This window comes from Arthrobacter sp. CAN_A6 (genome assembly GCF_015751715.1).
In the GTDB taxonomy this organism is placed as follows: domain Bacteria; phylum Actinomycetota; class Actinomycetes; order Actinomycetales; family Micrococcaceae; genus Arthrobacter_D.
The window spans coordinates 112,248-338,382 of the sequence record NZ_JADOUV010000001.1 but is presented as its reverse complement, the minus strand read 5'-3'; the positions used below and the strand labels follow the sequence as shown (position 1 = coordinate 338,382).

The window sequence follows — 226,135 nt, the reverse complement described above, 5'->3', positions numbered from 1 at the left end:
GAAGGCCAGGACGACGAACAGCAGTGTGGTGCTCGCGCCGAACAGCGCAAGGATCGAGTACAGGACGGCACCCACGCCGAGATAAACCATGTAGATGCGCTTGCGGCCGATGATGTCCGATGTGGAGGACCAGACGAAGCGGCCACCCATGTTGGCGATCGACAGCAACCCCACGAATCCGCCGGCAACGGCGACAGTGACGGCAGTGGAGCCGTCGGCCCCGCGGAAGAAGTCCTGGATCATCGGGGAGGCCTGTTCGAGGATGCCGATGCCCGCGGTGACGTTGCAGAAGAGCACGATCCACACGAGCCAGAACTGCTTGGTCTTGATCGCGTTCTTGGCCGACACGTTGTCGGAAGTAACGAGGGGCTTGGACTTGAGCGTCGAAGGGTCGAACCCCTCGGGCTTCCAGTCGGCGGCCGGAACCTTGATGGTGAACGCGCCGAACAGCATGTACACCAGGTACACCGCAGCGAGGGTCAGGAAGAGCTTGGCCACGGAGTCACCGCTGGCCACCCAGCCCTCGGCGCTCGAGTTCGGGTCGTAGAAGCGCAGCAGTTGCGTGGACAGCGGGCTCGCGATCAGCGCTCCACCGCCGAATCCCATGATGGCCATGCCCGTGGCGAGCCCCGGGCGGTCCGGGAACCACTTGATGAGCGTGGAGACAGGAGAAATATAGCCGATGCCGAGACCTATGCCGCCGATGACCCCGTAACCGAGGTAGACCAGCCAGAGCTGGTTCGTGAAGATGCCGATGGCACCCACGACGAATCCGGAGGTCCAGAACAGGGCGGAGGTAGCCATCGCCTTCCGGGGGCCGTTCTTGTCCACCCAGGTGCCCATGACGGCGGCGGAGAGCCCCAGCATCACGATGGCGATGGAGAAGATGATGCCGATCTGCGTCAGGCTCGCGTCGAAGTGCTGCACCAGTGCGGTCTTGTAGACGCTCGTCGCGTACGCCTGCCCGATGCACAGGTGCACCGCGAGGGCAGCCGGCGGAATGAGCCATCGGTTGAATCCGGGGGGTGCGATCGTGTGATCGCGGTCGAGCCAACTCATAAGAACTCCTTGTTACGTCGCAGCACGGATGGCTGCCCCCGAGCCATGGTTCATGAAGGCAATTATGGGGTGCGTCACACCAAAGAGGGAATTTGCAACGCCGGACGGTAGCTCACGTGCGGTGAGCGGTAATGTGCTAGCCGCTTTTAGTCAGCTTGCTTATCGAGTTTCGCTAGACTTCTCCAATGGCGACAACCGAGCACGCACCGGACACAAAACTCAAGCGAGGCATCACCGGCCCGCTGCTCTACCTGTTCATTCTGGGGGACGTGCTGGGTGCCGGCGTCTATGCGCTGGTGGGGGTCATCTCGGCCGAAGTGGGCGGGGCACTCTGGGTGCCGCTCATGGTGGCACTGGTCCTGGCTCTGCTGACCGCCGGGTCCTACGCCGAACTGGTCACGAAATACCCGAAGGCGGGCGGTGCAGCGGTCTTCGCCGAGCGCGCCTATCATAAACCCTTCCTTTCCTTCCTCGTCGGGTTCTGCATGCTCGCAGCGGGTGTTACCAGCGCCGCGGGCCTCGCGCTGGCGTTCACCGGTGACTACCTGGGCGCGTTCATCGACGTTCCGGCCGCGCCCGCAGCCCTGGTGTTCCTCCTCCTGGTCGCACTCCTCAACGCACGCGGCATCAAGGAATCCGTGCGCAGCAATGTGGTGATGACCGTCATCGAGGTGTCCGGGCTCGTCCTCGTGATCGTCGTTGTCGGCTTCTTCCTTGCCGGAGGCGGCGGCGACGTCTCCCGCGTGACGGAATTCCCGGCGGGAGTGAGTCCGGCCGCCGCCGTGCTCGGCGCGTCGCTCATCGCGTACTACTCTTTCGTGGGCTTCGAGGTATCGGCGAACGTGGCGGAGGAGGTCCGCGACGTGAGCCGCGTCTACCCCCGCGCCCTCTTCGGCGCCCTCCTGACGGCCGGCGTCGTCTACCTGCTGATCGGCCTTGCGTCTTCCGCCGCGATGCCGGCCGAGGACCTTGCGGGATCGACATCGCCACTGCTCGACGTCGTCGCGGCCACAGGAGCGGGCGTTCCGCCGTGGCTTTTCGGCCTGATCGCGCTGGTCGCGGTGGCCAACGGTGCACTCCTGACAATGATCATGTCGAGCCGGATCACGTTCGGCATGGCCGAGCAGGGCCTTTTTCCCTCCGTCTTCGGCAAGGTCCTCCCCATTCGTCGGACCCCCTGGGTTGCGATCGTTGCAACAACAGCCGTGGCCATGATCCTGACGCTCTCGGGGGACCTCGCCTCACTGGCCCAGACAGTGGTGCTCCTTCTCCTGTTCGTCTTCCTGAGCACCAACATCGCCGTCCTCGTGCTGCGCCGCGACAAGGTGGAGCACAAGCACTTCCGCATTCCTGCGGTGGTTCCCGTCCTCGCCGTCGCTTCCTGTGTCCTCCTCCTCACCCAGCAGGGAGGCGAGATCTGGCTTCGCACCGCTATCCTGCTGGCCGTGGGACTCGCCCTGTACTTTCTTCAGAAGCTGGTGCGAGTGCGGAGGACCGGCGGAAGCGCTGCTCGAACCTAGAGCCGTCGGGATCCAGTCACTGCCAGGTGTGAGGGGCGGGCCTCCGGGTACCGGGCAGCGAGTTGTTTCCGCGCCATTCGTGGATCCAGTCGGGTAGCAGCAGGTCCGCCGGCGGTGCACCGAGAGCAGCGATGATGTCCTCGTTGCTCACCGGGCCGCTCCTTGAGACGAGACGGGTTGCAATGAAAGCTCGCGCGTAGATTTCACCGTCGCTCACCATCCGCTGCTCGAAATAGACGGCCCGTTCGTCCAGGCCGATGATGCGGGTCTCGATCGTGTACCGCTGACCGAGCTGGAGGGATTTTCTGAAGCTGATCGTCTCCCCCGCCGCCACCGGGCTCCAACCCTTGCTGCGCATGATCTTCCAGACGCCGCTCCGGACCATCAGGTCGAAGCGACCCAGATCCATCAACGAGAAATACATGCCGTTGTTCAGGTGCATCGCAATATCGATGTCCGTCAGAAGGACGCGCAGCGGTAGCGAGGAATTACCCCAGACACTGAGGCCGGGGCGCCTACGTGAACGGAGAAGCTGGAGCAGGGTGCGGAGAAGAAGGTGCATCAGCACATATTACTCGGCAGTAACATATGGCAGTCCGGGAAGCAGTGCCTAGACTCGGTGGATGAGACAGCCCTACCCCTACGCCCTTTCGTTCGGCCGGTATCGGGAACTGTTGTCCTCGGAATTCGCGGCGCTGGCAGCATCGATCGACGGCACTCTTGCGACGCAGGTGCCATCCTGTCCCGGCTGGATCGGCGAGGACCTCGTGCGGCACACCGCTATCGTCTACCTGCAGAAGGCTGAAACCATCCGCACCGGATCGCGGCCGGGCAGGGGCTGGCCGCCCGTCAGTATCGGCAGCATGCCGCCCGGCGCACTCCTCGAGCACTGCTACCGCCGACTGATTGCGCAGTTCGACACCCACGCTCCCGAAGACGCCGCCGAGAGCTGGGTCGCGGATGACCAGACGGTCGGGTTCTGGATAAGGCGTCTCACGCATGAGACCGCAATGCACCGGTTCGACCTCGAGCAGGCGGGAGGCGGGCAGGCAACTCCCTTCGATGAAGACCTCGCAGTGGACGGCATCGACGAGGTGCTCTCGGTGATGCTGGGCCGGGGCCGCGCCGACCCAGAAGCAAGCGGCGCCGTCGTCCGCGTGGAGAGCGCAGGGCACACCTGGTCCGTGGCTTTGAAACGTGCTGCTGCGCGGCTTGATCGGGCACCGGAAGCCGGCGGCGCAACTGACGACGCCGCGACGATCCGTGGGGATCCGGAGGAGATTCTCCTCTGGCTTTGGGGGCGTGGCCCGCTTCCCCCCACCGCTGGACAGGGCGGGGCGATAGCCGAACTCCGTCACCGCCTGGCCAGGGCACTCTGACCGTTTCCATCCCGACCACTCCTGGAGCCCCATGACTTCGAAACCCGCACCGACAGTCCGGTTGCGCAACGGCGCCGACCTTCCCCTGCTGGGGCTGGGCACGTGGCCACTGAATGACGCCGAGGCAGCGGACACCGTTGCCACCGCCATCGACGCCGGCTACCGACTCATCGACACCGCCGAGAATTACCGGAACGAGGCAGGTGTGGGCGAAGGCATCCACCGCTCCGGCATCGAGCGGAATGAGCTGTTCCTCACCACGAAGTTCAACAAGGAATGGCACGGGCACGACGGCGCGCGGCGGGCCTTCTCCAACAGCAGCCGCCTGCTGGGCGTCGACTACATCGACCTGCTCCTGGTGCACTGGCCCAACCCCGACCAGGACCGCTACGTGGAGGCCGTGGAGGGCATCGCCGCGCTGGTCGATGAGGGGCTGGTGCGGGCCGTGGGAACCTCCAACTTCAAACCCTCCCATCTCCAGCGCGTACTCGACGCCGGGGTGGTGCCCGAGGTCAACCAGATCCAGCTCGACCCCCGCCGTACGCGACAGGATGTCCGTGCTTTCCATGCCCGGCACTCGATAGTGACGGAAGCATGGAGCCCACTGGGGCCCCGGAGCAACCTCCTCGAGATGCCCGTCATCACCTCGCTGGCCGAGCAATACGGGAAGGTCCCGGCGCAAATAGTGCTCCGATGGCACGTCCAGCAGGGCGTCGTCGCCATTCCGAAGTCATCCCATCCCGGGCGGCTCTCCCAGAACATCGATATCTTCGACTTCGAGCTGACACCGCGGGAGCTGGACAGCATCTCGGCGCTCGATACGGGCGAGTCCGACATTACCGATTCGGATACTTTCGGCCACTGACACCGCTGCTTCGGCCGCGCTCGCACCAAAGGGAATCGAATTGATTGAACTCGCCGTAATCTTCCTTGCGGGCTTCTGGGCCGGCATGATCAACGTCGTCGTCGGTTCAGGCACCCTGGTGACCTTCCCCGTGCTCCTGTTGTTCGGCTACCCACCCATCGTGGCGAACATCTCGAACAATATCGGCCTGGTAGCCGGGGGCATCACGGGATCGTGGGGCTACCGTCGTGAGATCGCCGCGAACAAGCGCCTGCTGCTGAAGCTGCTGCCGCTGTCCGCTGCCGGCGGCATTGCCGGAGCGCTCCTGCTCCTTGTGCTCCCACCCGAGGCTTTTCGGGCGATCGTGCCCATCCTGATCGTGATCGGGCTCGTCATGGTGGCGGTTGCGCCAGCTGTACAGCGCCGGGCTGCGGCCAAGGCGGGCGGGCCGTTGCCGCCCGCCGGCGAGTCCGCACCCGTGCGCCTCGTCCTGCTCGCCGGCATCCTCGTGCTCGGGGTGTACGGCGGCTACTTCGGTGCAGCGCAGGGAATTCTCATCGTCGGGCTCATGAGCGTCGTCACGCTGGAAAGCCTCCAGAGGATCACCGCGGTGAAGAATGTGCTCACCACGGTGGTGAACGGTGTCGCCGCCGTGACCTTCATGCTGGTGGCCTGGGAATCGATCGACTGGCGGGTCACTGCTGCCATTGCAGCCGGAGCTACCCTCGGCGGCCTGAGCGGGGCCAAAGTGGGCCGGCGGCTGTCACCGAACGTCCTCCGGGTGACCATCCTTGTCATCGGCACTATCGCACTTGTCCGGATTCTCTTCTTCGACTGATCAACCGCCCCCGTCACGGCCAGAGCAGGCCGGTCTGCCACCCGTTCCCGAACCGCGTGTACAGCAGCCGCGTATGACGCCGTTCGGCGTCTGCCTGCCAGAACTCGACGGCGTCGGGGGCAACGGTGTACACCGTCCAGCCCGGCGAGCCGGGACTTCCCTGCTTTCCGATCAGCTCGAGTTGGGCGGCGACTCCGGTGTCGAGCTCCTCCCTGCCCTGCATCCGGTCGCTCTGGTGTCCGGCCAGCACCAGCGCCCGGGCCACCGGATGGCGCCGCTGGAAATCGGCGTCGTTCTCCTCGGCGCCGGCCGGAGACACGGTGCCACGCACCCTGATCTGCCGGCCGGAATCGGGCCAGAAAAAAGTCAGCGCCGCCACCGGGTTCGCGGCCAGCTGGCGGCCTTTGGGACTGTCGCTGCTCGAAGCGACCGACCACCCGGACGCGCTGACGTCCTTCAGGATCACCACGCGCGCGTCCGGTGCACCATCAGCGTCCACGGTCGCGAGGTTGACGGCGTGCGGGGCGCGGATTCCGGCCTCCACGGCAGCCGTGAGCCATTCGACGAAGAGGTCGATCGGCGATTCCGGCGCACCGGCCGGGTCGAAGGTGGGCATCGCCTCGGGAAAGGCGGGAACTCCGCTCAGGAGATCGCGGGCCAGTCCGGGATTACTCATGCGGACACCCTATCGCCGATCCCGGGCTCGTTGGCGATCTCTTCAGCAGATGCCAAGCAGGGAGCCGGCACTCTAGAGTCGGAAGATGCCTGCTCACGAAGACCACCGGATAGGCCCTCGGGATCTCACGCGCTGGGGCACTCCCCTGGGTCGGTGGCTGGTGAGGAGCGTCCGACCGCTTGCCGCCTGGATCGGGCCGCACTGGGTTCTTCTGCTTATCATCGCGATCGGCGGCGGCCTTGCCGCGGCACTGACGGCGGCGTCGGCCGAAGTCTACGAAGCGGTCGCGGAAGCGAACGGCGTTGCCGCCCTCGACCAGCCGGCCCTGAACCTCGCTCTCACCCTGCGCGAGCCGTGGCTGAACAGTCTGGTGACCGCCTACACCAATGTCGGCGGACCAGTGGGCATGCCCATCCTCGCGGTGTCGGTAATGGTCCTGCTTGCCGTTCGACGCAGGTCCTGGACTCCCGTGATCCTGCTTCCGGCAGCGGCGTTCGGGTCCCTCCTGATGACCGTTGCCGGGAAGGAAGCCATCGGCCGCCTCCGTCCCGCCCTTGAGTTCGCTGTCCCACCCTACGAAAGCTCACCATCCTTCCCGAGCGGGCACGCGCTGAATGCCCTGGTGATCGCGGGCATCGTGGCCTACCTGCTGGTGCTCCGCCAGCACCGCAAACGCTCGCGTGCGCTTACTGTCGGCCTCGCCGTCGCCTTCGCCGCCACCATGGGCCTCAGCCGCGTGTATCTGGGACACCACTGGCTCACGGATGTGCTGGTCGCGTGGACGCTGGGGATCGCCTGGCTTTCACTCGTGGTCACGGCACACCGCTTGCTGCTCACGCTTCGCCGCCCCGCAGCTGGAAGGGTTTCCTAGCGGCTGGCCTCCGAAAGCTCCTTCACCTTTTCGAGCGCCCGCGGCCAGCCTTCGGTGAACATCGCCGCATACTCGTCGGCGCTGTCCATCTCGACATCGACGGTGGTGGCGCCGCCGGACTCGCTGAAGGTGTAGTTCTCCTCGGTTCCGCTGATCTGTCGAGCCACGTCGCTGGTGACGTCATCAACCCCGTTCACCACCTGCCCGTGGTACTGGATCGAGACGTACTCATGCCTTCTGTTCTCCGCCACGGTGCCGACCAACCCTTCGAAGGAACCGTCCCCGCCGGGACCCAGGAAGCGGATGGTCGCCCCCTTGTCCCACGTACCCAGAAAGTGCGATCCCTCCTGGAATACCCCGGCCCACTGACGATAGGTCTCGTCGCCGAGCATGGTCTCCCAGACCACGTCGACGGGAGCCTGGATCGAGACGGAGAAACGCAACTTTTCCATAGCAGATTGTATCCCCGTACCGTCCGGGCGGGGAGTGGGCCACAATTGGGGAATGACGGACCACGCGGCCTCCCTTCTTCCCCGGGAACGGAGCGAACCCGCCCCGGACGCTGTCCATGTCCCCGACTGGCTTCCGCTCCAACGGCAGATCGACCTGGTTAGGGCATGCCGCAGGTGGGCGACTGGCCCGGTACCCATGCGCTCAATCACCATGCCGAACGGCGGCACCATGTCGGTGAAGACCGTCTGCCTCGGCTGGCACTGGCAACCCTATCGATACAGCAGGACAGCCGACGACGCCGGTGGGGCCACAGTTGCTCCCTTTCCGGACTCGCTGAGCCGGTTGGGACAGGATGCCGTCGCCGAGGCGTTCGGCCCCGACCACGCGGCCGACTATCGCCCCGATGCGGCGCTGATCAACTTCTACGACGACGCCGCCAAAATGGGTATGCACCAGGATAACGAGGAACGTTCCACTGCGCCGGTGGTTTCCCTCAGTCTCGGCGATTCCTGCCTGTTTCGCTTCGGAAATACCGAAAACCGCAATCGGCCCTGGCACGACGTGCAGTTGCAATCAGGGGACCTCTTCGTTTTCGGCGGCGCTTCTCGACTTGCCTACCACGGCGTCCGGCAGACGATCCCGGGCACCGCAGATCCAGTTCTGGGACTTGCGGGACGCCTCAACATCACCCTTCGGGTCACTGGCCTTCCCGGCTGATCGCCGCCGGGAAGGCATCCACTCACCCTGATCCGCGCGTCAGGCTTCCTGCTGCGCCGCTTGCCTGGCGGCAGTCAGGAGCTTGAAGCGCCGGCGCTGCTTGGTAGGAATGAGGGACAGAAACTGCGGGTGTGCCAGGAGGAAGTCCTGGGCCTCCCGGCAATACGGCATGACGGCGAGCCGACGTCGATGAGCGTTGAACAGCACCGCCTGCATGAGCACGGGCTCAAGTCCCATCCGCCGGAACCGCGAGTCGATCACTGCCTGGAGGAGCAATACATCGCCGCCGCGCATTTCATACTGCACGTATCCGGCCATCACCCCGTTGCGGTACAGCTCGAAGCGTGAAAAAAGGGCGTTGTCGCGAAATTTTTCCCGTGTGCCTTCGGGTTCGGCAGGAGCCTCGGCAGCCGACTCGCGGCGTTCGAGCTCCTCCACCAGTGCCTCATAACGGTCCCGGGTTTCCATCGAAGGGTAATCCGAATCCAACAACTGGTAAGTGCGGTTGCACAGCGTGCGCAATTGCCGCGTGGAGACCTCGGAAAGGTCAGTAGGAAATGGTGATTCCTCGGCGCTGGGGGAAGAAACAAGCGCGGGGCTCGGGGTTCTGGACCAATCGAAGGAATGCGTCGGTTCAGCTGGCCGGGTCCGGGGACGGTCGAGTACTTGGGGAAATTGTTCCATGGCTTACTCCACGTAGTGGTTCCATGGCCTGCTTCTGGACCAGTCCCTGAAGTCTAGGGGAGAAGCTCGAAAATCGAAAGCTCAGCCGACTGACTATTCTCGAAAGCCCGCCTCCCGGTAAAAACCTTCGATGTGCCGGGCCACGTGATCGGCAGCCAACTGCCCCTTTCCGTCCCGAACCGCGCCCAGGATCTCCCGGTGCTCACTCCGCAGTCGCACCGCCGTGGAATGCCAGTCCGGCAGGTCCACTGTGAGCTGCTGCGTGTAGGCCTGGATCGATTCGCGCAGGGAGGCCATCATGGCCCCCACCAGAACATTTCCCGCCGCTTCCGCGAGGGCAACGTGGAAGAGCGCATCGAGGGCGAGGAATTCCGGGGCCTCCACGCCAGGGCGGTCCATATCGGCGAGCAGGTGTTCCGCCGTCACCAGGGATACTGCATCGCTTTCCGCATGTGCGGCGGCCCAGGTCTCCAGCAGCAATCTGGTCTCCACGATGTCGGAGACTGGCAGATGTGAACTGGCGATGTGCAGCCGAAGGGTTGAGCCGAGTGCCACCGCCGGGTTCGCGGTGACGATCGTGCCTGCCCCTGGGCCCGAGCCGACCCCGGCTTTCAGCACACCCAGGGCCTCGAGCACCCGGATGCCTTCCCGCACCGAAGTCCGCGACACCTTCAGCCGCTCTGCCATGGCCCGCTCACCGGGCAGCCGCGACCCGACCCCGAGGCGCCCCGCCGCCAATTCGGCTTCGAGCCACGCCGAAACGGCCTGATGATTGCGCATGGCGCCAGCATAGCTTGCGTGGTCTGACCACAGACCGTAAAGTCTGTGGTCAGACCACAGGTATCGCCCGACGCCGAGCAAAGGTACGCAATGCAGCCCACCCCCGCCACTCCTCCGGCCCTTCGCCGGCGACTTCCGAAGGTTGCCGACCTCGCACCCCTGATGCAGTTCAAGAAGCCGGAATTCAGCAGCGCCTCTCGGCTTCGCCGAGCCAATACCATCGGCGACCTTCGCGCCATGGCCAAGCGCCGCACTCCCACGGCACCCTTCGACTACACGGACGGCGCTGCCGAGGCGGAAATCTCGCTGCGCCGCGCCCGCGATGCCTTCCTCGACCTCGAGTTCCGGCCCGGCATCCTCCGCAACGTGGAGAAGGTCGATACCTCCACCACGATTCTCGGCCAGCTCTCGGCGCAGCCGTTCGGCATTGCTCCTACCGGCTTCACCCGAATGATGCAGTCGGAGGGTGAATATGCCGGATCGCAGGCCGCGGAGGCAGCAGGTATCCCCTACACGCTCTCGACGATGGGCACCGCCTCCATCGAGGATGTCGCGGCCGCGGCCCCGAACGGGCGCAACTGGTTCCAGCTCTATCTCTGGACCGACCGTGACCGGTCCATGGAGCTGATCACACGCGCCGCCGCCGCGGGAAATGACACCCTCATGGTCACGGTGGATACGGCCGTCGCCGGTGCCCGGCTCCGCGATGTCCGCAACGGCATGACGATTCCGCCGGCGCTCACGCTGAAGACCGTGGTGGATGCTTCCTACCGCCCGGCGTGGTGGTTCAACTTCCTCACCCACGAGCCGTTGTCCTTCGCCTCGCTGTCCCGCTATTCCGGGACGGTGGCGGACCTCATCAATTCCATGTTCGACCCCACCCTCACCTACGAGGACCTCGACTGGCTCCGCAGTGTCTGGAAGGGCAACCTCGTGGTCAAGGGCATCCAGACGCTCGACGACGCCAAACGGGCGGTGGACCATGGAGCCGACGGCATCATCCTGTCCAACCACGGCGGACGCCAGCTCGACCGCGCTCCGGTTCCCCTGCACCTCCTGCCCCAGGTCTCTGCCGAACTCAAGGGCAAGACGGCGATCATCCTCGATACGGGGATCATGAGTGGCGGAGACATTGTCGCCGCCCTCGCGCTGGGTGCCGATTTCACGCTCATCGGCAGGGCCTACCTCTACGGGCTGATGGCGGGCGGGCGGCCGGGGGTGGACCGTGCCATTGAGATCCTCGGAACGCAGACGGCGCGCACCATGCAGCTGCTCGGCGTCAACCGGATCGAGGACCTCGACGCGGACCACGTGAAGCTCTTGAACTGACCGGGACGTCAGTTCAGTCTCATTCTGGTCTCGGGCGGCCCGAATAGCGCTCGGTGGAGCTACTATTCAGGAAAGCGGGCATGCCGGGGGGCGGAGCCCTTTAGTGCTGGGGTCTCAACCTATGAAGCGTAAACGCATGCATTACCCGTTAATATATCGGCGCGCGCGAACTGTGCTGTTCGCCGTCGGGCTTTTCTGGCTGTGGGCACTCTTCAGCAGTGCCTCCTTCATTTCCGGCCTCGGCGGCTCTCCGGTCTACGCGATCATTGCCCTGTACGGAGTGGCCGTCGCCATCCTCGTGTCGATTCCGGTAGCTTTCCTCGCCGTGGCAGGGATGGTACTCAATCCACCGCAAGCGGCGAGGGACGACGTCGTTCGTCACCTGCCGCTGGAGCCCGCCGCCCAACCACCCCAGAGTTGGCACAGCAGGCAGGTTTCCTAAATCAGCCCTCGCACTCGTTGCAGTAGATCAGGCCGTTCTTCTCGCGGGCGATCTGGCTGCGGTGGCGCACCAGGAAGCATGAGGAGCACGTGAACTCATCCTCCTGCGGCGGAATGACCTGGATGAGGAGCTCCTCACCGGACAGATCGGCGCCGGGAAGGTCGATTCCCTCGGCCGTATCCCCGTCCTCGATATCCACGGATGACGACTGAGCACTGCTGCCGCGGTTCGCCTGAAGCGCTTCGAGGGATTCGGCTTCCTTGTCCTCGTCATTGTTGCGTGGTGCGTCGTAATCCGTTGCCATGGCGGTGCCGTTCTTCTGGGGTGTCCGTGGTAGTAAAGCGTGTCGCAGCAACCGAGTCTAACGTCAAATAATCGGGGCATTGACACACTCGGCCTCATATGCGGTGATGCTTGTCATACGCTGGAACAGGCATCAGCACACTCTGCAGGCAGGGCACTCAATGCGCGCGAAGACAGCAGCGGAACCCGGGCCCGGCAGCGGCCTCCGGCGAAGTATCGTCAGTGGTCTCCTGTTCGGGTGTGGCCTCGTCGCCTTCGTCGACGAAGCGGTGTTCCACCAGATCCTCCACTGGCACCATTTCTACGACCGCTCCACTACCGCTGCCGGGCTCGTGTCCGACGGCATCTTCCACGCTTTCAGCTGGGGTGCCACGGTGGGTGCACTGTTCCTGTTCGCCGACCTCCGCCGCCGCGGCGCGCTTTCACTTCCGGCCTGGACCGGTGGCGTCCTGCTGGGATCCGGGATCTTCCAGCTGTACGACGGCGTGGTGCAGCACAAGGTGTTCAGCCTCCACCAGATCCGCTACGGTGTGGACCTCGCGGTGTACGACCTTCTCTGGAACCTCACCGCACTGGTCCTGATCGTCAGCGGCGCGGCGGTGCTCCTGGTGCGGCAACGGCGGGCAGGGCGAACAATCCGGACCCACGGGTAATCCTGCAGTGTCGCTGCCGGACCTTCCTGCTGTGCTCTCCGCCGCAGTTCCCGCCGCTGCAGCCGATGCCGCCGTCGTCCTGCTGTGGTTGATTCCCGGGGCTGCCTACTACGCGGCAACGCGCCGGCCCGGCCTGGTCTGGCCGCGGAGGCGGACTGCGTTCTGGTGCGCCGGTGCGCTCCTGGGAGCCGCAGTCACAGCCGGCCCCGCTGCCTCGGCCGCCCACGCGACCTTCGTTGCCTCCATGGCCGTCCACCTGCTGGTGGGGATGGTGATCCCGCTCCTCTGGGTTCTGGCTGCCCCGGTCACGCTTGCGCTGAAGTGGCTGCCGGTGCATGCCTCCCGCCGGGTGACCCGGATCCTGCGCTCCGGTCCCCTCCGTGTGCTGTCCCATCCGGTGACGGCGGGCCTGCTGATCACGGTGCCACTCTGGGCACTCTACGCCGGAGGCCTGTACCCGCATGTGGTTCATCGGCCGGCCGCACTGGCTCTTCTTCACCTTCATTTCCTGCTGAGCGGCTGTCTTTTCGCCTTCGCCGTCATCGGCATCGACCCCAATCCGCACCGATCCGGCGCAGTGGTGCGGGGAACCGTTCTCCTGTCTTCCATTGCGGCCCATGGAATCCTTGCCAAGGTGCTCTACGCCACGCCGCCGCCGGGCCTCACCACGTCCCAGGCCGAACCGGGAGCACTGCTGATGTACTACGGGGGCGATGCCGTGCACGCCGGGATGCTGATCATCTTCGGCTGGCAGCTCTACTCGGCCGCCCGCCGACGGGATGTGCGGCACGGCGTACGTCCCGCGCCGGGCCGCAGCCGCCCAAGCTAGGATCGAGGAAGAATTGAGGGGGACATCCGTGACATCTGAACCATCCTGGGTGCGGCACGCCATCTGGTGGCAGGTCTATCCGCTGGGATTCGCGGGAGCCGAGAAAGCCGCCGGCCCTGCTGAAACTCCCATTGCCCATCGGTTGACCCGGCTGGTCGATTGGCTGGACTACGCGGTGGAACTCGGCGCTTCGGGGCTCGCCCTTGGTCCCATCTTCGCGTCCGAAACGCACGGGTATGACACGACGGACTACTTCCGCGTGGACCCGCGGCTGGGCGACGACGACGATTTCCGCCGGCTGATCGACGAAGCCCACCGCCGCGGACTCCGCGTCCTGCTCGACGGCGTCTTCAATCACACCGGCCGCTCGTTCCAGCAGTTCCAGCACGCCGTGCGCCTCGGCCCGTCCGCGCCGACTGCCGGCTGGTTCCGCTTCCATTGGCCATCCGGCGGCGGCAGTTCCGGGGAGGCGAAGTCCGGCAGCGACAGTTCGGGCAGCGAGGTCGCCTATGACGATTTCGAGGGCCACCACCACCTCGTCGCACTCAACCATGAGGAGCCGGAGGTGGCACGCTTCGTCGCCGACGTGATGAAGCATTGGCTCCGCCGCGGCGCCGACGGCTGGAGGCTCGACGCCGCATACGCCGTGCCGTCGTCGTTCTGGTCCACCGTGCTGAGCGATGTCCGGGCGGAATTCCCCGACTCCTACTTCGTGGGTGAATACATCCACGGCGACTACGCCGACGAGGTACGCGCGGGCCGGCTCGATTCCACGACGCAATACCAGCTCTGGAAAGCCGTCTGGAGCAGCCTCAACGACGCCAACTTCTTCGAGCTCGCTGCAGCGCTCGACCGGCACAACGCCCTCCTTGAAACCTTCGCCCCCCTGACCTTCGTGGGGAACCACGACGTCACCCGGCTCGCCACCCAGCTCACCGATCCGGCCCTCCTTGCCCATGCCCTGGTGGTTCTTTTCACTGTTGGAGGCACCCCATCCGTCTACTACGGGGACGAGCAGGCGTTCCGCGGCCTCAAGGAGGAACGGCCAGGTGGGGATGACGCCGTGCGCCCGGAGTTCCCGTCGTCACCGTCGGCCCTTGCCGCGCCCGGCTGGCCCGTGTACAACCTCCACCAGCAACTGATCGGGCTGCGGCGCAGGCATCCCTGGCTCCACACAGCGCGCACGACGGTTCACACGCTGAGCAACGAGCACCTCGTGTACGAGATCCGCAGCGGGGACGAATCGATCATCGTTGCCCTGAACCTTTCGGGACTCCCTGTCACACTTGGCGTTCCGGTGACCGCCGATGTCGTTCTCGAGGGGAATGCCGGGCTCGACGCGAGTGGGCACCGGCTAGCACTGCCGCCACGGGGCTGGGTGGTCCTGGGCGGAGGAAATTCCCCGTGGACATCCAATAAATAGCCCGCAAGGGACACAATTAACGTCAGGAGGAACGCATGAATCCCAATACCGAGCACGTTGACCAATCCGAGCCGGGCTTCACCCCCTGGCCCCGGCCCCTTTCGACCCAGGCGCTGGGCACTGTCAAGAAAGGCCTGCTCCTCGTCGTCGTGCTCATCGGCGCCTATCAGATCGTGCCTGCGGGGAATTTCGGGGCCGCAGTGAGCCAGGCGTTCACGCTCCTGGTGATTCTGTCCTGGCTCGGGCCGGCCGGCAGGATGCTGATGCAATTGTCGAGAGGCCGACGAGGGCCCCGGCAGGAAGAGCCGCCGACCGCCTAGCGGAGCGGGTCCGCCCTTGTCCGCGGGGTCGACAATCCTCTGCCAGGGCTGATGGCACACTTGGAATCATGACGGCAATCCTGCTTGGCTGGAATCCCGATTCCCGGAACGACTGGGAGCCGGGCTACCCCTCGGTCCGGGAAGAGCTACGCCGATCCGGATTGGTCAGGCAACGCTGGAGCGTCGGAGGACCGACGCCGATCCCCCCGGGCTCCGATGCATGGCTCGTCCTGCAGGGCAAGGGCGCCCGCGGCCTGATCGGCCATGGGGTAGTGGCCTCGGACACCTTCGAGGATTCCGACGGCGGCGGCTGGATCGCCGTCGAATTCGACACCCTCCTGGAGCAGGGCGACCATATCCAGGCCGCAGTACTCTCCGACCTGGTGCCGGGGGTCCCGTGGGAAGCGAACATCCGATCGGCACGTTCCGTCGAGCCGTCGGATGAAGCAGCGATTCGGGACGTGTGGACAGGGCACCGACCGCTGGATGACATGGATCCGATCCTGCCTGTCCCCGGGACCTACCCGCAGTCCGCCCTCACCAGGGTGTCGGTGAACCGCTATGAACGGGACCCCGAGGCCCGGAGGATCTGCCTCGCCCAGCACGGGTTTTCCTGCGCAGTGTGCCGCTTCGACTTCGAGGCCGTGTACGGCCCGGAGGGTCGAGGCCTCATCTCCGTCCACCACCTCGTCCCGGCGACGCAACTCGTGCCCGGCTACGAATTGGACCCCGTCCGGGACCTTCTGCCGCTGTGCCCGAACTGCCACTCCATGGCGCACCGCCGAAGCGTTCCCTTCACTCCTGCCGAACTCCGCCGCATGATGTCCGGCGCGGGTTTCATCGAGGGATCGATAGTCACCCAGGTTCAGTTAGACTCCCAAGCTGAAGCCCGTAAGCTTTTGGGCTAGTCAAGCGCACTTTAATCCTTGACCCTGCCGCGTGTCGGCCGGGCATCATGGGAAGAACCGCAACCACGAAGGAAATTCCATCATGATTGGCTTCATCATCGCCGGCCTCGTCATCGGCGCACTCGCACGTCTCATCAAACCCGGCAAGCAGAACCTCGGCCTGCTCGCCACTCTCCTGCTGGGCATCGTGGGCTCGATCATCGGCGGGGTCATCGCCAGCTTGCTGCGCACGGGAAACATCTGGGAACTGAATATTTTGGGATTTATCGTCGCTGTCATCGCCGCCGTGCTGCTGATCGGGGTTGCTGAGGGCGCCGCCGGACGACGCCGGATCACCCGCTAGCCCTACTGGGCCAGTATTCAGGTTCGGATGGGACCATGGTCCTCGCCCGCCCCTCGTAACAGACCGCGGAATAACTAGCGCCTTGTGGCGGTTATCGCGTGCACATGTACGCTATAGCGCGTCCATCAGAAGGAGAAGTTCGCCCCATGGCAACAGATTACGACGCACCGCGCGTCGCCCAGGAAGATCAACCAGCCAACGAGTCGCTCGAAGCGATCCAGGCCCAGCGAAGTGCAACAACCCAGACGTCGCTCATCGACGTCGAAGACAGCGACACCGCGGAAGGCTTCGACCTTCCCGGAGCCGACCTGTCCCACGAGGAACTGCTCATTCAGGTAGTTCCGGAGCAGGAAGACGAGTTCACCTGCATGTCCTGCTTCCTCGTGCATCACCGCAGCCAGCTGGCCCGCGAGAAGAATGGCAGCAAGTACTGCATGGAGTGCGAGGGGTAGGTAGGGCGACGAGCCGACGGGCGTGGCAGTGGCGGCGATCCGGCCGCCGGCGGGGAGCCCCAGGGGACACGGGTGCGCGGGTGCCGGGCACAGCAGATCTGCCGCGGGCAGTGGAGCTTCGGCTCGCATGGAACATGCACGATCACGTACAGCACCACCCTCGCCGAGGATCTTTCGGCCTCCCTCCGTTTCTCTCTCGAGACGAAGCCGCCCGTCTTTTGCGGTGTCGGTGACCTGTGTCGACTGAAGCAGTTCATCCGCAGGACTATCGAGTTGGAAGCCCCCGTTCGAGCGCCCTGGTTCCGATGATGAAACTTCTCTTCGTTGAGCCAACCCGGATCGCGTGAAGCTGCTTGACTATGAGCGGACTGGTACTCTCGGGCAGCACGGACGGCTGGGGATCACCCTCGCGAACCCTGCCGCGTCCCGCTTGGCGGGCCTGGAGGTGGGGTGAACAGTATCAGTTGCGCGCCGGGGGCTACGCGCCTGGGGTAGAGGCCGGCGTCGAGCGCTCAGCAATCATACTGCCTACACGTGTACCCTGTTGCAGCAACCCATCTGAAGGAGATAGATCCACCCCATGGCAACCGACTACGACGAACCACGCGTCAAGCCCGAGGACCAGCCCGTCAACGAGTCGCTCGAGGCCATTCAGGCCCAGCGCAGCGCCACCACCCAGACGTCCACAATTGACGTCGAGGACGGCGACATGGCCGAAGGCTTCGACCTGCCCGGTGCCGTTCTGGAGGAAGAGCTATCCATCTCGGTGGTTCCACAGCAGCAGGACGAATTCACCTGCATGTCGTGCTTCCTGGTCAAGCACCGCACCCAGCTCGCCCGCGAGAAGAACGGCGACCTGTACTGCGCAGAGTGCGAAGGCTAGGCCTACCCCTGGATCAGGCGCAGCTGTGAGCCGTGGCTCCCTGATGGAGCCGCCTCGGTGCCGTTGCCGGTGAGACGGAGCGTGTCGGCCTCAGTACCGGCGGACAGCAGGGCTTGCTCGACGTCCCCGGCGAAAGCTGCCACGGAGGCAGCAGCGACAGACCAGTCTGGCCACCTGGCTGCGCGGGTCTCTTCATCGATGACGATTCCGCTGTGGATCTCGTAAATGGTCTGCTCGAAGGTCAGCATCCGGCCGGATGCCTCGGTGAGCGTAACCTGGGCTTCCGGGCCGAAGCCGTTGAACCGAATCGACCCAAGGTGGCACAGCCCGGTCTTGAGCATTGCCCTGAACCAGCCGTCTTCGTAGTCCTCTTCCAACTGCCACCCCTTTCAAAGAATGTCGCCTGATTCTATGGGGCATCGGACTGGGTTTGACCGGCACGCTATGTGAACATTCGGTGACGAAATTCCCGGGTGGGAGAGCGTCAGCGTCTCTACTCCTCCGGGCCCCTTCATCATTACCCTTGGAGGAATTCCTGGCTGAGCCAGGTTGGAGTGGGTCCGGTGTGACGGGATGGATGTTACCGATCGAAACAAGTATTCATGACAGGTGAGGTCGTCAAGGAGTTCGGCACCCGGAATCTTCATCGACGGGTTCCTATAAGTCCGGGGCTTTCTGCGCTGATGAGCGTTCCTTAGGCATCTGCAGCGCATTCGGTGAACCCGCTACTTCTACGACGCCTTGCCGGCTCCCCAGGGTAAGCAGTTTCCAGTTCCTGAGGACTTCCCGCGGACGTTTGCCCGGCAGGGTCTGGACCCCTTCGGCGGTTATCTCCGTCACCACAATCTGCCCTCCCATTCGCCGGTTGTACTCGCCGGCATCCAGGCCCTGAAAGGAGAATCTTCCCTCAATGATCTGACCGATACCGTTAGCCCACCGGTCTCGAAGGGACCCAGGAGTGGATTGAGGGAAGCGGATGGCGCACTCAAGAATCCCCTGTGCGAGGTTCCGGTCCGCGCGTAGCTTCTTCTCTTCGGCTGCGGGACGCCAAACCAGAATCTGTAGAGCGACAACGACGAAGACCGCGGCTCCCAACCCAAACCAAAACCCCATCACTTCTCGCAAAACGCCCGAGACAACGACACCGATGAAAGCTGTAAGGACCTGGAGGCGGACGAGCCTTTTCCCCCACTTGCCTAACGGCTCCGGAATTATTGGTTCTCCCACAGTCGAACACTAATACGCTGCGCAGCACCACTGATGTTCCTCCGCAGACCTCCGCTAGACGTCCCGATTCCATGCAGCGAAAGGCCTAGCGGGAGCGTGCGAGAAGTATCGAAAACTAAGGACAAGGAACCCGATGAGCAGAACACTCCTTAGGGAAAGTCTGTTATTCCTCCAGCGCTTACCGTGCAGATCGCGCCGGGATCCGCGCCAACAGTGGAGCTTAGGGGAATCGAACCCCTGACCTTTTCATTGCGAACGAAACGCTCTACCAACTGAGCTAAAGCCCCAAACACTCCACACTGTATCCAATACCGGCGGTGTTACTCAAAGTCGTGGACGGGAGCGGTTAGTGCCCCGCCCTCGGTGCTCCGGAGTAGGCTTCTCCCCATGCCCCCGAAAGAACACGCAGTACGTTCGTCGACCCCTCAGCCCGGAGAACTCCGGCCCTGGCCGGCCCTGTGGTCACTCGTGATCGGCTTCTTCATGATCCTGGTCGACTCCACGATCGTCTCGGTGGCCACGCCGGCCATCATGGAGGGTCTGGGGGCCGGCATCGACAGCGTGATCTGGGTAACCAGCGCCTACCTCCTGGCATTCGCTGTACCACTCCTCGTCACCGGGAGACTCGGAGACAGGTTCGGCCCGCGGCGCATCTACCTGATAGGGCTGGTTGTCTTCACCGCCTCGAGCGCATGGTGCGGCCTCGCGGGCTCCATCGAGGTACTGATCCTCGCCCGGGTGATCCAGGGGCTCGGCGCAGCACTCATGACTCCCCAGACCATGTCAGTGATCACCCGGATCTTTCCGCCCGAACGCCGCGGAGCAGCCATGGGCCTGTGGGGATCCGTCGCGGGTATCGCCACGCTGATAGGTCCCATCCTCGGCGGCCTACTGGTTGACTCGGCAGGCTGGGAATGGATCTTCTTCGTCAACGTGCCCGTGGGGATCGTCGGCTTCCTCCTCGCGGCGCGACTTGTCCCACGCCTTGAGACCACCGCCCGGCGCTTCGACCTGCTGGGAGTCTTCCTCAGTGCAGCCGGCATGTTCTGTCTGGTCTTCGGCATCCAGGAGGGTGAGACGTACGACTGGGGTACGATCGCGGGCCCCCTCTCCGTCTGGTCCCTCATCATCACCGGACTGGTCCTGCTGACGGCTTTCGTCGTGTGGCAGCGGGTCAACCGCGGGGAGCCCCTCGTGCCGCTGATGCTGTTCCGGGACCGGAACTTCTCGCTCGCCAACACCTCCATCACGGCCATGGGTTTTTCGATCACCACCATGTCCCTGCCGTTGATGCTCTACGCGCAGACGGTCCGCGGCCTCTCCCCTACCCAGGCGGCGCTGCTCCTCACGCCCATGGCCATCATTTCCGGCATCCTGGCCCCCTTCGTCGGAAGGTTCGTGCAGCGCGGCAACCCGAAGTACATGGCGGTTGCCGGGTTCGCGGGAATGTCCGCCGCGCTCTTCTGGCTGGGCTCCATCCTCACCCCGGATGTACCGATCTGGCAGCTCCTGCTCCCCATCTCCCTTCTCGGACTGGCGAGCGCCGGGATCTGGGCACCGGTCTCCCTCACAGCTACCCGCAATCTGGTTCCTTCGCTCGCCGGTGCCGGCTCGGGGGTGTACAACACCACGCGGCAGGTGGGAGCAGTGCTGGGCAGTTCGGCCATCGCCGCCATGATGCAGTCACGGCTCCTTGCCAACGTGAACGGTGGAGCCGTCGGCGCCACCCCCGGCAACCCGCTTCCGCCCGAGGCGAAGGCAGGTTATGCCCTGGCCATGGGTCAGTCGCTGTACCTGCCGGCCGCCGTCGTCCTCATCGGATTCGCTGCAGCACTGTTCTTTGCGAAGCCCGAGCGGAACAACGCCTGGGCGGCGGATACCGAAGCCCAAGGGGCAGTGGCGAAGGCCGCAGCACCGGCGTCCGGCGCCTGAAAGACCTCCGAGTCGTAGTCGTTGCCTGCATCAACCAGCGGTAGTCTCTTGTCATGGCTGATGAGACGATCGACACCTCGAAGGACACCACCCCTGCCGCCGCGAAGGACGTGAGTGATGATTTCGTCACGCGCAGCCATACGTCGCCGTCGGGCCTGAAGTACACCTCCACCACGGGCCGCCTCGTGCTGCGCCTCGAGGAGACCAAGGACGGCAAGGCAGACGGCTTCAAGCCGAAGGCGGAGATCTTCCTCGTCGCCTACACGAAGGACGACGCCGAGGAAGGCCGCCCGGTGACGTTCGCCTTCAACGGCGGCCCGGGATCGGCGTCCGTCTGGCTGCACCTCGGACTGCTCGGCCCGCGCCTCGTGAAGTCCGGGGACGTCGGTTCCATGGCGCCTGCGCCGTTCGGGCTCGAGGACAACGCCGAGTCACTCCTCGAGTCGAGTGACCTGGTGATGATCGACCCCGTCAATACCGGCTTCTCCCGTGTGGTCGAGGGCGGCAAGACGGAGGAGTTCCATGCCTTCGTGGAGGACCGGGACCTGGTGGCCGAGGTGATCCGGCTCTGGACCACCCGCAACAACCGGTGGTTGTCACCCAAATACCTCGTGGGTGAGTCCTATGGGACCCTGAGGGCCGTCGCGGTGGCGGGGCGCCTCTTCGACGCCTACGGAATGGCCGTCAATGGCCTGGGCCTCATCTCTACTGTCCTCAACATGTCGACGCTGCGATTCTTCCCCGGAAGCGACCTCCCCTACGCACTCCACCTCCCGACCTACGCCGCCATTGCCCACTACCACGGCCGCCACGAGGGCCGGGAGCTCGCGGAGGTGGTGCGGGAGGCCGAAGAGTTCGCCGCGAGGGACTTCGGGTTCGCGCTCACCCAGGGAAACCGGTTGTCGGCAGAGGAGTACGACGACGTCGTTGCACGGCTGCAGGCCATCACCACCCTTGACGAGGGCTTCATCCGACGCACCAATCTCCGCTGGGCGTACCACGAGTTCGCAGCAGAGCTGCTGCGCGGTGAGGACCTCGCGGTGGGGCGGATCGACGGGCGCTTCACCGCCCGGCCCGAGAGTCTCCAGGCTTCCGACTCGCACGACGACCCCAGCATCCGGGCCATCACGGGCCCCTATTCGGCCGCGATGAACCACTACGTCCGTGCCGAGCTGGGGTACGAGAACGATCTTCCCTACGAGATCCTGACCGCACGCGTCCACCCGTGGAGCTACCGCACCTTCGAGGGTGCCCCGGTGGACGTATCAGGCGTCCTTGAACGGCTCCTCGTCCACAATCCGCATCTTCGGGTACATGTGGATTACGGCTACCACGACGGCGCCACGCCGCACTTCGCGGCTGAGTACGTCTGGGCGCACATGAATCTGGACGAGGGCGCCCGCGCGCGCTTCACGCATCACTATCACGAGGCCGGACACATGATGTACCTCAATCCCGTAGCACGCAGGACTCAGCTGCAGGCACTGCAACTATTCGTTTCGAACGCGCCGCACAACTCCCAATCGTAAGTATGATGATGAATATCCCCAGCAACCTCTTCGGATAGGACCTCCCCATGCTGAAACGTATCCTCTGGGCCCTCGCCCCCGTCATCGCATCGAAAATAATGGCCAAGCGCCGAGGCACCCAGGGCACGCGCGCCGAGAAGACGCGCTACAACAAGAACCGCGGCAGGTAGCCTGTCCGCCGGGAGCCCGCCGGGCACGCTTCCGGACCGGGATAAGGACGGCTTCGTCGATCTGCGCTCCTATGCGGCGATCGGCGACGGCCGAACCGTGGCACTCGTTGCCCACGATGGTTCGATCGACTGGTATCCCACCCCCGACCTCGACTCCCGCCCCGCGATTGCACGGCTTCTCGACGCTCGCCACGGCGGCTCGATCGAGTTGCGACCGGAGGCCGACTTCACTGTGGAGCGCGCCTATGTCCGGGGAACCAATGTCCTGACCACGGTGTACACCACCGCGGACGGGTCGGTCCGTGTCACGGACTCGCTCAACACGGGAGTTGCGGGGCGCCTGCCGTGGGGCGAACTGGCCCGACGGATCGACGGCTTGTCCGGCGTCGTACCGATGAAGTGGTCCGTGAACCCCGGGAACTGCTTCCAGTCCGCATCTCCGTGGGTCGAGGTGGAGGGGGAGAACCCGATCCTGAGGGTAGATGGAACAGCACTGGCCATCTGCGGCATCGCGCACGGCACGCCCCAATCGAGGGGCCGCAGCGTCTCGGGAGCGTTTCCTACGTCGGAAGGATCGCGGCATCTGGTCGCAGTGGTTTCCACGCACCGTGAACCGGTCCCCCTGCCCGATCCGACAACCATCGACGAGGGAATCGACCGCACCATCGCCAATTGGCAGCTGTGGTCCAGGAATTTCTCCTACGACGGGAAATACGCGGACGAGGTGCTCCGCAGCGCGCTGGCCCTCAAGCTGCTCCTCCACAGCCCCTCCGGATCCATTGCCGCGGCCGCCACGACATCACTCCCCGAGAGCAAGGCCGGCGGGAAGAACTGGGACTACCGCTACGCCTGGGTGCGGGACACCGCCTACACCCTCCATGCCCTCACCCGCGCAGGGCTGCGCGAGGAAGTCCATGCCGCTGTTTCCTGGATGCTGAAGAACATCCGTGCGCAGGGCGACGACCTCCAGGTGTTCACCCGGCTGAACGGCGCGGTACCCGAGGGAACGCACCACCCGGACTATTCCGGCTGGCGGGGCATAGGGCCGGTGGTGGACGGCAATCCCGCCGCGGGCCAGCTGCAGCTCGGTGTCTTCGGGGACGTCTTCGACATCGTCTGGCAGTATGTGCGGGCCGGGCATTCCCTGGATCCGGAGACCGTGCGGCAACTGGCCGGCATTGCCGACCTCACCTGCGACATCTGGCAGCGCCGGGACGCCGGAATGTGGGAACTGCCCGAGGAGCGGCACTACATCACCTCGAAGCTGGGCTGTTGGACCGCACTGGATTGCGCGGTTCAACTGGCCGAGGCCGGCCAGCTCGAGGGACCGACGGACCGCTGGCGTGGCGAGCGCGACCGCATCCGGGCCTGGGTCGAGGAGCACGGCTGGTCGGAGGAGCGCCAAAGCTATGTGTGGTACCCGGGTTCGAACGATCTGGATGCCTCGATTCTGCTTCACGCCCTGAGCGGCTTCGACACCGGCCCCCGAATGTCCTCCACGATCGACGCCCTGCGGGATGAGCTCGGCGCGGGTCCCCTGCTGTACCGCTACAGCGGCATGCAGGAGGAAGAATCCACCTTCGTCGCCTGCGCCTTCTGGATGGTCTCCGCGCTCACTGCGGTGGGCCGCCAGAAAGAAGCGGCCGAACAGATGGAGCAGCTGCTGAAGCTGAGCAACGACGTCGGAATCCTCTCGGAGATGATCGATCCCGGAGACTTGGCCTTCATGGGGAACCTGCCTCAGGGGCTTAGTCACCTAGCCCTTATCACTGCCGCTCTCTCGCTGTCGGGTGAGGCCTGACGCGACACGGACTCACCGCGTCAGGAAATGGATCCAGACGCCGACGATCCAGGTGCTTCCGGCGGCGAACGCGAGTCCCAGCTCGACGAGGATGCCCAGCCCGGCGGCCTTCAGCGCATGGACGCTCGACTCCAGCGCCGGTTGAAAGCTCCGCTGGCGAAGGTACTCGCTGCCGAACAGGCCCAGGGCGAACCCCACGAACAGTCCGACCACGGGAATGGCGAACATGCCCACCACGCCTGCCGCCAGTCCGACCGTGATCGACCTGGCCGGGATGCGCCGCCGCTGCAGCGTTCGTCCCGTGAGAACCACTCCGGCGACCAGACCGGCGAGCGCGAAGGCTGATCCGACGCCGAACACCACCCAGCCTGCGGGACTGCCGACCGAGAACGCCCAGAGCAACAGGGCGCCGATGATCAGGATGCTGCCGGGAAGGATCGGCACTACCACGCCGGCAATTCCCACCGCTATCAGTACTGCGGCCAGAAATGTTGCCAGGATCTCGAATTCCATTCAGCCAGTCTCCCATCCCGCCCCGTCGGCGTAGTGGTTCACCTCCATGGCTGCAATACTAAGTACACTTATGGCTTCACGGCCCTGACATCAGGAGGACTAGTGAGTACACCAGGAACAGGGAATACCGAGGGGGAGAACCGGGCACGTCGCAGCGACGGCGACCCAGATGACAGGACCCGGACTCCCACTGCCGGCGCAAGCAGCATCGGCGAGGCACCCAACCCGGACACCACTCCCATCCCGGCCGGGAACGGCAACCCTCGCAGGAGCGACGACGACGCCACGCGCGAGCACACGCAGGTGTTCCCCGTGAGCCACACCAAGGACCCCGGCTACGACCAGGATGCCGGTCATCGGCTGCACCCCGACCAGGATGCCTCCCGCAACCGCAAGGGCGACGACGGCGATCATCGCGGCCGGGACGCAGTACCCGCCGCCGCTGACCGGGCTGCGCTGCACCAGCGTGAGAAGGAGAGATTCGGCGGCATGAAGTTCGGGTCCGCCTTCTTCGGCTGGCTCACGGCGACAGGGATGGCAGTACTGCTCACGGCACTTCTGGCCGCTGCGGGCGCGGCATTCGGCCTTTCCACGAACACGAATCTCGGTGAAGCCACCAGCCAGGCGTCGCAGGACGCGCAGACCGCCGGAATCATCTCCGCCGTCGTCCTGCTGGTCCTCCTCTTCCTCTCCTACTTCGCCGGCGGGTACGTGGCCGGTCGCATGGCCCGATTCGACGGCGCGAAGCAGGGTATTGCCGTCTGGCTGTGGGCCGTCATCATCGCCGTGGTAGTAGCGGTGATCGGGCTGATCGCGGGAAGCCGCGCAGACATCTTCGCCAACATCAACAGCTTTCCGAGCCTTCCGGTCAACGAGGGCGATTTCACCACTGCCGGAATCATCGCCGTACTTGCGGCAGCCCTCACAGCCCTGGCCGGGGCAGTGCTCGGTGGGCTCACCGGTATGCGTTATCACCGTCGCATCGACCGTGCGGACTTCGACGAGGTGCGCAACTAGAAGCCCGCGTCGACCGGCACAGGAATGCCCGGCTCCCCGATGGGGAGCCGGGCGTTCTTCTGCTTTGGGCCCGAACGGATCAGGGTGCCGGCATGCCACCGTTGACGTTCAACGTCTCGCCCAGCACATAGCTCGATTCGGGTGAAGCGAGGAAGACGTAGGCAGGCGCGAGTTCGGTGGGCTGGCCGGCGCGGCCCAGCGGCGTGCTCTTGCCGAACTCCGGCAGGGCTTCCTTCGGCTGCCCGTCGGACACCTGGAGGGGAGTCCAGATGGGACCGGGAGCAACAGCGTTGACGCGAATGCCCTTGGGGGCGAGCTGCTGGGCCAGGCCCTTCGTGAAGTTGTTGATGGCCGCCTTGGTGCTCGCGTAGTCGAGAAGGGTGGGCGACGGCTCGTAGGCCTGGATGGACGTGGTGTTGATGATCGAGGACCCGGGCTGAAGGTGCTTGAGGGCTTCCCGTGTCACCCGGAAGAACGAGTAGATGTTGGTCTTGAAGGTATGGTCGAGCTGCTCGTCGCTCAGCTCCTCGAGCGATTCGACGGCCACCTGCTTGCCGGCGTTGTTGACGAGGATGTCGAGTCCGCCGAGTTCCTCGGCAGCCTGCCGGACAAGCGCGATGCAGTACTCGGGGTCCTTCAGGTCCCCGGGAATCCGAACGGCCTTGCGGCCTGCTTCCTCGATGAGGGAGGCGATGGTTTCGGCGTCGGCCTCCTCCTCCGGAAGGTAGGAAAGGGCGACGTCGGCGCCTTCCCTCGCGAAGGCGATGGCCACTGCTGCGCCGATACCGGAATCGGCCCCTGTAATCAGCGCCTTTCGGCCTGAAAGGCGCCCGGTTCCGCGGTAGGAGTTTTCACCGCGATCAGCCTTCGGCTCGATGTCCCGGTCCAGGCCCGGTTCCGGCTGGTCCTGCTTGGGCGGAGTGATGCTCTCGAAACGCGTGACGGGATTCTGGAAAGTGTACTGGTCCGGAGTTCCTGCGGGGTTTTCGGATGTCATGATGCTCTCCCGTTACCGATAGGTGTTGGTTGGCGCCCAGCATCAAATGCTAAGCCTGCTTACTACACTAAACGGTGGGTTCGGGAGGGACAAGGCGCTTTTCGAGCCCGGTGAAAACATTCGCGCCCGTCCGGAACACGGTCGAGAAGAATCTAAAGCACGGTCGAGAAGAAGCCTGCTCCGACGGAGAGAACCATGGCGGCTACGAGGAGCCAGACGATGGGAATACGGTATTTGTTGATGAAGCGCATATCAAGCAAGTCTAGCGGGGACCGATGCTCGTCCATGCATCCGGTTAGGCTGTTCCCATGCGCCGAGATTTCCTCCCATCCGCCGAACAGAGCCGCGATTTCTACCGCTTCCTGACTGCTGTGGTGGTCCCCCGGCCGATTGCCTGGGTTGCCTCACGGTCCCCTGAGGGGATCGACAACCTGGCCCCACACTCCTTCTTCACCGTCGCATCGGTCAACCCGCCCATCGTGCAGTTCACTTCGGTGGGGCGGAAGGATTCCGTGCGCAATATCGAGGCCACTGGAGAGTTCACGGTCAACTTCACGCCCGAGAGCCTTTTCGAAGCAGTGAATGCCACCGGCACTGCCTTCCCACCCGAGGTCAGCGAATTCGACGCCGTAGGGCTCACTCGCGAGGCAAGCCTCACCGTTGCCCCGCCGCGAGTCCTCGAATCGCCCGCCGCGCTGGAGTGCAGGCTCCATTCGATCCAGCGGATGGGCGACTGCACGCTGGTATTCGGCGAGGTGCTGCACGGCGTGGTTTCCGAGGAGTTCCTCGATGGCACCCATCCCCGGATCGACGCGTTGAAACCCCTGTCCCGCCTCGGGCGTGACGAGTGGGGAACCGCTGGGAAGATCCGCCACATTCAACGTATTCCTATCAAGGAATGGTCGGACGGATACCGCCCCGACGTCGGCTAGAGTCGGAGATGGGGGTTGACCCACCCGTGGCTGGAAGGCCGCCCCGACTGTAGGGATGTCCATGAGCGTGACCGCCGCCGCCAGCCGTAAAGTGCGTATCAGTAAGCCGAATGATGTTGTTGCATCCTATTCGGTCCTGTTGAAGCAGGTGCGCCAGGAAGGGCTCCTGACCCGGCGTCGCCGTTTCTATGGTGGAGTGTTCCTCCTCCTGTGCCTGGTCATGGCCGCAGCATGGACCGGATTCGCCCTGCTGGGCGATTCCTGGTTCCAGCTCCTGATCGCCGCGGTCCTTGGCGTCGTGCTGACGCAGGTCGCCTTCCTCGCCCACGAGGCCTCCCACCGCCAGATCTTCACCACCCGCGCAGCGAACGACTGGTCCGGGCGCATCCTCGCCGCCGGCGTCGTGGGCATCAGCTACGCCTGGTGGATGGACAAACACACCCGCCACCACAACAACCCCAACACGCGGGGCAAAGACCCCGACATCGAGGTCGACACCATCTCCTTCCTCGAAGAGGACGCCGCGAAAGCCACCGGAATCCACGCCTGGATCACCCGCCGCCAGGGCTACCTGTTCTTCCCCCTGCTGACCCTGGAGGGCATCAACCTCCACGCCCGCTCCATCGCCACGCTCTTCCGGCGCGGCACCATCCAGGGCCGCTGGGTCGAACTCGCCCTGCTCGCGGTCCGCTTCGGCGCCTACCTCGGCATCCTGTTCTCCTTCCTGCCCGTGGGCATGGCCCTGGCCTTCCTCGGAGTCCAGCTCGCCGTCTTCGGGATCTACATGGGAGCCTCCTTCGCCCCCAACCACAAAGGCATGCCCCTCATCCCCAAGGACAGCACCCTGGACTTCTTCCAGAAACAGGTCCTCACCTCACGCAACATCCGCGGCGGACCCTTCGTGAACAACGCCTTCGGCGGCCTGAACTTCCAGATCGAACACCACCTCTTCCCCGACATGCCCCGCCCACACCTACCCCGGGCAGCAGTCATCGTCCGAGAACACTGCCAACGACTCAAAGTCCCCTACACCGAACTCGGCATCACCGCCTCCTACAGCGCAGTCGTGAAATACCTCAACCGCGTTGGACTATCCGCCCGCGACCCCTTCGACTGCCCCATCACCAACAAATACCGACGACGATAGGTTGTTCAGTACCGACTGTGCTGCTCGGTCCCCTTTCCGCAACCACCAAGGAGTTCCAGATGTTCTTCCTCTTCGGCCTCACATCCCGCGAGCGCATGCTTTTTGCACGCAACGCCACCTGCCACTTCTGTGGGCAGTATGTTCCGCAGCGCGTTCTTCAGCGGCGGACGAAGCTGACCGTCTTCTTCATTCCGCTGGTGACCCTGAACCGCAAGCGGCTGATGGTGTGCAGTAACTGCGGAGCGACCTCGAAGATCAGCGCCGGTCAGCAGAGAGCCATGGCCGGCTGAGCTACCCGAGCGGGGCCGAAATGCCCGAGCCCTCCGGTGTCAGGCGTTCCACAGGCCGTACGAATCGGCAAGCGAGGAGATTTTCTGGGCGCGGGCAAGGCGCGGCAGGTAGGAGCCATCGCCCACAACCGCCCCTGCTGCGTGGGCGCTCAGTAGTTCGAGTGCCCACTGGATTTCGGAATCGCTGGGCGACAGCCCTTTGTTGATGGTGTCAGCGGCGTCCGGCAGCAGGCAGAGCTTCCCCGTCATTCCCATGGACGCAGTGATCTTGCAGGCCTCGAAAAGCTTCTCCCCGAGCGCGCCCACAGTGGGTCCGTCAATCGGACCGGGCAGTTGACCCACCCGCGAGGCAACCACCAGTTTCGAACGGGCATAGGCAAGCGCCATCGGATCGTCGGAGGCGCCCGTGTCCCGGCGGAAATCGCCGACGCCGAAGGCGAGACGGAAGGTACCCGGTGCGCTGGCTATCGCCGTCGCGTTCTCGATGCCGAGGGCCGATTCGACCAGGGCGAGCACCGGGGTGCCGGCCTGGAGCCGCATCGCGGTGTGCGTGACCTGCTCGGGCTTCTCGGTCATGGCGAGCATGACTCCCCTCAGGCCCGGCGCTTTCGACAGGGCAGCGAGGTCGTCAGCCCAATAGTCGGTCTCGATGCCATTGACCCGCACCCATGCCGTCATCCCTGTGGACAGCGCTTCGACCACGCGCTCCCGTGCAGCCACCTTGCCATCGACGGGCACTGCATCCTCCATGTCGAAGATCACGGAGTCCGCCTCCGAGGTGAGCGCGGGAACGAAATTCTCCTCGGATGCCGCTGAGGCGAGGAGCCAGGAGCGGGAGAGCTTGGCGGGGAGCGCCGCAGCGCGGCTGTTTCTAAGGGAGGCCATAGGAAAACAGTACTGACGCGGAGCAGGCATTATCCACCGCGCCACGAGCGGGCTGATAAACACTACGACCAAAACGGCACCGGTGCGGAGCATCGGCAACATAAGGTTTGAGCGTGGACTTCCTGTCAGACACCTTCCTCACCGAACTCGTCCTCGCCTCGGCAGCATTCTTATTGTCGTCACTCATCGGGCTGGAGCGGCAGATCCGGCAGAAAAGCGCCGGATTGCGAACCCATGCGCTGGTGGGAACCGGGTCGGCCGTCTTCACGCTCGTATCGGCATACGGCTTTGCAACGGTCACGGGGCCCGACACCCCTCTTGACCCGTCCCGCATCGCGGCCCAGATCGTCTCGGGAGTCGGTTTCCTGGGAGCGGGAGTGATTTTCATGAACCGGGACGTGGTGCGTGGGCTCACCACGGCCGCCACCATCTGGATGTCCGCAGCGGTGGGCATGGCGTGTGGAGCGGGAATGGTTCCTCTTGCTGTCACGGCAACCGTGCTGCATTTCGTCGCGGTGGGCCTGCTTGCACCCCTGGCCAGACTCCTGCCGCTGGCGGACCGCAAGCGTACCGTCGAAATCCAGTACCTCGACGGCCGAGGCGTGCTGCGGGAGGCGCTGGCCGCAGCAACCGAGATGGGCTTCGACGCTTCCATCCTTTCCACACGCAAAGTACCTGATGGAACCGCGCCGCAGGTCCTCGTCCGCATGAAGTTCCACGGGAAGGCACCACTGCGGGACCTGCTGGCTCAGCTCAGCGAGGTGCCGGGTGTCCTCGGTGTCGCCACCACCGACGACGCCCAGGACGGTGGGGACTGACCCTCCCGGCTTGGGTGTTGTCAGGTGTACCAGAACCAGCGCGGCGGGCTCCACGTATCGGGTACCGCATGGGCGCTGAACGACCCGCAGGCCGAACAGGAGTAGGTTGCACTGCCGAGGATGCGGGAGCCGTGGCCGCCGTCCACTCGCGCCGGAACGTATTCTTCGAAAATGAGGTAATCCGCAGAATCGCATGACTGGCACCAGGGCACTTCGCCCTTGACGTTCAGGGGTACGGTCCCCCGCATGCGATGCACCGCTCGATTGTGGTCGATCGTTGTCATTTTTCCCACCATCTCGACCGTGGCACCGACGCTGGTGCCAGGCAGTAAGGGTACTGATGACTCAAGCCTAGCCCTGCCGAGACCTGTTGCAAAGAGCAACTGTGTCGGTGCACTGGCACAATTGCTGCATGCCTATCAGGACGCCGCACATCACCCCCGCACTACCGCCGCGGGAATCCGACGCACTTCGCCGCGCACTGGCCGGCAGCGCCGACGTCACGGTGTTCGTCGACGGCACTGCCTACCGCTTACCCGCGGCGGCCCGCAACGCCGTCGTCGACCTGCTCGAACGGCTCGGCGACGCCGATACGGTCCAGTGCACCTCGGTGGCAGAGCTGCTCACGACCTCCCAGGCGTCCGAGCTCGCAGGCATCTCCCCCACCTACCTTCGCAACCTCACCGACGCGGGGACGATTCCTACGGAATACCGCGGCTCGCACCGGCGGATACGGCGGAGCGACGTCGAGCAGTGGCTGCAATCGCAGGCGCGAAACAGCGTCAGAGGCGAGGACGCGAATCCCACCGTCTCGCCTTGAGCGCGAGATGCAGCTCCAGGCGGACCGCGCCGTTCAGTGGATCGGCGCCGATGATCCTCCGGATGCGCGTCAGCCGGTTGTAGACGCTGCTCCGGTGGAGGTGCAGCTGTGCCGCGACGTCCTGGACAGCTCCATTCTTGTCATAGAGCAACTCCAGGACCGGCAACAGTTCTCCCACCCGGTCCTGTTCCTCGAGCTCGGTGAAGTAGACGCTCTGTGCGTCGGACAGCTGCCACCCCATGGCGCTGAGAAATTGGTAGGCCCCGATCGTCCGGTACTCGGCAATCACTCCGAGCTGCCCGTCGACCGCAGAGGCCTGAGCCGCGGAGCGCGCCTCCGCGTAACCCGCCTGCAGGTTCCGCAGGTCGGAGAACGGCTCGCTCACACCCATAGCCAGCGGCCCCACCGAACGTCCGGCCCGTTTCGCCAGCTCCGCGCCATAACTTTCAAGAACCGCGTTATGCGCTGCATGCCCTACGCCAGGGGTGAGCAGGAGGACGGCGTGGGAAGCCGAGCCCGCGCTGAACAGAATCGGACGCACCCCGACGGTTGCGTGGAGCGCCACCGTCCGGTGCATCGTGGCGGCGGCGAGTGGATCCGAGCCCGGATCGGGGCGGGTACCGGCTTCGACGACGACGGCGAGCTGCCACGGACCTCCGGCAGCCACCTCGCGCCAGCCCCGCAGCTCATCCACCGCTGAGGAAATACCGTTGCATGCAGCAAGGAACTGGGCCTCATGCCGGTTGCGATGCTCCGACTCGCCGGTGTTGCCCTCGAGAAGGAGCCCGGCAAGGTGATCGATATCGGCGCGCACGCGCGGCAGGAGAGAGAAGATGGCAGAGGCGGGATCGTCGTCGGAATCCTGCTGCACCCAGAGATAGCCCACGCGGAAGCCCTTGACCAGGAGCGGAACACAGATGCGCCCCAGCATCCCGAGATCCGGATTCGCCGGGACCGCCACCGGCTTGACCGCCATGGCGATTCCGTGGCGGAACTGCCACTCACTGACATCGGCCGGCACCTTCTTGCTCAGCAGGAAGTTGACCCTCACCCGGTCGGCTGAAACCTGATCGCTGCTGTAGGCAAGCAGCACTCCGTCCAAGTCCTCGAGGGAAAGCCCGCGCCCGAGCGTGCCCGCAATACGTTCGACGGCGTCTTCGATGGCTGGTCCCTGCACTGGATCAGCCTACGGGCATAAAGCCGCCTGAGACGACACTTGCCGCCCCGAAACTCGACACCTGTCGATTGCGCCTCCGGAGATCCTCTGCTAGTGACACGCGTCACTTCCGGACCGACGGCCCGAGGATCCGTCCGGACCGGTCCAGGCCCGAGCTCCTGCCTGTGGACGAGTTCATACTTGAAGTGGCTTCACCTGGCCTGCCCGTTTCCGCCCGTAACCGCATACTGGAGAATCCCATGATCGTCGGCGTCCCTAAAGAAGTGAAGAACAACGAGTTCCGCGTAGCCATCACCGCATCGGGTGTCCACGAGTTCCGATCACACGGGCACACCGTCCTGGTGGAGCGCGACGCGGGCCTCGGCTCCAATATCTCGGATGCTGAATACCTTTCCGCGGGAGCCGAGATCGTGGAATCAGCGGACGAGCTGTGGCAGCGGGCCGACATGGTGCTGAAGGTCAAGGAGCCGGTGGAACAGGAATACCACCGTTTCCGGCCGGGCCTCATTCTCTTCACCTACCTTCATCTCGCAGCCGAGCCGGAACTCACACGTGCGCTGCTGGATTCGGGCGTGACGGCCATCGCGTACGAGACAGTGCAGGACGGCCGCTCCCTGCCCCTGCTCGCCCCGATGTCCGAGGTGGCGGGGCGGCTCGCGGTGCAGGTCGGCGCCCAGGTGATGACCGCTCCTGCTGGTGGGCCCGGCCTGCTCCTCGGCGGGGTTCCCGGTGTGCGGCCGGCGAAGGTCGTCGTACTGGGAGCTGGTGTCGCCGGGACGAATGCCACCGCCATGGCGGTGGGAGCGGGCGCCGACGTGTCGATCCTGGACATCAATATCGCCCGGCTACGCGAGATCGACGCGCTCTACGCGGGCCGGGTCCGGACCATCGCCTCGAACAGCCTGGAAATCGAGAAGGCGGTACTCGAAGCCGACCTGGTGATCGGATCGGTCCTGATTCCCGGCGCGAAGGCACCAAAACTCGTGACCAACGACCTCGTTGCACGAATGAAACACGGGAGTGTCCTCGTGGACATCGCCGTGGATCAGGGAGGGTGCTTCGAGGACTCCCGTGTCACGACCCATGAGAATCCAACCTTCAAGGTCCACAACTCGTTGTTCTACTGCGTAGGGAACATGCCCGGAGCCGTGCCCAATACGTCCACGTACGCGTTGACCAATGTCACGCTCCGCTATGCGGTCGCGCTTGCCGATCAGGGAGTGCGCGGCGCCTTCGAATCCGACCCCGCCCTCAGCCGCGGGCTGAACACCGCAGGTGGGAGAGTGGCCCACCACTCCGTCTCAAGCGCTCACGATCTCGAGTTGTCGGAGGACTGGCGCTCACTCGTCTAGCAACTGCCCACCCTGTGCGCCTGTCATTCCATCGACAAGCACGTTCCAGGCCTCGATGAGCCTGGACCGCGCCATTCCCCGGTCCTCGGAAAGGTGAAGCAGCAGGCCTGCATCGAGGAACGCAGCGAGCTGATAGGCGGCGAGCTCAAGATCGCCCTGCACACCCGTTTCCCGCAGCAGCACGATCAGGTGTAGCCGAACAAGCCGCTGAGTGGGGTGGGCATGGTCCTGCCCGCCCGGTGAACCCGCAGCACGCACCACGCGGCCGTCGACATCCAGTCGGTTGATGCTTGCCGCCCCGAAGGCCCGAAGACGCTGTCCTGCCGGCGCTCCAGGACCGAGGGGAGGAGGTCCGGACATGAAGGCCTCCTGGAAGTCCCGTCCGGTCCGGTCGGCAAGGGCCTGCATCAGGCCTGCCCGGCTGCCGAATCGGCGGAAGACCGTGCCTTTGCCTACTCCGGCCTGGTGGGCGACGTCGTCCATGGTGAGGTTCTCCACGCCCCTGCAGGCCACGATGCCGGCTGCGGCGTCGAGCAGGAGCTTACGGTTCCGCGCGGCGTCCCGCCGCTCGCCGTCGTTCCTGCCCAGCGGCAACGGCCGGCCCCTTTGCTCCATGCCGAACATCCTAGTGCGGAATAAAGCGGACTACGGTCCGCTTATGGGAGTGTGCCCATTACCAGCCGATGGGTTCTCGAACTACCCGGGAGATTCTCATGTCGAACACCACCATCCTCGCCCTCGTTGGCAGCCTTCGGGAAGGGTCCATCAACCGCCAGCTCGCAGAAGTGGCAGTGCTCAATGCGCCGGAAGACGTGGACGTCGTGACTTTCGACAGCCTCGCCGATGTTCCCTTCTACAACGAGGACATCGACAACGATGAGCACCGGCCCGCTGCAGCGGTTGCCCTGCGCGAGGTGGCAGGCCAGGCTGACGCGTTCCTGCTCGTCTCACCCGAGTACAACGGCACGATGCCCGCGGTCCTGAAGAACGCCATCGACTGGCTCTCCCGCCCCTACGGTGCCGGCGCGGTCTCCGCCAAGCCGGCCGCCGTCATCGGGTCCGCCTTCGGTCAGTACGGCGGCGTGTGGGCCCATGACGACGCACGTCGTTCACTCACCGTTGCCGGCGCTACGGTGCTTGATGATACGAAGCTTTCGATCGGCAGCTCGATCACACGGTTTGCCGAAGTCCACCCCAAGGACGACGCCGAGGTGGCGGGAATGGTGACCGGCGTTCTCTCGGCACTCGCTGGTGCTACTGCAGTTGCTGCTCCTGCAGCCTAGGGCGATCGGCCGATGTCGCTGGACTCAGCGCCACTGGCTCCCCGCCCAGGCGGCGTCCCGAAGGTAGCTGCGCGCCGTGCCGGTATCCCAGAATTCATCCCGCAGGCCAGAAGGAACTCCATCCTGCATCTCCTCGAACACGTCAGCTGAACAATCAAGGGCCGCGGAAAGACCGCTGTCGGATTGTGTGTTCACAATGCTCCTGCTTTGATCGGCCGGACGAGGAGTACGGACCTACACGCCACTGCGGGCTCCTGCTGTGGCGGGTTCCTGCTGCCAGGTTCTTGCAAAAAGCCCCAAGGCTGCTTCCTCACGGGGTACGAAACCCAGGCGATTGATCGTCATATGGGCGTGATGCACGGTGAGATGCTGTGCGCTCCTACCCACGTGGACCTTGTTCGCCCGGTACAGGTAGCTATCGAGTGCGCGGAACCACCGGCGTCGCCAGTTCCGGACTTCCGACTCGGCCGCCGTCGCAGCCATTCTTGCGTGGAAGCCGGTCGTTTTCGCTGCCACCTGCAGCGTCATCGCTTCGCCCACGGCGGCGGCCCGCGGGCCCACTTCGGCAGTACAGGTTCGGAGGTGGGCATCCCAGTAGAGGTCCCAGGTGAGCCGGCGGCGATCGGGTCGGCTGGCTGAATGCGGACCGCGCATCATGCTGTGCGCCGAGTCGAAAAGGATCAGCGCGCCGAGTGCCGAGCGGCTCTGCATTTTTGGAAAGCGCTGGCCGGCCCACAGGGAAAGCTCTGAGCTCAGCTCGAACACTTCCTCGGCGAGGTCAAGGCCCTCGACGCCGCCGTACTTGACGAGGTTGGCTTCGAGGTGCGCGTCGGGATGATCGAGCCGCGGGAGGAATCCATCGCGCACCGAGCTCGAATAGTGCTGCTGTACCAGGAGTTGCGGGAAGACCATGGTGGTGCGTTCCTGCAGTGAACGCTGCAGGGTCTTGAGCCGCTCAAGGACCCGTGGGTGCGCCTCGATGTGCAGGTGCACCAGTGCGTTACGCCCGGTGGCTGGATCTTCTGTTCGCGTGAAGTACCAGCGTTTCGCTCCCAGCGCACGGGCCTGCGCCACCAGAGGGGTAACCAGCGCTCCAACGATGCCGTCCGCTACATCGAAGCCACCCGGGAGAAGCGTGAGGTGCCACCATTGAGTGCCTGCAACGGTTCGTGAGGCGGTTCGAACCGCTGTCAGCTGACTCATGGCCCTCTTCTTCAGGGTTAGTGGTTACCCCGCTGGGGCGGGATTGGAGGGAAGAACCGTCGGCTTTCCAGCCGCGGGCTCTTCGTTCTATCTATTTGGGCCAGTCCCAGCTGCTCGCCGAAACCGATCCGGAATACCGCTCCGAGCCGTCGGCAAGGAGGGCAGGCGCCCCGGAACCTACCGTGCCAACCAGAATGAGGAGTCCGGCTGCTGCACCGATAAGCTTGTTCATGGCGTTTCCTTTCGCGATCCGGTGTCCCAAGGATGTCCGGAGGCGTGGAGCGGTGTCCAGCCGGAAAGGCGCCATGTTCAGGACATGGCCTCAACCGGACGCCGGCTGAAAGCGGCAAGGGAAGAGAATCAGGGCAAACGTGCCGAAAGCCGCGGATTCCCGGGGGCGGACCATTGCGCGTGGGTTGACGATTGCCATTGCCATGTTTATGTCATTAACTGGACATGTCATGTTTTTCAGCCGGAAACCGTGATCAACCCCAGCTACCCTGCACCGGTACGGTCAGTTCCCGCGGACCGAAGCACGGTGGTCAGCGGCCCGACGGCAACAGGAGAACCCCCGGATGGACGCCATGTCTTTGGAGCTCTACCGCTATGCTGTCGGCAACCCCGGCTGGAGCCGGGTGACGGCGTCGGAAGCCCTCGGACTGACCATGCGCGACGTCGAAGGTGCACTTCGGGAACTGACGGAGCGGAAGCTCGTGAGCGCCCAGGCTTCCGGAGGTGAGGCTTTTGTAGCAGTGTCCCCCGACGTCGCACTTGCCGATCTGGTGGACGCGGACGAGCGCGCGGTACAGAACCTGAAAACCCGGATCAGCGCCCAGCGGCGCGAACTGTCGAGTCTTGTGCCGACCTTTCTGGAGGCCCGCAAGCATCTGGTATCGAGCACGTCGGTCGAGATCCTCGAGGATCCGCACCTCATCCACCGCGTCCTGATCGACTATGGGCGGGATGTCACCGACAAGGTGTACATCGCCCAGCCCGGCCAGGGGTCGACCGCTGACGTGCACGAGGAGAGTGTGCGCAAGGACCTCGACCTTCTTGAGCGCGGCGTCCGGCGCAGGACCCTCTACGATGTCAGCACGCGGGACCACGTTCCCACCCGGAAAGCAGTCGCCGCGATCCAGCAGGGCGGAGGGGAATTCGGTGCACTGCCCTTCATTCCCCTGCGCATCCTGATCTTCGACGATAAACTCGCACTGGTAGGCCGGCAGTCGACGCGTGAGGACAAGGCCGCGCTCGTCATCCGCGACCATAGCCTGATCAGCATCTTCACCCAGCTCTTCGAGGTCGCCTGGGAGCTGAGCGAACCTTTCCTGAGCCCGACGACGAACCGCTCCCCGCTCAGCAGCATGCAGCGCAGCATCCTGCAGGGGCTCGCTACTGGACTGTCCGATGAATCCATCGCCCGCCGGCTCGACATCAGCGTGCGCACCTGCCGCCGCCACATAGCCTGGATGCTTGAAACCCTCTCCGCTGAGAGCCGCTTCCAGGCGGGGATCAAGGCACGTGATGCGGGCTGGGTATAGCCCGGCACAGTCCCCTGACCAACTTTTGGCAACAGTTGTTGCCTATCGGTCAACCTCCGCTAGACTCGCCATGTGACTTTCGACAACAGAACCGAGGACCTCTTGCCCGCCGAGACCGAGGCCGCCCTCGAGCGGGCGCTCGACTACGGAGCCCGCCATGACGCGCTCTTCTCGAAGCGCGCCGCGAACATCAAGCAGTCGGCGGTTCGGGATGTTTTCGATATCTCCATCCAGCCGGGCCTGGTGTCCCTTGCGGGCGGCAGCCCCTACCTCAAGTCGCTTCCGATGGAGGAACTTGGCCGTACCGCGCAGCAAATCATCGCCGAGCGCGGTCTGGAAGCCCTCCAGTACGGCGGCGGCCAGGGCATGGACGAACTGCGCAGCCTCATCTGCGACGTGATGGCGGCCGAAGGCATTCTCGGGGCGGATCCGGCGGACATCGTGGTCACCACCGGCTCCCAGTCGGCACAGGACGTGGCAGCGAAAGTCTTCTGCAATCCGGGTGATGTCATCCTGTGTGAGGATCCTACCTATGTGGGTGCGTTGAACACCTTCGAGGCCTACGAGGTGGACGTTGTCACCATCCCGATGGACTCCGAGGGCCTCATGCCGGATGAGCTCGAGCGCACCATCCTCGCCCTCAAGGAGCAGGGCCGGTCGGTCAAGCTGCTCTACACGATTCCCAGTTTCAACAACCCGAGCGGAATCACGCTTGCCGCAGACCGCCGCCAGCGCGTCGTCGACCTGTGCCGGGAGCACAACATCCTCGTGCTCGAGGATAATCCGTACGGCATGCTCCGGTTCGACGGCCGGCCCCTCGCCCCGATGAGGGCGGACAATCCCGACGATGTCATCTACCTCGGGTCGTTCTCGAAGATCTTCGCGCCCGGTGTTCGGCTCGGGTGGGCGCTGGTTCCGCGGCACCTGTACCGGCGTTTCTACCTGGCCTGCGAAGCAGTGGTGCTATGCCCCTCGCCCCTGACCCAGATGCTCGTGGCGGCATACCTGCGGGACTACGACTGGCTGGGCCATCTCGCGAATATGCGCGGCCTTTACCAGGAGCGCTGCGATGCGATGCTCGGCGCACTCGCCGAGCAGCTGCCCGACAACGTGCACTGGACAACCCCCGACGGCGGGTTCTTCGTCTGGGTGACCCTGCCCGAAGGCATCGACACCTACCCCCTGCTCTACCAGGCGATCGACGCCGGCGTGGTCTTCATCCCCGGAGCCGCTTTCAGCCCCTCCGACGAACCCTCCAACAAGCTGCGGCTCGCCTTCAGCGCAGTGTCGCCGGAGGACATCGTCAAGGGCGTGACGCGCCTCGCTCCGATCCTGCGCCAGGCAATCGCCGACGTCGAAGCTTGAGCGGCGCCCAGGACGCTCTACCGAGGCAGGGCTGCTTCGCGCAGCCGGCTTGCTCCCCCTAGTCGAGGAGCAGGGCCGGTTCCTCGAGGATGGACGCGACGTCTGCCATGAAGCGGGCGCTGAGGTCCCCGTCCACCACCCGGTGATCGAATGAGCCGCCGAGGGTGGTGATCCAGCGTGGGATCACCTCGCCGTCGAGCACCCAGGGCTTCTGCTTGATGGTGCCGAACGCCACGATCGCCACCTCGCCCGGATTGATGATCGGCGTCCCGGTATCGATGCCGAGGGCACCGATGTTGGTGATGGTCAGGGTGCCGCCCTGCATCTGTGCGGGTTGGGTGCGGCCGGCGCGGGCCGTGGTCGCAAGTTCATTGAGCGCCAGGGCGAGTTCCTTGAGCGAGAGGTCCTGGGCGTCCTTGATGTTGGGCACCATGAGTCCACGCGGGGTGGCGGCGGCGATGCCCAGGTTCAGGAAGTGTTTTACGAGGATTTCGTCGTCGGTCCACGTGGCATTGACCGACGGATTTCGGGCCGCAGCCCAGATGACCGCCTTCGCCAGAATGAGGAGCGGGGACACCTTGATCCCCTCGAAGTCACGCGATACCTTGAGCCGCTTCACGAACTCCATGGTCCTCGATGCGTCGACATCGACGAAGATGCTGACGTGCGGGGCGGAAAAAGCGCTGTGGACCATGGCCTTCGCGGTGGCCTTCCGGACACCCTTGACCGGAACGCGTTCGATCCTGTCCGCGCCGAACTTCTTCCTGCCGTCCCAGAAGGTGTCGGCGCCGTCCTGCTCGGCGTCGCGCTGGGACTGGTAGCTCATGAGGTCCTGCTTCGTGACCTCGCCCGACATACCGGTTGCCGGAACATCAGCGAGGTTGATGCCGAGGTCGCGGGCAGCCTTGCGGACCGGGGGCTTGGCCAGGGCCCGGTCGACGAGCTGGTGCGAGGGGTCGGGTCGCGGAACGGCTGGCGGTTCCCGGGGCGAGGCGGGTGGAGCCGCGGGTTTGCGCGGGCGGCGCCGTGCGGCGTCGGCCTTCGGTCCAGTGCCCACCAGCGGCCCGGGAACGGCTTGTTCGGATCCAGTGGGGCTGTCCCCACCGCCGGCGCTCCCGCCGCTCGCCGACGGCGGCGGCGTGGAAAACTCACCCGGCATCTCCGGCGCGGGTATCAAGGTTCCAACCTCCGATTCCGGCCCGGACGCCTGTTCCGGTCCCGGCTCCCGCTTCGGCTCCGGCTTTTCGTCCGACGCGTTCTTCACCGCGAAGATCGGTGTGCCGACCTCGACCGTTTCACCCTCGTCGACCAGCAACGCCGACACCACCCCCGCGAACGGCGATGGCAGTTCAACGAGGGATTTCGCCGTCTCGATCTCGACGATGATGTCGTTCACCGCGACGGTGTCGCCCGGCTGCACCTTCCACTGCACGATCTCGGCCTCCGTGAGGCCTTCTCCGACGTCGGGTAGGCGAAAGGTGTGGGGTGTCATCGGGTTCCTTAGTAGGCGAAGGACCGGTCGAGGGCCTCGAGGATGCGGTCGATGTCCGGGAGATACTGGTCCTCCACTTTTGCAATCGGGTAGGGCATGTGGAAACCGCCGACCCGGATCACCGGCGCTTCGAGCGACAGGAATGCGCGTTCTGAGATCCGTGCCGCGATCTCCCCGCCGATTCCGGCGAAAGTCGGTGCTTCATGAGCGATCACCAGGCGTCCCGTACGCTTGACCGACTCCGTCACCGTGTCGAAATCGATCGGCGAGATCGAACGCAGGTCGATGACCTCGACGCTGCGGCCGTCCTGCTCGGCAACCTTCGCCGCCGCAAGCGCCACCGGAACCAGGGGCCCGTAGGCGACGATCGTTGCGTCGCTACCGTGCGTCAGGAGGTGCGCGGTGAACGGGTCGCCCGACGGCGCCGTTATATCGACTTCACCCTTCAGCCAATACCGCCGTTTCGGTTCGAAGACGATCACCGGGTCGGCGCAGTCGATGGCCTGCTGGATCATCCAGTAGGCGTCCTGCGGGTTGGACGGCGTGATGATCCTCAGGCCCGCGGTGTGGGCGAACAGGGCCTCCGGCGATTCCGAATGATGCTCGACGCTTCCGATTCCCCCACCGTAGGGGATGCGGATGACCACCGGCGCACTGAGCATGCCGTCACTGCGGGTGTGAAGCTTCGCCAGCTGCGTGGTGATCTGGTTGAAGCCGGGGAACACGAAGCCGTCGAACTGGATCTCGCACACCGGTCGGTACCCACGAAGCGCCATTCCGATCGCCGTGCCGATGATGCCCGACTCCGCGAGCGGCGAATCGACCACGCGGCTCGCGCCGAACTCGCGCTTGAGCCCGTCGGTGACGCGGTAGACGCCGCCGAGCTCCCCGATGTCCTCACCGATGAGCAGGGTTTTGGGATTGCCGGCCAGGGCAGCCCTCAGCCCCTCATTGATGGCCTTCGCTATGGTCAGAACGGCCATTACCTGGTCTCCCCGTCGACGGCGAAACCGGCCTCGTAGTCGCGCCAGACCTGCAACTCCTCCTGCACCAGCGGATGAGGCTCGGCATACACGGTATTGAACCGCTCCTCCATACCCGGCGCCTCCATGGCTTGCACATCCCGGCGTAGCTCGACGGCCATGGACTTCGACTCGGTGGACAATTGCCCGAAGAATGCGTCGTCGGCCTTGCCGCTGCTGCGCAGGTGCTTCTCGAGGCGTGCCAGGGGATCCTTCGGGTGCCAGTCGGCGTCGTCGCCCGCCAGGCGGTACTTCGTCGGGTCATCGGCCGTGGTGTGGGCACTCATCCGGTAGGTGAAGGCTTCGATCAGGACGGGTCCCTGGCCCGATCGTGCATGCTCCAGCGCCCACTGCGTCACGGCTTCCACCGCGACGACGTCGTTGCCGTCGACCCGGATCCCGGGGAAGCCGTAGCCCTCGGCCCTCCTGGCAAGGGGCACGCGGGTCTGCACCGTGGAGGGCACCGAGATGGCCCACTGATTGTTCTGGCAGAAGAACACTACGGGCGCGTTGAAGGACGCCGCGAAAACCATTGCCTCGTGGATGTCCCCCTCGGAACTGGCGCCGTCACCGAAATAGGCCACCGACACCGCCGGGGGCAGGGCAGGATCGGCCACCTGGTCCCGTTGGATGCCCATGGCATATCCGACGGCGTGAAGGGCCTGCGCGGCGAGGACGAGCGTGTACAAATGGAAGTTCCGCTCCCTGGGATCCCACCCTCCGTTGGTGACGCCGCGGAAGAGACGAAGGACGTCCGAGAGCGCGACGCCGCGGGTCAGCGCCACTCCATGCTCCCGGTAGGTAGGGAAGGCGTAGTCCTGGGGCCTGAGCGCCCGCCCTGAGCCGATCTGGGCTGCTTCCTGGCCGGTGAGTGGCACCCACAGGGCAAGCTCGCCCTGCCGCTGGAGGGCTGTCGCTTCCTGGTCGAACCGTCGAATCAGGTACATGTCCCTGTACAGGGCCTTCAGGTGGTCGGCGCCCGTTGCTACCGGGAAGCCACGGTAGTCGGCATCGTCGGCGAGTAGGCCCTCGGCATCGAGGAACTGCACCATGTCGGGTTCAGGTGCGGTATCAGGCCTGTGCAGTGCGCGCACCATCTCTTCCGACTCGAACTCGGCTGCAGGCAGGCGGCTGCCGCTCATGGCACTCCTTCCAGGACTTCGACTAAAGTGATTATGCAGCCAGTGGAATACTCCGCCCGGGTCATGCACCGGAACACATATCTTCGCAGGCCTACAGCTTCAGCCTAGCCAGTGGCGGGAAAGAGACCTATTTAAGACGTGTCAGCAGAGCCCCGGAAAATGCGGGTACCCTCCGCACAATTCCAGGAACCGGGTGTTGGCCTCCGGTTCCCCGATGCTCACCCGGATGCCTTCCGTGCCGAAAGCACGCACCGACAATCCCTGGTGACCGACCAGTTCCGCGAAGTCCTGGGAGAAGTCCTTAAGCGCCAGCCACACGAAGTTCCCCTCAGCCTCTGGAACCTGCCACCCCAGGGCACGCAACCCTTCGACCACGCGGGTTCGCTCATCGACGATGCCCTGCACCCGTTCGGCCACTTCGTCGTAGTGCCGGAGGGAAGCGACTGCCGCATGTTCGCCGACCTGGGACACGGCGAATGGAACCGCACTGATGCGGAGGGAATCGGTGAGCAACGGCTGTGCCACCGAGTAGCCCACCCGGAGGCCGGCCAATCCGTGGGCCTTCGAAAAGGTGCGAAGCACAATGACGTTCTCGTGCTCCCGGTACATCTCGATGCCGTCCACGGCATCGGAACGCCGCACGAACTCCTGGTACGCCTCATCGATAACCACCACGACTGAGGAGGGGACCGCTTCCAGGAACCCCTCCACCTCGTTCCGCGACAGCCCTGGACCCGTCGGGTTGTTCGGCGTACACAGCAGGATCACCCGGGTGCGCTCGGTCACGGCGGCGGCCATCGCCTCGAGGTCGTGGGTTCCATCCGGCCGGACCGGAACCTGGATGCCGGTTGCACCGGCCAACCCCACGCAGATGGGATACGCCTCGAAGGAACGCCAGGCGTAAATCACCTCATCCGGGGCCTCGAAGTCGTTCTGGCCGGCGAACGCAGCAAGGATCTGGTTCAGCGCGCCCAGACTGCCTGCCCCGGTGACTATGTCTGCGGCAGGGACATCGAGGAAGCCGGAAAGCTCCGCCCGCAGCATGGTGGTCATCGGATCCGGGTACCGGTTCACCGCTGTCTGTGCCCGGATCGCCTCGAGCACGGAGGGAAGGGGCGGCAGCGCATTCTCATTGGATGACAGCTTGAAGCTCTGCATGCCCTCGACAACCACGGGAGGCTTGCCGGCCGCGTAGCGTGGCAGTTTGCCCAGGGCCCTGCGGGGCTGGATTCCGGAGGCCGCCGTTCCGGCGAAGCCGGCCTGATTCTCGATTGACGTCATGAACCCAGCCTAATGCCGTGGTGCTTCCAGCCTGGCGTGACAGCATGGTCCCATGTTGAAGTGGATCCTGCGTATCGTGTCCAACGCGGTGGCCCTGTGGGCCGCCGTCTCCCTCCTCCCCGGCATGGAAATCCTCCCCGAGCCCTCCGTGGGTCGGGTAGTCGCCGAGGTTGCAGGCAGCGCCGTTGAACCCGCCACTGCGGGCGCCATCAGTGTGGTCCTTGCCTTCGGTTTCGTGGGGCTGCTCTTCAGCCTGGTCAATGCGTTGGTCCGGCCGATCGTGAAACTCCTGTCGCTGCCGCTCACGATCCTCACCCTCGGGCTTTTCACGATCGTCATCAATGCGGGGATGCTGCTGCTGACGTCCTGGTTCACCTCGTTCACTCCAGTTCGGCTGTCCGTTGATTCGTTCTTCTGGACTGCGATTCTCGGTTCGCTGATCGTCAGCGTGGTATCCCTGGCCCTCTCCGCTGTGACGCGGTCAGGAGACTAACCCGCCCGACGCCGGCCCCTCCGCTTACCCTGCTGCGCCTGGGACGCCTGGCCGGCGGAATTCTCCGGAATCCGCATCGCGGTGTACATGTGGCTCGACGCCTTTCCTGAGACGCCGGCTGCGGCAAGCAATGAGGCCGCGGGAACGAGGGAGGGCAGCGCGCTGGCGTCCACGAGCCGCGCTCCCTCGGCGTAGTTGGCGAGCTTGTGCGCCGGCCCGAGGCCCTTGCCTTCCACCATGCCGTCGGGCCCCTCGGCCAGCACGGGCACGGGGTTGTCGAGGCTCACCGTCACCCGGTGCAGCTCGTCAGGATTGGGGGCGGCGTCGACGCGCGGCACTGCGTCGTCGGCATGTTCAAGATGCAGGTACTCGGTCTCCGCGGAGCGCTCCCAACCCGTTGGTGAGCCGACGGTGACAACGAGTTCGACGTCGTACTTCGCCGCCAGCCCGGAATCCGCCGCCAGGTTCATCGCATGGAGCCCACCCTGGCTGTAGCCCGCGATCATCAGCCGATCGCCGGGCTGCGCACCCGATTCCCGCAGGGCCTGCGCAACGGCGGGCACCACATGAGAGCTGTCCTGCACCACGGCCTCGGCGTTTCCGGCCGTGTCGAACGGGTTGCCAGTGTCCAGTGCCGTGCCCTGGGTTCCCGGCAGGACCACCAGGTACACCGGACCGTTGAGCCCTGCTGTCCGGAGTACCTCGAACGTTCCGGGCCTCTGTTCCTCCAACGCCCTGATCCTGCCGACAAGGGATTCCAGGGTGCCGGGAAACGGCACCGGCATGCCGGCGACCTGCAGAGGCGTGATCCGCACGGGACCTGGGGTCAGGACCCCCGAAGCGATGGCGCCTGCTGCCACCGCCCGCGCTGTCTCCTCGGTACGCGCCGCCGTCCTGGCGATGACGCTCCGCGTCACGGAGTCAGCTGCAAGGTAGGCCAGGCGGCTGGCAGTGATGCAGCGCGCCGTGTCCGAGAGGTTGTCTTCATTCACCAGCACGGAACGCGCGGCTTCCCGGACGGCGCTGCAGGCAATCCTTCTGGATTCGATCAGTTCCGCGCCCGCTCCACCTTGCCAGGTCAGGGCGCCGGGGATGTCCTGACCCAGGTCCAGTTCCACATAGACCAGGGCTGCTGCCACCTGGCGTGATTGCTCGGCGAGATTCTCGAGCCGGGCCGATGCCTGCTCAAGCTCCTCCCACTGGAAGCTGATGCCTCCCACTCCGCCGCGTGCTGCGAGGTACGGCTCAACGGCGGAGCCCGGCCGCAACGAGAAATCGTGTTCATCGCCCCGGAGACTCACTGTCCCATCCCGGTTCCCACGGCTTCGGCTTCCACCCGGCGCAGTGCGTCAGCATGTGCTTCGGCAAGCCGCGCAGCCGTGGAAAGGAGAGTGACGGTCACGGCGATGGCCGCAGTGCGGCCCTCGAGGTAAGCGACGAACCGGCGGCCCGCGGGGGACTCCCAGCTCAGCCTGCAGACGGAAAGCGCCTGTTGCCGGATCTCCTCGAGCTGCGCCGCCTGCCCGCGCAGCCTGCTTCCGGCGGCGGAGGCGGCGGAACTCGCTGCCAGCCATGGCCCGGAGGCGTCGTCGTACATCTCCTGCGTCACGGCCGCACCATCTTCCCTGTCGTAGCTGCGGAATGCATGAACTGCGCGGGCTTCACGCTATTCGGAGGGAAACGGGACATCGGGAGGGGACCGGACTATGTGGACAATGGCGTGCAGGGCGGCATGAAAGAATTGGGCGCATGGCTGACTCCGCGCTCCCCCGGGTAGAACTCGCGTCCACGTTCCAGGGGGAAGCACCCTCGCTCTCGCTGGGGCCTCTCGACGGCCGGTATCGGGAGGCCGTCGCGCCCCTCGTCGACTACCTTTCCGAGGCGGCCCTGAACCGGGACCGGGTCCATGTGGAGGTTGAATGGCTGATCCACCTCACACGCCATGCAGTTCTGCCGGGAGCGGGACCACTCGAGCCGTCGCAGGAGGAGTTCCTGCGGGACATCGTGCTCTCCTTCGACACGGCGTCCGTCACCGAACTCGCCGAGATCGAGAAGGTGACAGTGCACGACGTCAAGGCCGTTGAGTACTTCATCGGTCGACGGCTTTCCGGGATCGGGATCGAGCACCTCAAGCCCCTCGTGCACTTCGGCTGCACCTCGGAGGACATCAATAATCTCTCCTATGCCCTTGGCATCAAGGGAGCGGTGGAACGGATCTGGTTGCCCGCGGCGAAGGACCTCGTGGAGCGCATCGGCGAGCTTGCGCGGAGTTCAAGCTCCACGGCGATGCTTTCAAGGACGCACGGCCAGCCCGCAACCCCAACAACGCTGGGTAAGGAGATGGCGGTGGTTGCGCACCGCCTGTCCCGCCAGCTGAAGCGGATCGAGCAGACGGACTACCTGGGCAAGATCAACGGAGCCACCGGGACCTACGCCGCACACTATGCGTCGGTACCTGCGGCGGACTGGCAACAGGTTGCACGATCCTTCGTCGAAGGGCTGGGGCTCACCTGGAACCCGCTCACCACGCAGATCGAATCCCACGACTGGCAGGCGGAGCTGTACGCGGATGTGGCGCGGTTCAACCGAATCCTCCACAACTTCTGCACCGATGTGTGGAGCTACATCTCCATCGGATACTTCGCCCAGGTCCCGGTCGCCGGGGCCACGGGTTCCTCCACCATGCCACACAAGGTGAACCCCATCCGGTTCGAGAACGCCGAGGCGAACCTTGAGATGTCGTCGTCACTGCTGGATGTGCTGGGTTCGACCCTCGTCACCTCACGGTGGCAGCGGGACCTGACGGACTCGTCGAGCCAGCGCAACATCGGCGTGGCATTCGGTCACTCCCTGCTCGCGATTTCCAACGTGGTGAAGGGCCTCGGACGCCTTGATGTCGCGCCGGACGCACTCGCCGCCGATCTCGACGCGAACTGGGAGGTGCTGGGCGAGGCCGTCCAGATGGTCATGCGTGCCGAGGCCATCGCCGGCGTTCCGGGGTTGGCTGATCCGTACGAGCGGCTCAAGGAGCTCACCCGGGGACAGCGCGTCGACGCAGCCCGCATGCGCGACTTCGTCAGCGGCTTGGGCCTCGGCAGGGATGCCGAGCAGCGCCTCCTGGACCTGACGCCGTCGAGCTACACCGGTATCGCCGAACAGCTCGTGGATCACCTGGGCTAGGTTCCGGCGACAGCCCGGCGCTCGGTCACGGAGCCAAGGGCACGACGACTTTCCCTCCGCTGTCCCAGCGTCGCGCGGCTACAGCATTCAGGGGAGGTAACTCCCGACGGGCGACGACGGCGACGGCCTGGCCCACTTGTTCGGCGCTCAGACCCCTCGCGAGCGTGATGTGGGGCGTCCATCGCCCCGGGGCCGTATTGGGTGCGGGGCGGTCGACGGCGACGAGGACTGACCAGACCCGCTGGTGAAGCTGGATGATATCCGGGGAGGGCACCACTTGCCGTGCGAGGACATACCTGTGTTTCGTCGGAAAGAGGAGCAGCCCGGCAGTGGCCAGCGCATACGGCAAATTAAGCATGACGGAGGCAAGGCCGGCGTCGTACCCGGCGTCGATCCTCGCCGCTGCCAGCAGGGTGAGGTGGGGGCTGTTGCTCGAGGAGGCGTGCCGGGACTGGTTGGGAAGATCCAGTTCCTCGAGCGCCCGCCAGTCCTCGAGCACAGCCTCGTGAGCTGCAGGATCGAGCAGCAGTTCAACGCTGTCAGTCACGTTCGGCCGGTTCCCCCGTGTCAGCGGGGCGGACGCCGGAAGTCACCGATACCGGCGGAACCGTCCTGCTCGGTGACCCCGGTGCGTGGATTCCGCTGTGGACGCTGGTAGGCGAGCTCCCCGCCGCTCCTGCCGCCGAACGGCCTGCCGTGGTCTGCGTATTCTTCACGGAAGAAGGCGAGGCACCACGGGCCGAGTTGCACCCTCGCTCCGGTTCGAAGGATGGAGTTGCCGGTCGCGTTCACGCTTCCGCTGACGGGGCCGTGCGGGACCAGCACGTATTCGTCGTCGTCGGTGTGGACTACCTCCGCGTGGAGGTCCTGCAGCCCGTCCAGCCGGAGCGAACTCGTCGCCGCGCTACCGATGGTGGCGCGACCCTCCGGCAACTCGAATTCCCGCGGAATCTGGCCCTCCCACGCTTCCGAATCCTGGACGAAGATCAACCGCGGCCGGCCGCTCCCCCGTGCATAGTGGGTGGTGGTGATGGTGCGTCGGATCCGGCGGTTGACCGTGGGAACCAGGGGAAACGGCGTCGACGGCGGCATTCCCACCTTCGAGTCGCCCTTGTCCAGCGCGCGGCGGCCGAGGCGGAGCAAAGGTGCAAGCGTCGACGGCGACCCGAGCCGGATGTGCGGCGAGCGGGTCAGGAGACGCTGTGCCAGGGTGCTCTTCACGGCGCCCACACTCACCAGGTGCCCCCGGGGCCCGGACACGGAGACCGCGAGCCCCTGACCCGCCAGCGCTTTGGCCAGGGCACGGACGGTCGCCAGGCCCGGGAGGCCGTTGCCGCTGAACGCACCCGGGTTGTCGACGAAGATGTCGACCGTTGTTCCGGCCGCCGTGACGGTTCCGTTCACCTGCTCTGCTGTGTCATCGCCCTCGGGAGGCTCGACCAGTGAGAACGCGAGGTCGATCTCAAGATGGAGGGGAGATTCCATGTCGAACCCGATGTCAGCTGTGAAGGGTGTCGGAACCGCGGGCGTCGTTGTCGCTAGTGGTGATGCGCAACGTCCCGTTGAACTTCCAGGTGGCCCGCGGGGCGTCGGGGCCGATATCGCGCGGCACTTCGACCGTCATGTCCACGAAGTTGTAGTTGATGGCGGCACCCTTACCCGTCAGGTAGGTCCACATCTCCTCGGCGAGATCCGCCCAATCCCGGATGGTGTGGTCCTGGCCCGGGGCACCAGTGTTGGAGGTGTTCTCAGTCATGTTGATTCCTTCGTCGGATGATCGAACGATGACAGACGTCCTCTAACGCCGCCTGACGTGGGTAGGCCCAACGATAGCGGAGGGTACAGGCAAAAAACACCCCGGTTTCGTGTACCGCCCCGCTTACCACTTCGAGTGGACGGCACCTCGGAAGTGGCGGTCGTAGATCCCCGCGACGGCCGGATGCAGCTCTGCGCCGAGCTCGAGGTGATTCGCGGCTGCCGCGTTCGCGCGGGCCTGTCCAGTGTTGCGGGCGCCCGGGATGACGGTGCTGACGCCGTCCTGGGCCGCGATCCAGGCGAGGGCCGCCTGGGCGGTGGTCACCCCGTCGGGCACGAGGCCGGAAAACTCCTGCGCCGCGGCCAGACCGGTTTCGAAATCGACGCCGGCGAAGGTCTCCCCGACGTCGAAGGCCGCGCCGTCGCGGTTGAAGTTCCGGTGGTCATCGGCGGCGAAGACGGTGTCCTTCGTGTACTTGCCGGAGAGGAGCCCGGAGGCGAGCGGCACGCGGGCGATGATGCCGACGTCGGCTGCCTTCGCCGCGGGCAGGACCTCGTCGAGCGGCTTGAGGCGGAACGCATTGAGGATGATCTGGACGCTGGCCGTGTTGCCGCGTGCGATCGCCGTGAGGGCTTCGTCGGTCCGCTCGACGCTCACGCCGTAGTTCCTCAGAACGCCCTCGCTGACGAGCGTATCGAGCGCGTCATACACCTCGTCGGTGCTGTAGACGGCGGTGGGCGGGCAGTGCAGCTGGACGAGGTCGAGCGTGTCGACGCCGAGGTTGGTACGGGAGCGGTCGGCCCACTGCCGGAAGTTGGACAGGCTGTAGTTCTCCGGCACCTGGTCCACGCGTCGGCCCATTTTCGTGGCCACCATAATGCCGTGCCCGGGATTGGCCTTGAGGAAAGACCCGATCGTCGCCTCGCTGCGGCCGTCGCCGTAGACGTCGGCCGTGTCGAAGAACGTGACTCCGGCGTCGGCGGCTGCCTCCAGGACCGCGAGCGCGTCCTTCTCCTCCACCTCGCCCCAGTCGGCGCCGAGTTGCCAGGTGCCGAGTCCGATGACCGAAACGGGTCGCCCGGTCTTGCCCAAGTGTCGTTGTTCCATCCTCCGACTATAGGCTGGCGCCCCACCCCTCGCTGATTAAGCACTTGTGGCGGCTTCACTGCGCGAATAGCCGCCACAAGTGCTTAATCAGCGGGGGGTGCGACTTCGGTGCCGCTTGACTGCAAGCATGCTCAGTGGTGGGCTAGGTCACCTACGGAAGGGACCCTTCGTGAAGTCGCTCTGGCTCGACACCGCCCCGGAAATACCCGTTGATCCGTTCCTTCGGGGCGCCTCCTATGATTCCGTGGTGGTGGGCGCAGGGCTTACCGGCCTCACCACCGCCCTCCTGCTCGCACGCGCCGGGCATAAGGTTGCGGTCCTCGAGGCACGCACGACGGGCGCGGTCACCACGGGCAACACCACAGCGAAACTCTCCCTCCTGCAGGGGACGAGTATCTCGAAAATCATCCAGCACCACGACGCCGACCTCGCGCGCGCCTACGTCACGGCCAACCTGGAGGGCCAGGCCTGGCTGACCCGGTTCTGTGATGACAACAATGTGAGCTACGACCGCCGTGACGCCGTCAATTATGCGACCACGGACAGCGGCGCGAAGAAGCTCGATTCGGAGCACGATGCCTGTTTGGAGGCGGGCCTCGATACTGAGCTGGGCAGGGCCGCTTCCCTGCCTTTTCCGGTCCGGCGGACGCTCCGCCTCAGGAACCAGGCCCAGTTCCACCCCCTGGAGGTCCTCGCGGCGCTGGCTTCGGAGTACCGCCGCCACGGCGGCAAACTGATCGAGGGCGTCCGGGTGACAGGGGTGGCCAGGACGACCGCTGACGGCGTCGAGCTGAAAACCGGCGCAGGGCCGGTGAAGGCCCGCAACGTGATCCTCGCCAGCGGCTTCCCGATGCTGGACCGTGGAGGCTACTTCGCCGTCCTGAAACCCCTGCGGTCCTACTGCATCGCGCTCACGGTTTCGGACGACATCCCTTCGGACATGTACCTCTCGGTGGATTCACCTGACCGCTCCCTCCGCACCGCACTGGTCGACGGGAAGAAGTACCTGATCGTCGGCGGCAATGGCCACCCGGTGGGTCACCGGTCGAAGACGCAGGCGCTCGTCGATGACCTCACCCGCTGGGCGCAGGAGCACTTCCCGACTGCACGCCCGGCCTACGCGTGGTCGGCCCAGGACTACCGGCCCGCGGCGGCCGTTCCCTACGTCGGCAAGGTCCCGGCGAGCGGCGGGTCCATCTACGCCGCCACGGGATACAACAAATGGGGCATGACGAACGCGGTTGCGGCGTCGCTCGCCCTGTCCAGCGAAATCCTGGGCGGCAACATGCCGTGGGCCGACACGCTCTACAAGACGAGGGTGAGTCCGGCGGACGTGCTGGCGACCGCGTCGACCGGCGTGGAGGTGGGCTTCGAGGCACTCACCGGCTGGCTCGGGGGTCTGGCGAGAACCTCCTCAAGCGCTCCGCCCGAGGGCGAGGGGATCGTGGTGCGCGAGGGTGGACGGCCGGTGGCCGTCTGCACGATCGACGGCGTGGAGCACCGGATGTCGGCGGTCTGCCCGCACCTGAGGGGAATCGTGAACTGGAACGACGCCGAGCGCTCCTGGGACTGCCCGCTCCACGGGTCCCGCTTCACCGCGGACGGCAAGGTCCTCGAGGGGCCGTCGACATCGGACCTCGCTCCCGCGGACGGTTCGGGGAAGGCCTGAGCCGCTGCCTTTTCCCTGGAACCACTTCCTCAGTTCGAAAAGGTATCTGATCGGGTAGCACTGGAAGAATTTTGCACTACCGACCGTTGATTCCATGCCGGTCGATCGCCCTGCCGATCACGGATTCGACAGTCCTGGTGACAGGAATGTCCAGATCCATGCTGCGGCAGACATCCAGGGCGATTTTCAGGTCCTTGTTCCAGGGTCGGCTCTCAGGCGGCACGCCTGCCTGGTCATACTCCGCACTGAGTGAATCAAAGAAACCCCAGTTGCGCACCACCCAGCTATCGGCGAGCCCCCGCTGGAATACGTCGAGTGTTCTCTGGTTCTCGACTCCCAACGCCGAGGTGAGGGACAGTGCTTCGAGGAGGGCTGCCTGGGCGGTGAACGCGAACATCTGGTTCGCTATCTTCACGGCTTGGCCCGCCCCGACCGGGCCCAGGCGTTCCGTGGGTCCTCCGAGTGCGTTGAACACCTGGATTGCCGGGCCGGGAATCGCGCCGTCACAACCGATCATGATGGCCAATCTCCCCGCCTCCGCGGCATCCGCTCCTCCGCTGACGGGTGCGTCAACGAGGGTGAGTCCATGTTCGCTGCATCTGTGCGCCAGATCCTGTGCCGCGGCGGGACCGATGGTGCTGTGGAGTAGGACGAGGCCACGTCGGCCGGCTAGCCCACGGACTACTCCGTCGGTACCGAACAGGACCTCTTCGGTCTGGTGGGCATCGCTCACCACGAGACACAGGAGATCCACCTCTGCGGCCAGGTCTGCCACGGAGGCCGCGGCCCGGACGCCGTGACTGCCGAGTGCAGCCACGGCGTCCGGGACGACGTCGTATCCGGAGACATCGTGCCCCGTGGAGGTGAGCCTGCGCGCCATGCCGGCTCCGAGGTTCCCCAGCCCGACCATTCCCACGTGCAGTTGCATGGTCAGGCGGCCACCCGGTACTTGCGAAGTTGAAGCGCGGAGTATGTGGTCAACCCCGACATCACCAGTGCGAGCGGTGGGAACCAGAACAGTGACGCCACGCTCAGTGCAAGCCCGGCACCGGTGATGATCCGCCAGTTGCGCCGGGTCGCGGAGTCCGCAACGGCAAGAGGTCCCCCCTGCCGTCGCGGACTGCCCTGATTGCTGCGGGAATTGGCGCTGCGGTAGGAGAACGCCAGGTTTGCCAGCGCGAGGGCCGCGAAAACCGCCGCCCAGATGTACTCACCGTCCGTGAATCTCCAGAGGGAGATGAGTGCGAAGCAGGCCGCGGCGATGGCACTACCCGGTGACATGCGTACGCCCTTCGATGGGGTCCCATTGGTTGTTCATCGTGCTCACGAGAAGATCAGCTCCCAGGTCGAGACGATTCCCAGGACGGTCAGGAGTACTCCGGAGCAGATAACCCACAACTGCCCAGGGGTCGAGAGTCTCAACTGCTTGGGAAGGACTTTGTGCTCCGTCCAGACTAGTGCGAGGCAGAAGATTCCTGAGGTGAGCAGGCCGCCGAGGATGGACGCCGGCGTCACGATGATGACCAGTTGTCCCACTGTCCAGACGAGGACAAGGCTGGCGACCAGGATGTAGGCGTACATCCATGGTCGGACAATGCGCTGCCCACCGCGCCGGATCTTCGCTGAAAGCGGGGCAAGGGTCTCGAATGCGGTATAGGAGTAGAGCTCCCAGAAGGCATAGAGCGATCCGAAGAAGGCGAAGAAGACCGCAACGTAGTAGAGGTATTCGAAGGTGGGGTGCACAGCCGTGAGGAACTGTGCCTGATAGGTCAGCGTGTCATTGCCGCTCGGAACGAGTTGCTCGACGAACAACAATGAGGCGCCGTTGAGCATGAACATGATGGCGAAGATTGCTATCGCCGCGAATGACAGGAGCGTGTCCCCCAAGGGTGCCCTGCTCCATGCCTTTGCTCGTTCGACCTGCTCGGTGTCCGTGGCGAGGGGGAGCATTTCGCCACGGCGGACGCCCGTCAGGCGGTCGGACAAGGCTGCCTGGTCCGGGTGACCGAGCATGCCCCACTTCTTTTCGCGCATCATGCCGGCATAGCCGATGTAGTCATAGGTTCCGCCTCCGACGGCACCCAGGTAGGTAGCGACCTCGAGGAAGACCGACCGTTCGGCGATGTCGGGGTAGGCATCCACCACCCAGCCGCCGTACTCAGGCACGCTCGGTATCACCCCGCCGAGCGCGGCGATCCAATCGGGCTGGAGCACGAACACACTCACACCGATCGCTACCAGCATGAAGCCCACGATCATGGTCTGGGCTTTCTCGAGTTTGCTGTACCCGCCGAGCCAGGACAGTATCCCGGAGATGACGATCAGCACTGTCGCCCACCAGGCCCCCGCACCGAAGGTCAGATCGGCCATGAGATCCCCAAGACCGATCGCCAGCCCGCCGACCCACGAGGGGATCGCAGCGATGGAGACGACTCCCATGAGCAGGGTGAACCATCCCCGAGGCCCCCGGAACAGTGTGGTCCAGCGGGACATCGGGTGTTCGCCGGTGACGACGACGTAGCGGTTCATCGAATAGGCCAGGGCCGCCTTCGCGACCGCCGACACGATGAAGGCCCAGATCAGGGCGTAGGCGAACAGGGCGCCGCCCCGCGAAGCGAAGACCATCTCGCCGCTGCCGATGTTGGCCGAAGCCACGATCGCACCGGGCCCGAGCACTGACAGTGCCGCTGTGAGGGTGAGCCGCTTTCGTAACTGCGCCGGGGGGTCGGGGTAGGTCAGCAGATTGCTGCCGACAACTTCCGGTTGGGTGGGATGGGACATGTCACTCCTTTGTGATCGGTGGTGCGGCTGGGTCAGTTCGAGTGGAACTTCTGTTCGAGCTGGTGGATCTTGTCGACGCGACGCCGGCAGTCGGCATCCGTGCTGAATTCCGCCGCCAGGTATTCCTCGATCACCTGTTCAGCGATGACCGGGCCGATGAGCCAGGCACCCATGCAGAGGATGTTGACGTCGTCGTGTTCGACGCCCTGTCGTGCGGAATAGGTGTCATGGGCTGTCATCGCACGGATTCCCGGAACCTTGTTGGCTGCGATGCTCGCACCCACACCGGTACCGCAGACGAGCACTCCGCGATCGGCGTCGCCGCTGAGAACCAGGTCGGCCACATTCTGTGAGATGTCGGGGAAATCCACCGGAGTGGTGTCGGGTGCTCCGACGTCGGTCACTTCATGGCCGAGGCGTTCGAGCGTCTTCCTGACGTGATCCTTCAGCGGGAACCCCGCATGGTCGTTTCCGAGTGCAATGCGCATGGTGTGTTGTCCTAAACGTTGTGGAGTGACTGGGTATCTACTTGCCGGCGGGTGGGAATTCCGTCCCGCGCGCCCCTGCGTGTGACGGCAAGAGCACCTCCGGTGACGGCACGCCGCACTGCGCTCCGGAGGTCGGCTCCTTCATGGAGGGCCGCCACGAGGTACCCGGTGAAGGTGTCCCCCGCACCGGTGGTATCCACGGGCGTCACCACGGGGGCCGGGATGCTCTCGGCTTTCTCTCCAGCAGAGAAAGCCGCACCGTCGGCTCCGAGGGTGACGACCACTGCGATGTTCCGCTGCAGCGCGATTGCCTCGGCCGTGGCGACGGGGTCGCCGGTCTCGAGCACGCCCTGGTGGCGGCCGACGGCGAGGCACTCGTCCTCGTTGACGACGAGGATGTCGGTGAACTCGAGCAATCCCTCGAGCGGACGGGCCGGTGCGGCGTTGAGGATGACGCGTACACCTAGCTCGCGGGCTTTACGTGCCGCGCCGAGAACCGTCGGCAGAGGAATCTCGAGCTGGAGCAGCAGCGTATCCTCCGCTGTGAGGGCGGCGACAGCTTCCTCGACCAGCTCATCATCGAGGTCGTAGTTCGCGCCGGGGATGACTGTGATGACGTTTTCGCCGTCGTCGCTCACCGTGATGATCGCCCGCCCGGTCTGGGCGTTCGGGCTTCTGCGGATGCCGGTGCAGCTGACCCCTTCGGCGAGGAGTACGTCGATCAGGTGGGTGCCGTCGGTGTCCATGCCTACGGCACCGATCATCCGGGTGGGCACCCCCGCACGGGCGAGCGCGACGGCTTGGTTGGCGCCCTTGCCTCCGGGATGGGACGAGCTGCGCCGGGCGAGGACCGTTTCTCCGGGCCTGGGGAGCTGCTCCACCTCCGCGACTTCATCGATGTTGATGCTCCCGAGCACCGTGACATGCGGGCCGCGGACCTCATCGGGCACCGCGGCACTGCGGAGGCGTGCAGTGCTTCCGCGAGCGATCAGCTCGACGTCGAGTTCCTCCCGCGAGCCGGCGATGTTGTCCGGGTCTGCTTCGATCAGGAGCTCGGCCGCACGTTGCCCGAGGGCATGGATTTGCTGGTGGACGGTGGTGAGGCCGGGCCGCACGTACTGGGCCAGATGGATGTCGTCGAAACCTACGACACTGACATTTCCCGGTACGGTCAGGCCTGCGGCGTCGAGAGCCTGCATCGCTCCGATGGCCATCAGGTCATTTGCTGCGAAAACGGCGGTGAACGGCATGCGACGCGCGAGCAATGACGTCATTGCTCGCCGCCCCCCTGCTTCGGTGAAGTCGACGTTGACGATCAGGCGTTCGTCCACCCTCAGTCCCGCATCCTCGATAGCCTCGAGGAAGCCGAGCGCGCGTTGGGCTGCGACATCGATGTCCAGGGGCCCTCCGATGAAGGCGATTGTTTCGTGCCCCAGGGCGATGAGGTGCTCCGTCGCCAGCCGCCCGCCGAGTTTCTGGTTGCTGCCGATGATCGCTGCCCCGGGCACGTCGTTGAGGCGGTCGATTACCACGATCTTCAATCCCGAAAGCTGCCCGATGAGTTGTTCATCCAGGAGATGACCGCCGACGATGCCGATCCCGTCGACATTGCGTCGTGACATCTGACCGATGAGAAGGGAAGTGGCCTGCTTGTCATCGTTCGTCTGGCCCAGGAGCAGCACGTGGTTGTTCCTGTCCGCCACGGCCTGGGCGCCCTTGATGAGTTCCGGGAAGAAGGGATTGGTGATGTCCGGAACCAGCAGGGCAATGGTCGATGACGGCCCTCCACGCAATTGACGTGCAAGCTCGTTCGGCTCATAGCCGAGCTCGGCCGCAACCTGCCGTGTGCGCAACCGGGTGCTTTCACTCACCCGACCTTGCCCGGACAATGCTCGCGAGGCGGTCGTCACCGACACCCCGGCAGCCCTGGCCACTTCTTTGATCGTCACCGTGACTCCATCGTCTTCGTTGTGTTGTTCCGTACAGAACTTACTGGTGCGCAATCGATAGCGCAAGGCCCTGCATAGGGTTGAAATGAAAAGATTCGGATTCCCCGTGACGCACCGCGCAATCGTTAGCGCACACCGAGCCCGTTCGGTCCCACGGCGGACGCCCGGACGTCAGCGGCAGTGCCGACGGCGCCGGTTGCCGCAGTGGGGTAGCTCCGAGCGGGCGGCGGGGTTGCGCCCGGCCAGGCGGCGCGGAGAGGGCTGGCTCTAGATCCACCCGACGCGGCGTAGTGGCGGCTCGGTACCGCCGGGACGTTGCACCAGCACCTGGTTCACCCCGGTCAACCCGGTCTCGAAACCCACGGCGCTGACCACCATGTAGAGCCGCCACACGCGCACCCTGCCCGCGCCGGCAGCCTGCACCGCTTCATCCCAGTGGTCTTCGAGGTTCCGCACCCAGGCACGCAGGGTCAGCGCGTAGTGAAGGCGCAGCGCTTCGACGTCGAGCACCTCCAGCCCGGCAGCATCGAGCGCTCCCACCATCTTCGACAGACTCAGCATTTCCCCGTCCGGAAAGACGTAACGGGGAATGAAGGAATCGGGGTCCGGGAGCGTGTGTCCGGCGTTCCAGGAGATGGCGTGGTTGAGCAGTCGGCCGCCGGGTCGCAGCAGGTCTTTCAGCCGGATGGCATAGCGGCCGATCTCCGCGCTGCCCACATGCTCCGACATGCCGATGGAACTGATGGCATCGAACGGGCCGTCATCCACATCGCGGTAGTCCTGCACCCGAATCTCCACGCGGTCGGCCAGTCCTGCCTCAATCACGCGTTTCCGCGCAAAGGCGGCCTGCTCGGTGGAGAGCGTGACCCCGACGACGGCCGCCCCGTAGTGCTTGGCGGCATGCAGCGCGAGACTGCCCCACCCGCACCCGACGTCCAGCACCCGCATTCCAGGCTGGAGCCCGAGCTTGCGGCACACCAGGTCCAGCTTGTGGTCCTGGGCGGCGTCCAGGCCGGCCTGCTCGTACTCCCAGACCGCGCAGGAGTAGACCATCGACGGGCCGAGGACCATCGAGTAGAAGGCATTGCCGACGTCGTAGTGGTGTGAGATCGCCGCAGCATCACGACTCCGCGAATGCCGCTTGCCGGACCGGACGACGTCGGCCTCTTCCGGCGGCGGCGCAGGCCGGGGACCCAGCGCACCGAGCACCACAACGGTCTTGAGCAGCGTCCAGCGCTCGCGCACAGTCAGTCGGCGGAAGGGCCCGATCTCGGCGAACCTGCCCACGGAGCGCAGGGCGGCAAAGCTCTCGAATGGATCACCGGGCGCATCGATCTCCCCGGCGACGTACGCGCGGGCCAATCCGAGCTGACCCGGGGACCAGAGGATCCTGCGGAAGGCCCGCCTCGAGTTGAATACCAGCTCCGGGGCCCCGGCCGGGCCGGCAACCGAGCCATCCCAGGCTCGCACCCGGAGCGGGAGCTGATCAGTACCCAGCACCACGGTCAACGCCCCCGCAATCCGCGGTGCCACGCCTTTGATCCTGCCCATGCCCACTGTTTACTCTCGTTCCTGCGCCCAGTAAACGGTCCCTGCCTAGAGGTGGCCGCGCGGGCCGCCGTCGTCCTGCCGCGCCAGCTGCTGCAGGAGGTCCCGAATCTCGGTCAGAAGCGCGGTGTCAACGGGCACAGGGGCGTCCTCGGAGTCGTCGGTGGTCAGTCGCGCCTTGGCATGGGCGCTGGCTCGGTTCATCGGGAGCACGAAGACGAAGTACACCACGGCGGCGGTGATCAGGAAGGTCACAGCGGCGGTGATGACAGCACCGACGTCGACGAAGGTGGCTGGATTGCTGGCCCAGATGCGGAATCCGAGGCCCCCGGCATCCACTCCGCCCGCTGCGGCGATGAGCGGTCGGATGACGTTCTGGGTGAACGCGCCGACGAGGGCGGTGAATGCTGCCCCGATGACGACCGCGATCGACAGTTCGATCACGTTTCCGCGCAGGATGAAGTTCCTGAAACCCTTAAGCACGAGATCCTCCTTCGGCTGGTGAGCCGTAACTGGCAACGATGAGGTCCACCACCGAGAGGAGCTCTGCCAGGTCGGTGGCGGAGTGGCGCGGTGATCCGTCTCCCGAGAAGAAGGCGGCGTCGTAGTAGATGCCGTCGCCCAGGAGCTTGACGGCCTGCGCGGCGGTACGGTTTCCCAGGCCCTTTTCGAGCGCGTCGAGCCAGAGATCCTGAATCTGTGCCAGGCTCGCCCGTGCCGTGGGGTGGCCCTGCTGCGCCAGGCGCGCCATCGACACCAGCGCCCGGTCCAGCGGGCTGTCCTCGTAAACGGAGGTCCGCACGTAATAGCGGCCCGGGCCCTCGGGGTCCTCGACCATGCGTGACCGGTCGGATTCGGCAAGACCGAGGAGCCTTGCGGCAAGCGCATCCACCAGCGCTTCCTTGGACGGGAAGTGATAGAGCAGCCCACCCTTGGAGACCTCGGCTGCTGCAGCCACGGCTTCCACGGTGGCGGCCCGCTCGCCGTCCCGGATCAGGGTGTCCTCGAAGCTGTCGAGGATGCGCTCTCGGGAACTGGCCATTCCTCCATGGTAGTGGTCATCCGAGTTGTACTGTACCGGCTGGACGGTATAGTTTGGCTGAATGACATTTCCCCAGCACACCGTCGCGCCGTCCGGAGTTGAGACGGCCAGTTCCGACACTCCCTACCGCGCAGGCGTACGGGACTGGATAGCGCTCGCCGTCCTGATGCTGCCCGTCCTGCTGGTCGCAGTCGACAACACCGTGCTGAGCTTCGCGCTGCCGGCGATCTCGCGGGATCTTGCACCCAGCGGGACGGCCTTGCTGTGGATCATCGACAGCTACCCCCTCGTACTCGCGGGGCTCCTCGTGGCGATGGGCAGTTTCGGGGACCGCTTCGGGCGGCGGCGGCTGCTCATGATCGGCGCCGGCGGTTTTGCACTCTTCTCCGTCGCCGCGGCCTTCGCTCCGACAGCCGGTTTCCTGGTCGCCGCCCGCGTGGGGCTCGGCGTTTTCGGCGCGATGCTCATGCCCTCGACGCTGTCGCTGATCCGGAACATCTTCCTGGACAGGGACCAGCGCCGACTCGCCATCGCAGTGTGGGCTGCAGGATTCTCCGCGGGTGCGGCGCTTGGCCCCCTGCTGGGAGGTGCACTGCTCGAGCACTTCTGGTGGGGTTCGGTGTTCCTTCTCGCCGTGCCGGTTCTCGTCCTGATGCTTGGCTTGACCCCCGCCTTCGTGCCGGAGTCCCGCGACCCCCGACCGGGCCGGGTGGACTACCTGAGCATTGCCCTGTCCATCATCACCATGCTTCCTGTGGTGTTCGCGATCAAGAACCTCGCGAAGGGCGGGCCCGGACTGGTGACCGTCACCGCCGTCGTGCTGGGCCTTGCCGCCGGCAGCGGCTTCGTGGTGCGCCAGCTCCGGCGTTCCTCCCCGATGCTCGATGTGCGGCTCTTCACCGTGCGCGCCTTCACCGGAGCCGTGCTCGTGAACCTGCTGGCCATCTTCTCCCTCGTGGGATTCCTCTTCTTCGTCTCGCAGCACCTTCAGCTGGTGCTCGGCCTCAGCCCCCTCGATGCCGGGATGGTCCTGCTGCCGGGGCTCGTCCTGACGATCGTCGCGGGATTGGGCGTGGTGCCCGTGATCAAGCGCATTCCAGCCCATGTGGTGGTCCCGGTGGCACTGCTCTTTTCGGCGGCTGCCTACAGCTTCCTCACCCTGCAGGGTCTGATCGCCGGGCAGGGAGGCTCTGCCCTCCAGTTGATGGCCGCCTTCGTGCTGCTCGGCATCGGCGTCGGCGCGTCGGAGACCGTCTCGAACGACCTGATCCTCTCGAGCGTTCCCGCCACCAAGGCCGGCGCCGCCTCGGCCGTGTCCGAAACCGCCTATGAAGTGGGTTCGGTGTTCGGAACGGCGATCCTCGGCAGCATTCTGCTCTCCTCCTATCAGGGCAACCTGTCGCTACCGGAGGCCCTCACCCTGGAGCAGGCAGCGGCAGCCACCGAAACGCTCGGTGGGGCGGTGGCGACTGCGGAGGATCTGCCGGCAGCAAACGCTTCGGCGCTGCTGGACTCAGCGTTTCACGCCTTCGACAGCGGGGTGACCCTGACCTCCGGTATCGCCGCGCTGCTCATGGTCGCTGCGGCGGTACTCGCCGCGTGGAGCCTGCGGCCGACGACGCGGGCCTAGGCCGGGCGAAGCCGCACCCCGGCAGCATTAGCTGTTTTCGGGCTTGACCAGGCTGTCCTCATCCTCTTCGAGCGCCGGGGCGTCCCTGATCTCCTCGAGCGGATCCTCTTCCGCTCCGACACTCTTCCCGGCGGCGTTCCCGTCCTGGGACACCGGGGCCGCCTGGTGTGGATTGGCGTCCTGCGGGTCTGTTGCGGATTCGTTCGGCATGATGCCCTACCTCGTATGAATTCATGGAGCCGAGAAACTTCGTCGACCCACCTACCTTAAGGCCCACCCGCGTCGGCAGACGCGGGTGGGCCGGAGAAGGGGTTCAGAGGATTTCGGTGGACGAAACCAGTCTTGTCGCGCTACGACCCGCGTCGCGCTACTACCCGCGTCGCCCTACTACCCGCGTCGCCCTACTACCCGCGTCACCCTACTACCCGCCGAGGATCGGCCGCAATGCACCCGCGAGCTGGTTGATTCCCAGCACGATGAACAGCAGCGCGATGATCGCCAGCGCACCGTTGGGAAGCAGCTTGTTCGCATCCTTCATGCCGGACAAGTGCATTCGGCGCATGCTGCGTTTAGAAGGGCCCGCACGGATCGGGGACAATGGAGTGTGCCCGTTCTTACCGAAGCCCCTGTTCTCGACTCCGATGCCATCCGCCGCGAAGCGGGCCGGAGGCGCACCTTTGCCGTCATCTCCCACCCCGACGCCGGTAAATCCACCCTCACCGAGGCCCTTGCGCTCCTTGCCCGTGCCATCCAGGATGCCGGTGTCACGCACGGCAAGTCGAGCCGCCACGCGACCGTGTCGGACTGGATGGGCATCGAACAGGAGCGCGGCATCTCCATCAGCTCGGCCGCGCTGCAGTTGACGTACCGCGATACCATCCTCAACGTGGTGGACACCCCCGGCCACGCCGACTTCTCCGAGGACACCTACCGCGTGCTCGCCGCGGTAGATTCCGCCGTCATGCTCATCGATGCCGCCAAGGGTTTCGAGCCGCAGACCGTCAAGCTGCTGGCCGTCTGCAAGGCACGGAACATCCCCATCATCACCGTCATCAACAAGTGGGACCGCCCTGGTCTCGACGCCCTTGGCCTGATCGACGACGTCGGCGAGCGCACCGGCATGGTGCCGGTTCCCCTGACGTGGCCGGCCGGCATCGCCGGGGACTTCCAGGGGCTGCTGGATGTCCGGGAAGGCAAGGCCGTGCGCCTCGAGGCCATCGGCGGCGGCGCCCAGGCCGCAGAGGAAACGGCGGTGGACATCGAGGCTCTTCCGCCCCTCGAGGCCGGTCTCTGGCTCGAAGCGCAGGAGGAAGCGGGGCTGGTGGCGTCGTCGAACGGGAACTTCGACCCCGCCGAATTCGAAGCGGCCCGCCAGACCCCAGTGCTGTTCGCCGCGGCGGCGAAGAACTTCGGCGTCTCGCAGCTCCTCGACATCCTTGTGGAGCTCGGCCCCGCGCCGTCGCCCAGGCCGTCGATCGACGACGAGCGGCGGCCCGTCGACGCACCGTTCTCGGGTTTCGTGTTCAAGGTCCAGGCAGGCCAGGACAGCGCGCACCGCGACCACATCGCGTACCTGAGGATCTGCTCCGGAACCTTCGAACGCGGCATGGTGATCACCAACCAGCGCACCGGCAAGCCGTTTGCCACCAAGTACGCCCACCGGGTGCTGGGCAGGAGCCGCGAGGTGGTGGATACCGCCTGGCCGGGTGATGTCGTGGGACTGGTCAACGCGACGAGCCTGCGGGTCGGTGACAGCCTGTTCTCCGAGGAACCGGTGCGATTCCCTGACATCCCCCGCTTCTCACCCGAGCTCTTCGCGGTGGCCCGGGCGAAGGATCCGGGACGCTACAAGCAGTTCCGGCGCGGGATCGACCAGCTTGAGCACGAGGGCGTGGTGCAGGTGCTGCGCTCGGACCTTCGAGGAGACCAGGCGCCCGTCCTCGCGGCGGTCGGTGCTCTGCAGTTCGAGGTTGCTGCGCAGCGGCTCGGCACCGAGTTCAACGCGCCGACGTCGCTGGACAACCTGTCCTACACCCTCGCGATGCGCGTGGCCCCCGGCAGCGAGGACGTGCCGGAGACCTTCCGCGGCGGAGAGATCCTGCACCGGGCCGATGGCGAGATCATCGCCGTGTTCGGCGACAAGTGGAAAGTGGGCCACTTCAGGAAAGACTTCCCCGGCGTGACGCTGGAGCCGATCGGCGCGGCGGTCGAGTAGCCCAGCGCTCAGCTTTACCTCCATCAGTGGAGTTTTCCCGACTGGACTTCATCGACGCTGACCGGGATCAGCGCGGCATCAGGCGTCTGTCACCTGCAAGGGATCGGTGATCTCGGATATCAGGACGGTTCTGCCGGTATCTGCAGCTCGGTGGGTGGCTTCGATGACCGCGAGTGAACGCGCGCCGTCGCTGACACTGACATGAGGCATTGCCACACCCCGCACCACATCGATGAAATGCTCCAGCTGATTGCTGTAGGAGTCGCCCGGACCTTTTGGTGCGAAGCTCAAGCTCAAGGGGTTCGCCCAGTCCGACACCCCTTCATGATGAAATTTCGCCAGTTGAGGCAACTCGAGTGCACCGTGCGTTCCCGCGATCCGATAGCAGGAGATAGTTGGGTTGAAGGGAAAGTTCGGATCGTCCTCAGTTGCCTGGTCCCATCCCCATGGTGCAACCACTGAATCGGAGATGATGAAGGAGCCGAGGGCCCCGTTCTCGAATTCGACGATCACGCTTGCAGTATCTTCGACGGCGAGATTCCGGACGGCGTTGCTCGTCCTTGCCTGCACGGAAACAATCTCTCCGCACAGGTGGCGTAGCAAATCCAGGTCGTGGACCAGATTGATGAGCATGACGCCACCGCCGGGCTGAACGCGCCAGGGTTGATCGAAATAGTCGTCCGGTTTCTTGGTGAACCAGGTGCCGCTGATTGCTACCAGCCGCCCCAGGTCCCCTCGGGAGATGAGCTCTTTGGCACTTTTGACCGACGGATGGTGCCTCCTATGATGGCCCATGAGTATCGGAATGCCAGTTGCTTCGGCTGCCCTGAGAAGCTGGGCGCCCTCCGCATAGGAAGTGGCAATAGGTTTCTCGAGGAGCACCGGTAGGCCGGCGTCCAGACAGTCCCGGGCGGTGGTGACATGACAGCTGTTGGGATTGGCGACGATCAAGGCGTCCACTCCACCGGCGTCGAGCAGTGCTTGGTGGCTGTGGAAGTGAGGTATCCGGTACTTTTCCGCGAATGCGGTTGTGGCCGGGTCCGCGACAGAGACAAGCTCTGCCGATCCGTTGCGGGCGATGATATCGGCATGTTTGTGACCCATGGTGCCGGCCCCGATGATGCCGATCCGGACAGGAGCGTCTCGACTTGGGTGTTCAGCCAAGGGAATTTCGGTTTCTTTCCGGCTCAGGAAGGCAAAGCGGCAACGACATCGATCTCCACGAGAATGTCGTACAGATCAGAGCCGACAGTCGTCCGCACGGGGAAGGGAGCGGGGAAAAACTCCACGTAGGCCTCGTTGTAAGCAGCGAAATCGCGTTTCAGGTGCTGCAGATGCGTAGTGACCTTCACGACGTCGGCGAACGTGGCTCCGGCCTCGGTGAGGACTGCCTCGATATTGCGAAGAACCTGACGAGTTTGTGCTGCGACCCCTTCCGGCACCTCCCCGGTGGCAGGGTTCTGCGGACCGAACCCGGCGGTGTAGAGGAAGCCGTTGGCAATGATGCCCTGATTGTAGGGACCTGCCGGTGCTGGTGCGTTGGGAATGACAACAGCTTTTTTGGACATGATGCTCCTTGTGTTCGGTCAGTGCTGGGGACGGTGCTGCGACTGATGCGCTTCTAGGTGCCGCTGCTCAGCACGGCAGCGCGCAGGGTCTCTTCTACGGTTCGGGCTTCACCGTCCTTCAGCAGATCCGGTCCGATCCACAAGCCGTGTGCGGAGCCGTTGCGCAAATCAGGGTGGACTGCGACCCGCGGGGATGCACCCTCCAGACTATTGAGTACCTGCGCGGCGCGGGCGTTGTCGGGAATCCCGACGTAGAGGCGGGGCACTGGTTGGCCTGCTTCGTTGAGTTGTTCGGTCTGAAGAGTAATGCCATCGAGACCGGTGAGTCCGGTCCTCCAGGAATCGACGGTGTCCAGCCATTGCTGGTGCAGTGCGGCATGATCAAGGCTGATGAATCGGTCGACGGCGGCCACCAGTCCTGCTATTTCTTCCTTCCCTGCTTTCATGGCGCGGGCCCACCGCTGGAACGGGGCACCGTTCTGGCGTGCTGCCTCGATGATCGCTGCATTTCCGACCATGAACCCGCTCGCCTGCGGGCCTCGTAGCGCCTTACCGCCGGAAAAGACAGCAATGTCCGCTCCGAGGTCACGGGTGAAGTGCCACAGGTTCTCCACGGGTGGTAGTTGTGCTGCGCCATCAACGATGACGGGAATGCCTCGGGATCTGGCAATGCGGACCACCTCGGGCAGTGGCAGGGCGACCTGCGGCAAGTGGGATCCGGCCACGTACAGAACTGCTGCCGTTCTCTCCGAAATGGCAGCTTCCAACTCCCAGTCGAAAGTTTGTTGGATATTGCCTATCTGGCGGATGGTGACTCCGGCCAGGGCGATGGTTGCGTCGTAGGGGATGCGGTGAGCTGCATGCATGATCACTTCGCTGGGTGCCTGGTCCCTACCCGGGAAATCACGCAGGATACCGGGGTCGCCCTTGGTTCGGATACCGAGGAGCGCAAGGATCAGCGCTGCGGCGCAGCCCGAGGTGACGTAGGCGGCCTCGTTCCGCGTCAGCTCAGCGACCCGCTTTCCAGCGGCGAGATGTAGTTGATGCATATCGATGAAGGAACCCGCAGCGTCCCGCATTGCCTCCAGCACCTCGTCGGGCATCAAGGAACCGCCGAGAGCGGTAAAAGTGGTGGCGGCGTTGATAACGGGTTTCACCCCGAGATCAGAATAAAAACTCATGGTGCCTTTCGGGTAGGTCTAGCCGAGTTGGCGTGAGATGTTCTGGGCGGTGGCGCGGATATCGTCTAAGTGCAACTTCAGGTCATCCAGTGTGGCGACCACCTTGATCGCCGTGAGTGACAGCGCCCCGATGATGCTGCCGTTGGAGTTGGTGATGGGGACCGCGATGCAGTTGACGAAATCCTCGAACTCCCCGTCATCGACGCCCCAGCCGCGGGTGTTTATCAACTCCAGCTGCTCATCAAGCGCTGCGCGGGAAACGATTGTCTGCGCGGTGAAAGCTGTCCATTCTGCGTCGACGAGAAGTGCATCCCGGCGTCCGACCGGAAGCTGGCTCAGGATGGCCTTGCCGACACCGGTGCAGTGCGGGAGCACGGTTTTGCCGACGCGCGAGTACATCCGTACGCTGTCCCGCCCTTCCACCTTGTCCACGTACATGACAGTGGACTCCACCAGCTGGGCCAGGTGGATCGTGTTGCCGGTTTTTGCCTGCAACCTGCGGAGTTCATCATGGGCGACCGCCGGCAGGTCCAACGCATCAAGTGCCTGCTGGGCGATGGAGATCATCTTCGGACCGATGCTGTAGTGCCCGTTCCCCCGGCGTAGAACGAACCCGGCCTCTTCGAAAGTTTGCAGCTGGCGCAGAACCGTGGAGCGGTGCACATCGAAGCGCCTCGCCGTTTCACTGAGACTGCGCGGTCCTTCGGCAAGGAAATCCAGAATCTCGATCGCCCGCTGTACTGCTTGAGACACGTAAACCCCTTTATACTGAACCCACATCGACAATCTTGCACATGCATGTGCAGTGTATGCAACATTACTAGGAATGCGACGTGAAATACCATGGTCAGTTCGATTTTGCGGGGCGGCTCAATCATCGACGGCCTGGGAGGTCCCCGCTATCGCGCCGATGTGTTGCTCCGCGATGGGCGCATCGCAGCAATCATGTCTCCCGGCAGTGTGGCCGAGGGACGGGACATCGACATCTCAGGTCTGGCGGTTGCGCCTGGCTTCATCGACATGCACGCGCATTCCGACCTGGCAGTTCTGGCTGACCCGGCGCATGTGGCCAAAGCGGCCCAGGGGGTCACCCTCGAGGTTGTCGGCCAGGACGGCCTGGGCTATTCGCCAGTGACCGAGGAGGTGATGGCCGTCACCCGGGAGCAGATCGCCGGCTGGAATGGAACACCGGATCTGGACTATGCCTGGCGCAGCGTCGGGCAATACCTGCACGAAGTGGACAAGGGGGCTGCGGTCAACGTTGCTGTTCTGGTTCCCCACGGCACCGTTCGGATGATCGTCATGGGGACCCAGTCGCGTGGAGCTACCGAGGATGAGCTCGAGCAGATCCGGGACATTGTGGCGCAGGGTCTGAGGGACGGCGCCATGGGGATGTCGGCAGGGCTTACCTATACACCCGGAATGTATGCCTCCGACGAGGAACTGATCCATGCACTGACTGCTGTCAGGGAGATCGGCGGATACTACTGCCCCCATCACCGCAATTACGGATCCGAGGTTGTCGAAGGGTACCAGGCCTGTTTCGAGATAGCGCGAAAAGCGCAGGTGCCCCTGCATCTCGCCCACTGCCATGTGAATTTCCCCCAGAACAAGGGCCGGGCGGCTGAAGTGCTTGCTGCACTTGATCGGGCCATCGCCGAGGGCACCGATGTCACCTTGGATGCCTATCCCTATCTGGCAGGAGCTACATACTTGGCTGCCTTGCTGCCGAGTTGGGCCCATGAAGGGGGCCGGGAAGCCATGGCGGCGCTACTGAATGACCCGCAATCCCGGGTGAGGCTCCTTCACGAGATCGAAGTTCTGGGCTCGGACGGACATCACGGCGTTCCCATGGATTGGGAAACGATTGTGATCTCGTCCACCCAGGACCCGCTCAATGGAAGTGCGGTCGGGAAGACGGTGACCGAACTCGCGACTGAGCTGGGTTCACCCGCAGGAGAGGTGTTCCTGAATCTGTTGCTCGCCGATGATTTTGGCGCCGGCTGCCTGGTGCAGGTTGGAAATGAGGAAAACGTCCAGGCCGTGATGCGTCATGAGGCCCACACGGTAGGCAGCGACGGAATCCTTGCGGGAGAAAGGCCCCATCCACGGGGGTGGGGCACCTTCCCCCGGTTTCTGGGCCACTATGTCCGCGAACTCGGCGTCTTGAGCTTGGAGGAAGCCGTGCTCCATGCAACCTCCCGCCCTGCCCGACGCCTGGGACTTCATGATCGGGGGGTTGTGGCCGAAGGCAATTGGGCGGACCTGGTGGTCTTCGATCCGGATCGGATAGCGTCGCGTGCCAGCTACGACGCCCCCAAAATCAACCCCGACGGTATTCATTACGTCTTCGTCAACGGCGAGGCCACTATCGAGAACGGTATCCGTACCACCGCGGTGCCTGGCAGAGCAATTCGGCGGGCCTAGCGCTTCGAGAACAGCGTCCGAAAACTATTTACAAAACACCGGCCCCCTGACACCATGGCATATACCGCAACGTCTGTTGCAACAGGTGCACACTCGGGAGCTGTAGTGAAAAATCGATCAAGAATGAAGAACGTGGCTACGATCGCCGCCCTGGCCCTGACCCTGACTGCCTGCAGCGGCGGCGGGGGCGGGGCCTCCCAGGATGATGGACCGCCGGCAGAGGAGGGCGGTACGCTCACCTTCGCGAACTGGCAGTGGTTGGAACCCGGTCGGGGTGAGGACATCCTCGCTGCCGTCAAGGAGTATGAGGGCGTCAACGCCAACGCGACGATCGAGCCGCAGGAGATCACCAGGGCCGACTACGAGAAGACCATCAGTACCCAGATCGGTTCCGGTGCGGGTCCGGATATCTTGATCATCCCTGACCCGTTCTTTCCCGAGTTGGCAGCATCCGGCGCGCTGGAGCCACTCGAGGGGGTGCTGGATGCGGACAGCGAAAGTGCTTTGCGCGAGTCGAATGAGAACTACATGTTCGAAGACGAACAGCTCGGCTTGATCTGGGAAGCCGTACCTTACGCGTTGTTCTACAACAACACGATCATGAGCGAGGCAGGGGTGGAGCCGCCGACCACTCCCGAGGACCTGACAACAGCAGCGCAAACCATTCAGGAAGCAACAGGGAAGACCGGCTTCGTCGTCCGGCATCAGCTCAACGAAGAAGCGCCCTGGTGGACGGATTACAGCAACTGGGCTTTCGGGTTCGGTGGCGCATGGTCAGACGGAGAGCAGTTGACCATCAACAGCGAGGAGAACGTCGCCGCGGCGGATGCGTACCTCAATGCCTACAATTCCGGTGGCTTCGGTGTCGGCGATGACGCTTCGACGTACCGCAGCAAATTCGCCGCCGGCGAAGTCGGCATGGTGATCGACAATTCCTCAGCCCTGCTGACCATGGTTTCAGGTGACGGTGCGGTCCAGTCTTCCGACGTATCCGCTTCGACGCTGCCGTTTCCCGGTGGCGGTTCGGCTTACGCGGGCTTCTCGATCGGAATCAACGCCAACTCGGACAACAAGGAACTGTCGAAGGATTTCATCCGGTGGATGATGACATCTGAGGCCCAGTCCACCTTCGTGGAGGCGTTGTTCCCGTCCGGAATTGCTACCGATGTGGCAGCTCCCGAGTCACTCATCGAGGCGAATCCCTGGATCGAGGCATTCTACGAGCAGCTGGACAACTCGTCGTCCGTGGTGATTCCCGGCTTCGAGACCCAGACACCGCAGATCCGCACCATCGTCCTGACCGAGGTCGAGCGGATGCTGACCAGTGGGGTATCGGCCCAGGAAGCCATGGATGCGGCTCAGCAACAGGCCGAGGCACTAGCGCCCTAGCCTTCACGCAGGTGCCCCCATGAGGGGGCACCTGCACCTGGCACCCTCTACCTCTATCGAGAGAACGAATCGATGACTGTCCGTTCATCCACCAGGCCCCGCCCGTCTTCCGCGGCGGTACCGCCGGTGCCCAAGAAACGTCGCTTCAGCTGGACGCCCTATCTGTTCATCGGACTGGCCGTGCTCTACCTGTTGTTGTTCGCCGTCATTCCTCTGCTCAAGGGTTTGGACCTCAGCTTCACCGACACCCGGCTGCTGAACCCCACAGCGGGCGAGTACATCGGCTTCGAAAACTATGAACGGCTTCTTACCAGCGGTGCGTTCTTCAAGTCCGTCCTCACCACCCTGATCTATACCGCTTTCACCGTCGTTTTCTCCCTTACCCTGGGCACCATTTCCGCCTTCGTCATCAACCGCATGTTTCCAGGCCGTACCCTGGCCCGGGCCATCATGGTGATGCCGTGGGCGGTCCCGACCGTCGCCGTCGTACTGGTTTTCCGGTGGATCTACAACGATTCCTCCGGGGTAGCCAACGCCGCCACGACCGCCCTTGGCCTTGGCGAGCGGGGATGGCTGACCGATCCGGACTACGGGATGCTCTCGGTGGTGGTCGCTACGGTATGGAAAGTCACTCCATTCGTGATGCTGGTGGTCCTGGCCGCGCTGCAATCGGTCCCCGAAGACCTTTATGAGGCCACCAGGATTGACGGCGCCGACAGCTACAGCACCTTCAAGCTCGTGGTCCTGCCGTTCCTGTTACCGACCCTGCGCGTGGTCGGTCTCCTGATGACCATCTGGTCGTTCAGGCGCTTCGAAATTATCTGGCTGCTCACCGGCGGCGGACCGGTGGACGCCACGACGACCATCGTCATCGACGTCTACCGGCAAGCGTTCAACAACAGTCAGCTCGGTCTGGCCGCTGCCATCGGCATGCTCGGCCTCGTGTTGTCCCTGATCGTAACTGCTGTCTACTTCGTCCTTGAATTACGCTCCAACAAGCAGAACGGAGTCAGCGCATGATGGGCCGCCGCCGCCTGGGGACGGGAGTCAGGGCTCTGCTGGCGCTCCTGCTGACCTGTCTGGCAGGATTTCCCCTCTTCTGGATCATCAACACCGCGATGACGCCGACTGATGTGCTGTACCAGGGCGGACAATCACTGGTGCCGGATTTCTCACGCAGCCTGCAGATATTCTCCGTCCTCACAACTGACACCCCATTCCTCCGCTGGATGGCGAACTCGGCCTTTGTCGCCTTCGGGACAACCCTTCTGAGTCTGCTCATGGCAACCCTGGGCGCCTATGCCCTCTCCAGGTACAAGTTCATCGGCAAGGGGCCCATGGGTTTCCTGTTCTTTGCGACCCAGATGCTGCCCGAAGCGTTGCTCGTCGTTCCGCTCTACTCGCTGTTCGCGGCACTCGGACTGCTGAACGAACTGCACGGGCTCGTCCTCGTGAACACGGCCTTCGCCATGCCGGTCGCACTGTTCATCCTGAAGTCCGCGATCGACAACATTCCGTACGAGCTCGAAGAGTCAGCCCGGGTAGATGGATGCAGCCCGTTGAGTATCCTGCAGGTGATGGTAGTTCCCTTGGTCGCGCCGTCAATGGCGGCCGCTGCGGTCATCACCTTCTTCGACGGCTGGAACGAATACCTGTTCGCGACCACCTTCATCGAGGATCGCGCGTCCTGGGTGGCCTCCACCGGCCTGGCGTCATTCATCGGCGAGTTCTCCACACCGCTGGACACGGTTTTCAGTGCCGCCTTCATCTTCACCATTCCGGCGATCGTCTTCTTCCTCCTCATGCAACGCAAGATCGTCTCCGGACTCACCGCCGGATCAGTAAAGGGATAGTTCCATGCCAACGATTGAATTTGACCAGGTCAGCAAGAATTTCTCAGGCAACACTGTCATCAAGGGCTTCGACGCGACAGTGCCCGACAAAGAGTTCCTGGTACTCCTCGGCCCTTCCGGATGCGGCAAGTCGACCATGCTCCGGATGATTGCCGGGCTCACCGATATCTCCGCAGGACAACTCAAGTTCGACGGCGTAGTGGTCAACGACCTGGAACCCAAGAAGAGGAACATCGCGTTCGTCTTCCAGTCCTACGCGCTCTATCCACACATGAGCGTCCGGGCCAACATCGGATTTCCCCTCGTGATGGACAACTTCAAGTGGTGGCACCACATCCCACTGGTGGGCGGTTTGGCGCGCCGCGCGTTGATGAAACGGGAGGACGTAGCCACGAAGATCAACGAAGTCGCCGAAATGCTCGAATTGACTGATTACCTGGACCGCAGGCCGAAAGCCCTTTCGGGTGGCCAGCGCCAGCGAGTAGCAGTTGCACGGTCCCTGATCAGGGAACCGGCTCTCTACCTGCTCGATGAGCCGTTGAGCAACCTGGACGCCAAGCTTCGGACGCAAATGAGGGCGGAGATTTCAGCACTCCACGACCGGGTGAAGAAGACCTTCGTGTATGTCACCCATGATCAGGTGGAAGCGATGACGATGGGAACACGCATCATCGTCCTCAACGACGGACTTGTTCAGCAATATGGCACTCCCAAAGACATCTACGACCGGCCGGCCAACACATTCGTTGCCCGTTTCATCGGCTCCCCGCCGATGAACCTCATCCCCATTGTCGTTGACGGAGGCCGGGCAACCATGTTCGGCATCAACCTACCCTTCCAACCACCGGAAACCATGGGCGTCCAGGAAGCCCAGCTCGGGATCCGCGCCGAGAAGGTCCAGGTACGCATCGAAAGGGGCGCTCCAGGCTACCCGGCACGAATTGTCACCGTGGAGCATCTGGGATCCGAAACCGTTGTCGGATTCAAGTTCGGCACAGACAACCTGACTGTCGAGGTCGGTGCCCGAGCCTCCCGGGACCTTTTCTACGCCAAGCTGGTCGGCGACGTGCGCCTGGAACATGGTCAGACCTGCACCATTTCGTTCGATCCCGCGGATGTGCTTTGGTACTCGAGCGATAGCGGGGAGCTGTTCGACAGTCCGCAAATGGCGCCCAGCTGATCGATCGGGACAGGAATCGTGAAAGCTGGCATGACGAACACCCAGGAATCCGGCGCTGAGTCGCCTCCGTTGCTGTGCCTGGGCGAAACGATGGTGTTGTTAACGGCCGACGACGGGCCGCTGGAGGAGAACAGCCACGTCGGTATCCATATCGGCGGCGCTGAGAGCAACGTGGCCAGTGGCCTGGCGCATCTCGGCCACGAAGTGGAATGGTTCAGCAGGGTCGGTGATGACCCCTTCGGCCGCATCGTTCGAGATTTCCTGCGAACCCGCGGTGTTCGGTTGGACCGAGTTGCAGTTGATCCTGGGCGGCCTACGGGGATCTATCTGAAGAACAGGGAAGCCGAATCCAGTCGTGTCTTCTACTACCGGTCCGGTTCGGCTGCGTCGGCCATGGGTCCTGATGATCTGAGGTCCCTCTCGTTGGAAAGCCGCGCTCTGTGCCACGTATCAGGCATCACGCCGGCTCTTTCGGCGACCGCTGACGCGCTGATGCAGCAGCTGCTGATCGACCGCCCCGTCCCGGAACTCAAGGTGAGCTTCGATGTCAACTACCGGCCCGCGCTGTGGCCCCGTTCAATCGCTGCGCCTCGTCTGCTGCAATTGGCGCGTGGAGCACACATCGTTGTGGTCGGCCGCGATGAGGCTGAGGTCCTGTGGGATACGGAACGCGCGGAGGATGTGCGAAGGCTTCTTCCCGACACACCACACCTCGTGGTCAAAGATGCAGCTATCGGGGCAACGCACTTCACCGGGGATTCGGTGACCTTCGAACCCGCTCTCATGGCGGATGTCGTAGACCCGGTGGGTGCGGGTGATGCCTTCGCCGCCGGCTTCCTCAGCGGGCTGGTGCGTGGTCTGGGAGTATCGCAGGCACTCCGGGTAGGTCACCTGATGGCTGGCCTGACGCTGCAGCACGTCAGCGATCTGCCGGCGCTTCCGCCTGCAGAGGCAATACTGTCCGTCAGCCGGCTAGGCACCGAAGAGTGGGCCGACATCCAGCTCACCAGCGACCATCTGAAGAACCTAAACGTTTTATTACCGGAAGGGCATGCGCATGTTCGCTGACATCGACACTCTCATCCAGGGACAGCCGGTCATGGCAATCCTCCGAAACATGGAAGCCAAGCGGGCAGTCGAACTGGCCTCGAAGGCGTGGGATCTCGGAATCGACCTGGTAGAGGTGCCCATTCAAACGGCAGACGCCGTCCCCTCGTTGGAGGCGGTGATCAAAGCAGGAGCGGAGCGGGGGAAGCCCGTTGGTGCAGGAACTGTGGTCTCCGCGGAGCAGGTTCAGCAAAGTCTGGATCTCGGAGCTGCTTTCACCGTTGCACCCGGCCTGGATGAGGAAATAGTGGGACTGTGCCGAAGTGCAGGAATACCGCACTTGCCCGGCATCTCCACCCCAAGCGAAATTCAGGCCGCGGTTCGCCTCGGTTGCACGGTGGTCAAGGCTTTCCCTGCTTCGGTTCTAGGCACTGAATGGTTTAAGGCAATGCAGGGACCATTTCCAGGCGTGTCATTAGTTGCCACCGGTGGCATAGATGCGTCGAACGCAGCATCTTTCCTCCAAGCCGGGGCACGCACTGTAGCCGTAGGCTCAGCCCTCGCCGACGATCGTCAGCTGGACCTCATCGCGCATATCCTTGCCGCCCGACGGAAACCCGGCAACGATGGGCCCGGACATGACCAGTAGAACCCTTATAGTTTCAGCTGCTCAGCTTGGGCCTATCCCTGCTTCGGCGAGACGAGCCGAAACATTGGAACGCCTCATCAAACTGCTGGAAGGAGCAGCTAAGGAAGGAACGCAGCTTGTAGTCTTCCCGGAAGCCGCGTTGACTCCCTTCTTTCCCCATTGGCTCGTGCGCGACGAAGATGAACTTCACAGCTATTACGAGAAGGACCTCCCCGGGCCGGATACCCAGGCCCTGTTCGATGCAGCCCTCGAGCTACAGGTCTCCTTCGTCTTGGGCTATGCAGAACGCACTGAGGATGAGCGGCTGTTCAATACTGCTGCTTTGGTCGACGAGCACGGCAAAGTCATTCATCGCTATCGGAAGATTCATCTCCCAGGGTTCCAAACCGTGCAGGAGAAAGCGCCGTTTCAGAACCTGGAGAAACGATATTTCGAGGTCGGCGATCTCGGCTTCGGCGTACAGCCCTGGCGCAACACCAAGATTGGGCTCGCCATCTGCAACGATCGGCGATGGGCGGAAACATACCGGGTATTGGCCATTGGTGGAGCGGAGATCGTGTGCCTTGGATACAACACCCCTGCTTCGACACCACACCTGCCCGAAAGCGATGCACTGGTGAATTTCCAGAATCATTTGTCCATGCAGGCCGGTGCCTACCAGAACTCGATGTGGGTCATTGGCACTGCCAAAGCGGGTACTGAAGAAGGGGTGAACCAAATTGGTGGTAGTGCCGTCATTGCGCCGTCCGGTGAAATACTTGCTGTAGCCAAGACACTAGGCGATGAACTTGTAACGACGGAGATCGATTTGGACATGGTCACTCGATACCGCCGCGAAATTTTCAACTTTGCCCAGCACCGTCGACCCGAACATTATCGGAGCATCGCTCGGCCCCTCTCCTAGCAGCGGGATTGACTGAGACCTGGTTGCCTTCGCAGACGAGCATGGGTGGGTCGGTCAGGTGCTTTGGGCCGGTACGTCCGTGGGCGGGCTGGCTACCAGGTCGGGCTTCAGCTCGACCCGCGCTTCGAGCTGGCGCCATCGACTAAACCTTCACTCAGCCGCCTGCCGCATAATGGAGGCTACGATTCCATCGCTCCCGCCGGAGGACCGTCCTGCCCACTGCACCGCTGCCCTCGCGCAGGTATCGGATTGTAACCAGCGTCCTCTGCGCTGCATGGTCGGCCTGCGTTGCAGTCATCGTCTTCCGGCAAGCGCAGGTCGACAGCGAAGCCGCCGGCGTCCTGCAACGAGGGCTCCGCTTCCTCCACGCACGTGGCCTTCCGACCTCCATCGACTATGCCTTCGTGGAGTTCACAGCGAACATCGTTCTGTTCGTTCCGCTCGGCCTGTTCTGGTTCATCCTCGCGCCGCGCGGCTGGCGCTGGCACGGACCGCTGGTAGCCTTCGCGTTGTCCGTGCTGATCGAACTGGCCCAGCACGTACTGCTTCCCCAGCGTGTCGCCTCGCCGTACGACGTCGTGGCCAACGGTTCGGGCGCCCTGGTGGGGATGCTGGTTGCGTGGGGCGCGCTGTGGTGGCGAGAGAAGGGACGACGACGGCAGGGACACTTCCGCGACGCCGCCGTCGCCCATCCGCCTTCTTCTAGGAGGCGCCCGGAGGGGTGATGCCGCCGGAGCACGGTGCGCCCGGCTCGCGCGTCTGCTCGCCCTCGATGTACTTGGTCAGGAAGGCGCCGAGGCGCTCATCCTCAGCGGAGTCGACCTCGAGCTGAAGGCCCCAAGCGGTAGCTGCCACCGGGCTTTCCTGGTCGGGATTCGGGCTGAGCACCACGTACGAGCGGCTGCCGACAAGGTCGGTCAGCGCGTCGATCTCCGCCTGCGGAAGATCAGGCTGGTAGGTGACCCACACTGCTCCATGCTCCATTGAGTGAATGGTGCTGGACGCCGGTATCGGCTCCGTATAGACCCCGCAGTTGGTCCAGACCGGGTTGTGGTCTCCGCCTACCGGCGGATTCTGCTCGTAGTCCACTTCCGCTTCGGTGTGGTTGAAGGTGAGGTCCTCGTAGGTCTGCACGCCCTCGATCGGCTGGGCCGCAAGCTCCTCGGCGCGGTTCCGCTCCTGGATCTGGCCCACGATCACGATGGTCACCGCCACGATGATGGCTAGGATCACGGCACCGATCCCTCCGAAGATCAGGGCATTGCGTTTCCGCTCGCCGGCCCGCTGCTGTGCCTGGATGGCCGCCAATCGTGCCTGGCGGTCCGTGTTTTCCTGGGCTCTCTTCTTATTCAACGATCAATTCCTTAGTGCGGAGGGGTTTGGTTCCTATGCCCAATCTACCGGCGGAGCCGGTCACAACTCGTCGAGCAACGCCTGCATGAGATCAATTTCGGCCTGTTGGGAATCCTCGATCCTGCTGGCAAGGGTGCGCACCTGCTCGGTCGAGGCGAGTTCCACGCCGGCTGCAGCCATCTCGACACCCGCCACGTGGTGATCGATCATCAGGGTCAGGTAGATGCGCTCGGCGTCGTCGTCCGATGCTGCGGCGAGTTCTTCCAGCTGCTCGGGCGTGGCCATGCCGGGCATCAGTCCGTCGGCACCGACAGCCATACTGCCTGCACCTCCCGTGCTTTCCATGCCGGCCGTACTGCCCGACTCCATCGAATGATCCATGGCTCCCTCAGCCATCGACGTCATCCATGCCATCCGAGGTTCTCCGCTACTCTGCGGCAGGCCCCATTCCTGCAGCCACGCGTACATCTGACCCTTTTGCTGCTGCTGCGTCATGGCGACGTCGTAGGCGATGGTCCGCAGCGTCTCGTCATCGGTGCGGTCCCTCAGCAGCATGGACATCTGCACTGCCTGCGCGTGGTGCACCTGCATGTCCCGCGCAAAACCGGCGTCAGCGCTGGTGATATCAGGGTGTGATGGGCTCGCCGCAACGCGGCCGGCGGTGAACGCCAGGAAGAAGAGTGCCGCGACGGCGATTCCCGCAAGTACGAGCAGGGTCAGCCTTTGCCAGGCGGACATGGTTGTGAACATTGAGGTCCTTGGGAATTGGAGTTTCGCCTTCAAACGTACGTCACAATGCTGGTGGTTTCCTCGACGGCGGAGGGGAATAGGATCTCCTTCACTGAAGTTATACCCCCATAGGGTATAGTAGGAGCGACGACGAAGGAGAACTCCATGAGCGAAGCAACCGTTTCACCCCTACCCACCCGCGGGTACAGCGCCGAAAAGGATGCCTACCTCACGCGGTTGCGCCGCGTGGAGGGCCAGGTCCGCGGGATTGCGCGCATGGTGGACGAGGACAAGTACTGCATCGATATCCTCACCCAGGTGTCCGCCATCAACAAGGCGCTCCACGCCGTCAGCATGGGCCTCCTCGAGGACCACATCGCGCACTGCGTGGTCGGTGCCGCCCAGGAATCACAGATAAGCGGCAACGACGAGAACGTCCAGGAAAAAGTGCGGGAAGCAACGGCGGCCATCGGCCGTCTCCTGCGCTAGCAATACCACCCACAACACTATTCAAGGAGATTCATCATGAGCACCACCACTGTCAACGTCACCGGAATGACCTGCGGCCACTGCGTGGAAGCGGTGAAGGGCGAGCTCAGTGCCCTTCCCGGGGTCCAGTCGGTGGAGATCGACCTCGTCAAGGGCGGCCTCTCTGCCACCACCATCACTTCCGAGGGTGCACTGGATTCGGCCAAGGTTCGCGACGCCGTTGCCGAGGCCGGCTACAGCGTGGCCTCCAGCGACTCCTGACCATGAGCGCCTCCGAAGCCCCGACACAGACCTCCCCCGCGCCGTCGCGCGTGGTGGAACTCGACATCCAGGGCATGACGTGCGCGTCCTGCGTGGGCAGGGTCGAGCGCAAGCTCGGGAAGCTCGACGGCGTGGAGGCCAGCGTCAACCTGCCGCTCGAATCGGCGGTGGTCCGGGTTCCGGCCCACATCTCCGACCAGGACCTGCTGGACACCGTCAAGGCCACCGGGTACTCCGCTCAGCTGAAACCGGAGGGTGCCCACGGGCACAACGACGCTGAGCACGACAACGACGCGCACGCCGCGCCCCTGCTGCGCTCCCGCCTGATCGTGGCCGCTGCGCTGACGCTGCCCGTGGTGCTCATCTCGATGATTCCCGCCCTCCAGTTTCCGCACTGGGGGTGGGTGGTCCTCGCGCTGGCCCTTCCCGTGGTGGCGTGGTCCGCGTGGCCGTTCCACCGGGCGGCGCTGGTGAACGCCCGGCACTTCTCCTCCACCATGGACACGCTGGTATCGATCGGGGTCACCGCGGCCTTCGCCTTCTCCGCCTGGCAGCTGATCGCCGATCCGCTCGCCACCCAGCACCCCGGCATGATGATGGGCGGCCACGCCCTGTACTTCGAGGTGGCCGCCGTCGTCACCACCTTCCTCCTGCTGGGCCGCTTCCTGGAGGCCAACGCCAAACAGCGCGCGGGAAATGCGCTCCACTCCCTGCTGAGCCTCGGTGCCAAGGAAGCCACCGTGCTGCGCGTGGTGGACGGCGTCCGCACCGAGGTGACGCTCCCGGCCGGCACCCTCATCCCCAACGACGAGTTCGTGGTGCGGCCCGGCGAGAAGATCGCCACTGACGGGGTGGTGGTCGAGGGCCATAGTGCCGTCGACGCCTCACTGCTCACGGGCGAATCGGTTCCGGTGGAGGTGTCCCCGGGCTCGGGCGTCACCGGCGCCACCATCAACACCTCCGGGCGCCTGATCGTCCGGGCGACGCGCGTGGGAAGCGACACCACGCTCGCCTCCATGGGCCGGCTGGTGAGCCAGGCCCAGAGCGGCAAGGCCCGCATCGCCCGCCTCGCCGACCGCATCAGCGCCGTTTTCGTCCCGATCGTCCTCGGGATCGCCGTCGTCACGTTCCTTGCCTGGCTGGTGTTCACAGGCGATTCCAATCTCGCGTTCACCGCAGCGGTTGCCGTCCTGGTCATCGCATGTCCGTGTGCCCTTGGTCTTGCGACTCCTACGGCGCTCCTGACGGGAACCGGGCGCGGCGCCCAGCTGGGCATCCTGATCCGCGGGCCGCAGGTGCTCGAGGATACGCGCACCGTGGACACCATCGTGCTGGACAAGACCGGCACCGTGACCACCGGCAAGCTGGCCGTGAGCGGCGTCGTCGTGCTGGGCGCCCTGGCGCAGCATGAGGTGCTGCGCACTGCCGGGGCCCTCGAGGCAGCGAGTGAACATCCTATTGCACAGGCGATCGCGGCGGCGGCGAGCGCCGCAGCCGACGGCCCCCTGCCCGACGTCGAAGTGTTCGCCAGCGCTCCCGGCGGCGGTGTGCGCGGCGAGGTTGAAGGCCACGCCGTGGTTGCCGGCCGCGCCGGGTGGCTGGAGGAGAACGGCGTGACGGTTTCCGCCGCGCATCTTCAGGAGCTGCGGAAGGCCGAGGGCCGAGGCGCCACGGTGGTGTGGCTCGCTGTGGACGGCCGGGTCGAGGGACTGCTGAGCCTGACCGACACCGTCAAGGAGGGATCGGCACGCGCCATCCGCCGCCTGAGGGAGCTGGGCCTGAAGCCCATCCTGCTCACGGGCGACAACGAGTCGGTGGCTCGGCAAGTGGCGGAGGCCGTCGGGATCGACCCGGCCGATGTCCGCGCCGGCGTGCTCCCCGAGGGCAAGGTGGCGGCCATTCGGGAACTGCAGGCCGCGGGGGCCACCGTGGCCATGGCCGGCGACGGCGTGAATGACGCCGCAGCGCTCGCCCAGGCGGATCTGGGGATCGCGATGGGTTCCGGCACCGACGTCGCGATCGAGGCGGCGGACCTCACCGTCATGGGCAACAGCCTGGAGCAGGTGGCCCAGGCGATCGAGCTCTCTCGCAGGACGCTGGGCACCATCAAGACCAACCTCTTCTGGGCGTTCTTCTACAACACCGTAGGCATCCCGGTTGCCGCGCTGGGGCTGTTGAATCCGATGCTGGCCGGTGCCGCGATGGCCGCGAGCTCAGTGCTCGTGGTGCTCAACTCGCTGCGGCTGAGAAGTTTCGGGAAGTAGCGGAACGTACGGAATCGGCTCGGCCCCGGCAAGGTCGATTCCGTGCTGCCCGCCCTGCAGCCCGTCCGCGTCGCCGTCGAGTGGCCCGTCGCCGTCCCTGGAGCGGAGCTCGTCCGTCCGCACACACACCACCCCTGCCACGATGAGCAGGCCGCCCAGCAGCTGGATGGGTCCCGGAAGTTCACCCAGAACCAGCCAGGCGGCGACGACGGCGAAGAGTACCTCGGTGAGTGCCACGAAGGATGCCACCTTGGAGCCGAGTTTCTGGGCCGCCAGGATTCCGGTGACGTAGGCGGCGACCGTGGAAATCAGCACCAGCACTGCCACGGGGACCAGCCAGCTGAACTGCGCCCCTGCGATGGTGACGTCGGTGAAGGCGAATTCGAAGGGCATCACGTTCGTGAGCCCCAACAGGAGGATGGTGAGGGCGCCGATCACCATTCCACCGCCCGCCATCACGAGCGGCGGCAGCGAGTCGTCGATTTTCGCGGACATCAGGAAGAAGACCATGAGGCAGACCGCGGCGGCCAGTCCGTACAGCACGCCGATGGGGTCCAGCCGTGCGTCGCCCGCAGGGTCGAGCACCAGCAGCAGGCCGAGAATCGCCACCACCGATCCGGCGGCCGTCAGCCGATGGGGTGCCCGGCGGGACCGGATCCACAGCCAGCCGACGATCAGCACCGGGGCCAGGTATTCGAGGAGCAGCGCCACGCCCACCGAGAGGCGCTCCACCGCGTTGAAGTAGAAGAGCTGGCAGAGGGCGATCGCCGTCATTCCGTAGATGATGAGCGTCAGCGCATTGCCCTGCAATGTTGACCACCGGCCACGCAGGGCAATGAGGACGGGCACGAGCAGCACCAGGGCCGCGCCGCCGATCCGGACGCCGACGGCGGCTCCCGGGCTCCACCCGATTTCGAGGAGTGCTTTGGCGAAGGGACCCGACATCCCGAAGGTCGCAGCGGAAAGCACCGCGATCCAGAGGCCGGAAGCGGCACGCGTGTTCACAGGGCTGGTCCTTACTTTGCGGGTCCGCATGCCATTAGGTGTCAGAACCGTCGGATGGTTATGGTAGTGACACTAACGCCGAAGATCGTCAGGAGTCAACATGTCATACACCCATGACACCGAAGTGGCCCTCGTCTCTGCGGCGGCACTCATCAACACCGCGAAAGAGGACCCTGACCAGCTGCTCACGCTGGCTGACCTCGACGCCTTCCTGACCGAGCAGAAGTTCTCGGGTTCCCGCACCCATACGCGGGAGGAGCTCGACGCCGTCCGGGCCCTCCGTGCCGAGCTGGAAGTTCTCTGGTTCGCGGAGGAGGACGACGCCGTCGGGCGCGTGAACCGCATCCTGCGCCGGGCCGACGCGCTCCCGCAACTGGTGCGCCACGACGACTGGGACTGGCACCTCCACGCCACCGGGCCGGAGGCTCCCCTGGAGGCACGGATGGCCACCGAGGCGGCCATGGCCCTCATCGACGTGATCCGCAGCCACGAACTGGACCGGCTTCGTAGCTGTGCGGCGGATGATTGCGACGGCGTGGTGCTGGACCTCAGCCGCAACCGCTCCAAGCGCTTCTGTGACACCGGCAATTGCGCCAACCGCATGCACGTGAAGGCGTATCGGGCGCGCAAGGCGGAGTCGGCTCAGGTGGGCGCCCCGCCAGGTTGAAGGTCACCGGCATTGCTGCCGAGCAGGCTTCTGGTCAGCGACTCGCTGTCGGCCATGAGTTCCTCCACTGCGTTCAACAGATGCTCGTCCTTCACCTCGACTTCCGCGAAGGCGGCTGCCAGCACCGCACGCCGGATCAACTCCCGCGCGAACGACGCCGTGGTTCCCATCGTTCCGGCTGCGGCCTCGGCGATGGCCTGCGGACTGAAGCCGAGGGATCGCGAGTACAGGCGCAGGAGCTCAGCCCTTTCTCCCTCGGCGGGCAGTGGCACCTGGACGGCCAGGTCAACGCGGCCCGGCCTTTGGGCCAGTGCCCGCTCAAGCATGTCAACGCGGTTGGTCGTGAGTACGAAGGTGACATCGGCGTCGTCGTCGAGCCCGTCCATCGCATCCAGTACCTCGAAGAGCAACGGCTGGGGGCCATGACCGAAGCTGCGGTCCTCGGCGATGAGGTCGCAGTCCTCCAGCACCACCATCGACGGCTGGAGCGCCCGGGCCATGCGCGCCGCTTCACTGATGAAAGCCAGGGAGCCCCCGGAAAGGATGATCGCCGTGGTGCCTGTGCTCTCGCTCAGCAGATACTTCACGGTATGGGTTTTTCCGGTGCCGGGAGGGCCGTACAACAGGATGCCGCGTTTGAGGTGTTGCCCCATGGCCTGGAGCGCCCGGCGGTGAGTCGCAATGCCGATGGCGTGCTCCGCCACTTTCGCCAGCAATCCTTCGGGCAGGATCACCTCCGACGCGGCAAGGACCGGCCTGGCATGGAAAGTGATCCCGGCACTGCTCGGCCCGTAGTCCTGCATCGTGAAGGACACGACCTGACCCTTGAGGACGCTGTTGGTTTGCATTTCCAGCCGCAGATCTGCCAGGAAATCCGCCGCCACCTGCGGATCGGGGGATAACACCTCAAGCGTTCCGGACTCCCTCCCGAACCGCGGTTCAGCCTTTCGCTGCAGCACGGCAAGCGGGACGCCACGCCGCGTGAAGAACCAGATCCCCAAAGCCACCACCTGGCGCTGTTCCCCAGCGCCGACGGGCAGATTGCTGTAATCAGGCTGCGCCAGTGGAAACTGGGAATAGCCCTGCGCCTGCTGGAGCATGTCACTCAGCGAGGAGTGGTGCCGTTGATCGCCGCCCCCGATCCCTACGAGCCGGCTACCGGCGTCTTTTCGGGCCGTGGCGGCCAGGAGGATATCGGCATCAACATAACGGTGGGAGTTCACCTCCTCGACCACCACGGGAAGTCCTTGCGCAGGGACTCCCAGATGATTGGTCAGGGCGGCGAGCAACTGCTCCCCGCCACTGGCCGGCAGGCGCGTGGCTTGGGCCAACTGCACCAGAGCGGCAAAATCCTCGACGAAACTCCCCAGCTTCTCATCCATAGGCTGAGGGTAGCAGCAGCCCTGCCGACGCCCGAGGCATCGCCAGCGGCCGGAAGAGTGTCAGGCGTCGGAGTCGGGCAGCCTCTGCCCGTAGCGCGGCTCCCCGTCCGGGTCGGATCGGGCAGCACCGGGTTGCGCACTTTTCGCTGGACCGGCTTCCGCTGCAGGCCTGTCGGGTTTGGCCGACGACCGATTGACGCCGGAGCCCTTGCCCAGGTGCTCGGCGTTGGGAGTTTCAGCCATCATGAGCATTGCGCAGATCACCAGCGAGGTGATGAAGGCAATGCCCCCGGCCGTCAGCCCAAGATCCAGGCGGAACTCCTTGTTACCGCCGCCTGTCGCGAAGATCGCCGTCGCTCCACCGGCCACGAGGCCAAGCACCGCTGAAAACAGGAGCGGTCCCTTGATGCCGTAGCGCATCCTGCCCTGCGTGGGTTTCCCCGGTTGGCTCTTGGCCACGTGCATTCCTTCCGGTGGTGCTTTCCTCGATCGCTTCTCCAGTTTCTACAACTGGTAGAACAGACCTTCCTAGTTTACGGCGTCGCCCGGTGCCGGCGCACCGTCTTCGCTGGCGGCAGATGCTCCGGTACGACGCTCGGCACCGGTGACCATCCAGCCGTCGTTCCGCACGCGCCATCCCAGAGTGAGCGCTCGGGCTGCCATGTAGCCGAGGCCGAACGCGGTCCACAGCCAGGCGATCCCCGCATTGCCGGTGAGGTTCGCGCTGTAGACCGCAGCAAGCAGCGGAAGGTAGACCACGAGGTTGACGACGCCGGCGAGCGCCAGATACCGTGCGTCCCCTGCCCCGATGAGGACGCCGTCGAGTACGAAGACAAGCCCGCACACGGGCTGCGAAACGGCCAGGATCAACAGACCCGCGGCGAATGCGGCCTGGACACTCGGGTCGGTGGTGAAGATCCAGCCGGCGAAGGGCGCGGCAAGGGCGAGCAGGGCTCCGGTTCCGGCTCCGAAGCCGACACCCCACACGACCATGCGCCGGGTCAGCGCGCGGGCCAGCGGCTTGTTGCCTGAGCCCAGTTCCTTCCCGATGAGGGCCTGCGCGGCGATGGCGAGCGCATCGAGGGCGAAGGCGAGAAAGGTGAAGACGGTCATGACGAGCTGATGCGCAGCGAGGGACAGCGGACCCTGGGCCGTCGCGACGAACACTGTGGCGAGGATCGCGAAGCGCAGGCTCGCCGTGCGGAGCATCAACCATGACCCCACCGACGCCGTCGTGCGGATGCCCCGCAGCGAGGGGCGCAGCGGAACCGAGGATGCACGGAGCCCCTTGACCAGGATCACCAGGTACACCACCGCCATGCCCCACTGCGTGATACTGGTGCCGAGGGCGGACCCTGCCACTGACATCCCTGCCCCGTAGACGAGGAGATAGTTCAGCGCGATGTTGACTCCGAACCCCACGCCCGCCACCACCAGCGGGGTGGTGGTGTCCTGCAGTCCGCGGAGGACACCGGTTGCTGCGAGCACCACGAGCATGGCGGTGAGGCCCGGCATCGAGAAGCGCAGGTAGTCGACGGCGAAAGCGTGCACTTCTCCGTCGGCTCCCATGGCTGACGCAAGCGCGGGAGCGCTGATCCACCCGGCCACCGACAGCCCGACGCCCAGGACCAGTGCCAGACCGACGCCGTCACGACCGGCGGCAAGTGCCTGCGGGAGCCGGTTGGCACCGAGCAGCCGGGCGACAGCCGGAGTGGTGGAGTAGGCAAGGAACACCATGAGTCCGACGGCGGTCTGCAGCACCGTCGCAGCGAGACCCACACCGGCGAGTTCCTCTACCCCGAGGTGGCCCACGATCGCGGAGTCCGCCAACAGGAACAGTGGCTCTGCAATCAAGGCGCCGAAGGCGGGCACGGCAAGCCGGAGGATGGTACGGCTGAGGTGCCGGCTTCCCAGCGCAGTGTCGCTCACAGCTTCACCCTATAAGCCGGTGACGGGCTGGGCGGGCGGGGGGAATCGTTTAAGCTTGAGGAACCTGCCCTTTCGGGCGTCGACTTCAGGGGGTCCCATGAAAACCGGTGTGAAGCACTATCTCGCTGCCGGCCTTCTCCTGTTCATCAGCACGCTCTTCGTGCCCCAGTCCGTGTCGAATTTCGCACGGTCCGCGTCCTCCGGCCAGCCGACCCCGTCGGGGACCGCCCTGATGTTCGCGATCGGCATGGTACTTATCCTCACTGCCGCCGGCCTGTTGGCGAGGGGCTACTGGCTGACGCACCAGGGCAGCGCGCGCGTCTCGAGCACCGAGGACGATCCGGACGAGCCGCTCCTAGGCCCCGGCTACGGACCAGCGCCTGAGGAGAAGAAGACGTGGCGGGAGAATCCCCTGCAATACCCGCACGACGACGGCGGCAACCGCCGGGCCTAGCTTCGCTCGCTGGGCACCTCCACCACCCGGTACCGGATGGAGAAGTCAGCCCAGGGTTGCGGCGAGCTCTCGGCACGCGGCCTCGCAGCGGCGGCAGGCTTCGGCGCAGATCCGGCAATGCTCGTGCATGCCGGCGTGCTGCTCGCACTCTTCAGCGCACGCCTTGCAGGCCACTTCAAAGGCCAGCAGGATTGCCCGGGTGATGTTCGCGTCGTATCCGGTATGGCGGGAGAGAACCCGGCCGGTGGTGGTGCAGATGTCAGCGCAGTCCGCATCGGTGCGGATGCACTTGGCCATCTCAGCGACCATGTCCTCGCTCAGGCAGGCATCCCCGCATGCCGTACAGGTTTGCGCACATTCGAAGCACGCAGCGATGCACTCGGCAAGTTTTTCGCGGTCGATGTTTCCCAGGTCTTTCGGGTACGTGTCGAGCATGGAAGTGATGTGGGTCATTGGTCTGCTCCTTCTCCGTCGGTCCAGAATTCGGGCTGCCCCCGACCTCCACGCTAACGGCTGATACCAGGCGCAAGCGAGGAAATGGGCGTTCACTTCAGAACGGCCGGATGCCTTGACACATACCCCCAGGGGGTATATCTTCGAAGTCTACGGAGGAAGGTCTTGACATGACACGCAATGCATCCGGCCACCACGCAACGCCGGCAAGCCTGCACGAACATAAAGCGGCGGAACGGACCCACGGCCAGGCCATGCCGGAGGATGACCCCCACTCGGCGATGGAAGATCAGCTTCACCCGGTGGACGATGAGCACCAGGTCCACGGCCATGGCCAGCACGCCGGCCACTCGACGGCGATGTTCAAGGACCGGTTCTGGGTCAGCCTGGCCCTGGCCGTCCCGGTGGTGGCGTTCAGCCCCATGTTCACCATGCTCCTTGGCTACATGCCGCCCAAGTTCCCGGGTTCGGCATGGATCGCCCCGGTCCTGGGAACGATCATCTTTATCTACGGCGGTACGCCGTTCCTCAAAGGCGGCCTCACCGAACTGAAATCCCGGCAGCCCGGGATGATGCTGCTCATCGCGATGGCGATCACGGTGGCATTCGTCGCGTCCTGGGTGACGACCCTGGGCATCGGTGGCTTCGACCTCGACTTCTGGTGGGAGCTCGCACTGCTGTTGGTCATCATGCTGCTGGGCCACTGGATGGAAATGAGGGCCCTCGGCTCCGCAGCCGGCGCCCTCGACGCCCTGGCCGCCCTCCTGCCCGACGAGGCCGAACAAATCACCGACAGCGGCGTCGAAACCGTGCCGGTCAGCTCCCTCGTTGCCGGGGATGTGGTGCTGGTCCGTTCCGGCGCTCGCGTCCCGGCCGACGGCACCATCACCGAAGGCACAGCCGAGTTCGACGAAGCAATGATCACCGGGGAGTCCCGGCCCGTATCCCGGACGGCCGGGGAGACAGTGGTTGCCGGTACCGTGGCCACCGACAACGCGGTCCGCGTGAAAGTGACCGCCGTCGGATCGGACACCACCCTGGCCGGCATCCAGCGCCTCGTCGCCGAGGCGCAGGCCTCCTCCTCCCGAGCGCAGGCCCTGGCGGACCGGGCAGCCGCCCTACTGTTCTACTTCGCCCTGGGCGCCGGCATCATCACCTTCATCGCCTGGCTCGCACTGGGCAGCCCGGACGATGCGGTGATCCGCACGGTGACCGTCCTGGTCATCGCCTGCCCCCACGCCCTGGGCCTGGCCATTCCCCTGGTCATCGCAATCTCCACCGAACGTGCCGCCAAGGCCGGGGTCCTGATCAAGAACCGGATCGCCCTGGAGCGGATGCGCACCATCGACGTCGTCCTGTTCGACAAGACCGGAACCCTCACCGAAGGCAAGCACGCCGTCACCGCTGTGACCGCTGTCGACGGCGTCAGCGAAGCCGAGCTGTTGGCCCTCGCCGCGGCTGCCGAATCCGACAGTGAACACCCCGTCGCGCGGGCCATCGTCACCGCGGCCCGCGAAAAGCCCGAGGCGGCAGTCCTTTCCTACACCGGTACCGGCTTCTCCTCGATGACCGGACGCGGGGTGCGGGCAACTGTGCGGGGCCTGGACGTCGCCGTCGGCGGGCCGAACATGCTGAAGGAACTCGGCCTGGCCACTCCGTCCACCATCGACCCTGCCGTCCAGCAGTGGGTAGGACGCGGAGCGTCCGTCCTGCACGTCATCCGTGACGGGAGCGTCATCGGCGCGGTCCGGCTTGAGGACCGGGTGCGAGAAGAATCCCGGGCCGCGGTGAAGGCGCTGCAGGCACGCGGCGTGAAAGTCGCGATGATCACCGGAGACGCATGGCAGGTCGCGGACGTCGTCGGCCGTGAACTCGGCATCGACGAAGTGTTCGCAGACGTCCTGCCCCAGGACAAGGACACGAAGGTGTCCGAGCTGCAGTCCCGCGGCCTGAAAGTCGCCATGATTGGCGACGGCGTCAACGACGCACCCGCCCTGGCGCGGGCCGAGGTGGGCATCGCAATCGGTGCAGGCACCGACGTCGCCATGGAATCCGCCGGTGTGGTCCTTGCCGGGAATGATCCACGGTCCGTCCTGGCGATGATCGATCTGTCCAGGGCGAGCTACCGGAAAATGATCCAGAACCTGATCTGGGCCACCGGGTACAACGTTCTGGCCGTCCCCCTCGCCGCCGGTGTCCTCGCATTCGCCGGGATCCTGCTCTCCCCGGCCGTGGGCGCAGTCCTGATGAGTATCTCCACGATCGTCGTCGCCCTGAACGCGCAATTGCTCCGTCGGATCGACCTCGACCCTGCACTCATCAGCGCTCCTTGACGGAGGCCGGGACCAGCCCGGCAATTGGGACAGTCCACAACCCCTCGTTAGGGTGGAAAGGCAGAATGCGATGGAAAGGATTCCGACGGTGAAAAGGCGCAGCTCAGTGCGTGAGGCCGTCGTCGTGCCGCGCGTTGTCCTGACCCTTCTCGGTCTGACCCTCGTTATTACCGGAATCCTCGCCATGCATGTGTGGATGGGAGGGCACGGGTCCACCAGCCACCATCTGGCCGACCTACCCACCACCGGCAGCGTGGCCGCGCTGGCTACCGCAGCGACAACGGCAGCGCATACTGATGCCATTCCACATGCGCATTCTGGTGGCCCTGCGGTTCAGTCTTCTGCGAATGCCACCCCGAAGGTGATGGCTACAACCACCCTCGCGGGTGCCCCCGTAGGGCACACCATGGCTGCCGTGTGTGCCGGGGGCTGTGGCGCGGATGACATGTCCCTGGGGATGTGCGTGCTGGCCCTGATCCTGATGGGCGCCCTGCTCCTGTTGACCCCCGTCGGCCGGGCCCTCACAACGACACTCCTTCGACGCGGTCCACCCGCTGTGAGCTGGAAGTTCCGCCCCGCCCCTACTCCTTCACTGACTCACCTATGCATCAGCCGCACCTAGAACACGGACCCCCATTATTGCGGGGTACTCATCGCATGCCGGGCATCTACCCCGGCAGCGCGCATTACGGCCCCTTCGACGGGCCGGCAGCTGATACCAGCAATCAATCATTGAAGGATGGCACCACCATGACGCGTTACCTCTCTCTCCCCGCACTGAGCCTTGCCGCGGTATTCACTCTTGCCGGGTGTGGCACCGATAGTGGAACAACGCCGGCTCCGGCCTCCAGCGCGACGTCCGGCACAAGCGGGAGTGCCGCCACCACCGAAGCCCCAACCGATACCGCTGTTTCGATGGAGCACAATGACGCGGACGTGATGTTCGCGCAGACGATGATTCCCCACCACCAGCAAGCGGTGGAGATGAGCGAGTTCCTGCTCGAGAAGGACATGATCAGCCCAGAGGTCACCGACCTCGCGACCAGGATCAAGGACGCCCAGGCGCCCGAGGTCGAGACGATGACCAGCTGGCTTGAAGCTTGGGACGAGCCCGTTGAACCCGACGAAGGCAGCGGGGGCCACAACATGGGAGACATGGGCTCGAACTCCGGCGGCATGGGCAGTATGGAGGGCATGATGAGCGATGACCAGATGGCCGAGCTCGAAGCCACCGAAGGTGACGAGGCGTCACGCATGTTCCTTGAATCCATGACTGCCCACCATGAGGGTGCGGTGGGCATGGCCCAGGACGAGATCGACAACGGCCAGAATCCGGAAGCACTGGAACTGGCCGAAACCATTGTGGAGACACAGCAGGCTGAAATCCAGGAGATGGAAGCGCTGCTCGCCGGGCTCTGACCGGTCAGCAAACTTCCCTAACCGCCGCCTGGGTGGGGCCGCACTGGTCCCACCCAGGTACTTCGCACCCCTCATCCTGTTCAGAAAGATCAGCCCCGCCATGCCTCTTCCCTGGAACGTCCCCAACCCCGACCGAGCGTTTCCAAGAAGCTCCTCCACCCGAAGAAGCCGCACCGCGCGAAAGCTCGTGGTTCTCGCAGTGGGCTCCGCGTTGCTGACCGCCTGCTCCGCGACCACACCAAGCACGGTCGAACCACCAGCCGCCCCTACTTCGAGTGATTACCCGACCGGACATATCCACGGCATGAGCGTGGACCCCGGAACCAACCGGGTCCTGCTGGCCACGCACGACGGCCTGTTCGATGTCTCCCGGAAACCGGCGGTCAAGATCGGTCCCACGATCGATCTGATGGGTTTCACCACCGCCGGCGACGGGACCCTGTTCGCTTCAGGGCATCCCGGTCCAGGAACGAACCTGCCAAATCCCGTGGGCCTCATCCAGTCCAGCGACGCCGGGCAGACCTGGGAACCAGTGTCCCGGCAAGGTGAATCCGACTTCCACGCACTGGCGGCGACCGGTGACGGACTCGTAGGTCACGACGGAAGGCTCCTTACTTCAACCGACAGGGAGCGTTGGCAACCCGCAACCAGCGACATCCCTGCCTATAGCCTCGCGGGGGCATCCTCCGGAGGCGTTGTCCTTGCGACAACGGAAGACGGTCTCCGCCGGTCCACGGACAGTGGACGGACGTGGGCCGACGTCACCGGAAGCCCTTTACTGATGTTCACGACATTCAGCGGCGATGACGCTGTTGGGATCAGCCCCGACGGCCGGATCCACACCAGCAACGACGCCGGTATTTCCTGGCAGGCACGCGGCACCATCGACGGTGAGCCGGCAGCAATCGCCGCCACCAGCACCAATGACGGAACCCTGCGCGTGTGGGTTGCCACCGCAACAGGTGTGCAGGTCTCCAACGATAGCGGGCAGTCATTCACCGGGCTGGCTGCCGCCACCTGAAGGACTTTCCTGAGCATCCTCGGACGGGTGTCTAGCGCCGCGATGCCACGCCGGTGGTGGGATTCCCGGTGAGTGTTCCAGTCTGGAAAGTTTGGGTGCACTGGGTGGTGGTGGCGCAGGCTTGGGCTGTCGTGGGATAGCCCAGGGCGCCGTTCTCGGCTCCCTGGTTCCGGTAGGTAGTGCGGATAGGCCCGGTGACAGTGGCGTGTGCGTTGGTTTTCGCGGACCAGAGGATCTCACCATTCTGGAAGGACTGGTAGCAGCCGTTATCGCGCAGCCCACAGATCTCGATGTTGGTGGGGTACCCCAGAACCCCGTTCTCGGCCCCTGCGGCCCGGTAGGCGTTGCGGATTCCGCCGCTGCGGCTGATCACCGCACCAGTAGTAGCGGACCAGAGGATCTCACCGCGCTGGAAGGACTGGTAGCAGCCGGCGTCTTTGAGGCCGCAGATTTCAGGGCTACGCGGGTAACCGAGAATACCGTTCTCAGCTCCGGCGGCCCGGTAAGTGGTGCGGATCCCGCCGCTGCGGCTGATGTGAGCACCGGTAGCGGCCGACCAAAGAATCTCACCATTCTGGAAGGACTGGGAACAACCGCCCTCGCGCAGCCCGCAGATCTCAGCGCTGGTGGGATATCCGAGAGTACCGTTTTCAGCACCGGCGGCCCGGTAAGTGGTGCGGATCCCGCCGCTGCGGCTGATGTGAGCCCCGGTAGCGGCCGACCACAGGATCTGACCATTCAGGAAGGACTGGGAACAACCACCCCCGCGTAGCCCGCAGATCTCAGCGCTGGTGGGATACCCGAGAATACCGTTTTCAGCACCCGCGGCCCGGTAAGTGGTGCGGATCCCGCCGCTGCGGCTGATCTGTGCCCCGGTAGCGGCCGACCAAAGGATCTCACCATTCTGGAAAGACTGGTAGCAGCCGTTATCCCGGATACCGCAGATTTCACGGTAGGTGGGGTAACCCAGGGACCCGTTCTGCGCACCGGAGTTCAGCCACGCGGTGCGGATGGCACCATTGACACTTGCCACGGCACCAGTGCCGGTCGACCACACCACTGCACCATTGGCATAGTTCCGGTAGCAGCCATCATCCTTCAACCCGCAAATGACCTCCGATACTGGATCCCCCACAGCCGGCACCAACTTGGCAGCAGCATCGATAAATGGCTTCGCCACCGCTGACGGTGACAACGGCACTGGAGCGGGAACCGGAACTGTGGCCGCCGGTCCGTTGATGGTGACGCTTGCGCTCGTGCTGCCGATGGAGTCGATGCGCACCGTCGTTCCGCGAGCGGTGCGGAACGTCGAACCCTGCTGCCAGGCGTGGTTCTGGTTGTAGTACCCGGTGAACGGGTAGCTCGAAGGGGTCAATGCCAGGGACGCGGCATCGGGCCAGTCTCCACGGGCATCCTCCTTGTGGATCATCACACCGCGGTTCTTGTTGGTTGCGCCGCCGTCGCTCGCACCGACGGGTGTGCGGAACTCGAGGTAGTAGGTTTCCCTGGTTGCGGGGTCCACGAACTTCACGGCACGCCGGGCCGCGGTTCCCGCCCAGGGCTGGAGGGTGAAGGATTGTGAGCCTTCGACCACTCCTGCATCAAGGATTTCATCCCCGCGTCCGAATCCGCCGTATTCCCAGAGGTAGGCGTTGATAGGCGGCATGGTGTACTGGGCCAGGCCCATCAGGTCCATGGTGTCCCCGTAGCCCCTCGAGTCGCAGGCCGAGTCGCCCCAACTGCCATTTGGAGACTCAACATCAGCGCTTCCATTGGAGCACTGCAGGCTGTTGGCGTGGTTCAAACCGAGCACGTGCCCGAATTCATGGGCGACCACGTTGTCGGTGAACCCGGACGGCACCGGCATGATGACCCTGCCGCTGTTGGAGCCGTCCATGAAACCGCCACCGAGCACTCCACCGGCGAACTGCGATACCGGAACATAAACAACCATCGCGTCATTCGGTGTAGCCGTCCACTGCATTCGGGCGGTGATTTTGGCCATGAGGTCGTAGTACTGGTCAGTGCTGTTCGCCGTAATCGTCACGTCCCGGTACTCGTCAGTGATCTGCATGCCGAGGCGGTCATTCGAGGCGGCCTGCCAGTACTTGTTGGAAGCGGTGATCGATGCCCGCGCCTGGCCGAGCTGGAAATCAGAGATCCGGTTGTTCGGGGACCCCGAAAGGACCACGGTGACCAGCGTGACGTTGAAAGTTCCACTTCGCTGGCCGAACGCGGCGGCAGATCCGTCGGGGCCACCGGATGGACTTTTCATCAAGTCCGACGGCGCCGCCAGGTGCTCTCCCAGGATCGGGTTGAAACCGGGCTGACTCATGGGGTCCGCCAACGGCTCCACGGTGACCGCACTGCCCTTCATGCTTGCCTCCGGGGAAGGCGCAACCGGCGTCGGGGTGCTCGTCGCTTCGCTTGGAACTGCCGCTGGACTGCCCGGCGGGACGGCGGCCGGCTCGCTCGATGGAGCTGCGGGAGGAAGGAGCGGCTCGGTCGCAGCGCCGGGTGCTGACGGAGCTACGGTCGGCGCCGGCGACTCAAGCGACGCTGCCACTGCAGGCATGGCACTACTCAGGAGTGCGAAGGACAGGACAGCCGAAAGAAAAAACCGGGACGGGGAAGCAAGGAACAAGAGATTCTCCAACGGGACATGGCGTGAACCCAGGCGAGTGAAATCCCGAGAAGACTACAGTCCTGTTACAGATGTGCAAGAAGTTCCTAACGTGAATCAGCAATCCTAGGGCTTTCTTGTGCGTATCCTTCGCATTCCCCGGCGCGGTCTCATTGACAAGAAGGTTCGTGGTGAACCGTTCCTTGGCCAGGGTGCGGGGCGCAACCCACTGGCCACGCCTAGGGTTCATCAGTGCGTATGCATGCACGTATCATGAGTGAACTCGTTCCTGTCAGATGGGCTCATTATGCTTTCTGTTCTGCGTCGCTCCACGTATCGCAATCTCTTCACGGCTCAGGTCGTTGCCCTGCTGGGGACTGGTCTACTAACTGTCGCGTTGGGCCTGCTGGCCTTCGACCTTGCCGGAGGGCGTGCCGGCGCGGTGCTCGGCACGGCTCTGACGATCAAGATGATCGCGTATGTGTTCGTCGCGCCCGTCATGGCAGCGCTTGTTGAGCGCCTGCCACGAAAAGGTGTTCTCGTGGGTGCGGATCTGGTGCGTGCAGGGATTGCCTTGAGCCTGCCGTTCATCGATCAGGTGTGGCAGATCTATGTGCTGGTGTTCGTTCTGCAGTCAGCGTCCGCGACTTTCACCCCGGCCTTCCAGGCGCTGATTCCGGTAGTACTGCCGGATGAAAAGGACTACACGAAGGCGCTCTCACTCTCACGGCTCGCGTACGACCTCGAATCACTTGTCAGCCCGCTTCTGGCGGCAGCCTTGCTGGCCGTGGTGTCGTATACCAACCTGTTCGTCGGCACGATGGCGGGCTTCCTCGTGTCCGCGGCGATGGTCCTGGCTACCAGATTGCCCGGAATTCCGGCCTCTGAAAATCCGGGATCTTTGATGCACCGCACAACCCTCGGTACCCGGATCTTCCTGCGCGAACCAATCCTGCGCGGGCTCATGGCCCTCAACCTCGTGGTCGCCACGGCTACAGCCCTCGTCCTGGTCAATACCGTCGTCTATGCACGCGACCTCTTCGATGGATCAAACACCGACGTCGCTATCGCCCTGGCGTTCTACGGTGCCGGGTCCATGATCATCGCGTTCATCACGCCTCGGATCCTCGAGCACACCCCCGACCGGACCTTCATGCTCGTTGGCGGCACACTCCTGCCCGTGGGACTCCTCGGTGCGGCCGTCATCGCCGCAACGAATAGTTCCTGGGCACTGTTCCTGGGCCTCTGGGTCGTCCTTGGAATCGGAACCTCGATGATCAGCACCCCATCCTCGCGTCTTCTGCGCCGGGTCGCCACCGACAGCACGCGAAGCTACCTCTTCACTGCGCAATTCTCGCTGTCCCACGCCTGTTTCATGCTCACCTACCCCGTTGCCGGGTGGGTAGGAGCCGCAGCAGGCCAAACTGCAGCGGCCCTCGTCCTCAGCGGGCTCGCCCTTGCCGGAACCATCGCGGCCCTCATCATGTGGCCCTCGACGAAGGCACTTCGGCCGACTGAAGCACCAGTGGCACCCCGGAGTGCGAGCAGCGAACGGTAACGTAGTGATTCCATAAAGGACCGGTAGGGGAAGTGGTCAGTATCAGCGAACGACGCAACGCCCGAACTGCCGCGTCCCCTCCAGCCACGCCTTCGGGCGGGTCGGCCGGCGGGCCCAGCCTCGTTCATCCGATCGAGCCGGACAGCCAGCGCCTTGAGGCCGGCGCAGCGACCTTCCGGATGCTCGCTGATCCCACCCGGCTACACATCCTCTGGCTCCTCACCCAGGGACCGGCCGACGTCGGAACCCTCGTCACTGCGACCGGAGCCAATCGCACCGCTGTCAGCCAGCACCTGGCTAAACTCCGGCTCTCAAATCTGGTGTCCACGCGCAAAGTTGCACGCAATATCGTCTACAGCATTATCGACGGACACCTCACCCGCCTGATCCTCGAGGGTGTCAATCACGCGGATCACCGCGTCACGGGCGAACCAACCCACGAATAGACCCGGATGACAGCGCGGGCCGTCGCGTCCGCGCCGGATGCAGCGGCGACGGATGTTCACCGGGTTTGCAAAAAGGGGACGTACTTCTTGTAGAATGTTCCTCGTGAGGCCCTGACCGGCTCGGGCGTTTTCCCCCATTTCTCCCGCCCGGTCAGGGCCTTCTTTCTGTTCCCGGCCCATTCAGACCGGCCAGCTCGTTCGTGAGATTGGAGCGGGCAGTATCCAGCCACAGCCGTTGCGCGCGCTGGGTGCGATACAGCGGGTCTATTCCCAGCAACCCCCGAACGACGCCGGCACGTCCTGGAATGAAGTCGGCATCCGGCACGGAAGCGTATTCCTCCCGGATGGCGGCGACATATCGCGCGTAGTCCGGGGGTGAACCTCCGAGCACCGCGAGATCGGCGTCGCACAGCAGTTCACCTGAGCGGTCGTCCGTGGCAGGTGAATGGGAGATGGTCAGGAGGACAAGCCGCTGGACTTCGGCGGTATCGTCGGCGGAAAGGCCGCCAAGGAGCTTCCCCGCGAGCGCTGCGGAATTGCGTTCATCACTCGCCACCCCCTGGTACACCGCGTCGTGGAACCACGCAGCCAGTTGCACCGAGCGGCGGATGGTGGCGTCGTCGTCGTCGTCGAATAAGGCATCGAGTGCCTCGAGGACCGCGAGCAGGTGAGCATAGGTGTGGTATTTGCGGTGCGGCTCGCCCCACCGGGCAAGGAGCTCCTCACCGACCTGCCCAGCGCCGGCCAGGTCGGTGGACGCTTCATTCCACCGCAGGAGGAGGGTGCGCCGGAGGCGCCCGGGCCGCCGCCGGGCAGGAACCCGCAACCCGCTGGCAACAAGCAGGCGTACCAGGTCCCCTCCCTCCACTTCCTTTGCGCCGCGCCGGACAAGATCGCGGTAGCGGCGGGCCGGGACGTCATAGTGATCCAGGTCGAAGGCTCTCGGTCCTATGCCCGCCGCCGAGGCGAACGAGTGGAGTTCCTCGAGGGAGGAATCCGAGACGAGGTGGGAGAACACTGTTCCGTGGGCAGGCCAGCGCGGGGGGTCAATGAAAACGGCCATGCCCGCAGTTTAGGCGGCGGCCACCTATATACAGGCAGGGGTGCGTGTGCCATTCTTCCTAGTGGCACCATCCAAACTCACAAATCCGGACTTCATCGGGGCAGTCATGAGCACTCCTGGTACGAGCACCACCCTCCTTGCCATCGGCACCAAGAAAGGATTGTGGCTCGCCACCAGCAACGACCGGCAGTCCTGGACTCTTTCCGAGCCGAAATTTCCGATGCAGGAGGTGCCCAGCATCGGCATCGATACCCGCGGCGGTCGGACGCGCATTCTGGTCGGCAGCATGTCCTGGCACTGGGGCCCCTGCATCGTCCACTCCGACGACCTCGGTGAAACCTGGACGGAGCCACAGGAGGGCGGCATCAGGTTCGATGCCGGAGACGACGCCGCGCTTGCACGCGTCTGGCAGATACAGCCCGACGCCGAGAACCACCCGGGGGTCGTCTGGGCCGGCTGTGAGCCTATCTCCGTGTGGAAGTCGACCGACGGAGGCGAACACTTCGAGCTGAACCGGGGCCTGTGGGATCACCCCCACCGCTCCGAGTGGGGCGCCGGTTTCGGGGGTGCCGCCGCCCATACCGTACTGCCCAGTCCGGCCGACGATACCGTCCACGCAGCCATGAGCACCGGCGGGGTCTACCGCTCGGTCGACGGCGGTGCTTCCTGGGAGCCGCGCAACAGCGGTATCTCGGCCTACTTCCTGCCCGATCCCCAGCCCGAATTCGGGCAGTGCGTCCACAAGGTGGCACGGGATGCCGAGAACCCCGACCGCCTGTACGCGCAGAACCACCATGGGGTCTACGTGTCCGAGGACTCCGGTGATACCTGGCAGTCCATCGCGGACGGGCTCCCCTCCGACTTCGGCTTCGTGATGCTTACCCACCCCCGCCGCGGCGGGACCGCCTGGGTGATTCCGTTGAAGGCCGACGGCGAACGCTTCCCTCCCGACGGCAAGCTCGCGGTCCACAGGACCGACGACGCCGGCAACACCTGGCAGCAACTGGACCACGGCCTTCCGCCTCTTGAATACAACGCGGTGCTGCGCGACGCCGCCTGCGTTGATACTGCCGAGCCGGCCGGCGTCTATTTCGGCACGCGGGGTGGAAGCGTGTACGCGAGTCCCGACGAGGGTGCCACGTTCACCGAGGTGGCCTCCCACCTGCCGGACGTGCTCACGGTGCGCGCCGCCGTCGTCGCCGGGTAGCGCCCGATGACCGACGGCACTGTCACCGTATTGATTCCCACCCTGCTGCGGCGGTTTCTGAACGGCCGAAGCGAGGTCCCCGTGGAAATCAGCGGACCCACCACTGTGGGACACCTGCTCGACAGGGTCGGAGACGGCAAGCCCTTGCTGAGCCAGCGGATCCGCGATGAAACAGGGAGCTTGCGCCGCTACGTCAATATCTATGTCGACGGCGAGGACGTGCGCGGACTGGACCTGCTTGACACTCCGGTGAATCCCGGCGACACGGTGATGATTATCCAGTCGGTGGCGGGCGGGTAGATTGAGGCGATGGAACCAGGAAACACCCCCTTTGACCCTGACCATCCGGGTGTGCAGTCCGAGGAGGCGCTGAACTCCCTCATCCGGCGCGTCGAGGGGGAAATCGCGGAGTTGCACTTCGAGCGTTTCTCCAACAATGACGCCATATCTCTCGGGATGCGCCTCGTGGACCTGGGTACCGACCGTGCGCTTCCCATCGCCGTTGACATCAGGCGGTCCGACCACGTGATTTTCCATGCCGCCCTCGACGGCGCAACCCCTGACAACGACCTCTGGCTGAGGGCCAAGAGCCGCACGGCAGCAAGGTATGCAATACCCTCACTCCTCGTCGGACTCCGTGCGCGGCTGGGAGGCGGACGTGCCGAGGACAATCCGCTGTTCGACACGGCGATCTATGCAGCACACGGCGGCTCGTTTCCCTTCTATGTCCATGGCGCAGGCCCGGTGGCCACGGTGACCGTTTCGGGACTGCCGCAGCTTCAGGATCACAACCTGGTGGTCGAGGCATTGAGGCTCCACCAGCTCGCCACAGGTTAACCGCATGATTCTCTGAAGATCGGGAGTTGAGGTCCGGAAGACACCTCCGCGCTTTATGATGAGTTTCATCGCACGGTCTCACGCCCTAAGGATTTCCCAACCGCGAGTTGGTTTAGTAGGTGCAGGCGGTCTCCCACAGGTGAGCGCCAGGACATTGGCGGGGTACAACGTCTTTTTTTCTCCTTCGCGGGGAAGTTTATGGAGATCGTAATGACAAAGTTTTGGCCGTTTGCCGGCACTCGAAAAGCCGCATGGAACAGTCGGGTTGCCGCACGATCAGGCCTCAGCGTGTTCATTGTTCTCGCCGCGGTCTCCACCTCCGGCTACCAGAGCCCAGGATCGACCCCGCAGTTGCACAGCGTAGGCAGCGCCTCGACCGGGGGCAATGCGCATTCCTCCGGTATCGACAAGGACCCCTCCTCGGACCTCGCAGGACGCGGCCTTCTTGCGCCACGTGGTACGTTGGCGGGCGCCTCTGATCCCGCGAGCCCCTTCGGTGACGACTCCGTGCCACCGAAGGCCACGCCAACGGAGAACCGTTTCGAGATCGTCCGGGCTCGAAGTGCCCATACCCTCCTCGCCAACTCGTCCACGGAATCCCTGCAGGTCGAGAGGCCGGCCGCCGGCACGCTGGTGGCGCCGCTTCGGCAGCTCAACCCGAGCTCGTCCTTCGGTCTCCGCACCAATCCCCTCGACGGTTCCCCTGGGGAGTTCCACTGGGGCCTGGATTTCGCTGCATCTTGCGGAACAATTGTCTTCTCCGCCGATGCCGGAGTGGTCACTTCAGTGGGGTGGCACGCGGGGGGTGGAGGCAACCGCGTCGAGCTGGACCACGGAAATGGGCTGGTAACCACCTACAACCACCTGGAGAGCATCTCGGTCAAGAAAGGCGATGCGGTGAATGTGAGCACCGCCATCGCCAAGGTCGGAACCACCGGTTCCTCCACCGGCTGCCACCTCCACTTCGAGACAATTCTGGACGGCACCTATGCCGACCCGGAAAACTGGAGGCTCGTACCCGTCGGGGAGCAGAACTACCGGCCCGGTCCCGTCGTCGCCGACTATGCTCCCGGGTTCGCCCCACGACCGGAACTCGTACCCGTCCTGGCGCCGGTATTCAGCAACCGCTTCGATAATCCGCCAGTCCGCCAGCCCGCCCCGCCCGCCGAGGTAGTCCAGGCCGGCCCGCTTTCGCCGATGCCGGCGCCGAAATCGACAACGCTGAAGGACCTGACGCCACCGCAGACTCCTTCTGTCGAGGAGAAGCGGAATTCCGGATCTCCGTTGACGACAACCCCCTCCCCGCTGCAGAAACCCGTCTTCGATCCGAACCCTTCCGAGTCGCCGGCGTCGCCCTTCTCACCGTCCTCACCCGACACTCAGAAGCCCTTTTCACCGTCCTCACCCGACGCCCTGAACCCCAAGTCGACCACGCCGTCCTCACCCGACGCCCTGAACCCCAAGTCGACCACGCCGTCCTCACCCGACGCCCTGAACCCCAAGTCGACGCCGTCGAGCGACCCTGCTCCTCCACATTCCACATCGCCGTCGAGCGACCCTGCTCCTCCACATTCCACATCGCCGTCGAGCGACCCTGCTCCTCCACGTTCCACATCGCCGTCGAGCGACCCTGCTCCTCCACGTTCCACATCGCCGTCAAGCGACCCTGCTCCCTCAGCTGAACCCGCACCGTCGCCGAAGCCGCCGGCCGAAGTGAAGCCGGTACCCACGCCGGCTCCGGACCTGTCGCCCACTCCGACCCCAGCGCCGACCCCAGTACCTAAACCGGTGCCTAAACCGGTGCCGAAGCCCGTCATGCCGACACCGACGCCGGCGCCACCAGTCGCTGAAACCACTCCAGCTCCAGCACCCGCACCCGCACCTGCACCAGCGCCGGAACCAGCACCCGCACCAGCGCCGGAACCAGCACCCGCACCAGCTCCCGCACCCGCACCCGCACCAGCCCCGGAACCAGCTCCAGCACCGGAACCAGCTCCAGCACCGGCGCCCGGGGTCGGCCCTGAATGCACCACAGTCCCGCACGGACCAAGTGCTGCACCGTCGGTTGATCTCCCTGCGCCGTTGCTCGACGCACTAGGCCAAGCTCTAGAACCACCGCCCTGCGATGAAACGCCTACTCCCGGGGGCCCGGAATTGCCGCTCCCGGTCGCCCCAGGGATCAAGGAACCCACTGCTTGACCTTCTCGGTGAGAGCGCAATTCCTATGGCGTTGCCTTGAACCCGATCAGCTTGTGGGTGCCGTCGCAGTATGGCTTCAATGCCGAGGCTCCACAGCGGCATAAGGCAACAGTTTTGCGTCTTCGCGGGAGCGCAGCACCGTCGGGGTCAACGAGCTCATAGTCGCCGCGCACCAGAAGCGGGCCGTCGGGGAAAGCCACGATCGACGCTCCTGCCTCGTTCAGGAGGAGTGCGTCGTCGTCGGTCTGGTCGTCCGGGGCCCTGGTCATACCGTCGATGCCGCCCCGGAACGAAGGAGCGCGGTTCTCCCACCGGCCCAGGCATCCATGATCTGGACGGTCATGAGTTCGTCGACGTGAAGCGCTGCCGCAGCTCCGAACAGGACGTCGCCCAGAAGTTCCGGTTCCGCTTCGACGAGGCCGCCCGCCATGTCCCTTGCCGCGATCTGCTCATGAACGGCGTCGGCCTCGACATGCTCGTCGAAGTACTCCCGCGCCTCTTCGCTGTATCCGTGGCGCTTGAAGCCCCGGGAATAGAGGCGATTCGGTTGTGATGACGTCATTTCATAGGCAGCGAGGTGACCTACTGCGGCACCGCGGAGGCGTCGGCTGAGGCCGAAAAGCGACATCAGGTTGTTCGAGGCAAGGGTGATGGCGGGGGTGGTGTCCAGATGGGCGCCATAGGTGTCGTCGATATTCAGTTCGCGGAGCGTTTTCGCAAACAGCGCCGAGTGCATGCGTGCCGGGCGACCGCCGCCATACTCGTCGGCCTGGATCTCGACCAGAGCCGCTTTCGCACGTCCGGCGATGCGCGGAATGGTGAAGGTGTGGGGGTCGGCTTCCTTCAACTGATAGATGGATTTATTGATGAGGAACTCGCGCAGCTGTTCGTCGGTCGCCTCCTTTGCCACGAACCGGGACATGCTCGGCCCACCAGCCTCACCGGTGATCCGAAAGAGCTCGCCGGCAACCGCTTCGCTCGTCGCCGCGGGCAGTTCACCCAACGCAACGTCCTGCCGAAGCCGTTGTTCCATTGCCGCCGCGATCTTGCTCCTCGCCCCGATGAGGCTCGGGTTCCACTCCCAATCTGTGCTCGCGCCGTCAATGCCGCTGTAGTGAAGTTCATAGAGGCAGAACAGGGTCAGTTGCAGGTCGTCGTCGAAAAGGAGGTCAGGGGTGGATTCCAGTGCCTCGTCCACGGCATCCGACAACCCTGCGAGGGCCGCACCCCCGGTTTCAGGGCCGGTGATAATGCGGAGAACCAGCTCACTGACGGGACCGCGTGCTGAAGGTTGCTTCATCGAACGCTCTTTCTGATCGGCGAGGTGTCTGGCCATCGGGCCAGTAGTAAGCATACTTCGCTTTGCCGCTCGGCCGCATTGGCCAGGAGGGCGGCCGGTTAAGTGGAACTGCCGGCCTGGCCCTCCCGGAATCGGGTGGGCCAAGCCCGCAGTCGGAGGAAACGCGCGACCTAGACCCGGTCCGCCGTGCGGTTGCTCTTCTTCGACAGGGCGAGTGCCAGACCGATCATGCCGACACCCAGGAGGAGGTGCAGCCAGTTGTCGGCGTTGTTGAGCGGCACGAAGTTCGCAGCGGACTCCATGTCGATGAACAGCCCATACAGCCAGAGCACGAGATAGATTACGCCGCCACCCAGGAGGAAGGCCCTTGAGCCCGAAATGGACTTCGCCATTGCCAATCCGGCGACACCGAACAGCAGGTGGACGATGTTGTGCAGGATCGAGACCTGGAAGAGGCCGAGCAGCAACGCTCCGGATTCGTGTCCCGCGAAGGACATCTGGTCATAGTTGCTGGTGATTCCGGGAACGAACCCCAGGATGCCGACAAGCAGGAAGACGGCACCCACGGCCTGCGCGGCCTTCTGGATCGTCGTCTTACCGTGGTGTGTGGCCTGATGTTGTCATGTCATTCTCCTTACAGCTACTCGCGGTTCAGTTTGTCCTGGATGGTTCCCGCAGCCTTCTCTATGACATTGGGATCTCGGTAGTTCCGTAGAAGCGTGCGTCCGGGTGGGTTGGTGGGGGCATGGGAGCGCTTGTCGTTGGTCCATCGTGATAGGAGAACTCACCATAGCCGTCGGGTGTCGGGCCGGAGGCCCAGCCGCCCTCGGACGCCGTCGAACCGTCCGAGAAGTTGAGGTACTGGTAGGACACTGAGCGCTCTTCCTTCTTGAGGGGGAAGTTGCTCGGGACCGGCATCAGTTCAAGTTTCTCCTCCTGCAGTTCACGCGCCGCAGCAATCCACTGGTTCTGGTGCATGGTGTCCCTGGCGAGAAGGAAGGACAGCATGTCGCGGATGCCGTGGTCGTCCGTCATGTGATATAGCCGCGCCACCTGAAGGCGCCCCTGCATCTCGGCGTTGGCGTTCGCGGTGAAGTCCGCGAGCAGGTTCCCACTTGCCGTGATGTAGCTACCCTGCCACGGGTTGCCCATGCTGTCGGCGGCGCGGGCCCCTGCCCCGGCAACGATCGCCTGCTGCAGGTCGGTTCCACCGACCACGGCCGCAACAGAAGGATCGGACTGAACGGCGTCCTCGGTGATGCCAAGGGGTGCCTCCTCCAACAGTTGGGCGATCATCGTGGCGAGCATTTCCACGTGACCGAACTCCTCCGCGCCGATACCGAAGAGCAGATCCCGGTACTTGCCCGGAATGTGGGCGTTCCACGCCTGGAAGCTGTACTGGAGGGCCACAGTGATTTCGCCGTACTGGCCGCCCAGCACCTCCTGCAGCTTTCGCGCATAGACCGCATCGGGCTTGGCCGGACTTGCCTTGTACTGGAGTTCCTGTTTGTGAAAGAACACTGATGAGTACCTCCCCCCGTCTTGTGGTCCGGTCACCATGAGTCCCAGTCGTCGAGGCGAGGTGGAACTGGCCCTCATTTGTCGACGCTAACGCCCTCGACACCGATTTCGGTAGATACTAAGCTCACTTATTTAGAACTTGCAATAATTCGGGAAGAGCTTGCGGGTTTAAACTAAGCATGCTTAGCTTTGGAGATAAGTCCAGCAAAACATTGCAGGACGCACGCATCGAGAACTCGATGGAACGTCCGTTTTACCGGCAGAATCAACGTAAGGAACGAACATGACTACGCAGAATTGGCCACAGGATCCCCTGGTTCCATCCACTACCGGCAACGGGTTCGAGACCACTGAGTTCGGCGCGACGGGAACTGGCAGCGCCGGCAACGACCAGTCGAAGACCTCGGCCGCCAAGGACCAGGCGAAGAACGTCGGCAAGGAAGGCGCGGGCGCTGCGAAGAACGTGGCCGGCACCGCCGCTTCCGAGGCGAAAAACGTTGCAGGAGAAGCAAAAGCTCAGGCAAAGGGACTGCTCGGCGATCTCGGAGATGACATCAAGAGCCAGGCGGGGACGCAGCAGCAGCGGGTCACCGACGGCATTCGCGGCATCAGCGATGAGCTGAAGTCCATGGCCGACAAGTCAGAGAACCCGATGGTCGCCAAGATCGTGCACCAGGTTTCAGACCGCACCAGCTCGGCAGCAAGCTGGCTCGAGGGACGCGACGCGACCGATATCCTGAATGACGTCAAGGGCTTTGCACGCCGCAAGCCCGGGACTTTCCTTGGGCTCGCCGCGGGAGCGGGCGTTGTGGTAGGCCGGCTGACCAAGGGGCTCACGGGTGGGGCATCCCAGGGTTCGGACCAGTCGCCCAAGACCGGGCAGTCGACGGGAACCTACGGTACCGACTCCTATGCAACGAACACCTATGTGACTGACACCTCCAGCACGGGCTTGACCGGAACCGGCTATGGGGCGGGTACCGGCCGTGGAAATCACGTAGCTGACTCAGGCCCCGCCTTCGTCGATCCCGCCGTCGAATACCCCACCATTCCCCCGGGCACCCCACCCGTCGGAACTCTTCCGGGAGAAAGGGACCTGCGCTAATGAGCGAGGCATACTCGGGCGGCGCCCACCCCGCTGCTCCACCACCCCCCTCTGACGCCGAAGTTCTGGCGGCCAATCATTCAGTGGGTGAGCTGTTCAGCGAAACGACCAAGAACCTTTCGCTCCTGATGAGGCAGGAGGTGGCGCTCGCAAAGGCGGAAGCCACCGAGTCGGCCAAGAATGCTGGAAAAGGCGCCGGCATGTTCGCCGGAGCCGCAGTCGGCGGGCACTTCGTGCTCCTCTTCCTGTCGATCGCCCTCATGTGGGGTCTCGGCGCGCTGATGCCGCTCGGTTGGGCAGCAGTAATCGTCGCCGTGATCTGGGGCATCATTGCTGCAGTCCTGGCATCGATGGGCAAGAAGGAAATGAAGAAGGTCAAGGGCCTTCCCCAGACTGCCGAAACCGTCAAAGAAATTCCGCCGACACTGAAACCAGGTGAAGAAAGCCGATGAGCCAAACTCCAGAAGAAATCCGCGCTGACATTGAGCGCACCCGCCAGGAACTCGGCACTGATGTCGACGCCCTTGCGGACAAGGTCAACCCGGCCAACATTGCACACCGTCAGACCGAAAAGGTAAAGACCAGTTTCAGCAACGTCAAGGACACGGTAATGGGCAAAGCGGAAGATGTCGTAGACAGCGTCAAGGGCAAGGCTCACGACGTCAAGGACACGGTTTCGGACAAGGCCGGCGACGTAAAGGGCTCCGTCCATGACAAAGCCGGCCACGTGAAGGGCTCCGCGAAGAACAAAGCCGGCAACGGCAAGGGCTCCGCGAAGAACAAAGCCGGCCAGGCCAAATTGAAGGCGCAACACGCTGGCCAGGCCGTGCAGGATGCCCCCCGCGAACTCAGCTCGAAGGCTGCGGGAAATCCTCTGGCAGCAGGCCTCATCGCCTTCGGCGCCGGGCTGCTGGTGGCATCGATCATTCCCGCCAGCCAGAAGGAAGCGCAGGCTGCATCCGCGCTCAAGGAACAGGCTGCACCCCTCAAGACCGAACTGACCGATGCTGCAAAGCAGATCGTAGAGGACATCAAGGAGCCTGCACAGGAGGCCATGGCATCGGTCAAGGAGTCTGCAACCCACTCCGTGCAGAATGTCAAGGATGAAGGCCAGCAGGCCGCCTCCGACGTCAAGGACAAGGCGCAGGATGCCACAAGCCAGGTAAAGAGCCAGTAGAAAGCTGGTAGTCAGCGAAAGGCGACAGGGCCCTCGGAGGGCGCGGAATACGAAGTGTTCGGCGCCCTCCGTTCGCTCAGCCACCATGGCTGTGGCGGGAGTACCTCATAGAGCAACCAAAATTAATGCTAAGCACGCTTTGCATCGAGTACTAAGTGTGCTTAGAGTAGATACCGGTGGTCCTTTGGGGGGAAGACTTGCATCCCGCCCCCGCTGACCTAGCAGCCAGGAATTCGAAGCCCCAATGAGACAACTCAGAAGGAGAAGCACATGATCACGCAGAACAATATCGACACCATGCTCAGCAGCGGCGGCAACGTCATTGGATCAGATGGTGACAAGATCGGTTCGATCGGCCAGGTCTACCTGGACGACCAGACCGGTGAGCCCAGCTGGGTGACTGCGAAGACAGGGCTCTTCGGAACCTCTGAGTCCTTCATTCCCCTGCAGGGAGCCGACCTCGAGGGCCACGACGTACGCGTGCCGTACTCGAAGCACCAGGTCAAAGACGCTCCCCGCGTCGATTCAGACGGTAGCCTGAGCCCCGAGGAAGAAGAACGGCTGTACCGCCATTACGAACTCAGCGGCAACGGTGGCCGCACCGAAACCACCACCGGCACGTCCAACACGAGCGGCCTCGAGACCGCCGGCGTTGGCGGCATCGGCGGCACTGACCGAGACAATGACCTCGACCTCGACGCCAGGGGAGGACGCCACGAGGCGGACCTCACCTCCGACAGGGACCGCGGAACCGTCGGACACGACACCTCCGGGCCCACCACCGACGACGCCATGACCCGCTCGGAAGAGCAGCTCCGCGTCGGCACCGAGAACCGCGAGGTAGGCCGGGCCCGCCTGCGCAAGTACGTGGTGACCGAGAATGTTACCGAGACCGTCCCGGTCAGCCGCGAGGAAGTCCGGATCGAGCGCGAGCCCATCACGGACGCCAACCGCGGCAACGCCATGGACGGCCCCGCGATCAGCGAAGAAGAGCATGAAGTAGTTCTTCACGCGGAACGCCCTGTCGTCGAGAAGGAGGCCGTTCCCGTTGAGCGCGTCCGCCTCGACAAGGAGACAGTGACCACGAACGAAACCGTCAGCAGCGACGTGCGTAAGGAAAAGATCGAAACGGACGATGTCGACGTCAACGACACCGACCGCAGGACGCGATAACCCGTCCTGATATGGAAGGCCCGGAGCTCGCAGCTCCGGGCCTTCCTTGTCTACGCCGGACGCGCGGCAAGGCACCATGAAGCGCTGCACGAGCCCGCCCGGGTTACCCGGGAACAATAATAAGTAGGCTTCCTATTTCTGTTCGGACTGTCTACAGTGGGTAACAGGAAAAGAACATCCGCGAAATATTTTGAGGAAGGAAATGCCACAATGCCGGAGTTGAATGAATGGTCCACGAGCCGCCTGCTTACGACAGCTGCGCGCATCGTCGAGCACTCCTGGAATGAAAAGCTCCTGAGCATCGGCATCACCCATGCGGGCCTTACGACGCTCGGGGTGCTCTCGCGCGAAGGAACCATGACGGGCGTCCGCCTGGCCCAGTTGGTGCACGTCCAGGCGCAGACCGTCGGGCGTACACTGGACCGGCTCGAGAAGCGGGGGCTCGTAACGCGGCTTCGCAACACCGCCGACAGAAGGAGCCAGCGCATCACGATCACCTCTGCCGGTTCGAAAGCACTCGAGCGTGCGCAGAATATCGAGAACGAACTGATGCCCGAGGACGGGCTTGCATCGCAGGATCTGCGTAAGCGCCTGGAGACCGTGATCAACGAACTCGGCCCGAACAAGATTCCTGCGGAAAAGGAATGACCCAGATCCTCCCGCAGCCCGTTCGAAGTCCCGGCGCTAGTATCCGCCGCCGTCGGACGCCATGTTGTTGAACCGTGAGTAATGGCCCTGGAAGCCGACGACGATCGTCTTGGTGGGGCCGTTCCTGTGCTTGGCAACAATGACATCGGCCTCGCCCGCGCGAGGTGACTCCTTGTCATAGACGTCATCGCGGTGAAGCAGGATCACCATGTCGGCGTCCTGCTCGATGGATCCGGACTCGCGCAGATCCGACACCTGCGGCCGCTTGTCGGTGCGCTGCTCGGAACCACGGTTCAGCTGCGACAGTGCGACCACGGGGACATTCAATTCCTTCGCCAGCAGTTTGAGTGCACGCGAGAACTCCGAGACCTCCTGCTGGCGTGACTCGACGCGCTTGCCGGACGACATGAGCTGAAGATAGTCCAGCACCACCAGCTTGAGATCATGGCGCTGCTTCAGGCGCCGGCACTTGGCCCTGATCTCCATGAGGGACATATTCGGGCTGTCGTCGATGAAGAGCGGTGCGTCGTTCATGCGGCCCATCGTGGTAGCGATCTTGCCCCACTGCTCATCCTTGATCGTTCCCTTGCGGAGGTCCTGGAGACCGATGGTTGCCTCGGCTGACAGGAGGCGCATGGCTATCTCGTTGCGTCCCATCTCCAGTGAGAAGAAAACGGTGGTCAGGTTGTGCTTGATGGCCGCGGACCGCGCCCAGTCGAGGGCGAAGGTCGATTTACCCATGGCCGGACGTGCAGCGACGACGATCATCTGGCCACCGTGGAGGCCCTGGGTAAGCTCATCGAGCTCGTAGAAACCGGTCGGCACACCCGTCATGCCCTCGCCCCGATGACCGGCCGACTCGATCTCGTCCACGGTGCCTTCGATGATGTCCTTGAGTGCAACGTAATCCTCGGCCGACCGGCGTTCAGCGACCGCGTACACCTCGGCCTGGGCTGCATTCACGAGGTCGTCGACTTCGCCGTCGTTCGAATAGCCGAGCTGCACGATCTTCGTGCCTGCATCCACCAGGCGCCGCAGGACAGCCCGCTCGCGGACGATTTCCGCGTAGAAACCGGCGTTCGCCGCCGTGGGCACCGACTGGATCAACGTGTGAAGGTACGCGGGGCCTCCGATCCTGGAGATTTCTCCGCGCTTGGTGAGCTCATCCGAGACCGTTACCGCGTCAGCCGGCTCTCCCCTCCCGTACAGGCCGATGATCGCCTCGTAGATGCTCTCGTGGGCGGGGCGGTAGAAGTCGGTGCCGCGAAGCACCTCGACGCAGTCGGCGATCGCGTCCTTGGACAGCATCATGCCGCCGAGGACGGACTGCTCGGCCACCAGATCCTGCGGAGGCGTCCGGGCGAAATCGGGGGTGCGGACGTCCTGCGGGGACTCGGCTTGGGCCAGTGACACGTAGGTGCCTTTCACTCATTAATCAATTCCCGGCGCAGCCGGGCTGCAGATGCAACAAGCCGGTCCGGGGCCTTCATGGATGGTTTACCACCCGGTACCCCCTATTCTCCGAGGGACCCTCCGCAACGGTAGCCGCGCAGCACCCCCGTGCAAAGCCGCGTGTCGACAGACCATGTGGATAACTTGTGGAGAGTACGGCGTGTCTTGTGCACAGGATGGGGACAACGCTGTGGACAACAAAAAAGTTCTCCGGAAATAGTGCTCCTGACGTGGGCAAACTTTATCCAGTGTCTGTGGAGGAAAAGTATTTTGAGCCAACCTTCATCCACAGGTTGCGTGTTGACAAGCGAATGAAGTCTCCTTCGTTAAACGTCCATCCATCAGGACGCCGCTTAAAGGACACTGCCCCCGCGGAAATCCGCGGGGGCAGTGTGTCGAGCCGAAGATGTGGGAGGACTAGCCTGCCACTACGTCGAGATCGATGACCGCAGCGACGTCTTCGTGAAGACGCACGTTGGCCTGGTACGAACCGACGGACTTGATGTGGGCGGGCAACTCCACCTTGCGCTTGTCGATGCGGCCGAGGCCGGCAGCCTCGACAGCCTTGGCGACGTCGTCGGCCTTGACCGTGCCGAACAGGCGACCGGAGTCGCCGGCCTTCACTGTCAGCTTGACCGGCTTCGCCGAAAGCGAGGCCGCCTGCTTCTGGGCGTCTTCGAGTGACGCGTGCTCGCGCGCTGCGCGTGCCGCCTTGATCGAATCGACCTGCTTCTCGCCGCCCTTGGTCCACATGAGCGCGAAGCCGCGGGGAAGAAGGTAGTTACGTGAGTAACCGTTCTTCACCTCGACAACATCGCCCGCGGCACCGAGACCGGTTACTTCCTGGGTCAGAATGAGCTTTGCCATGAGATGGGTTCCTTTCCCTTAGCCGCGGCCGGCGCCGGAGTAAGGCAGGAGCGCAACTTCGCGGGCATTCTTGATTGCCTGGGCGATCTTGCGCTGTTCCTGCACGGTTACGCCGGTGACACGGCGGGCGCGGATCTTTCCGCGGTCGGAAATGAACTTGCGCAGCAGTGCTACGTCCTTGTAGTCGATGACAGTAACGTCAGCGGCCTTCAAGGGGTTGGACTTTGGTTTGGGCTTACGGAGTTCAGCCTTAGCCATCGTGGTGCTCCTTATTCTTGTGGAGCCCGCAGAACGATTCTGCGGGATGGGAACTACTGGTCAGCGGGTGACCATCGCGGGGGCCCGGAGTCGGAGCCGTCCCGCACCTAGAAAGGGGGCTCGGAATCGGCGCCGTTACCCCAGCCCTGCGAATTTCCGCCTGCGGGTGCTCCCCAGGGGTCATCTGCCGGCTGCTGGGCCTGCTGGCCACCGCCCCAGTTCGGGCTGGAACCCGACCCGGAGTTTCCACTGTTGTTGCCGCCGAAACCTCCTCCGCCACCACCACCTGAGCGCTGGGTACGGCTGACCTTCGCGGACGCATAGCGCAGGGATGGACCGATTTCGTCCACCTCGAGCTCCATGACAGTGCGCTTTTCGCCTTCTTTGGTGTCGTACGATCGTGACTTCAGGCGGCCCTGGGCAACCACGCGGGTTCCCTTGGTGAGCGTCTCAGCAACGTTCTCCGCGGCTTCACGCCAGACTGATGCGCGGAGGAACAGCGTTTCGCCGTCCTTCCATTCATTGGACTGACGGTCGAAAGTGCGTGGCGTCGAGGCGATGGTGAAGTTCGCCACCGCAGATCCCGACGGCGTGAACCGAAGCTCAGGATCGTTGGTCAGATTGCCAACAACCGTAATGATGGTTTCGCCTGCCATGGTGCCTCCTTGGGTCACGTCCCGCAGGAGCGGGTTTGTTGAGTACTGAAAGAACCGCCGGAACTATTCGGCGGAAACCTTCTGCTCCTCGGGGCGGATGATCTTGGTACGCATGATGGTCTCGTTGAGGCCAAGCTGGCGGTCAAGCTCTGCTGCCACGGCGGGCGTTGCGGTGAAGTTGACCACGGCGTAGATGCCTTCGGTCTTCTTCTGGATTTCGTACGCCAGACGGCGACGTCCCCAGATATCCACCTTGTCCACGGTGCCGCCGCCAGTGCGGACGACATTCAGGAACTTCTCGAGTGTTGGGTCGATGGAGCGTTCCTCGACGTCGGGGTCGATGATTACCATCAATTCATATGCACGCATGTGTGAACCCACCTCCTTTGGGCTGAACGGTCGCGGTCTTTCCGCAACAGGAGGTTCTTTAGCGTAAATCCGGCCGGTACGCCTGGAATTTCCCGGGCGCTGATCCAGCACAGACCTGTCAATACTACCGGAAGTCGGCGGCAGGTCGGAAACCTGTGGACAGCGGCTAGGCCGTGCCGACGAAGAACGCCCGCACCGCGGCGGCCAGATGCGCCGGATCATCCACGCCGCAGAGTTCACGCGCCGAATGCATGGACAGGAGCGGGGTTCCGACGTCCACGGTGCGGATACCCAACCGAGTGGCGGTGAGGGGTCCGATCGTCGAGCCGCAGGGCATTCCGTTGTTCGACACGAACTCCTGGTAGGGCACCCCGGCCGCACGGCACAGCCGCGCCCAGTACGCCGCTCCGGGAGCATCGGTGGTGTACCGCTGGTTGGCATTGATCTTCAGCAGCGGTCCGCCGTTCAGGACCGGGTGGTTCGCGGGATCATGGCGCTCTGCGTAGTTCGGGTGCACCGCGTGCCCGGCGTCGGCTGACACACAGAACGACGCCGCCAGTGCCCGCATCCTTTCCTCCACACCGGCACCGAGGCCGCCGGAGATCCGCAGCAGGACGTCCTCGAGGAACGGTCCGCTGGCGCCGGAGCGGGAGCCGCTACCCACCTCCTCATGATCGAATGCAGCGAGCACCGCGATCGGCGCCCCTGCGGTCTCCACTGAAGCCGCCTGAATCAGGGCGACCAGGCCCGCATGCACCGAGGTGAGGTTGTCCAGGCGGCCGGAGGCGAAGAACTCACCGTCGGCACCGAAGACCCGCGGTTCCTGCGTATCGGCGACCACGACGTCGAAACCTCCGACACTGGCGGCGTCCAGCCCGCACCGCTCCGCCAGCAGGCCGAGCAGATCCGCTTCCACCGGTGCACCGAGACCCCAGATCGGGTTCATGTGGTGCTGTTTGTCCAGCGACAGCCCGTCATTGACCGCGCGGTCCAGGTGGATGGCGAGCTGGGGAAACCGGAGGAGGGGACCCGTGGAGACCAGGTGCTCTTCGCCGTCGTGCGTGACCAGCCGACCGGCAAGCGCCAGTTCGCGGTCGAGCCAGGAGTTGAGCAGCGGACCGCCATAGACCTCCACACCGGCTTGCAGCCATCCGTGGCGACCGGTGGTCGGCTTCGGTTTGAGCTTGAACGACGGTGAATCCGTGTGCGCTCCGAGGATGGCGAATCCCGTGACCGGTGTCGCGCTTTCCGGCACGATCCATGCGATGAGCGCGCCGTCGCGGACCACGAAGAAGCGGCCCGGCCCGGCAGACCACGCGTCCGGTTCGTGCAGTTCGAGAAATCCCGCCGCCGCGAGCCGCAGTCCTCCCTCGCGCGCTGCGTGGAAACTCGATGGGGAGGCCGAAACATAGGCCCCGAGGTCGGCAATGTGCTGTGCTGCGGAAGACATAAGGTCGATTCAACCAGAGATGGACAGCACGGGGCGCCGGGGCACTGGTTGCACCGCGGATCCTCAGGCCCCGGCGGGGCCTGGAACCACGATCCCGTTCTCGTAGGCGAAGACCACGGCCTGCACACGGTCACGGAGGCCCAGTTTCGTCAGGATACGGCGAACGTGGGTCTTGATGGTCGCCTCGGACAGGAAGAACCGGCGCGCCAGCTCAGCGTTCGACAGGCCTTCGGCCACGGCCTCGAGGACTTCCCGCTCACGCGGCGTCAGTTCGGCGAACCGCGGATGGGGCTGGGCTGAGTTCGCCTGTGCCGGGGACAAGGAGCGCACGTAGGTTTCCAGGAGGCGCTGGGTGACGCGGGGCGCCACCACTGCATCACCGCTGGCGACGATGCGGATAGCGCGGACGAGATCCTGCGGCGCAACGTCCTTGAGCAGGAAAGCCGAGGCACCGGCCCGTAGTCCGGCGAACGCGTATTCATCGAGATCGAAGGTCGTGAGGATGATGACCCGCGCGCACGACCCCGAAGTCGTGATCCGTCGGGTTGCCTCGATTCCGTCAAGCTGCGGCATGCGCACATCCATCAGGACGACGTCGGGACGAAGGTCGGCAACGAGCCGTACGGCGTCTTCGCCGTTCGAAGCCTCACCAACCACAGCGAGGTCATCCTGGCCTTCAAGAATGAGCTGGAAGCCCATCCTCAGAAGCGGCTGGTCGTCCGCGAGCAGCACCCGGATGGTGCTGTCCTGTTGATCGTGGTCGGTCATCCTTTTCTTTCCCCCGTTGATTGCCCGATTCCGGGACCGTCAGCTGCACATCCACTACCCACCCACCGGCCACCCGCGTCCCACACTCGAGCGTTCCTGAATAGATCGCGGCACGCTCGCGCATGCCGGCAATTCCTTGGCCCGAGCCCTGCGAAACGGCCGGTCCCATGCTGCCCTTCCCGTCGTCGGCGATCCGGATGGCCACCTCGTTTCCGGTGCGGGCTATCGATACTTCGACCACAGTAACCCCCTTGCCGTAGCGCAGGACATTGGTCAGCGATTCCTGGATGATCCGGTACAGCGTCAATTGAAATGCGGAGTCGGCTGGTAACGCGGGTCCACTGATGAGGATGTGGAGCGGAAGCCCGGCGGACCGGAATCCTTCCAACAGCTGTGCCAGTGAACTGGAGGCGGGCAGTGGCTGGAGGTCCGCGCCACTCGACTCCGTACGCAGAACGCCCAGTACGCGCCGCATATCAGCGATGGCGTGGCGGCCCGTTGCGGAAAGCTCCCCGAGGACCGCCTGCGCCTTGGCTTGGTCCCGGGTCATCACGACGGCGGCGCCGTCCGACAGTGCCACCATGACGGTCAAGGAATGGGCGACGACATCGTGCATCTCCCGGGCAATGCGGTTTCGCTCCCCCGCAGACGCCAGCTCAGCGTTGCGGCCCGCCCACTCGCGGAGCTCGGTCTCATGGGCGCGATCGCGGCGAACGGTGATTCCGATACCCGCCGAGATCGCCAGGAACAACACGACGATACCGCTGACCAGCCAGACGAGCCCCGCCGGTTCCCCCATGATGCCGGATGGAAGGACGAACAGGCCGCCTGCAGCCGGGATGCTCGCGGCGACCGTGGCGAGGAGCGTTGTGCGCAGCGGATGGCAGATCGCCACCGTGTACAGCGCAGCCCAGATGCCGATCGCCAAAGTGACAACGCCCTGTGAGAAAAACAGCGTGACGGGCTCAAGGAGGCTGATCACGGCCAGGACCAGTAGGGGCCTGCTCCGCCTGAACATCAGGATGACCGCGGAAACAGCCACCGGAGCAAGTCCCGCTGAACCATCCCGAAGGCCCACACCAGGAAGGACGTTCGGTAGCGTGAGAATCAGGAATCCGAGAACGACGGCGGCGTCGGTGATGCGCGGATGCCCACGGAAGAACCGCCGGATCGGACCGAGACGGCGTGCATTGAGTTCGGTGAAGGAGACTGCAGCCGTTCGTTCCGCAGTCTCCTTCACCGAAGGAGTGCCGCTCATGAGGTTGGTTCCATGCAGCGAGTTTAAGGGCGCCGGGGCACTAGATGTCCCGCTTCTTCGTGACGATCAGGGACACGAGCAGGAGGAGGACGGCCCAGGCCGCCATGACGAGCCCACCCTCGAGCTGGGTGAGGGCGTCCTCGGCTGTTGTGATTGCCACCAGTTGAGTGCCCGCGGAACCTGGAAGGAACCGCGCGGCGTCCGGAATCCAGTCGGCGAGGCCGGAGATGAGCTGGACGATGATCGGTAGGACGAAAAAGATTCCGACGGCGGTCACCACACCGCCGGCGGTGTTGCGCATCAGTGTTCCGATCCCCATGGAGATCACCGCGACCAGAGCAAGGTAGGTACCCGTGTTGATGATGCTCGCTGCAACTCCCTCTTCGCCAAGGGAGAAGTCCAGGTTCTGCGGGCTGAGGAGCGGCTGCGCGACCAGGTACGAGATGAGCGCCGCGAACGCACCAACCACCAGGGCCACGAGGGCGATGATGAGATTCTTCGCGAGGAGAGCCGGAACCCGCTTCGGTACAGCCACCATAGTGGACCGAATCATTCCGGTGGCCCATTCGGAGGCGATGAGTACCACGGCGAGCGCTGCGATGAGCAGTTGACCGAAGACGATTCCGGATGACGGGACCGTCAATGAGTCGTAGCTGGGACTTCCCGGTCCTTCCGTCGGAGGCTGGAACTCTGCAGGGATGTCCTGATTGGAGAGCTGCTCCTGGAAGATTGCCTGCGACCAGGCGAAGAGTGCCGCAAGCCCGACCATGACCACCACGGTGGTGATCACCAGGATAACCGTCGAGGGGATCGTGGTGACCTTGATCCACTCGGACTTCAGGACCCTGCCGAAGTTGACCCCTGATCCGGAATCCTGAGCGTTTCGTGGCCGCTGCCCGGACGGGGCGGACGATGTTGTCGTTGCCATGTCAGTGTCCTTCTGCCTGGACCATGCCGGTGTTGTGCTGCGGGAGGTCATGGGACCGGTATTCGACTTCCGTCTGGGTGAGCTGCATATAGGCATCTTCAAGGGAGGCCTGGAGCGGTGTCAGCTCGTAGACGAGCACGTTCTCGCGCAGCGCCACCTCGGCGATCCTGCGCGCGTCCAGGCCCATGACTTCCAGCAGTTCGGGTTCGAGGAGTTTCGAGGAGACGCCGTCGCCCGCAATCGCCGCCAGAAGGTCCTGCGGGCGGGTGGCACGGACGCGGACACGTGCCTGGTTGTTTCCGTCGATGATGTCCTTGATGGGAGCATCGGCGATGATGCGTCCGCGCCCGATCACGATGAGGTGGTCGGCGGTCAGGGCCATTTCCGACATCAGGTGAGACGAGAGGAAGACGGTGCGCCCTTCGGCCGCGAGACCCTTCGCAAGGTGACGCACCCACTGGACGCCCTCCGGGTCCAGCCCGTTCACAGGCTCGTCGAGGATCACGGTGTGCGGGTCTCCGAGGAGTGCACAGGCGATGCCCAGGCGCTGGCCCATGCCGAGTGAGAAGCCGCCCACGCGCTTTCTGGCCACGGGGCCGAGTCCTGTCAGCTCAATGACATCCTTCACGCGACTGTTGGGGATACCGTGGGTTGCGGCCATGGCGCGGAGGTGGTTGTAGGCGGAGCGTTTTTTGTGGACCGCCTTGGCGTCGAGCAAGGCTCCCACTTCGCGCAGCGGTGCCTTGTGGTCGGCGTAGGGCCGCCCGTTCACGCTGACGTTTCCCGACGTCGGGCTGTCCAGTCCGACGATCATGCGCATCGTGGTGGATTTTCCGGCACCGTTCGGGCCCAGGAAGCCTGTCACCCTGCCCGGATGAACGGTGAAGGAGATATTGTCCACCGCGATCTTGGATCCATAGCGTTTGCCCAGGCCGTGTGCCTCGATCATTCCGGTTCTTCCCCTCGATATCGTCTGCATCAGGCGGACAAGCCGCCCTGTTGCAACTGTAGGCCGGGCAGATCCAGGAGTAACCGGCCCGGGGGATGACCCGGGGGGACCCTCCGTACCCCTTTGGGATGACGGTTTCGCCCGAAATGCCGAACCTGGAGGCCGTCCTCCCACCCCTATCGGGAACTGATCGAGGCGAATTTCCGGATACAGAGCGGCACGAAGATGATGAGCATCAAGGCTGCACCGAGAAGCACCGTCAGCAGGGCGTTCTGCATGGGCCAGACGTCCGGGACCGGCGCCGATCCCACATTCCCGAACAGCTCCCGCGCGGCCTGCACGAAGGCCGAAACCGGGTTCCAGTTCGCGATGGTTTCCAGCGGGCCCGGCAGCGTCTGGCTCTGCACGAAGGCGTTGGAAATGAACGTCAGGGGAAACAGGATCATGAAGGAGGCGTTGTTGATCGTTTCCGGTGATTTGACGGACATGCCGAGCAATGCCATCACCCAACTGAATGCATAGGAGAAGAGGAGGAGGAGGGCTACGCCTCCCAGGAAGCTCCCCACCGAAGCATTCACCCTCCAGCCAACGAGGAAGCCCGTAGCCATCATGATGAGCACCGAGATCGCGTTGAGCACGAGGTCGCTGTTGGTCCTGCCGATGAGCACCGAAGACGAACTCATGGGAAGGGTTCGGAAACGGTCGATGATGCCGTCTTTCAGGTCCTGGGCCATGGCGGCCCCCGAGAACGTCGATCCGAAGATGACAGTCTGCGCGAAGATGCCTGCCATCAGGTACTGGGTGTAGTCCGTACCTTCGACTTCGATGGATCCGCCGTAGATCTGGCTGAACAGCAGGACGAACATGATGGGCTGAAGGACGGCGAAGATGAGCATGTCCGGCGAGCGCTTCAACTTCGTCAGGTTCCGCTTGGTGACGGTCCAGCCGTCCGAGAACCACATGGCACCTGCGCTCGGCACCACCGGCTGTTGCGCGGGCTGTTTCGGTGGTGCGAGGACACTCATGTTGCTTTCTCCTTCTGTGTTTCGCTGTCCGACAGGTTTTCAGTGTCTTCGGTGCGGCGTCCCGTGAGCTTCAGGAAGACGTCATCGAGACTGGGGCGCCGCATCCCTGCGTCGTGGAGTTCGACGGCTCCCTGGCCGAGATCAGCCAGGATGTACTGCAGGGCTCGTGGGCCGTTGATGACGGGCACCTCAACGGTGCGGCCGTCGGCGGCGAGGGACGGTGGGCCATCACCGTGGCGGCCCAGCACCTCGAGGGACGCCGCGGCATCGGCTTCGTCCACGAGGGTGACCACGACCCGGTGCCCGCCAATCTGCGCCTTCAGCGTGTCGGCGGTTCCTTCGGCGATCACTTTTCCGCCGTCGATCACGGCGATGTCGTCGGAAAGCTGGTCCGCTTCCTCAAGGTACTGGGTGGTGAGGAGCAGCGTGGTGCCGTCGCTGACGAGGCTACGGATGATGCCCCACAGCGAAAGCCTGCTGCGCGGGTCGAGGCCGGTGGTCGGCTCGTCGAGGAAGAGGATCTTCGGATTGATGACCAGCGCTCCGGCCAGGTCGATCCGGCGCCGCATACCGCCGGAGAACCCCTTGACCGGCCGGTTGCCGGCCTCGGTGAGCTCGAACTGGTCGATCAGCTCCTGCGCCCGGCGCTTCGCGGAGCGCGCTCCAAGGTGATAGAGCCGGCCCACCATCTCCAGGTTCTCGAAACCCGTGAGGTTCTCGTCCACTGCTGCGTACTGGCCGGACACCCCGATGATCCGCCGCACGGACTTCGGGTCGGCGACCACATCGATCCCGTCGACGACGGCGCTGCCCCCGGTGGGCTGGATCAGCGTGGTGAGGATCTTGACGACAGTTGTCTTTCCCGCCCCATTGGGCCCCAGCAGAGCCTTCACGGTGCCCTGTGGAACTGAGAGGTCCATGCCGTCAAGCGCGTGGACGGGGCCGCTCTTCGACTTGTAGGTCTTGTGCAGGCCGTGCGCCTCGATGATTGCCATGCGACAAAGCCTAGAACCCCCGGCCCTCTCGCACTACGAAATCAGGTCAGGTTCTGTCCTTATCCAGGGGTGCCCGGTTGGCGGCCGGCGCTGATACTTCCCGCTCCCGGGCTGCAGGTGCAACGAGGAACGACGCAAAGACCGCCACCCCCACCGCCAGCAGCGCATTGCGGATGCCGACAACATCACCGAGATATCCGAGCAACGGAGGTCCGGCCAGGAAAGCCGTATAGCCGATGGTGGAAACCACCGAGACGCGTGCCGCTGCCCGCGTCGGATCGTCGGCGGCTGCCGACATTCCCATGGGGAATCCCAGCGCGGCGCCCGTACCCCAGAGGATGGCACCCAGGGCGGCCAGTGGGAGGTTGGGCGCGAAAACGAAGATCACCAGACCCACCAGGGACGCCCCGAGGCTCACCTGCAGCACCCTCACCCGCCCGAAACGGTCGATGAAACTGCCGCCGATGAAGCGGAACGCGGTCATCGCCGCAACGAATACCGCGAACATCACGGCGCCGACGCTCTCGCTTGCGCCAAGACCGTCGACCGTCGCTTTCGCCACCCAGTCATTCGCCGCACCCTCGGTGAGTGCGGCGCCGAGGACGACGAGCCCGATCAGCAGTGTGCGGGGCTCCCGCCACGCATCGAGCCTCCCGGGAACAGGACCAGCCTCGGCATGGGCGGAATGGCCGGCTTCGGGAAGGAAGTACCGCGGAACCCACAGGGACACGCACAGCGACACGATCGAAACCCCGACCAGATGGGCTGGCAGCGAGACTTCAAGCGCCGACAGTCCGGCTCCCACCATCGCGCCGACGAAGGCACCGCCGCTGAACGCGGCATGGAAGCGCGGCATGATGGTCCGCCGGAGCTGCCGCTCCACGTCCGCACCCTCGATGTTCTGGGCGACGTCCCACAGGGCAACGCCTGAGCCGAAGAGGAACAATCCGACGCCGGTCAGGGGCACCGACTCCAACCACAGGCCGGAAGCCACAGCCCCTGCAGCCATCGCAGCCGCAGCTCCACCGAGGCGCACCGTGTTGGCTGTACCCACACGAGCGGAGATCGATCCCGCGAGCGGAAGGGAGATCACGGAACCCACCGCGCCAACCAGCAGCAGCGAGCCGATCTGGCCCGAGGAAAGGCCGAGGATCGAGGACGCCGCCGGAATCCGCGCCGCCCAGCTGGCGAAGACCAGACCGTTGAGCCCGAAGATCGCATAGGTGGCCCACATGGCCGGTCGAAGGTTGGGATTCACCCTGCAACCGTAGCAACGGGTTCAGCGCGCCCCCAACTCCTCCTGCCTGGCCCTGACCGTCTCCTTTTCAGCGCGCCCGTTCCACCCGGCCCTCGTCCCACACCGGCTCCTTCGATTCGTACACCTTGCCATCCGTTCCGAAGACGAGGAACCGGTCGAAGCTGCGCGCGAACCAGCGATCGTGCGTCACCGCGAGGACGGTGCCCTCGAACGCGTCGATGGCCCGCTCGAGGGCTTCGGCGGAATGCAGGTCGAGGTTGTCAGTAGGCTCGTCCAGCAGCAGGAGCGTTGCCCCCGAGAGCTCGAGCAGGAGAATCTGCAGCCGTGCCTGCTGGCCGCCGGACAGCGAGTCGTAGACCTGCTCCGACTGCCCCGCGAGCCCGTAGCGGTCCAGAACAGCCGACGCCGCTTCACGCCCCAGCCCCGAGCGGTGTTCGTCCCCGCGGTGCAGGATATCGAGCAGGGTGCGTCCCAGGAGGTCAGGGCGCGAATGGGTCTGGGCGAAGAATCCGGGGCGGATGCGCGCGCCGAGCTTCACGGAACCCTCATGGGGCACCTCCGCGATGTCGACGTCGGACACCGGCAGGTGCTCCTTGTCCGGATCGGTTCCGCCACCCGCGAGGAGTCGCAGGAAGTGGGACTTCCCTGATCCGTTGGAGCCCAGTACTCCCACGCGGTCGCCGAACCAGATCTCCGAGCTGAAAGGCTTCATCAGCCCGGTCAGCTCGAGCTTCTGCGCAACGACGGCGCGCTTCGCCGTCCGGCCTCCCCGCAGGCGCATGGTGACATTCTGTTCCATCGGAATGGCCTCGGGCGGGCCCGCTTCGAGGAACTTCGCCAGGCGGGTCTGGGCGGCGTGGTAACGGTTGGCCATGTCCGAGCGGAAGGCCGCCTTGTTCTTGTACATGTTCACCAGCTCCTTGAGCTTGATGTGTTCCTCGTCCCACCGCTTCCGCAACTCCTCGAAACGTGCGTTGCGGTCGGTGCGGGCCTTGAGGTAGGTCTCGAATCCCCCGCCGTGTGTCCAGGAAGAGGCGCCCAATGCTCCCGGTTCCAGGGTGACGATGCGGGTGGCGGCGTTGGCGAGCAGTTCGCGGTCGTGGCTCACGAACAGCACCGACTTCTTCGACTCGTTGAGCTTCGCCTCGAGCCAGCGCTTGCCGGGCACGTCCAGGTAGTTGTCGGGCTCGTCGAGCAGCAGGAGTTCATCCGGTCCGGTGAAAAGTGCCTCCAGCACCAGCCGCTTCTGCTCGCCACCGGATAACGACGACGCCGCCCGGTGCTGCGCGCGGTCGAACGGCACGCCGAGGGCTGCCATGGTTACTTCGTCCCAGGTGGTCTCGAGCTCGTATCCGCCGGCGTCACCCCAGTCGGCGAGCGCCTGCGCGTACTTCATCTGCGTGGGTTCGTCGTCGGCCTCCATCATGGCAAGTTCGGCGTCGTCCACCCCCTTCGCTGCCGCAGCGAGCGCGGGGGGAGCCGCTGAGACGAGGAGGTCCCGGACTGTCGTATCGTCGCGGACCTGTCCCACGAACTGGCGCATGATGCCCATGTTCCCCGAGCGGCTCACCGCTCCCTCATCCGCGCGGAGGTCACCGGCGATGATGCGCAACAGGGTCGTCTTGCCCGTTCCGTTGGGTCCGATCAGCGCGGTCTTGTGTCCCTCGCCCACCTTGAAGGACACCGCGTTGAGGAGTTGCCGGCCGTCGGAGAGGAAGTAATCGATGTTGGAGACGTCTAGGTGTGCCACTGCCCAAGTCTTTCATCCGCTGGCAAACCGGTGCTCCGGAAGGACGCCGACTCGGGGCTCGGCGCCACGTCTGCGTCGCCGGCGCGATCGCCGGACGACGTCGGCGAATTCCTCGCCGAATTCTGGCCGACGACCTGCATGCGGTGTACCGCTAGCCGGAAAGCATCCTCGAGGAACGCGGCGCGAACCCCTGGCCGCGGGACGCTCTCGACCGGTTCACTCTCCTGTTGCCGCAGCCTGGGACGTTGCTGCTCCGGAGGTGGCTGTGCCCAGGGGGATCATCCGGTAACCAACGCCCCGAACGGTCCGGATGAAGCGGGGCGTGCTGGCATCCTCACCGAGTTTCTTCCGAAGGTTGCGGATGTGCACCTCCACCAGGTGGTGATCCTGGCCCCAACCGTCCCCCCACACGCGGCTGAGCAGTGATTCGCGCGTCCAGACACGCTGGGCACCGGCCAGAAGAGTCTCGAGGAGGTCGAATTCAATGCGCGTAAGAGCTAGTTCCACGCCGTCGAGGGTCACCACCCGCCCTTCGACATCCACGACGAGTCCGCCGTGCTCGAGCATTGCATTCCCGTCCGACGGGGGGGGCCAGCTGGGAACCGGTGCGTGGCCTGCGGAACATGGCGGTGACCCGGGCCGAGAATTCGCGGGGGCTGAAGGGTTTCCCGATGAAATCGTCAGCCCCGATCTCAAGGCCGATCAGCCGGTCGATCTCCTCCTGGCGTGCAGTCACCATCACGATGTAGGCATCACTGACTGCGCGGGCCTGGCGGCACACTTCCACGCCGTCCAGATCCGGCAGGTTGAGGTCCAGGGTGATGAGATCGGGCTGGTGTGCGCGGACCAGGGCAAGGCCTTCCTGTCCGTTTGGTGCTTCGAAGGTGAAGAACCCATTCATGCGCAGCGTCGCGGACAGCAGATCGCGGATATCCTGGTCATCCTCGACAACGAGGGCAGTGCGCTGTGGCGACTGATTGGGCATACCTCTACATTGCCAGAAAACGGCAACGAATATTGCCTGCCCTTGAACAAACCTTGAACTTGGCGCGGTAGATGTGCCCGTAGGATTTTCTGGTGACCACACCCACCGCGCAGTCCCTCAACGTCCTCGGCCAGACCCTCAAGATGCATGCGAGTACCGGATCGGCCACGCCCGGGCCCGCGTTCGCCCTGGTCCACGGGATCGGGATGTCCCACCGCTACCTTGCGAGACTGCAGAATCTGCTGTCCGTCACGGCCGACACCTATTCCCTCGACCTTCCCGGCTTCGGGCCCAACCCACGGCCCGGCCGTACCCTTTCGGTCGAGGAGCACGCTGCCATCCTTGTGCAGGTGCTGCTGGATGCCGGCGTGACCCGCTGCGTCCTGGTGGGACACTCCATGGGTACGCAGATCGTTGCCGAAGCGGCACTGCAGGCCCCGGAACTGGTTGCCGGCGTCGTCCTCATCGGCCCTGTGGTGGACCGAAGGCGACGCAGCGTGCTGCGTCAGGCGTTGGCACTGGCCCACGACTCCCTGCGGGAAGCGCCCTCGGCCAACCTGATCGTGTTCACGGACTACCTCCGGACCGGCATACGCTGGTACCTCCGCGAACTGAAGCCCATGATGACCTATCCGCTCGAGGACACGATGCCCGGGATGAAGTGTCCCGTTCTGGTCCTTCGGGGCTCCCGGGATCCGGTGGCACGGAAGGAATGGTGCCGCGAACTCGCAGACATGAGCCCTGCGGGCCAGTTCAAAGAGATCGAGGGCCACCCCCACGTGGTGCAGCACAGCGCACCTGCTGCAGTCGCCGAACTGATCCGGACCTTCACGCGGTCGATTACCTCCCGCGCCGATGCACAGTAGGTCTTGCAACAAGCTTCAGCGGCACCATAGGGAAAACTTGAAGATTGAAGCGCATAGTAGAGACATAACGCACCTGGCCAGCCTCTCCGCAGGGAAGCTGGCCAGGTGTTCCAAAGACTGGGAAGAAGTGCCGACATGCCTGAAATGAACGAGTGGTCAACAAGCCGCCTCCTCACCACCGCCGCACGGCTGGTAGATCATGCGTGGAACGAGCGCCTTCTCGGTATCGGCATCACCCACGCCGGCTACACCACGCTCGGGGTCCTTTCCCGCGAAGGAACGATGACCGGGGCCAAACTCGCGCTGGCGGTGCACGTGCAGGCACAGACCATCGGCAAGACGATCGAGAAGCTCGAGCGCCAGGGCTTCATTTCGCGCATCCGCGACACGATGGACCGTCGCAGCCAGCGGGTCACCATCACCGCCTCCGGCACGGAAGCGCTCATCAAGGCCGAGAACATCGAGCGGACGCTCATGGCGGGCGAGGGCCTCGAATCCTTCGAACTACGGGCCCTGCTCCGTGGAATTGTGGGCGAACTCGCCCCCCAGCGGCAGAAGCTCGTTGCCGCAGCCGTCTGATCCGCGCTGGTCCTGCTCCCTCTGAGCCTGGTTCCCGGGGGAAACGATGAGTTCCCTCGACGAGCTCGCGGCACGCCTCCTCGGGCTTGCCTCAGGGGGGACAGGGCGCACCGTTCTGGGGATTGCTGGAGTGCCCGGAGCAGGGAAATCGACGCTCGCTGTCGCGCTGGTCGGGCACGTCAATGCTGCGGCGAAGAACGAAGGCCACCGGGCCGCCTATGTCCCGATGGATGGTTTCCACTTGGCCGACGTCGAACTGGATCGCCTCGGCCTGTCGGCCGCGAAGGGTGCGCCGGACACCTTCGACCCCTTCGGCTATGCTGCTCTGCTGCAGCGCCTCCGCCGGGACCTGACGCATACCGTGTACGCGCCGGGTTTCTCCCGGGAGTTCGAACAGCCCATCGCCGGCTCCATCGCAGTGAGCCCGTCAGCCGGCATCGTGGTGACGGAGGGAAACTACCTGCTCCTCGACGCCCCGGGCTGGCGGGAAGCACGGGCCGAATGCAGCGAGACCTGGTACTGCGAATCGGACGATCAGCTGCGCATCGAACGCCTGATCGACCGCCATGTCCGGTTCGGGAAGTCCCCTTCCGCCGCCCGGTCCTGGGTTGAACGCGTGGACGAGGCGAATGCGCGGCTGATCGCCGCGACCCGCAGCAGCGCAGACCTGACCGTCGACGCCGCCGTTCTTGGGTCTCTCAGCACTCCACCACGTTGAGGGCCAGGCCGCCGCGTGCTGTTTCCTTGTACTTGTCCATCATGTCCGCGCCGGTGTCGCGCATCGTCTTGATGGCGACGTCGAGGGAGACGTGATGCTGCCCGTCACCGCGCACCGCCATGCGGGCCGCCGTGATCGCCTTCATGGCCCCGACGGCGTTGCGCTCGATGCAGGGAATCTGGACGAGCCCGCCCACCGGATCGCAGGTGAGCCCGAGGTTGTGCTCGATCCCGATCTCCGCCGCGTTCTCCACCTGCTCCGGCGTGCCTCCCAGGACCTCGGCCAGCGCTCCGGCAGCCATCGCGCAGGCCGAACCGACCTCGCCCTGGCAGCCGACTTCGGCACCCGAGATCGACGCGTTCCTCTTGAACAGCGAACCGACGGCGGTGGCGGCGAGCAGGAACCGCACCACGCCGTCGTCGTCGGCTCCCGGAACGAAATCGACGTAGTACTTCAGGACGGCGGGAATGATGCCGGCCGCACCATTGGTGGGGGCTGTGACCACGCGCCCACCGGCAGCGTTCTCCTCATTGACCGCGAGCGCGAACAGCGTGACCCACTCCATGGTTCCGAGACGGTCGTCCGGATCGTTCGCCTTCTCGAGCAGCTCGAGCTGACGCGCCGCACGGCGCCGGACCTTGAGCCCGCCCGGCAGGATCCCCCCGGTGGAGGTACCGCGGCGGATCGTGTCCTGCATGACGTCCCAGATCTCCAGCAGACCGGCCCGCACTTCCGCCTCGGTCCGCCACGACAGTTCATTGGAGAGCACAACATCGGAGAACGACATGCCCGTGGCCTTGCAGAGGGCAAGGAGTTGGTCTCCGGTGGTGAACGGCTGTGAGACGGGAGCCGGCTTCTCGGTGGCTGACGTGGACCCGATCTGGTCCTCGTCCAGCACGAATCCCCCGCCCACCGAGAAGTAGTCACGGGTCCTGAGCAGTTCACCGGTGGAGCGATAAGCCTCGAACCTCATGCCGTTGGTGTGGTAGTCGAGGCGCTCCCTGCGGTGCAGGACCAGATCCACCTTCGGGTCGAAGCGGATGGGCTTCTCCCCTGCCAGCCGGAGCGAAGAGGTTTCGCCGATACTGTCGACGCGTGCGTCGGCGGTGGTCGGGTCCACGAGGTGCGGCTGCTCGCCCTCCAGGCCCAAGAGGACTGCCTTGACCGTCCCATGGCCGTGACCGGTGGCCCCGAGCGACCCGAAGAGTTGCACATGCAGCCGGTCGACGCCATCCAGCAGTCCTTCTGCGCGTAACAGTTCGGCGTAGAGGTATGCAGCCGTCATGGGCCCGCCGGTGTGCGAACTCGACGGGCCGATGCCGATCTTGAACAGATCGAAGGCGCTGATCGTCATGGGGTGCCTGGTGCGGTGGCCTGCCGCAGGAACGGCTCGACGCCGTCGTAGAGCGGGTGCGCATCGGCGAGACCGGCGACACGCGCGGCGAGCCCCGACAGATCCGCACCCTCCTCTGCAATGAGGGCTGCGGCGATGATGTCGGCGACGTCGCGGAAGGCGTCGTCGCCGAACCCTCGGCTCGCCAGCGCCGGCGTACCGATCCGGAGGCCCGAGGTCACCATCGGCGGCCGGGGGTCGAAGGGTACGGCGTTGCGGTTGACCGTGATGTCGATCGTCGCGAGGCGGTCTTCGGCCTGCTGCCCGTTGAGCTCGCAGTTCCGCAGATCTACCAGGACGAGGTGCACGTCGGTGCCGCCGCTGATCACGGAGATTCCCGCAGCGGCGACATCGGGCTGCATCAGCCGGTCGGCCAGGATGCGGGCGCCGTCGAGCACCCGCTGCTGCCGCTCGGCGAACTCCCCGGAGGCGGCGATCTTGAAAGCGACGGCCTTCCCCGCGATGACATGCTCCAGCGGCCCGCCCTGCTGGCCGGGGAACACAGCGGAATTGATCTTCTTCGCAATGTCGGCGTCATTGCTGAGGATGACGCCGCCGCGTGGCCCAGCGAGGGTCTTATGCGTCGTGGAGGTGGTGACGTGCGCATGCGACACCGGGGAAGGGTGCAGCCCTGCGGCGACGAGACCGGCGAAGTGGGCCATGTCCACCATGAGGTACGCCCCGACGGAATCGGCGATCTCGCGGAACCGGGCGAAGTCGAGTTGGCGGGCGTAGGCCGACCAGCCCGCCACGATCAGCTGCGGCTTGTGCTCCTGAGCCAGGCGTTCGACGTCGTCCATGTCCACACGGTGATCGTCCTCGCGCACCTGGTAGGGCACCACGTTGTAGAGCCGGCCGGAGAAGTTGATGCGCATGCCGTGCGTCAGGTGACCGCCGTGGGCGAGGTTGAGGCCCATGATGGTGTCGCCGGGCTTGATGAGCGCATGCATGACGGCAGCATTGGCCTGGGCTCCCGAATGCGGCTGGACGTTGGCGAAACCCGCCCCGAAGAGGGACTTCACGCGGTCGATGGCGAGTTGCTCCAGCACGTCCACATGCTCGCAGCCCCCGTAGTAGCGGCGGCCGGGGTAGCCCTCCGCGTACTTGTTGGTCAGCACTGATCCCTGCGCCTGCATCACTGCCTGCGGAGTGTGGTTTTCCGACGCGATCATCTCGAGGCCGCGGCGCTGGCGCCCCAACTCGGCATCGATGCCCGCGGCGACCTCAGGATCGAGGTCGGCGAGGCCGGCGTTCAGATGATCGACGGCGCTCATGCGCCCGGTAGCGATGCTCATGAGTCAATTCCATTCCGTTGCGCGTATTCTTCGGCAGGGTCGGTCGGGCCGGATTCGATCAAACCCGGAAATATGCTGATGAGGGCATAGGAGAAGGACATCACTTCTGGCGCCGGTAGAACGGTGTCTCCACCACAGTGAAGGGCTCAGGTCTTCCGCGCAGATCGACTGACACCTCGGTGCCGGGTACGGCGAGGGATGCCTCCACATAGGCGAGCGCCACCGGGTAGCCGAGGGTAGGACTCGGGAGGCCCGACGTCACGGTTCCCACGACGCTTCCGTCCACCACGACGTCGTATCCCGCCCGCGCCGAGCGGCGCCCGGATCCCTGCAACCCCACTAGCCGGCGTCCCGGTTCCTGGCCCTTCAGAGGTTCGAGGACGGAGCGGCCCACGAAGTCCTCGGTCTTCTTGAGGCTGACCACCGGCCCGAGGCCGGCTTCGAACGGGTTGGTGTCGAGGCCGAGTTCATGGCCGTACAGCGGCATTCCCGCTTCGAGCCGCAGGGAGTCACGGGAGGCGAGGCCGCACGGCATCAGGCCGTGCTCTCGACCCGCCTCCATCGCCGCGTTCCAGAGACGGACCGCAAAGGGGCCGCCAATGAAGATCTCGAAGCCGTCCTCCCCGGTGTAGCCGGTGCGTGCCAGCAGCACGGGAAGGCCTGCGAGCTCCACCTCGACTGCCGCGTAGTAGCGGAGCCCGGCGATGCTCGCCGCCGCTTCGGGAGCGGCCATCGCCAGGAGGATCGCTTCGGCGGTGGGGCCCTGCACGGCAATGAGCGCTGTTCCCTCCGACTGGTCCTCCACAGCGACGTCGAACCCGTCGGCGCGGATGCGCAGCTGCTCGGCGACACTGTCCGCGTTGCCCGCGTTGGGCACCACGAGGAAGCGCTCCTCGGCCAGGCGGTAAACGATGAGGTCATCGATCACGCCGCCCTCGGCGTTGCAGATGAGTGAGTATTTCGCCTTGCCGATGGCCACGACTGCCAGGTTGCTGACCAGGGCGTAGTTGAGGAAGCCGGCGGCCTGCGGGCCACTGACGAGCACCTCGCCCATGTGGGAGAGATCGAAGATCCCGGCGGTCCGCCGCACCGTGTGGTGCTCATCGAGTTCGCTGCGGTACTTCAACGGCATCTGCCAGCCGCCGAAGTCCAGAAAGGACGCCCCGAGGGCTTCGTGCTGGGCGTAGAGCGCTGTCTGCTTGGTCATGGAGTCCCTAGTCTTCGAAGGCTTCGATCGGCGGGCACGAGCACACCAGGTTGCGGTCACCGTGTGCGCCGTCGATCCGGCGTACGGGCGGGAAGAACTTGTTCTGCCGGAGTGAGCGCAGCGGGTAGGCGGCGAGCTCACGCGGGTACGCCTGGTTCCACTCATCGTCGATGAGCTGCTGAGCTGTGTGCGGGGCCTGCCGGAGCGGGCTTTCCTCAAGGGTGAAGTCTTTGCTCGCCACCCGGTCGATCTCGCCCTTGATGGCGACCATTGCCTCGATGAACCGGTCCAGCTCGCGGAGGTCCTCGGACTCGGTGGGCTCCACCATCAGGGTTCCGGCGACGGGGAAGGACAGCGTGGGTGCGTGGAATCCGTAGTCGATGAGGCGCTTGGCGACGTCCTCGGCGGTGACTCCCGTCTTCGCCGTGAGCGGCCGCAGGTCGAGGATGCACTCGTGGGCCACGAGTCCCTGCGCTCCGGTGTAGAGCACGGGGAAGTGGTCGTTGAGGCGGGCCGCCACGTAATTCGCGGCGAGCAGCGCGTGCGCCGTAGCGCTTGTAAGACCCTCGGATCCCATGAGCGCAACGTAGGCCCAGGAGATGGGCAGCACGCCGGCCGATCCGTACATCGAACCCGACACCGGGGCGCCCCCGGCCGCATCCGCGCCGCCGTCGTCCGCAATGCTGCGGTTCGCGTTCCCGGGGAGGAACGGTGAAAGGTGCTCGGCAACGGCAACAGGCCCGACGCCGGGTCCGCCGCCGCCGTGCGGGATGCAGAACGTCTTGTGCAGGTTGAGGTGCGAGACATCGCCGCCGAATTCACCCGGCTTCGCAAGGCCCACCAGTGCATTGAGGTTGGCGCCGTCGATGTAGACCTGGCCGCCGGCATCATGCACCTGATCGCACACCCACCGGACGTCCTCCTCGAACACGCCGTGCGTGGACGGGTAGGTGATCATGATCGCCGAGAGCTGATCCGCGTGCTTCTCGATCTTCGCGACGAGGTCGTCGTGGTCGATATTGCCATTGGCTGCCGTTGCCACGACCACCACCTTCATGCCGGCGAGGACCGCCGAGGCGGCATTGGTGCCATGGGCGGAGGACGGGATGAGGCAGACCGTACGGTCCTCATCGCCACGCGATCGGTGGTACCCGCGGATGGCGAGCAGGCCGGCGAGTTCGCCCTGCGAGCCGGCGTTCGGCTGGAGGGAGACCCTCGCGTATCCGGTGATCTCGGCGAGCCGCTCCTCGAGGTCGGTGATGAGTTCCCGCCACCCCTCGGTCTGGCCTTCCGGCGCGAACGGGTGGATCGAGGCGAACTCGGGCCAGGAGATGGACTCCATCTCCACTGTGGCGTTGAGCTTCATGGTGCACGAGCCGAGCGGGATCATGGTGCGGTCCAGCGCCAAGTCCTTGTCCGACAGGCGGCGCAGGTAGCGCAGCATGGCGGTTTCGGAGCGGTGCATCGAGAAGACGGGGTGGGTCAGGAACCGCGACGTCCGCTGCAGCTCCTGGGGAATGCGGCTCGTTCCGCCGGTGGCGGAGGATCCGTCGGCACCGGCGGATCCCGTCATCTCCGCCCCGAGGATCCCGGCGAGCGCCTCGACGTGCTGCACGGTGGTGGTCTCGTCGCAGGAGATGCCGAAGTGGTCGGCGTCGATGCGGCGCAGGTTGAAGCCCTGCTCCTCGGCCTGCTGCACGAGGTCGGCAGCCTTGCCCGGCGCCTTCACCAGCAGCGTGTCGAAGAACTCGGTGTGGACCACTGTGGCATCGGTCCCGGCCAGCAGGTCGGCGAGCTGCACGGCACGCTCGTGCGTGGTGCGCGCGATGGCCTTCAGCCCCTCCGGCCCGTGATACACCGCGTACATGCTGGCGACGATCGCGAGCAGTGCCTGCGCGGTGCAGATGTTCGACGTCGCCTTCTCGCGGCGGATGTGCTGCTCGCGGGTCTGGAGTGCCAGACGGTAGGCGGGCGCGCCGTCAGCGTCCTTCGAGACGCCGACGAGCCGTCCGGGGAGCATGCGCTCGAGTCCCTTGCGGACGGCCATGTACGCGGCGTGCGGCCCGCCGAAGAAGAGCGGGACACCGAAGCGCTGGGCCGAGCCGACGGCGATGTCGGCGCCCTGCTCGCCGGGAGGGGTGATGAGGGTCAGTGCGAGGAGGTCTGCGGCGACGGTGACGAGTGCGCCACGCTCCTTGGCGGCGTCGATCACTGCCTTGTAGTCGCGGATGGCTCCCGAAACGCTGGGCTGCTGCAGGACGATGCCGTTGATGTCGCCGTCCGGCAGTCCGGTCGAGAGGTCGGCGATCTCCACTTCGAAGCCGAGGGCTTCGGCGCGGCCGCGCACGACGGCGACGGTCTGGGGGAGGGCGTCGGCGTCGATCACCGTGCGGCCCTTGTTCTTGCCGGTGCGGCGCATGAGCAGCACCGCTTCGGCTACGGCGGAGGCTTCGTCGAGCAGCGAGGCGTTGGCGATGTCGAGGGCGGTGAGGTCCTGCACCATGGTCTGGAAATTGAGGAGCGCTTCGAGGCGTCCCTGCGAGATCTCGGGCTGGTAGGGCGTGTAGGCCGTGTACCAGGCGGGGGATTCGAGCACGTTGCGGCGGATCACGGGGGGCGTGACGGTGTCGAAGTAGCCCTGCCCGATCATCTGGACCGCGGTCCTGTTCTTCCCCGCCATGGCACGCAGCTGGACGAGGACCTCCGATTCGCTCAGCGCGCCGGGAAGGTTCAGTGCGCGCTCGGAACGGATGCTGGCAGGTACAGCGATGTCGACGAGCTTGTCGATGCTGGGGTAGCCGAGCACCTCCAGCATCCGACCGGCGTCGGACGGGCGGGGGCCGATATGCCGGTCTGCGAAGGTTGAAGCCGTTTCCGGGGAGGCTGTCATGGGAACTCCATACGTCAGGTGGGTGCGCGTGGGTGCGCCTACGTGGTGGGTTCCTCCCCGCTCTGTAGGGGACCTGAGAGTTTCCGCAAGGCATGAACGCCTGCTTGCACCGTCGGTGAGCGCCGCAGGTTCCGCGAGAAAACGCGGGAGGATGCAGTGCTGCTTTCCAGAGTTGCCTAACCGCAGCGGTACTGGGCCTGAGAGATTCCTGGGGAGGATTTGCTCCTACGGCGCCTACCGGAGTCGACTTTCGCGGTAGAACTCTCCCGCTGCAGGTCAATGGCGTATTCAATTGTGTGTGGTCCTTCTCACAAGCTTACCGCGTGGTGGTGGGTCGGGCAAAAGCCGGCCGAACTCTCGCGGTATCGAGGAATGCGCACCGCAGGAAGGGAGACCTGGACGAGCCGAAGGCCCCGACACGAACCATGCATCTGCATGCGGATCGGGAATGAGGCCCGGAACGGCCGCGTTGTAGCTCCCAGGATCCAGAGTGGGTCGACTACAAGGACACGGGAGCGTCAACCATGGCACGGCACCTCGAACTGGGACTGGATACCTTCGGCGACGTCACGAGGGGAAGTGACGGCACACTGGTTCCCTACCCGCAGGTGATCCGTAACGTGATCGAGGAAGCCGTGCTGGCCGACCAGGTGGGAATCGACTTCTTCGGTGTCGGCGAACACCATCGGGACGATTTTGCGGTCTCGGCGCCCGAGACGGTCCTTGCCGCCATCGCCGGCAGGACCACGCGGATCCGACTGGGCTCGGCCGTCACGGTCCTGAGCTCCGATGACCCCGTCCGGGTGTACCAGCGGTTCGCAACTCTCGATGCGGCGTCCAACGGGCGCGCCGAAGTGATCCTCGGCCGCGGGTCCTTCACCGAGTCCTTCCCGCTCTTCGGTTTCGAGCTCTCGCAGTACGAGGAGCTCTTCGAGGAAAAGCTGAGCCTCTTCGCCGAACTCATCAAGGAAGAGCCGGTGAACTGGAGCGGCCGCACCCGCCCGGGCCTGACCGACCATCGCGTCTATCCGCCCACGGAATCCGGGCGCCTGAAGACGTGGATCGGCGTCGGCGGCAGCCCCGAATCCGTGGTGCGCGCCGCACGCTACGGAATGCCCCTCATGCTGGCCATCATCGGGGGCGATCCATCCCGCTTCGCACCCTATGTTGATCTGTACCACCGCGCCCTCGCCCAACTGGGTCGGCCGACGCTCCCCATCGGCGTGCATTCGCCCGGCTACATCGCCGACTCCGACGAGCAGGCCCGCGAGGAGCTCTGGCCCGACAACCGGATCCTGCGCGACCGCATCGGCGCCGAGCGCGGCTGGGGCCCTACCACAAGGGCGGAGTTCGACGCCGAGGCCGACGGCGGCTCCCTCTATGTGGGCTCGCCGGAGACCGTCGCGAGGAAGATCGCCGCCACTGCGACCACCCTCGGAATCGACCGCTTCGACATGAAGTACAGCGCCGGGCCGCTGCCGCACGAAAAACTGATGCACAGCGTAGAGCTGTACGGAACGAAAGTGATACCGATGGTGCGCGAGTTGCTGGCGTGACGTCCTAAGGTGGCCTCATGCCGAATTTCATCGACCAGGCCCGCATGGTGCCGCGGGTTGCCCTCCTCTCCACGCGGGCGCCCCGGGATCCGACCAAGGCCTGGGAGGGATACTGGAGCCGCGTGCGGCAGACCGGAGCCGGCGGAGAGGTGTTGTGGGACTCCGCTTCGGACGCTGAGTGGAACCAGTACGAAGGTCTTATCCAGAAGTGGATGGACCTCACCCTCCCCGTTGTCGACGTCGGATGCGGCAATGGGACGTTCACACGGCGGCTGGCCCGCGTTTTCCCGCTCGCCCTCGGCGTCGATGTCGCCCGAAGTGCGGTCGACCGGGCTGAACTGGAGTCAGCCGATCTTTCGCGAACCGACTACCGCGCTGCAGATTTCACGACGGCGGGCACCGGGGCGGCGATCCGCGCGGAGTACGGACTGGTGAACGTCTTCGTCCGTGGCGTGCTTCACGTCCTCCGGAAGGACCAGCAGCGAGCGCTCGCACGGAACCTCGCTGATCTCGTTGTGGGCAATCCGGGAAAAGTGCTGCTGACCGAGACGAACTTCCGGGGCAATCCGCTTGCCTACCTGCAGAGCCTCGGTGCAACTCCGGGCGATATTCCCGAGCAGCTCGAGCGTGCTATTTCCAGCATTCCCGTGCCCGGCCGTTTCGGTGCCGGGGAGCGGGCTGCAACCTTTCCGGCAGAGGATTGGCACGTGGACTCAGAAGGCCCGGTCACCATCGAAGCGGTCACCATGACGGCGGGTGGACCGACCGCCATCCCCGGCTATTACGCGATGCTCAGCCGCCCGTGACGGGGGGAATGCCGCGGGGAACGATCGACGGCGGAAAGGCTACCCTCGAACTCCGGGCGGACGGCATCGTGCACCTGGCCTGGATCCGCGGCGTCCGCATCGAGGAGCAGGACGCCAGTGCCGCGATGAAAGCTGTCGACGCGCTGTGCCAGGACGATTCGCATCCCATGCTCGTGGATATGGAGACCACCGAAGCCGTGAGCCGGAGCGCACGAAGCGTCTTTTCCATTCCGTGTGCGGCGTCCCGCATCGCCCTGCTGGGGAAGTCCCCCGTGGACCGTCTGCTCGCCAACTTCTTCCTCGGGGTGCACACACCGCCGTGCCCCACGCGTTTCTTCACATCGCGGGCCGATGCAACCGTGTGGCTGCTGAACCCTGCAGCCACGGGCTGACCCGGCTAGTCCACCCCGAGAGCTGGTACCTGCATCCCGAACTCCCGCTGCAGGGCGAGCTTCGCGGCATGGAACCCGGCCATGCCGTGGACCCCTGGACCCGGAGGGGTGGACTGGGAGCAGAGGTAGACGCCTTTGAGCGGCGTTGCCCACGGTTGCACTGACGGAACCGGCCGCGCCAGCATCTGGCGCAGGGTAACGGCACCGCTGCCAAAATCGCCGCCCACATAATTGGCGTTATAGGCCTCCAGTTCGGCCGCCGTCGTCGAATGAGTGGCGACGACGACGTCACGGAAGCCCGGCGCGAAGCGCTCGATCTGCCGGGTGATCGCTTCGGTCATATCCCTTCTCGAACCGCTGGGGACATGGCAATAGGTCCAGAGCGTGTGGCGCCCCCCGGGAGCGCGCATGGGATCGAACGTCGAGGGCTGGGACACCAGCACGTAGGGACTGTCGGGGTGCCTGCCCGCCGCGACGGCGGCCTCCCCCGCGGCGATTTCGGCCCTCGTGCCCCCCAGGTGCGCCGTTCCTGCCCGGGCCGCTTCGGCATTGGCCCACGGCACAGGTCCGGAGAGGATGTAGTCGACCTTGCACGCGGCATTACCGTACCTGAAACCGCGAAGGGCGCGTTCGTAGGTGGCCGGGAGCCGGCCCCGCGCAAGGCGGGCCAGTGACTTCGGTGCGACGTCGAGGAGAACCACTTTCGCCGCGCCGAGCTCAGCCAGGGAATCGATGCGGCTTCCCACCACCACCTCGCCGCCGTGCGCCCGGATGTCTGCAGCCATCGCGTCCACGATGACCTGGGAACCGCCCACCGGGATCGGCCAGCCGACCGTATGGGCGAGGAGGCCGAGGGCGAGCCCGGCGCCTGCCGCGGTCAGCGATGGAAGCGGCCCCACGGGATGCGCCATGACGCCCGTGAGCAGTGCGCGTGCCTCGTCGGTGCGGAACCGCCGGTTCCAGAGGGGGGATCCCTGGTCCAGTACCGCGAGCCCGAAACGAAGCGCCGCTTCGGGCTTTTTCGGCATGCGGAGGAAGGAGTTCAGGGCGAAGCCGAGGATCCCCTCCTCACGCTCCGTCAGAGGTTCCATCAGCCGGCGGTACGCGTCACCGTCTACCCCCAGTCCCTCGACCGTGCGGTCAAGGCTGCGGTAGGCGACCCCGGCTCGACCGGAATCGAGCGGATGCGCGAAGGAGACCTCCGGCACCGCGAAACCGATACGCTCGCTGATCCCGAACGCCCGGAAGAAGGGCGATGCCAGTGCCATGGGATGGACGGCGGAGCAGAAGTCGTGGAAGTGCCCGTCCTCCATCAGTTCGAGCGTGCGTGATCCTCCACCGATGGTCGGCGACGCCTCATGGACGCGGACCGTGAGGCCCGCACGGGCCAGGACGACGCCGGCTGCCAGCCCGTTCGGTCCGGATCCAACGATCTCGACGTCAGCCATGGGAGGAGCGCTTGCGCCGCACATCGAGCACTGCAGCCAACGCGCGGTAGCGGAGGGGATGCAGCGGGATGTCATAGGTGGTGGGAATGGTGACCACGTTCTTCGAGAAGTTGCGCTTGAAGGTGGTGACGTTGATGAGCTGCGGATAGTTTTCGCTCACGATGCCCGTGAGCCCGCAACTGGTGGCTCCGGCTGCCTTCAGCGCCCGGAATGCTTCCCAGAGGAGCAGATAGGGAGCGAAGGTGCGGCGCGCGTCCAGAGTGCTGCCCGCGAAGTAGTACACGGCATGGCCCCGGTACTGGGTGGTGATCAGCCAACTGGTGGCCTTGCCCTCGGAGTAGGCGACCAGCAGTCCGGCATAGCCGGCGAGTTGCGTCAGGAACGTTTCGTAATAGGAGGAATCGAAGCTTTGGAACGCATCCCGTTCGGCGGTTTCCTGCAGGATCGGAAAGAGTTCGGTGCGGAAAACCGCGGTCCATTCCCCCTGCGGGATGTTTCGGATCTCCACCCCTTCCTTCCGGGCACGGCGGATGCTGTTCCTCGCATTGGGGCGGAAGCCGGCCAGCAGGGCCTCTTCCTCGGGCCGCAGGTCGACGACGATCTCCCGCTCATACCACCCGTGCTCCAGCGGACCAGTGGCAGGCGGTTGCAGCGTTGCGACCTGCATGCGCACGTAGAGGGGCGAGGCGTCGTCGTCGGCCCGGAACTGCTGGCGGAGGGTGTGCATCAGTACGCGCTCGGCCGCCGGCGTCCTTTCGCTGAACCACACCGGTCCGTTGACCACCACCAGCGACTCCCGGAACCGGCGCTGGATGCGAAGGAAGCTCGCAGTGGCGACGAGCGTGCCGTTCGAGTCGCGGTAGGCCCAGGTCCCGAAGGGCTGTCTCCCCAGCGCGGCCTCGAAACGGGCCCATGCCGGCGTCTGTTCAAGTGGGATTCGGGTCTCGGGACGGGTGTCCGCGATGGCATCGAACTCGGCTTCTTCCAGCTTGTCGTAACGGAACAGCGTTGCACTCACGTCGATTCTTTCGCTGGGGAACCTGGCGACCCCAAGCCTACCCGAGCCCCCTTGGCCCATCAGCTGGTTGACGGGACGCCGACCGGGCGCCTGAAGAGGACGAAGCGATCGGACGCCTTGTCGAAGGGGCCCCCGCCGGGGTCGTCGATTCCTGCCCGGCGGACCGGATCCGAAATCGGGTCCAGCACCTCGAGCACCACTCTCAGCAGGATGTACGCAGTGAGGAGGATATGCCCCGCCACTGCAAGGGCGTAGTAGAGGAGGTCGATGTTGGTGTAGATGGACCCTCCGCTCGTCGTGAAGGCGAGATACATCCAGACCGCCCACCAGTGCATCACCTCCGCCAGCTGCCAGGCGGCAAAGGTCCTCCACCGGGGATGGGCAAGGGCAACGAGCGGCACGAGCCAAAGGGCATACTGCGGCGAGTACACCTTGTTGAGGAGGATGAATGAGCCCACGATGAGCAGGGCGAGCTGCACGAGCCGGGGCCGCCTGGGTGCAGCCAGGGCAAGGACGGCGATGCCGACGCACGCGAGAAGAAACAGGACCGCGCCGGCGGCGTTGATGAGGTCCGGGGAGAGGGGCGTAAAGCCGAGGCGCTCAGCGAAAGTGTTATAGAGATACCAGACGGAGGAGAACCCGGGCTCCCGTTCACTGCTGAATCGAAGGAAGTAGGCCCACGCTGAATAGTCCCGCAGCAGGAAGGGAAGATTCACCGCGAGCCAGGTCGCCCCAAGCGCACCGCCGGTGACGATCGCCGCCCTCCATCGTCCGGATCGAAGCGCCAGAAGAATGATCGCTCCGAGGATCAGCACGGGGTACAGCTTGACCGCGGTGCCCAACCCGAGGAGGATGCCCGCGGCAACCGGTCGGTTGCGCGCGAAGGCCAGCATGCCGAGGGTCGCGAAGAGAACCGCCCACAGATCCCAGTTGATGGTGCCCGAGACGATGATGACGGGAGCCACGGCCACCATCGCGGCATCCCATGGTCGTCGGTTGGCCAGCCGCATCGTCGCGAGGACCGTCAGGATCCACACTCCGGATATCAGTACGGCGTTGAGGTCGAAATACTGGAGAGTCCTGGCTCCGCTGTCGAGGCCAGTTCCATCGCCCGGGGCGACGAGGAGGGCCGTCAGCCCGGCAAGAAGTCCCAAAAGCACGGGGTACTCGAAAGGCGCGTCCAGGGTGACGAAGGGAAAGTTTCCCGCGCTGAGGCTCCTGCTCTGGAACAGTTCGGGCCAATCGGAGTAGCACGCCCTGTAGAACTGTTCGGGCGTGGTCCAGCCGCCGGTCCTGCAGGGAGTCTTCACCGCGACGGCGGCAATGGCGGCCGTCGTCGTGAGGAAGATGAGCACGCGCTGGATGGTGAAGAAGCCGGGCGCTACGAGACCGGGCGCGCTGTGCCGGCCCATCGGGCCGCCGAGAACTTCCGTCAGCCGGGACAGTAGCGGATCGACACGCGATGGCACGCTGATCCGGCGGGGCGCCCGCCGGCCGGTCTTCGACGTCATGGTCCGAGCCTATCGTTCGTGGCCGGTAACATCCGCCCCACCGGTTTACGGCGCCGACCCACGTAGACTGGATGTTCCACCCCGCCCCGAGGGCGACCCAAGGTGGATCAATTTCTGGGCTTTAGAGGAGAACTGTGGGAAACAACCCCATCCGGGTAGCAATCATCGGAGTCGGCAACTGTGCGGCGTCGCTCGTCCAGGGCGTGCACTACTACCGGGACGCTGATCCTTCGGGGACGGTTCCCGGCCTGATGCATGTCCAGTTCGGCAAATACCACGTGAGCGACGTCGAGTTCGTGGCGGCGTTCGACGTCGACGGCAAGAAGGTGGGCCACGATCTCGCCGAAGCGATCGGCGCGAGTGAGAACAACACCATCAAGATCGCCGATGTCCCTCCTACCGGTGTCATCGTTCAGCGCGGCCACACCCTTGACGGCCTCGGGAAGTACTACCGCGAGACCATCGTCGAATCCGATGAGGAACCCGTGGACATCGTCGGACAGCTGAAGGCCACCCGGGCCGATGTCCTGGTCTGCTACCTGCCGGTCGGCTCGGAACACGCTGCCAAGTACTACGCCCAGTGCGCCATTGACGCGGGTGTGGCCTTCGTCAACGCACTTCCCGTCTTCATTGCCGGTACCAAGGAGTGGGCGGACAAATTCACCGAAGCCGGCGTGCCGATCATCGGTGACGATATCAAGAGCCAGATCGGCGCAACGATCACGCACCGCGTCATGGCGAAGCTCTTCGAGGACCGCGGGGTCACGCTCGACCGGACCTACCAGCTGAATGTCGGCGGCAACATGGATTTCAAGAACATGCTGGAGCGCGACCGCCTCGAGTCGAAGAAGATATCGAAGACGCAGGCCGTCACCTCCAACGTGAAAGCCGAACTGCACGCGAACGACGTGCACATCGGCCCGTCCGACTACGTCGCCTGGCTCGATGACCGCAAGTGGGCCTTCGTGCGCCTCGAGGGACGTAACTTCGGAGACGCCCCCGTGTCGCTGGAGTACAAGCTCGAGGTCTGGGATTCCCCCAACTCCGCCGGTGTGATCATCGACGCCATCCGGGCCGCCAAGATCGCGCTGGACCGCGGGATTGGTGGCCCGATCCTCTCAGCGTCGAGCTACTTCATGAAGTCGCCACCCCAGCAGTTCGCCGACGACATCGCCCACGAAAAGGTCGAGGCCTTCATCCGCGGCGAATAAGCCGCAGTCCTGATCCGGCCGCACGGTGGGTGGAAATGTGGACAACCTGTTGATAAGCACTGCATACGGGGCGCTCTCCTGTGGATAAGCGCCCCGTTGAAGGCTAGAACAGGCCGACAGTACTGCCGTCGGCGTCGACGTCCATCCTCAAGGCGGCCGGTTCCTTCGGTAGCCCCGGCATGGTCATCACGGCGCCGGTCAGGGCCACGATGAAACCTGCCCCGGATTTCGGAATGAGGTCCCGGATGGAGAGGGTGAAGCCCCTGGGGGCGCCGAGGAGCGAGGGATCGTCGGAAAAGGAGTACTGGGTCTTCGCCATGCAGACCGGCAGGTGCCCCCAGCCGTTCGCCTCCAGTTCGTCGAGGCGCCTGCGGGCCTGTGGTGACAGCTCGACGCCGTCCGCTCCGTAGATCTCCTCGGCAATCACCCGGATCTTTTCCTCCACGGGCAGCTCGAGCGGGTACAGATGCCTGAACTCGACCGGCCGCTGCAGCGCCTTGAGCACGGCGGCCGCGAGATCGTCTCCGCCGGGGCCGCCTCCTCCCTCGCCCCACACGTCGGCAACCGCGGCCTCGATCCCCTCGCCGGCACACCAGCGCAGCACCCAGTCCAGCTCCTCCTGCGTGTCGGTGGTGAAGCGGTTGATCGCCACGACCGGCTCGATGCCGAACTTCTCCACATTCCGGACGTGCCGCAGCAGGTTCGCCGTGCCGTCCTGCAGCGCCTCCGTATTGGGCGTTGCAAGGTCGCTCTTCGCGACTCCGCCGTGCATCTTGAGTGCGCGGATTGTTGCAACGACGACGACGGCGTCCGGCGCCACGTCCGCGGACCGCGCCTTGATGTCCATGAATTTCTCGGCTCCGAGATCCGCACCGAATCCTGCTTCCGTCACGACGATGTCGGCCAGCTGTCGGGCGGTCCTTGTGGCGATGACCGAGTTGCAGCCGTGCGCGATATTCGCGAAGGGACCACCGTGGATGAGTGCCGGCGTTCCCGCGATGGTCTGGACAAGGTTCGGCTTGATGGCGTCCTTGAGCAGCAGCGTCAGCGCTCCCTCGACCCCGAGCTGCCCGACGGTGACCGGCCGGCGGTCATACGTGTAGCCGATGGTCATCCTTCCCAGCCGCTCCCGGAGGTCCGGCAGGTCTCTGGCGAGGCAGAAGACGGCCATGACTTCGGACGCGACGGTGATGTCGAATCCGTCCTGGCGCGGTGTCCCATGGGCAGGGCCGCCCAGTCCGATCACCACTTCCCGAAGGGCCCGGTCATTCATGTCCAGCACACGCTTGAACGTGATTCTCCGGGGATCGATCCCCAGTGCGTTGCCCTGATGGATGTGGTTGTCCACCAGGGCCATCAGGGCGTTGTTCGCCGAGGTGATGGCATGGAAGTCTCCGGTGAAGTGGAGATTGATGTCGTCCATGGGCAGCACCTGCGAATAGCCTCCGCCCGTTGCGCCACCCTTCATGCCGAGCACCGGCCCCAGGGACGGTTCCCGTAGGGCAATCATGACGCGCCGCCCGGCCCTGGCAAGCGAATCAGCGAGGCCGACGGTGCAGGTCGACTTGCCCTCGCCGGCCGGAGTGGGACTCATCGCCGTGACAAGCACGACGCGGCCGGGCTCCTTCGCCCCTGGCTGTCGCAGCCCTGCTGGATCTATCTTGGCCTTGTACCGTCCGTACAGTTCGATTGCCTCCCGAGGGATACCCGCAGCATCGGCAATGTCCTCGATGGGGCGGATGAGAGCGGCTCGGGCAATCTTTAGGTCATTCACGAAGCCAACCTACCAGCGGGTTGCGCCGAATCAGCCTGAAATTGTCCAAGCCCTGCTCCGCGGAGCACGTATTCTATCAGTGGTATATAAAGGCTAGGGCATACATTGTCGTCCAGCGGCACCGCTACCTCCAGATGGCCTTCGGCCTCGGAGACGAACAACCCGGGATCGTTGCAGTCGGCAAATCCAAGAGCGGGAATGGAATTTGCCGCGTATCCCGCCCAGCCATGGTCGGCCACCACCAGATCGGGTGCCGGAAGGCCGCGATCCCTGAGAAGCTCGAGGCTGAGCATCATGGGCTCGGGGGAATGGGTGTGCATCAGATTTCCGTGCTGATGCCACATCAGCACTCCGAAGAGCTGCCGGATGTCACCCTGGCGGAAACGCTTCCCCTCGGGGACCTCCACCACCTCCGCGCCGGCCTGCCGGGCCGCCTCGGCGAGGGCCGCGTGCACCGGCAACAGCCCGGCCGGATGGCCGGTTGCGAAAAGGATCCGCTGGCGGGCGCGGACTGCCGCCCCGAAACGTTCGGCGAACCGATCCAGGGCGGCAACGCACTTGAAGGAGTCGATGCTGTCCTGACCCGACTCGAGGAAGCGGTCGGCACTGATACCGACACGCTCGCACATCAGATCGAACACGTCGTCGTACGTCCACTCCCTGGTGGTGCGCACCCCGAACTCGAGGTTCTCATCCCCGTCGAGGAACAGCCGGATGTGGCGCAGGTTGTCCTGCCGGGGCGTGGCGACGTTTCCGGTGATGAGGACGGAGTCGAGGTACCGGGCTAGCTCAGTAGGATTCACCCTTCAATCCTAGGCCGGGCCGACGGGGCCGAAGCCTGGCGGGATCAGATTGCTGCCGCCGGTTCGAACCGCTCGACGGCAGTGCGGTAGCTCTGCGCTGTCAGGAGGGCCGTCCGCTGCCAGCCGAAGGCCAGCGCATGGGTAGCCGCGCCGCGACCGAGGCTCTCCCTCAGTTCGCGGTTGTCATAGAGCCTCTCGAGTGCTGCCGCCCATCCCCCGGGCAGGTGCCCGTCGACGAGCAACCCGGTCCGACCATCGCTGATCGCCTGCGGGAGCCCGCCGACATTCGCGGCGAGCACAGGCGTCCCACACGCCTGGGCTTCAAGTGCCACGAGTCCGAATGACTCGCTGTAGGACGGCATCACCACCACGTCTGCCGCACGGAACCAGTGCGCCAGCTGCACTGCCTGGACCGGCGGGTAGAGCCGCACTGTCTCGTGGAGCCCGGCGTCGTCGATCATCGGCTGGAGCTTCAGGGATTCGGAACCGCTGCCCGAGCCGAGGATGCTTGCCGTCAGGGGAATGTCCGGCCGGCGTGCCTTCAGCTCACGGACCGCCGCCACCAGCACCTGGGGACCCTTCAGCTTCTGGATGCGGCCGGCAAAAACAACATGGAACACCTCGGGTGGGAACTCGAGACGGGAGCGCGACCGCTCACGGCCCATGGAATTGAAGGTGGAAAGGTCGACGCCCGGCGCAACGACATCCACGCGCTCCCGTGCGGCCCCGTAGAGCGAGGTGAGCTCCGACGCCTCGGTGCTGGTGTTGGCGATGATCCGTGCCGCTTCCCGTGCGAGCGCCTGTTCGCCGACGATGCGGTCGGACGGCTCCGGCGAGACGAGATTCTTCATCCGTAGATTCTTGACCTTCGCCATGGTGTGCATCGAATGCACCAGCGGGATGTTGAGGCTGCGGCTCACTTTCAGCCCCACGGTCCCCGACACCCAGTAGTGGGAGTGAAGAACGTCGTAGTGCCCCTCGGCCAACAAATCCGTTACTTCGGAGATGGCATCGGCGAAGGTGTCCGACAGCTCCGGCAATGCTTCCTTCGGCAGCTTTCCGCTCGGCCCGGCGACGAGGTGGTGCACCACGACGCCGTCGCCGAGTTCCTCACGCTTGGACCGGCCGTCGCCAGTTTCGCGTGTGAAAATTTCCACCTCGATGCCGAGCCTGGCCAGTTCAAGCGCGACGGACCGGACGTAGACATTCATTCCCCCCGCGTCTCCCGCTCCGGGCTGCTCAAGTGGAGAGGTGTGAAGCGACAGCATAGCCACGCGTTTGACGGGGGGCACACCTCCTCCTCTCCGGAACTCGTGCTCGTGCGATAGGGGATACGGCTCCGACTTTATAACGCGACGGCACCGCACCACATTCCGGAGCAGCAGGGGCCGTGTGGCCTTCGGCGCCCGCCTACTTGATGTACATGCTGTGCTGCGGCAGGACGAAGCGCTGGGCGCCGTCCCAGGCGCTGTCAACCCGCTGGATCCGGATCCGTTCCCACCGGGGCAGGCTGTTCCTGAGCTTCCTGATCATGAGCCGCACCTCCTTTCGATGGTGGAATCCGGGCATCGGGGCATTTTCCTCGGATTCGGGTGATACCGGCGAAGTCAGGGCAGGTGTCAGGGAACCCGCCATCAAGAACTCACTTTGTTGTGGGATGTCCTGCTGTAATTGGGCAGAGGAAAGCTGGGAATCGGGCATCATTGTCTTTCGAAAAGGAAGTGGCAAGAAAAGAAACTGGAAAAGTGCGATCAGTTTCGAAAATGGAACGGCGACAGGAGGAGGGCCGAAGCCCTGGATGGCGTGCCGTAACGAGCCGGCGGAACGCCGGCGGTGTGCTAGCTGGGCCGGATGACGAAGGCAGGTTCGGTGCCGAGGGTCACGATGCCGCTCGCTGTTGTATTCACAATTCCTACCTCCTGTTCCTGTAGTGCGCCGCTAGCTGAAGTGCCGTGCATCCCACGATCCGGAGATCCTTCGGTTGGGAATGCCCAATGGCATGTAGTAAAGCTACCGTAGAGGAGAAGCGTTAGTACAGTGCTTTCCGGAAAATAATGGGATTTTTTCTGACGAGCGAATTCGGAGGCGGATCAATCATGGGTTCCCTGCGGGTACGCGAATTGGATGCCCTACGGTCTTTTGCGCTGTTGGGAATCCTGATGGTCAATGTCTGGTATTTCGCCGACCCCTGGACACTCTCCGGCTCGCCTGATCCAACGAGTTCCGGACAGGACACCTTCGTGCGCTTCCTGGTCACCGCGCTGTTCGAGGCCAAGTTCTACCTGCTGTTCTCGTTCCTTTTCGGCTACAGCTTCGTTCTGCAGTGGGCCTCAGCCCTTGACGCTTCCGCTCCGGTGGTTTCCCGGACGCTGCGGAGACTGGGTTTCCTCGCGGTTCTGGGGATCCTGCACGGGATCCTGCTGTTCTACGGCGACATCCTGCTGACCTATGCCCTGCTCGGCTGCATCCTGCTCGCCACCAGGGCTGCCGGGCCGCGGGCAGCCCTAGGCGCCGGCGTCGTCCTCACTGCGGCCTTCGCGATGCTTCTGCTACTGGCAGCCCTGCTGATGATCCTTGCCGCCGTTCTCGAGCCGATTCCGCCGGGGGTCTCAGAGATCCCGGGAACCGGAGCTCCAGTAGCGACGTCGCCGGGAGCGGCGCTCGGTGAGAATGCCGCTACCTACCTGCGAATTCTCCCGTCCGTGGTGTTCTTCCAGGGACCATTGGCTTTGGCAGCGCTGTATGCCGGGGTGGCGGCAGGAAAAGCACGCCTCATCGAAAGACACATTCCCGGCCGGATCCTCCGGAGAACCATTCTCGTCAGCCTGCCCCTGGGCCTTGCGGCGGCCACGGTGCAGGCGTACCTCGCCCATTACCGCGGCGGGGACATCTCGACCACGCTGGCCACCGCCATCTCCGTCGCCACCTCGCCACTGCTCACCGTCAGCTATGCCGCAGCGCTGCTCCTGGCCTTTCGGACACGGTGGGGCGGCAGCCTCCTGCGGGTCCTTGAACCCACAGGAAGGATGGCCCTCAGCAACTATCTGCTGCAGTCGGCCGTTCTGGCGCTGGTCTTCACGGGTTACGGGTTGCAGCTGACCGATCAGCTACCTCCGCTTCTGGTGGTGTTCGTCGTCGTCGGAGTCTTCTCGGTCCAACTGGCGCTCAGCAAGTGGTGGCTCGCACACTTCGCGCAAGGCCCGGTGGAGTGGGCGCTGCGCCGGGTGACCTATTGGGAGCGACCATCTCGGATTCGAGACACCGAAATCCGAGATGGGCATTCCCCGGAGTGACCTACAGGTTCCAGTGGACGATCGCCGGAGTCTGCTTGTCCCAGCCCAGTGCGCAGACTGCGGCGGTCCCGAGCACGAAGCGCCGTCCCTCGACGGCATCGAAGGCAAGCCAGCGCGCTGCAACGATCCGCAGAAAGTGTCCGTGCGCCACAAGGAGCGCGTTCTGCACCGGCTGCGCCTGCGGATCGCGGTCGGCAGGCGTGCCGCAGCCCGCCTGCACCAGGGAGATAACGCGGTCCGCCCGTTCCGCCACTTCGCGCAGCGATTCGCCCTGCGGCGCTCCGTGCGTCCAGATCAGGTATCCAGGGTTCTGTTGTCGGATGAGGGCGCTGCTCTGCCCCTCATTGTCGCCGTAATCCCATTCGTGGGCGTAGGGAAGTACCTCGGCGTCCGGAAAGCCGGCGAGCGCCGCGGTCCGGGTGGCACGCTGCAGGGGCGAGGTGTAGACGGCGTCGAACGCCACTTCCTCGAAGTGCCGCTTTGCCTCGACAGCCTGCCGCTCGCCATTCCCGGTCAGGGGAAGATCGGTCAGGCCGGTGTACCTGCCATCGCGGGACCACTCCGTCTCACCGTGCCGCAGGAGCCACAACCGTGGCAGGGGGGTTCCGGCAGGGGTGAGGTCGGGGGTTGCAGCACCTGTCGACGGAGTCATGCTTTCCTGCTTTCGGAAGGGTGTGCCTCACGCGTTTCCTGGGATTCGGGCTGCCTACTCCACCAGGAACGCAGCCTTGCCTCAGCCATATCCCGTTCGAGGGGCCCGTGTTCCATCCGCTCCTCCATCAGGAACCGGTAGGCCCGCCCCACGACGGGGCCGGGACGGATGTGGAGGAGTTCCATGATCGCCGCACCGTCGAGGTCCGGGCGGATCGATGCCAGTTCCTCCTGCTCGGCGAGCACCGCGATCCGCGTCTCGAGGTCATCGTAGGCGAAGGCGAGCCGCTCGGCCTTGCGCTTGTTCCGAGTGGTGACATCGGAACGCGTCAACCGGTGCAGCCGCTCGAGGAGCGGGCCGGCGTCGTTCACGTACCGGCGCACCGCGGAATCCGTCCACCCCGCCTCACCGTAACCGTAGAAGCGCATGTGCAGCTCCACGAGGCGAGCTACGGCCTTGATGGTGTCGTTGTCGAACCGCAGTTCCCGCATACGTCTGGCGGTGAGTTTCGAGCCGACGGCGTCGTGGTGGCGAAAGCTCACCGCGCCGCTGGACTCGAACTTCCGAGTGGCAGGTTTGCCGATATCGTGCATCAACGCGGCGAACCGCAGGACGAAGTCGGGGGCGGGCACGGCGCCGTCGTTCTCCGTTTCCAGAGCGCATGCCTGCTCCATGACGGTGAGCGAGTGCTGGTACACGTCCTTGTGTTTATGGTGCTCGTCGATCTCGAGGCGAAGGGCCGACACTTCGGGCAGCACATGGTCGGCGAGGCCGGTCTCCACCATCACGTCGATCCCCCGGGCCGGCGCCGGCCCCAGGATCAGCTTCATCAGCTCGTCCCGCACCCGCTCCGCGGAGATTATTCCGATGCGTTCGGCCATCGAGGTCATCGCCTCGAGCACCTCGGGCGCCACGCTCACTCCGAGCTGGGACACGAACCGCGCCGCGCGCATCATCCTCAGGGGGTCATCGCTGAAGGACGACGACGGCACGCCCGGCGTGCGCAGGACCCCCGCCGAAAGATCCTTCACCCCGCCCCACGGATCGACGAGCTCAAGGGTGGGCAGCCTCAGCGCCATGGCATTGACGGTGAAATCGCGTCGAAAAAGGTCATCCTCAAGGCTCGTCCCGAAAGCGACGGCGGGATTCCGTGAACCCGGGTCGTAGGATTCGGCGCGGTAGGTGGTGATTTCCAGTTGATGGCCGTCCTTGCGCAGACCGATGGTTCCGAAAGCCCTGCCGATCTCCCAGTACGTGTCGGCCCAGCGCCGAATGACGGCAATCGTCTGGTCCGGATCAGCGTTGGTGGTGAAGTCCAGGTCCGGCGAGACCCTGCCCAGGAAGAGATCCCGCACGGGTCCGCCGACCAGGGACAGGTCGAAACCCGCGCTGTTGAAAAGTTCCCCCAGCGCCGGCACGACGGCAGGAAGCGGGGCGGTCAGGGTCGACAAATCCAACAGGTGAGCCATAGTCCTTTAAGGGTGCCAGATCGAATAGGAATTCCCACTACGCCCGCTCGGGGCGACGGAGAGGATCGCATCCGGAAGCGGTTCGGCGCCTCGCCGGGCATCCGTCGTCGTCATCACCGGCAGTTAAAGATCGTTAGAGTGGTGCCATGGACCGCCCCGTTCCAAGTGCACCGAAACGCACCCCTTTGACTGTGTCGATGGGCGCTCCGGGCATGCCTGCGGTTCATCATCAACTGCCCACCGTCGAGGAGGTCTCGGCCGGGGGGATCGTCATCGATACCGCGCGGGAAACCCTCGACGTCGCGATCATCGCGCGCCTGAACCGGGGCGGCCGACTCGAGTGGTGCCTGCCGAAGGGCCATCCCGAGAACAAGGAAAACAGCGAAGAGGCCGCGGTCCGGGAGATCGAGGAGGAAACCGGCATCCAGGGCCGCATCCTCACCGCCCTTGGAAGCATCGACTACTGGTTCACGGTCAGTGGCCACCGCGTGCATAAGACGGTCCACCATTTCCTGCTCGTGGCGACGGGCGGTTATCTCACCATTGAGAACGACCCCGATCACGAGGCCGTGGACGTAGCCTGGGTGCCGTTGAGCGAGCTCGGCCGGAGGCTGTCCTTCCCCAATGAGAGGCGCATTGCCGACCTGGCGCGGGAAGTCCTACCCGAGTATCTCTAGCCGGGCTCTGGCCGGGGCCGGGCGTGGCAGCAAGACACCGCCCCGCAGATTGCTGCAGCGCGTCGATTGAATGAGACGATGATGTGCGATGTCGGAACACAACACAGCCTCAATCCCTGTCCAGGACGCCGGCGTCGGCCGGCCGAATGCCGCCCCCCCGGGTCCGAACGCACCGCGCCAGAGCGCGCCGTCTGACGAAGCCCCGGTCCGAAGCGGGTTGGACGGCAATGAAATCGGTGAAGGCGCGCCGGATCGGAATGCGCCGGGCGCGGACACCACCGCGCGTTCGAGTGCGATCATGGCCGCCGGCACCCTTGTCTCACGATTGCTCGGCCTGGTCAGGGTTGCTCTGCTGGCCACCGCGATCGGTGCGTCAGGCCAGGTATCGGATCTTTTCACGTCGGCGAACAACCTGCCGAACTTCATCTACCTCATGGTGGCCGGCGGTGTTTTCAACGCCGTCCTGGTTCCGCAGATCATCCGGGCAAGCCGGCTGCCGGATCGCGGTGCCGACTACGTCAGCCGCCTGATGACGCTCGTCGCCGCCGTCCTGCTGGTCCTCACCATCCTGGTGACACTCGCCGCGCCCTTCATCGTGGGGCTCACCACCAGCATCACAGGCGACAGGCTCGCGCTGACCGTGACCTTCGCATACTGGTGCCTGCCGCAGATCTTCTTCTATGGCATATATGCCGTCACCGGCCAGGTACTGAATGCCAACGGCTCGTTCGGCCCGTACATGTGGGCGCCCGTGGTCAATAACGTGGTGTCCATCATCTTCCTGGTCATCTTCATCGTGTTGATGGGTGCTGAGCAGAGCGAGCAGCACACGCCGGAAACGTGGACCAGCAATCAGACGCTCCTCCTGGCCGGCGGAACCACGGTGGGCATCATCATCCAGGCCCTCGTCCTGTTCATCCCGCTGAAAAAACTGCGTCTCGGGTTGCGTCCCCGTTTCGGTCTCCGTGGAACCGGCCTGGGCCGCACGGGCAAGCTCGCGTCGGTGACCATCGTGACGATGCTCGTGGGCAACGGGCTCTACCTGGTCAACCAGAAAGTAGCGACCATCGCTTCGGAAGCCCGCGCCGGCTTCCTCGAGCAGGATCCCCCGGTGCTGATCGCGGGGCTGACCAACCTCGAGTTCGGGGCGCTCGTGTACCAGCTGCCGCACTCTGTCATAGCGCTTTCGCTTGCCACGGTGATGTTCAACCAGCTGTCGAAGGCCCACGCGGAAAACGACATCCCCGCAGTCAAGGCCACACTGTCCCACGGACTGCGCACCATCGGCGTAGCCACCGTATTCGGTGCCGCGGTGCTGCTGGCCTTCGCCGGGCCGCTCGGTGCGCTCTTCAGCGAATCGAGGGAAAGCGCCGCGATCAACGGGGTGATCATCACCATCCTTGCCCTCGGTGCCCCTTTCCTCAGCGCAAACTTCTTCCTGAACCGCGTCTTCTACGCCAACGAGGACGTCAAAACACCCCTGAAGATCCAGCTCATCCTCTCCGCCATGGGTGTGGGCTTCGCCATCATCGCCGGGTCGTTCTCACCGGACCTGATCGTGCCCGTGCTTGCGGCCGGCTATTCGCTGGGGAACGCCATCGCCGTCGTCGTCAGCCACATCTTCCTCACGCGCAAAATCGGACGTTATGGAGCTGGGCGGATCTTCGATGTCCATGTGCGCTTCATCCTCGCCGGAATCGTGTCAGCCCTCGTGGGCACCGGCGTGCTGTGGCTTTTCGGCGGCTACGAGCCGATCGGCTATGTGTGGGAATCGAAGCTGAACGCCGTCGTCGTCCTCATCCTCGGCGGCACGGCAATGGCCGGCGCCTATCTCCTGATGCTGAAGGTCCTTCGGGTCCGTGAACTCAGCGACTTCCTTGCTCCGCTGCTGGCGCGTTTTCGGCGGTCCGGGAAGTAGCCCGGGAACCGCGGATTCATCGCGCCGAACGGTAGCATGGGTAGAAATCAACGAGTTTTTGCGGGAGGAACACGTGCCACAAGCAGTAGATGTCGGGTCAGTATTAGGGGGCCGGTACAAGGTCACCGCCTACGTCCTGGCTTCTGCTGAAAAGGACCTCGTGCTTGACGGCATGGATCAGGTTCTGAACCGGCCCGTGAGTATTCTTGTTGCCTCCGCCGACAACGCGGGCAAAGTCGCGGCAAGTGCCCGGGAAGTCGCGACGGGCGAGCGGCTCGGCAGTATCCAGGTACTCGACCTGGCCATCACCGAGGGTGGCACGTATCTTGTAACCAACCGCGCTTCCGCCGCCGATCTGCTGGACCTGATCGTCCAGCAGGAGCCGCTTTACACGGAGCCTTTCTTCACCGACACCCTTGGTTCCGAAATCTTCGGCGTGACGCGTTCGACCGAGCCGGAGGACGACGACGACCACTACGAGGAGGAGCAGCCGGAGCGCCGCTCGCGCCTTGCAGGTCTTTCCAGGCGGTTCGGCAGGTCGGCAACCGCCGCGGAGGATACGGAAACCGGAGGTTCGCCCCAATCCGAACGGGCTGATGACCCATCCCCACCGGCCGGTTCGAGTCCCGCCCCGCGGGCTGTACCCGTGCCTCCGAGCGAACCGCCCCGCGAAGTCTCCACGCCAAGTACACCCGATGGCCATGGAAACAGTTCCAAAGTCACCCGGCTGACCGACGACACGCCGGACCGCGCGGACTTCCCCGCCGCCGGCGTTGCAGCGGGTGCCGTGCTTGCCGGCGGTGCGGCTGCCTCCCGTCATCCCGAACGGGCCGCATCCCACTTCCCCGCCGCTACGAACGACCAGCCACGGGACGCCGAGAACCACCCCTCCGACGACGGCGATACCTACAACGATGCGGGCTATGACGCTGATCCCGAGGACCGGGAGCAGAACGACGAATACACCGGCGACACCGGAAGCCGGAAGTTCAGCCGGATCCTGGTGGGCGCGGTGCTCACTCTCGTCCTCGTTGCCGCAGTGTTCCTCGCAGCGACCCAGCTGGGGAATTTCAGCAACGACGCCGCCGGGCCCGCCGAAACCCTCCAGGCGGAAGCCGAACCCACAGCATCGGCGGCACAACCGAGTGCGTCGGCTGAACCGGTTCCCGCGTCGGTGCCGCCGGTGGCAGTAGGAGTGACGCGGTTCGTGCCGAACAACCCCGCACTCGATGCTCCCAACGATGCGCTCCTGCCCCTGATCATCGATGGTAACGCCGCAACGTTCTGGGGCAGTTACGTGTATGCGAACGATGTGTTCGGCGGGCTCGCGCAGAGTCTCGCGCTGGTCGTCGAACTCGAGGAAGAATCGACGATCACCCAGGTCGACATCACCCAGCTCAACGGATCCGGCGGAAGTTTTTCCGTTCTCATCAATGACCAGCCGACCCTGACCGGCGCGGAGCAGATAGCCCAGGGCGGTTTCACCGCACCGACGGTGTCCCTTCCGATTCCCGCAGGAAGCGACGGACCCCCGAGCGCGCAGTATGTGATTGTCAACTTCACCCAGTTGCCTCGACTGTCCAACATCCAGGCACAGTTCCCCTGGGGCCTGAGAATTGCCGAGATCAGCGTTTCCTAGGATCGCAGAAATGGGCGCCGGGGGCCTGCCGACACTGGCGGGCATCGACAGGCGCCGCGGAATAAGCGCATGCAGGGCACCGTTGGAGTAAGTGTCCGCAGGTTCATCGCACCAACCAGCAAGCCCGCGTAGACAATGACAGGAAGGTCCACAGTAACCGTGACTACACTCCCCGACGGAAGCGTACAGACGTCCACCGAGCAGGATTCGCCGGATGCCGAGCCGAAGATCCACGATGTCGTCATCGTCGGGTCCGGACCCTCCGGCTATACGGCTGCGGTGTACGCAGCGCGAGCGAACCTCAAGCCGCTGCTCATCGCGAGTTCGGTGAAAGCCGGGGGCGAGCTGATGAACACGACCGACGTCGAGAATTACCCCGGATTCCCTGACGGGGTGATGGGGCCCGACCTCATGGAGCAGTTCGAGAAGCAAGCGACCCGGTTCGGTACGGAAATCCTCTTCGAAGATGTCGTTTCCGCCGAACTCACCGGAGACGTCAAACGATTGACGATCGCCACGGGTGAGGTGTTCCTTGCTCGTGCCGTCATCATCTCGACGGGTTCCGCCTACCGGGAGATAGGGCTCGACGACGAGAAGCGGCTTTCCGGCCATGGGGTGAGCTGGTGTGCAACCTGCGACGGGTTCTTTTTCCGGGACCAGGACATCGCGGTTGTCGGAGGAGGGGACTCCGCAATGGAGGAGGCGCTGTTCCTCACCAAATTCGCACGGTCCGTAACGGTGGTTCACCGCCGGGGGACGTTGCGTGCCTCGAAGATCATGCAGGACCGCGCCTTCGCACACGAGAAGATCACCTTCGCCTGGAACTCGGAAGTGGTGGGAATCCACGGCGAGGACAAGGTGACCGGGCTGACACTGCAGGACACCACCGATGGCTCCACCTCGAGCCTCTCCGTCACCGGTGTTTTCGTGGCGATCGGAAACGACCCCCGCGTCGACCTGGTGAAGGATCAGCTCACCCTCACCTCAGAAGGAACGATCGCGGTCCAGGGCAGGACGTCGAAAACTTCTATCGCCGGTGTGTTTGCCGCTGGAGACGTCATCGACCCGACCTACCGGCAGGCAATCACCGCCTCCGGTTCGGGATGTGTTGCAGCGATCGATGTTGAGCACTACCTCGCGGATATCGCTGATATAGCCTCGACTGCTGCAACAGTACCCACGCCTCCTGCCGAGGCCGTATCAGAACACGCAACCGTCTAATCTAAGGAGAACCAATGAGTACCGCAAGAGATGTCACCGACGCTTCTTTCGAAGCCGAAGTCCTCAGCTCAGAGAAGCCTGTAATCGTTGATTTCTGGGCCGAATGGTGCGGCCCGTGCCGTAAACTGTCGCCGATCCTCGATGAGATCGCCGCCGAACACGCGGAGAAGATCGACGTGGTCAAGGTCAATGTCGATGACAATCCGGCCATCGCCGCTAAGTACGGGATCACTTCGATCCCGGCAGTGTACGTGTTCAAGGCGGGCGAAGTAGCCGCGACGTCCATCGGCGCGAAGCCGAAGCACGTCCTCGAAGAGGAATTTGCAGCCTTCATCTGATCCGAAGTATTCGGACCAGTAGAGCCGACGGGGAAAGGCCCGGCTACCCAACGGTGGCCGGGCCTTTTCGTGGCCGGAGCGTTTGATCAAGGCAGAGTGACCGAAGTCTGCGCGGTCTGGGGTTCCGATAACGATATGTGCAGACTGCGGCAGGCCATGCAGGCAGGGGGAGGCGGCCGAGGGGTGTCAAAGTACCCGTCCCGGCCGCGAGCCTCGGATCCGCTTCGTGTTTCACGTGAAACCACTGCTTCGCAGGTTGTCAGGCGCCCGGCGGCCTGCAACACCAGGAGTGACGAGGTGATCCGTAGTCGCATGGGTCGCACCAGCCAGCTCCGGGTTGGACCCTCGCCGTGGTTCGCAGGACTGCCCCGGTTCGTCCCGGGGTGCCAACAAGTGGTTGTGTCTGTACCTCCGTCGGCCCACGATAGCCCCCAGCTATAGGATCCCTGTGAACGGGCCGCCGGCCATCCGCGCTCCCACTCCCTGTCCGTTTCACGTGAAACGTCGAGCGGAGAGGCGCTCAAGCTGACACTCGAATCAAACAGCCCACGCCCAGTAACTCTCGACGAGCCCAGTTTGCGAGCTGCTCACCGTTGCCTTCATCCCCGATGAACGTCACAACCCCTGACCAGGCTATCCGAGCCGCATTAGCTGCTCTAGCCGTTCTAAGCGTTCTAACCGTTTTAACCGTTCTAACCGTTCTAACCGTTCCAACTGCTCTAGCCGTTCTAGCCGTCCTAACGAAGGACTAAATGTCTTAGTAATAGGCCCTGGCGGGTGCGGAAAAGGGATCAGCGCCCCTTCCGGGTGAACTCCTCATCCGCCCGCACTTCAGCTCAGTCTGACTGCAGCCATTGATTGGGCAATTAACGCTTCGGACAGATAGACGTATCAACCGCGGCCGGGCCATACGGTCTCGAGCGACTAACTGAGCGCCAGATTTCTCCGACGCGCCGTTCGGTAGTCGATACTTCGGGCACGTGAAGAACTGACGGTGCTGTGCGCTGGTCGTTCCACGTGAAACATCGGCGAGCCACGCAGGCCTTAGGCCGCCACATGGGTGAACAGCTTACTTCCTGTCGATACTCACCTGCGGGACAAGGAGACCGGCCGGAATGTCCCGCGGAAAGACCGAACGCCAGTACCCGATGCCTGCAGAAGGTCGGATTTCTCCGTTCCACGTGAAACAGCGACTCCGGCCCACGCAATAAGCATGTGAACATCATCAGCTACACGTCCAACTTCTAACGGCGGCTCGATTGCATATCAGGGGTGATGCAAGTCGAACCTGGTAGTCGGAGTCCTGCACGAAGCGATGCGCAGTAGGGAACGCCGAAATAGGTTCGCACACTTATGACTTGGCGAGCGCGCCACGCAACATACTTCAAGCGCGACCAGCGCGCCCGCGGATGCGAGGGTCAGCTATCCGAAGGAGCGAGAACGGTCATGATGCGATTGAGGTCATCCACGGACGCGAACTCGATGCTCACCTTTCCTTTTCGGACTCCCAGCGTGATCTTGACGCTCGTATCCAAGCGATCCGACAGTGAAGTCGCGAGATAGTCGAGCCTCTCGTGACGGGCCCCGGCATGAGGACTCGTCGCTTTCGCCGGCCTCCTCAACCCACCACTCATCGATACGATTTCCTCTGTCGACCGCACGGACAGCCCTTCCGCCACAATGCGTTGGGCGATCTTCTCCATGTCCGCCTGGTCAGCCAAGCCAAGGAGTGCCCGCGCATGGCCGGCCGAGATAATTCCTGCTGCTACCCGCCGCTGTACTAGCGGTGGAAGCTTCATCAGCCGCAGGGTATTCGAGATCTGCGGCCGCGAGCGTCCGATCCGACCGGACAACTCCTCGTGAGAACATCCGAAATCATCCAGAAGTTGCTGATAAGCGGCCGCCTCCTCCAACGGATTCAGCGAACTCCGGTGAAGGTTCTCAAGGAGCGCGTCCCGTAGGAGATCATCGTCCGCAGTTAAACGGATGATGGCGGGTACTGTATCCAGCCCTGCTTCCCGCGTAGCGCGCCAGCGTCGTTCACCCATCACCAGCTCGTAGCCGGCAGCACCGCCCTCGGAGGATGGCCGTACCACAATGGGCTGAAGGACCCCGACCTCGCGGATCGAGAGGACGAGCTCCGCTAATTCATCGGGGTTGAACTCCTGTCGGGGCTGCTTCCGGTTAGCATGAATGGCATCCACCGGCAGTTCGGCGAAGCGGGCACCGGGAACATCGACCAGTTCCGGCACAGATTCGGCCGGTATTCGCCCGGGGACCGCGCCGGATGTTTCACGTGAAACGGGGGCCCCGCCACGGGACCCGGCTGGCGCGGCACGATCACTCGCTTCACCAGGCGACGAAATAGTGTCCGGGTCGTCAGGGACTCTCGCTGATGGAGCAGGTGAGGCATCAACGGCCACCTCCGCAGACTCAGTCGACTCTTGCGGAGTTCTTTCCATAGTCGAGTCGCGCGCATCGTGTCGGGTTTCAGCGGAGACGCCGGCCTTCGACCCGGATTCAGGACTGGATGGACCTGTCGAAGCCCGGCCCGCTCGTAAGGAGGGCACGCTGGTGCGCGAACTGGGTCGGGCCTTCGCCCGAGTAGAGGAGGGAGGAACGTTGCCGCTGGACACAGCGTCGCCCGTTCGATGTTGCTCTGCATCCTGTGCCTGTTGTGACGCTTCGAAGAAGAGGTCGGCAGGTCGGCTGCCGGGACGCCTGGACGGAGGCTCGGGGGCTATGACCTCCTCCACCGGTGCGCTGGGTATTAAGGCGCCCAATCCGCGACCCAGTCCTCGACGCTTCTCAACCATGGAAACTCCTCCAGACAGCAGGACTCATCCCGCAGAATAAACTTATAAGGACAGTATAAAGCGGTCCGAGGGGCGGAGGGCGCTAGCCGCGTTCTGCTATCTCTGCGGCGGCTTCGAGATAGGACAGCGCACCGCTCGAGGAGGGGTCGTACGTCATCACGGTCTGCTGATAGCTCGGTGCTTCAGAAATGCGAACCGACCGCGGCACGAGCGCCCGGAGCACCTGCTTCGGGAAGTGCTCACGGACTTCGGCTGCAACCTGTGCCGCGAGGTTGGTCCTGCCGTCATACATCGTGAGGAGAATAGTAGATACGACGAGCTCCGCGTTCAGGTGCTTTTGAATCATCTCGATATTCTTCAGCAGCTGACTCAGCCCTTCCAGTGCGTAGTACTCACACTGAATGGGGATGAGGACCTCCTGTGCTGCAACGAAGGCGTTCACTGTCAGCAGGCCGAGGCTCGGGGGGCAGTCTATGAAGATGTAGTCGAGGCGTGCCTCGCCCGATTCCTCGCGCTCCCTGGCGTATACATCGATCGCCTTCCGCAGACGTTGCTCTCGGGCCACCAACGAAACGAGTTCAATCTCCGCACCGGCGAGGTGAATCGTTGCCGGAGCACATATCAGGTTCTCCACATCGGGGCAGGGAGCAACCACCTTGCTGAGTGGGAGATCGTCGATCAGCACATCATAGATACTGTCCACGTCGGCGTGGTGGTCTATGCCGAGGGCAGTTGAAGCATTTCCCTGGGGATCGATGTCGATCACGAGGACCTTGAGACCGGCGGTTGCGAGGGCAGCTGCAACGTTGACCGTCGTCGTCGTTTTGCCCACTCCACCCTTTTGATTGCTCACGGTCATGATGCGGGTGTGTCCGGGACGCGGAAGAGTCCGACCCAGCAGCTTCGCGCGCCGACGTGTCTCATTGGCCAACTCACGTCCGAGAGGAGACGAGTCGTCCATGCTTTCCATCACGCTTTTTGATTTCGCGGCTTTCTTTCCCGCCGGAGAGGATCCCGGTTCGATCATCGGAGAGGTGGTTTCACGTGAAACAATTCCTGTGTTGGTTGGGTTTGCAATCGTTTCCAGTGGAATACCTTCCCACCTGACCGCCTCTGGTGAACCAGCCATCGGGGAGACAGGCGTTCGGGTCTCGGCTTCTCTTCTCGTCACTCAAATGCTCACTCTCAAGATGCCGGGCTGTATCAGCTACAAGCCTAACGGCTGCACTCTTACCGTACCGCGCTCTGTTGACGCGGAGGCTCCCGTTGAGGGAAAGTCCTGGCCCGTCGGAGCCGGCCGCGATACTCAGCCGACCCGCACCCGTACTACTGTTGTCGGTTCCTCGAGTATCTCCGCTCCGGCTCGAACGACCTCTACCGTGGAACCACCAAGGCGCCGTATCAGCTTCGCTGCCTTCGCAACTTCCTCTGCCGCGCTGCGCCCTTTGATCGCCAATACCTCACCTCGGCCATGGAGCAGCGGTATGGTCAGCTGCATCAGGCCTCCCAGGGCTGACACTGCGCGGGCTGTCACGACATCGGCGTCGACCTGGTCGACGACCTGCTCCGCTCGTGCCCTGTGCACCAGGATATTCTCGAGCCCGAGATCCTCAACCACCTCGTTGAGCCAGGTCACCCTTCGCTCCAACGGTTCCACAAGGACAAGGGAAAGGTCCGGCCGGGCAATCGCCAGGGCGATGCCCGGTAAACCTGCCCCGCTTCCTACATCACAAACAGTCAGCTGCTGCTCGATCAGGTCCGCCACCACGGCACAGTTCAGCACGTGCCTGCTCCACAACCGAGGTACTTCACGCGGACCCAGGAGTCCGCGCTCGATCCCGGACGTCGACAGATGCGCTACGAACTGCTCGGCAAGCACCAACCGTTCACCGAAGACCACCAGCGCCGCTTTTGCTTCGCCCTCGGACATTTCGGGGACAACGGCATGCGCAGCGTTCCCGAGGGGCAGCTCAGTCATCTGCCGAGGAGACCACGATGTGTCTACCCGTTCCTTCTCCCTCGGACTCACTGACCATGCCAAGTTCCGCGACGACGTCGTGGACGATCTTGCGCTCGTACGCGGTCATCGGAGGCAATGCTATCTCGCCACCCGTTTCCTTCACTTCGGCCACCGCGTCTTCCGCGATGTTCCGTAGCTCTTTCCCGCGCACGTCCCGGTAACCGTCGACGTCGAGCACGAGTCTCGACCTGTTCTCCGTGGCCGTCAGGACAGAAAGACGCGTCAGCTCCTGAAGCGCCTCGAGCACCTCGCCGTCCTGTCCCACGAGGGCCCGCAGCCCACTGTCCGCAGCATCATCGGACACGATCGATATATAGGTCCGCCCGCTTCGCACCTCGATGTCGATGTCTCCGTCGATATCTGCGATGTCGAGCAGTTCCTCGAGGTAGTCAGCGGCGACGTCGCCTTCGTCCTCCAGCCGGGAAGCTTTCGTGTCTGGATCGAGGTCGGCAGAGTCGTCGGCAATGAGCTGCTCTTCGTTGTCGATGGTCATTTCTTCTTCCTCTTCTTGCGCTGAGGCTGCACTCGCTGGCCCCTTGGCTCTGGTACAGATTCCACGGCGGGTTCAGCCTTCCGTTCCCCGAGGAGGGGCGCTACCGGCAGCCCTTTCTTGGCACGCCGCTCCGCCAACGCCTTGGCGGCCGGCGAGCCGGGAGTCGGCATGCGGCGGATCACGTAGAACTGCTGCACCATCGTCCACAGGTTGGTGGTGGTCCAGTAGACCAGGACACCGATGGGGAAGTTGATGCCGCCGATTCCGAACACGAGGGGAAGGATGTAGAGCATGATCTTCTGCTGACGCATGAAGGGGCTCTGCATGGCCTCCTCGGACATGTTCTTCGCCATGATCTGTTTCTGCGTAATGAACTGCGAGGCAGTCATTGCAAGAATCATGATGACCGAAAGAATGATGACGCTGAGGTTCCCGTTGCCGCCGAAACTACCGAGGAAAGTCGAGGAGAGGGGGGCGCCGAAGATTGTCGCGGCGTCGAACTGGCGGACCGAATCGACGGAGAGCGCACCGATTTCCTCGCCCTCGGCGCTTGCCCGTGATACACCGTTCAACACGGTGAACAGTGCGAAGAAGAACGGCATCTGGATCAGGATCGGCAGGCACGCGGCAAACGGATTGGTGCCGTGCTTCTTGTACAGGGCCATCTGTTCCTGCGTCATGGCCTGACGCGACAGCTGATCCGTTTTTCCCTTGTACTTCTGCTGCAGCTTCCGAAGATCCGGCTGGAGTGCCTGCATTCCGCGCTGAGCCTTGATCTGCTTCACGAAGACAGGGATCAGTGCCGCCCGGATGACGACGACGAGCCCGACGATGGACAGCGTCCAGGTCCAGCCCGATGCCGGATCCATGCCGAGGGCGCTGAAGCCTTCGTGGAACATGAACATGATCCATGACACGAGCCACCGGAAGGGCGACAGTATTGTCTCGAAGAAATCCATAGTCAGTTAGCTCCTCGGGCCGCGGGGCGGCTTTCATCGTCGGCCGGGATCACCGGGTGGTTCAATCCAATAATTGCCGGGACTTTCCCTGGAGGGAAAGTCCGCCGGCCCTGCGGAACATGGTCCACTCCGCCGTCATTCCACGGATGACACCTGGAAACCCGCCGGATGGCCAGGGCTGACCCCTTTGCCGCGCCGTGGACCGTCACAGCTTCGAGCGCGTAGGCGGAACAGCTCGGGAAGAACCTGCATACGGGTCCGTACAAGGGGGAGATGATCCGGCGGTACACCTGGAGAAGGATAATCAGCGCGTTTCGAGGGAACCCCACCAGCAGACCGGAGGCTTGGGCGTACCTGGTTTCGGTACTACTCACGAGTCCTCGCCTTCCATGGCCGCATTGTTCCGCGCGGTGAGGCGCCTCAGTACTGAGTTCAATCCCTTGTCCAGATCGACCGACAGCTCGAGCCACCCGGCAGCCGCGGATGCGGGCAGTGCCCTGACCACAATATCCAACCCTTGCGGATTGTCGGTCAGAGCGATGGCGGCAGCTTCGCGCAGTCTCCGCTTAACGAGGTTGCGGACCACGGCGTTCCCTACGTTCTTTCCCACGATGAACCCGAACCGGCTTGGGTCCATCCCGGAGGTGATTGATCCGTATAACACTACGTTCCGGCGCCCAGAGCGGGCACCGGAACGTACAGTCCGTGAAAATTCCGATGCTGTGCGGATCCTGTTCACCGCCGGAAGCACTTGATTCCCCGTTCCATTCCATTGGACTGCAAAGGGCTCTTACCGGCGTGGACTTCGGATCGCATCGTTAGGGGCGATTAGGCCGCTTATGCCGAGAGTTCGGTACGGCCTTTGCCACGGCGTGCCGACAGGATGGCACGGCCTGCGCGGGTACGCATGCGAAGGCGGAAACCGTGCTTCTTGGCACGACGGCGGTTATTCGGCTGAAAGGTCCGCTTGCTCACTGTGATTACTCCAGAACGATCTTGAGATGCGCCCGGCCCATTGCAACAAAGGGGAAGAACAGACTGACGCGGCTAGGTGCACATCCACACCTCGCCGGAAACACCGTCACGGACCGAGGCTTCTTAGTACCCGGAACAACTGTGATGGCATGCGAAATGCAGACATGAAGGACTACATAACGTTAGGCGACCGGGCACAGGGGCGTCAAACCGGGTGCACACCAATCCTCCGGCCCGCTTCATCAACAGCTGTGGAAAACCAGTGTGAGAATCACACTTCTTTCCCCCCTCCCGACAGGCCTGGCACCTCGTCGAGCACCTTTTGGGCGCAGTTTGACCGCTATGTTCTGTACTTTTCATCCTTTAGGGTTGGCCATGGCCTGTTTATCACCAGCTGTGTACAACTCTGTGGATGAAGGGCCGATTCCAGGTGGGTCAGTGGAACCAAGAGGGGTTTTCGTGGGAACAGATGAAGTGAACGACGTCGGGAGCTCCTGGCGAAAGGTCATCCGAACCCTCGAACACGACGACCGCGTCACTCCGCGCCAGCGAGGCTTCGTCGTACTCGCGCAGGCCCAGGGCCTCATCGGAACCACGATGCTCGTTGCCGTACCGAACGAGCTCACCAGGGAAGTCCTGCAGACCCAGCTCAAGGCGGCACTTGACGAAGCACTTCATGAGGTTTTTCGTGAGGATATCCAGTGTGCCTTCGTCATCGATCCGGAACTGATCCCGGTCCCGGTCGAGGAACCACCAGCCGAACCAGTCCCGTCGCCCGAGCCTCGCGGAGAGTCGAAGCCCTCGCCGACGCCACCGAGCAACTCCCACGAGTTCGGACGGCTGAACCCCAAGTACGTTTTCGACACCTTCGTCATCGGATCGTCCAACAGGTTCGCCCACGCGGCCGCCGTGGCTGTGGCGGAAGCCCCCGCCAAGGCATACAACCCACTGTTCATCTACGGTGATTCGGGGCTGGGCAAGACCCACCTTCTTCATGCGATCGGTCACTACGCCCGCCACCTGTACACGGGAATCCGGGTTCGGTACGTGAACTCCGAAGAATTCACCAACGACTTCATCAACTCCATCCGGGACGACGAGGGCACAAGCTTCAAGCAGACCTACCGGAACGTCGACATCCTGCTGATCGATGACATCCAGTTCCTTGCGGGCAAGGACCGCACCCAGGAGGAGTTCTTCCACACCTTCAATGCGCTCCACAACCACAACAAGCAGGTAGTGATCACCTCCGACCTTCCACCGAAACAGATGTCGGGTTTCGAGGAACGCATGCGTTCACGCTTCGAGTGGGGACTGATGACGGACATCCAGCCGCCTGAACTCGAAACGCGCATCGCCATTCTTCGTAAGAAGGCCATCAGTGACAGCCTCAGCGCACCGGACGACGTCCTCGAATACATCGCCTCCAAGATTGCCACCAACATCCGGGAGTTGGAGGGCGCCCTCATCCGCGTCACAGCGTTCGCGAGCCTCAACCGGCAACCGGTCGATGTGACCCTTGCCGAGATTGTGCTGAAGGACCTGATCTCCGACGACGGCGCACAGGAAATCACGTCGACGGTGATCATCGCCCAGACCGCCGACTATTTCCAGATCAGCCTTGAAGAGCTGTCCAGCAAGTCACGCACCCGGACGCTGGTCACCGCGCGGCAAATCGCCATGTACCTCTGCAGGGAGCTGACCGACATGTCACTTCCCAAGATCGGTCAGGAGTTGGGCGGCCGGGACCACACAACAGTCATCCATGCCGATCGGAAGATCCGTGAACTGATGGCTGAGCGTCGCGCCATCTTCAACCAGGTCACCGAACTCACCAACCGGATCAAGCACAAACAGCGGGACGGCTAGTGCCTGGCCGAACGCTCGGACAGAACCGCGAAATTAACAGCTGTGGAAATTCCTGTGGATAACTACTGGAACAACGGGCCTCTCGCTGAGGACAACTACCCCCCTGCCTGTGGATCGGTGGAATGACAGGAATTTTGCCCACAACCAGCCCTGACAGCACGTCATTCCACCACACAGCTTTTCAACAGGGAAAAACCGCCGAAAGCAGACGCCACAGGCACTTATCCACAGAATCCACAGGAGTTATTAACACTACGAATCCTTAAACCACAAAGTTTTTCAGATAACACTTTCCCTTGGGGGTGTCCCGCCGTCCACCCTCCAGGTTCCACTGATCGGCCACCCGCCACCGGTTCGTCAGGCTAAGCTGTGAGCCGGTAGGAATCCGGGCATCCATGTTGGTAGTTGTACTTCAGCGGTACATTTCGAAAGGCGGCGTCTCTTCGTGAAATTCAGAGTTGAGCGGGATGTTCTCGCGGAGGCTGTCTCCTGGACAGCGCGTTCTCTCTCCCCCCGGCCCCCCGTTCCGGTATTGGCCGGCCTGCTCATCCGCGCCGAATCAGGAACACTCAGTCTTGCAAGCTTCGACTACGAGATCTCGGCACGCCTCGAGATTCCCGCGGACATCACCGAGGAAGGAACCATCCTCGTTTCCGGCCGTCTGCTCGCCGATATCTGCCGAAGTCTGCCTTCGGCCCCTGTCGAGGTAACGACCGATGGTTCGAAGGTGACGCTCACCTGCCGGAACAGCCGGTTCAATCTCGCCACCATGCCCGAAGGTGAATATCCGGAACTTCCAAAACTGCCTGACGTCAGCGGCGTCGTGGATGGTGAAGCCTTTTCCCAGGCCGTTTCGCAGGTCATCATCGCGGCAAGCCGGGATGACACACTTCCCATCCTCACAGGAGTGCGCATGGAGATCGAAGACGATCTCATCACCCTGCTGGCCACCGACCGCTATCGGCTGGCTCTCCGCGAGGTCACCTGGAAACCGTCATCACCGGGCATCTCCACCAGTGCCCTGGTCAAGGCGAAGACACTCAACGAAGTGGCGAAGACTCTGGGAGGGGCAGGAGATCTCAACATCGCCCTGTCTGCGGATTCAGAGCTGATCGGCTTCGAAAGCGGTGGGCGGCGGACCACATCGCTGCTGGTCGACGGTGAATACCCGAAGATCCGTTCGCTTTTTCCCGACAACACTCCGATCCACGCGATGGTCGAGACGAATACGCTCGTCGAGGCTGTGCGTCGCGTCTCGCTGGTCGCTGAACGGAATACTCCTGTGAGGCTTTCCTTCACGCAGGGCCAGCTGGCACTCGATGCAGGTACCGGGGAGGATGCCCAGGCATCGGAGGTCATCGAAGCGAACCTCGACGGCGATGACATCACCGTAGCCTTCAACCCGCACTACCTGAGCGAGGGACTTGGTGCGTTCAGCAGCAAATTCGTCCGCTTCTCCTTCACGACCCCTCCGAAACCGGCTGTCATGTCCGCTCAGGACGATGCGACAGGTGAGGACCGTGAGGATTACCGGTATCTGCTGATGCCCGTCAGGCTGCCCAACCAGTAACCACGGAAAGAGTGATCCCCATGCACATAGGCCTCATCGGACTCGGGAAAATGGGTTTCAACATGAGGGAGAGGCTTCGACAAGGCGGTATCACCGTCACCGGCTTCGACCGCAACCCCGACCGGACCGATGTGGCGTCGCTGCCCGAGCTCGTGGCAGCGCTTCCCGTTCCGAGAATCGTATGGATCATGGTTCCAGCCGGCGCCGTCACGGACCAGGTGGTCCAGGACCTCGGGAGTGTGCTGGACGACGGAGATCTCGTGATCGATGGCGGGAACTCGAAGTTCACCGATGATCAGGATCATGCGGCACAGCTCGCGGAGAAGGGCATCGCCTTCCTCGATTGTGGAGTATCCGGCGGTGTGTGGGGCCTGCAGAACGGCTACGGTCTGATGGCCGGTGGGAGCGATGAGCAGGTGGCGCGAGCCATGCCCATTTTCGATGTACTCCGTCCCGAGGGTGCGAGGGAAGAGAGCTTCGTCCATGTCGGTGATACCGGCGCGGGTCATTACGCGAAAATGATCCATAACGGGATCGAGTACGGCTTGATGCAGGCCTACGCCGAGGGTTACGAACTTCTCGAGGCCAAGGACATCGTCAAGGATGTTCCGGGAACCTTCGCTGCATGGCAGAAGGGGACGGTCGTCAGGTCCTGGCTCCTGGACCTGATGGTGAAGGCGTTGAACGAGGATCCCGGACTCTCGAAGGTTGCCGGCTATGTCGAGGATTCAGGGGAGGGGCGGTGGACCGTGGACGAAGCGATCGCCAATGCCGTTCCGGCACCGGCGATCACGGCGGCAGTTTTTGCACGCTTCGCCTCACGACAGGAGGACGCCCCCTCCATGAGGATGGTGGCAGCGCTGCGGAACCAGTTCGGAGGCCACGCGGTTCGTCCTGCCAGCCGGGATTCCGCGTGAGTGGTGGACGGTGTACGTAGAACACCTCTCCCTGACGGGTTATCGGAGCTATCAGCAGTTCGATACCGAGATCCATCCGGGGACCACTGTCTTCGTCGGGCCGAACGGCGTCGGGAAGACGAACATCGTGGAGGCGATCGGATACCTGGCATCCATGTCGTCCCACCGGGTGGCGTCGGACAAACCCCTCGTCGCCTTCGGCGCGGACCGCGCCCTCATTCGTGGCAAGCTGGTCCGCGGCGAGCAACGGACCAGCGTCGAGGTGGAGATCAATCCGGAAACCGCAAACCGGGCGAGGATCAACCGGTCCAACCCGGTGAGGGCGCGGGATGCTGCGGGAATCCTGAAGACGGTGCTGTTTGCGCCGGAAGACCTTGCCCTGGTCAAGGGCGATCCAGCGGGACGGCGGCGTTACCTCGACGATGCCCTGGTCATACTCCTTCCTCATCAGGCCGCCCTGCGGTCCGACTACGAGCGGGTCCTCCGACAACGCAACGCCCTCCTGAAGTCCGCGCGTGCGGCAGGCCGGTTCTCCACCGCTCATGAATCAACGCTCGATGTGTGGGACCAGCACCTCGCGGAGTCAGGAGCGAAGCTGCTGCACGCACGGCTGGCTCTTCTTGGACGTCTGCATCCCCACTTGCAGCGCGCCTATGGGGACCTCACCGATGGATCGAAGGAGGCCGACGCTGTTTACCGGTCCAGTCTGGTCAGCCTGGGCGACGACGTCGGACCGCCGGAGCCCGCCGGCACCGACGGCGGGCACTCGCTTTCCGGGGAGAGCGAGGCGGACCTCACCACGCGTTTCGTCGAGGCGCTCCTCGTCCACCGGAAGAAGGAGCTCGACCGCGGTATCTCGCTCGTGGGCCCACACCGCGACGAGCTTGACCTGATGCTGGGAAATATTCCTGCAAAGGGATATGCATCGCACGGGGAAACCTGGTCCTTGGCGCTGGCCCTTCGGCTCGCCACCTACTACCTGCTGAAGCAGGACGACGATACCCCCGGAGCGAGCCCCGTCCTCATCCTCGATGACGTCTTCGCTGAACTCGACAGTCAGCGAAGGGACAAACTGGGAGCCATCGTGTCGGATGCCGAGCAGGTGCTGGTGACTGCAGCAGTGGGTGCGGACATTCCATCCGGGCTGGGGGGACGGCAGCTGCGGGTGGTACCCGGAGGACTCGATGACTCGGCCTGACGATGCTCCGCGGGAACCGGAAGTGCCCGAGAAGGATGGCGCCGGTGGACCTCCAACACCCGATCCGGTGATCGGATCCTTCGAACAGGATGCACCCCAGGCGTTACTGAATCGGCTCCGCAGCGCATCCCAGGCGCGTGGAACCCCCCGCGATCCCGCGCCGCGCAAGAGCGCGGGGGGCCAGCGCCGCCGATATGCCGTGGAACCGGTTTTCGGCGGGAGGGACCCGGAAGGGTTGGGAAAGGTCTTCAACCGCATGCTGGCAGAACGCGGCTGGAATTCGCCCGTGGCGGTCGGATCGGTCCTGGCACGGTGGGACGAACTGGTGGGATCCGAGATCAGCGCACACTGCCGCCCCGAGAGTTTCGACGGGAGTACAGTACTTGTCCGGTGCGATTCAACGGCGTGGGCCACGCAGCTGCGCCTGATCAGCCCCGACGTTCTTCGAAGGTTCGAAGGAGAACTGGGACAGGGAGTGGTGACACGGATTTCCGTCATCGGACCCGCAGCTCCGAATTGGCGCAAGGGCGGCCGTTCGGTCAAGGGTCGCGGTCCCCGGGACACCTACGGCTGAGGTGTCCGGCGGAACCGGCAGGTCATTCCTGTAACTTCGCTACGAGCCGTGCAGGGCTCTCCGAAGCTTCCCCGAGGTATAGCGCCTCATGCGGTACCCTTCCGCTGGCTTGAAAGGGGCTTTGTTGGCCGATAAGGGGCAGTCCATGCGCGATTGTAGCGCCTCACGGGGTAGAATAAGAGCAGCTGTTTCCCGTACAACCCCTGTGAGGAGTCGACCACGCCTGTGGCACAAGACAACGAGTTGAACGCTGATGATGTCCAGGTAGGAGTCAACGAATCCCCAGCCCTCGAAGCAATTATTCCCCGGGAGTACGGAGCGAGCGATATCACCGTGCTCGAAGGACTCGAAGCGGTTCGTAAACGCCCGGGAATGTACATCGGATCGACCGGTCCGCGGGGTCTGCACCATCTGGTCTACGAAGTCGTGGACAACTCGGTGGACGAGGCGTTGGCCGGCTATTGCGATCACATCCAGATCGCGTTGCTCGCCGACGGCGGGGTCCGTGTCATCGACAACGGGCGTGGAATTCCGGTCGACATGCATCCTACCGAGGGAAGGCCCACCGTCGAGGTGGTCATGACCATCCTGCATGCCGGCGGCAAGTTCGGTGGTGGCGGTTACGCGGTTTCGGGAGGCCTTCACGGAGTGGGCATTTCGGTGGTCAACGCCCTCTCGAAGCAGGTTGAAACCGAAGTCAAGCGGCAGGGTTTCGTCTGGCACCAGTCCTTCGCCGACGGCGGCAAGCCTGTCGGGGAACTCCGGCAGGGCGAGGAAACGTCCGAGACAGGGACCACCCAGACGTTCTACGCGGACGACTCGATCTTCGAGAGTGTCGAGTTCGATTTCGAAACGCTCCGGGCGCGCTTCCAGCAGATGGCTTTCCTCAACAAGGGGCTGAAGATCACGCTTGTCGATGAGCGCGTCGACTCCATCGAGGACGAAGTCACCGATTCGAGCGGCTCGGCTGCAGGCGGGGTAGAAGACGCTCCGAAACATCGCCAGGTTGAATACAAGTACGAAAACGGGCTGCTCGACTATGTGCGCCACCTGAACTCGTCGAAGCGCGTGGAGGTGATCCACGACGACGTCATCGCGTTCGAGACCGAGGACACCGACCGCAAGATCGCTGTCGAAATAGCTCTCCAGTGGACCACCGCGTATTCGGAAAGCGTCCATACCTACGCGAACACGATCAACACGCATGAGGGCGGAACCCACGAAGAGGGCTTCCGGGCCGCGATGACCACGCTCATCAACAAATATGCGCGCGACAAGAACATCATCAAGGAAAAGGACGACAACCTGACCGGAGACGACATCCGTGAAGGGCTTACCGCTGTCATCTCGATGAAGCTCTCCGAACCCCAGTTCGAGGGTCAGACAAAGACGAAGCTGGGAAACTCCGAAGCCAAGGGGTTCGTGCAGCGTGTCGTCACCAACCAGCTGGGAGATTGGCTGGAACGCAATCCTGGTCCCGCGCGCGACGTCATCCGTAAATCGATCCAGGCTTCCCAGGCCCGGCTCGCGGCACGGAAAGCCCGGGAATCAACGCGCCGAAAGGGACTCCTTGAATCGGGGGGTATGCCCGGAAAGCTCAAGGACTGCCAGTCCAAGGATCCGTCGAAGTCCGAAATCTACATCGTGGAGGGCGACTCCGCGGGCGGTTCCGCCGTAAGGGGGCGCAATCCCGAGACCCAGGCCATCCTGCCGCTGAGGGGAAAGATCCTCAACGTGGAACGGGCACGGCTCGACCGCGCCCTCGGGAACAGTGAGGTGCAGGCCATGATCACCGCGTTCGGCGCGGGGATCGGCGAGGATTTCGATGTGGACAAGGCCCGATACCACAAGATCGTGCTCATGGCCGATGCCGACGTCGATGGCCAGCACATCACGACGCTGCTGCTGACCCTCCTCTTCCGGTACATGCGCCCGCTGATCGAGAGTGGATTCGTGTACCTCGCGCAGCCGCCGCTGTACCGCATCAAATGGTCGAACGCGCCCCACGACTACGTCTTCAGTGATCGGGAGCGCGACGAGACGATCAAGATGGGGCTGGCCAACAACCAGCGCCTACCGAAGGACAACGGCATCCAGCGCTACAAGGGCCTTGGCGAGATGGACTACACGGAGCTCTGGGAAACCACCATGGACCCGGACCACCGGACACTCCTCCAGGTCACGATGGACGACGCCGCGGCGGCCGACCAGGTGTTCTCGGTACTCATGGGCGAGGACGTCGAGTCCCGCCGGAACTTCATTCAGCAGAACGCAAAAGACGTACGTTTTCTCGATATCTAGGTGGCGGTGGTTTCGGCGTTCTGCCGGCGCTACGAAATTTCTGGCGGGCCTCGCGGCCCTGGAAATATTAAGGCGCCTACACAGAACGCCGGAACCACCGCCAGCGATTCGTCCCCTCTTTTGTGGTTGAGAACCATTTCACGAACGGAACTGACTTATGAGTGATGACATTCCCGGTCCCGACTTCCCCCTTGAGGGTGAGGTTCTGACGGACCGCATCGAGCAGGTTGACCTGCAGACCGAGATGCAGCGGTCCTACCTCGACTACGCCATGGCCGTCATCGTCGGGCGTGCACTTCCCGACGTCCGTGACGGGCTGAAGCCCGTCCACCGCCGCGTGCTGTACGCGATGTTCGACGGCGGCTACCGCCCGGACCGCTCCTTCAACAAGTGTGCCCGTGTGGTCGGCGAAGTCATGGGCCAGTACCACCCACACGGTGACTCGGCCATCTACGACGCCCTGGTTCGCCTCATCCAGGACTGGACCATGCGCTACCCGCTTGCGCTCGGCCAGGGCAACTTCGGGTCCCCCGGCAACGACGGCGCTGCCGCCCCGCGTTACACCGAAACCAAGATGGCGCCGCTGGCCATGGAAATGGTCCGTGATATCGACGAGGAAACCGTCGACTTCCAGGACAACTACGACGGCAAGAACCAGGAACCCACCATTCTGCCGTCGAGGTTCCCGAACCTGCTGGTAAACGGGTCCTCCGGCATCGCCGTCGGCATGGCCACCAATATCCCGCCGCACAACCTCCGTGAAGTAGCCGACGGCGTGCAGTGGTACCTGCAGAATCCAGGTGCCTCGAAGGAGGAACTCCTCGAGGCGCTCATCGAGCGCATCAAGGGCCCGGATTTCCCTACGGGAGCCACGATCCTCGGCCACAAGGGCATCGAGGATGCCTACCGCACCGGCCGGGGTTCGATCACCATGCGCGCCGTGGTGAATGTCGAGGAGATCCAGAACCGCACCTGTCTTGTGGTCACCGAACTGCCGTACCAGGCGAACCCGGACAACCTCGCGATCAAGATCGCCGACCTGGTGAAGGACGGCAAGATCAGCGGCATCGCCGATCTCCGTGATGAGACTTCCGGCCGCACCGGCCAGCGGCTCGTCGTCGTCCTCAAGCGCGACGCGGTGGCGAAGGTGGTGCTGAACAACCTCTACAAGCACACGCAGCTCCAGGACAATTTCAGCGCCAACATGCTGGCCATCGTCGATGACGTTCCGCGCACCCTGAGCCTCGATGCCTTCATCCGGCACTGGGTGACCCACCAGCTCGAGGTCATTGTGCGGCGCACCCGGTACCGGCTGCGCAAGGCGGAGGAAGCAGCGCACATCCTGCGCGGCTACCTCAAGGCCCTCGATGCGCTCGACGAGGTGATCGCGCTGATCCGCGCATCCCAGACGGTCGACGACGCCCGCAGCGGGCTGATGACGCTGCTCGACATCGACGAACTGCAGGCCGCCGCGATCCTCAACATGCAGCTGAGGCGGCTCGCCGCACTCGAGCGGCAGAAGATCCAGGACGAGCACGACAAGCTCGAGCGGGAGATCACCGAGTACCAGCGCATCCTCGGATCGAGCGAGGTACAGCGCCAGATCGTGTCGACGGAGCTCCAGGAGATCGTGGACCGCCACGGCGACGATCGCCGGACCGAAATCCTCATGGGCTATGACTCCGACATGAGCATGGAAGACCTCATTCCCGAAGAGGAGATGGTGGTCACCATCACCCGTGGCGGTTACGTGAAACGGACCCGCAGCGACAACTACCGGCAGCAGGCCCGCGGAGGCAAGGGGATCCGGGGGGCCCAGCTGCGCGGTGACGACGTCGTCGAACACTTCTTCGTGACCACTACGCATCATTGGCTGCTGTTCTTCACCAACTTGGGGCGGGTCTACCGGGCGAAGGCCTACGAACTGGTCGAGGCCGCACGGGATGCGAAAGGGCAGCACGTCGCGAACCTCCTGGCCTTCCAGCCGGACGAGAAGATTGCGCAGGTGCTCGACCTTCGGGACTACCAGCAATCTCCGTACCTCGTCCTTGCGACGAAGCGCGGGCTGGCCAAGAAGACGCGGCTCGAGGACTACGACACCAATCGATCCGCCGGAGTCATCGCCATCAACCTGCGTGACAACGATGAGCTCGTCTCGGCCCAGCTGGTCTCCGACACCGACGACATCATGCTCGTCTCCCGCAAGGGGCAGTCACTGCGCTTCACGGCGAACGACGACGCCCTGCGGCCCATGGGACGTGCCACGTCCGGCGTGACCGGGATGAAGTTCCGTGAGGACGACGAACTCCTCGCTGCGAACGTCGTCAGCGACGACTCGTTCGTGTTCATCGTCACCGAGGGCGGGTTCGCCAAACGGACGAAGGTGGATGAGTACCGGGTGCAGGGCAGGGGTGGCCTCGGCATCAAGGTGGCAAAACTCGCCGAGGAACGCGGTGACCTCGTCGGGGCGTTGATCGTCCAGGAGGAGGATGAGGTCCTCGTCGTCATGGGCGGAGGAAAAGTGGTGCGGTCCGCCGTGACAGGTGTGCCGGCCAAGGGTCGCGACACCATGGGTGTGATCTTCGCCAAGCCGGACAAGACCGACCGCATCATCGCGGTGGCGCGCAATAGCGAGCGGAGTGTCGCGGTCGAGGAAGGGCTCATCGATGACCCCTCGGAAATAGATGCCGACGTCGAAATGCTCGATACCGTTCCAGCGGAAGAGACGGATTCGTCGCAAGTCAGTATCGATGAAGTACCGTTGTCGACAGAAGAAACGGCTGAGCCTGACGCTGAGTCGCCGGAACACGGAGGTAGCGAGTGAGCTCGGCCAACACCAACCCACGGGGGGCACCCAGTGGACAAATGAAGTCACCCAGTGGACAAGTGAAACAGTCCAGTAACGGGCCGAGGGTCAGCGCGCCCGCACGCCCCTCCCAGAAGCCGTCGGCTTCGGGAAGCTCCAAGCCGGCGTCTCGGCCGAATCTGGTCAAACCGGCCCCGAAGGCGAAGGCCCGTAAAGCACGCCTCTTGGTCAGCAAAGTGGACCCCTGGTCCGTGCTGAAGATGTCGTTCCTTCTGTCGGTCGCACTCGGAATCGTCACGGTGGTGGCTGCCATCGTGATCTGGACCGTGCTCGACCTCACCGGTATCTTCGACGGCGTCAACGAGTTGCTGCGCGAGATCGCCGGCTCGGAGAGCGGGGGCTTCGACCTGCGGCAGTTCGCCTCGCTGGGCCAGGTGGTCTCGTTCGCCACCATCATCGCTGTGGTGAATGTGGTGCTCCTGACCGCTCTGGCCATGCTCGCGGCGGTGCTCTACAACATCTCCTCCACTCTCGTGGGCGGCATCGGTGTGACACTCACCGACGACTGATACAGCAACCTCATCGGGCCGCTCAGGCGATTTGATGAATCCCGAGCTGCTACTGTAAAGTCGTATCTCGGCCCGATGAGGTATCGGGGCGTATAGCTCAGGCGGTTAGAGCGCTTCGCTGATAACGAAGAGGTCCCAGGTTCAAGTCCTGGTACGCCCACGGATCCACCACTGCTAGGTACTGCAAGGAGATTGCTGTGAAGAAGCTGATGTTCGCGGCAGTCACCGCTGCAGGAGTGCTTCTCTACAAGCGGTGGCAGGATTCGGAGAATGAAAAAGCGGTTTGGAGTGAGGCAACCGACAAGGTTGAGTAGCATCGGAGCCCGGCTGGTTGAGGTAGACTGGCTGAGGTCCAATTCGGGGGCATGGCGCAATTGGTAGCGCACCTGCTTTGCAAGCAGGGGGTTCGGGGTTCGAGTCCCCGTGCCTCCACCGAATGAATGTCCCCGGCCGCAGGCCGGGGACATTCGGCTTTAAGCGCCAGAGTTAGGGTTACTTAGTGGTCGTCTTCCTGTTGATGCTCGGCGTGCTCGGAGTATCGGCTTCCGGCCCCATCATGGCGGCAACCGCGGCTCCAGCCCTGGCGATCGCTTTCTGGCGCAACGCGCTGGGCGCGCTCATCATGGGCGGTCCCGCCGTGGTGTCCAAGCGGACTGAGTTCGCCGGTCTCGGGCGTCGAGATCTGTACCGGCTGACAGTCGCCGCCGTGGCACTTGCCCTACACTTCGCCTGTTTCGTGACTGCGCTCAAGCTCACCTCGGTGGCAGCCGCCACCGCCCTGGTCTGCCTGCAGGTCGCCTGGATAGCACTGTTCGATGCCCTGAGGGGAAACAGGCCCTCCGCCGCCGTCGTCCTGGGTCTGGGGATCGCCTTTCTGGGGGTGGTCATCATCACCGGTTTCGACCTCTCACTGTCTCCCCAGGCACTGTTGGGGGACGTCCTTGCGCTGGCAGGCGGAGCGCTGGCAGGGATCTACCAGATGGCCGGTGCGGCCGCCCGCCGCACCCTGTCCACCGGAACCTACACCACCCTGTGCTACGGAGGGTGCGCCGCGATCCTGCTCGGAATGTGCCTGGTGTTCCAACAGCCCCTCAGTGGGTTCCCACCGGCTGCCTGGGCCGGAATCCTCGCGGTGACGCTGGTGGCACAGATCATGGGGCACTCGGTGTTCAACCACCTGCTCGCAGTGATGAGTCCGCTGGTCGTGTCGATGGTGATCCTCCTCGAGATTCCGGGTGCCGCCGTCCTGGCCGCAGTCTTTCTGAACGAGCAGCTACCGGCGGGCACCTACGTCGGCCTGGGACTGATCCTCGTCGGACTCGCCGTCGTCGTGCGGGGGCAAGGGCGTCGCCGTTCCCGGAAGGCGACCCTGGACGCCGCGGGAGGACCACCACCGGTACTGGGAGGTAATTGATCCTCGCAGGTTAAAAGGGAAAGGCGGGAAGACGTCCCGGGTGAGGGACGATCTTCCCGCCTCGGCGGTATTGAACTCAGCCCGCGTTATTGGACGGCTTCGCAGTGTTCTTGGCGGCCTCGGTGGACTCCTTCGCCTTCTTCGCAACGGCTTCTGCCGCTTCGTTGGCCTTGGTGCCCGCCGCGGGGGTGGTCGTGTTGCTGGAAGCGGCACGGTTCGCTGCGTCCTTGATGTCAGCAACCACTTCCTTCGCCTCGTCGGACTTCTCGACCGAGACGGGTGCGGGGGTCGCCTTCACCGGGGCCGGGGTCTTCCATGGATCCTCGACCGGCTTCGAAGCGCGCCAGGCAGCGGCACCGGCCGTGATTGCAGCCGCGACGATGCCGAGAATCAGCCAGACCTTGGAGGATCCGCGCTTCTGCTGGTCCTCCTGGCGCTTCTTGAGGTCTTTTGAGGCCTGAAGCGTGGCAGCTGCCCACTTCTTCTGGATGTTCTTCACGGCTTTCTTGTCACCCGTGACGCGGATGACAGCATCGGCGACGCGCGGCGGAACGGTCGCGTCGGCAAGGGCACGCGACGCCGTGTCGGCGGCTTCCCCGAGCTTGTAGGACAGGGCGGGAATGTACCCGTCGACCACCTTGCCCTTCGCTGAAACCAGGGCCGGGCCGGCCTTGTCCAGCGTTCCCTGGATCCGCGGGGTGGTGGTGTCGATGACCTGGGTGATCCGCGGTCCGACAGCATCGATGCGGTCCTGAATGATGGGGGTGACGGTCGCGATGCTTCCGGAAATCCCCGCAGCGGCCTTCCGCACGCTGTCCTGGATGACCGGGCTCGCCGTACCGACGCCTTTGTCCCAGTGGGGCTTGGCCCAGCCGTAAGCGGCGTCGACGTGCGGGGTGGCCCAGCCGCGTGCGGCTACAACGTGGGGGGTTGCCCAGGTGCGGGCAGCGAGGATGCCCGCGAGGACTCCCTCGTCGAACTCCCGGCTGGTCGTTTTGCCTGTTGTTTTGTTCTTCACAAGTACCTCCAAGGATGTATGGCTCGTTCCTGCCAGCCTACGGCCAATGGGCAGGGCGTGCTATCAGTGCGCCCTATTCACGGATTTTTTCACTGTGCGCGGAAAGCGGTGACACCGGCGGTTCGGTCGCCCGCCCGTGGAAGAATGGCACAATGACTGCTATTCCAACCGCACAGGCCACCATCCAGACCAACCAGGGCACCATTCTGGTCAACCTTTTCGGCAACCATGCTCCGAAGACCGTCAAGAACTTCGTCGGTCTCGCGACCGGCGAAATCACCTGGACCCATCCGGAAACCGGCGAGGAGACGAACGCGCCGCTGTACAACGGAACCATCTTCCACCGGATCATCAAGGACTTCATGATCCAGGGTGGAGACCCGCTCGGCCAGGGAATCGGCGGGCCGGGCTACAAGTTCGACGACGAGATCAACCCGGACCTCAACTTCAACGAGCCCTACAAGCTCGCCATGGCCAATGCCGGTACCCAGGGTGGACGTGGCACGAACGGATCACAGTTCTTCATCACGTCGGTGCCCACCACCTGGCTGCAGGGCAAGCACACCATCTTCGGGGATGTCACCGACGAGGAATCCCGGAAAGTGGTGGATAAGCTCAACGCCATCGCTACTGACATGCGCGACAAGCCCCTCGAGGACGTCGTCATCAGCAGCATCACCGTAGAACAGCAATAGAAAAACCTGTGACCTACGGAGTTCCCGCACCGGACCCGCGCCAGGAAGCCCCGGTATGCGCGCGGCATCCGGATCGCATCAGCTATGTCCGGTGTCAACGCTGCGGGCGCCCGGCCTGTGCAGATTGCCAGCGACCGGCAGCCGTGGGATTCCAGTGTGTGGACTGTGTGCGGGAACAGGCGCGGAACATCCCGGCCACACGGACCGCTTTCGGTGGTGTAGCACGGGCGGGCCGGCCAGTGATCACCTTTTCCATCATCGGTATATGTGTCGCCCTGTTCCTGCTGCAGCTCGTGTCTCCGCTAGTGACCGGCACGTTGTTGTATGCGCCTTATTACACGGCCGGCGTTCCGGGAGTGGTGGAGCCCGAACCGTGGCGCATGCTGACCGCGGCGTTCCTTCACTCGCCCAGTTTCCTTCTCCACATCGCGTTCAATATGTATGCGCTCTGGATACTCGGCCAGGCACTCGAGCCGATGCTGGGCAGGGCGCGGTTCCTGACGCTGTACCTGCTGGCTGCTGTGGGTGGCTCAGTGGGGGTCCTGCTTCTGGCGGGCTTCAACCAGGGCGTTGTCGGGGCATCGGGAGCAGTTTTCGGCCTCTTCGGAGCACTGTTCATCATCCAGCGCAAGGCCGGCGGTGACGTCCGTCAGATCGTTGTCCTGATCGCCATCAACGGTGTTCTCGGGTTCGTGGTGCAGGGCATCTCCTGGCAGGCCCACCTTGGGGGGTTGCTTACCGGCGCGGTAGGCGCAGCCGTGTTGGCCTATGCTCCGAAGGGACCCCGGCGTGCAGCGCTCCAGTGGGCGGGGCTGGCCGCCGTCGCCGTCGTGCTTGTTCTCCTGACCTTCCTGGGAGTGTTCCTCCTGCCGATCTAGGTGGTGTTCTGTACCATTCCTATGGCCCGTATTCCTTCGGATGCGGGCCATAGCTGTTGTTATCCACAGCAGTTATCCACACCGGGTATAACTTACACACATGTAATTCCACATCTGTGGATAAGCTGGGACTGGAGTTACGCATTACGATCCGCATTATCGGCAAAGTTGTTCACAGCTGTGGATAACTTAGTGCACAACGTGTGCACAAATCACCGCCCGTGCTTTTGGTAAGCCTTCGCAGCTTCGGTGTTGCTGCGACGATAATGGATGAATGGTCTCTCGCCCGAACAGCGCCCATTCGGGTGCATCCCTCAGTGAGCAGCATGCCCATGATTGATCCGGCCTCAGCAGAAGCGTCCCTGTTCCACCGAGTGGGTCTGAGAACCCGCATCGGACTGTGTCAGTTGCCGCTCACCGCCATCCTCGTGTGCATCGTCCTCGCTGCGCCTGCCGCCTGGCCGGGGATGCTGGATGAGCCGCTGTTCCAGGCGTCACTCCTGGTCCACGTGCTCCTGCTGATGTGCTGCTGGGCCTTTCCGTGGGAACGCCTTCCTCATCATGCTTCGCTTCTCATCCCGCTGGGCGACATGGGGGCCCTCACCCTTTCCCACATCGGTGCGGCCGAATTCCTGTCCGGCTTTCCGATCCTGCTGATTTTTCCGGTGATCTGGCTCTCGGCTTCCAACAGCTTCCCCAGGTTCTCGGCGTTGATCAGTTTTCTGGGACCCCTGCTGATCATCGCGCCTCCCCTCCTCGGCCGTTCCACCCCTCCCACGGCGGCGGAAGCCACGGGTGCGGTGCTGGTACCGGTCATGCTGCTTGCTGTCTCGCTCGGGGTCCGCTTCGTGACGGCGAACATGGCACTGCAGCAGCGCAGATTGGAGAAGAAGGATGCCGATCTGCGGCAACTGCTAGAAGTGAGCAGTGAGCGTGAAAGCCTCCTGCAGACCATCCTCGATACGATCGATATCGGCGTGATCACAGTCGATCAGGCCGGGAAAACCATGCTGACGAACCACCAGCATGAGCTTTTCCAGCGCTCCACAGGCTCGCAGGGTGACGCTGATTCCGAACGGCACACGCTTGCGCTCTTCGGACAGGACCGCAAGACGCCGCTGCCGGAGAGCAGGTGGCCGGTTACACGGGCTGCTGCCGGAGAGACCTTCGGTGACTATCTCGTCTGGGTTGGCGAGGGTTCCACGGCTCGAGCGCTTTCCACTGCCGCACGGACGATAGAGACGGAGTCGGGCAACTTCCGGGGAGCGGTTCTTGCCTACAACGACGTCACCAGCCTGGTCGAGGCGCTGAGAGCCAAGGACGAGGTGATAGCAACGGTGTCCCACGAGCTACGGACGCCGATAACCTCGATAGTCGGCAACCTCGAATTCGCAGCCAATGCGAATAGCCCTGAAGACGCCTCCCGTTATGTCGAGATCGCCTACAAGAATGCCGAACGCCTCAGCGAGCTGGTGTCCAGTCTGCTGCAGTCAGGTTCGGCCGGAATGAAGGTTTATCCGCGTGAAACGGATTTCGCCGGGTTGATCGACTCCGTCGTCGGGTCAGTACTTCCCCAGGCAGCAGCCGCAGGCATTGACATCAGGACCGATGTCCCGGCGCCGCTGTGGACACATACCGATCCCCTGCGAATGGCGCAGGTGCTCGACAACCTCCTCTCGAACGCCATCAAGTATTCGCCGGAAGGTGGAGTGGTTGCCATTCGGGCGCGAGCCGACGACGGACTGCTCACACTGGACGTTCAGGACACAGGCATTGGCTTGTCCCCACCGGATGCGGCACGCGTGTTCGAGAGGTTCTTCCGGGCCAAATCAGCTCGGGTATCGGCGATACCGGGGACCGGACTTGGTCTGGCAATCACGAAAGCCATCGTGGAGGGCCATTCGGGAACCATTTCCTGCGCAAGCAAGCCAGGGTACGGCTCGACCTTCACCATCAGCCTCCCCGCCCGAGCCTGAGAAACGGAGTCCATGCCCGGACCGCTTCCGCGAGCCGGGCATCAAAGGCGACCAGGGGTGCAGGACCCGGGCGGGCAGATCTTCAGCGCCAGCGCGTGGTCATCAAGAACCCGACAATTGCTATCCCGAACCCGGCCATGATGTTCAGGGAACCCCACGGCTGCACCGGAAGAGTTCCTTCGGAGATGTAATAGGTGATGATCCACAGCAGGCCGATGATCATGAGGCCGAACATTACGGGTTTGTACCAGACCGGATTGGGCTTGGGCTCGGCCGAAACCGCTGCTCGTGCGGAAGCCGGCTTCTTGCGGCGCTTTGATTCTGGCACAGATCCTCCTTGATGGGCCGGCTGGGAACCAACCGGGCTACGTTTGATGCGGCAATGCCGCCCGACACTGAAGCCCCGCTGGTCAGCAGGGATCCTGCGCCTTCGGGCCGGCATGGTTTCCTGTCGATTCTAGCCAATGCACCCAAACCCGGGGCGGTGGACCGCTGCCGGGTCCGAGCGGATCAGGCGGCGGCGGCTGGAAGCGTATCATTGCAGGTGCGGTATTCGAGCCATGGCCGGAGCCGCTCACCGATTCCACGATTGGCACTTTTCCAATGACTGATACCACCAGAATCCTCGTAGTCGATAACTACGACAGCTTCGTCTACACCCTCGTGGGCTACCTGCAGGAACTCGGAGCGGAAACCACTGTCGTCCGGAACGACGACGTTACGCTCGCCGAAGCTGCCGAGCTCGCCGAAACCCGGGATGGCGTCCTGATCTCACCGGGCCCCGGGGCGCCCTCCGACGCCGGAATCTGCGTGGACCTGATTCGATGGTGCGGCGCCAGCAACAAGCCGATGCTCGGTGTCTGCCTGGGACACCAGGCACTGGCCGAAGCGTATGGCGGCTCGGTAACGCACGCGCCCGAGCTCATGCACGGGAAGACTTCGCTGGTGGAACACGATGCCACCAGCATCTTCGCCGGACTACCGTCGCCCGTCACGGCGACCCGGTACCACTCGCTTGCCGCAGTCAGCGATGACGTCCCGGCGCAGCTCAATGTCACAGCGCGCACCGCGAGCGGGATCATCATGGGCCTGGAACATCGGACGGCCCCGCTGTGCGGCGTGCAGTTCCATCCTGAATCGGTCCTGACCGAGGGCGGCTACCAGATGCTCGGCAACTGGCTGGAATCGCTCGGTCTCGAGGGGGCGGCAGCGAAGGCATCAACCCTCAGCCCCCTGATCGCGCGCTAGCGCGTTCAGTCACCTTCCGGGAGGGACGACGGCGACGGTGAAGTGGTCGATGCTGGAGGTGACGTCTCCGCCGTTGATTCCGGAGAAGGAGTCGTGGAAGGACTCGCCGTAGGGGTCGTGGTGGGCCTCGGCGGGGGTACAGGTTCCGAAGCAGGGGCAGCTACCTGAATGACGATTTCGGTTCCCTGAGGAACCTCGCTTCGGGCGGCGGCGCTCTGGTTCGTCACGATGCCCGGCTCAACCACGCTGTTTTCGACGATATCCACACGGTACGGCAGCATCACGTCCGGGTCGTTCAAGAGGGCTGTCGCAGCCGCCTGCGGGAGGTCGACCAGCAACGGGACGCTCACCCGGCCGTTGGACAGGACCAGATCCACTGCGCCGCCGGCCGGCACCGACTGGCCTGCCTCCGGGGAGGATGAAAGCACCCGGCCGGCTGCGACCGTCGCGCTGGTGGCTTCGGTCACCCGGCCTGCCCGCAGGCCGGCATCCTCGAGGGCTGTCCGGGCCGAGGACTCGGTCAGTCCCCGGATCGATGCAGGAATCTCGACGTCGGCGGGTCCCAAGGAGAGGACCATCGTGACCCGGCTGTCGGGATCGACGCGTCGGCCGGCGTCCGGATCGGAGGAGACGACAAGGCCCTGCTCGACGTCGGAGTTGTGCCGCTCGGTGAAAATGGGAACCAGCCCCGCCCTCGAAAGTTCATCGGTCGCCTGTGCCTCGGTCAGGCGTTCGACCACCGGAACTTCGACGAGCGGAGCGGCCTCGGGGGCAGGATTCAGGCTGTTGAGGAAGAAGAAGCCGGTGGCGAGGACGAGGATTACCGCAGCGATGAAAACAGTTACCCAGGCCGCCCGTGCGGATTTCCGCCGACGGCGTTCGCCGTCGTCCTCCCGTGGTGCGATTCGCTGTTCCTGTTCGGCGGCGTGACCACCGAGGGAGGTTCCTGCCGTGGGAACTGCGGTCATGGAACGGGTATGAGTATCGGTGTTCCGGGAAATGCCCGCCGGAGCGGCCCGCACCGCCGGCTGGAGGATGGTCATCGCCTGGGTGCGCTCGCCGGCATGGGGTGCCAGTAGGACGCCGCGGCCGGCTGCTTCGAGAGCAGTACGAAAGGAGGCCGCATCCTGGAAGCGTTCCTGGCGATCCTTCGCAAGGGCCCTCGTCAGTACCGAGTCCAGCGCTGGAGTAACAGCGGGGTTCACTGAGCTTGCGGCTTTGGGTTCCTCGCGCACGTGCTGGTAGGCGACCGAGACGGGACTGTCCCCCATGAAGGGGGGCCTGCCGGTCAGTAGTTCATACAGCAGGCATCCTGCGGAATAGAGGTCGCTGCGGGCGTCGACCGTCTCACCGCGCGCCTGTTCGGGGGACAGGTATTGTGCAGTGCCGATCACCGCCTGGGTCTGGGTCATGGTGGCAGCTGAATCGGCGATTGCCCGCGCGATTCCGAAATCCATGACCTTGACGTGCCCATCGGGTGTGATCATCACATTGGCGGGCTTGATGTCGCGGTGGACAATTCCCGCGCGGTGGCTGTACTCAAGTGCCGACAACACACCGGACAGGTGTTCGAGCGCGTCCTCCTGAGAAAGGTTTCCGGCTCGAACGATGTCGCGAAGGGTGCGCCCGGCGACGAATTCCATCACGATGAATGGAACCTTCACCTCGTGTTCCGGCCGGTCCGGTACTTCTTCCTCACCGGTGTCGTACACGGCGACGATGGTGGGGCAGTTGAGGCCCGCGACAGCCTGTGCTTCGCGCCGGAAGCGTGACTGGAAGAGCGGATCGCGGGCAAGATCCTTCCGCAGGATCTTGATCGCCACTGCCCGTCCGAGCCGGAGATCACGGCCGAGATGGACGTCAGCCATTCCACCCCTGCCGATGAGCTCGCGGACCTCGTAGCGTCCGTTGAGAATCCGCTCGGCGCTCATATGGCATCACCGTTGCTACCGGTCATGATCCCTGGGATGAGGCGGACGACGTTGGAGTGGCGGTGGGGACGAGCGCGGGCGCGGGTGCGGAACCGGCGGTGGGTGATGCCGAGGTCGGCTCGGGCTCCGAAGTGGGCTCGGGCTCCTGGGTGGGCTCGGGAGCGGTGGTTGCCGGGGGGCCGGAAGACAGCGTGTACGCAACCTGTGAACCCGCTGGAACGATGGCGCCCGCCTGGGGATCCAGGCCGATCACCGTTCCTGCCGGAGCTGATGAGACCCGCGTTCCCCCGTTCACCGGTTCCAGCCCGGCTTCGGTGAGGCGCTGCCGCACTGTCGCTTCGTTCTGGTTGATGAGGCCGCCGGGAACGGTAATTTGTTCGGGAGTGGCTTGTTCGGGACCGTCCGAATAGGTCACCGTGATGGTGTCGCCCGGGCTGAGTGTTCCCACGGGGTCGAGGTTCAGGACGACACCCACGTCCTCGCTCGAGCTGACCGGCACACGGGATACCGCAAGACCGAGGGCACCCAGTTCAGCGGCCACCTCATCGACCTGCCGTCCCTGGTACTGCGCCGCGGAAATGATGATCTGCTCCACTTCGGGAGTGGTCTCTTCCGCGGAAGGCGGCGAGGAAGAAGCCGGGGGGGAGCTCGACGGCGGCGTGGGGGAGCTCGGCGATGAATTCGAACTTGTTGTCGCAGCCGGAGCCGGGTCGGTGCCGTCCCCGGCGAGCAATGGACCGATGACCAGGGCGGCAATGGCCAACAGTGCCAGCATGAGCAGCACGATGAGTGGAATCAACCAGGGGCTCCGGTGGCGCTCGGCCTCCTGGGGAGGATCGCTGCGGTCGATGTCTTCCTCCGACCAGTCGCGTGACGCGGCGATGGCGCCGGCTGCTGCAGCGGGAGCTGCGACGGTCGGCAGTGCGGAAGTCGACGGGGCCGGAACTGCCCGGGTCGCTGCAGTGTCCAGGCGGGGGACAGCTGCGGTGGAGGCACCCGCGGAACCGCCGAAGAGCAGCATGCCGGGCACAGCAGCCTCGGCCGCCGCCGTGTTGCCGGCGCGGATGGCATCCACCGCGCGGGCCAGTGCCTCGGCATTGGCCGGGCGGTCTGCCGGATCCTTGGCCAGCATCGAGGCGATCAGGGCCCGTACCGGCCGTGGTATCGATTCCGGTAGCGGCGGCGGTGCGTCGTTCACCTGTGCCAGGGCAATCGCTATCTGGGATTCTCCGGAGAACGGGCGTCGGCCCGCAAGCAGTTCATAACCGATCACGCCGAGGGCGTAGATATCGCTCGACCCGGTGGCGGGCTGCCCGGTGGCCTGCTCGGGTGCAAGGTACTGGGCCGTACCCATGACCTGACCCGTTGCGGTCAATGGAACCTGATCGGCGAGGCGAGCGATGCCGAAGTCGGTGATCTTCACGCGATTGTTCGGCATCACGAGGATGTTCCCCGGTTTCACATCCCGGTGGACGAGTCCCTGGCGGTGGGCGACGGCCAGGGCGGTGGCCGTTTGCCCGACGATCGAGAGGGTGCGGTCCGGTGAGAGTACCTGCTCTTTCTCGATCACCGCTGACAGTGGCTGTCCTGGAACCAACTCCATCACCAGGTAGGCCGACCCGCCCTCTTCGCCGTAGTCGAACACATTGGCGATACCTTCATGGCTCAGGAGGGCTGTATGGCGCGCCTCGGCCCGAAACCGGTTGAGGAAGGCCGGGTCGCCGGAATATTCCTCTTTGAGGATCTTGATGGCGACCACCCGGCCGAGCACCTGGTCACGGGCTTTCCAGACCTCACCCATTCCGCCGATGGCGATGCGGTCAGTGAGCTGGAACCTGCCGCCGAGGGTGATTCCCGATGTAGGCCTCACTGGTTGAGCACCGCCTCTATGATTCTTTGTGCACTGGGACTTGTCAGTTGGCTTCCGGTGGCGATATCCACGTTTTCCATCACGATGGACACCGCAACCTGCGGGTCGTCGGCAGGAGCAAACCCGGTGAACCATGCGTTGTCGCCGATTTCGGTGAGCTCCGCCGTACCGGTTTTGCCGGCGACCTCAACGCCGGAAACCTGCGCGCCGCGGGCTGTTCCATTCTCCACCACATTGACCATCCACTCCGTCAGCTGGTCGGCGGTGTCGCGGCTGACCGGCTCGCTGAGGACCTCGGGCTGGGGGGAGTCGAGCAGTTCAAGATCCGGAGCGCGGACCGCCTTGATGAGGTTGGGTTTCATCAGCACGCCGTCGTTGGCGATCGCTGCGCTGACCATGGCCATCTGGAGGGGGGTCACCTTGACGTCGTACTGGCCGATGGCTGAATAGGCGAGCAGCGCCTGGTCGAGTTCGTCCGGGAAGGAACTGGCAACCACCCGGGTTGGAATGGAGAACTCCTCACCGAAACCGAAAGCCTGGGCCTGCTCCTGGATGCGCTCCTGACCGAGTTCCCACGCAATCTGCGCGAACGGTGTATTACAGGACTGCTCGAGGGCGAATTCGAGATCCGCCGTATTTCTCGAAGCGCAGTTGCCGTTCACGTAGTTCGGCAGTGTCTCGGACGATCCGGGAAGCTCGAGGGAGGCGGGATTCGGTATCTCGGAGTCCTCGTCGAACAGACCGGATTCGAGGGCTGCTGCGGCGACGATCAGTTTGAAGACCGAACCCGGGGCGATGAGTGATTCCGTGGCCGGATTCGTGTAGATCGAGAGACCCGGAACCTCCGACAATTCAGCTACATTCTGGATGACGACGCTGGTGTCGTGGTTGGCAATGAGGTTGGGGTCGTAGGAGGGCTTCGACGCCATGGCCAGGATGTTGCCGGTTTTCGGCTCCGTCACAACGATCGTGCCCTTCTGGCCGTCCGGAATCAGGTCGAAGGCAAGTTGCTGGAGCTGCGGATCGATCGTCAGCTCGATGGAGGCGCCCGCCACCTGGTCGCCGGAGAACAGACGTACGAGGCGGTCGTAGAAGAGTTCGTTGCTCGTACCGGAAAGCAGTTCCGATTCAGCCTTCTCCAACTGGGTGGACCCGTTGACCAGCGAGTAATAACCGGTGAGATGGGCGTAGAGGTTGGGCTGGTTGTACACCCGCTGATAGTTGAACTGGTCGTCTGACGGCACCGATTCCGCGACGGCCCGGCCATCGACGAGGATCGCGCCGCGCGGCTGCCCGAATTCCTGGTAGAGCTGCCGGTTGTTCCAGTCGTTCGTGCTCAAGGCTTCGGCCTGGAAGAACTGCACGTAGGTCAGTGATCCGAGGATCAGCGTGAACATCCCGATCGCTACCATCCAGGATCGGCGGATTGCCTGGTTCATCGGGCGGCCTCCGTGGGGTGTCCGTGGGTGGGTTTGCCGTTCATGCCGATGGCCTCGGGAAAGGAACTCGTCAGAGGACCAGTTGGCGCCGGACGGCGTGCCGTTTCAGAGATCATCAGGAGAAGAGCCACGATCAGCCAGTTGGCGAGCAGTGAAGAACCACCGGCGGACATGAAAGGGGTGGTGAGGCCGGTCAAGGGGATCAATCGGGTGATGCCTCCGATGACGACGAAACATTGCAGCGCGATGGTGAAGGAGAGCCCGCAGGCGAGTAGCTTCCCGAAGCCGTCCTTCGTGCCCAGGGCCGCGCGGAATCCCCGGGATACGAGTACCACGTAGAGCATGACGATGGCGCTGATGCCGATCAGTCCCAGTTCCTCACCGAGGGCGGCGATGATCATGTCGCTGTTGGCATAGGTGACGAGATCCGGCCGTCCCTGGCCGAAGCCGGTTCCCACGAGCCCGCCGCTGGCGAGCCCGAACAGACCCTGCACCACCTGGCCGCTGCCCCCGGGATTCCGGTTATAGACCTCGGGGTCGAAGGCATTGATCCAGCTGTCGAAGCGCAGAGCCACATGGCTGAACAACTGCAGCGCGACATAACCGCCGACACCGATCAGTGCCAGCCCGATCAGGACCCAGCTCACCCTGCTGGTTGCCACGTAGATCATGGCCATGAAGAGGCCGAAGAAGAGAATGGAGGATCCGAGGTCCCGCTGGAAGATCAGCACGCCGATACTGACGAACCAGGCGGCGATCATGGGTGCGAGGTCCTGGAACCGTGGTAGTTGCAGGGGGCCGATCTTCTTGCCCGCCAGAAGGATGAGATCCCGGTTCGTCGAAAGATATCCGGCGAAGAAGATGGCCAGCGTGATCTTGGCGACTTCACCCGGCTGGAAGGTTCCGATGCCCACCGAGATCCAGATCCTCGCACCATTGATCTCGAGCCCGAGCGGGGTGAGGGGCAGCAGGAGTAGAACGGCACTTACGATGAGGGAGATGTAGGTGAAGCGCCGGAGGATCCGATGGTCCTTGAGGAAGACCAGCAGCACCGCGGCGGCACTGATTGCCACGCCCGTCCACAGCAGTTGCTGGGGAGCGACAGGGCTGAAGGTCGCCTCGTCGATGCGGGTGAGATCCAGCCGGTGGATCATGGCCAGGCCGATGCCGTTGAGGGCCAGAACGATCGGAAGTATTACTGGGTCAGCATATTTGGCCCGGATCCTCAGGATAATGTGGATCAGCAGTCCCATGCCCAGGAAAGTGAAGGCCTGGGTCCAGAAGTAGGAGTTGAACTGCTCTTCCCGGTCCAGCCCGGCGATGTAGTTCGCTCCAACCGCAACGGCCAAAGCAACAAGCAACAGGAGGGCTTCCACATTCCTGCGGGATCTTGGAACAGTCATCACATCGCTCATCGTGAACCTCCATCGCACGTTATCTGTGGCTGCGCCTCGCCGGATGGGCCGTCCCCGGTCGGATCGCTGGTGCTCGGCGCAGGGGTGGTGGATGGTTCAGCGGTAGCAGTCGGGGCCGTCGTCGGAGTGCCGGTCGCGTTGTCCGTTGCAGTCGGGGCCGAAGTAGAAGTTCCTTCACCGGGGTCGCACGGAACTGCCCTGAGCTCGCCGCGAAGGTCCTTCACAATCCGCTCGGCTTGCTGCAGGTCACTGGCGGGCAAGGTGTTCATCAGACGGGACCTCTGGTACTCGGGCAGGTTCGAAACCGGAATATCCGTCACCTCGTGGACTTCGCTGAGGCGGAAAGGGCCCACGCTCTGCGGGACGCCACTGAAGATGGCGACCTTGTTCTCCGATTCGGCAACGTAGTAGCGGGTCTGCGTCCAGGTGTACCCGAAACCGACGACGGCAATCAGGATCAATGCCATCAAGCCGAGGAACGCCGGCATCAGCCAGCGGCGTCTCGCCGGAGCGAGCTCCGGGTCGACCGCAGCCTCCCCTCCGGCTGAAGTCTCGCCGCCATGAGTCAGCATCATGGCGGCCCGGCGTTCGCTGGAGCGCTGTGTCACGATCGGAATCTGACCGGTCTCAGTCGCAAGGGCGGCCGAACCGACGAGGACATGCGGACGGGTCAGCAGGTCCTCACGGATGATGTCAGCGCGTATGGCAGCGCCGGGGAGCTCACCGTCGTTGATGGCCGGCGAGTCTTCGCCGCCTTCGGAATCGGGCGCGGGACTCTGCTCGCGCTCTCCGGCTGCTTCCCGGGCAGGAGGAATGACGGGGGGAGGCAACATCTCGTCGTCGTCGGCCTCCGTCACTTCCACGATCGCCACGGTGACGTTGTCGGGGGAGCCACCCGTGAGAGTCAGCTCCACAAGCGCATTGACGCATTGCCGCAGGTCCGCCGTCTCCCGAAAGACCTGCTCCACGACGTGTTCGCTGAGCACTGCATTCAACCCGTCCGAGCACAGCAGCCATCGTTCGCCCGGGGCGACATCGAAGGATTCGAGGTCGAGTTCCGGACTTGCATCGACGTCCCCGAGCACACGCATGAGGACGTTCTTGTGCGGATGGACCTCAGCCTCCTCGGGCCTGAGCCGGCCTTCGTCAATGAGCCGCTGCACGAAGGTGTGGTCCTTGGTGATCTGCTGAAAGACCCCGTCCTTGAGGCGGTAGGCACGTGAATCACCGATGTGCGCGAGTTCGAGCCGGTTTCCGTCGAGGAGCAGTGCGGTGACAGTGGTGCCCATGCCGGCGAGCTGGGTATTGGTGCTGACGAGCTCCGACAACAGGGAGTTGGCCGTCTGGATCTCATCCGCAAGGTGGGTACCGGCGTCCCCCGCATGATCGCCCCGGTCGAGGTGCACCAGGTCGAGGACGGTGGAGGCCGAGGCGACGTTGCCTCCCGCATGGCCACCCATGCCATCCGCCACGACCGCCAGATAGCGCCCGGCATAGGCCGAGTCATCATTCTTCGAGCGGACCATGCCGACATCCGAGCGCGCCGCAAACCGTAGAACAAGGGCCATTGCTATGGCCTCAATTCAATGACCGTCTTACCGATCCGGATGGGTACGCCGGGCTCGACGGGCAGGGCCCGGGTGAGCTGGGACCCTGCGAGGAAGGTGCCGTTGGTCGAGCCCAGGTCCTCGACGAACCAGCGGCTCCCCTGGGGGAACAGCCGGGCGTGCCTGCCTGATGCGTAATCGTCCTCGAGGACGAGCGTTGCTTCCTGGGCGCGCCCCAGGAGGATGGGGCTGGAGGTCAGCTCGAGGGTGGTGCCGGCGAGTGGACCCTCGGTCACCACGAGCTGGTGCGCCTGGATCCGTGGGGGAGGCAATTCCTGGGCCAGTTCCGGATTCTTGCGCGCCTCGCGGGCCGTGGGTGTGCCGGTCTTGTTGCGCTGTCCGACGACGAGGTCGCGCCGGAGCGCGCTCACCGTGCTGAGGACGAGGATCCATAACAGCACCAGGAAGCCGTAGCGCAGCAGCGTGACGGTCAGTTCGCCTGCCTCACTCATGCCTGTGCACCACCGGCCGGGAGGGGAACGAGCCGGAAGGTCAGGCGTGTGCGACCCATGGTGATGACCGATCCGTCGGTCAGTTCCGCCTGGCCCTGGACTCGCTGCCCGTTGACGTAACTGCCGTTCGTGGAACCGAGGTCGACGGCGAACACCCCGCCGTTCGAGGTGCGGATTTCGAGATGGCGTCGGGAGACACCGGTGTCATCCACGAGGATATCCGCATCGGAGGATCGGCCGAGAATGATCGACCCCGCATTGATCGAGTAGCGCTGCCCGTCCAGTTCGAGCACGGGCTGGTAGCGGGTGGGCTGCCGTCTGGGCGCCGAGGGTGCGTTGGCGGCCGGCGCCCGGCGCCCGCCCTTCTCCATGGTGGAGTCGAGCTCGAGCACACCTGTCTTGAGGTCGGGATCGTGCGCGAAGGAAACTTGAACCGGACCCTGGAGGGTGTACTGCTGGCTGGTGGCATGGCGGATCACGACGTCGCACAACTCCTCGGCGAGAGCTGAGCCCCATTGCTGGGCGTTCGCGAAATCTGCATCGGACAAGCGTGCGGTGAAGACATTCGGGGCGAGGGTACGGCCCTGGGCAAGAACCATTGACCGATCATCCAGTTCCTTGCGGAGCGCACTGGCAATTTCCACCGGTTGCACCTCGGACCGGGAACCGGTGGAGAAGACGCCTCGGACCATTTTCTCCAAACCGCGTTCAACATTGTCGAGTATGCCCATTTTCGCCTCCTGACCTTCCTCGGATGTTCGTGGGTGCTGCGGAACCTGGCTTGATTGCTTCCCGGTGGTCCTGCCTGAGGCAGCGTCCAGCCGGGCACGTTCACCCCGATACTACTTGGGTGCTCTGGGAATGACATTAACGGCGACCGCCCGGGCATTACTTTGCGCTAACGATTGGGCGCCGACGCCGGGTGCCCGAAGAATGCGGCGCCCAGGCCGGAAGTAGTCCGTTTAGGTGTTTTCTCACCGGCTCCGTTATGCTTGTTTCTGCTGTTCACAAGCCGATCGGAGCCATCCGAAAAGTTTGGAATCTCGAAATTGCGCGAGTGGCGGAACGGCAGACGCGCTGGCTTCAGGTGCCAGTATCCGAAAGGGTGTGGGGGTTCAAATCCCCCCTCGCGCACGGAAATTCGAGACAAAAGGCCCCCAGTTTCGGGGGGCCTTTTGTCGTTGGAGGGGCTGTCCCTCTTTCCTGGTCCGGAAGGCGGCGCTTCACCGGAAGTCCCGTGACTTCGTCGTGGCCTTGAGTTGCAGCACCTCGAACCGGTCCGCTACAAGGTTCACCACTCCCTCGGGGGACCGTTCAAGGATGCCCCGAACGATCACGCTGCTGGCTTCCCGTGCCACGCGGCGGTACCGCTGCCACACTCCTACTGAGCAGATCACATTCACCAGTCCGGTTTCGTCCTCCAGGTTCAGGAATGTAATGCCGCTGGCAGTGGCAGGGCGCTGGCGGTGTGTCACCACCCCGCCGGTTTCCACGCGCCGGCCGGATTCCGCCACCTGCAGCTCCGCCGCACTGAGCGCACCCCGGCGCTTCAGCCGGGTCCGCGCATGGCGTACCGGGTGATCATCAGGAGTGATACCCATGGACCATAGATCTGAACCCACCTTGTCAAGGTCCGAGAGTTCGGGCATCAGCGGGGGCTGGATATAGACGGCGGTGCCCTTGATCTGACCTTCCCGCTCGGTGGAGGCAGGGCCCGCATCCCACAGTGCGGCGCGCCTCGACAAGCCCATGGAATCGAAGGCTCCGGCGGCAGCAAGCGCTTCAAGCTGCGCGGAAGTGAGCCCGGTACGCCGCGCGAGGTCCCTCATGTCCTCGAAGGGGCCGTTTCGGGTTCGCTCACCCACAATCCTTTCCGCCACCTTCGTACCAAGGGACTGCACGCTGTCCAACCCCAGCCGCACCGCATAGTTGCCGTCACGGCGGTGGGCGGTGGAATCAAAGGGAACGCTTCGGTCGAACGGACCGACGGGCGGCTGATGCTCCTGCACGCAGCAGTCCGTTCCTGTGGTCCGGGATCGGAGATCTTCACCGGGGACGAAGCCGTCAAGAGGTTCGAGGTCAGCGGAGACGCCGGAGTGCAGGATGTCGGGCCGCAGCACCTGTGCTCCATGCCGCCGTGCATCGGCAACGAGTGTCTGCGGTGAATAGAATCCCATGGGCTGTGCCCGTAACAACGAGGCGAGGAAGGCTCCAGGATAGTGGAGCCTCAACCAGGCACTCACATAGACCAGCAGGGCGAAACTGATGGAGTGGCTTTCGGCGAAGCCGAAGTTCGCGAACGCATGGATCTTGTTGTAGATCGCGTCTGCCACGTCTCCGGTGATGCCGTTCGACTCCATGCCCTCATAGAGCTTGGTCCGTAGCGAATCGATCCGTTCCTCCCCCCGTTTTGATCCCATGGCCCGACGCAGCAGGTCGGCATCGGCTCCCGTGCAGCCTCCCACCACCATGGCCATCTGCATCAGTTGTTCCTGGAACAGGGGGACACCCAGCGTGCGTTCGAGCACCGGTTTGAGGTCCGGGTGGATATAGAGCACTTCTTCCTCGCCCATTTTGCGCTTGATATAAGGGTGGACGGCACCACCCTGGATGGGACCCGGACGTACGAGGGCCACTTCGATCACGAGGTCGTAGAACCGGCGTGGCTGCAGACGGGGAAGCATCCCCATCTGGGCACGGCTTTCCACCTGGAACACCCCCACCGAATCGGCGAAGCACAGCATGTCGTAGACACCCTGCTCCTCCTTGGGAATACTGTGCAGCGCCCACTGCTCACCGAAGTGCTTTGCCACAAGATCGAAGTTGTACTGGATGGCGGCAAGAATGCCGAGGCCGAGGAGATCGAACTTCACCAGGCCCATCCAGGCGCAGTCATCCTTGTCCCATTGAAGGACGGTCCGCCCCTCCATCCGCCCATGCTCAATGGGGCATACTTCTCCGACGGGGCGGTCCGTCAGCACCATCCCTCCTGAATGGATGCCGAGGTGCCGCGGAAATTTAAGGACTTCCCGGGCAAGTCCGACCACCGAATCCGGAATGTCGTGATCAGTACTCGACACCAGTCCTCCCCAGCGTTCCACCTGTTTCGACCAGGCATCCTGCTGCCCGGGGCTGTGGCCCAATGCCTTCGCCATGTCACGGACAGCGAACTTGGGGCGGTACGTGATGACGTTGGCAACCTGCGCCGCATTGAATCTCCCGTACTTCCGGTAGACATACTGGATGACTTCCTCGCGGCGGTCGGAGTCGAAGTCCACGTCGATGTCGGGCTCTTCGTCGCGCAGGCTGGACAGGAACCGCTCGAACGGGAGCTCGTACTTGATCGAATCAACAGCAGTGATCTCCAGGAGATAACAGACGGCGGAATTCGCCGCCGAGCCGCGGCCCTGACACAGGATGCCGTTACGGCGGGCGTAGTGCACCAGGTCATGGACGATCAGGAAGTATCCGGGAAAATTCTTGCTCTCGATGACGTCCAGTTCGCGTTCTATCCGTGTCCGGACATCGGGCCGGCCGCCGTACAGTTTGTCCGCCCCCTCCCAGACGAGCTGCCGGAGGTAGCTCATCTGGGTGTAACCTTCGGGCAACTCGATATTCGGCAGGCCGGGTTTGACGCTGCGCAAGCGGAAAGCGAGGTCGTCCGCAAGGTCGACCGTCCGTTCCACAGCTCCCGGATAGGCTCCGAACCGAACGGCCATCTCGGCACCGCTGCGCAGGTGAGCCGCGCCCGCTGCCGGGAGCCAGCCGTTCATCTGGTCGAGGCTCCGGCGCGCGCGGACGGCAGCCAGGGCTGTTGCGAGCCGATGCTGACCGGGGACGGCATAGTGCACATTGTTTGTCGCGATGACGGGTAGCTTCAGCCGTGCGCCCAGAGCGGCCAGTGCATCATTGTGCGCAGTGTCCAATGGGTTGCCCTGATCGGAGAGCTCAACGGCCACGCAATCCCGGCCGAAAAGGTCCAGGAGGCGGACGATCTCCCGCTCTGCGGCCCGGTCGCCCCCGGAAATCAGGGCCTTCCGAACGGCTCCCTTCCGGCAGCCCGTGAGGATCATCCACTGGCCTGCAGCATGCTCGGCAAGATTTTCCAGGGAGTAGCGGGGTTTCCCCTTTTCCGCTCCCTCGGCCAGCTGTGCTGCGGTGATGGCACCGGCAAGACGATGGTAGCCGGCCGATCCGCGCGCAAGCACCAGTAAATGGGAACCCTCGGGGTCCGGCTCGCCGTTCTGGGGTTTCGACAGTTCGAGGGAAAGTTCCGTGCCGTAGATGGTCGCAAGGTCGGGGTGTTTTTCGGCGGCTTCAGCCAGATGCACCGCACCGTACAGGCCGTCATGATCCGTCAGCGCGAGGCCTCGAAGACCCAACCGGTGCGCTTCCTCCACCAGTTGCTCCGGGCTGGCTGCGCCGTCAAGGAAGCTGAAGTTCGAGTGGACATGGAGTTCCGCGTAGGGCGTTCCCTGCTCCTCCGGAGCCCTAGCGCCTGCAGGAGGGGCCGAATAGGGCTGGCGTTTCCTTGACCAGGCGGGGCTGTCGCCGCCGTCGGCCCCTAGGGGAGGTTCCCCCGGGCGCGTTCTGTCGGACAGGTTCCGCTCGAAGTCGGACCAGGGGACGGGCGGATTGCTCCAGGCCACGGGCATCTTCCTTTCCTTAGTCGTAACTGGCCTCGGAAAACCACTCGTGATTCTCGAGAAGCAGGAGCCAGGCGGAACCCGATGTATCCACCAGCTGAAAACGGTTGAGCATTCGTCCCCGGGGATCCCACCAGCGCTCATTGATGGGCCAGGGGCCGGCCCAGGAATGCACCGGCCACCGCTGGTCACTACGGCCGACCATAAAAAAAGCGGGGTCCGCGCTCATCAGCCCCCTTGGATCAATGTCGACGGGGTTCCCCCTCGCATCAACGACGACGGCGGGAACCGGCACCGCGAAGACCGTGGCCGGAACCGGGCCGGGAAGCCTTCCGGGCCAGGGCTGGGTCTTGTCCTGGGCTGCCGGTGAATCCCCCCAGGGAATATAGACCCTGCGGTCCGCCAGAAGCCGCCCGCCGGCAATCACCGCCGTCAGCACGGCTCCATGGCCCAACATGCTCTGCACGCGTGCCAACCCGTGGTAGATGCTTTCATCAGGACCGGTTCCCCACAGACCGTCGGCGTGGTCACTGAGGTCCTCGACGAGGCCGGGGACAATCTGCACGTGCGTGATGCCGGATGTCAGCCCGTGGTCAGCGGCATTGCTTCCCTGCAGCTGCCAGCGCACACGGTCCACGACGTCGTCGGCGTCGAACCAGCGCGGGTGCTGCCACAAGCGCTCGGAGACCTCGCCGGACTCCGTGTGCAGTGCCACCTGCAGTGTTGTGCACACCAGCCCGGCCTGCCTCAGCCCGTCCACGAAATGTTCGGCAGTTATCCGGAAGGCGAAGGCCAACTGGTCGATGCGCACCAGCGGCGGCTCGAAGTGGGCAGTGGCATCCAGCTGGGGAGGAGGGGTGCGGGCCAGAACGCTGGAATAGTCGAAGCCGCAGGCCTGCCGGTGCGCCAGTGCACCCTCGGCGCCGAACCGGTTACGCACATCAGCAGCGCTCAGGGCGGCGAAATTTCCGAGGGACCTGATACCCAGGCGCTTCAGCAGCACCGCCAGCCGTGGCTGCTCCAGAACATCGAGGGGGAAGGTGCTGAGGAACCACGGGGATCCTCCGGGAGGGATGATGCAGAGCGGTTCGGCCTGCGGATCCTCCAGTGCCTCCGTTGCCTTGGCTGCCTGTTCCGCAGCAAAAAGACCATCGGCAATGCCGATCCGCACATCGGTCAGGCCAATGGCAGCGAGAGTCTGGAACACGATGGAGGCCGCACTTTCCTCACTGCCGTAATAGCGGGCCGGACCCTTGATCTGAATGGCACACAGTCCCGGACGAAGAACCTGCACTCCCGGCATAAGGGTTTCCACTGCCGTGATGACGGGCTCGAAGCTGCGGGTGTCCAGCGACGGATCGTAGGCAAGGACGGTGAGGCCGGAACACCGCGCCTGCGCTTCCCGAAGGCGTAGGCCCCGCCGTACACCGTCCTGTCGGGCCGTGGGTGAACAGGCGAAGACCTCGCCCCTGTCCACCAGGGCAAGAGCTGTATGAACATCGAGCGAGTGCTCGCGGACGGCCGCCGTAATGGGCCAATCCGGGCACCACAGCATCAGGGTGCGGGTAGCGGTGAGGGCGGCTGGGGGCCCGGATGCGGCTGCTCCGGTGCTCATGAGGACTTCCGGCTCGGTTGGAAGGTCGGTTGGAAGGTCGGCTGGAAAAGGGTGGTGCCGTCGTCGGAGGTAGGGGGATGTTCCAGTGCGGTGTCGCCGGAAGCCTGCCAGGGGCCGCGCTGCAGTTCGGTCAGACCCACATACGTATGACGCAGCCGGCCGGCGGGATTGGTGGCGGTGATCTTCATCCTGCGGGCTTGGAGATGACCGGTTCCTGCCCCCAGTCCCTCCCATGCGCTCTCGGCGATGCTCAGCGTTGAATCGCACTGCTGCCAGTTGCCCAGTGTGATCAATGCGGTGCCGCGCTGCCGAAGCCGGGATTTGAGCCGTGCGGTATCCGAGGGGGCAAGGTGCACGGGGGCGCGGGTCAGCACAACGGAGACCACGTCCACCAGTGCTGCCGTCACAGTGAGCCACTGGGCTCCCGGATCAGGAACCAGGATGAGCCGCTCCAGGTTGATCCCAAACTCCTCGGCGGCCTCCACGCTGAATTCGGGCAGGCCCACAACGCTGCACCAGGCACCGGTTGCGGACGGGCCGGCGAGGAGTGCCATGGCCAGGGTGGTGGAGTTCCGGACCGCATAGGACCCACCGGACTGCAGGCCACCTCCGGGGAGGATTTTGGCCAGCGCGGGAACGGTGGGAAGTCTCCGCGAATCCAGCCGGCTGGATTGCATCTGGTTGATGCGCGACTGGAGATCAGGGAGGGAATCCATCCCCGGCTGCAGAGCCGCCAATTTCGAGCCCGGAAGCCCAGGGTTGGGAAGCTCCTTCCGTCCGAGCGCCCCTGCAGCTGATGGTGTCACTCGTCAATATTCGAATACGTGTTCTATTAAGTCAATCGACGCAGTGGGCTTGCGGAATGACCGTCTCTGCGTCCGATGCCTGCCGCGCCGGTCCGTCGGGAAGCCAGACTGAACCGGTTTTGCCGCCATTGCCCGCTATGGCTCAGTAGTTGCCGCGTGTTCCTGTGCGACACGCGGTCGGAAGCGGCGATGGCACGAAATCCGGTGCAGAGGACCGGCAGGAGCATCAGTCCGCGCTCTGCTCCTGGCGCTGGATGTCACGCTCCTTGACCCGTTCTGCTTCGGTGCGGACCGCGGCCTGCGTGGACCGCTCGGCAACGAGCCAGGTGGGGGGCGCCTGCAGGAGCGCGGTGATGTCCTCGGTGGTGAGGGGGTCGGTGATTCCTCCACGGGCCAGTCCGCCGATCGATATTCCGAGTTTCTGTGCCACGACGGGTCGGGGGTGGGGACCTGTCCGCCGCAGTTCGGCAAGCCACTCCGGCGGCGTCTGCTGCAGTTCGTTGAACTCGGCCCGTGTCAGCTCACGGTCCTGGAATTCCTGGGGAGCCGCGGGAAGGTAAATCCCCAGTTTTTTCGCCGCCGTGGCGGGTTTCAGGGTCTGTGGTGTTTTTGCGGGGGTCATCTCCCCAGCTTAACCGGCCCGGCGCAGGCGGATGTTCCGTGCGTTAGTGTGAACCTGTGCCCGTGTTGCCCGTGCTTCAGCCCCGATCCCTGTCCGTGGGATTCGTTGCAGGCGTCACGCCGGGCAAGTGGGTGGCCCGGTGGCGAGAGCGGCACCCCGGGGTGAAGCTTGAACTTTACCCCTACGACGACGACGCCGCCCTCCCGGCGTTGAATGACGCCGGAATCGACGTCCTTTTTGTACGGCTGCCCATTGAGCGCCAAGGACTGCACGTCATTCCCCTGTATGAGGAACAGGCCGTGGTGGTGATGTCCAGGGAGAACGAGCTTTCCCTTTACGAGGAAGTTCCCCTGACCGAGCTCGATGCCGAAAACCGGCTCGGCATCGAGGAATGCGGCGGGCCGAAAGCGGCGGTGGAGGTGGCTGCGTCCGGGGCCGGTGTGGTGGTGCTGCCGATGTCCCTCGCGCGGCTGCACATGCGCAAGGACGCCGTCCACCGTCCCGTACCAGAGTTGCCCGGCACCGTGATCGGCATCGCATGGCGGAAGGGCGACGAGTCGCCCGACGTCGAGGAGTTCATCGGTATTGTGCGGGGCCGGACCGAGCGGAGTTCGCGCCAGCCGTCGGCCCAGGAACCGGCCGAGGCGAAGCGGAGTGCCTCGCAGAAGGCGGCGGCCAAGAAGGCCGGTTCCCAGGGCGCCGGCGGAAAGGGCGCCGGCGGAAAGGGTGCCGGCGGAAAACACTCCGGGGCCAAACCCGTTCAGGGGAAATCGAAGAAGGCATCGCCGCCCAGGCGGGGCCGTCGTCGTTAGCTGAAGACCGCCTCAACCCCGGGATGGGAGGAGTTGAGGCGGCCGCCCTCAGCTAACCCCGCTAACCCAGTGAAGCCAGCGCGAAGACTGCAGCTGCGATAGCGAAGCCCATGACGCCGATTGCCGTTTCCATGACAGTCCAGGTCTTCAGTGTGGTCTTGACGTCCATGCCGAAGAATCGGCCCACGAGCCAGAAGCCTGAATCGTTGACGTGGCTGACCACCACTGAACCGCCGGCGACTGCGACAACGAGGGCAGCAAGCTGCAGGCCGTTGTAGTCTCCCGCTGCAATCGCCGGTGAGATGAGACCCGCGGCCGTGGTGAGCGCAACAGTGGCCGAGCCCTGGGCGATGCGCAGGATCGCGGCGATGAGGAAGCCGGCAAGAATGATGGGGATCCCGAGGTTTCCAAGGACTCCCTCAAGGGCATCGCCGATACCACTTGTCCGCAGCACCCCACCGAACATGCCGCCGGCCCCCGTGATGAGGATGACCGAACAGACCGGCCCGAGTGCTGATTCGAGGGTGTTCTCGAGGACCGTCTTATCCACTCCGCGGCGTCGGCCCAGAACGTACGATGCGACCAGGAGCGAGATCAGCAGGGCAACCGGTGTCTCCCCCAACGTTCGCAGGAGCTGGAACCACCCCTGCTCGGCGAAGTCTTCGCTGACGGCTCCCGACCGGGCAACGGTGTTCAGGCCGGTATTGAGGAAGATCAGCACCAGCGGGAGGAGCAGGATGCCCACGACTGTGCCGAATTTGGGAGGATTCGCCTCGTTGTGAGGATCGGCTTTTCCCAGCAGTTCAGGAATGGGAAGCACGAACTTCTTACCTGCCCACTTCCCGTAGAGGTACGCCGTGACGTACCAGGTGGGAATGGCTGCCACCAGGCCGACCATGATGACGAGGCCCACATTCGCGCCGAAGAACTCGGAAGCGGCGACCGGGCCCGGATGAGGCGGAACGAAGATATGCATGACGGAGAACGCTCCGGCTGCGGGGAGCCCGTAGAGGAGGACTCCGCCTCCCAGCCGGCGGGCCACGGAGAAGACCACGGGAAGCATGACCACAAGCCCCGCATCGAAGAAGATCGGGAAGCCGAAAATCAGTGACGCGACTCCGAGCGCGAAAGGTGCACGTTTCTCGCCGAACACGCGGATGAGGTAGTCGGCAAGCACCCGGGCACCGCCGCTGGTTTCGACGAGCCGGCCGAGCATTGCCCCGAGACCCACGAGAAGTGCGACGGCGCCCAGCGTGGATCCGAAGCCCCCTACGAGGACCGTCACGATTTGGTCGGTGGGAATGCCTGTGGCGAATGCAGTGGCAAGGCTGATGAGGATCAGTGAGACGAACGCATGGATGCGCAGCTTGATGATCAGGAAGAGCAGCGCCAGGATGGCTGCTGCGGCAATGAGGAGGAGCGGCCCGGCGCTGAGGCTCTGGGTCCATCCTTCAATGGTCATGAATGTTCTCCGATTGAATAGATTGTCTGTAGGGATGTATCGGTCGACGCAGCCCTAGGGCCCGCTGATTCCCAGCCGCTCGAGGATGGAACGGACAACCTCGTGGGGTGTCCCGCTGTTGATGATCTTGATGCCGGCTTCGTCCGCCTGAAGCGGTTCGAGGGTGCTGAGCTGCGAGGGAAGCAGGGATTGCGGCATGAAATGTCCGCTGCGGGTCTTCATGCGCTCAAGGATGAGGTCAACGTCCCCTTCGAGGTGGACGAAACGTACGCTGCCGGAGGCTTCTGCCAGTACGTCCCGGTAGCTTCTCCTCAATGCGGAGCAGGTGATTACTGTACTTTCACCGTCCGAAGCCTTGGCTGTCATCCAGTTACGCATGACGTCGAGCCAGGGCCAGCGGTCCTCGTCGGTCAGTGCAGTTCCTGCGGTCATCTTGGTGATGTTCGCTGCGGGGTGGAACTCATCCGCCTCAGCGAATGTCCAGCCCAGTTCCTCGGCAAGCAGGGTGGCTATGGTCGTCTTGCCTGACCCCGAGATGCCCATGACGATCAGGTGCTGCGGTTGCGTTGCCATGCTGACTCCCTTGTCATTGCTCGTTCGTGTCCTGATCCACGCGAGGACACCAGCAAAGGTATCACCTTTGACAGATAAAGGTACTACCTTTCCGTACTACTCTGGCGGCCCTATTGTTAGTTCGGCAACGGTGGTGATGGAGAGGAACAGCATGACGGCGCAGTCGGTAAAACCGCACAGCCCTATCGAACCGGCGGAGGTCTTCTACAGCCGAATTCTCGACGCGGTGGGCCGTGACATCATCAACGGCACCCTGCCGCAGGGTTCACGCCTGACCATCGACGGCCTCCAGCAGCAGTTCGGAGTATCCCGTACGGTGGTGCGCGACTGCATGAGGATCCTCGAATCGATGAACCTCGTTTTCTCCAAGCGCCGGATCGGCATCGTGGTCCAGGCCCGGGAGCGCTGGAACGTCTACGACGCACGGGTCATCCGGTGGCGTCTCGGCGGGCCGGGGCGGGCGGACCAGTTCCGCAGCCTGACGCAGCTCCGGTGTGCTGTGGAGCCGGCCGCTGCCCTGGCTGCTGCGGGTAATGCCACTCAGGAGGAGCGTGCGCGGGTGGTCGAACTCGCGGCACAGCTCAGGTCGCTGGGTGAAAGTGGAAAGCTGGACGAGTTCCTCGAAGTGGACATCGAATTTCACGCACTCATCCTCAAGGCAAGCGGCAACGAGATGTTTTCAGCCCTTACCGAGGTGGTGGCCGAGGTGCTCTCCGGACGTACGAGGCATGGCCTCATGCCGCACAATCCCAGGGAACACGCGCTCGCACGTCACGAGGAGGTAGCGGCGGCCATCAGCAGTGGGGACGTGCGGGCTGCTGAATTCAGCATGACCTCCTTGCTGGCAGAGGTCCGCCAGGCCATCACCTGAGGGTCGGTCCGCCGGCATCCGGCTGTACTCAGTCCAGAAGGTGCCCCAGCGTTCCTGTTCCGAGGTAGGGCTGTGAGGCAAGGAAGCCCAACTGCTGTGCGGAAGGGGTGGTGTGTGTCCGGGCCAGAACCAGGTAAAGCTGGACAGCCTCGAAGCCGGCAAAGCCGTAGCGTGTTCCGGCGTTCGGTAGGTGATGCAGGGCATCCTCCCGGATACGCACCGCCCGGTACTCGAAGGCACTGCCGGGAAAGAAGGTCCCGCGGATCGGGTGCTCCGGCAGCTCGACCAGATGTCTTCCTGCCGAGCGGAGGACTGCATCCGAGGGGCCGCAGAAGTACAACTCCGGCAATCCCTGCTCGGTGCGGCCGGTGGTGTAACAGCAGCGGACGCCCCACGGCGTTTGAGAGAGGTGGAGGACTGGTGCGTCCGGAATGCCCCTGTGGAACGGGCGGAAAATGAGGTCTGTCATGAGATCTCCCGGTCATCGGTGACGAGGAAATCCACGATGCCAGCCGGCTCTGACATTCCCCCCGTACCAACAGAAAAGGGAAGCTCCCCGGGAGCTTCCCTTTTCTGTTGGATCAGGACTACACGGCCGCGGGTTCTGTGACGTTGGCGGTGGGCGTCATGTTCTCGGCATCGACCATCCATGCGTACTGCTCGAGCTTCTCGATGAAACCGTGAAGGATGTCCGCGGTGGTCGGATCTTCCTCGTCGATCTGGTCGTGGACGTCGCGCATGGTCTTGACAGCAGCGTTCAGCATCCGCACCACCAGGGTGACGGTGTCCTGCGTTGAAACCAGCCCTGCGGGGAATTCATTGAGCGAAGCACCTTTGGCGACGGCTGTGCTGCGCCCATCGGGGACCGCGTGGAGGGCGCGCATGCGTTCAGCCAGCTGATCGGCGAACAGCCGGGCGTCGTCGATGATCTCGTCGAGTTGCAGGTGCATGTCACGGAAGTTCTTGCCCACGACATTCCAGTGGGCCTGCTTGCCCTGGAGGTGCAGTTCGATGAGGTCGACCAGGACTGCCTGCATATTGTCGGTGAGGGTGGGTGAAGCTTGCATGGATCCTCCAGGAGTAGGAAAAGTGTCCGCCGCGGCGATGAAGAATCGACGGAAGCATCGATGGGGGGGGAGCCGCGGATTACTTTCACCCTAGACCCGCGTGTTGGCCAAATCCAACCGATCTGCATAATCTAAGTAGACTTACGGTTTTACCGGTCTGGAACCATTTCTGGGCTACGGACGGGGGAGCCGAAGTCCCTACGAAGGAGCGAATTTCATGGCGAAAGTTCAGGAATCGATCGACGTGGCCGTGCCGGTGAGCACTGCCTACAACCAATGGACCCAGTTCGAAACCTTCCCCAAATTCATGAGCGGTGTCGAATCCATCACGCAGACCTCCGACACCCAAACGCACTGGGTGACGAGCATCGGTGGTGTCCGGCGCGAGTTCGATGCCGAAATCACCGAGCAGCACCCGGACGAGCGCGTGGCGTGGAAGAGCACCGACGGTGAATCGCATGCCGGAGTGGTGACCTTCCACCGGCTCGACGAGAGCACCACACGTCTTATGGTGCAGATCGACTGGCACCCTGAAACCTTCACTGAGAAGATCGGCGCCGTGGTGAACGCAGACGCCGCGCAGGTCAAGGGGGACCTCAAGCGGTTCAAGGAGTTCATCGAGAAGAGCGGCGGCGAAAGCGGTGCGTGGCGCGGGGACGTCAGCGCGCCGCCGTCGGGGGTCGTCGGGGAAGCCGAACCGGCCAACGGCGCCTTACCCGACAGCGCCCTGAATGATCCCGACTCGGGCGGACCGCGGATGGGCACCCCGGGCAGCTGACCGGGGAGCTACAGGTCACCGACTTCAATGGTTTCGATGGCCTCGGCGGCGCGTTGCGAAAGGCCTGACGAGATCGGCGCGCTTTTCGCAGCCTCCGCCGCCGCCGCCTGGCCCTCACTGCTCACCGCGTACGTACCGAAAGCCTTCACCACCTCGGCGGTCTGCTCGTTCTCATAGCGCGAGCAGAACACCAGGTAGGACACAAGGACCAGCGGATACACGCCGTCAGCCGTGGTGGTCCGGTCGAGGTCGAGTGCGATGTCGTACTCTTCCCGCCCCGGCACCACAGAGGCGACGTCGACGGCGCCGGCCGCGGCCTCCCCGCTGACCGTCACATACTCATCGCCGACCAGGAGTCTCGCCTTCCCCAGGGGAGGCCCGACGGCGGAATCGTCGGCATAGGTCACCGCGCCCTCGGTGCTGGAGACGGTGCTGACCACCCCCGCGTTCCCCTTGGCATTCTCGTTGGAGAGCGAGCCCGGCCACGTGCCGTCGGCCTCGTCGGTCCAGATTTCCGGAACCACGGCGGAAAGGTAGTCGGTGAAGTTCTCGGTGGTCCCCGAATCGTCGGACCTGCTCACCGGAGAGATCCTGATGGAGGGCAGGTCCACGCCCTCGTTCTGGGCAGCGATGGCGGGGTCGTTCCAGGTAGTGATCTCGCCCCGGAAAATACGGGCGATCGTCGCAGCGTCGAGGTTGAGTTCGGTAATCCCCGGCAGGTTGAAGGCGATGCTGATGGGGGAGACATAGGCAGGGATGTTGAAGGCACCACCCGGGCCGCACACTTCAGTCGACGCTGCCAGCTCTTCGTCATCGAGGTAGGCATCGGAGCCGGCGAAAACCACCGCGCCGGCCAGCAACGCGCCGCGGCCCGCACCGGAGCCATCCGGTGAGTACTGCACTTGCGCGCGCGGGTGCATCGTGGCGAACTCCGCACGCCACCCATCCATGGCAGGACCCAGGGCAGACGAACCCGATCCGGTGATGGCGCCACGCAGGTTCGAATCCGCATTGCGGGCTGCCGCCTCCTGCGCGGGACCCAACGGGTAGTCCGACCCGCACCCGGCAAGGCCGAGGGCCAGGATCGCCATGCCGGCACCGATGGATTGGGTTCTCGCTGATTTCACTCGATCAACGGTACAGGGTGCGCGGTTTACAGGGTGCGCCAGTCCCCGTTCTGCAGATGGGACCCTGCCTGCGGACCCATCTGCAGCATGCCGCCATCCACCACCAAGGACGCTCCGTTGACGTAGCTCGATGCGGGAGAGGCGAGGAAGGCGATGACTGCGGCTACCTCCCTTGCGTCACCCGGCCTGCCCACGGGAATGCCGGGCCGGTCCACTTCGCGGGGGTCCTGGTCGCCGGCGTCGTTCATGGGCGTGGAGATCTCACCCGGCAGGACGGCGTTGGCCGTGATACCCCGATCGGCGAGCTCGAGGGCGATGGTCCGGATCAGGCCGCCGAGCCCGTGCTTCGACGCGTCATAGGCGGCGGACCCCACCCGCGGTTGCTCCTGGTGCACGCTGGTCACCGCGATGATGCGGCCGCCCTTGCCGGCGTCGAGCATATGGCGCGCGGCCCGCTGGATGCAGACGAAGGCGCCGTCGAGGTTGGCCGCCATGGTGCCGCGCCACGTCTCCCAGTCCGTGTCCAGAAACAGAGTCCCGCCATTGACGCCCGCGTTATTGACGAAGATGTCGACGCCGCCCAGCTCCTTCGCGAGCTGGTCCACCACATCCCCGCATGCGGGGGCGTCGGTGGTGTCGAGCCGCGCCACAGCCGCCTTCCGCCCGCGCTCGCGGACCAGCCGCGCCGTTTCCTCGGCGCCGTCGGAATCCGAGTGCCAGGTGATACCGACGTCGCACCCGGCATCGGCGAGGGCAAGCGCTGTGGCGCGGCCGATCCCTGAGTCGGATCCTGTGACGATTGCAGTGTTCGGGGAGAAGTCCATACCTTCATCCTCGGCAGCCACCGGAGGGTATGGCAAGGAGAAAAAGTAGGTGAATGTCAACAGTGGTGCCTGCGCGGGGCCTCGATCCCCGGGCCTTCCGCGTGTGAAGCGGATGCTCTACCAGACTGAGCTACACAGGCAAATGGTTCTCCCATAGCTTAGGGCATTCGGGGCGACTGCCCAATTCTGCCCGAGAACCCGCCTCCGGATGCGGCCCGGTACCACCACGACGGACGAAAACCTGCTGGCCACCGGGGTCCGGCGTGGGTAGCCTGAGAAATGGAACGCTAGCCAGGGACAACCGGAGGAGACGACGTGGACAACCAGGACATCCTCCAGCGCATCCAGGCGCTGGTCAAGGAAGAGCATGAGCTCCGTGGGGGTTCCCCTGCCGACGGCGGCGGGACGGATCCGGATTCCGGCACGAGGCTGAAGCGTGTCGAGGAAGACCTCGACCAGTGCTGGGACCTGCTCCGTCAGCGCCGTGCCAAAGCCGACGCGGGCGAGAACCCGGCGGACGCCGGGGCGCGGCCGATCAGCCAGGTCGAGAGCTACCGCCAGTAGATGAAATGCTCACTCGTCCTCTTCGATGTCAATGAGACGCTCTCCAATATGGAGGGCATGGCGCAGCACTTCGAGGAGGTGGGCGCCCCGCCGGGAACCGCAGCGCTGTGGTTCGCCTCGCTCCTGCGGGACGGGTTCGCCCTGACCGCCGCGGGCGTCAACCCGCGGTTCGCCGAACTCGCCGAGGGATCGCTTCGACGGATCTTCGCATCAGAGCCGCTCAACCGGAACCTCGACGACGCCGTCAGCCATGTTCTCGACGCTTTCCAGGAACTGCCCGTGCACCCCGACGTGGCCGACGGCCTGACCGCGCTGGCCCAGCGCGGGATACGGGTGGCGGCCCTGACGAACGGCGCAGCCGGCACAGCGACGTCGCTACTGGAGAGGGCCGGGTTGCTCAGCCATTTCGAGGCAGTCCTCTCGGTGGAGGATGCGCCCCTGTGGAAACCGGCCGCCTCGGCCTACGGGTACGCGGCGGAAACCTGCTCGACACCCCTGGCTGAAATCGCCCTGGTCGCGGTTCACCCCTGGGATATCGACGGTGCGGCGCGTGCCGGAATGAGGACCGTCTGGCTCAACCGGAACGGCGCCGACTTTCCGGCGTACTCGACGGCGCCGGACGAAACAGTGCAGCACTGCACGGAAATCGCCGCGCATCTGAACCCCTAACAGGAACCCTTCAGCTGACCCTTACGGAGGCCGGAAAGAAGTTCGGAAGTGACGCGGGCCGACGGACACGTACCTGGCCCGTAGAATGGTCCATGGTGAGCCGGGAAGACTGGTCGGCGCTGTTGAAGCGAGCCCCGACCAAAGGAACCCCCATGGCACACCCACCCCAGCATCAGCCCGTCGATGCACACGGGAAACGCATCTTCACCAGGAGCACCTATCCGGAGCACCTGAGGATCACCTCGATCCTCCGCAAGGAAACCGTAGGCGGCGCGCTGCTGCTGCTGGCCACGATCGCAGCATTGATCCTCGCCAACTCGCCGGCCGCCGACGGCTACTTCGCCGTACGGGACTACCGTTTCGGCTATGAACCGTGGCACCTCGAACTCAGTGTCGGCGCGTGGGCCGCTGACGGGCTGCTGGCAATCTTCTTCTTCCTCGCAGGACTGGAGCTCAAGCGCGAGTTCGTTGCCGGAGACCTCCAGAAATTCGACCGCGCCGTCGTCCCCGTGGCCGCGGCAGCCGGCGGCGTCGTGGTTCCCGCCCTCGTCTACGTGGCCATCACCCTCACAGCCGGCCCTGAAGCCCTGCGCGGCTGGGCCATTCCGACGGCGACGGACATTGCCTTCGCCGTCGCCGTGCTCGCCGTCGTCGGATCACACCTACCCAGCTCGTTGCGGATCTTCCTCCTGACACTCGCCGTGGTGGATGACCTCCTGGCCATCAGCATCATCGCCTTCTTCTACTCGAGCGACATTGCACCCACCCCATTGCTACTGGCGGTTCTGCCGCTCGCCGCCTACGCGATCCTCGCCCAGAAGTTTCCCGGATTCTTCCAGCGCCAGGCGTGGGCACCCTGGGTGATCCTGCTACCGATCGGGTTTGCCGTGTGGGCACTGGTCCACGCCTCGGGCGTCCACGCAACGGTCGCCGGGGTCCTGCTCGGCTTCGCCATTCCGGTGCTGCCGCCCAGGAAGTCGCTGAAAGAGGTCGACAAATCGGTGTCGCACGACCTTGCGCAGGCCCACGACATCGATCCCGAAGGCCTGGCCGACACCATGGAACACCGCATCCGGCCGATCTCGGCGGGAATCGCGGTGCCCATCTTTGCCTTCTTCTCGGCCGGCGTCGCGATCGGTGGGACCGAAGGCTTCGTCAGTGCAGTCACCGACCCCATCGCGATCGGCATCATGGTGGCGCTCGTCATCGGGAAGCCGGTGGGAATCCTGCTGGCCACCTGGCTTGTCACCAAGACGAACAAGGCCAACCTCGACCCGGACCTCGGATGGGTGGACATCCTCGGTGTCGCCATGTTGGCCGGCGTCGGCTTCACCGTGTCACTGCTGATCAGCGAACTCGGCTTCGGCCAGGGCACCGTCGAAGACGATCACGCCAAGGTGGCTATCCTCGCAGGTTCGCTTCTGGCCGCACTTGCCGCCGCGGTAGTACTGCGGAGCCGGAACAGGCAGTACCGCAGGATCGGGGAACGCGAGAAGATCGACGCCGACAGCGACGGCATTCCCGACGTCTTCGAGCGGAACGACTAGGGGCCGTTACGCACCCTTTTTCTTCGAGGTGCCGGTAGCTTTCGAGGCTGCCGCTTTCTTCTCGCGGTTCTTCTCGACGCTGCGGCGGAGTGCTTCCATGAGGTCGAGCACGTTGTCGCCGTCGTCGTCGCCCGATTCCCCGCCGAACGTCTCCTCGGTGTCGAGGGTGTCGCCCTTTTCGATCTTGGCATCGATGAGGGTGCGCAGCTGGACCTGGTAGTCGTCACTGAAATTCTCGGGATCGAAATCGGTCGAGAAGGATTCGACAAGGGCTGCGGACATCTCCTTCTCCTTCGAGGAGATGCGCACCTTCTCCTCGAGCGCGGGGAAAGAGGCATCACGCACCTCGTCATTCCAGAGCAGGGTCTGGAGCATCAGGACATCACCGCGGACCCGGAGGGCCGCAAGCCGGCTCTTCTGACGCAGCGAGAACTGCACCACGGCAGTGCGGTCGGTCTCCTCCAGTGTCTTGCGGAGCAGGACATAGGCCTTGGTAGACGTGGAATCCGGCTCAAGGAAATAGGAACGGTCGAACATGATCGGCTCGATCTGCGCGCTCGGCACGAACTCCACCACCTCGATCTCGCGGCTTTTTTCGACGGGTAGCGAGGCCAGGTCGTCGTCAGTGAGCACCACGGTGCGCTCGCCGTCGTCGTACGCCTTGTCGATGTGCTTGAAGTCGACGATCTCACCGCAGACCTCGCAGCGCCGCTGGTAGCGGATGCGGCCCCCGTCCTTGTCATGGACCTGGTGCAGTGCAATATCGTGGTCCTCGGTGGCGCTGTAGACCTTGACCGGCACGTTGACAAGGCCGAAGGCGACGGCGCCCTTCCAGATGGCTCTCATGACTCGGTTTCCATGCTCCAAGTGAACACCAGGCCGGTGGACCTGCACCAGAGCGGGCCGGCAACCCCGGCCGCACCCCTGCCGCATAGACTTGCAAAGTGACTTCCGAGACCCCAGAACCCGCAGAACCTACAGTCAGCAAGACGATCAACGACGACGGCGCCACGGTGCTCACGCTCGAGTACCCCTTCGCCTACCCGCCCGCGAAGCTGTGGAAGCACCTGACCGAGCCGGACAAGCTGAAGTACTGGTTCCCCTGCGAGATGGACATCCAGCCCCGCAGGGACACCGAGGTGAGCTTCACCTATGCCGACCAGCGTCCGCTGCACGGAATTGTCCTCGAAGCCGAAAAGCCGTCGCTGCTTGCCTTCACCTGGGAGAAGGAGACGCTTCGCTGGGAATTGAACCGGGCCGAGAACAACGGCTGCCGACTGGTGCTGTCCATCATCGCGGGCAATCCTGCCCACCTCGGCACCATGGCGGCAGGGTGGCACCTCACCCTCTCGGGGCTCGATGATTTCCTCAATGAGCGGGACCTCGGGCAGGATCCAGCGCTCTGGCAGGTTTACGTGGACCGCTACCGCAAGCAGTTTGCCGACTGAACTTCCGTTCAGTAGGAAGCCTGCTTACCAGGACTGGAATTCCCCTCCCATCCGGGCAAGACTTGGGTCATGGCCACTCCGGGTTCCCCAGCGCAGAGTGTGCGCGTGGACGGCCGTACGCTGAGGCTGACCAGCCTCGACAAGGTGCTCTATCCGGAAACTGGGACCACCAAGGCTGATGTCCTGGCCTACTACGCCGCGGTGTCGAACCAGCTGATCCACTCCGCGAGGGACAGGCCCGTCACTCGGAAGCGGTGGGTCTCCGGTGTCGGCACACCCGAGAAGCCGGGCCAGGTCTTCTTCCAGAAGAATATCGAGGCCAGTGCTCCCGACTGGGTGCAGCGCCACGCGATCGAACACAAAGACCACATCAACGTGTACCCGATGCTGAATGACGCTGCCACCCTGACCTGGCTGGCGCAGATTGCTGCGCTTGAGATCCATGTTCCCCAGTGGCGCTTCGGAGCGCAGGGTGAGCAGCGCAACCCGGACCGGCTGGTTCTCGACCTCGACCCCGGTGAGGGTGCCGGCCTGGCGGAGTGTGCCGAGGTGGCAAGGCTCGCCCGAGGGATTCTGCAGGGCATGGGCCTGGATCCCCATCCCGTCACCAGCGGATCCAAGGGAATCCATCTCTACTGCACCCTCGATGGCAGGCAGTCCTCGGAGGGGGTGTCCGCCGTAGCGCGCGAACTGGCGCGGGCCCTGGAGGCGGACCATCCTGATCTCGCGGTGAGCGACATGAAGAAGACACGCCGCACAGGGCGCGTGCTGGTGGACTGGAGCCAGAACAACAGCAACAAGACCACCGTGGCTCCCTACTCCCTCCGCGGCCGCTTCCAGCCTCTGGTGGCTGCGCCGCGGACCTGGGAGGAACTCGACGATCCAGGCCTGCAGCAGCTCGACTACCGCAGCGTGATGCTGCGGGTGAAGGAGCTCGGGGATGTTTTCACGGCTGATGAGGCGCCCCGGCAGCCCGGAGCAAGCCAGGCGGCGCCGTCGAAGGAAGACCGTCTCTCGAAGTACCGCTCCATGCGGGACCCGGCGAAAACCCCTGAACCTGTGCCGGAGGCAGCCGGCGCACCGGGCGGCAACAGCTTCGTGATCCAGGAGCACCACGCGCGCCGGCTGCACTACGACTTCCGCCTCGAACACGACGGCGTGCTGGTGTCATGGGCCCTGCCGAAAGGACCGCCCACGGTGCCCGATCGAAACCATCTCGCGGTCCAGACCGAGGACCACCCGCTCGACTACGGGTCTTTCGAGGGAAGTATTCCCAAAGGAGAATACGGAGCGGGAGAAGTGAGCATCTGGGATGCCGGCACGTACGAGTTCGAGAAATGGCGCGACGGCAAGGAGGTGATCTGCACCGTTCACGGACGCGCGGACGGCGGGTTTGCGCGCAGCGGTTCAGCAACGCGCCGCTTCGCACTCATCAACACCGGATCCTCGGGGAAGCCCGAGAGCGACAAGAACTGGCTGATCCATCTGATGAAGGAGCAGCCGGTGGCGTCGGGCGGCCCGGCTGCCCGGAAGGACCGGGCCCCGGACCGGAATCCTCCCCCGCGCGCAGGCCCGGCGCGGGCCGGGGCTGCTGCCGGAGCCGCCTTCGTCGAGCCGATGCTCGCGACGCTCGGTTCCGCGCAGGCGATTCCCGACCCGGAGGAGTGGGCGTATGAGATGAAATGGGACGGGGTTCGTGCCATCGCAACCGTGAATGGAGGCGCCACCCAGCTGACGAGCCGCAACGGCAATGACATGACGCTGCTCTATCCGGAGCTGGGCGACCTTGCCGAGTTCGTCAGCGCTGAAACGGCGGTGCTCGACGGCGAAGTCGTGGCGCTCAACAAGGCGGGCCGGCCTGATTTCGGCCTCCTCCAGACACGCCTGAAGCTGACCGACCCGGCCGACATCGAGTCGGCCACACGGCAGACGCCGGTGCGCTTTCTGGTTTTCGACCTGCTGGCATTCGAGGGTAGGGATCTCACCGGGCTCGACTACTGCCAGCGCCGGGAAATCCTCGAAAAAGCAGTGGATGAGGCCCCGGATTCCCACGTGCAGGTGCCGCCCGCCCTTGATGCCACCCTCGAGGAAGCCGTCGAGGCCAGCAGGGAACTGGGTCTTGAGGGAATTCTGGCCAAGCGGCTCACCAGCGATTACATCCCAGGCGCGCGCTCCCGGAGCTGGGTGAAGATCAAGCACCACCACACCCAGGAGGTAGTGGTGGTGGGGTGGCGTCCGGGCAAGGGAAACCGGGCGTCGAAGGTCGGATCGCTCCTGGTGGCGGTGCCGGACGGCGTCGACCTCAGGTACCTGGGACGGGTGGGCTCCGGTCTCACGGACCGTGAGCTCGCCGATGTCGGTGCCAGGCTCAGGAAGATGGCCCGCAAGACGCCGCCGCTGAGCGATGTGCCCGGAGCCGATGCCGCCGATGCGCACTGGGTCCGGCCCGCACTGGTGGGGGAGGTGCAGCACAGCGGCCATACCGGCGGCGGGCGGCTCCGCCATGCCGTGTGGCGTGGATGGCGGCCGGACAAGAAACCGTCCGACGTCGTCGTCGAGCGGTAGTAACCCCCGTTGATTAAGCACGAAAGGCGCCTCCTACCGCCCTGAAGCAGCCATAAGTGCTTAATCAGGGGGGGGTGGACGCCGACTACGAGAAGGAGCACGATGACCGATCTGGACGTTTCCGGGCTCGACGCATGGTGGCGGGCGGCCAACTACGTCTCCGTGGGGCAGATCTACCTGCGGGACAATCCACTGCTGCGGAGGCCGCTCGAGGGCACCGACGTGAAGGCCCGCCTATTGGGTCACTGGGGCACCACACCGGGCCTCAACTTCGTCTACACGCACCTGAACCGCGTCATCGCGGAGCGCCGCCAGGAAATGCTCTTCGTGACAGGGCCGGGCCATGGCGGGCCGGCGAACGTCGCCAATGCCTGGCTCGAGGGCACCTACTCGGAGGTCTACAGCCACGTCGGCAAGGATGAATCAGGGCTGAAGGAACTCTTCCGGCAGTTCAGCTACCCCGGCGGAATTCCGTCGCATGCGGCACCCGAGACACCCGGTTCCATCCACGAGGGCGGTGAACTCGGCTATACCCTTGCGCACGCGTATGGGGCGGTCTTCGACAATCCGAACCTGATCGCGGCGGCAGTGGTGGGGGACGGGGAGGCGGAAACCGGACCGCTGGCCGCAAGCTGGCACTCGAACAGCTTCCTGGACCCTGCGGTCGACGGCGCAGTGCTCCCGATCCTGCACCTGAACGGCTATAAGATCGCCAATCCCACGGTGCTGGCGCGCATGCCGGAGGAGCAGCTGCGGCAGCTGATGTACGGGTACGGGTATGAACCGCACTTCGTCACCGTGACGGACCCGACGGCCACCGAGGCGGCCCACCGGGACTTCGCGGGAGTACTCGACTCGTGCATCGACGGTATCCACACCCTCCAGGAGCAGGCGCGTGTCTCCCCGGCGGGAGCGGACACTGCCGCTGCGCGCTGGCCCATGATCGTGCTCCGCTCACCGAAGGGCTGGACCGGCCCGAAGACGGTGGACGGCAAGCAGGCCGAGGGCACTTGGCGTGCCCACCAGGTGCCGTTGACCGGGATCCACAGCAATGAGGAGCACCTGCACCAGCTCGAGGAGTGGATGCGCTCCTACCGTCCCGACGAGCTGTTCACCGGGAACGGCGAGCTGCAGCCCGCAATCGCACGGCAGGCGCCGGAGGGCAGCCTGAGGATGAGCGCCACACCGTATGCCAACGGCGGCTGGCTGCTGCGGGATCTTCTGCTCCCCGCCTACGAGGATCATGCCGTACAGGTCTCGAGCCCTGGCGCCGAAAGGGTGAGCCCCATGATGACGGTGGGAGGCTATCTCCGGGACATCATCGCGGCGAACCCGACGAACTTCCGGCTGTTCGGCCCGGACGAGACGGCGTCGAACCGGCTGTCCGCCGTCTACGAAGTAACAGACAAGGCGTGGCAGCCTCGCATCGAGGACGTCGACGAACATCTGGCACGGTCCGGCCGCGTGATGGAGGTCCTCAGCGAACATCTGTGCCAGGGCTGGCTCGAGGGCTACCTGCTGACCGGGCGCCACGGCGTCTTCAACTGCTACGAGGCGTTCGTCCACATCGTCGACTCGATGTTCAACCAGTACGCGAAGTGGCTCAAAGTGCACCAGGAACTGTCCTGGCGGCGACCCATCGCGTCCTTCAACTACCTGCTGTCCAGCCATGTGTGGCAGCAGGACCACAACGGCTTCTCCCATCAGGATCCCGGTTTCATCGATCACGTGGTGAACAAGAAGGCCGACGTCATCCGCGTCTACCTGCCACCGGACGCCAACACCATGCTCGCCGTCACCGAGCACTGCATGAAGACCCGGGACACCATCAATGTGATCGTCACCGGCAAGCAGCCCACACCGACGTGGCTCGGCCCGGAGGAAGCGCGGCTGCATGTTCGGCGCGGGATCGGGATCCTCGACTTCGCCGGGAGCGAGGAGCAGGGGCTGGACCCCGACGTCGTCCTCGGGTGTGCCGGTGACGTGCCGACGCTCGAGGCGGTGGCGGCCGCGGGCCTGCTGAAGCAGAGTATTCCCGGCCTGAAGATCCGGGTGGTGAACGTGGTGGACCTGATGCGCCTGCAGGATGAGTCGGAGCACCCGCACGGACTCCCGGCCAGGGATTTCGACACGCTCTTCACCACCACGAAACCGGTGGTCTTCGCCTACCACGGGTATCCCTGGCTGATCCATCGCCTGACCTACCGGAGGAACAACCACGCGAACCTGCACGTTCGGGGATATAAGGAGGAAGGCACGACGACGACGCCGTTCGATATGGCGATGCTGAACCAGATCGACCGGTTCCAGCTCGCCATGGACGTGATCGACCGCGTGCCCTCCCTCGGCTCGACCCAGGCGCAGCTGCGGCAGGACCTCCAGGACCAGCGGCAGCGGGCCTGGCAGTACACGCGCGACGCCGGCAAGGACCTCGAGTCGATCACCGGCTGGACGCTGAATGAATCTTCGCCGGATGACGCGAAGTAGGAAGTGCCCCAACCAGAAGGAGAACGCCCTATGACTGAAACAAGCATCACGGCAAGCCGGACCATCGACGCCCCGGCGGACGCAATTTTCACCATCCTCTCCAATCCCGCCCAGCACGCAGCCCTCGATGGTTCAGGGATGGTGCAGTCGGACGACAAGTCGGACCGCATCACCGCCGTCGGGCAAAAATTCACCATGAACCAGCACTGGGAGAAGATGGGCGGTGACTACCAGACCGATAACCACGTGGTGGGCTACGACCCGAACAAGCTCCTCGCGTGGAAGACCGCTCCGGCCGGGGAGGTTCCCCCGGGCTGGCAGTGGGTCTGGGAGCTCCAGCCCGCAGGCCCCGATTCCACTGAGGTCTCGGTGACGTATGACTGGACCCATGTCACGGACAAGGAGATCCTGAAAAAGCTGTCCTTCCCCGAGGTATCCGTCGAGGACCTCGATGCCTCACTGGGGAACCTCGCGTCAGCGGTTTCCGAGAAGTAGCACTGAACAACGGCGAACGTGCCGGAAAACGACGGGCGCGCTGGTTCTATCCGGCGCGCCCGTCGTTTTCGGCGGCGCTACTTCAGCAGCGCTCCACTACTTCAGCAGTGCCACGTCGGACACGAGCTCGATGTGCTTCTGCATTGTTTCAGCTGCAGCGGGCGCGTCCTGCCGACGGATCGCTGCGGCGATAGCACGGTGTGATTCGAGTGATTGTTCCGGCCGGCCGGGCTGCGCGAGGGACTCAAGGCGTGTCTCCAGCACCATTTCGCCGATGAAGGCCATCAGCTGCGCCATCACGGGTGAATGGGCCGCCGCCGTCACCGACTGGTGGAACATCTCGTCGCCATGCGCGCCGCGGTCGCCGTCGTCGATCTCCGCCTGCATCGTCGCGAGGGCGGTGTCGATCGCCGACAGGTCCAGCTCGGTACGCCGTTCGGCGGCAAGGGAGGCGAGCCGCACCTCGAGGGTGCTCCGGGCCTCCACGATGTCCGGAAGCCGGCTTTGATGCTCGCGCAGGCCCTTGATCACCGCGGCGACGCTCGGCCGGTGGCGCAGCACTGCGCCGGTGCCGTGCTGGACGTCGATGACGCCGAGCACTTCCAGCGCAACGAGGGCCTGCGCCAGTGTGGCACGCGAAACGCCGAGCCGCTCGGCCAGCTCACGTTCAGCGGGCAGCAGGTCCCCGGGCCCGAGCTTCGAGGATTCGATGTGACGGAGCAGCTGCTCGACGAGCTGTTCGTAGAGGCGGGGACGTGTAAGGCGCCCGAGGGCTCCGGGGACCGGCAGTTCCGGCAAATCCGGCATGAAGGCCTCCCGGCAGGTCGAGGGCGAAATCGGTGGCAACAGGACGCGGAACTAATTGACAAGCTGCTGCACTCTCCTACAGTCTAGGCCAGTGAGCCTGTAACCCGCCTCACATCGATACCGTCCGCTGGAGGATAAAGATGTCCGCTCCACTGCTCTCGATCATCATCCTTGCGGCGATGTTCCTGATCGCCACACTGCTGCCCATCAATATGGGTGCCCTCGCCTTTGTCGGCGCTTTCCTTCTAGGCGCGGTGGTCCTGGGGATGGAGACCGACGACATCATTGCCGAGTTCCCCGGCGGGCTCTTCCTCACACTGGTCGGCGTCACGTACCTCTTCGCCATCGCGCAGAACAACGGAACCATCGACCTGCTGGTCCAGGGCGCCGTCAAGCTGGTCCGCAACCGTGTGGCGCTGATTCCCTGGGTGATGTTCTTCATCACCGCCGCCATCACTGCTGTGGGCGCACTCGGCCCGGCGGCAGTTGCCATCATGGCCCCCGTGGCCCTCGGCTTCGCAGCGCGCCACAAGATCAGCCCGCTCCTCATGGGCATGATGGTCGTTCACGGCGCCCAGGCCGGCGGATTCTCACCGATCGCCGTCTACGGCGTCATCGTCAACGGCATCGTGGCCGACACCGGCTTCGAATCGAGTCCCCTCGCCATCTTCCTCGCCAGCTTCATCTTCAACCTGCTGATCGCCGTCGCGCTGTTCATCGTGCTCGGCGGACGCAAACTGTTGTCGAGCCGTGTCGGGCACTTCGTGGAGGAGGCCGCCGAAGCACGCATGAATCTGAGTGCCGGTGCAAGGGCAGCGGATGTCACCTTCAAGGGAACCGGCAGCGGAACCTACGGTCCCCGCGACCCTGCCGGCGACGGCGCTGTTGCCACGAAGTCCCGCGAGGACAGGATTTCGCAGACCGCCACCATCATCGGCCTCATCGCCCTCGCGGTCATTGCGCTCGGCTTCAGCGTGGACGTCGGATTCGTCGCCATCACGGTGGCCGTCATCCTGGCCCTCATCTCGCCCAAGGCGCAGAGCGGTGCGGTCAACAAGATCGCCTGGTCCACAGTGCTCCTCATCTGCGGCATGCTGACCTTCGTCGGAGTCCTCCAGGCAGCCGGCACCATCGAGTACGTCTCCGACGGCGTCGCGAGCCTCGGCATGCCGTTGCTGGCCGCACTCCTCATCTGCTACATCGGCGCCGTCGTTTCGGCATTCGCCTCCTCGACCGCCATCCTCGCGGCCCTCATCCCGCTGGCCATTCCCTTCCTCGAATCCGGTGAGGTGGGTGCCGTGGGCGTGGTGGCCGCGCTCGCAGTGTCGTCCACCATCGTCGACGTATCACCGTTCTCCACCAACGGCGCGCTGGTCCTCGCCAACGCCCCCGAGGGGACCGACAAGGACCGCTTCTACAAGCAGATCCTCGGATACGGCGGACTCGTGGTGCTTGCCGGTCCGGTGATCGCCTGGCTCATCCTCGTGGTTCCGGGCTGGTTGTAGACCGCCCGCGACATCATTTCCAGGAAAGGAACAGCACATGACACCGGAAATCGACCAGGATCCGACGCCGACAGGTGCGGGACCCCTCAGCGGCTACCTCGTGGTGGATCTCAGCCGGGCGCTTGCGGGCCCCCATGCAGGAATGATGCTCGGGGACCTCGGCGCCCGGGTGATCAAGGTGGAAAATCCCGGCTCGGGGGATGACACCCGGGGTTGGGGACCGCCGTTCGTGGGCCCGGAGGATGACCGCCAGTCGACGTACTTCCTCTCCTGCAACCGCAACAAGGAGTCGATCGCCCTCGACCTGAAGAGCGACGACGGCCAGGACGTGCTCCGCAACCTGATCCGGCGGGCCGACGTCCTCGTTGAGAACTTCCGGCCCGGTGTACTGGACCGGCTCGGCTTCTCCACCGATGCGATGCATGAACTGAACCGCCGCCTCGTCATCCTGTCGATCACCGGCTTCGGCCACGACGGACCCGAAGCCACCCGGAGCGGCTACGACCAGATCGTGCAGGGCGAAGCCGGCCTCATGTCCCTCACCGGGCCCGGCCCCGAGGACCCACAGCGGGTGGGCGTGCCCATCGCGGACCTGCTGTCCGGCATGTACGGCGCCTACGGTGCGCTCGCCGCGCTGCTGGAGCGGGACCGCACGGGCAGGGGGCAGGTGGTGCGGACCTCGCTGCTCGCGGCAATCATCGGGGTACATGCCTTCCAGGGGACCCGGACCACCGTTGCCGGCGAGGTCCCCCAGGCCCAGGGCAATCACCATCCCTCCATCGCTCCCTACGGCCTCTTCAGCTGCAGGGGCGGCAAGGTGCAGATCAGCGTGGGCAGCGAGAAATTGTGGGCGACCTTCGCGAGGACGTTCGACCTCGACCCCACTGCACCTCGGTTCGCCACGAACTCGGACCGGGTCATCAATCGCAATGCCCTGATCCTCGACATCGAGGACGCCTTTTCGGCCTTCGAAGCCGAACCTCTGCTGGAAAAGCTCAACGCGGCGGGCATCCCGGCAGGCAAGGTCCGCAGCCTCGACGAGGTGTATGCCTGGGAGCAGGTGCACTCGCAGGGCCTGCTCGTCGACGTGGAGCACGAAACGCTGGGCAGGATCAGCCTCCCCGGTCCGCCGCTGCGTTTCTTCGGTGCCGACGGTGAGAGCACGAATACCGGGCATGCTGCGCCACCCCTGCTCGACGGCGACGGTGAGCGCATCCGGGCCTGGCTCGCGGCCGACGATGGCGGCGGCAGCACCAACGATGGCGGTAGCAGTAACGACGGCGCCCGTCGGTGAGTGGCGGCCCCGCAACCGCCGGACCAGGAACCGGCGCACCCGGACACCTCTCCGCACGTGAACTGATCGGCGTCGTCCTTGACCCCGGCTCCTTCTCCTCCTGGGATTCACCGGTGACCGAGCCGACCGAGGGCCGGGAAGGATACGCCGAGGAATTGCGGCGGGCGCGGGAGAAGAGCGGCGTCGACGAATCGGTCCTCACCGGGGAGGGACAGATCCGGGGCCGTCGCGTAGCGGTCCTCGTCTCCGAATTCCGCTTCCTCGCCGGGTCGATCGGCTCCGCTGCGGCCCGCCGGATCGTCTCGGCGATCGAGCGGGCCACCAGGGAGGGGCTGCCCCTCCTCGCCGGCCCGGCGTCGGGGGGCACCCGAATGCAGGAGGGGACTCCGGCGTTCCTGGCCATGGTGGACATCACCGGAGCGGTCCGGGCCCACCGGCAGGCCGGCCTGCCCTACCTGGTCTACCTGCGGCATCCCACGACCGGCGGTGTCATGGCGTCCTGGGGCTCGCTCGGCCATGTGACGGTAGCCGAACCCGGCGCGTTGCTCGGCTTCCTCGGCCCGCGGGTCTATGAGGCGCTGTACAGCCGGCCCTTCCCGGAGGGAGTGCAGACCGCCGAGAACCTTTTCGACAAGGGACTGATCGACGCCGTCGTTCCTCCCGCCCAGCTGTCCGGAATCGTGGACCAGGCACTCAACGTCCTCGTTGCAGCGCCCGGGAAGCCCCCGACCGCCCCGGAAACGCTGGGCGTCCGGCCAACTGAGGACGCGGCGTGGTCGTCCATCCTCATTTCACGGAACCGGCGGCGCCCCGATCTTCGGCGCCTGCTCGCGTTCGGCGCCTCGGATGTCCTTCCCCTCAACGGCACCGGCCAGGGTGAAAAGGATCCGGGGTTGTTCCTGGCGCTGGCACGCTTCGGCAGCCGGCCCTGCGTGGTGCTGGGTCATCAGCGCCCCCGGCGGAACGATGACGCCGCCATGGGTCCGGCGTCCCTCCGGGAGGCGCGGCGCGGCATGAGGCTCGCCGAGGAACTCGGGCTGCCCCTGCTGACTGTCATCGACACCGCCGGAGCGGCGCTCTCGCAGGAGGCGGAAGAGGGTGGACTCGCAGGCGAGATCGCCCGCTCCCTGCACGACCTCATCGGGCTTGCGTCGCCGTCGGTCTCGGTGCTCCTCGGCCAGGGGGCGGGCGGCGGCGCGCTGGCGCTCCTTCCTGCGGACCGCACCATTGCGGCCCAGCATGCCTGGCTCTCACCCCTGCCTCCCGAGGGGGCAAGCGTCATCGTCCACCGGAGTACGGAATTCGCCGACCGTATGTCGAATGCGCAGGGCGTGAATGTCGCCGCGCTGCATGCCCGCGGCATCGTGGATCACGTGGTGGATGAACGGCCCGACGCCGCCGAGGAGCCACGCGCGTTCTGTACCCGGATGGGAGCTGCCATCGAATACGAACTCTGGTCGGTCACGGCCGTGCCGGAGGAGACCCGCAGGCGCCGGCGGATCGAGAAGTACCGGGTCCTGACCGACTGAGGTGGCGTTACCGGGCCGAGCCCGCCCCGCGTGACCGGAAGATCTCCATCTGGCGGAACCTGCGCTGCAGGCTGTCCCGGCGTGGACTTGGTTCGATACCGGGATCCTCGGCCGTCAGGTCGATATGCCGCGCGCCGTAGTGCCACAGCAGCATGTCGTCCAGCAGGCGGTCGGGCCCGGGGGAGTAGCGGTGATCGAGGGCCCGCCGCACGGTGGTGATGGTGTCCGCCTGCAGCAACGCGGCGAGCTCGATGGTGGTCCGGAGTTCGTGGGCGGCCAGCAGTTCGGCCGCCCATCCCCAGTTGTCGTCGGCTTTCCTGTCGACGTGCGGAAGCAGGGTCTGCCAGACGTGCCGGATCTGATTGGGCGTCAGTGGCGCGCTGCCCTCCCCGTCCTCATCCCAGAAACCCGTGACCGTCTCATACCGCTCGTGCAGTTCGGCGAAGGCCGATTCGACGGTTTCGAGCATTGCCGCGGTACCGGTGAACTGGCGGTCGAAATAGGGACTCCACGCCTTCGGATTCGACGCCTTGAACCGGATGTCGTGCTCGATCTCCGACCAGGCGTGGGCGAGGACCGTGCGGATCTGCACCTCGAAGAGGTAGCTTCCGCCCGCCTTGGACTCGGGGTGCTGGGCGTGCTGGAACCGGCGCACCGCGTCATTGTGGATGGTGCGCATGATCAGGTGGCGGCTTGAGTAGCCGTAGGTTCCGGACTCGATGGAGCCGATATCCTTTTCGCGGTCCCCCCGGCAATCGAAGTCCTGCCGCTGGCGCTTGATGAGGTTGGCGGCGAGGTCCACCTCGTGGGGCAGCGTCGTGATCACACGGACGCCCACGAGATCCGTCAGGTTTCGCATCGGATCGGGGAACACGAGCGTGGGTGCGGCGTCGGGCTCCGGAGAGGCGAGCGTGCGCGACGCCTTGTCCCGGAAGGACTCCACCGTCTTGGTGCGCGCGGTCACGAACAGCGGATGCAGTTCCGAGGAATCGAAAATCCCCTGCATGCTCCTGCGCATCTCCTCGGTCACCTCCACCAGGGCAGGCCGGATGCGTTCGAATTCACGGGTGCTTGCTTCGACTGCGGGGCGCAGGTGGTGGTCGAGGTCGTCCCAGGCGCTCAACGGTGCCTCCAGTTCCAGTGGTGTTCCCCAATCCTAACTTCCTCCCGGGAAGGGCTAGGCTTCCCCTGTGGAGCATCCGGGACGACGCACGATTCTTGCCCTGTGGGCGGCTGCCTGGGCGGCCATGACAGCAGCGTGCACGCCCCGTCCTGCCGGCGGAAACCCAGCGGAAAGCGCTGCGGCCGCTCCACCCGAGCGTTACGCCTACGGTGGAGATCCGAGCCAGTTCGCGGACCTCTACCTGCCGACCGGGCAGGCCGTGCGCGGCGTGGTCGTCATCGTCCACGGCGGGTACTGGCGCTCGACGTACGGCGCGGAGCTGGGCGAACCCCTCGCCCTGGATCTGGTGCAACGCGGGTATGCGTGCTGGAACCTCGAATACCGCCGCGCGGGCAACGGCGGCGGATGGCCGGCCACGTTCGACGACGTGGCAGCCGGCATCGACCTGCTCGCCACGGCGGCGGAGGAACATGGCTTCGACACGAGGACGACGGCGGCGCTGGGCCACTCCGCGGGCGGCCATCTTGCAGTGTGGGCGGCAGGGCGGGCCACCCTCCCCGCCGGCGCTCCGGGCAGTGGGACACCCCGCGTGGCGCTGCGGGCCGTTGTCACCCAGTCCGGCGTACTGGATCTGGCCGACGCGCAACGCCTCGGTCTGAGCAACGGGGCAGTGGAGAACCTGCTGGGGACAGGTCCCGACGGCGATCCGGTCCGCTACCGCCTTGCCGATCCGATGACCGCCGTTCCCCTGGACATTCCCGTTTACGCCCTGCACGGGGAGGATGACACCACGGTGCCACGCAGCCAGTCCGCAGACTATGTCGAAGCAGCACGCCGGGGGGGAGCCGAGGCCACGCTGACCATCATTCCCGGCGACCACTTCGCCATGATTGAGCCCGGCACCCGTGCGTGGGAGCGCGTGGTCGAAACCCTCGAGCTCGCTCTCCGCAGCGCCCGGGTCTGAGGGGGGACGCAGGGTCCAAGGGCCGAGCTCAGTTCAGCGGGCGCGTCCCTTCGGGGAGTGCTCCATCCGCGAGGAGGTCGGCTGCAGTGTCGGCGAGGGCAGTGAGAGCCACGCGCTGCGTCCAGGGGCCATAGGAGATGCGGGCGACGCCGAGTTCCTGCAGTTTCGATGGTGCAAGGGAGCCGGGCACGTTGATCACGCTGACGCGCTGCTGCCCGATTCCCTCCACCAGCGCCCGGACTGTCGGCTCATCGAGCAGACCTGGCACGAAGACGCTCGCTGCACCGACCTCGAGGAACGCTCGTCCACGCTCGATCGCATCCGCAAGGACGTCCTCCCGGCTGCGGTCGGCTGCCTTGAGGAAGGCGTCGGTGCGGGCGTTGAGCACGAAGTCGACGCCTTCTGCCTGGCCGGCCCTCACTGCGGCCTCCATCTGTGCCACGGCATCGGCGAGCGGCCGCATCTGGTCCTCGATGTTCGCCCCGACGATGCCGACGCCGATCGCGCGCCGCACGGTGTCCCCGGGGTTGCCGTAGCCCGATTCGAGATCGGCGCTGACGGGGAGGGAGGTTGCGGCGGCAATGCGTCCCACGGCCTCGATCATGAGGTCCACGGGAATGTTCTCGCCGTCGTCGTACCCGAGCGATGCAGCAATGGAGTGGCTTGCGGTGGCCAGCGCCTCCGTTCCGGGCACTGCTGCGATGGTCCTTGCCGTGATGGCGTCCCAGACGTTGATCACCTGCAGGATTTTCGGCGACGTGTGAAGACGCAGCAGTTCGGTTGCCTTGGCGGACAGGTTCGCGGATGTCGCGGAGGGAGTAGTCATGAAGCCACCCTACGGCTGCGCTCGACCAGCCAGGCCGCGGCGCCGGTGATGTCCGAGGAGTGCACCCCGTGGCCGCCTCCACGCACCGAGCGGGTGAGCCGGGCTCCGCGGCTTTCGAGCACTGCGGCCAGCTGCTCCACGCTGGCCAGCGGTGCCATGGGGTCGGTGTCGCCATTGAACAGTGCGACGTCGGTGGCGGACAGGTTTGCATCGACCGTGCGTCCCTCCAGCGGATACATTCCCGAGAAGGCGACGACGCCGTCCAGCGCCTCCGGATGGAGGAGGGCCGCGGCGAGAGCGATGTTGGCCCCGTTGGAGAACCCGACGGCAATGACCTGTCGGCCATCGATGCCGTACGTTCGGCGGGCCCAGGCCAGGAAAGCGGCAAGTTCCCCAGCCCGTCGGATGACGTCGTCGACGTCGAACACACCCTCCTCGATACGACGGAACCAGCGGTTCATTCCGTTCTCCTGTACCGGGCCGCGTGGCGAAAGGACACCGGCCTGCGGTGCCAGACGTGCGGCAAGGGGCAGGAGGTCGGATTCGCTGCCGCCGGTTCCGTGCAGCAACAGCAGCACCGGTTCGTCGGTGCTACCCGGTTCGAAGACGTGCGGCCAGGCGTGGTGTCCTGTCATGGTCAGCTCCTACTTGAAGAATGCCTGGACGGCGGGATTGTTCTCCCCGGGAAGTTCGATCTTCGCCACCGCGGAGGAGATGGCTTCACGGTTCGGCTCGAGCCACGGCGGAAGCTTGAGGGAACGGCCGAGTTCGAGCAACGGCTCGTCGATATTGAAGCCCGGTGTGTCAGTGGCGATTTCGAACAGGGTGCCGCCCGGTTCGCGGAAGTAGATGGAGGTGAAGTACTGGCGATCCAGGATCGCTGTCACGCTGTAGCCGCGCCCGGCAAGTTCCTGGCGCCAGACCTCCTGGGTCGCCTGGTCGGGTACGCGGAAGGCGATGTGGTGCACTGTTCCACCGGCCACCAGGCCGCGCTCCGCGGAGAGGTCGGCCACTACGTCCACGACCGTGCCGGGTTCGCCGTCGTGCGTGGATAGCCGGTACCGGCCATTGGACTCGCCCAGCAGCCTCATGCCGAGGTCCTGGGTCAGGGTTTCGAGGGTGGGCCCTGGATCGGTGACGGTCAGCACCGAGGAGTGCTGTCCACGGACGGCGTACTGGGCGGGCACCGAGGCGGAGTCCCACGGGTTGCGCGGGTCACTCAGCGAGGACGCCACGAGGTCGATCTGCAGGCCGTCCGGATCGCGGAGGGACAGCCGCTCCTCTTCGGACGAAGCGCGGGAGATGCTTGAGGCAACACCGATTCCCTTGAAGTGCTCCTGCCACCAGCCGAGGGTTCCCTGGGGAACGGAGAACGCCGTGGTGGTGGACTGGCCACTGCCGACGCGGCCGCTGCGTACGCCCTGCCACGGGAAGAAAGTGAGCAGCGAGCCGGGCGTGCCGGACTCGTCGCCGTAGTAGAGGTGATAGGTGCCGGGGTCATCGAAGTTGACCGTCTTCTTCACCAGTCGGAGCCCAAGGCCCCGAATGTAGAAGTCGATGTTGCGTTGCGGGTCCCCGGCAATGGCCGTTACGTGGTGCAGGCCCTCGGTCTTCGCGGTCACGATAGTCCTCCTGGATTGTTCGACGGCCGGCTCGGTCTTCGATATAGATGCAAACACATGAAGATCACATTTTGTTCCGTGCCTCTCCCGGCAGCCGTCCCGAGCGTCGAATTACGGCCGCCGACTATGCAATCCTGTTTAGGTGGCAGCTAAAGAGCGCGTTTCCGGGTGGGTACGGCGCACCGGCATCGAGATTCTCGGCTGGTCCCTCGTGGTCCTCGGCCTTGCCGCCCTGATTCTCCCCGGACCAGGACTGCTGATGCTCGTAGGCGGGCTGGCCGTCCTGTCCCAGCAGTACGACTGGGCCAAGCGCCACCTTGCACCGGTGAAGGCCCGCGCTTTCCAGGCCGCAGCCGTCGGCGTCAAGACCATTCCGCGCATTCTCCTGAGTTGCCTCGGAGCGCTCATCATCATGGGACTCGGCGTGCTGTGGATCCTGCAGGTTCCCGTGCCCGGTTGGTGGTTCCTCTCCGACGACCTGTGGCTGTTCGGCGGCTCAGGTACCGGAATCAGCCTCGTCGTTTCCTCGCTGATCGCGCTGGCCCTCATCGCCTACAGTGTTCGCCGTTTCCGGGGGAAACCCGACCCCGGTAGAACGGCCGTCGACGGTGACGCGTGAGGGAAACTTTCACGGCGTAGTATTCAGGTCCGGCTGGTACTTTTGACAGGGTGCTCACCGTAATCGGGGAAACCCTCATCGACGAAGTCCTCAGCGACACCGCCTCTCCGCGCGCCCATGTGGGCGGGAGCCCCATGAATGTCGCAGTGGGCCTTGCCCGGCTGGGTCATCCCGCACAGTTCGTGGGGCGGTTCGGGAATGATGACTACGGGCGCCTGATCCAGCAGCACCTCCGCGACAACTCGGTGCTGTCGCCCTTCAGTCCTGACGCCCACCCCACCAGCGTGGCTACGGCGCGGCTGAATCCTGCGGGAGGCGCCTCCTACGAATTTCAGCTGGTGTGGGACCTGCCGGAACTCCACGGGCACTCAACCGATCTGTTGAACGGCACTACCCTCCTGCATACGGGCTCCATCGCCGCCATGCTGACCCCCGGGGCCGCGGAAGTGCTGAAGCTCGTGGAGCAGGCGCATCCCCTGGCCACGATTTCCTATGACCCGAACTGCCGCCCGACCATCATCCGCGACGCGGATTTCGCGCGCACGGCCGCTGAGCGGTTCGTGGCGCTCGCCGACGTCGTGAAGGCCTCCGACGAGGACCTCGAATGGCTGTACCCGGAAAGATCCGCACTGGACTCGGCACGGGCCTGGCTGGCCCAGGGTTGCTCGCTCGTCGTGGTGACCCGCGGTTCGAAGGGACCATGGGGAGTGTGTGCGGCAGGTGAGGTCGACGGAAAGGCTCCTGCCACCAGCGTGGTGGACACTGTTGGCGCGGGGGACTCGTTCATGGCGGCCCTGCTCGGCGCGCTCGTCGACCTCGAGCTCGACGGCGCCCATCGCCGGGAGGAGCTGCGCCGAATAACACAGCAACAGCTCACCACCGTGCTCGCCTATGCCGCACGG

General features: G+C 64.4%; 225 protein-coding genes, 5 tRNA genes, 3 pseudogenes and 1 riboswitch (2 of these 234 only partly in view). Of the genes and pseudogenes, 111 read left to right on the top strand and 122 right to left on the bottom strand.

Annotated elements, in window-relative coordinates; translation table 11 throughout:
* On the bottom strand, positions 1 to 1,059 hold the 5' portion of the coding sequence (locus IWX75_RS01700) for an OFA family MFS transporter (RefSeq protein ID WP_196820518.1). Its footprint begins 336 nt before the window's first position; 1,059 of the gene's 1,395 nt are visible here — the first part of the coding sequence; it begins with the start codon at positions 1,057 to 1,059; its stop codon lies beyond the left edge, outside the window.
* 185 nt (positions 1,060 to 1,244) lie between these two features.
* Here IWX75_RS01700 and IWX75_RS01695 point away from each other — a divergent pair, with 185 nt between their 5' ends.
* The gene (locus IWX75_RS01695) at positions 1,245 to 2,579 is read left to right on the top strand and encodes an APC family permease (RefSeq protein ID WP_196820517.1); all 1,335 of its coding nucleotides are present in this window, start codon (positions 1,245 to 1,247) and stop codon (positions 2,577 to 2,579) included.
* 16 nt (positions 2,580 to 2,595) lie between these two features.
* Here the strand turns inward: IWX75_RS01695 and IWX75_RS01690 are convergent, their stop codons facing one another.
* Positions 2,596 to 3,141, bottom strand: coding sequence for an acyl-CoA thioesterase (locus IWX75_RS01690; protein ID WP_196820516.1), 546 nt, complete (start codon positions 3,139 to 3,141; stop codon positions 2,596 to 2,598).
* 61 nt (positions 3,142 to 3,202) lie between these two features.
* Here IWX75_RS01690 and IWX75_RS01685 point away from each other — a divergent pair, with 61 nt between their 5' ends.
* Genes IWX75_RS01685 through IWX75_RS01675 form a run of 3 tightly spaced genes read left to right on the top strand, consistent with a single transcriptional unit; the run spans position 3,203 to position 5,640 of the window.
* Positions 3,203 to 3,958, top strand: coding sequence for a maleylpyruvate isomerase family mycothiol-dependent enzyme (locus tag IWX75_RS01685; protein WP_196820515.1), 756 nt, complete (start codon positions 3,203 to 3,205; stop codon positions 3,956 to 3,958).
* Positions 3,959 to 3,989: 31 nt separating this feature from the next.
* The gene (locus IWX75_RS01680; RefSeq protein ID WP_196820514.1) at positions 3,990 to 4,823 is read left to right on the top strand and encodes an aldo/keto reductase; all 834 of its coding nucleotides are present in this window, start codon (positions 3,990 to 3,992) and stop codon (positions 4,821 to 4,823) included.
* A gap of 40 nt (positions 4,824 to 4,863) precedes the next feature.
* The gene (locus tag IWX75_RS01675; RefSeq protein WP_334684029.1) at positions 4,864 to 5,640 is read left to right on the top strand and encodes a sulfite exporter TauE/SafE family protein; all 777 of its coding nucleotides are present in this window, start codon (positions 4,864 to 4,866) and stop codon (positions 5,638 to 5,640) included.
* Between the two features lie 13 nt (positions 5,641 to 5,653).
* Here the strand turns inward: IWX75_RS01675 and IWX75_RS01670 are convergent, their stop codons facing one another.
* Positions 5,654 to 6,316, bottom strand: a complete 663-nt coding sequence (locus IWX75_RS01670; protein ID WP_196820513.1) for a pyridoxine/pyridoxamine 5'-phosphate oxidase — start codon at positions 6,314 to 6,316, stop codon at positions 5,654 to 5,656.
* Between the two features lie 85 nt (positions 6,317 to 6,401).
* Between IWX75_RS01670 and IWX75_RS01665 the strand changes: the two genes are divergently transcribed.
* A complete protein-coding gene (locus IWX75_RS01665; protein ID WP_196820512.1) occupies positions 6,402 to 7,187 on the top strand; it encodes a phosphatase PAP2 family protein in 786 nt (261 codons plus the stop codon).
* Here IWX75_RS01665 and IWX75_RS01660 read toward each other — a convergent pair.
* Complete coding sequence (locus IWX75_RS01660) at positions 7,184 to 7,639, bottom strand: SRPBCC family protein (RefSeq protein ID WP_196820511.1); 456 nt, start codon at positions 7,637 to 7,639, stop codon at positions 7,184 to 7,186. The two genes, IWX75_RS01665 and IWX75_RS01660, sit on opposite strands and share 4 nt — an antisense overlap.
* A 52-nt stretch (positions 7,640 to 7,691) precedes the next feature.
* Here IWX75_RS01660 and IWX75_RS01655 point away from each other — a divergent pair, with 52 nt between their 5' ends.
* Positions 7,692 to 8,357, top strand: coding sequence for an alpha-ketoglutarate-dependent dioxygenase AlkB family protein (locus tag IWX75_RS01655; protein ID WP_196820510.1), 666 nt, complete (start codon positions 7,692 to 7,694; stop codon positions 8,355 to 8,357).
* Between the two features lie 39 nt (positions 8,358 to 8,396).
* Here the strand turns inward: IWX75_RS01655 and IWX75_RS01650 are convergent, their stop codons facing one another.
* A complete protein-coding gene (locus IWX75_RS01650) occupies positions 8,397 to 8,825 on the bottom strand; it encodes a GNAT family N-acetyltransferase (RefSeq protein WP_196820509.1) in 429 nt (142 codons plus the stop codon).
* A gap of 309 nt (positions 8,826 to 9,134) precedes the next feature.
* Positions 9,135 to 9,821 (bottom strand): FadR/GntR family transcriptional regulator, encoded by a 687-nt coding sequence (locus IWX75_RS01645; RefSeq protein ID WP_196820508.1) that lies wholly within the window; start codon positions 9,819 to 9,821, stop codon positions 9,135 to 9,137.
* A gap of 90 nt (positions 9,822 to 9,911) precedes the next feature.
* Here IWX75_RS01645 and IWX75_RS01640 point away from each other — a divergent pair, with 90 nt between their 5' ends.
* The gene (locus tag IWX75_RS01640) at positions 9,912 to 11,150 is read left to right on the top strand and encodes an alpha-hydroxy acid oxidase (protein WP_196820507.1); all 1,239 of its coding nucleotides are present in this window, start codon (positions 9,912 to 9,914) and stop codon (positions 11,148 to 11,150) included.
* Between the two features lie 136 nt (positions 11,151 to 11,286).
* Complete coding sequence (locus IWX75_RS01635; protein WP_196820506.1) at positions 11,287 to 11,592, top strand: hypothetical protein; 306 nt, start codon at positions 11,287 to 11,289, stop codon at positions 11,590 to 11,592.
* Between the two features lies 1 nt (position 11,593).
* On the opposite strand, the gene IWX75_RS01630 is transcribed toward IWX75_RS01635, so the two are convergent.
* The gene (locus IWX75_RS01630) at positions 11,594 to 11,896 is read right to left on the bottom strand and encodes a DUF4193 domain-containing protein (protein ID WP_196820505.1); all 303 of its coding nucleotides are present in this window, start codon (positions 11,894 to 11,896) and stop codon (positions 11,594 to 11,596) included.
* 160 nt (positions 11,897 to 12,056) lie between these two features.
* Between IWX75_RS01630 and IWX75_RS01625 the strand changes: the two genes are divergently transcribed.
* The 8 genes from IWX75_RS01625 to IWX75_RS01590 all read left to right on the top strand — a co-directional run bounded on the left by IWX75_RS01625 (position 12,057) and on the right by IWX75_RS01590 (position 17,706).
* Positions 12,057 to 12,548: a DUF2243 domain-containing protein gene (locus IWX75_RS01625; RefSeq protein ID WP_196820504.1), complete on the top strand. Its 492-nt coding sequence runs from the start codon at positions 12,057 to 12,059 to the stop codon at positions 12,546 to 12,548.
* 7 nt (positions 12,549 to 12,555) lie between these two features.
* A complete protein-coding gene (locus IWX75_RS01620) occupies positions 12,556 to 13,377 on the top strand; it encodes a cytochrome c oxidase assembly protein (RefSeq protein ID WP_196820503.1) in 822 nt (273 codons plus the stop codon).
* A 28-nt stretch (positions 13,378 to 13,405) separates the two neighbouring features.
* Positions 13,406 to 14,800 (top strand): alpha-amylase family glycosyl hydrolase, encoded by a 1,395-nt coding sequence (locus tag IWX75_RS01615; protein WP_334684028.1) that lies wholly within the window; start codon positions 13,406 to 13,408, stop codon positions 14,798 to 14,800.
* Positions 14,801 to 14,835: 35 nt separating this feature from the next.
* On the top strand, positions 14,836 to 15,120 hold the full coding sequence (locus tag IWX75_RS01610; protein WP_196820501.1) for a hypothetical protein: 285 nt from the start codon (positions 14,836 to 14,838) through the stop codon (positions 15,118 to 15,120).
* A 68-nt stretch (positions 15,121 to 15,188) separates the two neighbouring features.
* Positions 15,189 to 16,028 carry an HNH endonuclease gene (locus IWX75_RS01605; RefSeq protein WP_196820500.1) on the top strand — a complete coding sequence of 280 codons (840 nt, stop codon included), beginning with the start codon at positions 15,189 to 15,191 and terminating at the stop codon, positions 16,026 to 16,028.
* An 82-nt stretch (positions 16,029 to 16,110) separates the two neighbouring features.
* Complete coding sequence (locus IWX75_RS01600) at positions 16,111 to 16,371, top strand: GlsB/YeaQ/YmgE family stress response membrane protein (RefSeq protein ID WP_196820499.1); 261 nt, start codon at positions 16,111 to 16,113, stop codon at positions 16,369 to 16,371.
* Positions 16,372 to 16,517: 146 nt separating this feature from the next.
* Positions 16,518 to 16,823, top strand: coding sequence for a DUF4193 domain-containing protein (locus tag IWX75_RS01595; protein WP_196820498.1), 306 nt, complete (start codon positions 16,518 to 16,520; stop codon positions 16,821 to 16,823).
* Between the two features lie 580 nt (positions 16,824 to 17,403).
* Positions 17,404 to 17,706 carry a DUF4193 domain-containing protein gene (locus IWX75_RS01590; RefSeq protein WP_196820497.1) on the top strand — a complete coding sequence of 101 codons (303 nt, stop codon included), beginning with the start codon at positions 17,404 to 17,406 and terminating at the stop codon, positions 17,704 to 17,706.
* A gap of 2 nt (positions 17,707 to 17,708) precedes the next feature.
* On the opposite strand, the gene IWX75_RS01585 is transcribed toward IWX75_RS01590, so the two are convergent.
* From IWX75_RS01585 to IWX75_RS01575, 3 genes are all read right to left on the bottom strand, one after another.
* The gene (locus IWX75_RS01585; RefSeq protein WP_196820496.1) at positions 17,709 to 18,083 is read right to left on the bottom strand and encodes a hypothetical protein; all 375 of its coding nucleotides are present in this window, start codon (positions 18,081 to 18,083) and stop codon (positions 17,709 to 17,711) included.
* A gap of 280 nt (positions 18,084 to 18,363) precedes the next feature.
* Positions 18,364 to 18,933, bottom strand: coding sequence for a hypothetical protein (locus tag IWX75_RS01580; protein WP_196820495.1), 570 nt, complete (start codon positions 18,931 to 18,933; stop codon positions 18,364 to 18,366).
* A gap of 214 nt (positions 18,934 to 19,147) precedes the next feature.
* Positions 19,148 to 19,220 (bottom strand) — tRNA-Ala (locus IWX75_RS01575).
* Between the two features lie 100 nt (positions 19,221 to 19,320).
* Here IWX75_RS01575 and IWX75_RS01570 point away from each other — a divergent pair.
* Genes IWX75_RS01570 through IWX75_RS01560 form a run of 4 tightly spaced genes read left to right on the top strand, consistent with a single transcriptional unit; the run spans position 19,321 to position 24,365 of the window.
* On the top strand, positions 19,321 to 20,865 hold the full coding sequence (locus tag IWX75_RS01570; protein ID WP_196820494.1) for a DHA2 family efflux MFS transporter permease subunit: 1,545 nt from the start codon (positions 19,321 to 19,323) through the stop codon (positions 20,863 to 20,865).
* 53 nt (positions 20,866 to 20,918) lie between these two features.
* The gene (locus tag IWX75_RS01565) at positions 20,919 to 22,394 is read left to right on the top strand and encodes a S10 family peptidase (protein WP_196820493.1); all 1,476 of its coding nucleotides are present in this window, start codon (positions 20,919 to 20,921) and stop codon (positions 22,392 to 22,394) included.
* Positions 22,395 to 22,441: 47 nt separating this feature from the next.
* Positions 22,442 to 22,564, top strand: coding sequence for a hypothetical protein (locus IWX75_RS17585; protein ID WP_334683807.1), 123 nt, complete (start codon positions 22,442 to 22,444; stop codon positions 22,562 to 22,564).
* A 1-nt stretch (position 22,565) separates the two neighbouring features.
* The gene (locus IWX75_RS01560) at positions 22,566 to 24,365 is read left to right on the top strand and encodes a glycoside hydrolase family 15 protein (protein WP_196820834.1); all 1,800 of its coding nucleotides are present in this window, start codon (positions 22,566 to 22,568) and stop codon (positions 24,363 to 24,365) included.
* Positions 24,366 to 24,377: 12 nt separating this feature from the next.
* Here IWX75_RS01560 and IWX75_RS01555 read toward each other — a convergent pair whose 3' ends face one another.
* Positions 24,378 to 24,878, bottom strand: coding sequence for a DUF456 domain-containing protein (locus IWX75_RS01555; RefSeq protein ID WP_196820492.1), 501 nt, complete (start codon positions 24,876 to 24,878; stop codon positions 24,378 to 24,380).
* Between the two features lie 102 nt (positions 24,879 to 24,980).
* Here IWX75_RS01555 and IWX75_RS01550 point away from each other — a divergent pair, with 102 nt between their 5' ends.
* Complete coding sequence (locus tag IWX75_RS01550) at positions 24,981 to 25,895, top strand: hypothetical protein (protein WP_196820491.1); 915 nt, start codon at positions 24,981 to 24,983, stop codon at positions 25,893 to 25,895.
* Between the two features lie 79 nt (positions 25,896 to 25,974).
* Here IWX75_RS01550 and IWX75_RS01545 read toward each other — a convergent pair whose 3' ends face one another.
* Complete coding sequence (locus IWX75_RS01545) at positions 25,975 to 26,892, bottom strand: SDR family oxidoreductase (protein WP_196820490.1); 918 nt, start codon at positions 26,890 to 26,892, stop codon at positions 25,975 to 25,977.
* A gap of 308 nt (positions 26,893 to 27,200) precedes the next feature.
* On the opposite strand from IWX75_RS01545, the gene IWX75_RS01540 reads away from it, so the two are divergent.
* The 3 genes from IWX75_RS01540 (at position 27,201) to IWX75_RS01530 (ending at position 29,261) form a co-directional block, all read left to right on the top strand.
* The gene (locus tag IWX75_RS01540) at positions 27,201 to 27,824 is read left to right on the top strand and encodes a flavin reductase family protein (protein WP_196820489.1); all 624 of its coding nucleotides are present in this window, start codon (positions 27,201 to 27,203) and stop codon (positions 27,822 to 27,824) included.
* A 61-nt stretch (positions 27,825 to 27,885) separates the two neighbouring features.
* On the top strand, positions 27,886 to 28,971 hold the full coding sequence (locus tag IWX75_RS01535) for a fatty acid desaturase family protein (RefSeq protein WP_196820488.1): 1,086 nt from the start codon (positions 27,886 to 27,888) through the stop codon (positions 28,969 to 28,971).
* Positions 28,972 to 29,030: 59 nt separating this feature from the next.
* Positions 29,031 to 29,261, top strand: a complete 231-nt coding sequence (locus IWX75_RS01530; protein WP_196820487.1) for a zinc-ribbon domain-containing protein — start codon at positions 29,031 to 29,033, stop codon at positions 29,259 to 29,261.
* Positions 29,262 to 29,300: 39 nt separating this feature from the next.
* On the opposite strand, the gene IWX75_RS01525 is transcribed toward IWX75_RS01530, so the two are convergent.
* Positions 29,301 to 30,146, bottom strand: a complete 846-nt coding sequence (locus IWX75_RS01525) for an HpcH/HpaI aldolase/citrate lyase family protein (protein ID WP_196820486.1) — start codon at positions 30,144 to 30,146, stop codon at positions 29,301 to 29,303.
* A 113-nt stretch (positions 30,147 to 30,259) separates the two neighbouring features.
* Here IWX75_RS01525 and IWX75_RS01520 point away from each other — a divergent pair, with 113 nt between their 5' ends.
* Positions 30,260 to 30,964 (top strand): MgtC/SapB family protein, encoded by a 705-nt coding sequence (locus IWX75_RS01520; RefSeq protein WP_334684027.1) that lies wholly within the window; start codon positions 30,260 to 30,262, stop codon positions 30,962 to 30,964.
* A 20-nt stretch (positions 30,965 to 30,984) separates the two neighbouring features.
* On the opposite strand, the gene IWX75_RS01515 is transcribed toward IWX75_RS01520, so the two are convergent.
* Entirely contained in the window at positions 30,985 to 31,248 is a 264-nt protein-coding gene (locus tag IWX75_RS01515; protein WP_196820484.1) for a hypothetical protein, read from the bottom strand.
* 128 nt (positions 31,249 to 31,376) lie between these two features.
* Here IWX75_RS01515 and IWX75_RS01510 point away from each other — a divergent pair, with 128 nt between their 5' ends.
* Positions 31,377 to 31,784: a helix-turn-helix domain-containing protein gene (locus tag IWX75_RS01510; RefSeq protein ID WP_196820483.1), complete on the top strand. Its 408-nt coding sequence runs from the start codon at positions 31,377 to 31,379 to the stop codon at positions 31,782 to 31,784.
* Here IWX75_RS01510 and IWX75_RS01505 read toward each other — a convergent pair.
* Positions 31,747 to 32,961 carry a PucR family transcriptional regulator gene (locus IWX75_RS01505; RefSeq protein WP_196820482.1) on the bottom strand — a complete coding sequence of 405 codons (1,215 nt, stop codon included), beginning with the start codon at positions 32,959 to 32,961 and terminating at the stop codon, positions 31,747 to 31,749. The genes IWX75_RS01510 and IWX75_RS01505 overlap by 38 nt on opposite strands.
* 239 nt (positions 32,962 to 33,200) lie before the next feature.
* Here IWX75_RS01505 and ald point away from each other — a divergent pair, with 239 nt between their 5' ends.
* Entirely contained in the window at positions 33,201 to 34,313 is a 1,113-nt protein-coding gene (ald, locus tag IWX75_RS01500; RefSeq protein ID WP_196820481.1) for an alanine dehydrogenase, read from the top strand.
* Here ald and IWX75_RS01495 read toward each other — a convergent pair.
* Positions 34,302 to 34,928, bottom strand: a complete 627-nt coding sequence (locus IWX75_RS01495; protein WP_334684026.1) for a TetR/AcrR family transcriptional regulator — start codon at positions 34,926 to 34,928, stop codon at positions 34,302 to 34,304. The genes ald and IWX75_RS01495 overlap by 12 nt on opposite strands.
* A 98-nt stretch (positions 34,929 to 35,026) precedes the next feature.
* Here IWX75_RS01495 and IWX75_RS01490 point away from each other — a divergent pair, with 98 nt between their 5' ends.
* On the top strand, positions 35,027 to 35,596 hold the full coding sequence (locus IWX75_RS01490; RefSeq protein ID WP_196820479.1) for an NAD(P)H-dependent oxidoreductase: 570 nt from the start codon (positions 35,027 to 35,029) through the stop codon (positions 35,594 to 35,596).
* 24 nt (positions 35,597 to 35,620) lie between these two features.
* Here the strand turns inward: IWX75_RS01490 and IWX75_RS01485 are convergent, their stop codons facing one another.
* From IWX75_RS01485 to IWX75_RS01475, 3 genes are all read right to left on the bottom strand, one after another.
* The gene (locus IWX75_RS01485) at positions 35,621 to 35,791 is read right to left on the bottom strand and encodes a hypothetical protein (protein ID WP_196820478.1); all 171 of its coding nucleotides are present in this window, start codon (positions 35,789 to 35,791) and stop codon (positions 35,621 to 35,623) included.
* Between the two features lie 39 nt (positions 35,792 to 35,830).
* Positions 35,831 to 36,799 (bottom strand): lantibiotic dehydratase C-terminal domain-containing protein, encoded by a 969-nt coding sequence (locus tag IWX75_RS01480; protein WP_196820477.1) that lies wholly within the window; start codon positions 36,797 to 36,799, stop codon positions 35,831 to 35,833.
* Between the two features lie 91 nt (positions 36,800 to 36,890).
* A complete protein-coding gene (locus IWX75_RS01475) occupies positions 36,891 to 37,031 on the bottom strand; it encodes a hypothetical protein (protein ID WP_196820476.1) in 141 nt (46 codons plus the stop codon).
* 352 nt (positions 37,032 to 37,383) lie between these two features.
* Here IWX75_RS01475 and IWX75_RS01470 point away from each other — a divergent pair, with 352 nt between their 5' ends.
* Positions 37,384 to 38,340 (top strand): helix-turn-helix transcriptional regulator, encoded by a 957-nt coding sequence (locus IWX75_RS01470; RefSeq protein WP_334684025.1) that lies wholly within the window; start codon positions 37,384 to 37,386, stop codon positions 38,338 to 38,340.
* 72 nt (positions 38,341 to 38,412) lie between these two features.
* Entirely contained in the window at positions 38,413 to 39,705 is a 1,293-nt protein-coding gene (locus tag IWX75_RS01465; RefSeq protein ID WP_334684024.1) for an aminotransferase-like domain-containing protein, read from the top strand.
* Between the two features lie 58 nt (positions 39,706 to 39,763).
* On the opposite strand, the gene IWX75_RS01460 is transcribed toward IWX75_RS01465, so the two are convergent.
* From IWX75_RS01460 to IWX75_RS01445, 4 genes are all read right to left on the bottom strand, one after another.
* Positions 39,764 to 41,197 (bottom strand): 2-oxo acid dehydrogenase subunit E2, encoded by a 1,434-nt coding sequence (locus IWX75_RS01460; RefSeq protein ID WP_196820474.1) that lies wholly within the window; start codon positions 41,195 to 41,197, stop codon positions 39,764 to 39,766.
* 8 nt (positions 41,198 to 41,205) lie between these two features.
* On the bottom strand, positions 41,206 to 42,180 hold the full coding sequence (locus tag IWX75_RS01455; protein WP_196820473.1) for an alpha-ketoacid dehydrogenase subunit beta: 975 nt from the start codon (positions 42,178 to 42,180) through the stop codon (positions 41,206 to 41,208).
* Positions 42,180 to 43,361, bottom strand: a complete 1,182-nt coding sequence (pdhA, locus tag IWX75_RS01450) for a pyruvate dehydrogenase (acetyl-transferring) E1 component subunit alpha (protein ID WP_196820472.1) — start codon at positions 43,359 to 43,361, stop codon at positions 42,180 to 42,182. Before pdhA ends, IWX75_RS01455 begins: the two co-directional genes overlap by 1 nt.
* A 141-nt stretch (positions 43,362 to 43,502) precedes the next feature.
* Positions 43,503 to 44,642 (bottom strand): histidinol-phosphate transaminase, encoded by a 1,140-nt coding sequence (locus IWX75_RS01445; protein ID WP_196820471.1) that lies wholly within the window; start codon positions 44,640 to 44,642, stop codon positions 43,503 to 43,505.
* Positions 44,643 to 44,694: 52 nt separating this feature from the next.
* On the opposite strand from IWX75_RS01445, the gene IWX75_RS01440 reads away from it, so the two are divergent.
* Positions 44,695 to 45,135: a phage holin family protein gene (locus IWX75_RS01440; protein ID WP_196820470.1), complete on the top strand. Its 441-nt coding sequence runs from the start codon at positions 44,695 to 44,697 to the stop codon at positions 45,133 to 45,135.
* Here the strand turns inward: IWX75_RS01440 and IWX75_RS01435 are convergent.
* Entirely contained in the window at positions 45,132 to 46,436 is a 1,305-nt protein-coding gene (locus IWX75_RS01435; protein ID WP_196820469.1) for a hypothetical protein, read from the bottom strand. The two genes, IWX75_RS01440 and IWX75_RS01435, sit on opposite strands and share 4 nt — an antisense overlap.
* Positions 46,433 to 46,744 (bottom strand): hypothetical protein, encoded by a 312-nt coding sequence (locus tag IWX75_RS01430; protein WP_196820468.1) that lies wholly within the window; start codon positions 46,742 to 46,744, stop codon positions 46,433 to 46,435. The genes IWX75_RS01435 and IWX75_RS01430 overlap by 4 nt, the downstream gene beginning before the upstream one ends.
* Positions 46,745 to 46,884: 140 nt before the next feature.
* Between IWX75_RS01430 and purB the strand changes: the two genes are divergently transcribed.
* Complete coding sequence (purB, locus tag IWX75_RS01425) at positions 46,885 to 48,315, top strand: adenylosuccinate lyase (protein WP_196820467.1); 1,431 nt, start codon at positions 46,885 to 46,887, stop codon at positions 48,313 to 48,315.
* A gap of 25 nt (positions 48,316 to 48,340) precedes the next feature.
* On the opposite strand, the gene IWX75_RS01420 is transcribed toward purB, so the two are convergent.
* The 4 genes from IWX75_RS01420 to IWX75_RS01405 form a co-directional block, all read right to left on the bottom strand.
* Entirely contained in the window at positions 48,341 to 48,862 is a 522-nt protein-coding gene (locus IWX75_RS01420) for a 2'-5' RNA ligase family protein (protein WP_196820466.1), read from the bottom strand.
* 20 nt (positions 48,863 to 48,882) lie between these two features.
* Positions 48,883 to 49,800, bottom strand: a complete 918-nt coding sequence (locus IWX75_RS01415; RefSeq protein WP_196820465.1) for an FHA domain-containing protein — start codon at positions 49,798 to 49,800, stop codon at positions 48,883 to 48,885.
* A gap of 13 nt (positions 49,801 to 49,813) precedes the next feature.
* Positions 49,814 to 50,071: a hypothetical protein gene (locus tag IWX75_RS01410; RefSeq protein WP_196820464.1), complete on the bottom strand. Its 258-nt coding sequence runs from the start codon at positions 50,069 to 50,071 to the stop codon at positions 49,814 to 49,816.
* Positions 50,072 to 50,194: 123 nt separating this feature from the next.
* A complete protein-coding gene (locus IWX75_RS01405; protein WP_196820463.1) occupies positions 50,195 to 51,178 on the bottom strand; it encodes an aldo/keto reductase in 984 nt (327 codons plus the stop codon).
* 169 nt (positions 51,179 to 51,347) lie between these two features.
* Here IWX75_RS01405 and IWX75_RS01400 point away from each other — a divergent pair, with 169 nt between their 5' ends.
* Positions 51,348 to 52,847 carry an FAD-dependent oxidoreductase gene (locus IWX75_RS01400; RefSeq protein ID WP_334684023.1) on the top strand — a complete coding sequence of 500 codons (1,500 nt, stop codon included), beginning with the start codon at positions 51,348 to 51,350 and terminating at the stop codon, positions 52,845 to 52,847.
* A gap of 76 nt (positions 52,848 to 52,923) precedes the next feature.
* On the opposite strand, the gene IWX75_RS01395 is transcribed toward IWX75_RS01400, so the two are convergent.
* From IWX75_RS01395 to IWX75_RS01360, 8 genes are all read right to left on the bottom strand, one after another.
* Positions 52,924 to 53,775: an NAD(P)-dependent oxidoreductase gene (locus IWX75_RS01395; protein WP_196820461.1), complete on the bottom strand. Its 852-nt coding sequence runs from the start codon at positions 53,773 to 53,775 to the stop codon at positions 52,924 to 52,926.
* A 2-nt stretch (positions 53,776 to 53,777) separates the two neighbouring features.
* Positions 53,778 to 54,128 carry a hypothetical protein gene (locus IWX75_RS01390; RefSeq protein ID WP_196820460.1) on the bottom strand — a complete coding sequence of 117 codons (351 nt, stop codon included), beginning with the start codon at positions 54,126 to 54,128 and terminating at the stop codon, positions 53,778 to 53,780.
* A 42-nt stretch (positions 54,129 to 54,170) separates the two neighbouring features.
* Entirely contained in the window at positions 54,171 to 55,628 is a 1,458-nt protein-coding gene (locus IWX75_RS01385; RefSeq protein ID WP_196820459.1) for an Nramp family divalent metal transporter, read from the bottom strand.
* A gap of 32 nt (positions 55,629 to 55,660) precedes the next feature.
* Complete coding sequence (locus IWX75_RS01380; RefSeq protein ID WP_196820458.1) at positions 55,661 to 56,116, bottom strand: RpiB/LacA/LacB family sugar-phosphate isomerase; 456 nt, start codon at positions 56,114 to 56,116, stop codon at positions 55,661 to 55,663.
* An 11-nt stretch (positions 56,117 to 56,127) separates the two neighbouring features.
* Positions 56,128 to 58,065 (bottom strand): PfkB family carbohydrate kinase, encoded by a 1,938-nt coding sequence (locus IWX75_RS01375; protein WP_196820457.1) that lies wholly within the window; start codon positions 58,063 to 58,065, stop codon positions 56,128 to 56,130.
* Positions 58,066 to 58,332: 267 nt separating this feature from the next.
* Complete coding sequence (locus tag IWX75_RS01370; protein WP_196820456.1) at positions 58,333 to 59,616, bottom strand: class I SAM-dependent methyltransferase; 1,284 nt, start codon at positions 59,614 to 59,616, stop codon at positions 58,333 to 58,335.
* A gap of 45 nt (positions 59,617 to 59,661) precedes the next feature.
* A complete protein-coding gene (mscL, locus tag IWX75_RS01365) occupies positions 59,662 to 60,096 on the bottom strand; it encodes a large conductance mechanosensitive channel protein MscL (RefSeq protein ID WP_196820455.1) in 435 nt (144 codons plus the stop codon).
* Positions 60,089 to 60,655, bottom strand: coding sequence for a TetR family transcriptional regulator (locus IWX75_RS01360; RefSeq protein ID WP_196820454.1), 567 nt, complete (start codon positions 60,653 to 60,655; stop codon positions 60,089 to 60,091). The genes mscL and IWX75_RS01360 overlap by 8 nt, the downstream gene beginning before the upstream one ends.
* Before the next feature lie 61 nt (positions 60,656 to 60,716).
* On the opposite strand from IWX75_RS01360, the gene IWX75_RS01355 reads away from it, so the two are divergent.
* Positions 60,717 to 62,285: an MFS transporter gene (locus IWX75_RS01355; RefSeq protein WP_196820453.1), complete on the top strand. Its 1,569-nt coding sequence runs from the start codon at positions 60,717 to 60,719 to the stop codon at positions 62,283 to 62,285.
* 27 nt (positions 62,286 to 62,312) lie between these two features.
* Here IWX75_RS01355 and IWX75_RS01350 read toward each other — a convergent pair whose 3' ends face one another.
* Complete coding sequence (locus IWX75_RS01350; RefSeq protein ID WP_196820452.1) at positions 62,313 to 62,495, bottom strand: hypothetical protein; 183 nt, start codon at positions 62,493 to 62,495, stop codon at positions 62,313 to 62,315.
* Positions 62,496 to 62,706: 211 nt separating this feature from the next.
* Entirely contained in the window at positions 62,707 to 62,838 is a 132-nt protein-coding gene (locus IWX75_RS17580; protein WP_334684022.1) for a hypothetical protein, read from the bottom strand.
* Positions 62,839 to 62,889: 51 nt separating this feature from the next.
* Here IWX75_RS17580 and IWX75_RS01345 point away from each other — a divergent pair, with 51 nt between their 5' ends.
* Positions 62,890 to 64,500, top strand: coding sequence for a peptide chain release factor 3 (locus IWX75_RS01345; protein WP_196820451.1), 1,611 nt, complete (start codon positions 62,890 to 62,892; stop codon positions 64,498 to 64,500).
* Positions 64,501 to 64,578: 78 nt separating this feature from the next.
* Here the strand turns inward: IWX75_RS01345 and IWX75_RS01340 are convergent, their stop codons facing one another.
* Genes IWX75_RS01340 through IWX75_RS01325 form a run of 4 tightly spaced genes read right to left on the bottom strand, consistent with a single transcriptional unit; the run spans position 64,579 to position 68,002 of the window.
* Positions 64,579 to 65,664 carry a Gfo/Idh/MocA family protein gene (locus tag IWX75_RS01340; protein WP_196820450.1) on the bottom strand — a complete coding sequence of 362 codons (1,086 nt, stop codon included), beginning with the start codon at positions 65,662 to 65,664 and terminating at the stop codon, positions 64,579 to 64,581.
* 23 nt (positions 65,665 to 65,687) lie between these two features.
* Complete coding sequence (locus IWX75_RS01335; protein WP_196820449.1) at positions 65,688 to 66,068, bottom strand: RidA family protein; 381 nt, start codon at positions 66,066 to 66,068, stop codon at positions 65,688 to 65,690.
* A gap of 53 nt (positions 66,069 to 66,121) precedes the next feature.
* Positions 66,122 to 67,249, bottom strand: coding sequence for an aminotransferase class V-fold PLP-dependent enzyme (locus tag IWX75_RS01330; RefSeq protein ID WP_196820448.1), 1,128 nt, complete (start codon positions 67,247 to 67,249; stop codon positions 66,122 to 66,124).
* A gap of 18 nt (positions 67,250 to 67,267) precedes the next feature.
* On the bottom strand, positions 67,268 to 68,002 hold the full coding sequence (locus IWX75_RS01325; protein ID WP_196820447.1) for an IclR family transcriptional regulator: 735 nt from the start codon (positions 68,000 to 68,002) through the stop codon (positions 67,268 to 67,270).
* Between the two features lie 90 nt (positions 68,003 to 68,092).
* Here IWX75_RS01325 and IWX75_RS01320 point away from each other — a divergent pair, with 90 nt between their 5' ends.
* The 9 genes from IWX75_RS01320 to IWX75_RS01280 all read left to right on the top strand — a co-directional run bounded on the left by IWX75_RS01320 (position 68,093) and on the right by IWX75_RS01280 (position 77,423).
* Positions 68,093 to 69,676 (top strand): N-acyl-D-amino-acid deacylase family protein, encoded by a 1,584-nt coding sequence (locus IWX75_RS01320; RefSeq protein ID WP_196820446.1) that lies wholly within the window; start codon positions 68,093 to 68,095, stop codon positions 69,674 to 69,676.
* Positions 69,677 to 69,808: 132 nt separating this feature from the next.
* Positions 69,809 to 71,065: an ABC transporter substrate-binding protein gene (locus IWX75_RS01315; RefSeq protein WP_196820445.1), complete on the top strand. Its 1,257-nt coding sequence runs from the start codon at positions 69,809 to 69,811 to the stop codon at positions 71,063 to 71,065.
* Between the two features lie 72 nt (positions 71,066 to 71,137).
* On the top strand, positions 71,138 to 72,085 hold the full coding sequence (locus tag IWX75_RS01310) for a carbohydrate ABC transporter permease (protein ID WP_196820444.1): 948 nt from the start codon (positions 71,138 to 71,140) through the stop codon (positions 72,083 to 72,085).
* The gene (locus IWX75_RS01305; protein ID WP_196820443.1) at positions 72,082 to 72,918 is read left to right on the top strand and encodes a carbohydrate ABC transporter permease; all 837 of its coding nucleotides are present in this window, start codon (positions 72,082 to 72,084) and stop codon (positions 72,916 to 72,918) included. The genes IWX75_RS01310 and IWX75_RS01305 overlap by 4 nt, the downstream gene beginning before the upstream one ends.
* 4 nt (positions 72,919 to 72,922) lie before the next feature.
* Positions 72,923 to 74,098, top strand: coding sequence for an ABC transporter ATP-binding protein (locus IWX75_RS01300; protein WP_196820442.1), 1,176 nt, complete (start codon positions 72,923 to 72,925; stop codon positions 74,096 to 74,098).
* 30 nt (positions 74,099 to 74,128) lie between these two features.
* Complete coding sequence (locus IWX75_RS01295; RefSeq protein WP_196820441.1) at positions 74,129 to 75,166, top strand: sugar kinase; 1,038 nt, start codon at positions 74,129 to 74,131, stop codon at positions 75,164 to 75,166.
* Positions 75,156 to 75,794: a bifunctional 4-hydroxy-2-oxoglutarate aldolase/2-dehydro-3-deoxy-phosphogluconate aldolase gene (locus tag IWX75_RS01290; protein ID WP_334684021.1), complete on the top strand. Its 639-nt coding sequence runs from the start codon at positions 75,156 to 75,158 to the stop codon at positions 75,792 to 75,794. Before IWX75_RS01295 ends, IWX75_RS01290 begins: the two co-directional genes overlap by 11 nt.
* Positions 75,772 to 76,698 (top strand): nitrilase-related carbon-nitrogen hydrolase, encoded by a 927-nt coding sequence (locus IWX75_RS01285; RefSeq protein ID WP_334684020.1) that lies wholly within the window; start codon positions 75,772 to 75,774, stop codon positions 76,696 to 76,698. The genes IWX75_RS01290 and IWX75_RS01285 overlap by 23 nt, the downstream gene beginning before the upstream one ends.
* Positions 76,699 to 76,910: 212 nt before the next feature.
* Positions 76,911 to 77,423 (top strand): VanZ family protein, encoded by a 513-nt coding sequence (locus IWX75_RS01280; RefSeq protein WP_196820832.1) that lies wholly within the window; start codon positions 76,911 to 76,913, stop codon positions 77,421 to 77,423.
* Here the strand turns inward: IWX75_RS01280 and IWX75_RS01275 are convergent.
* Positions 77,401 to 78,051: a DUF3105 domain-containing protein gene (locus tag IWX75_RS01275; RefSeq protein WP_196820438.1), complete on the bottom strand. Its 651-nt coding sequence runs from the start codon at positions 78,049 to 78,051 to the stop codon at positions 77,401 to 77,403. The genes IWX75_RS01280 and IWX75_RS01275 overlap by 23 nt on opposite strands.
* Before the next feature lie 60 nt (positions 78,052 to 78,111).
* Entirely contained in the window at positions 78,112 to 78,801 is a 690-nt protein-coding gene (locus IWX75_RS01270) for a DUF305 domain-containing protein (protein WP_196820437.1), read from the bottom strand.
* A gap of 144 nt (positions 78,802 to 78,945) precedes the next feature.
* Here IWX75_RS01270 and IWX75_RS01265 point away from each other — a divergent pair, with 144 nt between their 5' ends.
* From IWX75_RS01265 to IWX75_RS01255, 3 genes are read left to right on the top strand one after another with little or no spacing between them, the layout of a single operon-like run.
* On the top strand, positions 78,946 to 79,269 hold the full coding sequence (locus IWX75_RS01265; RefSeq protein WP_196820436.1) for a metal-sensitive transcriptional regulator: 324 nt from the start codon (positions 78,946 to 78,948) through the stop codon (positions 79,267 to 79,269).
* Between the two features lie 36 nt (positions 79,270 to 79,305).
* Positions 79,306 to 79,530, top strand: a complete 225-nt coding sequence (locus tag IWX75_RS01260) for a heavy-metal-associated domain-containing protein (protein ID WP_196820435.1) — start codon at positions 79,306 to 79,308, stop codon at positions 79,528 to 79,530.
* A gap of 2 nt (positions 79,531 to 79,532) precedes the next feature.
* Complete coding sequence (locus tag IWX75_RS01255; RefSeq protein ID WP_196820434.1) at positions 79,533 to 81,794, top strand: heavy metal translocating P-type ATPase; 2,262 nt, start codon at positions 79,533 to 79,535, stop codon at positions 81,792 to 81,794.
* Here the strand turns inward: IWX75_RS01255 and IWX75_RS01250 are convergent.
* Entirely contained in the window at positions 81,744 to 82,799 is a 1,056-nt protein-coding gene (locus IWX75_RS01250) for an EamA family transporter (RefSeq protein WP_334684019.1), read from the bottom strand. The genes IWX75_RS01255 and IWX75_RS01250 overlap by 51 nt on opposite strands.
* Positions 82,800 to 82,899: 100 nt before the next feature.
* Between IWX75_RS01250 and IWX75_RS01245 the strand changes: the two genes are divergently transcribed.
* Positions 82,900 to 83,466, top strand: coding sequence for a CGNR zinc finger domain-containing protein (locus tag IWX75_RS01245; RefSeq protein ID WP_196820432.1), 567 nt, complete (start codon positions 82,900 to 82,902; stop codon positions 83,464 to 83,466).
* Here the strand turns inward: IWX75_RS01245 and IWX75_RS01240 are convergent.
* From IWX75_RS01240 to IWX75_RS01230, 3 genes are all read right to left on the bottom strand, one after another.
* Positions 83,442 to 84,848 carry an AAA family ATPase gene (locus tag IWX75_RS01240; RefSeq protein WP_196820431.1) on the bottom strand — a complete coding sequence of 469 codons (1,407 nt, stop codon included), beginning with the start codon at positions 84,846 to 84,848 and terminating at the stop codon, positions 83,442 to 83,444. The two genes, IWX75_RS01245 and IWX75_RS01240, sit on opposite strands and share 25 nt — an antisense overlap.
* A gap of 60 nt (positions 84,849 to 84,908) precedes the next feature.
* On the bottom strand, positions 84,909 to 85,313 hold the full coding sequence (locus IWX75_RS01235; protein ID WP_196820430.1) for a hypothetical protein: 405 nt from the start codon (positions 85,311 to 85,313) through the stop codon (positions 84,909 to 84,911).
* A gap of 63 nt (positions 85,314 to 85,376) precedes the next feature.
* Entirely contained in the window at positions 85,377 to 86,777 is a 1,401-nt protein-coding gene (locus tag IWX75_RS01230; RefSeq protein WP_196820429.1) for an MATE family efflux transporter, read from the bottom strand.
* 97 nt (positions 86,778 to 86,874) lie between these two features.
* On the opposite strand from IWX75_RS01230, the gene IWX75_RS01225 reads away from it, so the two are divergent.
* Positions 86,875 to 87,231 (top strand): hypothetical protein, encoded by a 357-nt coding sequence (locus IWX75_RS01225; protein ID WP_196820428.1) that lies wholly within the window; start codon positions 86,875 to 86,877, stop codon positions 87,229 to 87,231.
* A gap of 45 nt (positions 87,232 to 87,276) precedes the next feature.
* Here IWX75_RS01225 and IWX75_RS01220 read toward each other — a convergent pair whose 3' ends face one another.
* A complete protein-coding gene (locus tag IWX75_RS01220; protein WP_196820427.1) occupies positions 87,277 to 87,684 on the bottom strand; it encodes a four-helix bundle copper-binding protein in 408 nt (135 codons plus the stop codon).
* Positions 87,685 to 87,854: 170 nt separating this feature from the next.
* Between IWX75_RS01220 and IWX75_RS01215 the strand changes: the two genes are divergently transcribed.
* From IWX75_RS01215 to IWX75_RS01200, 4 genes are all read left to right on the top strand, one after another.
* On the top strand, positions 87,855 to 90,017 hold the full coding sequence (locus IWX75_RS01215; RefSeq protein ID WP_442858936.1) for a copper-translocating P-type ATPase: 2,163 nt from the start codon (positions 87,855 to 87,857) through the stop codon (positions 90,015 to 90,017).
* Positions 90,018 to 90,105: 88 nt separating this feature from the next.
* The gene (locus IWX75_RS01210) at positions 90,106 to 90,639 is read left to right on the top strand and encodes a hypothetical protein (RefSeq protein ID WP_196820426.1); all 534 of its coding nucleotides are present in this window, start codon (positions 90,106 to 90,108) and stop codon (positions 90,637 to 90,639) included.
* A 128-nt stretch (positions 90,640 to 90,767) separates the two neighbouring features.
* Positions 90,768 to 91,436: a DUF305 domain-containing protein gene (locus tag IWX75_RS01205; protein ID WP_196820425.1), complete on the top strand. Its 669-nt coding sequence runs from the start codon at positions 90,768 to 90,770 to the stop codon at positions 91,434 to 91,436.
* Positions 91,437 to 91,536: 100 nt separating this feature from the next.
* Positions 91,537 to 92,457 carry a F510_1955 family glycosylhydrolase gene (locus IWX75_RS01200; RefSeq protein WP_442858935.1) on the top strand — a complete coding sequence of 307 codons (921 nt, stop codon included), beginning with the start codon at positions 91,537 to 91,539 and terminating at the stop codon, positions 92,455 to 92,457.
* 31 nt (positions 92,458 to 92,488) lie between these two features.
* Here IWX75_RS01200 and IWX75_RS01195 read toward each other — a convergent pair whose 3' ends face one another.
* Positions 92,489 to 94,834, bottom strand: coding sequence for a reprolysin-like metallopeptidase (locus tag IWX75_RS01195; protein WP_196820423.1), 2,346 nt, complete (start codon positions 94,832 to 94,834; stop codon positions 92,489 to 92,491).
* Positions 94,835 to 95,387: 553 nt separating this feature from the next.
* Here IWX75_RS01195 and IWX75_RS01190 point away from each other — a divergent pair.
* Both IWX75_RS01190 and IWX75_RS01185 read left to right on the top strand, forming a co-directional pair.
* Positions 95,388 to 96,638 (top strand): MFS transporter, encoded by a 1,251-nt coding sequence (locus IWX75_RS01190; protein WP_196820422.1) that lies wholly within the window; start codon positions 95,388 to 95,390, stop codon positions 96,636 to 96,638.
* A 32-nt stretch (positions 96,639 to 96,670) separates the two neighbouring features.
* Positions 96,671 to 97,084: an ArsR/SmtB family transcription factor gene (locus tag IWX75_RS01185; RefSeq protein ID WP_442858934.1), complete on the top strand. Its 414-nt coding sequence runs from the start codon at positions 96,671 to 96,673 to the stop codon at positions 97,082 to 97,084.
* A gap of 151 nt (positions 97,085 to 97,235) precedes the next feature.
* On the opposite strand, the gene IWX75_RS01180 is transcribed toward IWX75_RS01185, so the two are convergent.
* A complete protein-coding gene (locus IWX75_RS01180) occupies positions 97,236 to 98,147 on the bottom strand; it encodes a DUF4031 domain-containing protein (protein WP_196820421.1) in 912 nt (303 codons plus the stop codon).
* 106 nt (positions 98,148 to 98,253) lie between these two features.
* On the opposite strand from IWX75_RS01180, the gene IWX75_RS01175 reads away from it, so the two are divergent.
* The 4 genes and pseudogenes from IWX75_RS01175 to IWX75_RS17575 form a co-directional block, all read left to right on the top strand.
* Positions 98,254 to 99,354: a WD40/YVTN/BNR-like repeat-containing protein gene (locus IWX75_RS01175; protein WP_196820420.1), complete on the top strand. Its 1,101-nt coding sequence runs from the start codon at positions 98,254 to 98,256 to the stop codon at positions 99,352 to 99,354.
* Between the two features lie 6 nt (positions 99,355 to 99,360).
* Positions 99,361 to 99,654 carry a MoaD/ThiS family protein gene (locus tag IWX75_RS01170; RefSeq protein ID WP_196820419.1) on the top strand — a complete coding sequence of 98 codons (294 nt, stop codon included), beginning with the start codon at positions 99,361 to 99,363 and terminating at the stop codon, positions 99,652 to 99,654.
* A gap of 9 nt (positions 99,655 to 99,663) precedes the next feature.
* Complete coding sequence (locus tag IWX75_RS01165; protein WP_196820418.1) at positions 99,664 to 100,191, top strand: heme-degrading domain-containing protein; 528 nt, start codon at positions 99,664 to 99,666, stop codon at positions 100,189 to 100,191.
* A gap of 198 nt (positions 100,192 to 100,389) precedes the next feature.
* Positions 100,390 to 101,178: pseudogene (locus IWX75_RS17575) on the top strand (M23 family metallopeptidase); the annotation flags it as partial.
* Positions 101,179 to 101,252: 74 nt separating this feature from the next.
* On the opposite strand, the gene IWX75_RS17570 reads toward IWX75_RS17575, so the two are convergent.
* From IWX75_RS17570 to IWX75_RS01140, 7 genes and pseudogenes are all read right to left on the bottom strand, one after another.
* Positions 101,253 to 101,570 carry a hypothetical protein gene (locus tag IWX75_RS17570; RefSeq protein ID WP_334684095.1) on the bottom strand — a complete coding sequence of 106 codons (318 nt, stop codon included), beginning with the start codon at positions 101,568 to 101,570 and terminating at the stop codon, positions 101,253 to 101,255.
* Positions 101,571 to 101,945, bottom strand: coding sequence for a hypothetical protein (locus tag IWX75_RS17565; protein ID WP_334684094.1), 375 nt, complete (start codon positions 101,943 to 101,945; stop codon positions 101,571 to 101,573).
* A gap of 59 nt (positions 101,946 to 102,004) precedes the next feature.
* On the bottom strand, positions 102,005 to 102,250 hold the full coding sequence (locus IWX75_RS17560) for a hypothetical protein (RefSeq protein WP_334684093.1): 246 nt from the start codon (positions 102,248 to 102,250) through the stop codon (positions 102,005 to 102,007).
* Positions 102,251 to 102,413: 163 nt separating this feature from the next.
* Positions 102,414 to 102,659: a CDGSH iron-sulfur domain-containing protein gene (locus IWX75_RS01155; RefSeq protein ID WP_196820416.1), complete on the bottom strand. Its 246-nt coding sequence runs from the start codon at positions 102,657 to 102,659 to the stop codon at positions 102,414 to 102,416.
* Positions 102,656 to 103,690, bottom strand: coding sequence for an iron-containing redox enzyme family protein (locus IWX75_RS01150; RefSeq protein WP_196820415.1), 1,035 nt, complete (start codon positions 103,688 to 103,690; stop codon positions 102,656 to 102,658). Before IWX75_RS01150 ends, IWX75_RS01155 begins: the two co-directional genes overlap by 4 nt.
* Before the next feature lie 170 nt (positions 103,691 to 103,860).
* Positions 103,861 to 104,277 (bottom strand): DUF4383 domain-containing protein, encoded by a 417-nt coding sequence (locus tag IWX75_RS01145; RefSeq protein ID WP_196820830.1) that lies wholly within the window; start codon positions 104,275 to 104,277, stop codon positions 103,861 to 103,863.
* Positions 104,278 to 104,330: 53 nt separating this feature from the next.
* Positions 104,331 to 105,211: pseudogene (locus IWX75_RS01140) on the bottom strand (manganese catalase family protein).
* 283 nt (positions 105,212 to 105,494) lie between these two features.
* On the opposite strand from IWX75_RS01140, the gene IWX75_RS01135 reads away from it, so the two are divergent.
* The 5 genes from IWX75_RS01135 to IWX75_RS01115 all read left to right on the top strand — a co-directional run bounded on the left by IWX75_RS01135 (position 105,495) and on the right by IWX75_RS01115 (position 109,314).
* Positions 105,495 to 106,316 carry a hypothetical protein gene (locus IWX75_RS01135; protein ID WP_196820414.1) on the top strand — a complete coding sequence of 274 codons (822 nt, stop codon included), beginning with the start codon at positions 105,495 to 105,497 and terminating at the stop codon, positions 106,314 to 106,316.
* Positions 106,316 to 106,768, top strand: a complete 453-nt coding sequence (locus IWX75_RS01130; RefSeq protein WP_196820413.1) for a phage holin family protein — start codon at positions 106,316 to 106,318, stop codon at positions 106,766 to 106,768. Before IWX75_RS01135 ends, IWX75_RS01130 begins: the two co-directional genes overlap by 1 nt.
* Positions 106,765 to 107,493 (top strand): DUF3618 domain-containing protein, encoded by a 729-nt coding sequence (locus IWX75_RS01125; protein WP_196820412.1) that lies wholly within the window; start codon positions 106,765 to 106,767, stop codon positions 107,491 to 107,493. The genes IWX75_RS01130 and IWX75_RS01125 overlap by 4 nt, the downstream gene beginning before the upstream one ends.
* Before the next feature lie 270 nt (positions 107,494 to 107,763).
* Entirely contained in the window at positions 107,764 to 108,666 is a 903-nt protein-coding gene (locus IWX75_RS01120) for a DUF2382 domain-containing protein (protein WP_196820411.1), read from the top strand.
* Positions 108,667 to 108,876: 210 nt separating this feature from the next.
* Positions 108,877 to 109,314 carry a MarR family winged helix-turn-helix transcriptional regulator gene (locus IWX75_RS01115; protein ID WP_196820410.1) on the top strand — a complete coding sequence of 146 codons (438 nt, stop codon included), beginning with the start codon at positions 108,877 to 108,879 and terminating at the stop codon, positions 109,312 to 109,314.
* Positions 109,315 to 109,350: 36 nt separating this feature from the next.
* Here the strand turns inward: IWX75_RS01115 and dnaB are convergent, their stop codons facing one another.
* The 16 genes from dnaB to IWX75_RS17550 all read right to left on the bottom strand — a co-directional run bounded on the left by dnaB (position 109,351) and on the right by IWX75_RS17550 (position 124,198).
* Entirely contained in the window at positions 109,351 to 110,727 is a 1,377-nt protein-coding gene (dnaB, locus tag IWX75_RS01110; RefSeq protein ID WP_196820409.1) for a replicative DNA helicase, read from the bottom strand.
* Between the two features lie 456 nt (positions 110,728 to 111,183).
* Positions 111,184 to 111,633 carry a 50S ribosomal protein L9 gene (rplI, locus tag IWX75_RS01105; RefSeq protein ID WP_196820408.1) on the bottom strand — a complete coding sequence of 150 codons (450 nt, stop codon included), beginning with the start codon at positions 111,631 to 111,633 and terminating at the stop codon, positions 111,184 to 111,186.
* Between the two features lie 18 nt (positions 111,634 to 111,651).
* Positions 111,652 to 111,891 (bottom strand): 30S ribosomal protein S18, encoded by a 240-nt coding sequence (gene rpsR, locus IWX75_RS01100; RefSeq protein ID WP_005273147.1) that lies wholly within the window; start codon positions 111,889 to 111,891, stop codon positions 111,652 to 111,654.
* A 107-nt stretch (positions 111,892 to 111,998) separates the two neighbouring features.
* Positions 111,999 to 112,547 (bottom strand): single-stranded DNA-binding protein, encoded by a 549-nt coding sequence (locus IWX75_RS01095; protein ID WP_196820407.1) that lies wholly within the window; start codon positions 112,545 to 112,547, stop codon positions 111,999 to 112,001.
* A 63-nt stretch (positions 112,548 to 112,610) separates the two neighbouring features.
* Positions 112,611 to 112,916, bottom strand: coding sequence for a 30S ribosomal protein S6 (rpsF, locus tag IWX75_RS01090; RefSeq protein ID WP_196820406.1), 306 nt, complete (start codon positions 112,914 to 112,916; stop codon positions 112,611 to 112,613).
* Between the two features lie 166 nt (positions 112,917 to 113,082).
* Positions 113,083 to 114,366, bottom strand: coding sequence for a M18 family aminopeptidase (locus IWX75_RS01085; protein ID WP_196820405.1), 1,284 nt, complete (start codon positions 114,364 to 114,366; stop codon positions 113,083 to 113,085).
* A 63-nt stretch (positions 114,367 to 114,429) separates the two neighbouring features.
* Positions 114,430 to 115,134: a response regulator gene (locus tag IWX75_RS01080; protein ID WP_196820404.1), complete on the bottom strand. Its 705-nt coding sequence runs from the start codon at positions 115,132 to 115,134 to the stop codon at positions 114,430 to 114,432.
* A complete protein-coding gene (locus IWX75_RS01075) occupies positions 115,043 to 116,392 on the bottom strand; it encodes a sensor histidine kinase (RefSeq protein WP_196820403.1) in 1,350 nt (449 codons plus the stop codon). The genes IWX75_RS01080 and IWX75_RS01075 overlap by 92 nt, the downstream gene beginning before the upstream one ends.
* Positions 116,393 to 116,432: 40 nt before the next feature.
* Positions 116,433 to 117,320 carry an ABC transporter permease subunit gene (locus IWX75_RS01070; protein ID WP_196820402.1) on the bottom strand — a complete coding sequence of 296 codons (888 nt, stop codon included), beginning with the start codon at positions 117,318 to 117,320 and terminating at the stop codon, positions 116,433 to 116,435.
* 1 nt (position 117,321) lies between these two features.
* A complete protein-coding gene (locus IWX75_RS01065) occupies positions 117,322 to 118,269 on the bottom strand; it encodes an ABC transporter ATP-binding protein (protein ID WP_196820401.1) in 948 nt (315 codons plus the stop codon).
* Between the two features lie 176 nt (positions 118,270 to 118,445).
* Entirely contained in the window at positions 118,446 to 119,294 is an 849-nt protein-coding gene (locus IWX75_RS01060) for an ABC transporter permease (RefSeq protein WP_196820400.1), read from the bottom strand.
* Complete coding sequence (locus IWX75_RS01055; RefSeq protein WP_196820399.1) at positions 119,291 to 120,289, bottom strand: ATP-binding cassette domain-containing protein; 999 nt, start codon at positions 120,287 to 120,289, stop codon at positions 119,291 to 119,293. Before IWX75_RS01055 ends, IWX75_RS01060 begins: the two co-directional genes overlap by 4 nt.
* 46 nt (positions 120,290 to 120,335) lie before the next feature.
* A complete protein-coding gene (locus IWX75_RS01050) occupies positions 120,336 to 121,523 on the bottom strand; it encodes an MFS transporter (RefSeq protein ID WP_196820829.1) in 1,188 nt (395 codons plus the stop codon).
* A gap of 91 nt (positions 121,524 to 121,614) precedes the next feature.
* Entirely contained in the window at positions 121,615 to 123,297 is a 1,683-nt protein-coding gene (locus tag IWX75_RS01045; RefSeq protein ID WP_196820398.1) for an ABC-F family ATP-binding cassette domain-containing protein, read from the bottom strand.
* A 216-nt stretch (positions 123,298 to 123,513) separates the two neighbouring features.
* Entirely contained in the window at positions 123,514 to 123,864 is a 351-nt protein-coding gene (locus tag IWX75_RS17555; RefSeq protein ID WP_334684018.1) for a winged helix-turn-helix domain-containing protein, read from the bottom strand.
* Positions 123,779 to 124,198 (bottom strand): response regulator, encoded by a 420-nt coding sequence (locus IWX75_RS17550; RefSeq protein ID WP_334684079.1) that lies wholly within the window; start codon positions 124,196 to 124,198, stop codon positions 123,779 to 123,781. The genes IWX75_RS17555 and IWX75_RS17550 overlap by 86 nt, the downstream gene beginning before the upstream one ends.
* Here IWX75_RS17550 and IWX75_RS17545 point away from each other — a divergent pair.
* From IWX75_RS17545 to IWX75_RS01025, 4 genes are all read left to right on the top strand, one after another.
* Positions 124,133 to 124,339: a hypothetical protein gene (locus tag IWX75_RS17545; RefSeq protein ID WP_334684092.1), complete on the top strand. Its 207-nt coding sequence runs from the start codon at positions 124,133 to 124,135 to the stop codon at positions 124,337 to 124,339. The two genes, IWX75_RS17550 and IWX75_RS17545, sit on opposite strands and share 66 nt — an antisense overlap.
* Positions 124,340 to 124,374: 35 nt before the next feature.
* A complete protein-coding gene (locus IWX75_RS01035; protein WP_334684017.1) occupies positions 124,375 to 125,148 on the top strand; it encodes an alpha/beta fold hydrolase in 774 nt (257 codons plus the stop codon).
* A 135-nt stretch (positions 125,149 to 125,283) separates the two neighbouring features.
* Entirely contained in the window at positions 125,284 to 125,727 is a 444-nt protein-coding gene (locus IWX75_RS01030) for a MarR family winged helix-turn-helix transcriptional regulator (protein ID WP_334684016.1), read from the top strand.
* 46 nt (positions 125,728 to 125,773) lie between these two features.
* Entirely contained in the window at positions 125,774 to 126,445 is a 672-nt protein-coding gene (locus IWX75_RS01025; RefSeq protein ID WP_196820397.1) for a nucleoside/nucleotide kinase family protein, read from the top strand.
* Here the strand turns inward: IWX75_RS01025 and IWX75_RS01020 are convergent.
* From IWX75_RS01020 to gcvP, 4 genes are all read right to left on the bottom strand, one after another.
* Positions 126,426 to 127,799 carry an L-serine ammonia-lyase gene (locus IWX75_RS01020; RefSeq protein ID WP_196820396.1) on the bottom strand — a complete coding sequence of 458 codons (1,374 nt, stop codon included), beginning with the start codon at positions 127,797 to 127,799 and terminating at the stop codon, positions 126,426 to 126,428. The two genes, IWX75_RS01025 and IWX75_RS01020, sit on opposite strands and share 20 nt — an antisense overlap.
* Complete coding sequence (gene glyA / locus IWX75_RS01015; RefSeq protein WP_334684015.1) at positions 127,796 to 129,133, bottom strand: serine hydroxymethyltransferase; 1,338 nt, start codon at positions 129,131 to 129,133, stop codon at positions 127,796 to 127,798. Before glyA ends, IWX75_RS01020 begins: the two co-directional genes overlap by 4 nt.
* 100 nt (positions 129,134 to 129,233) lie before the next feature.
* On the bottom strand, positions 129,234 to 130,340 hold the full coding sequence (gene gcvT / locus IWX75_RS01010; RefSeq protein ID WP_196820395.1) for a glycine cleavage system aminomethyltransferase GcvT: 1,107 nt from the start codon (positions 130,338 to 130,340) through the stop codon (positions 129,234 to 129,236).
* Positions 130,341 to 130,347: 7 nt separating this feature from the next.
* Positions 130,348 to 133,230, bottom strand: coding sequence for an aminomethyl-transferring glycine dehydrogenase (gene gcvP / locus IWX75_RS01005; RefSeq protein ID WP_196820394.1), 2,883 nt, complete (start codon positions 133,228 to 133,230; stop codon positions 130,348 to 130,350).
* A 176-nt stretch (positions 133,231 to 133,406) separates the two neighbouring features.
* Positions 133,407 to 133,509, bottom strand: a riboswitch (glycine riboswitch).
* Between the two features lie 245 nt (positions 133,510 to 133,754).
* Here gcvP and IWX75_RS01000 point away from each other — a divergent pair.
* Genes IWX75_RS01000 through IWX75_RS00990 form a run of 3 tightly spaced genes read left to right on the top strand, consistent with a single transcriptional unit; the run spans position 133,755 to position 135,984 of the window.
* Positions 133,755 to 134,786 (top strand): LLM class flavin-dependent oxidoreductase, encoded by a 1,032-nt coding sequence (locus IWX75_RS01000; RefSeq protein WP_196820393.1) that lies wholly within the window; start codon positions 133,755 to 133,757, stop codon positions 134,784 to 134,786.
* A gap of 17 nt (positions 134,787 to 134,803) precedes the next feature.
* Positions 134,804 to 135,592 (top strand): class I SAM-dependent methyltransferase, encoded by a 789-nt coding sequence (locus IWX75_RS00995; RefSeq protein WP_196820392.1) that lies wholly within the window; start codon positions 134,804 to 134,806, stop codon positions 135,590 to 135,592.
* 8 nt (positions 135,593 to 135,600) lie between these two features.
* Positions 135,601 to 135,984, top strand: a complete 384-nt coding sequence (locus tag IWX75_RS00990) for a DUF7793 family protein (protein WP_196820391.1) — start codon at positions 135,601 to 135,603, stop codon at positions 135,982 to 135,984.
* A gap of 5 nt (positions 135,985 to 135,989) precedes the next feature.
* On the opposite strand, the gene IWX75_RS00985 is transcribed toward IWX75_RS00990, so the two are convergent.
* The 3 genes from IWX75_RS00985 to IWX75_RS00975 are packed head-to-tail and all read right to left on the bottom strand — an operon-like array spanning position 135,990 to position 139,961.
* Positions 135,990 to 137,432, bottom strand: a complete 1,443-nt coding sequence (locus IWX75_RS00985; RefSeq protein WP_196820390.1) for a phytoene desaturase family protein — start codon at positions 137,430 to 137,432, stop codon at positions 135,990 to 135,992.
* A complete protein-coding gene (locus IWX75_RS00980) occupies positions 137,425 to 138,450 on the bottom strand; it encodes a lipid II:glycine glycyltransferase FemX (RefSeq protein ID WP_196820389.1) in 1,026 nt (341 codons plus the stop codon). The genes IWX75_RS00985 and IWX75_RS00980 overlap by 8 nt, the downstream gene beginning before the upstream one ends.
* Positions 138,451 to 138,509: 59 nt before the next feature.
* Positions 138,510 to 139,961, bottom strand: a complete 1,452-nt coding sequence (locus tag IWX75_RS00975) for a glycosyltransferase family 87 protein (RefSeq protein ID WP_196820388.1) — start codon at positions 139,959 to 139,961, stop codon at positions 138,510 to 138,512.
* A 134-nt stretch (positions 139,962 to 140,095) separates the two neighbouring features.
* Here IWX75_RS00975 and IWX75_RS00970 point away from each other — a divergent pair, with 134 nt between their 5' ends.
* Complete coding sequence (locus tag IWX75_RS00970) at positions 140,096 to 141,172, top strand: inositol-3-phosphate synthase (RefSeq protein ID WP_196820387.1); 1,077 nt, start codon at positions 140,096 to 140,098, stop codon at positions 141,170 to 141,172.
* A 103-nt stretch (positions 141,173 to 141,275) separates the two neighbouring features.
* On the opposite strand, the gene IWX75_RS00965 is transcribed toward IWX75_RS00970, so the two are convergent.
* The 4 genes from IWX75_RS00965 to IWX75_RS17540 form a co-directional block, all read right to left on the bottom strand.
* Positions 141,276 to 142,946 carry a formate--tetrahydrofolate ligase gene (locus IWX75_RS00965; protein ID WP_196820386.1) on the bottom strand — a complete coding sequence of 557 codons (1,671 nt, stop codon included), beginning with the start codon at positions 142,944 to 142,946 and terminating at the stop codon, positions 141,276 to 141,278.
* Positions 142,943 to 143,749 carry a phosphatase gene (locus IWX75_RS00960; protein WP_196820385.1) on the bottom strand — a complete coding sequence of 269 codons (807 nt, stop codon included), beginning with the start codon at positions 143,747 to 143,749 and terminating at the stop codon, positions 142,943 to 142,945. The genes IWX75_RS00965 and IWX75_RS00960 overlap by 4 nt, the downstream gene beginning before the upstream one ends.
* Positions 143,750 to 143,793: 44 nt before the next feature.
* Complete coding sequence (mshA, locus tag IWX75_RS00955) at positions 143,794 to 145,041, bottom strand: D-inositol-3-phosphate glycosyltransferase (RefSeq protein WP_196820384.1); 1,248 nt, start codon at positions 145,039 to 145,041, stop codon at positions 143,794 to 143,796.
* Between the two features lie 118 nt (positions 145,042 to 145,159).
* Positions 145,160 to 145,282, bottom strand: coding sequence for a hypothetical protein (locus IWX75_RS17540; protein ID WP_334684014.1), 123 nt, complete (start codon positions 145,280 to 145,282; stop codon positions 145,160 to 145,162).
* Between the two features lie 563 nt (positions 145,283 to 145,845).
* Here IWX75_RS17540 and IWX75_RS00950 point away from each other — a divergent pair.
* Entirely contained in the window at positions 145,846 to 147,042 is a 1,197-nt protein-coding gene (locus tag IWX75_RS00950) for a DUF418 domain-containing protein (protein ID WP_196820383.1), read from the top strand.
* 1 nt (position 147,043) lies between these two features.
* Here IWX75_RS00950 and IWX75_RS00945 read toward each other — a convergent pair whose 3' ends face one another.
* Both IWX75_RS00945 and IWX75_RS00940 read right to left on the bottom strand, forming a co-directional pair.
* On the bottom strand, positions 147,044 to 147,694 hold the full coding sequence (locus tag IWX75_RS00945; protein ID WP_196820382.1) for a histidine phosphatase family protein: 651 nt from the start codon (positions 147,692 to 147,694) through the stop codon (positions 147,044 to 147,046).
* Positions 147,691 to 149,163 carry a CCA tRNA nucleotidyltransferase gene (locus IWX75_RS00940; RefSeq protein ID WP_196820381.1) on the bottom strand — a complete coding sequence of 491 codons (1,473 nt, stop codon included), beginning with the start codon at positions 149,161 to 149,163 and terminating at the stop codon, positions 147,691 to 147,693. The genes IWX75_RS00945 and IWX75_RS00940 overlap by 4 nt, the downstream gene beginning before the upstream one ends.
* Positions 149,164 to 149,309: 146 nt before the next feature.
* Here IWX75_RS00940 and IWX75_RS00935 point away from each other — a divergent pair, with 146 nt between their 5' ends.
* The 5 genes from IWX75_RS00935 to trxA all read left to right on the top strand — a co-directional run bounded on the left by IWX75_RS00935 (position 149,310) and on the right by trxA (position 154,956).
* Positions 149,310 to 149,840, top strand: coding sequence for an NUDIX hydrolase (locus IWX75_RS00935; protein ID WP_196820380.1), 531 nt, complete (start codon positions 149,310 to 149,312; stop codon positions 149,838 to 149,840).
* Positions 149,841 to 149,928: 88 nt separating this feature from the next.
* Positions 149,929 to 151,758 carry a murein biosynthesis integral membrane protein MurJ gene (murJ, locus tag IWX75_RS00930; protein ID WP_196820379.1) on the top strand — a complete coding sequence of 610 codons (1,830 nt, stop codon included), beginning with the start codon at positions 149,929 to 149,931 and terminating at the stop codon, positions 151,756 to 151,758.
* A gap of 73 nt (positions 151,759 to 151,831) precedes the next feature.
* The gene (locus tag IWX75_RS00925) at positions 151,832 to 153,397 is read left to right on the top strand and encodes an ABC transporter substrate-binding protein (protein ID WP_196820378.1); all 1,566 of its coding nucleotides are present in this window, start codon (positions 151,832 to 151,834) and stop codon (positions 153,395 to 153,397) included.
* Between the two features lie 228 nt (positions 153,398 to 153,625).
* Positions 153,626 to 154,618 carry a thioredoxin-disulfide reductase gene (gene trxB, locus IWX75_RS00920; protein ID WP_334684078.1) on the top strand — a complete coding sequence of 331 codons (993 nt, stop codon included), beginning with the start codon at positions 153,626 to 153,628 and terminating at the stop codon, positions 154,616 to 154,618.
* Between the two features lie 14 nt (positions 154,619 to 154,632).
* Positions 154,633 to 154,956 carry a thioredoxin gene (gene trxA, locus IWX75_RS00915; protein WP_196820376.1) on the top strand — a complete coding sequence of 108 codons (324 nt, stop codon included), beginning with the start codon at positions 154,633 to 154,635 and terminating at the stop codon, positions 154,954 to 154,956.
* 1,418 nt (positions 154,957 to 156,374) lie between these two features.
* Here trxA and IWX75_RS00910 read toward each other — a convergent pair.
* From IWX75_RS00910 to rpmH, 8 genes are all read right to left on the bottom strand, one after another.
* Positions 156,375 to 157,418: a ParB/RepB/Spo0J family partition protein gene (locus IWX75_RS00910; protein WP_442858933.1), complete on the bottom strand. Its 1,044-nt coding sequence runs from the start codon at positions 157,416 to 157,418 to the stop codon at positions 156,375 to 156,377.
* Positions 157,419 to 157,854: 436 nt separating this feature from the next.
* The gene (locus IWX75_RS00905) at positions 157,855 to 158,742 is read right to left on the bottom strand and encodes an AAA family ATPase (protein ID WP_196820374.1); all 888 of its coding nucleotides are present in this window, start codon (positions 158,740 to 158,742) and stop codon (positions 157,855 to 157,857) included.
* 336 nt (positions 158,743 to 159,078) lie between these two features.
* Complete coding sequence (gene rsmG, locus IWX75_RS00900) at positions 159,079 to 159,750, bottom strand: 16S rRNA (guanine(527)-N(7))-methyltransferase RsmG (RefSeq protein WP_196820373.1); 672 nt, start codon at positions 159,748 to 159,750, stop codon at positions 159,079 to 159,081.
* Positions 159,743 to 160,285 (bottom strand): Jag family protein, encoded by a 543-nt coding sequence (locus IWX75_RS00895; RefSeq protein ID WP_196820372.1) that lies wholly within the window; start codon positions 160,283 to 160,285, stop codon positions 159,743 to 159,745. Before IWX75_RS00895 ends, rsmG begins: the two co-directional genes overlap by 8 nt.
* Positions 160,282 to 161,244, bottom strand: a complete 963-nt coding sequence (yidC, locus tag IWX75_RS00890) for a membrane protein insertase YidC (protein ID WP_196820371.1) — start codon at positions 161,242 to 161,244, stop codon at positions 160,282 to 160,284. Before yidC ends, IWX75_RS00895 begins: the two co-directional genes overlap by 4 nt.
* Positions 161,245 to 161,246: 2 nt before the next feature.
* The gene (gene yidD, locus IWX75_RS00885; protein ID WP_196820370.1) at positions 161,247 to 161,618 is read right to left on the bottom strand and encodes a membrane protein insertion efficiency factor YidD; all 372 of its coding nucleotides are present in this window, start codon (positions 161,616 to 161,618) and stop codon (positions 161,247 to 161,249) included.
* The gene (gene rnpA / locus IWX75_RS00880; protein ID WP_334684012.1) at positions 161,615 to 161,983 is read right to left on the bottom strand and encodes a ribonuclease P protein component; all 369 of its coding nucleotides are present in this window, start codon (positions 161,981 to 161,983) and stop codon (positions 161,615 to 161,617) included. Before rnpA ends, yidD begins: the two co-directional genes overlap by 4 nt.
* Positions 161,984 to 162,081: 98 nt before the next feature.
* Positions 162,082 to 162,219, bottom strand: a complete 138-nt coding sequence (gene rpmH / locus IWX75_RS00875) for a 50S ribosomal protein L34 (RefSeq protein ID WP_022892375.1) — start codon at positions 162,217 to 162,219, stop codon at positions 162,082 to 162,084.
* A 459-nt stretch (positions 162,220 to 162,678) separates the two neighbouring features.
* Here rpmH and dnaA point away from each other — a divergent pair, with 459 nt between their 5' ends.
* The 12 genes from dnaA to IWX75_RS00820 all read left to right on the top strand — a co-directional run bounded on the left by dnaA (position 162,679) and on the right by IWX75_RS00820 (position 175,437).
* Positions 162,679 to 164,088 (top strand): chromosomal replication initiator protein DnaA, encoded by a 1,410-nt coding sequence (gene dnaA / locus IWX75_RS00870; protein WP_196820368.1) that lies wholly within the window; start codon positions 162,679 to 162,681, stop codon positions 164,086 to 164,088.
* A 445-nt stretch (positions 164,089 to 164,533) separates the two neighbouring features.
* Positions 164,534 to 165,658, top strand: a complete 1,125-nt coding sequence (dnaN, locus tag IWX75_RS00865) for a DNA polymerase III subunit beta (RefSeq protein WP_196820367.1) — start codon at positions 164,534 to 164,536, stop codon at positions 165,656 to 165,658.
* A gap of 20 nt (positions 165,659 to 165,678) precedes the next feature.
* Positions 165,679 to 166,575 (top strand): phosphogluconate dehydrogenase (NAD(+)-dependent, decarboxylating), encoded by an 897-nt coding sequence (gene gnd / locus IWX75_RS00860; protein WP_196820366.1) that lies wholly within the window; start codon positions 165,679 to 165,681, stop codon positions 166,573 to 166,575.
* A gap of 10 nt (positions 166,576 to 166,585) precedes the next feature.
* On the top strand, positions 166,586 to 167,773 hold the full coding sequence (gene recF / locus IWX75_RS00855; protein WP_196820365.1) for a DNA replication/repair protein RecF: 1,188 nt from the start codon (positions 166,586 to 166,588) through the stop codon (positions 167,771 to 167,773).
* A complete protein-coding gene (locus IWX75_RS00850) occupies positions 167,760 to 168,347 on the top strand; it encodes a DUF721 domain-containing protein (protein WP_196820364.1) in 588 nt (195 codons plus the stop codon). The genes recF and IWX75_RS00850 overlap by 14 nt, the downstream gene beginning before the upstream one ends.
* Positions 168,348 to 168,572: 225 nt before the next feature.
* A complete protein-coding gene (gyrB, locus tag IWX75_RS00845; RefSeq protein ID WP_196820363.1) occupies positions 168,573 to 170,648 on the top strand; it encodes a DNA topoisomerase (ATP-hydrolyzing) subunit B in 2,076 nt (691 codons plus the stop codon).
* A 157-nt stretch (positions 170,649 to 170,805) separates the two neighbouring features.
* Positions 170,806 to 173,472 carry a DNA gyrase subunit A gene (gene gyrA, locus IWX75_RS00840; protein ID WP_196820362.1) on the top strand — a complete coding sequence of 889 codons (2,667 nt, stop codon included), beginning with the start codon at positions 170,806 to 170,808 and terminating at the stop codon, positions 173,470 to 173,472.
* Positions 173,469 to 174,023, top strand: a complete 555-nt coding sequence (locus IWX75_RS00835) for a DUF3566 domain-containing protein (protein WP_442858932.1) — start codon at positions 173,469 to 173,471, stop codon at positions 174,021 to 174,023. The genes gyrA and IWX75_RS00835 overlap by 4 nt, the downstream gene beginning before the upstream one ends.
* A gap of 86 nt (positions 174,024 to 174,109) precedes the next feature.
* Positions 174,110 to 174,183, top strand: a tRNA-Ile gene (locus IWX75_RS00830).
* 37 nt (positions 174,184 to 174,220) lie between these two features.
* Positions 174,221 to 174,337, top strand: a complete 117-nt coding sequence (locus IWX75_RS17535) for a DLW-39 family protein (RefSeq protein WP_334684011.1) — start codon at positions 174,221 to 174,223, stop codon at positions 174,335 to 174,337.
* A 45-nt stretch (positions 174,338 to 174,382) separates the two neighbouring features.
* Positions 174,383 to 174,455, top strand: a tRNA-Ala gene (locus IWX75_RS00825).
* Positions 174,456 to 174,522: 67 nt separating this feature from the next.
* Positions 174,523 to 175,437, top strand: coding sequence for a DMT family transporter (locus tag IWX75_RS00820; RefSeq protein ID WP_334684010.1), 915 nt, complete (start codon positions 174,523 to 174,525; stop codon positions 175,435 to 175,437).
* Positions 175,438 to 175,513: 76 nt separating this feature from the next.
* Here the strand turns inward: IWX75_RS00820 and IWX75_RS00815 are convergent, their stop codons facing one another.
* On the bottom strand, positions 175,514 to 176,455 hold the full coding sequence (locus IWX75_RS00815; RefSeq protein WP_196820360.1) for a hypothetical protein: 942 nt from the start codon (positions 176,453 to 176,455) through the stop codon (positions 175,514 to 175,516).
* A 152-nt stretch (positions 176,456 to 176,607) separates the two neighbouring features.
* On the opposite strand from IWX75_RS00815, the gene IWX75_RS00810 reads away from it, so the two are divergent.
* From IWX75_RS00810 to IWX75_RS00800, 3 genes are all read left to right on the top strand, one after another.
* Complete coding sequence (locus tag IWX75_RS00810) at positions 176,608 to 177,150, top strand: peptidylprolyl isomerase (protein ID WP_196820359.1); 543 nt, start codon at positions 176,608 to 176,610, stop codon at positions 177,148 to 177,150.
* A gap of 239 nt (positions 177,151 to 177,389) precedes the next feature.
* Entirely contained in the window at positions 177,390 to 178,028 is a 639-nt protein-coding gene (locus IWX75_RS00805; RefSeq protein WP_334684009.1) for a rhomboid family intramembrane serine protease, read from the top strand.
* Positions 178,029 to 178,360: 332 nt separating this feature from the next.
* Positions 178,361 to 180,004: a sensor histidine kinase gene (locus tag IWX75_RS00800; protein ID WP_334684008.1), complete on the top strand. Its 1,644-nt coding sequence runs from the start codon at positions 178,361 to 178,363 to the stop codon at positions 180,002 to 180,004.
* An 82-nt stretch (positions 180,005 to 180,086) separates the two neighbouring features.
* Here the strand turns inward: IWX75_RS00800 and IWX75_RS00795 are convergent, their stop codons facing one another.
* Positions 180,087 to 180,332: a cell division protein CrgA gene (locus tag IWX75_RS00795; RefSeq protein ID WP_196820357.1), complete on the bottom strand. Its 246-nt coding sequence runs from the start codon at positions 180,330 to 180,332 to the stop codon at positions 180,087 to 180,089.
* A 275-nt stretch (positions 180,333 to 180,607) separates the two neighbouring features.
* Between IWX75_RS00795 and IWX75_RS00790 the strand changes: the two genes are divergently transcribed.
* A complete protein-coding gene (locus IWX75_RS00790; protein WP_196820356.1) occupies positions 180,608 to 181,252 on the top strand; it encodes an anthranilate synthase component II in 645 nt (214 codons plus the stop codon).
* A gap of 5 nt (positions 181,253 to 181,257) precedes the next feature.
* On the opposite strand, the gene pknB is transcribed toward IWX75_RS00790, so the two are convergent.
* Genes pknB through IWX75_RS00755 form a run of 7 tightly spaced genes read right to left on the bottom strand, consistent with a single transcriptional unit; the run spans position 181,258 to position 190,697 of the window.
* Positions 181,258 to 183,183 (bottom strand): Stk1 family PASTA domain-containing Ser/Thr kinase, encoded by a 1,926-nt coding sequence (pknB, locus tag IWX75_RS00785; RefSeq protein ID WP_196820355.1) that lies wholly within the window; start codon positions 183,181 to 183,183, stop codon positions 181,258 to 181,260.
* Between the two features lie 22 nt (positions 183,184 to 183,205).
* Entirely contained in the window at positions 183,206 to 185,053 is a 1,848-nt protein-coding gene (locus tag IWX75_RS00780; RefSeq protein WP_196820354.1) for a protein kinase domain-containing protein, read from the bottom strand.
* Positions 185,050 to 186,492, bottom strand: coding sequence for a peptidoglycan D,D-transpeptidase FtsI family protein (locus IWX75_RS00775; protein ID WP_196820353.1), 1,443 nt, complete (start codon positions 186,490 to 186,492; stop codon positions 185,050 to 185,052). The genes IWX75_RS00780 and IWX75_RS00775 overlap by 4 nt, the downstream gene beginning before the upstream one ends.
* Positions 186,489 to 187,907 (bottom strand): FtsW/RodA/SpoVE family cell cycle protein, encoded by a 1,419-nt coding sequence (locus IWX75_RS00770; RefSeq protein WP_196820352.1) that lies wholly within the window; start codon positions 187,905 to 187,907, stop codon positions 186,489 to 186,491. The genes IWX75_RS00775 and IWX75_RS00770 overlap by 4 nt, the downstream gene beginning before the upstream one ends.
* Entirely contained in the window at positions 187,904 to 189,475 is a 1,572-nt protein-coding gene (locus IWX75_RS00765) for a PP2C family protein-serine/threonine phosphatase (RefSeq protein ID WP_334684007.1), read from the bottom strand. The genes IWX75_RS00770 and IWX75_RS00765 overlap by 4 nt, the downstream gene beginning before the upstream one ends.
* A gap of 2 nt (positions 189,476 to 189,477) precedes the next feature.
* Complete coding sequence (locus tag IWX75_RS00760; protein WP_196820351.1) at positions 189,478 to 189,966, bottom strand: FHA domain-containing protein FhaB/FipA; 489 nt, start codon at positions 189,964 to 189,966, stop codon at positions 189,478 to 189,480.
* Complete coding sequence (locus tag IWX75_RS00755; protein ID WP_196820350.1) at positions 189,963 to 190,697, bottom strand: FhaA domain-containing protein; 735 nt, start codon at positions 190,695 to 190,697, stop codon at positions 189,963 to 189,965. The genes IWX75_RS00760 and IWX75_RS00755 overlap by 4 nt, the downstream gene beginning before the upstream one ends.
* Before the next feature lie 320 nt (positions 190,698 to 191,017).
* Here IWX75_RS00755 and IWX75_RS00750 point away from each other — a divergent pair.
* Positions 191,018 to 191,100, top strand: a tRNA-Leu gene (locus tag IWX75_RS00750).
* Between the two features lie 89 nt (positions 191,101 to 191,189).
* On the opposite strand, the gene IWX75_RS00745 is transcribed toward IWX75_RS00750, so the two are convergent.
* From IWX75_RS00745 to IWX75_RS00730, 4 genes are all read right to left on the bottom strand, one after another.
* Entirely contained in the window at positions 191,190 to 194,615 is a 3,426-nt protein-coding gene (locus tag IWX75_RS00745; RefSeq protein WP_196820822.1) for an error-prone DNA polymerase, read from the bottom strand.
* A 16-nt stretch (positions 194,616 to 194,631) separates the two neighbouring features.
* A complete protein-coding gene (locus IWX75_RS00740) occupies positions 194,632 to 196,227 on the bottom strand; it encodes a DNA polymerase Y family protein (RefSeq protein WP_196820349.1) in 1,596 nt (531 codons plus the stop codon).
* The gene (locus IWX75_RS00735; RefSeq protein ID WP_196820348.1) at positions 196,224 to 196,943 is read right to left on the bottom strand and encodes a hypothetical protein; all 720 of its coding nucleotides are present in this window, start codon (positions 196,941 to 196,943) and stop codon (positions 196,224 to 196,226) included. The genes IWX75_RS00740 and IWX75_RS00735 overlap by 4 nt, the downstream gene beginning before the upstream one ends.
* Positions 196,944 to 197,259: 316 nt before the next feature.
* Positions 197,260 to 197,655, bottom strand: a complete 396-nt coding sequence (locus IWX75_RS00730) for a DUF5997 family protein (RefSeq protein WP_196820347.1) — start codon at positions 197,653 to 197,655, stop codon at positions 197,260 to 197,262.
* 56 nt (positions 197,656 to 197,711) lie between these two features.
* Here IWX75_RS00730 and IWX75_RS00725 point away from each other — a divergent pair, with 56 nt between their 5' ends.
* Positions 197,712 to 198,467 carry a LysR family transcriptional regulator substrate-binding protein gene (locus IWX75_RS00725; RefSeq protein WP_196820346.1) on the top strand — a complete coding sequence of 252 codons (756 nt, stop codon included), beginning with the start codon at positions 197,712 to 197,714 and terminating at the stop codon, positions 198,465 to 198,467.
* A 61-nt stretch (positions 198,468 to 198,528) separates the two neighbouring features.
* On the opposite strand, the gene IWX75_RS00720 is transcribed toward IWX75_RS00725, so the two are convergent.
* Together IWX75_RS00720 and IWX75_RS00715 are read right to left on the bottom strand one after the other, a co-directional pair.
* Positions 198,529 to 199,929 (bottom strand): GntP family permease, encoded by a 1,401-nt coding sequence (locus IWX75_RS00720; RefSeq protein ID WP_196820345.1) that lies wholly within the window; start codon positions 199,927 to 199,929, stop codon positions 198,529 to 198,531.
* 54 nt (positions 199,930 to 199,983) lie between these two features.
* On the bottom strand, positions 199,984 to 200,502 hold the full coding sequence (locus IWX75_RS00715) for a gluconokinase (RefSeq protein ID WP_196820344.1): 519 nt from the start codon (positions 200,500 to 200,502) through the stop codon (positions 199,984 to 199,986).
* A 151-nt stretch (positions 200,503 to 200,653) separates the two neighbouring features.
* Here IWX75_RS00715 and IWX75_RS00710 point away from each other — a divergent pair, with 151 nt between their 5' ends.
* On the top strand, positions 200,654 to 201,373 hold the full coding sequence (locus IWX75_RS00710; RefSeq protein ID WP_196820343.1) for a FadR/GntR family transcriptional regulator: 720 nt from the start codon (positions 200,654 to 200,656) through the stop codon (positions 201,371 to 201,373).
* A 28-nt stretch (positions 201,374 to 201,401) separates the two neighbouring features.
* Here IWX75_RS00710 and IWX75_RS00705 read toward each other — a convergent pair whose 3' ends face one another.
* Positions 201,402 to 201,842 carry a hypothetical protein gene (locus IWX75_RS00705; RefSeq protein ID WP_196820342.1) on the bottom strand — a complete coding sequence of 147 codons (441 nt, stop codon included), beginning with the start codon at positions 201,840 to 201,842 and terminating at the stop codon, positions 201,402 to 201,404.
* Positions 201,843 to 201,960: 118 nt separating this feature from the next.
* The gene (locus IWX75_RS00700; protein ID WP_196820341.1) at positions 201,961 to 202,440 is read right to left on the bottom strand and encodes a Dps family protein; all 480 of its coding nucleotides are present in this window, start codon (positions 202,438 to 202,440) and stop codon (positions 201,961 to 201,963) included.
* Between the two features lie 217 nt (positions 202,441 to 202,657).
* Between IWX75_RS00700 and IWX75_RS00695 the strand changes: the two are divergent.
* Positions 202,658 to 203,104: pseudogene (locus IWX75_RS00695) on the top strand (SRPBCC family protein); the annotation flags it as partial.
* Positions 203,105 to 203,226: 122 nt separating this feature from the next.
* On the opposite strand, the gene pstS reads toward IWX75_RS00695, so the two are convergent.
* From pstS to IWX75_RS00680, 3 genes are all read right to left on the bottom strand, one after another.
* Positions 203,227 to 204,309: a phosphate ABC transporter substrate-binding protein PstS gene (gene pstS, locus IWX75_RS00690; RefSeq protein ID WP_196820821.1), complete on the bottom strand. Its 1,083-nt coding sequence runs from the start codon at positions 204,307 to 204,309 to the stop codon at positions 203,227 to 203,229.
* 62 nt (positions 204,310 to 204,371) lie between these two features.
* Positions 204,372 to 205,169: an SDR family oxidoreductase gene (locus IWX75_RS00685; RefSeq protein WP_196820339.1), complete on the bottom strand. Its 798-nt coding sequence runs from the start codon at positions 205,167 to 205,169 to the stop codon at positions 204,372 to 204,374.
* Between the two features lie 63 nt (positions 205,170 to 205,232).
* Positions 205,233 to 205,309, bottom strand: a tRNA-Val gene (locus IWX75_RS00680).
* 175 nt (positions 205,310 to 205,484) lie between these two features.
* On the opposite strand from IWX75_RS00680, the gene IWX75_RS00675 reads away from it, so the two are divergent.
* From IWX75_RS00675 to nhaA, 3 genes are all read left to right on the top strand, one after another.
* Positions 205,485 to 205,733, top strand: a complete 249-nt coding sequence (locus IWX75_RS00675) for a DUF2630 family protein (protein ID WP_196820338.1) — start codon at positions 205,485 to 205,487, stop codon at positions 205,731 to 205,733.
* Positions 205,734 to 206,402 carry a haloacid dehalogenase type II gene (locus IWX75_RS00670; RefSeq protein WP_196820337.1) on the top strand — a complete coding sequence of 223 codons (669 nt, stop codon included), beginning with the start codon at positions 205,734 to 205,736 and terminating at the stop codon, positions 206,400 to 206,402.
* A 152-nt stretch (positions 206,403 to 206,554) separates the two neighbouring features.
* Complete coding sequence (gene nhaA / locus IWX75_RS00665; protein ID WP_196820336.1) at positions 206,555 to 207,949, top strand: Na+/H+ antiporter NhaA; 1,395 nt, start codon at positions 206,555 to 206,557, stop codon at positions 207,947 to 207,949.
* 6 nt (positions 207,950 to 207,955) lie between these two features.
* Here the strand turns inward: nhaA and ku are convergent, their stop codons facing one another.
* Positions 207,956 to 208,795 carry a non-homologous end joining protein Ku gene (gene ku, locus IWX75_RS00660; RefSeq protein ID WP_196820335.1) on the bottom strand — a complete coding sequence of 280 codons (840 nt, stop codon included), beginning with the start codon at positions 208,793 to 208,795 and terminating at the stop codon, positions 207,956 to 207,958.
* Between the two features lie 98 nt (positions 208,796 to 208,893).
* Between ku and IWX75_RS00655 the strand changes: the two genes are divergently transcribed.
* From IWX75_RS00655 to IWX75_RS00640, 4 genes are all read left to right on the top strand, one after another.
* Entirely contained in the window at positions 208,894 to 209,397 is a 504-nt protein-coding gene (locus tag IWX75_RS00655; RefSeq protein ID WP_196820334.1) for an SRPBCC domain-containing protein, read from the top strand.
* A gap of 69 nt (positions 209,398 to 209,466) precedes the next feature.
* A complete protein-coding gene (locus IWX75_RS00650) occupies positions 209,467 to 211,962 on the top strand; it encodes an ATP-dependent DNA ligase (RefSeq protein ID WP_196820333.1) in 2,496 nt (831 codons plus the stop codon).
* 102 nt (positions 211,963 to 212,064) lie between these two features.
* Entirely contained in the window at positions 212,065 to 214,449 is a 2,385-nt protein-coding gene (locus tag IWX75_RS00645; protein WP_196820332.1) for a phosphoketolase family protein, read from the top strand.
* Between the two features lie 30 nt (positions 214,450 to 214,479).
* Entirely contained in the window at positions 214,480 to 214,944 is a 465-nt protein-coding gene (locus tag IWX75_RS00640; protein ID WP_196820331.1) for an SRPBCC family protein, read from the top strand.
* A 96-nt stretch (positions 214,945 to 215,040) separates the two neighbouring features.
* Here the strand turns inward: IWX75_RS00640 and IWX75_RS00635 are convergent, their stop codons facing one another.
* Positions 215,041 to 215,751 carry a FadR/GntR family transcriptional regulator gene (locus tag IWX75_RS00635; protein ID WP_196820330.1) on the bottom strand — a complete coding sequence of 237 codons (711 nt, stop codon included), beginning with the start codon at positions 215,749 to 215,751 and terminating at the stop codon, positions 215,041 to 215,043.
* Between the two features lie 140 nt (positions 215,752 to 215,891).
* Between IWX75_RS00635 and IWX75_RS00630 the strand changes: the two genes are divergently transcribed.
* The 3 genes from IWX75_RS00630 to IWX75_RS00620 are packed head-to-tail and all read left to right on the top strand — an operon-like array spanning position 215,892 to position 220,079.
* Positions 215,892 to 217,256 carry an SLC13 family permease gene (locus IWX75_RS00630; protein ID WP_196820329.1) on the top strand — a complete coding sequence of 455 codons (1,365 nt, stop codon included), beginning with the start codon at positions 215,892 to 215,894 and terminating at the stop codon, positions 217,254 to 217,256.
* A gap of 37 nt (positions 217,257 to 217,293) precedes the next feature.
* Positions 217,294 to 218,550, top strand: a complete 1,257-nt coding sequence (locus tag IWX75_RS00625; protein WP_196820328.1) for a CaiB/BaiF CoA transferase family protein — start codon at positions 217,294 to 217,296, stop codon at positions 218,548 to 218,550.
* Positions 218,547 to 220,079 carry a carboxyl transferase domain-containing protein gene (locus IWX75_RS00620; protein WP_196820327.1) on the top strand — a complete coding sequence of 511 codons (1,533 nt, stop codon included), beginning with the start codon at positions 218,547 to 218,549 and terminating at the stop codon, positions 220,077 to 220,079. Before IWX75_RS00625 ends, IWX75_RS00620 begins: the two co-directional genes overlap by 4 nt.
* Before the next feature lie 7 nt (positions 220,080 to 220,086).
* Here IWX75_RS00620 and IWX75_RS00615 read toward each other — a convergent pair whose 3' ends face one another.
* Entirely contained in the window at positions 220,087 to 221,202 is a 1,116-nt protein-coding gene (locus IWX75_RS00615) for a GTP pyrophosphokinase (RefSeq protein WP_196820326.1), read from the bottom strand.
* Between the two features lie 67 nt (positions 221,203 to 221,269).
* Here IWX75_RS00615 and IWX75_RS00610 point away from each other — a divergent pair, with 67 nt between their 5' ends.
* The gene (locus IWX75_RS00610; RefSeq protein ID WP_334684006.1) at positions 221,270 to 222,166 is read left to right on the top strand and encodes an alpha/beta hydrolase; all 897 of its coding nucleotides are present in this window, start codon (positions 221,270 to 221,272) and stop codon (positions 222,164 to 222,166) included.
* A 28-nt stretch (positions 222,167 to 222,194) separates the two neighbouring features.
* Here IWX75_RS00610 and IWX75_RS00605 read toward each other — a convergent pair whose 3' ends face one another.
* The 3 genes from IWX75_RS00605 to IWX75_RS00595 are packed head-to-tail and all read right to left on the bottom strand — an operon-like array spanning position 222,195 to position 224,614.
* On the bottom strand, positions 222,195 to 222,992 hold the full coding sequence (locus IWX75_RS00605; RefSeq protein ID WP_196820325.1) for an isocitrate lyase/PEP mutase family protein: 798 nt from the start codon (positions 222,990 to 222,992) through the stop codon (positions 222,195 to 222,197).
* Positions 222,989 to 223,627, bottom strand: coding sequence for an alpha/beta hydrolase (locus IWX75_RS00600; RefSeq protein ID WP_196820324.1), 639 nt, complete (start codon positions 223,625 to 223,627; stop codon positions 222,989 to 222,991). Before IWX75_RS00600 ends, IWX75_RS00605 begins: the two co-directional genes overlap by 4 nt.
* A gap of 9 nt (positions 223,628 to 223,636) precedes the next feature.
* Positions 223,637 to 224,614, bottom strand: a complete 978-nt coding sequence (locus IWX75_RS00595) for a ring-cleaving dioxygenase (RefSeq protein ID WP_196820323.1) — start codon at positions 224,612 to 224,614, stop codon at positions 223,637 to 223,639.
* Positions 224,615 to 224,756: 142 nt separating this feature from the next.
* Here IWX75_RS00595 and IWX75_RS00590 point away from each other — a divergent pair, with 142 nt between their 5' ends.
* Together IWX75_RS00590 and IWX75_RS00585 are read left to right on the top strand one after the other, a co-directional pair.
* Complete coding sequence (locus IWX75_RS00590; RefSeq protein WP_196820322.1) at positions 224,757 to 225,233, top strand: PGPGW domain-containing protein; 477 nt, start codon at positions 224,757 to 224,759, stop codon at positions 225,231 to 225,233.
* 50 nt (positions 225,234 to 225,283) lie between these two features.
* Positions 225,284 to 226,135 carry the 5' portion of a carbohydrate kinase family protein gene (locus IWX75_RS00585; protein WP_196820321.1) on the top strand. Its footprint extends 72 nt past the window's final position, so the window shows 852 of its 924 coding nt (coding positions 1-852); the start codon lies at positions 225,284 to 225,286; the stop codon falls past the right edge of the window.

Coding starts and splice junctions, on each gene's coding strand:
- IWX75_RS01695 (WP_196820517.1), top strand. CDS start 1,245: ATGGCGACAACCGAGCACGCACCGGACACAAAACTCAAGCGAGGCATC.
- IWX75_RS01690 (WP_196820516.1), bottom strand. CDS start 3,141: ATGCACCTTCTTCTCCGCACCCTGCTCCAGCTTCTCCGTTCACGTAGG.
- IWX75_RS01685 (WP_196820515.1), top strand. CDS start 3,203: ATGAGACAGCCCTACCCCTACGCCCTTTCGTTCGGCCGGTATCGGGAA.
- IWX75_RS01680 (WP_196820514.1), top strand. CDS start 3,990: ATGACTTCGAAACCCGCACCGACAGTCCGGTTGCGCAACGGCGCCGAC.
- IWX75_RS01670 (WP_196820513.1), bottom strand. CDS start 6,316: ATGAGTAATCCCGGACTGGCCCGCGATCTCCTGAGCGGAGTTCCCGCC.
- IWX75_RS01665 (WP_196820512.1), top strand. CDS start 6,402: ATGCCTGCTCACGAAGACCACCGGATAGGCCCTCGGGATCTCACGCGC.
- IWX75_RS01660 (WP_196820511.1), bottom strand. CDS start 7,639: ATGGAAAAGTTGCGTTTCTCCGTCTCGATCCAGGCTCCCGTCGACGTG.
- IWX75_RS01655 (WP_196820510.1), top strand. CDS start 7,692: ATGACGGACCACGCGGCCTCCCTTCTTCCCCGGGAACGGAGCGAACCC.
- IWX75_RS01650 (WP_196820509.1), bottom strand. CDS start 8,825: ATGGAAACCCGGGACCGTTATGAGGCACTGGTGGAGGAGCTCGAACGC.
- IWX75_RS01645 (WP_196820508.1), bottom strand. CDS start 9,821: ATGCGCAATCATCAGGCCGTTTCGGCGTGGCTCGAAGCCGAATTGGCG.
- IWX75_RS01640 (WP_196820507.1), top strand. CDS start 9,912: ATGCAGCCCACCCCCGCCACTCCTCCGGCCCTTCGCCGGCGACTTCCG.
- IWX75_RS01635 (WP_196820506.1), top strand. CDS start 11,287: ATGCATTACCCGTTAATATATCGGCGCGCGCGAACTGTGCTGTTCGCC.
- IWX75_RS01630 (WP_196820505.1), bottom strand. CDS start 11,896: ATGGCAACGGATTACGACGCACCACGCAACAATGACGAGGACAAGGAA.
- IWX75_RS01625 (WP_196820504.1), top strand. CDS start 12,057: ATGCGCGCGAAGACAGCAGCGGAACCCGGGCCCGGCAGCGGCCTCCGG.
- IWX75_RS01610 (WP_196820501.1), top strand. CDS start 14,836: ATGAATCCCAATACCGAGCACGTTGACCAATCCGAGCCGGGCTTCACC.
- IWX75_RS01605 (WP_196820500.1), top strand. CDS start 15,189: ATGACGGCAATCCTGCTTGGCTGGAATCCCGATTCCCGGAACGACTGG.
- IWX75_RS01600 (WP_196820499.1), top strand. CDS start 16,111: ATGATTGGCTTCATCATCGCCGGCCTCGTCATCGGCGCACTCGCACGT.
- IWX75_RS01595 (WP_196820498.1), top strand. CDS start 16,518: ATGGCAACAGATTACGACGCACCGCGCGTCGCCCAGGAAGATCAACCA.
- IWX75_RS01590 (WP_196820497.1), top strand. CDS start 17,404: ATGGCAACCGACTACGACGAACCACGCGTCAAGCCCGAGGACCAGCCC.
- IWX75_RS01570 (WP_196820494.1), top strand. CDS start 19,321: ATGCCCCCGAAAGAACACGCAGTACGTTCGTCGACCCCTCAGCCCGGA.
- IWX75_RS01565 (WP_196820493.1), top strand. CDS start 20,919: ATGGCTGATGAGACGATCGACACCTCGAAGGACACCACCCCTGCCGCC.
- IWX75_RS17585 (WP_334683807.1), top strand. CDS start 22,442: ATGCTGAAACGTATCCTCTGGGCCCTCGCCCCCGTCATCGCATCGAAA.
- IWX75_RS01555 (WP_196820492.1), bottom strand. CDS start 24,878: ATGGAATTCGAGATCCTGGCAACATTTCTGGCCGCAGTACTGATAGCG.
- IWX75_RS01545 (WP_196820490.1), bottom strand. CDS start 26,892: ATGACATCCGAAAACCCCGCAGGAACTCCGGACCAGTACACTTTCCAG.
- IWX75_RS01540 (WP_196820489.1), top strand. CDS start 27,201: ATGCGCCGAGATTTCCTCCCATCCGCCGAACAGAGCCGCGATTTCTAC.
- IWX75_RS01535 (WP_196820488.1), top strand. CDS start 27,886: ATGAGCGTGACCGCCGCCGCCAGCCGTAAAGTGCGTATCAGTAAGCCG.
- IWX75_RS01530 (WP_196820487.1), top strand. CDS start 29,031: ATGTTCTTCCTCTTCGGCCTCACATCCCGCGAGCGCATGCTTTTTGCA.
- IWX75_RS01525 (WP_196820486.1), bottom strand. CDS start 30,146: ATGGCCTCCCTTAGAAACAGCCGCGCTGCGGCGCTCCCCGCCAAGCTC.
- IWX75_RS01515 (WP_196820484.1), bottom strand. CDS start 31,248: ATGACAACGATCGACCACAATCGAGCGGTGCATCGCATGCGGGGGACC.
- IWX75_RS01510 (WP_196820483.1), top strand. CDS start 31,377: ATGCCTATCAGGACGCCGCACATCACCCCCGCACTACCGCCGCGGGAA.
- ald (WP_196820481.1), top strand. CDS start 33,201: ATGATCGTCGGCGTCCCTAAAGAAGTGAAGAACAACGAGTTCCGCGTA.
- IWX75_RS01495 (WP_334684026.1), bottom strand. CDS start 34,928: ATGGAGCAAAGGGGCCGGCCGTTGCCGCTGGGCAGGAACGACGGCGAG.
- IWX75_RS01490 (WP_196820479.1), top strand. CDS start 35,027: ATGTCGAACACCACCATCCTCGCCCTCGTTGGCAGCCTTCGGGAAGGG.
- IWX75_RS01480 (WP_196820477.1), bottom strand. CDS start 36,799: ATGAGTCAGCTGACAGCGGTTCGAACCGCCTCACGAACCGTTGCAGGC.
- IWX75_RS01475 (WP_196820476.1), bottom strand. CDS start 37,031: ATGAACAAGCTTATCGGTGCAGCAGCCGGACTCCTCATTCTGGTTGGC.
- IWX75_RS01470 (WP_334684025.1), top strand. CDS start 37,384: ATGTCTTTGGAGCTCTACCGCTATGCTGTCGGCAACCCCGGCTGGAGC.
- IWX75_RS01460 (WP_196820474.1), bottom strand. CDS start 41,197: ATGACACCCCACACCTTTCGCCTACCCGACGTCGGAGAAGGCCTCACG.
- IWX75_RS01455 (WP_196820473.1), bottom strand. CDS start 42,180: ATGGCCGTTCTGACCATAGCGAAGGCCATCAATGAGGGGCTGAGGGCT.
- pdhA (WP_196820472.1), bottom strand. CDS start 43,361: ATGAGCGGCAGCCGCCTGCCTGCAGCCGAGTTCGAGTCGGAAGAGATG.
- IWX75_RS01445 (WP_196820471.1), bottom strand. CDS start 44,642: ATGACGTCAATCGAGAATCAGGCCGGCTTCGCCGGAACGGCGGCCTCC.
- IWX75_RS01440 (WP_196820470.1), top strand. CDS start 44,695: ATGTTGAAGTGGATCCTGCGTATCGTGTCCAACGCGGTGGCCCTGTGG.
- purB (WP_196820467.1), top strand. CDS start 46,885: ATGGCTGACTCCGCGCTCCCCCGGGTAGAACTCGCGTCCACGTTCCAG.
- IWX75_RS01415 (WP_196820465.1), bottom strand. CDS start 49,800: ATGGAATCTCCCCTCCATCTTGAGATCGACCTCGCGTTCTCACTGGTC.
- IWX75_RS01410 (WP_196820464.1), bottom strand. CDS start 50,071: ATGACTGAGAACACCTCCAACACTGGTGCCCCGGGCCAGGACCACACC.
- IWX75_RS01405 (WP_196820463.1), bottom strand. CDS start 51,178: ATGGAACAACGACACTTGGGCAAGACCGGGCGACCCGTTTCGGTCATC.
- IWX75_RS01395 (WP_196820461.1), bottom strand. CDS start 53,775: ATGCAACTGCACGTGGGAATGGTCGGGCTGGGGAACCTCGGAGCCGGC.
- IWX75_RS01390 (WP_196820460.1), bottom strand. CDS start 54,128: ATGTCACCGGGTAGTGCCATCGCCGCGGCCTGCTTCGCACTCATCTCC.
- IWX75_RS01385 (WP_196820459.1), bottom strand. CDS start 55,628: ATGTCCCATCCCACCCAACCGGAAGTTGTCGGCAGCAATCTGCTGACC.
- IWX75_RS01380 (WP_196820458.1), bottom strand. CDS start 56,116: ATGCGCATTGCACTCGGAAACGACCATGCGGGGTTCCCGCTGAAGGAT.
- IWX75_RS01370 (WP_196820456.1), bottom strand. CDS start 59,616: ATGGGCAGGATCAAAGGCGTGGCACCGCGGATTGCGGGGGCGTTGACC.
- IWX75_RS01360 (WP_196820454.1), bottom strand. CDS start 60,655: ATGGCCAGTTCCCGAGAGCGCATCCTCGACAGCTTCGAGGACACCCTG.
- IWX75_RS01355 (WP_196820453.1), top strand. CDS start 60,717: ATGACATTTCCCCAGCACACCGTCGCGCCGTCCGGAGTTGAGACGGCC.
- IWX75_RS01350 (WP_196820452.1), bottom strand. CDS start 62,495: ATGCCGAACGAATCCGCAACAGACCCGCAGGACGCCAATCCACACCAG.
- IWX75_RS17580 (WP_334684022.1), bottom strand. CDS start 62,838: ATGCACTTGTCCGGCATGAAGGATGCGAACAAGCTGCTTCCCAACGGT.
- IWX75_RS01335 (WP_196820449.1), bottom strand. CDS start 66,068: ATGTCCAAAAAAGCTGTTGTCATTCCCAACGCACCAGCACCGGCAGGT.
- IWX75_RS01330 (WP_196820448.1), bottom strand. CDS start 67,249: ATGAGTTTTTATTCTGATCTCGGGGTGAAACCCGTTATCAACGCCGCC.
- IWX75_RS01320 (WP_196820446.1), top strand. CDS start 68,093: ATGGTCAGTTCGATTTTGCGGGGCGGCTCAATCATCGACGGCCTGGGA.
- IWX75_RS01310 (WP_196820444.1), top strand. CDS start 71,138: ATGACTGTCCGTTCATCCACCAGGCCCCGCCCGTCTTCCGCGGCGGTA.
- IWX75_RS01305 (WP_196820443.1), top strand. CDS start 72,082: ATGATGGGCCGCCGCCGCCTGGGGACGGGAGTCAGGGCTCTGCTGGCG.
- IWX75_RS01300 (WP_196820442.1), top strand. CDS start 72,923: ATGCCAACGATTGAATTTGACCAGGTCAGCAAGAATTTCTCAGGCAAC.
- IWX75_RS01295 (WP_196820441.1), top strand. CDS start 74,129: ATGACGAACACCCAGGAATCCGGCGCTGAGTCGCCTCCGTTGCTGTGC.
- IWX75_RS01290 (WP_334684021.1), top strand. CDS start 75,156: ATGTTCGCTGACATCGACACTCTCATCCAGGGACAGCCGGTCATGGCA.
- IWX75_RS01285 (WP_334684020.1), top strand. CDS start 75,772: ATGGGCCCGGACATGACCAGTAGAACCCTTATAGTTTCAGCTGCTCAG.
- IWX75_RS01270 (WP_196820437.1), bottom strand. CDS start 78,801: ATGTTCACAACCATGTCCGCCTGGCAAAGGCTGACCCTGCTCGTACTT.
- IWX75_RS01265 (WP_196820436.1), top strand. CDS start 78,946: ATGAGCGAAGCAACCGTTTCACCCCTACCCACCCGCGGGTACAGCGCC.
- IWX75_RS01260 (WP_196820435.1), top strand. CDS start 79,306: ATGAGCACCACCACTGTCAACGTCACCGGAATGACCTGCGGCCACTGC.
- IWX75_RS01255 (WP_196820434.1), top strand. CDS start 79,533: ATGAGCGCCTCCGAAGCCCCGACACAGACCTCCCCCGCGCCGTCGCGC.
- IWX75_RS01245 (WP_196820432.1), top strand. CDS start 82,900: ATGTCATACACCCATGACACCGAAGTGGCCCTCGTCTCTGCGGCGGCA.
- IWX75_RS01240 (WP_196820431.1), bottom strand. CDS start 84,848: ATGGATGAGAAGCTGGGGAGTTTCGTCGAGGATTTTGCCGCTCTGGTG.
- IWX75_RS01235 (WP_196820430.1), bottom strand. CDS start 85,313: ATGCACGTGGCCAAGAGCCAACCGGGGAAACCCACGCAGGGCAGGATG.
- IWX75_RS01225 (WP_196820428.1), top strand. CDS start 86,875: ATGAAAACCGGTGTGAAGCACTATCTCGCTGCCGGCCTTCTCCTGTTC.
- IWX75_RS01220 (WP_196820427.1), bottom strand. CDS start 87,684: ATGACCCACATCACTTCCATGCTCGACACGTACCCGAAAGACCTGGGA.
- IWX75_RS01215 (WP_442858936.1), top strand. CDS start 87,855: ATGACACGCAATGCATCCGGCCACCACGCAACGCCGGCAAGCCTGCAC.
- IWX75_RS01205 (WP_196820425.1), top strand. CDS start 90,768: ATGACGCGTTACCTCTCTCTCCCCGCACTGAGCCTTGCCGCGGTATTC.
- IWX75_RS01200 (WP_442858935.1), top strand. CDS start 91,537: ATGCCTCTTCCCTGGAACGTCCCCAACCCCGACCGAGCGTTTCCAAGA.
- IWX75_RS01195 (WP_196820423.1), bottom strand. CDS start 94,834: ATGAAGGGCAGTGCGGTCACCGTGGAGCCGTTGGCGGACCCCATGAGT.
- IWX75_RS01190 (WP_196820422.1), top strand. CDS start 95,388: ATGCTTTCTGTTCTGCGTCGCTCCACGTATCGCAATCTCTTCACGGCT.
- IWX75_RS01180 (WP_196820421.1), bottom strand. CDS start 98,147: ATGGCCGTTTTCATTGACCCCCCGCGCTGGCCTGCCCACGGAACAGTG.
- IWX75_RS01175 (WP_196820420.1), top strand. CDS start 98,254: ATGAGCACTCCTGGTACGAGCACCACCCTCCTTGCCATCGGCACCAAG.
- IWX75_RS01170 (WP_196820419.1), top strand. CDS start 99,361: ATGACCGACGGCACTGTCACCGTATTGATTCCCACCCTGCTGCGGCGG.
- IWX75_RS01165 (WP_196820418.1), top strand. CDS start 99,664: ATGGAACCAGGAAACACCCCCTTTGACCCTGACCATCCGGGTGTGCAG.
- IWX75_RS01155 (WP_196820416.1), bottom strand. CDS start 102,659: ATGACCAGGGCCCCGGACGACCAGACCGACGACGACGCACTCCTCCTG.
- IWX75_RS01150 (WP_196820415.1), bottom strand. CDS start 103,690: ATGAAGCAACCTTCAGCACGCGGTCCCGTCAGTGAGCTGGTTCTCCGC.
- IWX75_RS01135 (WP_196820414.1), top strand. CDS start 105,495: ATGACTACGCAGAATTGGCCACAGGATCCCCTGGTTCCATCCACTACC.
- IWX75_RS01130 (WP_196820413.1), top strand. CDS start 106,316: ATGAGCGAGGCATACTCGGGCGGCGCCCACCCCGCTGCTCCACCACCC.
- IWX75_RS01125 (WP_196820412.1), top strand. CDS start 106,765: ATGAGCCAAACTCCAGAAGAAATCCGCGCTGACATTGAGCGCACCCGC.
- IWX75_RS01120 (WP_196820411.1), top strand. CDS start 107,764: ATGATCACGCAGAACAATATCGACACCATGCTCAGCAGCGGCGGCAAC.
- IWX75_RS01115 (WP_196820410.1), top strand. CDS start 108,877: ATGCCGGAGTTGAATGAATGGTCCACGAGCCGCCTGCTTACGACAGCT.
- rplI (WP_196820408.1), bottom strand. CDS start 111,633: ATGGCAAAGCTCATTCTGACCCAGGAAGTAACCGGTCTCGGTGCCGCG.
- rpsR (WP_005273147.1), bottom strand. CDS start 111,891: ATGGCTAAGGCTGAACTCCGTAAGCCCAAACCAAAGTCCAACCCCTTG.
- IWX75_RS01095 (WP_196820407.1), bottom strand. CDS start 112,547: ATGGCAGGCGAAACCATCATTACGGTTGTTGGCAATCTGACCAACGAT.
- rpsF (WP_196820406.1), bottom strand. CDS start 112,916: ATGCGTGCATATGAATTGATGGTAATCATCGACCCCGACGTCGAGGAA.
- IWX75_RS01085 (WP_196820405.1), bottom strand. CDS start 114,366: ATGTCTTCCGCAGCACAGCACATTGCCGACCTCGGGGCCTATGTTTCG.
- IWX75_RS01080 (WP_196820404.1), bottom strand. CDS start 115,134: ATGACCGACCACGATCAACAGGACAGCACCATCCGGGTGCTGCTCGCG.
- IWX75_RS01075 (WP_196820403.1), bottom strand. CDS start 116,392: ATGAGCGGCACTCCTTCGGTGAAGGAGACTGCGGAACGAACGGCTGCA.
- IWX75_RS01070 (WP_196820402.1), bottom strand. CDS start 117,320: ATGGCAACGACAACATCGTCCGCCCCGTCCGGGCAGCGGCCACGAAAC.
- IWX75_RS01065 (WP_196820401.1), bottom strand. CDS start 118,269: ATGATCGAGGCACACGGCCTGGGCAAACGCTATGGATCCAAGATCGCG.
- IWX75_RS01060 (WP_196820400.1), bottom strand. CDS start 119,294: ATGAGTGTCCTCGCACCACCGAAACAGCCCGCGCAACAGCCGGTGGTG.
- IWX75_RS01055 (WP_196820399.1), bottom strand. CDS start 120,289: ATGGCAATCATCGAGGCGCACGGCCTGCACAAGACCTACAAGTCGAAG.
- IWX75_RS01050 (WP_196820829.1), bottom strand. CDS start 121,523: ATGTGGGCCACCTATGCGATCTTCGGGCTCAACGGTCTGGTCTTCGCC.
- IWX75_RS17555 (WP_334684018.1), bottom strand. CDS start 123,864: ATGCTCGAGCACGGCGGACTCGTCGTGGATGTCGAAGGGCGGGTGGTG.
- IWX75_RS17550 (WP_334684079.1), bottom strand. CDS start 124,198: ATGAATGGGTTCTTCACCTTCGAAGCACCAAACGGACAGGAAGGCCTT.
- IWX75_RS01030 (WP_334684016.1), top strand. CDS start 125,284: ATGCCTGAAATGAACGAGTGGTCAACAAGCCGCCTCCTCACCACCGCC.
- IWX75_RS01025 (WP_196820397.1), top strand. CDS start 125,774: ATGAGTTCCCTCGACGAGCTCGCGGCACGCCTCCTCGGGCTTGCCTCA.
- IWX75_RS01020 (WP_196820396.1), bottom strand. CDS start 127,799: ATGACGATCAGCGCCTTCGATCTGTTCAAGATCGGCATCGGCCCGTCG.
- glyA (WP_334684015.1), bottom strand. CDS start 129,133: ATGAGCATCGCTACCGGGCGCATGAGCGCCGTCGATCATCTGAACGCC.
- gcvT (WP_196820395.1), bottom strand. CDS start 130,340: ATGACCAAGCAGACAGCGCTCTACGCCCAGCACGAAGCCCTCGGGGCG.
- gcvP (WP_196820394.1), bottom strand. CDS start 133,230: ATGACAGCCTCCCCGGAAACGGCTTCAACCTTCGCAGACCGGCATATC.
- IWX75_RS01000 (WP_196820393.1), top strand. CDS start 133,755: ATGGCACGGCACCTCGAACTGGGACTGGATACCTTCGGCGACGTCACG.
- IWX75_RS00995 (WP_196820392.1), top strand. CDS start 134,804: ATGCCGAATTTCATCGACCAGGCCCGCATGGTGCCGCGGGTTGCCCTC.
- IWX75_RS00990 (WP_196820391.1), top strand. CDS start 135,601: ATGCCGCGGGGAACGATCGACGGCGGAAAGGCTACCCTCGAACTCCGG.
- IWX75_RS00985 (WP_196820390.1), bottom strand. CDS start 137,432: ATGGCTGACGTCGAGATCGTTGGATCCGGACCGAACGGGCTGGCAGCC.
- IWX75_RS00975 (WP_196820388.1), bottom strand. CDS start 139,961: ATGACGTCGAAGACCGGCCGGCGGGCGCCCCGCCGGATCAGCGTGCCA.
- IWX75_RS17540 (WP_334684014.1), bottom strand. CDS start 145,282: ATGATCAGGAAGCTCAGGAACAGCCTGCCCCGGTGGGAACGGATCCGG.
- IWX75_RS00950 (WP_196820383.1), top strand. CDS start 145,846: ATGGGTTCCCTGCGGGTACGCGAATTGGATGCCCTACGGTCTTTTGCG.
- IWX75_RS00945 (WP_196820382.1), bottom strand. CDS start 147,694: ATGACTCCGTCGACAGGTGCTGCAACCCCCGACCTCACCCCTGCCGGA.
- IWX75_RS00940 (WP_196820381.1), bottom strand. CDS start 149,163: ATGGCTCACCTGTTGGATTTGTCGACCCTGACCGCCCCGCTTCCTGCC.
- IWX75_RS00935 (WP_196820380.1), top strand. CDS start 149,310: ATGGACCGCCCCGTTCCAAGTGCACCGAAACGCACCCCTTTGACTGTG.
- murJ (WP_196820379.1), top strand. CDS start 149,929: ATGTCGGAACACAACACAGCCTCAATCCCTGTCCAGGACGCCGGCGTC.
- trxA (WP_196820376.1), top strand. CDS start 154,633: ATGAGTACCGCAAGAGATGTCACCGACGCTTCTTTCGAAGCCGAAGTC.
- IWX75_RS00910 (WP_442858933.1), bottom strand. CDS start 157,418: ATGGAAAGAACTCCGCAAGAGTCGACTGAGTCTGCGGAGGTGGCCGTT.
- IWX75_RS00905 (WP_196820374.1), bottom strand. CDS start 158,742: ATGGAAAGCATGGACGACTCGTCTCCTCTCGGACGTGAGTTGGCCAAT.
- rsmG (WP_196820373.1), bottom strand. CDS start 159,750: ATGACTGAGCTGCCCCTCGGGAACGCTGCGCATGCCGTTGTCCCCGAA.
- IWX75_RS00895 (WP_196820372.1), bottom strand. CDS start 160,285: ATGACCATCGACAACGAAGAGCAGCTCATTGCCGACGACTCTGCCGAC.
- yidC (WP_196820371.1), bottom strand. CDS start 161,244: ATGGATTTCTTCGAGACAATACTGTCGCCCTTCCGGTGGCTCGTGTCA.
- gnd (WP_196820366.1), top strand. CDS start 165,679: ATGCACATAGGCCTCATCGGACTCGGGAAAATGGGTTTCAACATGAGG.
- IWX75_RS00850 (WP_196820364.1), top strand. CDS start 167,760: ATGACTCGGCCTGACGATGCTCCGCGGGAACCGGAAGTGCCCGAGAAG.
- gyrA (WP_196820362.1), top strand. CDS start 170,806: ATGAGTGATGACATTCCCGGTCCCGACTTCCCCCTTGAGGGTGAGGTT.
- IWX75_RS00810 (WP_196820359.1), top strand. CDS start 176,608: ATGACTGCTATTCCAACCGCACAGGCCACCATCCAGACCAACCAGGGC.
- IWX75_RS00800 (WP_334684008.1), top strand. CDS start 178,361: ATGATTGATCCGGCCTCAGCAGAAGCGTCCCTGTTCCACCGAGTGGGT.
- IWX75_RS00790 (WP_196820356.1), top strand. CDS start 180,608: ATGACTGATACCACCAGAATCCTCGTAGTCGATAACTACGACAGCTTC.
- pknB (WP_196820355.1), bottom strand. CDS start 183,183: ATGAGCGCCGAGCGGATTCTCAACGGACGCTACGAGGTCCGCGAGCTC.
- IWX75_RS00775 (WP_196820353.1), bottom strand. CDS start 186,492: ATGAACCAGGCAATCCGCCGATCCTGGATGGTAGCGATCGGGATGTTC.
- IWX75_RS00770 (WP_196820352.1), bottom strand. CDS start 187,907: ATGAGCGATGTGATGACTGTTCCAAGATCCCGCAGGAATGTGGAAGCC.
- IWX75_RS00765 (WP_334684007.1), bottom strand. CDS start 189,475: ATGGCCCTTGTTCTACGGTTTGCGGCGCGCTCGGATGTCGGCATGGTC.
- IWX75_RS00760 (WP_196820351.1), bottom strand. CDS start 189,966: ATGAGTGAGGCAGGCGAACTGACCGTCACGCTGCTGCGCTACGGCTTC.
- IWX75_RS00755 (WP_196820350.1), bottom strand. CDS start 190,697: ATGGGCATACTCGACAATGTTGAACGCGGTTTGGAGAAAATGGTCCGA.
- IWX75_RS00740 (WP_196820349.1), bottom strand. CDS start 196,227: ATGAGCACCGGAGCAGCCGCATCCGGGCCCCCAGCCGCCCTCACCGCT.
- IWX75_RS00735 (WP_196820348.1), bottom strand. CDS start 196,943: ATGGATTCCCTCCCTGATCTCCAGTCGCGCATCAACCAGATGCAATCC.
- IWX75_RS00730 (WP_196820347.1), bottom strand. CDS start 197,655: ATGACCCCCGCAAAAACACCACAGACCCTGAAACCCGCCACGGCGGCG.
- IWX75_RS00720 (WP_196820345.1), bottom strand. CDS start 199,929: ATGACCATTGAAGGATGGACCCAGAGCCTCAGCGCCGGGCCGCTCCTC.
- IWX75_RS00715 (WP_196820344.1), bottom strand. CDS start 200,502: ATGGCAACGCAACCGCAGCACCTGATCGTCATGGGCATCTCGGGGTCA.
- IWX75_RS00710 (WP_196820343.1), top strand. CDS start 200,654: ATGACGGCGCAGTCGGTAAAACCGCACAGCCCTATCGAACCGGCGGAG.
- IWX75_RS00705 (WP_196820342.1), bottom strand. CDS start 201,842: ATGACAGACCTCATTTTCCGCCCGTTCCACAGGGGCATTCCGGACGCA.
- IWX75_RS00700 (WP_196820341.1), bottom strand. CDS start 202,440: ATGCAAGCTTCACCCACCCTCACCGACAATATGCAGGCAGTCCTGGTC.
- pstS (WP_196820821.1), bottom strand. CDS start 204,309: ATGGCGATCCTGGCCCTCGGCCTTGCCGGGTGCGGGTCGGACTACCCG.
- IWX75_RS00685 (WP_196820339.1), bottom strand. CDS start 205,169: ATGGACTTCTCCCCGAACACTGCAATCGTCACAGGATCCGACTCAGGG.
- IWX75_RS00670 (WP_196820337.1), top strand. CDS start 205,734: ATGAAATGCTCACTCGTCCTCTTCGATGTCAATGAGACGCTCTCCAAT.
- nhaA (WP_196820336.1), top strand. CDS start 206,555: ATGGCACACCCACCCCAGCATCAGCCCGTCGATGCACACGGGAAACGC.
- ku (WP_196820335.1), bottom strand. CDS start 208,795: ATGAGAGCCATCTGGAAGGGCGCCGTCGCCTTCGGCCTTGTCAACGTG.
- IWX75_RS00650 (WP_196820333.1), top strand. CDS start 209,467: ATGGCCACTCCGGGTTCCCCAGCGCAGAGTGTGCGCGTGGACGGCCGT.
- IWX75_RS00645 (WP_196820332.1), top strand. CDS start 212,065: ATGACCGATCTGGACGTTTCCGGGCTCGACGCATGGTGGCGGGCGGCC.
- IWX75_RS00640 (WP_196820331.1), top strand. CDS start 214,480: ATGACTGAAACAAGCATCACGGCAAGCCGGACCATCGACGCCCCGGCG.
- IWX75_RS00635 (WP_196820330.1), bottom strand. CDS start 215,751: ATGCCGGATTTGCCGGAACTGCCGGTCCCCGGAGCCCTCGGGCGCCTT.
- IWX75_RS00630 (WP_196820329.1), top strand. CDS start 215,892: ATGTCCGCTCCACTGCTCTCGATCATCATCCTTGCGGCGATGTTCCTG.
- IWX75_RS00625 (WP_196820328.1), top strand. CDS start 217,294: ATGACACCGGAAATCGACCAGGATCCGACGCCGACAGGTGCGGGACCC.
- IWX75_RS00605 (WP_196820325.1), bottom strand. CDS start 222,992: ATGACTACTCCCTCCGCGACATCCGCGAACCTGTCCGCCAAGGCAACC.
- IWX75_RS00600 (WP_196820324.1), bottom strand. CDS start 223,627: ATGACAGGACACCACGCCTGGCCGCACGTCTTCGAACCGGGTAGCACC.